The sequence below is a fragment of the Acinetobacter venetianus RAG-1 = CIP 110063 genome (genome assembly GCF_000368585.1).
Taxonomy (GTDB): Bacteria; Pseudomonadota; Gammaproteobacteria; order Pseudomonadales; family Moraxellaceae; genus Acinetobacter; species Acinetobacter venetianus.
Genome location: NZ_KB849557.1, coordinates 471,584 through 702,269, shown reverse-complemented (window position 1 = coordinate 702,269; position 230,686 = coordinate 471,584). Strand labels below are relative to the sequence as shown.

Annotated in this window: 209 protein-coding genes, 7 tRNA genes and 4 pseudogenes (2 of these 220 cut by a window edge); 133 read left to right on the top strand and 87 right to left on the bottom strand. The window is 39.3% G+C overall.

The window, feature by feature from the left end; genetic code table 11:
- Window positions 1-1,444, top strand: the 3' portion of a protein-coding gene (gene recJ / locus F959_RS04820; protein WP_004878037.1) for a single-stranded-DNA-specific exonuclease RecJ. It extends 257 nt beyond the left edge of the window; only the last 1,444 of its 1,701 coding nucleotides appear in the window; the start codon falls outside the window, past its left edge; it ends in the stop codon at window positions 1,442-1,444.
- A gap of 45 nt (window positions 1,445-1,489) precedes the next feature.
- Here the strand turns inward: recJ and F959_RS04815 are convergent, their stop codons facing one another.
- The gene (locus F959_RS04815) at window positions 1,490-2,347 is read right to left on the bottom strand and encodes a putative porin (RefSeq protein ID WP_004878036.1); all 858 of its coding nucleotides are present in this window, start codon (window positions 2,345-2,347) and stop codon (window positions 1,490-1,492) included.
- A gap of 259 nt (window positions 2,348-2,606) precedes the next feature.
- Complete coding sequence (locus F959_RS04810; RefSeq protein WP_004878034.1) at window positions 2,607-3,374, bottom strand: putative porin; 768 nt, start codon at window positions 3,372-3,374, stop codon at window positions 2,607-2,609.
- A gap of 410 nt (window positions 3,375-3,784) precedes the next feature.
- Here F959_RS04810 and prfB point away from each other — a divergent pair.
- From prfB to F959_RS04785, 5 genes are all read left to right on the top strand, one after another.
- Window positions 3,785-4,880, top strand: a protein-coding gene (gene prfB / locus F959_RS04805) for a peptide chain release factor 2 (RefSeq protein WP_100607978.1) whose coding sequence is annotated in 2 segments (ribosomal slippage) — window positions 3,785-3,856 and window positions 3,858-4,880 — 1,095 coding nt in all. Because the reading frame shifts where the segments join, the coding sequence is not laid out codon by codon here.
- A 153-nt stretch (window positions 4,881-5,033) separates the two neighbouring features.
- The gene (locus F959_RS04800) at window positions 5,034-5,336 is read left to right on the top strand and encodes an ArsR/SmtB family transcription factor (protein ID WP_017196833.1); all 303 of its coding nucleotides are present in this window, start codon (window positions 5,034-5,036) and stop codon (window positions 5,334-5,336) included.
- 54 nt (window positions 5,337-5,390) lie between these two features.
- Window positions 5,391-6,455 (top strand): alkene reductase, encoded by a 1,065-nt coding sequence (locus F959_RS04795; RefSeq protein WP_004878028.1) that lies wholly within the window; start codon window positions 5,391-5,393, stop codon window positions 6,453-6,455.
- 99 nt (window positions 6,456-6,554) lie between these two features.
- Window positions 6,555-7,874: a 3-deoxy-D-manno-octulosonic acid transferase gene (locus tag F959_RS04790; RefSeq protein WP_004878026.1), complete on the top strand. Its 1,320-nt coding sequence runs from the start codon at window positions 6,555-6,557 to the stop codon at window positions 7,872-7,874.
- Window positions 7,871-8,578, top strand: a complete 708-nt coding sequence (locus tag F959_RS04785; protein WP_004878025.1) for a 16S rRNA (uracil(1498)-N(3))-methyltransferase — start codon at window positions 7,871-7,873, stop codon at window positions 8,576-8,578. The genes F959_RS04790 and F959_RS04785 overlap by 4 nt, the downstream gene beginning before the upstream one ends.
- Here F959_RS04785 and F959_RS04780 read toward each other — a convergent pair.
- Window positions 8,558-9,544, bottom strand: a complete 987-nt coding sequence (locus F959_RS04780; RefSeq protein ID WP_004878024.1) for a mechanosensitive ion channel family protein — start codon at window positions 9,542-9,544, stop codon at window positions 8,558-8,560. The genes F959_RS04785 and F959_RS04780 overlap by 21 nt on opposite strands.
- 132 nt (window positions 9,545-9,676) lie before the next feature.
- Window positions 9,677-10,246 (bottom strand): DUF805 domain-containing protein, encoded by a 570-nt coding sequence (locus F959_RS04775; RefSeq protein ID WP_004878023.1) that lies wholly within the window; start codon window positions 10,244-10,246, stop codon window positions 9,677-9,679.
- 283 nt (window positions 10,247-10,529) lie between these two features.
- On the opposite strand from F959_RS04775, the gene acs reads away from it, so the two are divergent.
- Window positions 10,530-12,473 (top strand): acetate--CoA ligase, encoded by a 1,944-nt coding sequence (gene acs, locus F959_RS04770; RefSeq protein WP_004878021.1) that lies wholly within the window; start codon window positions 10,530-10,532, stop codon window positions 12,471-12,473.
- A 50-nt stretch (window positions 12,474-12,523) separates the two neighbouring features.
- Here the strand turns inward: acs and F959_RS04765 are convergent, their stop codons facing one another.
- On the bottom strand, window positions 12,524-13,069 hold the full coding sequence (locus F959_RS04765) for a cysteine hydrolase family protein (RefSeq protein WP_004878018.1): 546 nt from the start codon (window positions 13,067-13,069) through the stop codon (window positions 12,524-12,526).
- Window positions 13,070-13,173: 104 nt separating this feature from the next.
- Between F959_RS04765 and F959_RS04760 the strand changes: the two genes are divergently transcribed.
- Window positions 13,174-13,587, top strand: coding sequence for an Lrp/AsnC family transcriptional regulator (locus F959_RS04760; protein ID WP_004878017.1), 414 nt, complete (start codon window positions 13,174-13,176; stop codon window positions 13,585-13,587).
- Between the two features lie 77 nt (window positions 13,588-13,664).
- Here the strand turns inward: F959_RS04760 and sfnG are convergent, their stop codons facing one another.
- Complete coding sequence (gene sfnG, locus F959_RS04755; protein ID WP_004878015.1) at window positions 13,665-14,768, bottom strand: dimethylsulfone monooxygenase SfnG; 1,104 nt, start codon at window positions 14,766-14,768, stop codon at window positions 13,665-13,667.
- A 72-nt stretch (window positions 14,769-14,840) separates the two neighbouring features.
- Window positions 14,841-15,533, bottom strand: coding sequence for an FMN reductase (gene msuE, locus F959_RS04750; protein WP_004878013.1), 693 nt, complete (start codon window positions 15,531-15,533; stop codon window positions 14,841-14,843).
- Window positions 15,534-15,885: 352 nt separating this feature from the next.
- On the opposite strand from msuE, the gene F959_RS04745 reads away from it, so the two are divergent.
- Window positions 15,886-16,536 carry a response regulator gene (locus tag F959_RS04745; protein ID WP_004878012.1) on the top strand — a complete coding sequence of 217 codons (651 nt, stop codon included), beginning with the start codon at window positions 15,886-15,888 and terminating at the stop codon, window positions 16,534-16,536.
- Between the two features lie 122 nt (window positions 16,537-16,658).
- Here F959_RS04745 and omp33-36 read toward each other — a convergent pair whose 3' ends face one another.
- Window positions 16,659-17,552 carry a porin Omp33-36 gene (gene omp33-36 / locus F959_RS04740; RefSeq protein WP_004878010.1) on the bottom strand — a complete coding sequence of 298 codons (894 nt, stop codon included), beginning with the start codon at window positions 17,550-17,552 and terminating at the stop codon, window positions 16,659-16,661.
- Between the two features lie 703 nt (window positions 17,553-18,255).
- Between omp33-36 and F959_RS04730 the strand changes: the two genes are divergently transcribed.
- From F959_RS04730 to F959_RS04720, 3 genes are all read left to right on the top strand, one after another.
- Window positions 18,256-19,083, top strand: a complete 828-nt coding sequence (locus tag F959_RS04730) for a class D beta-lactamase OXA-266 (RefSeq protein WP_004878009.1) — start codon at window positions 18,256-18,258, stop codon at window positions 19,081-19,083.
- A gap of 562 nt (window positions 19,084-19,645) precedes the next feature.
- Window positions 19,646-21,367: a GGDEF domain-containing protein gene (locus F959_RS04725; RefSeq protein ID WP_004878006.1), complete on the top strand. Its 1,722-nt coding sequence runs from the start codon at window positions 19,646-19,648 to the stop codon at window positions 21,365-21,367.
- Between the two features lie 136 nt (window positions 21,368-21,503).
- Window positions 21,504-22,196 (top strand): hypothetical protein, encoded by a 693-nt coding sequence (locus F959_RS04720; protein ID WP_017196755.1) that lies wholly within the window; start codon window positions 21,504-21,506, stop codon window positions 22,194-22,196.
- Here the strand turns inward: F959_RS04720 and uvrA are convergent.
- Window positions 22,158-24,989 (bottom strand): excinuclease ABC subunit UvrA, encoded by a 2,832-nt coding sequence (gene uvrA / locus F959_RS04715; RefSeq protein ID WP_004878004.1) that lies wholly within the window; start codon window positions 24,987-24,989, stop codon window positions 22,158-22,160. The two genes, F959_RS04720 and uvrA, sit on opposite strands and share 39 nt — an antisense overlap.
- 210 nt (window positions 24,990-25,199) lie before the next feature.
- On the opposite strand from uvrA, the gene F959_RS04710 reads away from it, so the two are divergent.
- The 3 genes from F959_RS04710 to F959_RS04700 all read left to right on the top strand — a co-directional run bounded on the left by F959_RS04710 (window position 25,200) and on the right by F959_RS04700 (window position 27,220).
- Window positions 25,200-25,769, top strand: coding sequence for a DUF2939 domain-containing protein (locus F959_RS04710; protein ID WP_004878003.1), 570 nt, complete (start codon window positions 25,200-25,202; stop codon window positions 25,767-25,769).
- 54 nt (window positions 25,770-25,823) lie between these two features.
- Window positions 25,824-26,177 (top strand): DUF1304 domain-containing protein, encoded by a 354-nt coding sequence (locus F959_RS04705; protein WP_004878002.1) that lies wholly within the window; start codon window positions 25,824-25,826, stop codon window positions 26,175-26,177.
- 308 nt (window positions 26,178-26,485) lie between these two features.
- A complete protein-coding gene (locus tag F959_RS04700; protein WP_004878000.1) occupies window positions 26,486-27,220 on the top strand; it encodes a hypothetical protein in 735 nt (244 codons plus the stop codon).
- Between the two features lie 109 nt (window positions 27,221-27,329).
- On the opposite strand, the gene tenA is transcribed toward F959_RS04700, so the two are convergent.
- Complete coding sequence (gene tenA, locus F959_RS04695; protein WP_004877998.1) at window positions 27,330-27,998, bottom strand: thiaminase II; 669 nt, start codon at window positions 27,996-27,998, stop codon at window positions 27,330-27,332.
- Window positions 27,999-28,169: 171 nt separating this feature from the next.
- Between tenA and F959_RS04690 the strand changes: the two genes are divergently transcribed.
- From F959_RS04690 to F959_RS04675, 4 genes and pseudogenes are all read left to right on the top strand, one after another.
- Window positions 28,170-29,252, top strand: coding sequence for a DUF475 domain-containing protein (locus F959_RS04690; protein WP_004877997.1), 1,083 nt, complete (start codon window positions 28,170-28,172; stop codon window positions 29,250-29,252).
- Between the two features lie 136 nt (window positions 29,253-29,388).
- Entirely contained in the window at window positions 29,389-30,753 is a 1,365-nt protein-coding gene (locus tag F959_RS04685; protein WP_035311978.1) for an MFS transporter, read from the top strand.
- A gap of 52 nt (window positions 30,754-30,805) precedes the next feature.
- Window positions 30,806-31,405, top strand: a complete 600-nt coding sequence (gene ssb, locus F959_RS04680; RefSeq protein WP_004877993.1) for a single-stranded DNA-binding protein — start codon at window positions 30,806-30,808, stop codon at window positions 31,403-31,405.
- Between the two features lie 176 nt (window positions 31,406-31,581).
- Window positions 31,582-32,429, top strand: a pseudogene (locus F959_RS04675) (IS5 family transposase).
- Between the two features lie 146 nt (window positions 32,430-32,575).
- Here F959_RS04675 and F959_RS04670 read toward each other — a convergent pair.
- Window positions 32,576-32,794 carry a helix-turn-helix domain-containing protein gene (locus F959_RS04670; protein ID WP_004877991.1) on the bottom strand — a complete coding sequence of 73 codons (219 nt, stop codon included), beginning with the start codon at window positions 32,792-32,794 and terminating at the stop codon, window positions 32,576-32,578.
- Between the two features lie 602 nt (window positions 32,795-33,396).
- Between F959_RS04670 and F959_RS16635 the strand changes: the two are divergent.
- A pseudogene (locus F959_RS16635) lies at window positions 33,397-33,531 on the top strand (IS3 family transposase); the annotation flags it as partial.
- Window positions 33,532-33,615: 84 nt separating this feature from the next.
- On the opposite strand, the gene F959_RS04665 reads toward F959_RS16635, so the two are convergent.
- From F959_RS04665 to F959_RS16425, 6 genes and pseudogenes are all read right to left on the bottom strand, one after another.
- On the bottom strand, window positions 33,616-35,742 hold the full coding sequence (locus F959_RS04665) for a peptidase domain-containing ABC transporter (RefSeq protein ID WP_004877989.1): 2,127 nt from the start codon (window positions 35,740-35,742) through the stop codon (window positions 33,616-33,618).
- Window positions 35,742-37,016 (bottom strand): HlyD family secretion protein, encoded by a 1,275-nt coding sequence (locus F959_RS04660; protein ID WP_004877987.1) that lies wholly within the window; start codon window positions 37,014-37,016, stop codon window positions 35,742-35,744. Before F959_RS04660 ends, F959_RS04665 begins: the two co-directional genes overlap by 1 nt.
- 108 nt (window positions 37,017-37,124) lie before the next feature.
- On the bottom strand, window positions 37,125-38,267 hold the full coding sequence (locus tag F959_RS04655; protein WP_004877985.1) for a JmjC domain-containing protein: 1,143 nt from the start codon (window positions 38,265-38,267) through the stop codon (window positions 37,125-37,127).
- Window positions 38,268-38,534: 267 nt separating this feature from the next.
- Window positions 38,535-38,753 carry a hypothetical protein gene (locus F959_RS04650; RefSeq protein WP_004877983.1) on the bottom strand — a complete coding sequence of 73 codons (219 nt, stop codon included), beginning with the start codon at window positions 38,751-38,753 and terminating at the stop codon, window positions 38,535-38,537.
- 89 nt (window positions 38,754-38,842) lie between these two features.
- Window positions 38,843-39,061 (bottom strand): hypothetical protein, encoded by a 219-nt coding sequence (locus F959_RS04645; protein ID WP_004877981.1) that lies wholly within the window; start codon window positions 39,059-39,061, stop codon window positions 38,843-38,845.
- Window positions 39,062-39,424: 363 nt separating this feature from the next.
- Window positions 39,425-39,846 (bottom strand): annotated as a pseudogene (locus tag F959_RS16425) (IS5 family transposase); the annotation flags it as partial.
- Between the two features lie 229 nt (window positions 39,847-40,075).
- Here F959_RS16425 and ssb (F959_RS04635) point away from each other — a divergent pair.
- Entirely contained in the window at window positions 40,076-40,645 is a 570-nt protein-coding gene (gene ssb / locus F959_RS04635; protein ID WP_004877979.1) for a single-stranded DNA-binding protein, read from the top strand.
- A gap of 493 nt (window positions 40,646-41,138) precedes the next feature.
- A complete protein-coding gene (locus F959_RS04630; RefSeq protein WP_004877977.1) occupies window positions 41,139-42,581 on the top strand; it encodes an amino acid permease in 1,443 nt (480 codons plus the stop codon).
- A 66-nt stretch (window positions 42,582-42,647) separates the two neighbouring features.
- Here F959_RS04630 and pdxR read toward each other — a convergent pair whose 3' ends face one another.
- Window positions 42,648-44,147, bottom strand: a complete 1,500-nt coding sequence (gene pdxR / locus F959_RS04625) for a MocR-like pyridoxine biosynthesis transcription factor PdxR (protein ID WP_004877976.1) — start codon at window positions 44,145-44,147, stop codon at window positions 42,648-42,650.
- Window positions 44,148-44,301: 154 nt separating this feature from the next.
- Here pdxR and gabT point away from each other — a divergent pair, with 154 nt between their 5' ends.
- Both gabT and F959_RS04615 read left to right on the top strand, forming a co-directional pair.
- Window positions 44,302-45,594, top strand: a complete 1,293-nt coding sequence (gabT, locus tag F959_RS04620) for a 4-aminobutyrate--2-oxoglutarate transaminase (RefSeq protein WP_004877975.1) — start codon at window positions 44,302-44,304, stop codon at window positions 45,592-45,594.
- Window positions 45,591-47,039 carry an NAD-dependent succinate-semialdehyde dehydrogenase gene (locus tag F959_RS04615; protein ID WP_004877974.1) on the top strand — a complete coding sequence of 483 codons (1,449 nt, stop codon included), beginning with the start codon at window positions 45,591-45,593 and terminating at the stop codon, window positions 47,037-47,039. The genes gabT and F959_RS04615 overlap by 4 nt, the downstream gene beginning before the upstream one ends.
- A 73-nt stretch (window positions 47,040-47,112) precedes the next feature.
- On the opposite strand, the gene F959_RS04610 is transcribed toward F959_RS04615, so the two are convergent.
- Complete coding sequence (locus F959_RS04610) at window positions 47,113-48,042, bottom strand: LysR substrate-binding domain-containing protein (protein WP_004877973.1); 930 nt, start codon at window positions 48,040-48,042, stop codon at window positions 47,113-47,115.
- A gap of 72 nt (window positions 48,043-48,114) precedes the next feature.
- Window positions 48,115-48,741 carry an isochorismate family cysteine hydrolase YcaC gene (ycaC, locus tag F959_RS04605; RefSeq protein WP_004877972.1) on the bottom strand — a complete coding sequence of 209 codons (627 nt, stop codon included), beginning with the start codon at window positions 48,739-48,741 and terminating at the stop codon, window positions 48,115-48,117.
- A gap of 284 nt (window positions 48,742-49,025) precedes the next feature.
- On the opposite strand from ycaC, the gene F959_RS04600 reads away from it, so the two are divergent.
- From F959_RS04600 to F959_RS04585, 4 genes are all read left to right on the top strand, one after another.
- Window positions 49,026-49,889, top strand: a complete 864-nt coding sequence (locus tag F959_RS04600) for a pirin family protein (protein WP_004877969.1) — start codon at window positions 49,026-49,028, stop codon at window positions 49,887-49,889.
- 439 nt (window positions 49,890-50,328) lie between these two features.
- Window positions 50,329-51,627 (top strand): FAD-dependent oxidoreductase, encoded by a 1,299-nt coding sequence (locus F959_RS04595; protein WP_004877967.1) that lies wholly within the window; start codon window positions 50,329-50,331, stop codon window positions 51,625-51,627.
- Between the two features lies 1 nt (window position 51,628).
- Window positions 51,629-52,456: an SAM-dependent methyltransferase gene (locus F959_RS04590; RefSeq protein ID WP_004877964.1), complete on the top strand. Its 828-nt coding sequence runs from the start codon at window positions 51,629-51,631 to the stop codon at window positions 52,454-52,456.
- 7 nt (window positions 52,457-52,463) lie between these two features.
- Window positions 52,464-52,880: a GFA family protein gene (locus tag F959_RS04585; protein ID WP_004877962.1), complete on the top strand. Its 417-nt coding sequence runs from the start codon at window positions 52,464-52,466 to the stop codon at window positions 52,878-52,880.
- A 4-nt stretch (window positions 52,881-52,884) separates the two neighbouring features.
- Here F959_RS04585 and F959_RS04580 read toward each other — a convergent pair.
- A tRNA-Thr gene (locus F959_RS04580) sits at window positions 52,885-52,960 on the bottom strand.
- Window positions 52,961-53,272: 312 nt separating this feature from the next.
- Here F959_RS04580 and F959_RS04575 point away from each other — a divergent pair.
- On the top strand, window positions 53,273-53,890 hold the full coding sequence (locus tag F959_RS04575; RefSeq protein ID WP_004877959.1) for a DUF805 domain-containing protein: 618 nt from the start codon (window positions 53,273-53,275) through the stop codon (window positions 53,888-53,890).
- Window positions 53,891-54,103: 213 nt separating this feature from the next.
- Here F959_RS04575 and F959_RS04570 read toward each other — a convergent pair.
- Window positions 54,104-54,194 (bottom strand) — tRNA-Ser (locus tag F959_RS04570).
- Window positions 54,195-54,317: 123 nt separating this feature from the next.
- On the opposite strand from F959_RS04570, the gene F959_RS04565 reads away from it, so the two are divergent.
- The 3 genes from F959_RS04565 to F959_RS04555 all read left to right on the top strand — a co-directional run bounded on the left by F959_RS04565 (window position 54,318) and on the right by F959_RS04555 (window position 57,740).
- Window positions 54,318-56,195 (top strand): potassium transporter Kup, encoded by a 1,878-nt coding sequence (locus F959_RS04565; protein ID WP_004877957.1) that lies wholly within the window; start codon window positions 54,318-54,320, stop codon window positions 56,193-56,195.
- A 158-nt stretch (window positions 56,196-56,353) separates the two neighbouring features.
- Window positions 56,354-57,427, top strand: a complete 1,074-nt coding sequence (locus F959_RS04560; protein ID WP_017196878.1) for a DNA/RNA non-specific endonuclease — start codon at window positions 56,354-56,356, stop codon at window positions 57,425-57,427.
- A 70-nt stretch (window positions 57,428-57,497) separates the two neighbouring features.
- Window positions 57,498-57,740 (top strand): hypothetical protein, encoded by a 243-nt coding sequence (locus F959_RS04555; RefSeq protein WP_004877954.1) that lies wholly within the window; start codon window positions 57,498-57,500, stop codon window positions 57,738-57,740.
- 46 nt (window positions 57,741-57,786) lie between these two features.
- On the opposite strand, the gene aqpZ is transcribed toward F959_RS04555, so the two are convergent.
- Together aqpZ and F959_RS04545 are read right to left on the bottom strand one after the other, a co-directional pair.
- A complete protein-coding gene (aqpZ, locus tag F959_RS04550) occupies window positions 57,787-58,476 on the bottom strand; it encodes an aquaporin Z (RefSeq protein ID WP_004877952.1) in 690 nt (229 codons plus the stop codon).
- Between the two features lie 175 nt (window positions 58,477-58,651).
- On the bottom strand, window positions 58,652-59,659 hold the full coding sequence (locus F959_RS04545; RefSeq protein ID WP_004877950.1) for an AraC family transcriptional regulator: 1,008 nt from the start codon (window positions 59,657-59,659) through the stop codon (window positions 58,652-58,654).
- 115 nt (window positions 59,660-59,774) lie between these two features.
- Between F959_RS04545 and F959_RS04540 the strand changes: the two genes are divergently transcribed.
- A complete protein-coding gene (locus tag F959_RS04540) occupies window positions 59,775-60,419 on the top strand; it encodes a sterol desaturase family protein (RefSeq protein ID WP_004877949.1) in 645 nt (214 codons plus the stop codon).
- Window positions 60,420-60,668: 249 nt separating this feature from the next.
- Here F959_RS04540 and F959_RS04535 read toward each other — a convergent pair whose 3' ends face one another.
- Complete coding sequence (locus F959_RS04535) at window positions 60,669-61,112, bottom strand: hypothetical protein (RefSeq protein WP_004877947.1); 444 nt, start codon at window positions 61,110-61,112, stop codon at window positions 60,669-60,671.
- A gap of 59 nt (window positions 61,113-61,171) precedes the next feature.
- The gene (gene hisF / locus F959_RS04530; protein ID WP_004877946.1) at window positions 61,172-61,930 is read right to left on the bottom strand and encodes an imidazole glycerol phosphate synthase subunit HisF; all 759 of its coding nucleotides are present in this window, start codon (window positions 61,928-61,930) and stop codon (window positions 61,172-61,174) included.
- 112 nt (window positions 61,931-62,042) lie between these two features.
- On the opposite strand from hisF, the gene F959_RS04525 reads away from it, so the two are divergent.
- From F959_RS04525 to F959_RS04510, 4 genes are read left to right on the top strand one after another with little or no spacing between them, the layout of a single operon-like run.
- Complete coding sequence (locus F959_RS04525) at window positions 62,043-62,993, top strand: homoserine kinase (RefSeq protein ID WP_004877945.1); 951 nt, start codon at window positions 62,043-62,045, stop codon at window positions 62,991-62,993.
- Between the two features lie 9 nt (window positions 62,994-63,002).
- Window positions 63,003-63,620, top strand: a complete 618-nt coding sequence (locus tag F959_RS04520; protein WP_004877944.1) for a DUF1294 domain-containing protein — start codon at window positions 63,003-63,005, stop codon at window positions 63,618-63,620.
- A gap of 30 nt (window positions 63,621-63,650) precedes the next feature.
- The gene (locus F959_RS04515; protein WP_004877943.1) at window positions 63,651-64,043 is read left to right on the top strand and encodes a DUF4870 family protein; all 393 of its coding nucleotides are present in this window, start codon (window positions 63,651-63,653) and stop codon (window positions 64,041-64,043) included.
- Window positions 64,044-64,066: 23 nt separating this feature from the next.
- The gene (locus tag F959_RS04510) at window positions 64,067-64,384 is read left to right on the top strand and encodes an antibiotic biosynthesis monooxygenase family protein (protein ID WP_017196877.1); all 318 of its coding nucleotides are present in this window, start codon (window positions 64,067-64,069) and stop codon (window positions 64,382-64,384) included.
- A gap of 19 nt (window positions 64,385-64,403) precedes the next feature.
- Here the strand turns inward: F959_RS04510 and F959_RS04505 are convergent, their stop codons facing one another.
- Window positions 64,404-65,333, bottom strand: coding sequence for a DMT family transporter (locus F959_RS04505; protein ID WP_373278696.1), 930 nt, complete (start codon window positions 65,331-65,333; stop codon window positions 64,404-64,406).
- A gap of 60 nt (window positions 65,334-65,393) precedes the next feature.
- On the opposite strand from F959_RS04505, the gene F959_RS04500 reads away from it, so the two are divergent.
- A complete protein-coding gene (locus tag F959_RS04500) occupies window positions 65,394-65,945 on the top strand; it encodes a helix-turn-helix domain-containing protein (RefSeq protein ID WP_004877940.1) in 552 nt (183 codons plus the stop codon).
- A gap of 63 nt (window positions 65,946-66,008) precedes the next feature.
- On the opposite strand, the gene F959_RS04495 is transcribed toward F959_RS04500, so the two are convergent.
- The 6 genes from F959_RS04495 to hisB form a co-directional block, all read right to left on the bottom strand.
- Window positions 66,009-67,478 carry a SulP family inorganic anion transporter gene (locus tag F959_RS04495; RefSeq protein WP_004877939.1) on the bottom strand — a complete coding sequence of 490 codons (1,470 nt, stop codon included), beginning with the start codon at window positions 67,476-67,478 and terminating at the stop codon, window positions 66,009-66,011.
- Between the two features lie 236 nt (window positions 67,479-67,714).
- Entirely contained in the window at window positions 67,715-68,446 is a 732-nt protein-coding gene (gene hisA / locus F959_RS04490) for a 1-(5-phosphoribosyl)-5-[(5-phosphoribosylamino)methylideneamino]imidazole-4-carboxamide isomerase (RefSeq protein WP_004877937.1), read from the bottom strand.
- Between the two features lie 65 nt (window positions 68,447-68,511).
- Window positions 68,512-69,174, bottom strand: a complete 663-nt coding sequence (locus tag F959_RS04485; RefSeq protein WP_004877935.1) for a 3'-5' exonuclease — start codon at window positions 69,172-69,174, stop codon at window positions 68,512-68,514.
- A 94-nt stretch (window positions 69,175-69,268) separates the two neighbouring features.
- Window positions 69,269-69,802, bottom strand: a complete 534-nt coding sequence (locus tag F959_RS04480) for a DUF805 domain-containing protein (protein WP_004877933.1) — start codon at window positions 69,800-69,802, stop codon at window positions 69,269-69,271.
- 183 nt (window positions 69,803-69,985) lie between these two features.
- On the bottom strand, window positions 69,986-70,603 hold the full coding sequence (gene hisH, locus F959_RS04475) for an imidazole glycerol phosphate synthase subunit HisH (RefSeq protein WP_004877930.1): 618 nt from the start codon (window positions 70,601-70,603) through the stop codon (window positions 69,986-69,988).
- On the bottom strand, window positions 70,603-71,196 hold the full coding sequence (gene hisB / locus F959_RS04470) for an imidazoleglycerol-phosphate dehydratase HisB (RefSeq protein ID WP_004877928.1): 594 nt from the start codon (window positions 71,194-71,196) through the stop codon (window positions 70,603-70,605). Before hisB ends, hisH begins: the two co-directional genes overlap by 1 nt.
- Window positions 71,197-71,300: 104 nt before the next feature.
- On the opposite strand from hisB, the gene F959_RS04465 reads away from it, so the two are divergent.
- The 4 genes from F959_RS04465 to F959_RS04450 all read left to right on the top strand — a co-directional run bounded on the left by F959_RS04465 (window position 71,301) and on the right by F959_RS04450 (window position 73,538).
- Complete coding sequence (locus tag F959_RS04465; protein WP_004877925.1) at window positions 71,301-71,678, top strand: GNAT family N-acetyltransferase; 378 nt, start codon at window positions 71,301-71,303, stop codon at window positions 71,676-71,678.
- 106 nt (window positions 71,679-71,784) lie between these two features.
- A tRNA-Phe gene (locus F959_RS04460) sits at window positions 71,785-71,860 on the top strand.
- Between the two features lie 139 nt (window positions 71,861-71,999).
- Window positions 72,000-72,075: transfer RNA gene (locus tag F959_RS04455), tRNA-Phe, on the top strand.
- 203 nt (window positions 72,076-72,278) lie between these two features.
- Window positions 72,279-73,538 (top strand): OmpP1/FadL family transporter, encoded by a 1,260-nt coding sequence (locus F959_RS04450; protein ID WP_004877922.1) that lies wholly within the window; start codon window positions 72,279-72,281, stop codon window positions 73,536-73,538.
- Between the two features lie 59 nt (window positions 73,539-73,597).
- On the opposite strand, the gene F959_RS04445 is transcribed toward F959_RS04450, so the two are convergent.
- The 3 genes from F959_RS04445 to ompR form a co-directional block, all read right to left on the bottom strand.
- Window positions 73,598-75,112 (bottom strand): acetyl-CoA hydrolase/transferase family protein, encoded by a 1,515-nt coding sequence (locus F959_RS04445; RefSeq protein WP_004877920.1) that lies wholly within the window; start codon window positions 75,110-75,112, stop codon window positions 73,598-73,600.
- A gap of 150 nt (window positions 75,113-75,262) precedes the next feature.
- A complete protein-coding gene (locus F959_RS04440; RefSeq protein ID WP_004877919.1) occupies window positions 75,263-76,726 on the bottom strand; it encodes an ATP-binding protein in 1,464 nt (487 codons plus the stop codon).
- A 17-nt stretch (window positions 76,727-76,743) separates the two neighbouring features.
- The gene (gene ompR, locus F959_RS04435) at window positions 76,744-77,508 is read right to left on the bottom strand and encodes an osmolarity response regulator transcription factor OmpR (RefSeq protein WP_004678831.1); all 765 of its coding nucleotides are present in this window, start codon (window positions 77,506-77,508) and stop codon (window positions 76,744-76,746) included.
- 317 nt (window positions 77,509-77,825) lie between these two features.
- Between ompR and F959_RS04430 the strand changes: the two genes are divergently transcribed.
- Window positions 77,826-80,171, top strand: coding sequence for a Tex family protein (locus F959_RS04430; protein ID WP_004877918.1), 2,346 nt, complete (start codon window positions 77,826-77,828; stop codon window positions 80,169-80,171).
- Window positions 80,172-80,213: 42 nt separating this feature from the next.
- On the opposite strand, the gene F959_RS04425 is transcribed toward F959_RS04430, so the two are convergent.
- The gene (locus F959_RS04425; protein ID WP_004877917.1) at window positions 80,214-80,954 is read right to left on the bottom strand and encodes a hypothetical protein; all 741 of its coding nucleotides are present in this window, start codon (window positions 80,952-80,954) and stop codon (window positions 80,214-80,216) included.
- A complete protein-coding gene (locus F959_RS04420; protein WP_004877916.1) occupies window positions 80,955-81,878 on the bottom strand; it encodes a DUF2167 domain-containing protein in 924 nt (307 codons plus the stop codon).
- A gap of 323 nt (window positions 81,879-82,201) precedes the next feature.
- On the opposite strand from F959_RS04420, the gene F959_RS04415 reads away from it, so the two are divergent.
- The 3 genes from F959_RS04415 to F959_RS04405 all read left to right on the top strand — a co-directional run bounded on the left by F959_RS04415 (window position 82,202) and on the right by F959_RS04405 (window position 84,134).
- Entirely contained in the window at window positions 82,202-83,032 is an 831-nt protein-coding gene (locus F959_RS04415) for an AraC family transcriptional regulator (protein ID WP_004877915.1), read from the top strand.
- Window positions 83,033-83,109: 77 nt separating this feature from the next.
- On the top strand, window positions 83,110-83,820 hold the full coding sequence (locus F959_RS04410; protein ID WP_017196757.1) for an AzlC family ABC transporter permease: 711 nt from the start codon (window positions 83,110-83,112) through the stop codon (window positions 83,818-83,820).
- Window positions 83,817-84,134 (top strand): AzlD domain-containing protein, encoded by a 318-nt coding sequence (locus F959_RS04405; protein ID WP_004877913.1) that lies wholly within the window; start codon window positions 83,817-83,819, stop codon window positions 84,132-84,134. Before F959_RS04410 ends, F959_RS04405 begins: the two co-directional genes overlap by 4 nt.
- 50 nt (window positions 84,135-84,184) lie before the next feature.
- On the opposite strand, the gene F959_RS04400 is transcribed toward F959_RS04405, so the two are convergent.
- On the bottom strand, window positions 84,185-84,940 hold the full coding sequence (locus F959_RS04400) for an SDR family oxidoreductase (RefSeq protein ID WP_004877911.1): 756 nt from the start codon (window positions 84,938-84,940) through the stop codon (window positions 84,185-84,187).
- Between the two features lie 105 nt (window positions 84,941-85,045).
- Between F959_RS04400 and F959_RS04395 the strand changes: the two genes are divergently transcribed.
- On the top strand, window positions 85,046-85,942 hold the full coding sequence (locus F959_RS04395; RefSeq protein ID WP_004877909.1) for a LysR family transcriptional regulator: 897 nt from the start codon (window positions 85,046-85,048) through the stop codon (window positions 85,940-85,942).
- An 87-nt stretch (window positions 85,943-86,029) separates the two neighbouring features.
- The gene (locus tag F959_RS04390) at window positions 86,030-86,806 is read left to right on the top strand and encodes an HD domain-containing protein (protein ID WP_004877907.1); all 777 of its coding nucleotides are present in this window, start codon (window positions 86,030-86,032) and stop codon (window positions 86,804-86,806) included.
- Between the two features lie 49 nt (window positions 86,807-86,855).
- Here the strand turns inward: F959_RS04390 and F959_RS04385 are convergent, their stop codons facing one another.
- Both F959_RS04385 and F959_RS04380 read right to left on the bottom strand, forming a co-directional pair.
- Window positions 86,856-88,148 (bottom strand): MFS transporter, encoded by a 1,293-nt coding sequence (locus F959_RS04385; protein WP_004877905.1) that lies wholly within the window; start codon window positions 88,146-88,148, stop codon window positions 86,856-86,858.
- A gap of 217 nt (window positions 88,149-88,365) precedes the next feature.
- Window positions 88,366-88,743 (bottom strand): MerR family DNA-binding protein, encoded by a 378-nt coding sequence (locus F959_RS04380; protein WP_004877903.1) that lies wholly within the window; start codon window positions 88,741-88,743, stop codon window positions 88,366-88,368.
- A gap of 100 nt (window positions 88,744-88,843) precedes the next feature.
- Between F959_RS04380 and F959_RS04375 the strand changes: the two genes are divergently transcribed.
- From F959_RS04375 to F959_RS04365, 3 genes are all read left to right on the top strand, one after another.
- A complete protein-coding gene (locus tag F959_RS04375) occupies window positions 88,844-89,938 on the top strand; it encodes an SDR family oxidoreductase (protein ID WP_004877901.1) in 1,095 nt (364 codons plus the stop codon).
- A gap of 142 nt (window positions 89,939-90,080) precedes the next feature.
- On the top strand, window positions 90,081-91,628 hold the full coding sequence (locus F959_RS04370; protein WP_004877899.1) for an esterase-like activity of phytase family protein: 1,548 nt from the start codon (window positions 90,081-90,083) through the stop codon (window positions 91,626-91,628).
- Window positions 91,629-91,695: 67 nt separating this feature from the next.
- Complete coding sequence (locus F959_RS04365; protein WP_004877897.1) at window positions 91,696-92,577, top strand: hypothetical protein; 882 nt, start codon at window positions 91,696-91,698, stop codon at window positions 92,575-92,577.
- 48 nt (window positions 92,578-92,625) lie between these two features.
- On the opposite strand, the gene F959_RS04360 is transcribed toward F959_RS04365, so the two are convergent.
- The gene (locus F959_RS04360) at window positions 92,626-93,513 is read right to left on the bottom strand and encodes an SDR family NAD(P)-dependent oxidoreductase (protein WP_004877895.1); all 888 of its coding nucleotides are present in this window, start codon (window positions 93,511-93,513) and stop codon (window positions 92,626-92,628) included.
- Between the two features lie 249 nt (window positions 93,514-93,762).
- Window positions 93,763-95,040, bottom strand: a complete 1,278-nt coding sequence (locus F959_RS04355) for an O-acetylhomoserine aminocarboxypropyltransferase/cysteine synthase family protein (RefSeq protein ID WP_004877893.1) — start codon at window positions 95,038-95,040, stop codon at window positions 93,763-93,765.
- A gap of 305 nt (window positions 95,041-95,345) precedes the next feature.
- Here F959_RS04355 and ettA point away from each other — a divergent pair, with 305 nt between their 5' ends.
- The 10 genes from ettA (at window position 95,346) to F959_RS04310 (ending at window position 107,222) form a co-directional block, all read left to right on the top strand.
- Entirely contained in the window at window positions 95,346-97,007 is a 1,662-nt protein-coding gene (ettA, locus tag F959_RS04350; RefSeq protein WP_004877891.1) for an energy-dependent translational throttle protein EttA, read from the top strand.
- A gap of 206 nt (window positions 97,008-97,213) precedes the next feature.
- Window positions 97,214-97,807: a hypothetical protein gene (locus F959_RS04345; RefSeq protein WP_004877888.1), complete on the top strand. Its 594-nt coding sequence runs from the start codon at window positions 97,214-97,216 to the stop codon at window positions 97,805-97,807.
- Between the two features lie 218 nt (window positions 97,808-98,025).
- The gene (locus F959_RS04340) at window positions 98,026-98,418 is read left to right on the top strand and encodes a cation efflux protein, CzcI-like (RefSeq protein WP_373278695.1); all 393 of its coding nucleotides are present in this window, start codon (window positions 98,026-98,028) and stop codon (window positions 98,416-98,418) included.
- 168 nt (window positions 98,419-98,586) lie between these two features.
- Window positions 98,587-99,198, top strand: coding sequence for a methyltransferase family protein (locus tag F959_RS04335; RefSeq protein WP_004877881.1), 612 nt, complete (start codon window positions 98,587-98,589; stop codon window positions 99,196-99,198).
- A 157-nt stretch (window positions 99,199-99,355) separates the two neighbouring features.
- Window positions 99,356-99,529, top strand: coding sequence for a hypothetical protein (locus F959_RS16695; protein ID WP_004877880.1), 174 nt, complete (start codon window positions 99,356-99,358; stop codon window positions 99,527-99,529).
- A 203-nt stretch (window positions 99,530-99,732) separates the two neighbouring features.
- Window positions 99,733-100,131 carry a cation efflux protein, CzcI-like gene (locus F959_RS04330; protein ID WP_007480765.1) on the top strand — a complete coding sequence of 133 codons (399 nt, stop codon included), beginning with the start codon at window positions 99,733-99,735 and terminating at the stop codon, window positions 100,129-100,131.
- 55 nt (window positions 100,132-100,186) lie between these two features.
- Window positions 100,187-101,614: a TolC family protein gene (locus F959_RS04325; protein WP_004877876.1), complete on the top strand. Its 1,428-nt coding sequence runs from the start codon at window positions 100,187-100,189 to the stop codon at window positions 101,612-101,614.
- 4 nt (window positions 101,615-101,618) lie between these two features.
- Window positions 101,619-102,860 carry an efflux RND transporter periplasmic adaptor subunit gene (locus F959_RS04320; protein ID WP_004877875.1) on the top strand — a complete coding sequence of 414 codons (1,242 nt, stop codon included), beginning with the start codon at window positions 101,619-101,621 and terminating at the stop codon, window positions 102,858-102,860.
- On the top strand, window positions 102,850-106,017 hold the full coding sequence (locus tag F959_RS04315) for an efflux RND transporter permease subunit (protein ID WP_004877872.1): 3,168 nt from the start codon (window positions 102,850-102,852) through the stop codon (window positions 106,015-106,017). Before F959_RS04320 ends, F959_RS04315 begins: the two co-directional genes overlap by 11 nt.
- Before the next feature lie 260 nt (window positions 106,018-106,277).
- Window positions 106,278-107,222: a cation diffusion facilitator family transporter gene (locus tag F959_RS04310; protein WP_004877870.1), complete on the top strand. Its 945-nt coding sequence runs from the start codon at window positions 106,278-106,280 to the stop codon at window positions 107,220-107,222.
- 34 nt (window positions 107,223-107,256) lie between these two features.
- Here F959_RS04310 and F959_RS04305 read toward each other — a convergent pair whose 3' ends face one another.
- Window positions 107,257-107,595, bottom strand: a complete 339-nt coding sequence (locus tag F959_RS04305) for a hypothetical protein (RefSeq protein WP_004877868.1) — start codon at window positions 107,593-107,595, stop codon at window positions 107,257-107,259.
- Window positions 107,596-107,824: 229 nt separating this feature from the next.
- On the opposite strand from F959_RS04305, the gene F959_RS04300 reads away from it, so the two are divergent.
- Both F959_RS04300 and F959_RS04295 read left to right on the top strand, forming a co-directional pair.
- A complete protein-coding gene (locus F959_RS04300; RefSeq protein ID WP_004877865.1) occupies window positions 107,825-109,426 on the top strand; it encodes a hypothetical protein in 1,602 nt (533 codons plus the stop codon).
- Window positions 109,427-109,603: 177 nt separating this feature from the next.
- The gene (locus F959_RS04295) at window positions 109,604-110,536 is read left to right on the top strand and encodes a hypothetical protein (RefSeq protein ID WP_004877860.1); all 933 of its coding nucleotides are present in this window, start codon (window positions 109,604-109,606) and stop codon (window positions 110,534-110,536) included.
- A gap of 38 nt (window positions 110,537-110,574) precedes the next feature.
- Here the strand turns inward: F959_RS04295 and F959_RS04290 are convergent.
- The 6 genes from F959_RS04290 to F959_RS04265 form a co-directional block, all read right to left on the bottom strand.
- A tRNA-Glu gene (locus tag F959_RS04290) sits at window positions 110,575-110,650 on the bottom strand.
- A gap of 214 nt (window positions 110,651-110,864) precedes the next feature.
- Complete coding sequence (locus F959_RS04285) at window positions 110,865-112,271, bottom strand: amino acid permease (RefSeq protein WP_004877859.1); 1,407 nt, start codon at window positions 112,269-112,271, stop codon at window positions 110,865-110,867.
- 117 nt (window positions 112,272-112,388) lie between these two features.
- A tRNA-Glu gene (locus F959_RS04280) sits at window positions 112,389-112,464 on the bottom strand.
- A 22-nt stretch (window positions 112,465-112,486) separates the two neighbouring features.
- Window positions 112,487-112,562, bottom strand: a tRNA-Ala gene (locus F959_RS04275).
- Window positions 112,563-112,620: 58 nt separating this feature from the next.
- Window positions 112,621-114,129, bottom strand: a complete 1,509-nt coding sequence (gltX, locus tag F959_RS04270) for a glutamate--tRNA ligase (protein ID WP_004877858.1) — start codon at window positions 114,127-114,129, stop codon at window positions 112,621-112,623.
- Window positions 114,130-114,235: 106 nt separating this feature from the next.
- A complete protein-coding gene (locus F959_RS04265; RefSeq protein WP_017196760.1) occupies window positions 114,236-114,475 on the bottom strand; it encodes a hypothetical protein in 240 nt (79 codons plus the stop codon).
- Between the two features lie 466 nt (window positions 114,476-114,941).
- Between F959_RS04265 and F959_RS04260 the strand changes: the two genes are divergently transcribed.
- The 8 genes from F959_RS04260 (at window position 114,942) to F959_RS04225 (ending at window position 124,159) form a co-directional block, all read left to right on the top strand.
- Entirely contained in the window at window positions 114,942-115,937 is a 996-nt protein-coding gene (locus tag F959_RS04260) for a sulfate ABC transporter substrate-binding protein (RefSeq protein WP_004877855.1), read from the top strand.
- A gap of 197 nt (window positions 115,938-116,134) precedes the next feature.
- The gene (gene rsmH, locus F959_RS04255; RefSeq protein WP_004877854.1) at window positions 116,135-117,058 is read left to right on the top strand and encodes a 16S rRNA (cytosine(1402)-N(4))-methyltransferase RsmH; all 924 of its coding nucleotides are present in this window, start codon (window positions 116,135-116,137) and stop codon (window positions 117,056-117,058) included.
- Window positions 117,058-117,396, top strand: coding sequence for a cell division protein FtsL (gene ftsL / locus F959_RS04250; RefSeq protein ID WP_004877852.1), 339 nt, complete (start codon window positions 117,058-117,060; stop codon window positions 117,394-117,396). Before rsmH ends, ftsL begins: the two co-directional genes overlap by 1 nt.
- Window positions 117,397-117,406: 10 nt before the next feature.
- Entirely contained in the window at window positions 117,407-119,236 is a 1,830-nt protein-coding gene (gene ftsI / locus F959_RS04245) for a penicillin-binding protein PBP3 (RefSeq protein ID WP_004877850.1), read from the top strand.
- Between the two features lie 7 nt (window positions 119,237-119,243).
- Entirely contained in the window at window positions 119,244-120,743 is a 1,500-nt protein-coding gene (locus F959_RS04240; RefSeq protein ID WP_004877844.1) for a UDP-N-acetylmuramoyl-L-alanyl-D-glutamate--2,6-diaminopimelate ligase, read from the top strand.
- A 21-nt stretch (window positions 120,744-120,764) separates the two neighbouring features.
- Entirely contained in the window at window positions 120,765-122,162 is a 1,398-nt protein-coding gene (locus tag F959_RS04235) for a UDP-N-acetylmuramoyl-tripeptide--D-alanyl-D-alanine ligase (protein ID WP_004877842.1), read from the top strand.
- Complete coding sequence (gene mraY, locus F959_RS04230) at window positions 122,163-123,281, top strand: phospho-N-acetylmuramoyl-pentapeptide-transferase (protein ID WP_004877840.1); 1,119 nt, start codon at window positions 122,163-122,165, stop codon at window positions 123,279-123,281. It begins immediately after the preceding gene.
- 59 nt (window positions 123,282-123,340) lie between these two features.
- Window positions 123,341-124,159, top strand: coding sequence for a putative RNA methyltransferase (locus F959_RS04225; RefSeq protein WP_004877838.1), 819 nt, complete (start codon window positions 123,341-123,343; stop codon window positions 124,157-124,159).
- A 12-nt stretch (window positions 124,160-124,171) separates the two neighbouring features.
- Here F959_RS04225 and ponA read toward each other — a convergent pair whose 3' ends face one another.
- Window positions 124,172-126,760, bottom strand: a complete 2,589-nt coding sequence (gene ponA / locus F959_RS04220; protein ID WP_004877836.1) for a penicillin-binding protein PBP1a — start codon at window positions 126,758-126,760, stop codon at window positions 124,172-124,174.
- Between the two features lie 162 nt (window positions 126,761-126,922).
- Between ponA and F959_RS04215 the strand changes: the two genes are divergently transcribed.
- From F959_RS04215 to F959_RS04130, 18 genes are all read left to right on the top strand, one after another.
- Entirely contained in the window at window positions 126,923-127,981 is a 1,059-nt protein-coding gene (locus F959_RS04215) for a pilus assembly protein PilM (RefSeq protein WP_004877835.1), read from the top strand.
- The gene (locus tag F959_RS04210; protein WP_004877833.1) at window positions 127,981-128,625 is read left to right on the top strand and encodes a PilN domain-containing protein; all 645 of its coding nucleotides are present in this window, start codon (window positions 127,981-127,983) and stop codon (window positions 128,623-128,625) included. The genes F959_RS04215 and F959_RS04210 overlap by 1 nt, the downstream gene beginning before the upstream one ends.
- Window positions 128,622-129,356 (top strand): type IV pilus inner membrane component PilO, encoded by a 735-nt coding sequence (locus F959_RS04205; RefSeq protein WP_004877831.1) that lies wholly within the window; start codon window positions 128,622-128,624, stop codon window positions 129,354-129,356. The genes F959_RS04210 and F959_RS04205 overlap by 4 nt, the downstream gene beginning before the upstream one ends.
- Window positions 129,357-129,358: 2 nt before the next feature.
- The gene (locus F959_RS04200) at window positions 129,359-129,886 is read left to right on the top strand and encodes a pilus assembly protein PilP (RefSeq protein WP_004877829.1); all 528 of its coding nucleotides are present in this window, start codon (window positions 129,359-129,361) and stop codon (window positions 129,884-129,886) included.
- Between the two features lie 61 nt (window positions 129,887-129,947).
- The gene (gene pilQ, locus F959_RS04195) at window positions 129,948-132,074 is read left to right on the top strand and encodes a type IV pilus secretin PilQ (protein WP_162098225.1); all 2,127 of its coding nucleotides are present in this window, start codon (window positions 129,948-129,950) and stop codon (window positions 132,072-132,074) included.
- A 19-nt stretch (window positions 132,075-132,093) separates the two neighbouring features.
- Window positions 132,094-132,654, top strand: coding sequence for a shikimate kinase AroK (gene aroK / locus F959_RS16840; RefSeq protein WP_004877826.1), 561 nt, complete (start codon window positions 132,094-132,096; stop codon window positions 132,652-132,654).
- A gap of 21 nt (window positions 132,655-132,675) precedes the next feature.
- Window positions 132,676-133,758, top strand: coding sequence for a 3-dehydroquinate synthase (gene aroB / locus F959_RS04185; protein ID WP_004877825.1), 1,083 nt, complete (start codon window positions 132,676-132,678; stop codon window positions 133,756-133,758).
- A gap of 16 nt (window positions 133,759-133,774) precedes the next feature.
- A complete protein-coding gene (locus F959_RS04180; RefSeq protein WP_004877824.1) occupies window positions 133,775-134,653 on the top strand; it encodes a hypothetical protein in 879 nt (292 codons plus the stop codon).
- A 462-nt stretch (window positions 134,654-135,115) separates the two neighbouring features.
- A complete protein-coding gene (gltB, locus tag F959_RS04175; RefSeq protein WP_171054777.1) occupies window positions 135,116-139,594 on the top strand; it encodes a glutamate synthase large subunit in 4,479 nt (1,492 codons plus the stop codon).
- 71 nt (window positions 139,595-139,665) lie between these two features.
- A complete protein-coding gene (locus F959_RS04170; RefSeq protein WP_004877822.1) occupies window positions 139,666-141,087 on the top strand; it encodes an FAD-dependent oxidoreductase in 1,422 nt (473 codons plus the stop codon).
- A gap of 173 nt (window positions 141,088-141,260) precedes the next feature.
- A complete protein-coding gene (locus tag F959_RS04165; RefSeq protein ID WP_004877821.1) occupies window positions 141,261-142,151 on the top strand; it encodes a metal-dependent hydrolase in 891 nt (296 codons plus the stop codon).
- 176 nt (window positions 142,152-142,327) lie between these two features.
- The gene (locus tag F959_RS04160; RefSeq protein ID WP_004877820.1) at window positions 142,328-142,918 is read left to right on the top strand and encodes a LemA family protein; all 591 of its coding nucleotides are present in this window, start codon (window positions 142,328-142,330) and stop codon (window positions 142,916-142,918) included.
- A gap of 37 nt (window positions 142,919-142,955) precedes the next feature.
- Entirely contained in the window at window positions 142,956-144,011 is a 1,056-nt protein-coding gene (locus F959_RS04155) for a TPM domain-containing protein (RefSeq protein ID WP_004877819.1), read from the top strand.
- Window positions 144,005-144,565 carry a TPM domain-containing protein gene (locus tag F959_RS04150; RefSeq protein ID WP_004877818.1) on the top strand — a complete coding sequence of 187 codons (561 nt, stop codon included), beginning with the start codon at window positions 144,005-144,007 and terminating at the stop codon, window positions 144,563-144,565. The genes F959_RS04155 and F959_RS04150 overlap by 7 nt, the downstream gene beginning before the upstream one ends.
- 396 nt (window positions 144,566-144,961) lie before the next feature.
- A complete protein-coding gene (locus tag F959_RS04145) occupies window positions 144,962-145,420 on the top strand; it encodes a pilin (RefSeq protein ID WP_373278694.1) in 459 nt (152 codons plus the stop codon).
- Window positions 145,421-145,483: 63 nt separating this feature from the next.
- On the top strand, window positions 145,484-147,373 hold the full coding sequence (locus F959_RS04140; protein WP_004877815.1) for a hypothetical protein: 1,890 nt from the start codon (window positions 145,484-145,486) through the stop codon (window positions 147,371-147,373).
- A 34-nt stretch (window positions 147,374-147,407) separates the two neighbouring features.
- Window positions 147,408-148,145, top strand: a complete 738-nt coding sequence (tfpZ, locus tag F959_RS04135) for a TfpX/TfpZ family type IV pilin accessory protein (RefSeq protein WP_004877813.1) — start codon at window positions 147,408-147,410, stop codon at window positions 148,143-148,145.
- Window positions 148,146-148,280: 135 nt separating this feature from the next.
- Window positions 148,281-148,718 carry a pilin gene (locus F959_RS04130; RefSeq protein ID WP_004877810.1) on the top strand — a complete coding sequence of 146 codons (438 nt, stop codon included), beginning with the start codon at window positions 148,281-148,283 and terminating at the stop codon, window positions 148,716-148,718.
- Window positions 148,719-148,964: 246 nt separating this feature from the next.
- Here F959_RS04130 and F959_RS04125 read toward each other — a convergent pair whose 3' ends face one another.
- Window positions 148,965-149,363 carry a divergent PAP2 family protein gene (locus F959_RS04125; protein ID WP_004877809.1) on the bottom strand — a complete coding sequence of 133 codons (399 nt, stop codon included), beginning with the start codon at window positions 149,361-149,363 and terminating at the stop codon, window positions 148,965-148,967.
- A gap of 12 nt (window positions 149,364-149,375) precedes the next feature.
- On the bottom strand, window positions 149,376-150,230 hold the full coding sequence (locus F959_RS04120; protein ID WP_004877806.1) for a decaprenyl-phosphate phosphoribosyltransferase: 855 nt from the start codon (window positions 150,228-150,230) through the stop codon (window positions 149,376-149,378).
- 64 nt (window positions 150,231-150,294) lie between these two features.
- Here F959_RS04120 and F959_RS04115 point away from each other — a divergent pair, with 64 nt between their 5' ends.
- The 4 genes from F959_RS04115 to F959_RS04100 all read left to right on the top strand — a co-directional run bounded on the left by F959_RS04115 (window position 150,295) and on the right by F959_RS04100 (window position 154,467).
- The gene (locus tag F959_RS04115) at window positions 150,295-150,699 is read left to right on the top strand and encodes a GtrA family protein (RefSeq protein ID WP_004877804.1); all 405 of its coding nucleotides are present in this window, start codon (window positions 150,295-150,297) and stop codon (window positions 150,697-150,699) included.
- A gap of 3 nt (window positions 150,700-150,702) precedes the next feature.
- Window positions 150,703-152,001, top strand: coding sequence for an FAD-binding oxidoreductase (locus F959_RS04110; protein WP_004877803.1), 1,299 nt, complete (start codon window positions 150,703-150,705; stop codon window positions 151,999-152,001).
- Between the two features lie 4 nt (window positions 152,002-152,005).
- Window positions 152,006-152,755 (top strand): SDR family NAD(P)-dependent oxidoreductase, encoded by a 750-nt coding sequence (locus F959_RS04105; RefSeq protein ID WP_004877800.1) that lies wholly within the window; start codon window positions 152,006-152,008, stop codon window positions 152,753-152,755.
- A 77-nt stretch (window positions 152,756-152,832) separates the two neighbouring features.
- The gene (locus F959_RS04100) at window positions 152,833-154,467 is read left to right on the top strand and encodes a PglL family O-oligosaccharyltransferase (RefSeq protein WP_004877799.1); all 1,635 of its coding nucleotides are present in this window, start codon (window positions 152,833-152,835) and stop codon (window positions 154,465-154,467) included.
- 35 nt (window positions 154,468-154,502) lie between these two features.
- On the opposite strand, the gene bfr is transcribed toward F959_RS04100, so the two are convergent.
- The 6 genes from bfr to gmk all read right to left on the bottom strand — a co-directional run bounded on the left by bfr (window position 154,503) and on the right by gmk (window position 159,454).
- Window positions 154,503-154,967: a heteropolymeric bacterioferritin subunit Bfr gene (gene bfr / locus F959_RS04095; RefSeq protein ID WP_004877797.1), complete on the bottom strand. Its 465-nt coding sequence runs from the start codon at window positions 154,965-154,967 to the stop codon at window positions 154,503-154,505.
- A 241-nt stretch (window positions 154,968-155,208) separates the two neighbouring features.
- Complete coding sequence (locus tag F959_RS04090) at window positions 155,209-155,403, bottom strand: bacterioferritin-associated ferredoxin (protein WP_004776027.1); 195 nt, start codon at window positions 155,401-155,403, stop codon at window positions 155,209-155,211.
- Window positions 155,404-155,623: 220 nt separating this feature from the next.
- Complete coding sequence (locus F959_RS04085) at window positions 155,624-156,004, bottom strand: RidA family protein (RefSeq protein WP_004641286.1); 381 nt, start codon at window positions 156,002-156,004, stop codon at window positions 155,624-155,626.
- 163 nt (window positions 156,005-156,167) lie between these two features.
- The gene (locus F959_RS04080) at window positions 156,168-158,273 is read right to left on the bottom strand and encodes a RelA/SpoT family protein (RefSeq protein ID WP_004877796.1); all 2,106 of its coding nucleotides are present in this window, start codon (window positions 158,271-158,273) and stop codon (window positions 156,168-156,170) included.
- A gap of 209 nt (window positions 158,274-158,482) precedes the next feature.
- Window positions 158,483-158,761, bottom strand: coding sequence for a DNA-directed RNA polymerase subunit omega (gene rpoZ / locus F959_RS04075; RefSeq protein WP_004877793.1), 279 nt, complete (start codon window positions 158,759-158,761; stop codon window positions 158,483-158,485).
- Between the two features lie 69 nt (window positions 158,762-158,830).
- A complete protein-coding gene (gmk, locus tag F959_RS04070) occupies window positions 158,831-159,454 on the bottom strand; it encodes a guanylate kinase (protein WP_004877791.1) in 624 nt (207 codons plus the stop codon).
- A gap of 102 nt (window positions 159,455-159,556) precedes the next feature.
- On the opposite strand from gmk, the gene ispH reads away from it, so the two are divergent.
- The 16 genes and pseudogenes from ispH (at window position 159,557) to F959_RS03995 (ending at window position 173,646) form a co-directional block, all read left to right on the top strand.
- Window positions 159,557-160,507 carry a 4-hydroxy-3-methylbut-2-enyl diphosphate reductase gene (gene ispH / locus F959_RS04065; RefSeq protein ID WP_004877789.1) on the top strand — a complete coding sequence of 317 codons (951 nt, stop codon included), beginning with the start codon at window positions 159,557-159,559 and terminating at the stop codon, window positions 160,505-160,507.
- Between the two features lie 140 nt (window positions 160,508-160,647).
- Window positions 160,648-161,088, top strand: coding sequence for a GspH/FimT family pseudopilin (locus F959_RS04060; protein ID WP_004877788.1), 441 nt, complete (start codon window positions 160,648-160,650; stop codon window positions 161,086-161,088).
- Window positions 161,088-161,645 carry a type IV pilus modification protein PilV gene (pilV, locus tag F959_RS04055; RefSeq protein ID WP_007480684.1) on the top strand — a complete coding sequence of 186 codons (558 nt, stop codon included), beginning with the start codon at window positions 161,088-161,090 and terminating at the stop codon, window positions 161,643-161,645. The genes F959_RS04060 and pilV overlap by 1 nt, the downstream gene beginning before the upstream one ends.
- Window position 161,646: 1 nt before the next feature.
- Entirely contained in the window at window positions 161,647-162,795 is a 1,149-nt protein-coding gene (locus tag F959_RS04050; protein WP_004877786.1) for a PilW family protein, read from the top strand.
- Window positions 162,792-163,613: a PilX N-terminal domain-containing pilus assembly protein gene (locus F959_RS04045; protein ID WP_004877785.1), complete on the top strand. Its 822-nt coding sequence runs from the start codon at window positions 162,792-162,794 to the stop codon at window positions 163,611-163,613. Before F959_RS04050 ends, F959_RS04045 begins: the two co-directional genes overlap by 4 nt.
- An 11-nt stretch (window positions 163,614-163,624) precedes the next feature.
- Window positions 163,625-163,807, top strand: a pseudogene (locus tag F959_RS16980) (hypothetical protein); the annotation flags it as partial.
- Window positions 163,781-167,812, top strand: a complete 4,032-nt coding sequence (locus tag F959_RS04040) for a pilus assembly protein (RefSeq protein ID WP_407636524.1) — start codon at window positions 163,781-163,783, stop codon at window positions 167,810-167,812. The pseudogene F959_RS16980 and the gene F959_RS04040, both read left to right, overlap by 27 nt.
- An 11-nt stretch (window positions 167,813-167,823) precedes the next feature.
- Window positions 167,824-168,348: a type IV pilin protein gene (locus tag F959_RS04035; protein ID WP_004877781.1), complete on the top strand. Its 525-nt coding sequence runs from the start codon at window positions 167,824-167,826 to the stop codon at window positions 168,346-168,348.
- The gene (locus F959_RS04030) at window positions 168,348-168,794 is read left to right on the top strand and encodes a type IV pilin protein (protein WP_004877779.1); all 447 of its coding nucleotides are present in this window, start codon (window positions 168,348-168,350) and stop codon (window positions 168,792-168,794) included. The genes F959_RS04035 and F959_RS04030 overlap by 1 nt, the downstream gene beginning before the upstream one ends.
- Window positions 168,795-169,059: 265 nt before the next feature.
- Window positions 169,060-169,317, top strand: a complete 258-nt coding sequence (gene rpsP, locus F959_RS04025; protein ID WP_004877778.1) for a 30S ribosomal protein S16 — start codon at window positions 169,060-169,062, stop codon at window positions 169,315-169,317.
- Window positions 169,318-169,333: 16 nt separating this feature from the next.
- Window positions 169,334-169,882: a ribosome maturation factor RimM gene (rimM, locus tag F959_RS04020; RefSeq protein WP_004877776.1), complete on the top strand. Its 549-nt coding sequence runs from the start codon at window positions 169,334-169,336 to the stop codon at window positions 169,880-169,882.
- A 48-nt stretch (window positions 169,883-169,930) separates the two neighbouring features.
- Complete coding sequence (gene trmD, locus F959_RS04015) at window positions 169,931-170,671, top strand: tRNA (guanosine(37)-N1)-methyltransferase TrmD (protein ID WP_004877775.1); 741 nt, start codon at window positions 169,931-169,933, stop codon at window positions 170,669-170,671.
- 196 nt (window positions 170,672-170,867) lie between these two features.
- Complete coding sequence (rplS, locus tag F959_RS04010) at window positions 170,868-171,239, top strand: 50S ribosomal protein L19 (RefSeq protein WP_004660214.1); 372 nt, start codon at window positions 170,868-170,870, stop codon at window positions 171,237-171,239.
- Window positions 171,240-171,375: 136 nt separating this feature from the next.
- Window positions 171,376-172,269 (top strand): tRNA pseudouridine(55) synthase TruB, encoded by an 894-nt coding sequence (gene truB, locus F959_RS04005; RefSeq protein WP_004877774.1) that lies wholly within the window; start codon window positions 171,376-171,378, stop codon window positions 172,267-172,269.
- A 10-nt stretch (window positions 172,270-172,279) separates the two neighbouring features.
- Window positions 172,280-173,050, top strand: coding sequence for a sulfite exporter TauE/SafE family protein (locus tag F959_RS04000; RefSeq protein WP_004877773.1), 771 nt, complete (start codon window positions 172,280-172,282; stop codon window positions 173,048-173,050).
- Window positions 173,051-173,199: 149 nt separating this feature from the next.
- Window positions 173,200-173,646 carry a hemerythrin domain-containing protein gene (locus F959_RS03995; RefSeq protein ID WP_004877772.1) on the top strand — a complete coding sequence of 149 codons (447 nt, stop codon included), beginning with the start codon at window positions 173,200-173,202 and terminating at the stop codon, window positions 173,644-173,646.
- 26 nt (window positions 173,647-173,672) lie between these two features.
- On the opposite strand, the gene F959_RS03990 is transcribed toward F959_RS03995, so the two are convergent.
- The 3 genes from F959_RS03990 to serA form a co-directional block, all read right to left on the bottom strand.
- On the bottom strand, window positions 173,673-174,539 hold the full coding sequence (locus tag F959_RS03990) for an EamA family transporter (protein WP_004877770.1): 867 nt from the start codon (window positions 174,537-174,539) through the stop codon (window positions 173,673-173,675).
- A 90-nt stretch (window positions 174,540-174,629) separates the two neighbouring features.
- Entirely contained in the window at window positions 174,630-175,499 is an 870-nt protein-coding gene (locus tag F959_RS03985; protein ID WP_017196766.1) for an EamA family transporter, read from the bottom strand.
- A gap of 115 nt (window positions 175,500-175,614) precedes the next feature.
- A complete protein-coding gene (serA, locus tag F959_RS03980; protein WP_004877767.1) occupies window positions 175,615-176,847 on the bottom strand; it encodes a phosphoglycerate dehydrogenase in 1,233 nt (410 codons plus the stop codon).
- A gap of 358 nt (window positions 176,848-177,205) precedes the next feature.
- Between serA and F959_RS03975 the strand changes: the two genes are divergently transcribed.
- From F959_RS03975 to F959_RS03965, 3 genes are all read left to right on the top strand, one after another.
- Complete coding sequence (locus tag F959_RS03975; RefSeq protein ID WP_004877763.1) at window positions 177,206-178,615, top strand: FAD-binding oxidoreductase; 1,410 nt, start codon at window positions 177,206-177,208, stop codon at window positions 178,613-178,615.
- Between the two features lie 110 nt (window positions 178,616-178,725).
- A complete protein-coding gene (locus F959_RS03970) occupies window positions 178,726-179,595 on the top strand; it encodes a hypothetical protein (protein ID WP_227499176.1) in 870 nt (289 codons plus the stop codon).
- 16 nt (window positions 179,596-179,611) lie between these two features.
- Window positions 179,612-180,376: a nucleotidyltransferase domain-containing protein gene (locus tag F959_RS03965; RefSeq protein WP_004877759.1), complete on the top strand. Its 765-nt coding sequence runs from the start codon at window positions 179,612-179,614 to the stop codon at window positions 180,374-180,376.
- Between the two features lie 297 nt (window positions 180,377-180,673).
- On the opposite strand, the gene F959_RS03960 is transcribed toward F959_RS03965, so the two are convergent.
- The 3 genes from F959_RS03960 to F959_RS03950 all read right to left on the bottom strand — a co-directional run bounded on the left by F959_RS03960 (window position 180,674) and on the right by F959_RS03950 (window position 182,587).
- Window positions 180,674-180,988 (bottom strand): putative quinol monooxygenase, encoded by a 315-nt coding sequence (locus F959_RS03960; protein WP_004877757.1) that lies wholly within the window; start codon window positions 180,986-180,988, stop codon window positions 180,674-180,676.
- A gap of 13 nt (window positions 180,989-181,001) precedes the next feature.
- Complete coding sequence (locus F959_RS03955; RefSeq protein ID WP_004877750.1) at window positions 181,002-181,592, bottom strand: NAD(P)H-dependent oxidoreductase; 591 nt, start codon at window positions 181,590-181,592, stop codon at window positions 181,002-181,004.
- Window positions 181,593-181,714: 122 nt separating this feature from the next.
- On the bottom strand, window positions 181,715-182,587 hold the full coding sequence (locus tag F959_RS03950) for a DUF4349 domain-containing protein (RefSeq protein WP_004877747.1): 873 nt from the start codon (window positions 182,585-182,587) through the stop codon (window positions 181,715-181,717).
- Between the two features lie 178 nt (window positions 182,588-182,765).
- Here F959_RS03950 and F959_RS03945 point away from each other — a divergent pair, with 178 nt between their 5' ends.
- Complete coding sequence (locus F959_RS03945; RefSeq protein WP_004877746.1) at window positions 182,766-183,137, top strand: hypothetical protein; 372 nt, start codon at window positions 182,766-182,768, stop codon at window positions 183,135-183,137.
- Between the two features lie 358 nt (window positions 183,138-183,495).
- A complete protein-coding gene (gene craA, locus F959_RS03940; protein WP_373278693.1) occupies window positions 183,496-184,725 on the top strand; it encodes a chloramphenicol efflux MFS transporter CraA in 1,230 nt (409 codons plus the stop codon).
- A gap of 22 nt (window positions 184,726-184,747) precedes the next feature.
- Here craA and yccS read toward each other — a convergent pair whose 3' ends face one another.
- From yccS to F959_RS03920, 4 genes are all read right to left on the bottom strand, one after another.
- Complete coding sequence (gene yccS / locus F959_RS03935) at window positions 184,748-186,898, bottom strand: YccS family putative transporter (RefSeq protein WP_004877742.1); 2,151 nt, start codon at window positions 186,896-186,898, stop codon at window positions 184,748-184,750.
- A 241-nt stretch (window positions 186,899-187,139) separates the two neighbouring features.
- On the bottom strand, window positions 187,140-187,724 hold the full coding sequence (gene sodC / locus F959_RS03930) for a superoxide dismutase family protein (RefSeq protein ID WP_004877741.1): 585 nt from the start codon (window positions 187,722-187,724) through the stop codon (window positions 187,140-187,142).
- Window positions 187,725-187,830: 106 nt separating this feature from the next.
- Entirely contained in the window at window positions 187,831-188,928 is a 1,098-nt protein-coding gene (locus F959_RS03925; RefSeq protein WP_004877739.1) for an AI-2E family transporter, read from the bottom strand.
- A gap of 117 nt (window positions 188,929-189,045) precedes the next feature.
- Window positions 189,046-189,690 (bottom strand): ParA family protein, encoded by a 645-nt coding sequence (locus tag F959_RS03920; RefSeq protein WP_004877738.1) that lies wholly within the window; start codon window positions 189,688-189,690, stop codon window positions 189,046-189,048.
- A 130-nt stretch (window positions 189,691-189,820) separates the two neighbouring features.
- Here F959_RS03920 and F959_RS03915 point away from each other — a divergent pair, with 130 nt between their 5' ends.
- The gene (locus F959_RS03915; RefSeq protein ID WP_004877736.1) at window positions 189,821-190,288 is read left to right on the top strand and encodes a Holliday junction resolvase-like protein; all 468 of its coding nucleotides are present in this window, start codon (window positions 189,821-189,823) and stop codon (window positions 190,286-190,288) included.
- On the opposite strand, the gene F959_RS03910 is transcribed toward F959_RS03915, so the two are convergent.
- Entirely contained in the window at window positions 190,285-190,926 is a 642-nt protein-coding gene (locus F959_RS03910) for a class I SAM-dependent methyltransferase (protein WP_004877735.1), read from the bottom strand. The two genes, F959_RS03915 and F959_RS03910, sit on opposite strands and share 4 nt — an antisense overlap.
- A gap of 193 nt (window positions 190,927-191,119) precedes the next feature.
- Between F959_RS03910 and F959_RS03905 the strand changes: the two genes are divergently transcribed.
- Complete coding sequence (locus F959_RS03905) at window positions 191,120-191,665, top strand: hypothetical protein (protein ID WP_227499178.1); 546 nt, start codon at window positions 191,120-191,122, stop codon at window positions 191,663-191,665.
- A gap of 48 nt (window positions 191,666-191,713) precedes the next feature.
- Here the strand turns inward: F959_RS03905 and F959_RS03900 are convergent, their stop codons facing one another.
- Together F959_RS03900 and F959_RS03895 are read right to left on the bottom strand one after the other, a co-directional pair.
- Window positions 191,714-192,286 carry a hypothetical protein gene (locus F959_RS03900; protein ID WP_004877731.1) on the bottom strand — a complete coding sequence of 191 codons (573 nt, stop codon included), beginning with the start codon at window positions 192,284-192,286 and terminating at the stop codon, window positions 191,714-191,716.
- 29 nt (window positions 192,287-192,315) lie between these two features.
- On the bottom strand, window positions 192,316-193,089 hold the full coding sequence (locus tag F959_RS03895) for a class I SAM-dependent methyltransferase (protein WP_004877730.1): 774 nt from the start codon (window positions 193,087-193,089) through the stop codon (window positions 192,316-192,318).
- A gap of 120 nt (window positions 193,090-193,209) precedes the next feature.
- On the opposite strand from F959_RS03895, the gene F959_RS03890 reads away from it, so the two are divergent.
- Entirely contained in the window at window positions 193,210-194,481 is a 1,272-nt protein-coding gene (locus tag F959_RS03890) for a hypothetical protein (protein ID WP_004877729.1), read from the top strand.
- A 54-nt stretch (window positions 194,482-194,535) separates the two neighbouring features.
- Here the strand turns inward: F959_RS03890 and F959_RS03885 are convergent, their stop codons facing one another.
- Window positions 194,536-195,123, bottom strand: a complete 588-nt coding sequence (locus tag F959_RS03885) for a hypothetical protein (protein ID WP_004877727.1) — start codon at window positions 195,121-195,123, stop codon at window positions 194,536-194,538.
- Window positions 195,124-195,734: 611 nt separating this feature from the next.
- On the opposite strand from F959_RS03885, the gene F959_RS03880 reads away from it, so the two are divergent.
- Both F959_RS03880 and F959_RS03875 read left to right on the top strand, forming a co-directional pair.
- The gene (locus F959_RS03880; RefSeq protein ID WP_004877724.1) at window positions 195,735-196,043 is read left to right on the top strand and encodes a hypothetical protein; all 309 of its coding nucleotides are present in this window, start codon (window positions 195,735-195,737) and stop codon (window positions 196,041-196,043) included.
- A 73-nt stretch (window positions 196,044-196,116) separates the two neighbouring features.
- Window positions 196,117-197,472 (top strand): S8 family peptidase, encoded by a 1,356-nt coding sequence (locus F959_RS03875; RefSeq protein WP_004877723.1) that lies wholly within the window; start codon window positions 196,117-196,119, stop codon window positions 197,470-197,472.
- A gap of 97 nt (window positions 197,473-197,569) precedes the next feature.
- Here the strand turns inward: F959_RS03875 and F959_RS03870 are convergent, their stop codons facing one another.
- Complete coding sequence (locus F959_RS03870) at window positions 197,570-197,983, bottom strand: hypothetical protein (RefSeq protein ID WP_004877722.1); 414 nt, start codon at window positions 197,981-197,983, stop codon at window positions 197,570-197,572.
- A gap of 234 nt (window positions 197,984-198,217) precedes the next feature.
- Here F959_RS03870 and F959_RS03865 point away from each other — a divergent pair, with 234 nt between their 5' ends.
- Window positions 198,218-199,714 carry a flavin-containing monooxygenase gene (locus tag F959_RS03865; protein ID WP_004877721.1) on the top strand — a complete coding sequence of 499 codons (1,497 nt, stop codon included), beginning with the start codon at window positions 198,218-198,220 and terminating at the stop codon, window positions 199,712-199,714.
- A 49-nt stretch (window positions 199,715-199,763) separates the two neighbouring features.
- On the opposite strand, the gene F959_RS03860 is transcribed toward F959_RS03865, so the two are convergent.
- From F959_RS03860 to F959_RS03840, 5 genes are all read right to left on the bottom strand, one after another.
- Complete coding sequence (locus tag F959_RS03860; RefSeq protein WP_035311982.1) at window positions 199,764-200,183, bottom strand: hypothetical protein; 420 nt, start codon at window positions 200,181-200,183, stop codon at window positions 199,764-199,766.
- Between the two features lie 136 nt (window positions 200,184-200,319).
- Window positions 200,320-201,597, bottom strand: coding sequence for a hypothetical protein (locus tag F959_RS03855; protein WP_035312458.1), 1,278 nt, complete (start codon window positions 201,595-201,597; stop codon window positions 200,320-200,322).
- 70 nt (window positions 201,598-201,667) lie between these two features.
- Window positions 201,668-203,737, bottom strand: coding sequence for a glycine--tRNA ligase subunit beta (gene glyS / locus F959_RS03850; protein WP_004877717.1), 2,070 nt, complete (start codon window positions 203,735-203,737; stop codon window positions 201,668-201,670).
- Window positions 203,737-204,726: a glycine--tRNA ligase subunit alpha gene (gene glyQ, locus F959_RS03845; RefSeq protein WP_004660270.1), complete on the bottom strand. Its 990-nt coding sequence runs from the start codon at window positions 204,724-204,726 to the stop codon at window positions 203,737-203,739. The genes glyS and glyQ overlap by 1 nt, the downstream gene beginning before the upstream one ends.
- A 69-nt stretch (window positions 204,727-204,795) precedes the next feature.
- Window positions 204,796-206,421 (bottom strand): SIR2 family protein, encoded by a 1,626-nt coding sequence (locus F959_RS03840; protein ID WP_004877716.1) that lies wholly within the window; start codon window positions 206,419-206,421, stop codon window positions 204,796-204,798.
- A 177-nt stretch (window positions 206,422-206,598) separates the two neighbouring features.
- Here F959_RS03840 and F959_RS03835 point away from each other — a divergent pair, with 177 nt between their 5' ends.
- Both F959_RS03835 and F959_RS03830 read left to right on the top strand, forming a co-directional pair.
- A complete protein-coding gene (locus F959_RS03835; protein WP_004877715.1) occupies window positions 206,599-207,861 on the top strand; it encodes a putative DNA modification/repair radical SAM protein in 1,263 nt (420 codons plus the stop codon).
- A 2-nt stretch (window positions 207,862-207,863) separates the two neighbouring features.
- Window positions 207,864-208,658 (top strand): TIGR03915 family putative DNA repair protein, encoded by a 795-nt coding sequence (locus F959_RS03830; protein WP_004877714.1) that lies wholly within the window; start codon window positions 207,864-207,866, stop codon window positions 208,656-208,658.
- Between the two features lie 37 nt (window positions 208,659-208,695).
- Here the strand turns inward: F959_RS03830 and F959_RS03825 are convergent, their stop codons facing one another.
- On the bottom strand, window positions 208,696-210,111 hold the full coding sequence (locus F959_RS03825) for an SLC13 family permease (RefSeq protein ID WP_004877713.1): 1,416 nt from the start codon (window positions 210,109-210,111) through the stop codon (window positions 208,696-208,698).
- Window positions 210,112-210,223: 112 nt separating this feature from the next.
- Entirely contained in the window at window positions 210,224-210,982 is a 759-nt protein-coding gene (locus tag F959_RS03820; protein ID WP_004877712.1) for a sulfite exporter TauE/SafE family protein, read from the bottom strand.
- Window positions 210,983-211,202: 220 nt separating this feature from the next.
- Here F959_RS03820 and F959_RS03815 point away from each other — a divergent pair, with 220 nt between their 5' ends.
- Window positions 211,203-212,306, top strand: coding sequence for an HPP family protein (locus tag F959_RS03815; RefSeq protein ID WP_004877711.1), 1,104 nt, complete (start codon window positions 211,203-211,205; stop codon window positions 212,304-212,306).
- 71 nt (window positions 212,307-212,377) lie between these two features.
- Here F959_RS03815 and F959_RS03810 read toward each other — a convergent pair whose 3' ends face one another.
- Entirely contained in the window at window positions 212,378-212,647 is a 270-nt protein-coding gene (locus F959_RS03810; protein ID WP_004877710.1) for a PspC domain-containing protein, read from the bottom strand.
- Between the two features lie 340 nt (window positions 212,648-212,987).
- Here F959_RS03810 and F959_RS03805 point away from each other — a divergent pair, with 340 nt between their 5' ends.
- The gene (locus F959_RS03805) at window positions 212,988-213,653 is read left to right on the top strand and encodes a hypothetical protein (RefSeq protein WP_004877703.1); all 666 of its coding nucleotides are present in this window, start codon (window positions 212,988-212,990) and stop codon (window positions 213,651-213,653) included.
- Between the two features lie 55 nt (window positions 213,654-213,708).
- Here F959_RS03805 and F959_RS03800 read toward each other — a convergent pair whose 3' ends face one another.
- A complete protein-coding gene (locus tag F959_RS03800; protein WP_004877701.1) occupies window positions 213,709-215,532 on the bottom strand; it encodes an acyl-CoA dehydrogenase C-terminal domain-containing protein in 1,824 nt (607 codons plus the stop codon).
- Between the two features lie 239 nt (window positions 215,533-215,771).
- Between F959_RS03800 and F959_RS03795 the strand changes: the two genes are divergently transcribed.
- Window positions 215,772-218,084, top strand: a complete 2,313-nt coding sequence (locus F959_RS03795; RefSeq protein WP_004877700.1) for a hypothetical protein — start codon at window positions 215,772-215,774, stop codon at window positions 218,082-218,084.
- Window positions 218,085-218,130: 46 nt separating this feature from the next.
- On the opposite strand, the gene aroE is transcribed toward F959_RS03795, so the two are convergent.
- From aroE to ribA, 4 genes are all read right to left on the bottom strand, one after another.
- Complete coding sequence (gene aroE, locus F959_RS03790; protein ID WP_004877698.1) at window positions 218,131-218,919, bottom strand: shikimate dehydrogenase; 789 nt, start codon at window positions 218,917-218,919, stop codon at window positions 218,131-218,133.
- A 294-nt stretch (window positions 218,920-219,213) separates the two neighbouring features.
- Window positions 219,214-220,155, bottom strand: a complete 942-nt coding sequence (hemF, locus tag F959_RS03785) for an oxygen-dependent coproporphyrinogen oxidase (RefSeq protein ID WP_004877696.1) — start codon at window positions 220,153-220,155, stop codon at window positions 219,214-219,216.
- 129 nt (window positions 220,156-220,284) lie between these two features.
- On the bottom strand, window positions 220,285-220,755 hold the full coding sequence (locus F959_RS03780) for a DUF4844 domain-containing protein (protein ID WP_004877694.1): 471 nt from the start codon (window positions 220,753-220,755) through the stop codon (window positions 220,285-220,287).
- 42 nt (window positions 220,756-220,797) lie between these two features.
- Window positions 220,798-221,400 (bottom strand): GTP cyclohydrolase II, encoded by a 603-nt coding sequence (gene ribA / locus F959_RS03775; protein ID WP_004877693.1) that lies wholly within the window; start codon window positions 221,398-221,400, stop codon window positions 220,798-220,800.
- A gap of 304 nt (window positions 221,401-221,704) precedes the next feature.
- On the opposite strand from ribA, the gene dxs reads away from it, so the two are divergent.
- The 8 genes from dxs to F959_RS03735 all read left to right on the top strand — a co-directional run.
- Window positions 221,705-223,600, top strand: coding sequence for a 1-deoxy-D-xylulose-5-phosphate synthase (dxs, locus tag F959_RS03770; protein ID WP_004877691.1), 1,896 nt, complete (start codon window positions 221,705-221,707; stop codon window positions 223,598-223,600).
- Window positions 223,601-223,734: 134 nt separating this feature from the next.
- Window positions 223,735-224,565 carry an inositol monophosphatase family protein gene (locus F959_RS03765; protein WP_004877689.1) on the top strand — a complete coding sequence of 277 codons (831 nt, stop codon included), beginning with the start codon at window positions 223,735-223,737 and terminating at the stop codon, window positions 224,563-224,565.
- A 77-nt stretch (window positions 224,566-224,642) separates the two neighbouring features.
- Entirely contained in the window at window positions 224,643-225,182 is a 540-nt protein-coding gene (locus F959_RS03760) for a shikimate kinase (protein WP_004877687.1), read from the top strand.
- A gap of 412 nt (window positions 225,183-225,594) precedes the next feature.
- The gene (locus F959_RS03755) at window positions 225,595-227,502 is read left to right on the top strand and encodes a DEAD/DEAH box helicase (RefSeq protein WP_004877685.1); all 1,908 of its coding nucleotides are present in this window, start codon (window positions 225,595-225,597) and stop codon (window positions 227,500-227,502) included.
- Window positions 227,503-227,919: 417 nt separating this feature from the next.
- Window positions 227,920-228,738, top strand: a complete 819-nt coding sequence (locus tag F959_RS03750; protein ID WP_004877683.1) for an ABC transporter ATP-binding protein — start codon at window positions 227,920-227,922, stop codon at window positions 228,736-228,738.
- On the top strand, window positions 228,735-229,514 hold the full coding sequence (gene mlaE / locus F959_RS03745) for a lipid asymmetry maintenance ABC transporter permease subunit MlaE (protein ID WP_004877682.1): 780 nt from the start codon (window positions 228,735-228,737) through the stop codon (window positions 229,512-229,514). The genes F959_RS03750 and mlaE overlap by 4 nt, the downstream gene beginning before the upstream one ends.
- Window positions 229,514-230,188 carry an outer membrane lipid asymmetry maintenance protein MlaD gene (gene mlaD, locus F959_RS03740; RefSeq protein ID WP_004877679.1) on the top strand — a complete coding sequence of 225 codons (675 nt, stop codon included), beginning with the start codon at window positions 229,514-229,516 and terminating at the stop codon, window positions 230,186-230,188. The genes mlaE and mlaD overlap by 1 nt, the downstream gene beginning before the upstream one ends.
- Before the next feature lie 19 nt (window positions 230,189-230,207).
- Window positions 230,208-230,686: the 5' portion of an MlaC/ttg2D family ABC transporter substrate-binding protein gene (locus F959_RS03735; protein ID WP_004877677.1), read on the top strand. Its footprint extends 154 nt past the window's final position; only the first 479 of its 633 coding nucleotides appear in the window; it begins with the start codon at window positions 230,208-230,210; its stop codon lies off the right edge, out of view.

Genomic DNA, 230,686 nt, shown 5'->3' with positions numbered 1-230,686 from the left:
CGCGCTGATGGTATTAGTCTTAAAAGAAATGGGTGCATTGGTCGACTATCTGGTACCTGACCGTTTTAAATATGGCTATGGGTTAACTCCCAAAATTGCTGAATTGGCACACGCAACCTATCAACCTGATTTATTGATTACTGTCGATAATGGGATATCAAGTCATGCGGGTGTTGAAACGGCGCAGTCACTTGGGATGCAAGTGATTATTACGGATCACCATTTAACGACTAAGCCAACACCATTTGCTGAAGCTGTGGTGAATCCAAACCAATTGGATTGCGAGTTTTCGAGTAAGGCATTGGCAGGGGTTGGAGTCGCATTCTATGTCTTGGCAAAACTGGCAAGTTTTCGCAGTCAGCACAATAAAACGAGCAGTAAAGTCACTCAATATTTAGATCTAGTTGCTTTGGGTACTTATGCTGATGTTGCAACTTTAGATTATAACAATCGCATTTTGATTGATGCGGGTGTTAAACGCATCCAACAGTATCAGTGTCGTGCTGGAATTTTAGCGTTACTCGATATTGCTGGTCGTGATGCAGCTCATCTACGTGCGCAGGATTTAGGTTTTGTGCTTGGTCCGCGGATTAATGCCGCAGGTCGTATGGAAAGTATGCGTATCGGAATAGAATGCTTACTTGCTGAAGATATGGCAACTGCTTATCCGATTGCTCAGCAGCTCAATCAACTGAATGTTGAACGTCGACAAGTTGAAAATGAAATGAAGCAGCAGGCATTGACAGCTTTGCAACATATTCAACTCACAACAGAGCATGTTCCAGCCGCTTTGGTAATGTTTGAGGAACAATGGCATCAAGGGGTGATCGGTATCGTTGCAGGCCGCTTAAAAGAGCAGTTTCATCGACCAAGCTTAGTGTTTGCGCCCGATGAAGATGGGATACATATCAAAGGTTCTGCTCGTTCAATCGAAGGGATTCATATCCGAGATATGATTGAGCAGGTTGCTGAACAGTATCCGCATTTGGTCAGTCATTTTGGTGGGCATGCAGCAGCGGCGGGTTTAACACTAAAAAAAGAACATTTTGAAGAATTTAAAACCGTGTTTACTCAAATGATCGCGGAAATGGATTCAGATTTATTTCAAGCAACTTTATGGACTGATGGTGAGTTAGATGACTCCGCTTTGCATTTAGGAACTTTAGATTGGATAGAGCAACTTGGCCCTTGGGGACAAAAATTTCCTCTACCTCAATTCGAGGGTCGGTTTAAAGTGATTGATTATCGTTGGCTCAAAGATCAGCACTTAAAATTAAAACTTGCTGTAGGGCAACATGCGATTGATGCGATTGCTTTTAATGCCATCGATCGTTATGAATTTAATCCAATGTTGGGTTATGTCGATTTGGTGTACACCTTAGAACGTAATGTTTTTAATGGGAATACCAGTTTACAATTGCAGGTCGCCTATTTAAAGCAATAAAAAATCCGCTCTGTTGAGCGGATTTTTTGTTTTATAGAAACTCAATTAAAAGCGGAATGTACCGTTGATGCCATAAGAGTCAGCACCATCAGTTGTCGTGTATCCCACACCTAAAGCAAATTGAGGATTAAAGAATTTTTGTGCACGAATGTTGAAAATACTATCTGAGTCGTCAGCTGTAGAGTCTGCAAAAGAAACACCAACGCTTAGTGTTTGATCTAAATACAGATCAGCAGCTAAACGATAAGATGTTTCGTCACCGATGTAAGTTACACCTTCAAAATTTGTATAGAAGCCAGCGACTTCTGAAACATATTTTGCACGAAGTGAAACGGCTGTATCGTCGTTATCACCAGAAACAACGGCAGCATTACTGACATTAGTAACAAAACCATATTTTGCGACTTTTACAGGGTTGATACTTTCTGAAAAATCAGCCACACCTACAGCAAGTAATAAACCATTTACTGGAAGGAAACCTGCTTCAAACTCGTAACCATTGCCATTATCTGACTCTGAACCAAGTCCATTAATGGTGGCTTTAATATTCGTGCGGTGTAATGCACCAGAAACATAAAACTGAGTATCAGGAATAAAAATTTCGCCTTCTACACCGATAATATTAAATTGCAAATCACCAAAATCTTCATCATCTTGAAGTTTGCTATACGCATATCCACCGCCGATGTTCGATGCTTTGTCAAGGAAAGCTGCTTCTGCAAGAGGCGCATTACGGGTTTGCACAGGATTAAAGTAATATTTACCGCTGATTGCTGCGCTATTGGTTTTACCACCATCCATGTCAACGTATTCATAAGCACCAGTCGCTTCGGTTTGATATGCATTCGCATTTAAAGCAACACAAGAACTTAAAAGTGCTGTAATTAAGCTTAATTTTTTCATTCAATAACTCCCCTTTATTAAAATAATGCATCGTAATAATTTGTTGCGAGTTGTAGTGTAGTCAAAATTTGAGAGTCGTCAATTATTAAATGAATGATCAAAATATTTAGCTGTTTCTGTTTAAATAATCATATGCTGAATTTAATATGAATGGATCATGATACTTATTTTTGTATTTATAAATATTCATTATATAAAAACCGCCCTGAAAATTGATTTCAGAGCGGTTTTTTTGAATCTAAAAGTTAGGATTTAACAATTAGAAACGGTATGCAGCACGAACACCATATGTGTTGTAATCATCACCAAAACCGACACGACCTTCTAAGCTTACTTGCTGATTTAGGAATTTCTTCGCAGAAATACCCCATTCATCACGGTTCGTAAGATCGTTATTGTAGTAATCTGCACCTACACTGAGTGTTTTATCTAAGTAGTAATCACCTTTTACTCGGTATTCGTCTAAATCACCGAAAGCTCCATATGCTTCTAAGTTAATGTCATTTCCACCAACTTGGGTGACGTATTTTGCGCGAACGGTTGGGTCTGCACCGTCTTTACCATCTTTTTCGTCATACCCTTTTACACCTAAAGCAAGTAATAAACCTGGTGCAGGTAAGTAACCTACTTCAGCAGCATAAGTTGTAACTTTTTGATCGATAGATGTATTGTCTACTTCTAACTCATTACGCCCCAAATTACCGCTTAAGTAAAAGTCACTATTCGGGACAAAATATTCTACACCTACGCCATATTGTGAGTCTTTTATACCGTTATTGTCTGCGTAATTCACTTTTGCACTAACATTACTTGCGCGGTTTACAAACGCTGCTTCAGCAAGAGGTGCATTACGGGTTTGCACTGGGTTGAAATAGTATTTTCCATCTACACCAAAGCTATGTGTTGCATCGAAATCATCCCAATCAGAATAAGTATATGAGCCGCCTACTTCAGCTTGATAAGCATGTGCTGTACCTGTCACTGCCAATGCAGATAAAAGTGCCGATGCAATTGCTAATTTTTTCATGGTTACTTCCCTCTGAAATAATGAGAACTAGCTAAATCTTAATTACATGTTTTGTTACAAGTCCCAGTCTATTTAAAATTTGATGAGGGTCAATCATGAGAAAGTAATCAAACGGTACGAATGTAATTGACTTGTAATTTTGACATTATATATATTTGATTTTTATTTGAAAAAACTGATTGTATTGATTTATTAAAACTTAGGAGGGATTGTGTATTTTCGTATATTTAGTCTAATTTTTACCCCATTTAAGTTTAAATTGTTTCAGTGAAATCGTTGGAAAAGTATGAAAAGATGAAAGTGAAACATTTGTTTTCGTTTTCCGTGATGTACAAAATAAGACGGCTGTGTCGTAAAAACACTTATGTTAAAATAGTCGATTAAGTGAAAAAGAGTGTGGGAAAAGACACGTGGAAATTAATCCGTATTTAGTTCAATTGAAAGATTTATCTGATCGTAGCCAAACACTACGGGGGTATCTTTGACTACGATCTAAAAGTTGAGCGTTTAGAAGAAGTTTTAAGAGAATTAGAAGACCCTGCAATTTGGAATGATCAAAATCGTGCTCAAGCGATTGCCAAAGAAAAGGGCAGTTTAGAAAATACCATTAGTGTATTTGATCGTTTGGCTGAACAGCTTGATGACGCGAAAGCGATGCTTGATTTGGCTGTTGAGGCTGATGATGAAAGTTTATTGGTCGATGTACAAGCTGAACTGGATAGTGCTGAACAGGCTTTAGGTAATCTTGAATTCCGCCGTATGTTTAGTAATCCAATGGACCCAAATCCATGCTTCCTTGAAATCCAATCGGGTTCTGGTGGTACAGAAGCACAAGATTGGGCATCCATGCTGTTACGTATGTACTTGCGTTGGATTGAACGTCATGGCTTTAAAGCTGAATTAATGGAAGTTTCTGACGGTGATGTTGCAGGAATTAAATCTGCAACGATTCGTGTGGATGGTGAGTTTGCTTATGGTTGGTTACGGACAGAAAGTGGTGTACACCGTTTAGTGCGTAAATCGCCATTTGATAGTAACAACAACCGTCATACATCATTCTCAGCAGTATTTATCTCACCTGAGATTGATGACAATATTGAGATCGATATTAATCCATCGGATGTTCGAACAGATACTTATCGTGCTTCGGGTGCAGGTGGTCAGCACATTAACAAAACTGATTCTGCGGTACGTTTAACCCACGCACCAACAGGTATCGTGGTGGCGTGTCAGAACCAACGTTCACAACATGCTAACCGTGATCATGCGTGGAAACAGTTACGTGCCAAGCTCTATGAATTAGAGATGAGTAAGCGTAATGAAGCAGCTCAAGCTTTGGAAGATTCAAAGTCTGACATCGGTTGGGGCAGCCAAATTCGTTCTTATGTCTTAGACGATTCACGTATTAAAGATTTGCGTACAAGTGTAGAAACATCGAACACCAAAGCAGTCTTGGATGGTGATTTAGACAAGTTCATTGAAGCAAGTTTGAAACAAGGTTTATAAGTTTAAAACGGCAATTTCGTTCAGCATCTTTTGGTTAATCGGAAAAATATGATATTAATATCGATAAAAACAGATATTAATATTTATAAAATTCGATATACTGAGTTTAGATGCTGAACAAAGCTTTTGCCTGTTGAGAAACGTGGTGAGTCTATGGATATTGATGTTATAAGCAAAGCCTTAGCCAACCCATTACGTCGACAAATTTTGCAGTGGTTAAAAGAGCCAGAGCAATTTTTACCTGTACAGGAATGTGGTGGTAGTTTTGAGCGTGGTGTATGTGCTGGGCACATCGAACGTTTAGGCAAAGTTGCGCAATCGACGATGTCGAATCATTTGTCTGTGTTACAGCAAGCGGGTTTGATTAATGTCGAAAAATATGGGCAATGGTCTTATTTCACACGTAATGAAGCTTTGATTCAGCAATACATCGAACATTTAAAACAAACACTCTGACGGCGAGGATAAGGGCAATCTTAACCCGCTGAATAGAGTGAAGTTGAGGCGATCATGGCTGAATTAAACTCTACCATACAAGTAGGTGACTTTAAGATTAAAAACCGTTTGGTTTTAGCTCCTTTAACGCGTGCACGTAGCGATGCGTCTCGTGTTCCAAACGATTTAATGGTGGAATACTATCAACAACGTGCCAATGCGGGTCTAATCATTACCGAAGCAACGGTGATTAGTCCAAAAGCCGCAGGTTATGCCAATACCCCAGGCTTATGGTCACAAGAACAAGCACAGGCTTGGAACAAGATTGTTGATGCAGTGCATTCACAAGGCTCAAAAATCGTGGTTCAGCTTTGGCATGTTGGTCGAATTTCACATCCCGATTTGTTAGATGGTGATACACCTGTTGCGCCAAGCGCAATTCAGCCTGCTGGTGAAGTAAGTTTACTTCGTCCAAAACGCCCATTCGTTACGCCGCGTGCATTATCCCATGAAGAAATTCAGGAAATTGCTGCACAATATAGAAATGCTGCTGAACAAGCGAAAGCGGCAGGTTTTGATGGTGTAGAGTTGCATGCTGCCAACGGATATTTGATTGACCAGTTCTTGCAAAGTTCAACCAATCATCGTGATGATGAATATGGTGGTTCAATTGAAAACCGTGCACGTTTACTCTTACAAGTCGTCGATGCTTTTATCGAGGTTTGGGGGGCGGGTCGAGTGGGCGTTCATCTAGCGCCACGTGGTGATTCACATGATATGGGCGATGAAAATCCATTGGCAACTTTTGGCTATGTCGTTGAGCAATTGGATCAGCGCAATGTTGCTTTTATTTTCACGCGTGAATACCAAGCCGAAGATAGCTTAATGCCTGCACTACGTTCGAAATTTAAAGGTGTATGGATTGCAAATGAAGGTTTAACGGCTGATTCTGCAAAACAAATCTTGGCAACAGGTCAAGCAGATGCGGTGTCATTCGGCAAAGCTTATATTGCCAATCCAGATCTGTTAGAACGTTTGCAAAATGATTTACCTTTAAATGCTATTCAGCCTGAAACCTTATATGGCTCAGGCGCAGAAGGCTATACAGATTATCCTGCTTTTGAACAGTTAGAAGCTTAATCTGATCTAAAAGACTCATGCTATTTACCAAAATGGCATGAGTTTTTTATTGAAATTCCGCATAATAAGCACACATCAAATCGTGAAATATGGTCTAGGATGGCGCAGAAAAACGCAGTGCAGCAAACACCCTTTTGGTATAACTTTTTATTGACCTGTATCAAACCGTTATATCGTTGGAAAATAAAACAACGCGCTGAAAATGCGGCGGCATTTCAACAAGAGTGTATCGAGCGTTTTGGCCCTTTTCAGCCACCCAAAAACTTAGAAACGATTTGGTTTCATGTGGTGTCTGTTGGGGAAACCAATGCAGCACAGCCTTTGATCGAGCATTATTTAAAATTAGGCCATCCTGTGTTGGTGACCAATACGACGAAGACGGGTCAGGCACGCGCCAAATCGCTGTTTCTGAAAGCACCTTATCTCGATTTATTTCAAGCGGTTTATTTGCCCGTTGATCAAAAGCCATTGCTCAAGCAGTTTTTTGATGTATATCAACCCAAACTTTTGGCATTGGTTGAAACTGAAATCTGGCCAAATTTGATTGCGGAAGCCAAGCAACAACAGATTCCCTGTATTTTATTAAATGCTCGTCTTTCAGAAAAATCGGCGAAAGGTTATGGCAAAGTGGCGCGATTGACCAAGCCGATGTTACAACAACTGACGTGGATGCTAGCGCAAGATCGCGCAACACAACAACGTTATGTTGATTTAGGACTCGATCAAAACAAAAGTCAGGTGGTTGGAAATATTAAATTTGATATTACTGCACCGCAGCACTATGTCTCACAGGCAGAACAGTTCAAACAAGATTGGCAACTCGAACATCGTCAAATCATCACCCTTGCCAGCACACATGCGCCAGAAGAAGAGAATTTACTGAAACAGCTACAGCCGCACTTAAATGCAAATTCCAATTTGTTGTGCATTGTTGTGCCTCGTCATCCTGAGCGATTTGATGAGGTCTACCAGGTATGTCAGCGTTTAAATTTAAATACGCAACGCCGTAGTCTTAAGCAAACGATTCAAGCGGACACACAAGTTTTTCTTGCTGATAGTATGGGGGAAATGTGGTTGTGGTATGGCTTGAGCCAAGCGTGTTTTGTTGGCGGTTCATTGAATGAACCGGGTGGTGGTCATAATATTTTAGAACCTATGGTACTCGATGTGCCGACTGTCATTGGACCGCGCTATTTTAACTTCCAAAGCATTGTCGATGAGTTTGTTGTAGAGCAAGGCATTTTGATTGGAGATGATGCAGCACAGATTGTGCAACAGCTGTTGAGCTGTTTAGAAAATACTGCTCAAAAACAACGTTTAGTTCAGCAAGCTCAGTTGGTTTTACAACGAAATACGGGTTCTTTACAAAAGCATATTCAGTTAATTGATCATTATTTACAGCAAACCGCATCCTCATGAATATTGTGTTACTTGAACCAGAACAGACACAATCTGAGCTTTGGAATATTGAAAATCCAAGACAATTTCAACATTTACGTCAGCATTTACAGCTTCAAGTAGGTGATTCGCTGAAAGTCGGTATTCGACAAGGTCTACGCTATTTGACAGAAGTTGTTGCGTTGAATGAGACGCGAATTGTGGTGCGCCCGATTGAGACCGAAGCTGTACCTGCTAAGCATCCTGTACATTTGATTCTTGCCTTACCTCGCCCCAAAGTGTTGCGTCGAATGATGATGGATGCAGTGACTTTAGGTGTGGAGCGCATTAGTTTGATTCATAGTTATCGCGTAGATAAAAGCTATTGGCAGACGCCTTTTTTACAGCAACTGGATGATTATGTAACTTTGGGCTTAGAGCAGGCGGGAGACACCATTGCGCCAGAGATACAATTGTACAAACGCTTTAAACCTTTTGTAGAAGATGTTTTGGCAACTTTAATCACAGAGCAGCGGCCAGCCTATGTGGCACATCCCTATGCTGAGCATGTGATGCCTCACGCAATACAACATCCGTGTATTGTGGTGGTTGGGCCAGAAGGCGGATTCATTCCTTATGAAATTGAATTGCTCAAAAAAAATGGTTGCCAAGCTGTGAGCTTAGGCAACCGAATTTTGCGAACTGAAACTGCTGTTCCGTCTATTTTAGGAAGGCTGTTTATCTGAGTTTTGTGTATCAAAAGGCAATTGAGCATTATTCTGCTGTACTTTAAGCTCTTGAATTGGATATGGAATATTAATTCCTTGAGCATTAAAGGCTTGTTTTACTTGAGCTTGGATTGAACTAGTCGATGATAAAATATCGGTTTCAGTGGTATTAATCCACCAACGAACCGTTAAATTGACAGAGAAATCGGCTAAAGCGGTAACATTGACTGAGAATGTCGGTTGACTGAGCACATTACGGTCATTATTCAAGATATCCAAGACAATTTGCTTGGCTTTTTGTTCATCATCATCGTAACCAATACCAACAATAAACTCACAACGACGCTGCTGATAAGCGGTATTGACGGTTACAGGACTGGTATAGACCGTTGCATTCGGAATCACGATACGGCGACCATCATAAGAACGTAAAAAAGTCGCTCGAATCTGAATATCTTCGACCACACCTTCCATGCCATTCACGATGATTGCATCACCGATACGGAATGGTTCACCAAGTAAAATCAGAACACCTGAAAGTAAATTTTGGAAAATATCTTTAAATGCGAAACCAATGGCAACAGAACCAATTCCTAGAGCACCGATGAGTTGGCTCGGTGTAAATCCTGGAATTGCAATCACCAATGCGATTAGGAAGCCAAAGAATAAGATAAATGTTCCACCGACACGGTGCAGAACTAAAACCAAATTTTGTCTTGCATAAGAGCGATTGGTTAATGTTTTATTCACAAAAAATTTAAATAATTTAGTGAGTAACCAGAAAATGATAAAAACAATAATCGCAATACAGATGTAGGGAACACGTTCCCAAAAGCTGTCGATGATTTTATCAATCGTCGTATAGGCGTCATGATATTTCTCAGTATGTGCAAGTACCGTCTGAGTGGTTTTCGCACTGGCCTGATGCAATAGTTCGCCTGTATCTTTCGCGACATTTGTCAATGTTGTTTGTTCGTTAGCCACTAGAAATCTCTATTTCGCAAAGAAAGGAGTAATAAGGTGTTGCATGATAATGAAATTATTGTAAACACGCTTGGCAAATTCAGTAATCAATTGATTTCATTAATACTACAAACGCATAAAAATTACTCACAATCAAAAATACTCCGTTGTGTTTTGAATAATTTGTGTTGGTGCATCCCAAATATCAGGGCTAGCGAAGTAATACATAAAGACAGACATACTAAATAGTATGAAAATACTCAGGATAATCATGATCCAAGCCAATAATTTTTCCCATGCTTTCGATGGACGTACATCTCCATAGTCATTGCGATACGGTGTGCCCGGCGCAAGTAATACATATAAAGTGAAGAAGAGTTGTATTAATGGCACAAGTAACAGTAGGCATAACCAACCTGTTTTATTGAGATCATGTAAGCGTCGAATCAAGAAAACAATTTGAAAATAAAATCCTGCAAACCACAGCGCAATAATGGCAAATGTTGCAATACCTGAAAATGCTGAGAACATCGGTTCGTTCATATTGACATTATTTATGCTGACATTGCCTGCGATTGACACCAATAGCACGAACATCAGCATGAATCCGATACTGATAAGACCATGCCAACCTAAGTAGCTAAGTCGATTAAAACGTCCTCTCGATGAGAGTGGATGATCTTTGCTGGGTTGTGTTTGCGGTGCAATTATAAAATCTGACATAGATTGATTCCTGTTTTTCTGCTTATTAAATCTTTTAAAGTGTTTAGATTGATCAAAATAATCACTTATTTTAAAAACAAAAAGCATAGACAAGCAGTTAAATTTTAAATTATTTTGAGTAAATTTTTGAAAATATGCGAATCGTAAAATTGCAACAGTTCTACGACCAAAGCCGCATTGTTTGCTCTTGTTGTTGGTGACCATACTGCAAGAGACAACAAAAAATACCGAAGCATTAGATGGTATATCTACGGTATGAGATAAAAAACCAAGGAAGTGAACTATGAAAGAAATCTACCCAGTGCCTGACAAATTCAAAGAAACAGCAAGAATCTCTGAAGCAGACTATTTCAATCGTTATCAGTATTCAATTGAACAGCCTGAAGCATTTTGGGCAGAAGAAGCGAAAAAGATTGATTGGATCAAACCTTTTACGCAAGTTAAAAACACCAGTTTTCATCCAGATAATTTCAAGATCGAATGGTTTGCAGATGGCGAACTGAATGTTTCTGCTAACTGTTTAGATCGTCATCTTAAAGATAATCCTCTCAAGCCAGCAATTATTTGGGAAGGTGATCATCCATCACGTCATAAAATTATTTCATTTGCAGAATTGCATGATGAAGTGTGTCGTTTTGCCAATGTTCTGAAAAAGCAAGGTATCAGTAAAGGTGATCGCGTAGTTCTATATATGCCAATGGTGCCTGAAGCAGCAATTGCTATGTTGGCATGTGCGCGTATCGGCGCAGTACATTGTGTGGTGTTCGGTGGCTTCTCACCAGATTCATTGGCCAGTCGTATTGAAGATAGCCAAGCAAAATTAGTCATTACTGCTGATGCGGGAATGCGTGGCGGGAAAATTATTCCACTCAAAGAAAATGTAGATGCTGCATTGGAGATTGATGGTACAAGTAGTGTTCAGAATGTGATTGTGGTGCACCGTACAGGTAATCCTATTCAGTTTAACCCTGAGCGAGATGTTTGGTATCACCTTGCCATTATGGAAGTGGATGAGCACTGTCCACCAGAACCGATGAAAGCAGAAGACCCATTATTCATTCTGTATACCTCAGGTTCAACAGGTAAACCGAAAGGCGTGCTACATACCACAGGCGGTTATCTAGTATATGTCAACACAACATTCAGAGAGGTCTTTGATCTTCGTGAAGATGATGTGTATTGGTGTACTGCGGATGTGGGTTGGATTACAGGGCATAGTTATTTACTTTATGGCCCACTGAGTAATGCAACGACGACGGTGATGTTTGAAGGGATTCCACAATATCCAACTTGGGCGCGTATTGGTCATGTCATTGATAAGCACAACATTACTATTCTCTATACTGCTCCAACCGCAATTCGCGCCATGATGCGTGAAGGTGATGCTTATGTCCGTGAAAGTGATCGCAGTAGCTTACGTCTACTGGGTTCGGTTGGTGAACCGATTAATCCTGAAGCATGGAATTGGTATCACGAGGTGGTTGGTGAAGGTCGTTGCCCAATTGTGGATACTTGGTGGCAAACAGAAACGGGTGGTATCTTAATTTCACCGTTGCCGGGTGCAACCGCTTTAAAGCCGGGTTCAGCAACACGTCCATTCTTCGGTGTTCAGCCAGCCTTAGTCGATGGTGAAGGCAATGAGTTAGAAGGCGCAACAGAAGGGAATCTGGTGATTAAAGATTCATGGCCAGGTCAGATGCGAACCATATGGGGCGATCCTCAACGTTTTATCGAAGCATATTTCTCGACCTTTAAAGGTTGCTATTTCACGGGTGATGGTGCACGTCGAGATGAAGATAATTACTATTGGATTACAGGACGTGTTGATGATGTACTGAATGTTTCAGGGCATCGTTTAGGGACTGCCGAGATAGAAAGTGCGTTGGTGGCACATGAGGCAGTTGCTGAGGCTGCGGTGGTTGGGATGCCGCACGATATTAAAGGTCAGGGTATTTGTACCTTTGTGACTTTACAAGCTGATGTGGCAGAATCTGAAGAGCTACGCAAAGAGTTGGTGAATTGGGTGCGTAAAGTTCTTGGACCCGTGGCAACCCCAGACGCATTGCATTGGGCGCCTGCATTACCGAAAACCCGTTCAGGTAAAATCATGCGCCGTATCTTGAGAAAGATTGCGGCAAATGAACTGGATAGCTTAGGTGATACCTCTACACTAGCTGAACCAGCTGTGGTCGAGCATTTGATTGCGACGGTTTATCCAAACAGATAATCGTTTTTTACTAAAAGAGCGTTCTGTAGAACGCTCTTTTTTTATATGGTTTATTTATGTGTGGCTAAAAAATCTGCCGTGTTTTGTACTGTAGCGAAGAAGCCTAGCGCTGATAAAAAAGCAGTTTGTACGTCTGCTGCTTTGACAATTTTGCCCTCATGTTCTAAATCGCGAGTTGCAGTCGCATCTGCAATCACAATCGGTTGATAGCCAAGCTCTTGTGCTGCTCGTGTGCCTGCATCGATGCACATATGTGTCATCATGCCTGTAACCACTAATTGCTCAACTTGATGCTGTTCCAACAGCGCTTGAAGTTTGGTTTCTAGAAAGCTATTCGGGAAATGTTTTTCAACAATCAGAGAATCATCAGTGATTTTAAGTTGTGGGTGTAATTCAACACCAACGGTATTCTCCTGAAAGAAACTGGCTGAGGCGGGACTAATGTGTTGGATATAAATGATCGGTAAATTGTTTTGAATAAAATGGTCTTCTAGTTGATTGGTATTTTGTAAGGCAAGTTCAGGATTGACCAACTCCATTTTGCCATTTTTAAAATAATCATTCTGCACATCAATAATCAATAAGGCCTGTTTCATCAGGTTTAGCTCCAAGGTTAAGATAAAACAAGAGTAGGGTGAAACTGAGAAATGGGCTATATTTTGGTGAAAGCATTGTTGCTGGTTTTCTTTCGTAATGAAAAATGAATATTGAACTTGATTCCATCGACTTAAAAATTCTTGAATTATTGAGACAAGATTCTCGTCTGAGTCATAAAGAAATTGGACAGGCCGTGCATCGTACAGGACAGGCAGTGGGGGCACGTATTGCTCAGTTGATGGATGCTGGTATTATCAAAAACTACACTGTGGCTATAAAGTATGAGCATAAACAATTCATCCAACTTTTTATGAATGATCAGCAAGCTTTTATCGAGGTTGAGCGTTTAGTCAAACAATATGAGCAAGTGGATGAATGTTTTAAGGTTCTCGGCAATGCTTGTTATATGATCGTCAGCCACTTTGATCCGCCACAATTAAATGAATTCATTGAGCAGCTGTCGCAGTGGTGCCGTTATTCGGTTGAAACCGTCATGCGAGAAATTGAGACCCGTTAAAATAAAAAAGCCCCAAGCCGAGCCTTGGGGGAGTATCTGCCATTAGTTTTGTTTTTCTTCTTATTTAACGCTGAAAACTACGCTGATTTTGCTGAGAGATGATGCTCCTGTTGTTCAAGTTGACGGACTAGCGGTAAAACTTTTTCTCCAAAATATTCAACCTCTTCAATGAAATGAAGAAAGCCAGAAAGAACTAGATCTACCCCCACATTTTTTAAAGCAATAATGCGTTCTGCAATTTGCTGTGGTGTGCCAATCAGATTGGTTTTAAAGCCATCGTTATATTGCACCAAATCATCGAAGGTCGATTTTGCCCAATTTCCTTCACCTTCTGGAGCTGCTGCACCCGCTTCACGAGTTGCATCACCGAATGCATTCACCGCTTCGATATTGGCTTGCGCAATGATCTCATTCAGTACGGCTTTAGCTTCTTCCTCAGTATCACGCGCGATAATGAAAGCATTAACCCCGATCTTGACGTGTCTATTAGATAACTTCGCTTTGCTGCGAATGTCATCAATCTGTTTCTTAATTTCTTCGACACTATTGCCGTTGGTAAAATACCAGTCGGATACACGTGCTGCCATATCACGAGCGGCGCGAGAACTACCACCTTGAAACACTTCGATGGACGGTTTTTGCAATGGTTTTGGTTTAAGTGTGTAATTTTGAAATTGGTAATATTTACCATCAAAGCTGTAATGGTCAGTCGTCCAAATCCCTTTGAGAGTACGAATAAATTCTTCCGAGCGAACATAGCGTTCGTCATGCTCAGGCCAAGGTTCGCCAATCGCATCAAATTCACCACGGAACCAACCACTGACCACATTAATTGCAATGCGCCCTTGAGTAAGATAGTCAATGGTCGCCAATTGCTTAGCAGCCAATGCGGGCTTCCAAGGGCCAGGTAGGATCGCTGCAATTACTTTGAGTTTTTCAGTCTTTGCTAATAAAGCATGACTAAAACTGACAGATTCATGCTGGTTTTCTGCACCATAGCCAGCGGTAAAACGAATTTGAGTGAGAGCATATTCAAAGCCGCTTTGTTCCGCTGCTTGCGCTAAGCGCACATTATAGTCATAGCTCCAGTCAGTACGTTGTTCAATATTGCTGACAACGAGACCGCCACTCACATTGGGAACCCAGTAGGCAAATTTAATTGCGGATGCTGTTGTTGTCATTGTTGTATCCTCCATTAAATCGGTTTATGCAACGTGAGTTAGATTTTTAGTTGATTTGGAATGTAATCGAGATTACGCTGCATCCAAATCTGGAACTGCTGCGGATGGAAGCACCTCGGCCTGTTCAATCTGTTTGTTGATCCCAAGATTTTGATTTGCTTGTTCAGTTTTGGTTTTAATGGCAGCAGCACGCTGACCTTTGGCTGGTGCCCATTCTAAGATTGGTAAAGCACGTGCAACAGCGAGCGTCACGCGATCAGATAATTGCTCGCTTTTCACCGTATATTCAGGGGTGAAGTCGCGATCTGTGGCATAAACGCCAATGGGTAAGGTTTGAGCTTGAAAGAAACTAAATAGTGGGCGTAATTGATGTTCTAAGACCAATGCATGGCGGTCGCTGCCACCTGAGGCTGCAAGTAAAACGGGCACATCAACCAAAGCAGTTTGTTCTACAAAATCAAAAAAATGCTTGAATAAACCTGTAAACGAAGCACGATAAACAGGAGTGCCGACAATCAGTGCATCAGCTGCTTCTACCGCTGCGAGGTCATCTTGAACACGTTGTGGCAATTGATTACGATAAATTGCTCCACCAAGCAAAGGCCCAATTTCACTGAGTTTCACAAAATGTACTTGAATGTTGATGGCTTCTGCTAGTTCATCGAGAATGGCTTGAACTAAACTTTCTGTTTTCGAAGGGCTATTTAAACCACCAGATACCGCAACAATATTTAGTGGAGTTGATAAAGTATTACGATTGGACATAGTCACAGCCTAAAAGATCATTACGAATTACTATTTATTTATCTATAGCTCGACCGCAGCTGTAAAATAAGGAAAAGCTGCAAGCTTATCTGTTTTCTAGATATATCTGTTCTAAGTATTACGAGAAAAATTAAATGAATTTAATACTCTGTTTCTTCTCATTATTTCTGTATAGTGTTTATTGATTAGTTGCTGTGATGTGACTTATATCAATATTTGTATTGTTTTGCATTTATGCTGGAATACACAACTCTTGATGCTTGACCAACAGTTTATTTAAAAATACGCTAAGATAGAGTAGATTGGAATAAACTCCGTACAGTGACGTACTTGAAGACTGCATAAAGCGCTTATGAATATTTTAATTGTAGATGACCATCCTTTATTTAGACATGCTTTGATTCAAGCGGTTCGTTATAGCATTCCTCAGGCTCAAATTCAGGAAACTGCGGATGTTGATGAATTCTATGAACGATTAGAGCATGGTGCAGAACCAGACTTAGTACTGTTGGATTTAAATCTTCCAGGTGCTTCTGGCTTTTCAGCTTTAGTGTATGTCCGCGCTCAATATCCAGCGATTCCGATTATTGTTGTATCTGCACATGAAGAGCTTTCAATTATTCAACGTGCAATTGCTCATGGTGCGATGGGATATATTCCAAAGTCTTCACATCCTAGCCATATTGGTGAAGCGATTAAACAAGTGTTGGAAGGTGAGATTTGGCTACCACCAAATTTACCAACACATGCAGGTTTTGATCCTCGTGCTGCGGATGAAACGGCTCTCGCTGAGCGATTACAGTCTCTTACACCACAACAATTTCGTGTATTAATGATGGTTGCGGAAGGGCTGTTAAATAAACAGATTGCTTATGAGCTGGATGTATCAGAGGCAACAATTAAAGCGCATGTGACTGCGATTTTCCGTAAACTTGGCGTACAAAACCGTACTCAAGCAGTATTGGCGATTAGTGCGCTTAATATTGAAGATAAGAAGATGTAATGACTTGAGTTTCTTTTATAGATGAAAGTTAATCAATGTTGTTAGAAATAAAAAACCAGTTCTGATGAACTGGTTTTTTTATTATGAATTAAGGGTTCTAGGTTTAGAACCCGAATTCAATATTAGAAACGGAACTTCGCGTTCACGCCAACAGTTTGCGTATCTAGGTCAGCATTAACTGCATTTGCATTTAAATAGCTAGCACCTACAGCAACAGCTGGAGTGATGAAGTAGTTAACGTTCGCGCCCCAAGCAGATTTGATTGGAGAGAAGTTATCGTTAGCAGGGTTTTTGCTAGCACTTACTTCTGCATAAGAAGCACCAACGCTTAACTTAGGTGTTACGTATACATCAGTTTTTAATTGGTAAGCAGTAGTGTCACCATAAACAAGGTCAGCTTCAAAACCTACAGCCATGTTCGTACCATCGATGTTACCAACGTATTTAGTACGTGCAGTAATCGCATCTTGGTCTTCACCAATTGTTGCAGCTTCGCCAAATGATTTAACGATACCTTGAGAAAGTACGCTGTTTGCATCTAAAGCGAATTGGTCAGCAATGCTAGTGTAACCTACAGCAACTAAGAAATTAGGCGCTAATAAAGTACCAACTTCTAAAGCATAACGATCGCCGTTGTCTTTTTCGCCATCAACTTTAGTTTGAGTGTGGCTATAAGAAGCGCTTGTATATACTGGTAAGTAAGGAGTTGGGATATATGCTTCACCTTTCGCACCAAATGATTGAGTTTTAGAAGTTACAACTTCATCCCCATCATGTTTAGCAAAGCTATATGCCGCTGAAACGTTAGAAGCTTGATTTAAGAAAGCTGCTTCAGCTAAAGGGCCTTTAGATGTATCAACATCTTTAAGGAAGAAAGTACCTTGAGCTGCACCAGTGAAGTTTTTGTCATTTACAGTCGTGTCTAAAAATTCTGATTGACCTTGAACTTCGAATTGGTAAGCGTGAGCACCGGTCATGGCTAATACTAAAGCAGTGGCTAAACCGAGTTTTTTCATAGTAATTTCCAGCATTGATATAAAAGAAATATAAATCTGGAGTCATTCTATTGTAACAAAATATGAAGTCAATGTAATAAATTCTATGACCCGACAAACGAATGTATGGCTTGTATGTATTGTCTAAAAAATAGACAAACGTATTTTATTTTGTCAACCAATCATGAAAATTATAATTAACAGTAAGATAGCATCATTTTAGATATTCTGATTTCATCTAATAGCAGGCATATATCTATGCTTTTTAATTGTTTTATACGATTAATATGATCGTTTTTTTCTTTTTTTAAATTCTTAAAATTGTAATATTTTAGGTTTCTTAGTGAGACTTTTATCTCATTTTCTTGGTTTTTTGTGTGGTGTAACTGTTTTTTCTTAATTGTAATCTTAAATTTTGTGTAATTGTAACGTATAAATAATCAACAAAAACGATAAAAAACACAATTCCGATCTATTTAATCAACTTTACTTTTTGAGACTTAGTTCGCATAATTAGCATCAAGAGGTATTTAATTTGCATTATGCCTTTATAACATTTTCTTGAGTATTCGATGTTTTTACATCTCTGTTTACTAGCTCGGCTTTCCCCAAGGCTGAGCTTTTTTTTGCCTTTTTTATAGTAAATGAAAATAGAATAATAATACAAATTTGATGAAGAAATAGGCTTATATTAAAACTCCATACTCTGCCATATTCCTTCATTATGCGAAAAAAGTTCAAAGTTGCTCTGCTATGTAGTTCGTTATGCTTAAGTTTAGGCTTGGTTGCTTGTCACAGCTTAAATTCAGAGCTGCAGATTGCAGAACAGCAAAAGCAACAACAAAAAATTTCTAAGCTATTTGTGAATGCCAAAACAGAAGGCGTATTTGTCACTTATGACGGTCAAAAGATACATGAATATGGGAATGCCTTAAATCGAGCTCAAACGTCGTATATCCCTGCATCTACTTTTAAAATGCTCAATGCTTTGATTGGCATCCAACATCATAAAACGACACCCAATGAAGTTTTTAAATGGAATGGAGAAAAGCGCAGATTTAAGAGCTGGGAAAAAGATTTGACCTTAACTGAGGCGATTCAAGCATCCGCTGTTCCTATTTATCAAGAATTAGCCAGACGAATAGGTTTAGATTTGATGGCATCTGAAGTTAAAAGAATAGGTTTTGGAAATTCAGATATAGGCAATCAGGTCGATAATTTTTGGTTGGTTGGCCCATTAAAAATCACACCGATTCAAGAAGTCAGATTTACCTACGCGTTGGCAAATGAGCAATTGGCGTTTGACATTCCTGTTCAGCAGCAAGTTAAGCAAATGTTATTGGTGGATCAGATGAATGGGACAAAAGTTTATGCGAAAAGTGGTTGGGGAATGGATGTTGAGCCACAAGTGGGATGGTGGACAGGATGGGTAGAGCAGCCTAATGGTAAAGTAACTGCATTTTCTCTAAATATGGAGATGAATAAAACTGAACATGTGGAGGCTCGGAAAACGATTGTTTATGAGGCATTGCAGCAGTTAGGTTTAATTTAGCATTAGATTAATATTCACATAAAAAAGACCCAACCGTTTTATTCGGTTGGGCTGAAAAGGATGTTTAGCTTGGGGGAGAAAACATCCTAGAGGGTTAACTAAAATCTATAAGTCTGTGCTTTAGTAAAGTATTGCTCTTTTTAATAAACATGTGAAATTGATAATTTTTATCTAAAAGATTTGGTTTTTCGATCAGGCATGTAATAATTTTATTTAAAAACAGTGTTATATCTCTAATAATTAAAGATAATTTTGAAGATATAGCAATTTATTTTGGCTCATAAATCATTAATTTATTCTTTTGGCTAATTTAAATAATACAAAAGTATTTTATAATTCTTCGAAAGATCAATTTGATGAAAATTGTTTTAATTATTATTAATAATTAAAACAAATAGATAAATATAAATTAACAAACCAAAAGGAAAATTGGTTTTGCTTGTATTTTATCTGTTTAAAAAAACAGCTTTAATTATGACGGTATAATTTTAAAAATCAGGTAAAATTACATACTGTTTGAAAATCAATCTGGATGAGTTTTTGAAACAAGCAAGGTGTGTGCATGGGACGTAGTTTAAAAAGTGCGAAATTACGTTCTGAGCAAATCAGTCTCCGGCTTTTTCTATGTATGGTCGTTATTATTTCTTCGATCCTATATATCTCTATCCCTCTGATTATTCAAAGCTATCAAGAATATATTAAGACAAATCAAGTATTAACAGAAATTACTAGTCTGCGTGCCTTAGTAAAAACAGCCAATAAAATTTCTCGAGAACGCGCACCTGCCAATAAGGTTATGTCGAGTACCGTTGAAGAATTAGCAGCCAATCAAAAAGAGTTAGCTGAGTTTAGATTGGTTGTGGATGATCAGATTGATCAGACCATAGCGACCTTAAATCAAGGTGGATTTGAGTCGATTGCGACACATTTACAAACTGATTTCAAAGCAAAGTTGAATCATGGTCGTGAGGTTGTAGACGCTTATGCAAATATTCCACATGCTCAGCGCACGTCTGCTCAATTTAATCATGCAATTTTTACGATGTTTGATGTTTGGGATGAGAGCCGAAAATATTTAAATGATTTGATGAAACAATCCAAAAGTAAAGACAGCAAAATGTCGAATTATTTTATTTCGATTTTGGTTCTTACGGATATGCGAGATCAAGCAGGGCGAGTTGCTTCAAATATTATGGCACCTGTGACGTTCGGTGAAAAAATCTCAGATATTAATCGAGCACGTTGTTTACAAACCCAGCATCAATCTCAATATTTATGGGCTTTGGTTGATACGATCCAACCTGAACAAACCAAGACAGCTGAATATGTCCATTTACATCAACGAGTAAAAACAGAGTTTTTAGATCAAGGCTTGCCTTTAATTACGAAATTACTCGATCAAAGTCAAAATAATCAAACTTATTTTCTCACGGGTACGCAATTAACGAATCGGATTGTAGATAAATTTACAACTGTTATGGATTTGCAGAACTATATTTTAGATTACAGTATTCAAGTTGCGCACGAACAGAATAAAAAAGCCAAGCAACAATTCATTTTTACTTTGTGTATTTCTTGTCTGTCCTTGCTGACAGCTATTTTTATTATGATTTATACAAAGCGGAAAGTATTTAGTCCGTTAATCAAAGCACGAGAAATGATTCTACGCTTATCAAATGCGTCAAAAGAAGAGTTAAAAACCAAACAATCCAGACAGGAGTTTTTATCTTTATTTGAGGCGATTGATCGTCTAAAAGTGATGTTGAATCAACGTGACATGATGGAGATGCAGCTTAAAAAGATTGCCAACTCGGATGTGTTAACAGGTGTCGCGAATCGTTTGGCTTTGGAAGAATATGTTCATGCTCTGGAGCGTAAGCCGAGTGGTTTTTTAAACACGGCTGTGGTTGTGGTTGATATTGATAATTTTAAATTTGTGAATGATCAGTATGGGCATATTGTGGGTGATCAAGTCATTTCCACGATTGCCGATCATCTCAAACATAATGTCCGAGCATCTGATCTAATTGTTCGTTATGGTGGTGATGAGTTTTTGGTTGTCATTGAAAATATTACGATAGATGCAGCAAAGGTTATCGCAGAAAGTATCCGTTCAGAAATTGCGAAAGAGCCTATCGCTATTTCCAACTCCGATGAATTGCTTTGGGTTTCGGTCAGTATTGGTGTAGCTGTGGGTGCTAAGAACTGGTTGGAATTGTTAGAAAAAGCGGATCAGTCGATGTTAAGAGCGAAGGCAAAAGGGAAGAATGTGGTAGAAGGGTAATAAAATTTGATGAGGGGGCTTTGTACAGACATGTTGCTTTAGTCATCTAATTTAAATCTGCTGTTGTTAGCCTGCAAGATATATCAAAAACAGAGTCTTGCATGTGCTATCCAAAAACCAAGAAGAACTATCTAAGATGATTTATTCTCCTAATCATTTTAAAGATTGGCAGAAGATTGCTCGATCATCTCAACAATGTGATGCTAATGATATTGCCCAAGATGCTTTTTTATTCGTTATCGAAAAGTGGCTAGGTGAATTCGATTCATCTAATCCTCAACATTGGATTGAACTCAAACACAAGATGTGGAATCTCTTTGTTCATGGAGCTGATCGCATACTTAAATATGCATTTAGTGTTGATCGGAGTTCCAAGAATGATCCTGATGAAGCAATTAATCCTATTCTTTTGGGTATATCATCTCCAACATCAACTGAACCATTGCAGGGCATGATTGAGGATGAAGATCGGCAAATACAGGAAAGTAAACAATTAAAACAGATTCAAGAAAATAGTTTTTCGATGGCTTTAGCTTATGTTCAACTATTCGAAACTCTAAAGCCTGTATTACTCAAATATACTTATTTAAATATTGCTGATTATATGAAAATGTCTTATTCATGGTTACGGCAATGTTTAAAGCGTGCTGAGGAACTTCAGAAAATTCAGCATTCTTTGTTCGATAATATTGAGTATGCATCAGTTCAGCATTTGAGAAGCTGGCGTAAATTTAAACTAGACAGACAAAATCAGCCTAAATTTACACCAGTATTTGAGGGGCAGTTAAACTTATTTCAACATCGGCTTCAAGAAACGACCTGTATGTGAAATCTCAACCTTAGCGACTTGTTCAGGTGTCCCCTCAGCAATAATTTGACCACCACCAGAACCGCCTTCTGGACCCAGATCAATCACCCAATCGGCAGTTTTGATCACATCCAAATTATGCTCAATCACCACAATGGTATTACCCTTATTACGTAGCTCATGCAAGATGTCGAGTAACTTTGCAATATCGTGGAAATGCAGACCTGTGGTCGGTTCATCCAAGATATATAAAGTTTTACCCGTATCACGTTTTGCTAACTCACGCGCTAACTTCACGCGTTGTGCTTCGCCACCTGATAACGTTGTCGCAGCTTGACCCAAACGAATATAACCAAGACCAACTTGAGTCAACGTCTCTAAACGACGATGAATGACAGGAATAGCACTAAAGAATTCAGCGGCATCTTCTACCGTCATTTCGAGCACATCCGAAATGTTCTTACCTTTATAGCCGACTTCCAATGTTTCACGGTTATAACGTTTGCCATGACAAGCATCACACGGTACATACATATCAGGTAAAAAGTGCATTGCGACTTTGATCATGCCATCGCCTTCACAAGCTTCACAGCGACCACCTTTCACGTTAAACGAGAAACGACCTGCGCTATAACCACGCGCTTTGGCTTCAGGTGTCTGAGCAAATAATTCACGAATCGGCGTAAATAAACCTGTGTAGGTCGCTGGGTTTGAACGTGGTGTACGTCCAATAGGACTTTGGTCAATATCCACCACTTTATCCAAATGCTGTAAACCATCAATCGAGTCAAACTTTTCAGCAGTCAGTGTGGTTGCACCATTCAATTGTGTTGCTGCTAAAGGCAATAAAGTACGGTTAATCAGGGTTGATTTACCAGAACCTGAAACCCCAGTCACACAAGTCATGATGCCGAGAGGAATCGTTAAATCGACATGTTGTAGATTATGCCCATTTGCACCAGAGAGTTTGATGACTTCATCAGGACGTGGTGATTGAGTACGCTGTTTTGGCACTTCAATTTTAAGTTTGCCTGATAAATATTGACCTGTGAGTGAATCGGCATGGTTCGCCAATTCATCATAAGTACCTTCGGCAATGACTGCACCACCATGAATACCCGCACCTGGACCAATATCAATAATATGATCAGCAGCACGAATGGCATCTTCATCATGCTCAACCACCAGTACGGTATTACCTAAATCACGTAAACGAATTAGAGTTTGCAGTAGGCGATCATTGTCACGTTGATGTAGACCAATCGACGGTTCATCCAGCACATACATCACGCCCATCAGACCCGCACCGATTTGTGAAGCTAAGCGAATACGTTGTGCTTCACCGCCCGATAAGGTTTCAGCCGAACGCGCTAAGCTGAGATAATTGAGACCAACACTGACCAAGAAGTGTAAACGTTCACGAATCTCTTTAAAGATTTTATCTGCGATTTCGCCTTTAGCACCTTCGAGATTGAGATCCTGATAATAGCTTTCAGCATCACCAATCGACATTTTGGTAATTTCAGCGATGGTTTTATCTTTGACGCGAACATGACGAGAAATTTCATTCAGACGAGAGCCACCGCAGGCATCACACGCAGCATTCGACAGGTATTGCGCCAAATCATCACGCACATAATTCGATTCAGTCTCGCGATAACGACGTTCTAAATGCGGCAAAATCCCTTCAAAAGCTTGCACACGACTGTGCTTACGACCACGTTCATCAATATAACTGAGGTCAATTTTCTCTTTGCCAGTGCCTTGTAAGAATTTCTTTTGTGTATCTTTGTCGAGTTGATTCCACGGTGTATCAAGTGGAATATCAAAGTGATCAGCCACTTTCTGCAACATCGTGTAGTAATAAGGACGTTGTCTGTCCCAACCACGAATTGCGCCTTGGCTAATTGAAATTTCAGGATTTGGAATCAGCTTATCTGCACTGAAATGGCTACGCGTTCCCAAACCATCACAGACAGGACAAGCACCGAATGGATTGTTAAATGAGAATAAACGTGGTTCAAGCTCCGCAACCGCTCGATCACATTCAGGGCAAGAGTGTTTTGCTGAAAATACGCGTTCTGGGTGTTCGCCATTCATCCACGATAAAACTGCAATATCACCACCTAAACGTAAAGCCGTTTCAAAGGATTCTGCGATACGATTACCGAGATCATCACGGACTTTAAAGCGATCGACGACCACTTCAATGGTGTGTTTTTTCTTTTTGTCTAATTCTGGTGGAGTATCTATATCAATGATTTCACCATCGACACGGGCACGAACAAAACCTTGACCTTGAAGTTGCTCAAATAGTTGAGTGTATTCACCTTTACGCTCACGCACGACGGGTGCGAGCAGCATGAGTGCAGTCCCTTCTTCAAGTGCTTTCACTGCATCGACCATTTCTGAAATGGTCTGCGCCACCATGGGTAGATCATGTTCAGGACAATACGGTGTCCCTACACGCGCATACAGCAAACGTAAATAGTCATAAATTTCGGTGATTGTTCCTACTGTTGAACGCGGGTTATGACTCGTTGACTTTTGTTCAATGGCAATCGCAGGAGAGAGGCCTTCAATCGAATCAACTTCAGGTTTCTCCATTTGTGAAAGGAACTGACGCGCGTAGGCAGACAGTGATTCAACGTAACGGCGTTGACCTTCGGCATACAGTGTATCGAAAGCAAGTGAGGATTTGCCTGAGCCTGAGAGTCCCGTAATCACCACAAACTTATCACGTGGAATATCGAGTGACACATTTTTTAAATTATGGGTACGTGCGCCTCGAATACGGATATGACTTTGACTCATAAATACATCTCGGAATTGTGCGAATAAAACGTGTATATAATAGCGATTTAAAATTGTTCAAGCTGTAACAAAACGATTTTAAACGTCAGATTGTGTCGGATTAGTGATTTTAAGTAAGTTTTAACATGAATTTTCTATATTGCCCAAGCCTTTATCAATGCAATTTAAATACCATTAAGTAAAAAATAAATTCCTGAAATCGAGGATCGTATGTCGAAAACGTTGAAGATTTCTATCTCGGCTATTGTGCTGACTGCTTTAGCTTATTTAATTTTGTCGCCATATTTTGTGATTTATCAAATTCGACAAGCGGTAGAACGAGATGATGCGAATGCTGTCGCAAGTTATGTGGACTTTCCCAGTGTACGCCAGAGCTTCAAGGATCAATTCAATAATGAGCTGTTGCAAGAGTTTCCATCACGAGAAAATGAAGGCAGTTTTGTTGCATTAGGGGCCATGTTGGCATCTTCGATGGTCGATAAAATGGTGGGTTTGATGGTGACACCTCAAGGCATCTCTTTATTATTACAGGGCAAAAAGTTCAAAGAAGGTTTGTCTTTTCAAGGCGAATCGGCACGACAACCTCAAAATAAAACACTGACAAATCATCAAGATGATGCTGAGAAAGTGACTTATCACAGTCGTTATCAGTCATGGAATCAATTTAGCGTTGAAATAGATGATCCCAAAAATCAATCTTCAGTCAATTTAATCTTACATCGAGAGGGTTTGAGCTGGAGAGTCACGGAAATCATGTTACCTATCACGCAATTCAAATAGATCAGTGATAAATTGGAAAGCATTGCACTATAGAAAAGATCAGGAATAAGTAAAATGTTAGGAACGATTCTCGTTGCGTTGATTGCAGTATTACATGTTTATATTTTAGTGTTGGAAATGTTTTTATGGGATAAACCTTATGGTTTGAAAGCATTTGGCAATACACCCGAAAAAGCACAACTCACCAAAGTTCTGGCTCAAAATCAGGGTTTATATAATGGCTTTTTGGCGGCCGGTTTATTTTGGTCGCTTTGTGCTCCTGAAACGTATGCATTAGCGCTCGCCAATTTCTTTTTAGGTTGTGTATTGGTTGCAGGGATTTACGGTGGACTCACTGCCAGTAAAAAGATCATCTATATCCAAGCCGTACCTGCGTTGCTCGCGTTAATTGTGGTGAATGTTTTTTAGTCCAAAGATAAAAGTAGGCAGCGTCTCTAATTTATGCTTTAATGCGTCCAGTTTGAGATGAGCCTCATACAGTATATTGGCGATACAATATACGACTAAGCCCCTTAATTGGGGCTTTTTTACGCCCTTAATAAAGAGAGTCAAAGATTTATCAATATCAATTTGACGACGTAATTTGTAAGCATCGCAAGTGTTAGGTTAGAAGCTGTCATTTTCAGTCAGTTAAGCGAAATTAGTGCAAGAAATGCTTTGTTGATAATGAAATAAGTAAATTAAAATTAAAGACTTATAAATACAGAGTAATAATAATGTTAAAAAATCTGATTTTATTGTGCTGGGGGATCTGTGCAAGTTTTAGTCTATATGCGCAAGAAACAAAGATTACGGGATTTGATCAATTCTTCAATTTAGATGAGGAACATCATTATGAATTGGAATTAAAAAACTTAAATCCTAGCGCGCAAATCTGGACGGCATTTTATATTGTTGGCGTGCCTAAATCGGCAGGCATGCAGACCAAAGCTGATTTTACGGTAATGGGTGATGGTTTACTTTCACAAGTGCATCCGACAAATCCAACTGAAGTCATGAGCTTGATGGCAAATGATTTACCGATTCGTCAGAACTATTCTCTTAAATCATTTGATGATTTAGCCAGTGAAATTGAAAGCCAAACAGGTGTTAATATTCAAGATCCTGACGTAAATGGTGCAGCGAATGTCCGTGTATATGGACGTATTTTGGACTGGATTCCTGAATATAATTTGCAAAAGCCCGCTGTGATTTCTTTCGGTATTACAGATGCACAAGATTTTGATATTAAGGCAGCTTATGTCATTGTTGGTGAAGGAGAGAAAACCCCGCAGTTAATGCAGCTGAATATTCAGGAAAAAGCTGATCCAGAGCAAGTTCAGCAAGCATTTCAAGAGACCACCAGAAGTTCAGAGTTTAGATTAGCTCGCTTTGAGACCAAATTTTTAATCTTCTTTGTGATACTCGCAGCGACAATCTTTTTAAATTGGCACAGATTCCGCAGAGGTTAAGACAGAAAAAGTGCTTAAAAAGAAAAATATTAGGTGGTTGAATCTTTGGCTGATAGCAATTCGCTATTTGCACCTCGCTTGTTGAAGTGAGGTGCAATTTATGACTCGCTTAATCCAATCCTAACCATTGACGTTGTTGGTAAGCACTGTCCCAAAATAGCCATTCTAGTTTGGCTCCCATGGTATAAGCAGCGTGCATTTTGGCTAAGGTATCTTCATCACAACGCGCGGCCACTTTATCAATGGTTGCAATCACATTGCTTACGGCTGTATTGAATTCCTCTCCAGCATAGGTATCAATCCAAGCTTGGTAAGGGTTATTGGCAACCGATTTATCAACGATGTCTTTACCAACTTCTGCATAAATCCAGAAACAAGGTAACAGTGCTGCCAAAATCACAGGATAGCTTTCTGACCAAGCTGTTGCGGTGAGGAATGAAGTGTAGTGATGACAAGCGAGTGTTAATGGCGTTGATTCAAATTCTGTTTTGCTGACATTAAATTCCTGCATAAAATCGCTATGCAAACTACGTTCTACGATAATTGCGATTTTAGCGGCTTCAGAAAATTGAATAATATCATCAGCGTCATAGGCTTTTGCGGCAGCTACGGCAAGCGCACGACCATAAGCCACAAGATAATGTGCATCTTGAATTACATAATGACAAAAGACTTCACGGTTTAATGTGCCTGCTGTAAGTTCTTGATTAAAAGGAAGTGCAAGAATTTTTTGATATAAGTCTTGATTTCGTTGCCATACATCTTGTGAAAAAGTCATGCTTTGAACCTATAAAAAACATAAAAACGATTTTGGCAAAACTATAGCAGAGATCGTTGCAATCTCTATTCTTCTCACAACAACAGCAACAATCTTTTCTATCTTTCAGTCAAAACTCGCCTACAATAGTCTCATTTTTATCACTCGACGATTTCGAATAAAAGGCTGCTCATGAAGCATTTTCGTTTTTCAATTTTCTTTACAGTGGTGTGTTTAGCACTATCTGCCTACTGGGGCTATACGCATGGCCCAGAAGCAGGCGTGGCAACGATGCTGAAAGCATTGACGATTACTGCAATTTTGGCGGTGATGGAAGTTTCACTTTCTTTCGATAATGCGGTTGTGAATGCTTCAGTTTTACGTAACTGGGATCATTTCTGGAAAATGATTTTCTTAACGGTAGGTATTCTGGTTGCTGTCTTTGGTATGCGTTTAATTTTCCCTGTTGTGATTGTCGCGGTGACAGCAGATATGGGCATGATTGAAGTTGCGAAATTGGCTTTGAATGATCCAAAAACATACTCGGAACGTTTGATGGCACATCATGCTGAAATCTCGGCCTTTGGTGGCACTTTCTTACTGATGGTGTTCTTAAACTTCTTCTTTGATGACGGTAAAGAAACCCATTGGTTTAAATGGCTAGAGTCTAAACTTGCGCATCTCGCGAGTGTCCCTGCGATGTCGGTATTTCTCGCTTTGATTGCCATGATTATCATGGCAGCAAATGTTGATGAGTCTGCACGTTTGGCCGTGACGATGTCGGGTATTTGGGGAATTGTGGTCTATATTGGGGTACAAGTCCTGAGCCATTTATTAGGCGGCGAGCCAGAAATTGATGACGATGGTAATGCGGTTATGCATGATTCTAATGGTGCAGCCTCTGGGGTAGTGAAAGCCGGAATCGGTGGTTTCTTGTACCTTGAAGTACTTGATGCATCGTTTAGTTTTGATGGTGTGATTGGTGCATTTGCGATTACCAGTGATGTTGTGATCATCATGTTGGGTCTTGCGATTGGTGCGATCTTTGTGCGTTCGATGACGATTTATTTGGTCGAGAAAGGTACATTGGATGCATATATCTTCTTAGAACATGGTGCGCATTATGCTATCGGTGCTTTGGCATTCATTATGATTGCCAGTGGTACGGGCGTGCATGTTCCCGAAGTGGTGACAGGATTGATCGGTGTTGCGTTCATTGTTTGGGCGGTGATTGCGTCCATTCAATATAGTAAGCATGAACAGCGAATCTCTTAAGTTTGCTTTCAGTTTAATGATCTAAGATCAGAAAAAGGGACGGAAACGTCCCTTTTGATTTTTTAGCTTGTGATTTTTTCAGCGCATTCTAAGCGAATGGCTTATAATTCGCTGAGCCAGTAATAGTGTCTTGCCAATGATGAATGCTTTAGAACGCCGTTCAACCTTTGCCTTAAGTAGCATTTTTGCCTTACGCATGTTGGGCTTGTTCATGATTATTCCTGTCTTTTCAGTTGCAGGGCAGTCTTATCAATATGCAACGCCAGCATTAATTGGTTTAGCTGTGGGGGTTTATGGTTTAACGCAAGCTATTTTGCAAATCCCATTTAGCTTGTTGGCAGATCGTTTTAGTCGTAAACCTTTGGTGGTGTTAGGACTATTACTATTCGCCCTCGGTGGTACGATTGCTGGGATGTCGGATACGATTTATGGTGTGATTATCGGGCGTGCTGTTGCGGGTGCGGGTGCTGTTTCTGCTGTGGTGATGGCACTGCTTGCAGATGTTACTCGCGAGGAGCAACGCACTAAAGCGATGGCTGCCATGGGTATGAGTATTGGTTTGTCATTTGTGGTGGCATTTAGTCTAGGGCCTTGGCTCACCAGTTTAGTTGGGATTTCTGGACTCTTTTTCGTGACCACGATTATGGGCTTGGCTGCAATTTTAATGTTGTTGTTAGTGCCGAAAGTAACACGTCATCACAAGAATTTTCAGCAAGGTTATTTATCTCAACTCAAACAAGTCATACAAATTAGCGACTTAAACCGGTTGCATGTTTCTGTCTTTTCACTGCATTTATTATTAACAGCGATGTTTATTTATGTGCCTTCGCAGTTGATTGAATACGCACAGATTCCACTGGCAAAGCATGGTTTAGTCTATTTGCCATTGTTGTTAATTAGTTTATTTTTTGCTTTTCCAAGCATCATCATTGCTGAAAAATATCGCAAGATGCGTGGCATTTTCTTAACTGCGATTGCAGGCATTATTGCAGGTTTATTGATCCTGATTTTTGGCTATGAATCTAAATATGTACTACTGGCAGGATTAGGTATTTTCTTTATTGCATTTAATGTGATGGAAGCACTTTTACCATCGTGGTTATCGAAATCTGCACCCATTCAATCGAAAGCAACTGCGATGGGAATTAACGCAAGTAGCCAATTCCTAGGTGCATTCTTCGGCGGTACGTTGGGTGGTCAATTGTTAATGTTACACAACACCTCGCTTGGGTGGAGTGTGTTGGCTGGTATTGCTATAATTTGGTTGCTCGTAAGCTTTGGGCTGGCTCAGCCGAGATATTTGTCTTCGATTGTACTGCGTTTACCTGAAGCGCAACAAACAGATGAATGGACTTCAAAATTACTGGCGATTCGTGGTATTGAAGAAGTGGTGGTGATGTCTGAACAACAAGTTGCTTATATAAAGGTCGATAAACATCAAATTGATGATTCTGCGCGACAAGATTTAACGCACTTGTTAGGGAAAGAGGTAGCCATTTAAGCATAACTCTTATAAAGTAAAACATAGAAATAGATAGGACGTAGATAAGCTAATGCGTGGTGTAAATAAAGTAATTTTAGTCGGAACTTTGGGTCGTGATCCTGAAACAAAAACTTTTCCAAATGGTGGATCTTTAACTCAGTTTTCGATTGCAACAAGTGAGTCTTGGACAGATAAAAGCACGGGTGAACGTAAAGAACAAACGGAATGGCACCGTATCGTGTTGCACAACCGTTTAGGTGAAATTGCACAACAATATTTACGTAAAGGTTCGAAGGTTTATATCGAAGGTTCATTGCGTACACGTCAATGGACAGATCAAAATGGTCAAGAGCGTTACAGCACGGAAATCCGTGGTGATCAAATGCAAATGCTTGATTCACGTCAACAAGGTGAGCAAGGTTTTGCTGGCGGTAACGATTTCAACCAACCGCGTTTTAATAACAATAATAGTAATCAGGGCGGTGGTTACCAGAACACAGGTTATAACAACAATAATCAAAATGGTTATGGTCAAGGTGGCAATTTTAGTGGTGGAAATCAGGGCAATTATGCAGGCAGTCCACAAGCAGGTAATGGTTTTAATACGCCAAAAGCTGCACCTCAACCTGCTGCTGCTCCAGCTGACTTAGATGATGATTTACCGTTCTGACACCTACTAGAGACCATGTTTTGTAAAGTTTATAAAATTATTCTTTATTAGTAGTTAGTTACAAATAAAATTTACAGATACCAGAAATGGTTCTGTAAATTTTTTTACTTATATCTTATGATGGCTTTGGTGCACAAACCTATTCATAACGGCTTCTTCAGCAATATAATTTCCAGATGAAGAAGCCTGCGCCTAAAATCTACCGTACAACCAATTGGCCCTCGTATAACAAAGCTTTAATCAAGCGAGGAAATATTTCAATCTGGTTTGATCCTAAGACCCAATGGTATGCACAGCCACAAGGCAAGCATGGGCGAAATCAAACTTATTCAGATACAGCCATACAATGCTACTTAATGATTAAATCCCTGTTCAGATTGACCTTACGTATGGTCACAGGCTTTGTCTAAAGTCTAATTAAAATATCTGGTTTAGATTGGAACGCGCCAGATTACTCAACCTTTTGCAGAAGACAAAAGAATATTGTTAATTCTACGGGTAAGAAACTTTTAGATGAAGGTGAATAGAAACGTAAGAAACATCAGCATGAATATCGTAGACAATCCCATAAACTGCAATAGGTATAGATGCTAAGACCCTTCAAATACGTGCTGTTCAGCTTACAACAAATAATGAGAGTGATTCACAAGTGTTAGATGAGTTGCTTAAACAAATCCCACAAGTTGAACATATTGACTGCATCTATACCGATGGTGCTTATGATACCAAGCAATGTCAGCAGATCATTGCGGATCGGCAAGTCTATGCTGTCATACCGCCAAGAAAGAATGCGAAGCCTTGGAAGGATACAAAGTCCCATTCGCTACAAAGAATGAACTGTTTCGGACGGTTAAGCATTTAAGAAGAACTATTTGGAAAAATGGTCTGGATATCACCTTTGAAATTTGGTAGAAATCAAGATGTATTGCATCAAATTATTGGGAGATAAACTCAGTGCAAGGAGTTTTTGATAGTCCGGTCAATGAAATCCATGTATATATCCGTGTTAAATAAATTTACATAGTTAGGTCGAACTCGCACCCAAGTTGTACCCTGAATTATTTAGGTTAGGGGGGGAATTGGTCTTTGAAATTTTTGTGCAGCAAAGCTCGAATCAGTTAATAAATTGATAAAATTTTTTTCGAAAGGCGTTAAGAAAGGCTCTCTAATTTATTTAAGAAACTCATAAATATTAGAATTTAAGCACTCAAGCCAATCCATTAATTCAATAATATCGATTCTTCGATCAAAATTCTCTATTTTTGCTACATATGACTGAGGCTTTTTTAAACGTGAAGCTAGTTCTACCTGAGTAACTTCTTTTAACTCACGTATTCGAATAAGTTTTTCAATTAGCTGTTTATAGCGAGGATCATGTATTGAGCTCATAACTCGACATGATGTACTATTTTTTAATATATCCCAAAATAGGATATTTTTAGTTTTGGAGATAGTGTTTATCTATGAATATAAATTTTCAACTTAAGTGCAATTCTCTAGACACTTTATCAAACCAAACATTCTCTAACTCTAAGTTCAAAATATTCGAGCAGAATTTATGAAATTTTCACTTGAATATAAGCCTAAAATATTTTATTAAAAATCTAAATTATTTTAGGTAGCTAATAAGTTAAAACTTGATATTAGTGGATGCTGATAATTTTGCATACAAATATTAATTTAATGATTCAAAAAGATATTTGCGATTTAATTAAACAATTAAAATCTTTAGAGGTTGAGAATTTCCATTTCCATAGAATATAAAAGTTTAAATCAGAATACATGTAATTTATTTCAGGAGTTAAGCATATATAAAAAGCATCTTATAAAATTTCCTAAGTGATCTAAACTGATTAATCGTTTTAAAGATTAAAAATTCAGAAATTCACCTTAAAGATATGAGCTAAAAGCTTTGAGGAATTTATTAGAAGCTCAATAGGAGCAGGCCAATCTTATGGTAATCCCCCCTAAAAATAAAAGAATCAATATGATATTGCTGGCCGAGCAAACATTTATTTGATATTTTGGATGAAGTACAAGATTATTCAACGAGTTGGCTGTGGTACGATAATTATGAAAGACCCCACCAAGCTAACAAAGGAAAGCCACCTTTAATGGCTGCTTAACCTCTACTATTTTACTTCGGTTATTTATGGGAGGATTACCCAAAAATTGGATATAGAAGAATTTTCGATAGATTTGAACTTCGCTTATAAGGAATTAAGCATTTGATCACTGACAATACGCCCATTGTTTAAAGCAATAATACGATCTACAGAAGAAATTGTTTCAGGACGATGAGCAATAATGATTCTAGTAATTTGAAGGGATTTAATCATTTCGTTAATCTCTTTTTCTTTCACAATATCTAAATGACTTGTTGCCTCATCTAGAAATAGAATTTTAGGCTTTCTATACAATGCTCTTGCCAATAATATCCTTTGTTTCTGTCCTCCAGACAAAATATTCCCCATATCGCCCACTAATGTTTGATATCCCATAGGCATCATCATAATTTCATCATGTATTGATGCCATTTTTGCGCACTCTTCAACCCATTCTTGTTGAATAATATCATCAAAGAAACTAATATTCTCTAAAATGGAGCCAGCAAATAACATATCATCTTGGGCAACATAGGCGATGAATTGCTTTAATGTATTAGAACCAATTTTGGTTATATTTTGACCACCAATTTTTATTTCACCTCGCTCAGGTTTTAAATTGCCTAATAATAGATTTATTAGTGTTGATTTACCACAGCCTGTAGAACCAACTATCGCTACAGATTGCCCCTCAGGAATATTAAAGTTAATACCATGGATAATCCATGGTTCATCTTCTGAATATCTAAACTTCAATGATCTTACATCAACTCCTGTTTTTTGTTGTTCTGGAAATTCTGGAGAATGTAAATAGCTATTAGGTATTTCTTGATCTGTTAGAACAATATCTGCTAAACGTTCACCATGTAAATTAAGCATTTTTACTTCGACTAGCTTATTAATAAGTGAACTTACTCGGCTTCCAAACTGATTTTTATACGCGATAAAAGCCATTAATATTCCAACGGTAAATTCTCCTTTGATAGTTAGAGTTGCACCTATCCATATAATGATAATATTTTGTAACCCGAATAATAATTTATTTACGAACTCAAACATTAGATTGAGTTTTTGTGTGGTCAATTCGCTATTAATTTGGTTAATAAACAAAGCTAACCATGTTGTTTGTCTATAATCTTGTTTTTCAAACTGTTTGATAGTTTTTATACCACGCATTGTTTCCATAAAATGTGTGTTTTGTTTTGCAGCATGCACAATCTGATCTTCTGTAGCGCGTCTTAAGGGGTAATACCAAATCCAACGTATGGAAGCATACAGCAACATTGTAATTACCACGATCCATGCCAGTTTTACGCTATATATAAACATTAAAATTAATGTAAATATTGTCATTAGACCATCAAGAATAGCTGTAATAAAAGAGGTTGTTAGCGTTCTTTGAATGGTATCAATTGAGCTAAATCTAGAAATAATATCGCCCAAATGACGTTTCTGAAAAAAACTTGTTGGCAAGTTAACTAAATGGTGGAAAATATTAGCTTTCCACTGTACATTTAGGGTAGTTGCCATATGCATAACTACCCAAGCTTGCAACAAGCTAATCAGACTGCTTAAAACAATTAACAGTCCAAAACCGATTGCCAAGGTTGTGAGCAAATTAAAATCCGCAGAAACGATAGCATGATCAATGACCCATTGCATAAAGAATGGGCTAATAAGAGAAAATATCTCAAGTACTAAAGCAAGAATAAGAATTTGCCCGAAAGATTTCCATAATCCTCTAATTTCCCCAAATAGTTTAAAAATACGAATATTTTTTTTATCTTTTTTTTCTTCAAAATTTGAATCTGGCCATAACTCTAAACCAATCCCAGTAAAATGTATTGAGGTTTGATTATAGGTAAGTTCTTTCTCTCCATAAGCCGGATCTATAATCGTTACTTTAGTTGAGGATACATTTTTGAGTACTACAAAGTGGTTCAAATCCCAATGTAAAATGCAAGGTAGTCTTAATTTATTTAGTTCTTCAAGTTCAAGCTTAAGTGGGCGTGTGGTAAGATGTAGCTTATTAGCGATCTTAACCAAAGTTGTAAGTGTTGCTCCTTTTTGAGAAATAGAGTATCTCTGTCTGAAAGTTAGAAGATCTGATTCATAACCATAATAGCTAGCAATCATAGCGAGACAAGCGAGTCCACATTCTGATGATTCAGTTTGTAATATTACAGGAACTTTTCGACTAAGACCTAAAGATAAACGATCCAGATACTGCACTATAGTTTTCCTGTAATACTAAATAATGGTTCTAGGACCCATTCATACAATTTACGTTCTTCGTGCATAATATCGCCTTCAATAGTCATTCCCACTTGTAATGGTTTATCTTGACCATATGCTCTTACCATTTGTTTATCGAGTTTCGCTCTTACTAAATATATAGGCTCATTATTAATTTGTTCTTGTGGCGAAATATTTCCAATCGTTTGTAAATCTTGACTGGCTAGTGCAGTTTTTGCTACAGATACAATCTGTGCTTTTGCGTGACCAAACTTTTGATAAGGATAAGCTTGATAACGTAACAATACCTGATCCCCCTTTTTAATAAATCCAATTGCTCTACTAGGTACATAAAGTTGTGCAATTAATGGTGCATTTTCAGGTAGAATCGTCAATAATGGTTTGGATAAGTCAACAAACTGTCCAACTTCAGCATTAATGGTGCCTATAACGCCTGATACGTTAGCTTGTATGGCAATATGCTGTTTAGATTGTATTTCGATTAATTCTTGAGTATTACTCGATAACAAACGTTCTAATTGCTCATTCTCATTATTCTGCCTATTTTCCAGTCCAGATAAGCTAATTTTCTGTTCCATTAACTGTTTTTCTAATGATACTTTTTCACGTTCTAATGACTCAAGTTGAGCTAACTGATCAAGATAATTTATTTTTCTTGCTTCAAATTCTTCATGAGAAATTGCATTTTCATGAAGTATATTACGATACCGCTGTTGATTTTTATTTGCTAGTTTTACACGTTCTCGCTGATTAGCGATTAAATTATCAACTTTAACTAAAGTCCCTTTAAGTAGATTAATCTGATTATTGACTGTTCGTTTCTCATCTTGATGAATAAAACGCATTCGTGCGATTTCATTTCGAATAGATTGTTCTTTTAATTGTGTTTGTTTAGCTAAAGCATCAGCAATATTGCCTTGTTCGCCATAACTTGCTGTTGAAATAGTAAAAAGAATATCGCCTTTTTTTACTATTTGTCCTTCATACACATTTTTTTTAAGGATTATACCTGTTTGTGTTGTATATACCTGTATTAAACCTGATAGTGGAATTAATTGACCTTGCACAGTACTACGTTTAGTGTAAGTTCCCCAAATTACAAAAGACACAATAACCAAAGTAAAACATAATGAGCAAATCGTCAAAACGGTAAAGCTAAATGGACGGGACAAAATAATATCACCCATCCATTTTGTTTTTTTAGCATCAAGGACTTCTTTGCGAAATAGATTATTAACTGGAGAGTTCATTTTTAAAAAAATAAATAATTTAAAATGGAAGATAAGTGTTCGCTATAAAGTTGAAATTTCAATTATTTCCCCGTGCTGTTGGAATTGCGTTGTTTAAATATGACTAGACTATATTTCGCAAATCACATCATTAAATATTAAAGATTCAATAAAATCCTTTAACTTACCCTCTTCAATATAATTTTCACAAGTTAACTTGATTAACTCATCTTTTGTAAGTAAATTTTCTTCAATTAAGTCAAATATTATTTTTGATTTAGCGTCAATTTTTATTTTTATTCCATTAATTAATAAATCATTATTAGAATTTGAAATTGAATAAGAAGTATTTAAGAGTAATATTCCATTTTTTTTGTTTTTGGTTTTCTTAACTTTATTGCTAATATTAGATAATATAAACGGAGATATCACTTTATCTTGCTCAACTTGTGCGGTCTTGAATTTATTAATATTATCTATGCTATTTAAGACATCCAAAACATCAGTCTCTGTAAATTTATCTATAGGTTGAGTTGTAAAACTTTTCCTAAAATTCACATTGTTTACAAAAACATTCCCAGAACACCATGTTAAATAATCTGTAATATGAGCTGTGTGAACTCCAACAGCTATATGAAAAGTTTCTTCTTGTTCAATAGGTAGCGCCTCATGCCACCATCCACGTGGGATATACAATATATCACCAACTTCCAATATTTCATCAAAAATAGGAGTATTAGGGCATTCGTGCTTACGATCTTTACTTGTTTGATTTTGTAATGGGAGTGGGAATGTGGGTGCAAATAATTTCCATCGTTTTCGACCAATAAGTTGAATTGCAAAAACATCATGTGTATCCCAATGTTTTGCAAAAGTTCCATTTCCACCAAATGCAATATAACCATTTGCAACAGCCTTTTCTTTCACAAAGTGTGAAATAGCTTTTGTTATCTTATTAATTTTTGTTGATTTAGTATCTATTCTATTTAATACTAAAGTTGCTCCATTTAACATTAAATCATTAAATGAATCTTTTATAATTCTTTTTCTATACATACCTACGTCATAGAAATCTTCTGTATAGGATGTTGGGTCTATTTTTCCATCCTTAAATAAATGGATAGTTCCATCATTTATGTTCCAACTAAATAACATTTCATCAACGTCATCCCAAGTTAGTCCATTAGCGTTGAATACATTTTTTTCAAAATAAAAATTTTTTTCGAAGTATTGGGAGAAAAATAAGTCTCTAGATAACGTTAAGAAATTCATTACATCACTTTTAAATATAATAAAGTCTTATTTTAACAATAAGACTTATTGTAGAAATTACAGGGCTATATGTTTAGATCAACTAAAGTAACCAAATAAAGCCATCAAGCATACTACTAATAATATGATTAAAACTATTATAGAAATAGTCTTGGCTACTTTTTTATTGCGGATAAACTTTGAACTGTATATCAAAATTAGGCTAAGTATTATAACTAAGGGGGCGAAAAACGCTGATGAAATAGTTACCATTTTTTTATATCCTATTTATCCATCACCATCTTCTGATGAGTTTCCATTGTTTGTAATAGGACATATAATTTGCCCAGCTGCTTGCCCAGCTGCTGCTCCTAATCCAAAGCCTACAGCGCCTCCTAATAATGCACCGATTACAGCACCAGCTCCTGTCATGCCAGAAACGCATTGAGTCTCTGTATATGCTCCGCCGCTAATGATATTCATATCATTTATGGTAAGCTCTTTCATTATTTGATCCTTTTAACTTAAAAAATAAAAAATTAAATAAAACATTTGTTAGAGAATTTTATTTAGGAGAAAATTTGGATTTTATATATTTATTCATCTCCATCTTCACTACTTTGATTATTAGTGATAGGTGCACAGATAATGCCACCTACAATATTTCCAATTGTTGCCCCAACACCTACTCCAGCTGGATTTCTTGTTGCGATACCACCTACAACACCACCAACTATTGTAGCAGCCCCTACACATTGACTTTCAGTCATTCCACCACTGATTACACTATATTCAAAAATTGAAAGCTCGCGCATATTATCCCTCAGTAAAAAATAATTATTAAGAAAATTGAATAACTTATTGCTTGGTTATTTCGCTTTAAATTTTATTTAAGCTACTTCTATTTAACAATACTGAAAATCAAAATTTGAGCAAAAAATAATCTTAATTTTTCTAAGCAATTGTTTTTAATTTAAATAAAAACATAAATAATAGTCTGTATACTGCTTTAAATTCCTTATAGGTTTATATACTTCGAGATATCTGTTAAGATTTATTTAATAAAAATTAATATAATTAATAATCAATTAACATTTCTTGTATTTTAATTTTAGTAGTTTTATTGGGCTCTGTTGCACAAAGGTTTGAAAGACAATGCTACCCTAATTGAGATAAATTCAAGTGACAACTTGGGTATGAGGTAGACCTGATTCTGTGAATTTATTCAAAACTGCTATACGTGTATGAATCTCATTTACTTGGTTTTGAAAGTTTCCAGTACTGAGCTTATTGTCTAGTCATTTGATGCAGTGTATCTTGATTTCAACCAAACTTCGCCGATGATAGCCAGACCATTTTTTCCATAGCGTCTTGCTGAAACGTTAAACTGCTCGAAGTAGTTCATTTCGCTCTCGCGAATGAACTTTTATGTCTTTCCAAGGCTTTGTATTTTTTCTAGGCGGAATCACCGCATTTGTTTATCGATCTGCAATGAGCTGACGGCATTGTTTTGTGTCATATGCACCATCTGTATAGAATGAATCAATTTGTTCATCCAACGGAATTTGATCAAGTAAATCCACATGACTTGCGAATCACTCTATATATTGCATACGGTGGTAGAGTAGACACTACAGGTTCAAAACTGTTTCTACGTAAATATAGGAGTTGTATTTGGTAAAAAATTAACAGTAAAGGAATTATTCTGATCGATATCGAATATGTTTATAATAAATTTTGTTACACTTTATGCATTAGAGTATATTTAATTTATTTTAGTTGTTAGTTACTGATTAATATTAATTAATTTATGTTATAGTGTTTTTGTGATGAGCAATGTAATTTTAGTCGGAACTTTGGGTCGTGATCCTGAAACAAAAACTTTTCCAAATGGTGGATCTTTAACTCAGTTTTCGATTGCAACAAGTGAGTCTTGGACAGATAAAAGCACGGGTGAACGTAAAGAACAAACGGAATGGCACCGTATCGTGTTGCACAACCGTTTAGGTGAAATTGCACAACAATATTTACGTAAAGGTTCGAAGGTTTATATCGAAGGTTCATTGCGTACACGTCAATGGACAGATCAAAATGGTCAAGAGCGTTACAGCACGGAAATCCGTGGTGATCAAATGCAAATGCTTGATTCACGTCAACAAGGTGAGCAAGGTTTTGCTGGCGGTAACGACTTCAACCAACCGCGTTTTAATAACAATAATAGTAATCAGGGCGGTGGTTACCAGAACACAGGTTATAACAACAATAATCAAAATGGTTATGGGCAACAAGGCGGTAACTACGCAGGTAGTCCGCAAGCTGGAAATGGTTTTAATACACCTAAATCATCGCCACAGCCTGCGGCAGCACCAGCTGATTTAGATGATGATTTACCGTTCTAAGACTTGGAACTAAATCTAAAAAGCCTCTTTTCAAATCTTGGAAAGAGGCTTTTTTATGTGCATCACATTTTTAGCGTAAAACAAAATAAGACTTAAGTTATGGATCAATAATGATTCGCTTTCAATAAAAAGAACCAATCTATAGATCATAAAATATGTAATAAATTTTGATTTTATCGGTATTTAGTTGGTTGATTTTAAATATAAAAATAGCTACTCATTATTTCATTGAAAAATATAAAGCTAGCCAGTGTTGCACATAATTTTTACAATTGGCTCTCTCCTTTATCATAAAAATGGCTCTCGTTTCTTCAGGGCCAAAACGACAAATTAAAGCCATAGGAAGTATGCATACGGAAGCGTTGTTTGGATCACTCTAGTTTTTCTGTGAGAACAAGAGCAATTCAGCGACACAATTTTTAGGGGGATATATTGAGCAGTGAGGCAAGAAGCCTCGGATTGCTGGTATCCCTCATAGGTTAAGGAAAATGATATGGCAGCACATCAAGATGGTTCTGAAGCCAATCCCTCCCAAAATTTAAAACATGGTCTGCAATCACGACATTTGACGATGATCTCTATCGCTGGAGTGATTGGTGGCTCTTTATTTGTCGGTTCAGGCAGTATTATTTACAACACAGGCCCCGTGGTCTTTCTTACCTACGCTTTGGGTGGTTTGTTGGTCTGGTTCATTATGCGTATGCTCGGGGAAATGGCCGTTTTAAACCCTGACAGCGGTTCATTTTCGACTTATGCGGACCGAGCGATTGGTCGTTGGGCTGGTTTCTCGATTGGTTGGTTATATTGGTGTACTTTAGCCATGCTGATGGGGTGGGAAGCTTATGTTGCAGGTAAAATTTTAAATAATTGGTTCCCGTTTATCCCGATTTGGGCTTATATGGTTTTAGTGATTGGTGGGTTGGTCGCGGTCAATTTACAGAACGTTAAGAACTATGGTGAGTTCGAATTTTGGTTTGCATTGATCAAAGTCATCGCAATTGTGATATTCCTCGTAATTGGTAGTCTTGCGATCATGCACCTATGGCCGTGGGGTGATGTTTCAGCCGCAGGTGTGACCAATTTAACTGCCCAAGGATTTATGCCAAATGGCGCATCGTCCGTTATCACTGCTTTACTTGGGGTCATGTTTGCCTACATTGGTGCTGAAATTGTGACTGTAGCAGCGGCAGAGTCAGAAAATCCATCGAAAGAAATCCGTAAGGCATCTAATTCCGTCGTGTGGCGAATTGTCTTATTCTATGTCGGATCGATGTTTGTCGCGGTATGTTTGATTCCTCACAACAATGAGCTTTTAAAAGATTCAACTTGGGGAACCTATAGTGTCACGCTCAGTGCGCTTGGCGTTCCTGAAGCACGTCATATCGTCAACTTTGTGGTACTGACATCGGTTTGTAGCTGTTTTAATTCCGCGTTATATACTTGTTCCCGTATGCTCTTTTCACTTGCGAAGCGTGGTGATGCGCCGAAAAGTTTTGCTTCTGTGAATCGTAAAAGCAGCCCATGGGTGGGTGTATTGGTGTCGTGTTTCTTCTCAGTTATTGCTGTGATTTTAACAGCGACCAAGAGTATGGATGTCTATGATTTCTTCATGTTAACCACTGGTGCAGCGACCTTGTATGTATATTTGACCATTGCTTATTCACAGTTGTGTATGCGTAAAAAGCTTGAGGCTGAAGGTGTTAATATTGAATTTAAAATGTGGATGTTCCCTTATTTAACTTATGTGGTGATCTTTGCAATTATTGCTGCCATCCTGACCATGTTGATCGAAGGGACCTATTTTAAAGAGGTGATCTATACCACAGCATTGTTTGGCATCATCGTGGTTTCAGGATTATTGTCGCAAAAACTCGGTTGGGGGAAGGAGCGTAGAGAAACGCATTTAGCCCAAATCCATGAAGAAAAATTAGTCTAAAGTTTAAAAAAAGATAAGAGCCTCAATCTGGAGGCTCTTTTTTATCTATGCTTAAAAATATAGGACTCAATTGAGTGTTGGTACGCCAGCTTCACGTAGACATTGCAGCAATGTCCCAAATGCCATCACCATATCTTTCTCATTGACGCAGGCAAATCCCATCAGTAAACCACGTTGAGCATGGGCATGTGAGCGCATGTAGTATTGAGACAGCGGACGGACTTTGACTCCGCGCTCTAATGCAGTCGCGGCAACTTCTACATCATCACACGTAGCAGGTAACTTTAAAACCAGATGCAGACCCGCTGCTTCATCATATTCATGTAGAAATTCAGGTCCTAAATAGCGATGAATCAGACTGACTAAATAGTCCCGTCTTTTGCCATAGAGCAATCGCATTCGGCGAATGTGGGCTTCATAATGACCTTCACGGATAAATTCAGCCAGTGCTTTTTGTTCTAATAGATGCCCGCCACGATATAGCTCTGCTGCAACGATACGCAGTGGTGAAAACAGTGGCTTAGGCACAACTAAATAACCAATCCTCAAAGAGGGATAAATCGTTTTGCTAAACGTACCCATATACAGGACTGGGGCATTAGTTTCCAAGCCTTGTAGGGATGGATAAGGCTGTCCAGAGAAGCGGAATTCACTATCGTAATCATCTTCCACGATCCAAGCATTGTGTTGACGTGCGATTTGAAGCAGTTGCTTACGACGGTTTAAGCTCAGATGTGAGCCTAAAGGATATTGGTGTGATGGCGTGACAAAAATCAGTTTGGGTGGTTGGGTTGGATTTTGCTCAGGAATGATCCCTTCTGCATCAACAGGCATTGGCTGAATATCTACGCCGTTAATTCTTAAATTATTACGCATTCCCCAATATGCAGGGTCTTCGATCCAGACGCTATCGCCAATGTCACTCAGTGCGCGTGAGACTAAATCTATCGCTTGATGAATGCCTTCCGTAATAATAATTTGATCAGCATCGCATTGAACTGAGCGCGCTACCCGTAAATAATCAGCTAAGGCACTGCGTAGCTCAAGACATCCCCCAGCATTGCTATAAATCAATCGGTTAATATCAGGTTCACGGCTTAAACGGGCTTGGATACGACTAAAAATATGATGAGGAAATTCGGTGACATCCGGCGCACCAGGCACAAAAGCACCCCATTGATGTGGTGAAGCTGCGGCATAACCTAATAGGTTGGAACCTCGCTGTGATAACGCATATGAACTTTGAGTAACTGGTAAATCGGGTTCTTTCTTTTTATTTTTGGTATTTAAAAATTTTTCAGGTAATTGCTCCGCTACCCATGTGCCGTGACCTGTACGTGCCTCTAAATATCCTTCAGCCTGTAATTGTTCATAAGCACTGAGAACGGTATTTCGAGAGACATGAATTTCGCTTGCTAAGTCGCGAGAAGCAGGTAGGCGAGTCATCGGTTGAACCACACCATCAATGATTGCACCACGCAGACAACGGAACAGGCGTTGATGTAGTTTTCCCTCAGTGTCCTGTTGGAGTCTTTGTAACAAATGATCCCCAAGTAAACTGCGCAATTGGCTCTCTCCTACAGTTTAAAAATGGCTCTCGTCAGTTGTCATCAGACGAGCGAAATTACAGTTATAGGCAGTCATTGTATCGCATCCTAAAAATCGACCCCTAGGATGTACGACCAAAGCTGTAACTGATGATGAGATATGAGGGAATAAAATGGACACTCAACATTCTGCACTGAATACACGTAAACAGCAAGCAACTCCACGTGGCGTGGGTGTGATGTGTCAGTGGTATGCAGATAAAGCTGAAAATGCAACGATCTGGGATAAAAACGGTAAGCAATATACAGACTTCGCTGGCGGTATCGCAGTGCTAAATACAGGGCATCGTCATCCTAAAGTGATTGCAGCGGTGACAGAACAATTAACCAAGTTTACGCATACGGCTTATCAAGTTACCCCATATGAAAGCTATGTGTCGCTTGCTGAACGTATCAATGAGCGCGCTCCAATTGCAGGTGCTGCGAAAACAGCATTTTTTACGACAGGCGCAGAAGCAGTTGAGAATGCCGTGAAAATTGCACGTTCTCATACAGGTCGTCATGGCATTATTACCTTTGGTAATGGTTTCCACGGTCGTTCATTTATGACTATGGCAATGACAGGTAAAACTGCGCCTTATAAACGTGATTTTGGTGTGATGCCAGCAGGTGTATTTCATGCGCGTTATCCAGTGCCAGAAAAAGGGATTTCAGTTGCAGCAGCGATTGAAAGTGTTGAGGATATTTTCAGTGAAGATATTGCTCCGCATGATGTGGCTGCGATTGTGCTTGAACCTGTACAAGGCGAGGGTGGTTTTAACGTTGTTCCTGCTGAGTTTTTAAAACGTTTAAGAGCTTTGTGTGACAAACACGGGATTTTATTGGTTGCTGATGAAGTGCAATCTGGTTTTGCGCGTACTGGTAAATTATTTGCGATGAATCATTATGAAACCAAAGCAGATTTGATCACCATGGCAAAAAGCTTGGGTGGCGGCTTCCCAATCTCAGGTGTAGTGGGACGTGCCGAAGTGATGGATGCACCAAACCCAGGCGGTTTAGGTGGAACATATGCAGGTAGCCCAATCGCAGTGGCTGCTGCGCATGCAGTGATTGATGCAATCGAAGAAGAAAACTTATGCGAACGTGCCAATGAGCTTGGGGCTGAACTGGTATCTGTTTTGAAAGACATTCAGCAGGCTTCAGGCGATGTTGTGACTGAGATTCGTGCGTTAGGTTCGATGGTTGCTGCCGAGTTAGAAACAGCGGAACAAGCAAAAGCTGTACAAACTTATGCAATGGACAATGGTTTATTGATTCTAACTTGTGGTAAATACGGTAACGTAATTCGTTTCCTTTACCCATTAACCATTCCTGCTGAGCAATTCCGCCAAGGTCTTGACATCTTGAAGCAAGGTTTTGCAACTTTAACAGCAGACAGTGTGAAAGCAGTGGAGCAATCTGCATGATTCAAGATAATTTGCAGTATTTATTAAAACATCCTGATATTTCATTCGATGCACCGACCTCGAATGACTATATCCAAGTCAATGATGCTGCGACAGGTGATACGTTAGCATGGGTAAAAACCTATGACCAAGCGGGTGTTGAAGCTGCGATTCAACGTTCAGCCGATGCCCAGTCTGCTTGGAAAAAGCAAACAGCTTTAGCTCGCGCAGATATTTTACTGGCATGGTACAACCTGATGCTTGAGCATAAGGAAAACTTGGCTCAGATTTTGACTGCTGAGCAAGGCAAACCTTTAGCTGAAGCGCGTGGTGAAATAGGGTATGCGGCATCATTTATTCGTTGGTTTGCAGAGCAAGCACGTCGTATTGATGGTGAGGTTTTAACTCCGACATTGCCAAATCAACGGTTACTGGTGATTAAGCAGGCGATTGGTGTCACTGCGGCGATTACACCGTGGAATTTCCCAGCGGCGATGATTACGCGTAAAGCAGCGCCAGCAATTGCTGCGGGTTGTTCAATGTTGGTGAAACCTGCGGAACAAACACCGTTAACGGCGTATGCATTGGAAGTATTGGCATTACAGGCAGGCTTACCTGCCGATGTACTTCTCAATATTAGTGGTGATGCGATTGAAGTGGGTCAAACGATTTGTGCGAGTGATTTTGTTCGTAAATTGAGTTTTACGGGTTCAACTCAAGTGGGTCGTATTCTGATGCAGCAATGCGCCCCAACCATCAAGAAACTTTCTCTTGAGTTGGGTGGTAATGCCCCCGTTCTGGTATTCGATGATGCCAATTTAGATCAAGCCGTTCAGGGCATCATGGCAAGCAAGTATCGTAATAGTGGGCAAACCTGTGTCTGTGCCAACCGTATTTATGTGCAAGATGGCATTTATGATGCATTGGCAGAACGATTAGTTGATGCCGTATCTAAATTACAGGTAGGTGATGGTCGTCATGAGGGTTCAACGCAAGGACCATTGATTGATGAAGATGCGATTGCCAAAGTACAGTCGCATATTGCTGATGCGACTGCTCAGGGTGCGACTGTACGAATTGGTGGTCAGCGTTCAGCATTGGGTGGTACATTCTTCGAGCCAACAGTTCTCACAGATGTAACACAGGCAATGAAAGTAGCGAAAGAGGAAACTTTTGGGCCGCTTGCACCATTATTCCGTTTCAAATCAGAAGATGAAGCGGTTGCGATGGCAAATGACACCGAGTTCGGTCTCGCTGCTTATTTATTTACTCAAAGTACTGCTCGTCAGTGGCGAGTGGGTGAAGCACTTGAGTATGGTATGGTCGGAATCAATACGGGAGCCATTTCAAATGAAGTTGCACCGTTTGGTGGTGTAAAGCAGTCTGGTTTAGGTCGTGAAGGCTCTAAATTTGGTATTGAGGAATATCTGGAAATGAAATACCTCTGTCTGGATTTATCTGAATAATCTGATGATCTAGCCGCGATCATACCCCAGCTTTATTAAAACGGTCATGCCCATTCATGACCGTTTTTTTATTTTAAGTTGCGAGATAGCCTTTATGACTTTCGGGTAAGCGTCGTAAGGTCTCAACCAAGGTTTCAATCAATTTTTCCACGACTAATCGCTGTCCTTTTCTTGAACCATAAACCAGTTGTAAGGTTCCGATATTGGATTTCCATTCAGGTAGAATATGAATGAGTCGACCTTTTCGAATGTCAGCTTCTACAGTTAAAAAAGGTAGATCGGCAATCCCTAAACCATCGGCAACCGCATAGTAAACTCCTGCCAAATCATTACTTTTCACTCGAGGCTGATAGGGAATCTCCATGGTTTCACCAGTGCGTGTATTACACAGATGCCAAAGATAGTTTTGCTTTTGATTCCCCAAACTGATACTTGGATAATTTTGTAATTCCGATGCGTCCAAAATGATGTGTCCCTGTAGCAACTCAGGTGCGGCAACTAGACAATGATCGGTTTTAATTACATCACGAACAATTAAACTGGAATCTTCATTTGGTTCGAAATTGGTACGGATTGCCAGATCAATATCATCATGCAAAATATCCACTCGGCGACTGGTTAGCTCTAGTGAAATTTCGACTTTGGGATAGGCTTTAAGAAACTGATTTAAAATTTTTCGAATTTGAAAATGCATCATCAGCGGCGGACAACTGATTTTTACGACACCTTGTGGCTCGCTCTTTTGTTTTAATAAAACATTTTCGGCACATTCCACTTGAGCAATGACTTTGCAGCATTCTTCATAAAATTCTTGCCCTAATTCAGTCACCTTAAAATGCCGTGTTGTGCGTTGTATTAGGCTGACATTAAATTTATTTTCTAAATCAATAATTCGACGGCTGAGTTTTGATTTACTGATATTTTCAGCCTCACTTGCAGCACTAAATCCGCCATGTTTAACAACGAGATAAAAGTAATAGAAATCATCAAATGAATTAATCAAGGTCGATAAATCCTGTCGTGAGTAATCAGCTCAAAATAGCATTAACGATTTTGAGCTGATTGTGCAAGTAGTTTACTTTTGCGAGGTATTTTGATTGTAACTATTGATCAGGTTGCGATAATCAGGAATATGATTTGAGAATAATGCACCTAAACCTTCAATATCATTACGCCAATCACGATGTAGCTCACATGCCATACCAAACCATGTCATCAATTGAGCACCTGCTTTTGACATACGATCCCATGCTGCATCACGGGTGAGTTCATTGAATGTGCCTGAAGCATCTGTGATGACAAATACTTCAAATTCTTCTGCAAGCGCTGATAACGCTGGGAAAGCAACACATACTTCGGTCACAACACCTGCGATGATGAGTTGCTTTTTGCCAGTCGCTTTAACGGCTTGAACGAAGTCTTCATTATCCCAAGCATTGATTTGACCAGGGCGAGCAATGTACGGTGCATCAGGAAACATGTCTTTAAGTTCTGGGACAAGAGGGCCATTGGGACCATTCTCAAAGCTCGTGGTTAAAATGGTTGGTAGATTAAAATATTTCGCAGCATCAGCCAGTGCCAACACATTGTTTTTGAATTTATCAGGATCAATGTCTCGAACGAGGGACAATAGACCAGTTTGGTGATCAACCAATAACACCGCGGCATTATTTTTATCTAAACGAATATAGTCTTGGTTCATGATTTTATCCTCATGTTTTTGCATTTATTTCTAAAAAAAGATGAGTCGGATGAAACACCTTGTAGATGCATGCTATTGAAAATTTTCATGAGCCAGAAGATCAATAAACGAGATTAACAATACTAAAAATAGGACGATCTTGATCAAATTGCTGAATGGGTGAGAGAAAAATTGATTGTCCTATTTCTAGAATAATGTGTTGTGATCCTGTGGCTATAAGCTGAACCGTTGCAAGCGTAAAATGAAATTCAAGATCAAAGCTTCTACCTTATAGGAGTACATAGATGAAACAGATTGTTGGTATTTATCAAAACAAACATATGCATTGGGTTGGAGATGGTTTTCCTGTCTATAACCTATTTTCTTATGATCGTTTAGGTCAAAGCATCAGTCCATTTTTACTGTTGGATTATGCAGCGCCGTATCGCTTTGAGCCAACTCAAGCACAACATGGCGTAGGCTCACATCCACACCGTGGTTTTGAAACGGTGACGATTGCTTATCAAGGTGAAGTCACACATAAAGACTCGACAGGTGGTGGCGGAACGATCAAAGCAGGTGATGTGCAATGGATGACCGCAGGTGGTGGTATTTTGCATCAAGAATTTCATTCGCCAGAGTTTGCACAGCAAGGTGGTTTATTTGAAATGGTGCAGTTGTGGGTGAATTTGCCAACGCATTCCAAAATGACCCCAGCAAAATATCAAGCGATTGAGTCCGAGCAGATACAACGTATTGCTTTAGATGATCAGGGCAGTGAGTTACGTATTATTGCTGGTCAATATCAAGAGACAGCGGGCGCTGCAACCACATTCAGTCCAGTCAATGTTTGGGATGGAACATTAAGTGCTGAGCAAACTCATACATTTTATGTGACAGAAGGGCATACCACTTTATTTGTACTACTGTCTGGCGAAGTCACTTTAAATGAGCAGGTGATCGGAGCGCCAAGTTTAGTGGTTTTGAGCCGTGAAGATATTGATTTTACTGTGACAGCGACGCAAAACAGTAAGTTTTTGATTTTAACAGGTCAGCCACTCAATGAGCCGATTGAAGGTTATGGTCCGTTTGTAATGAATAACAAAGCTGAGATCATTGATGCAATCAACGATTTCAATAACGGTAAGTTTGGTGTGATGGAAAGTTAATGTTCATTATTCCACTTAGTCATTGATAAATATAAGAAAGCCCATAACTCCTTTAGAGTTATGGGCTTTCGCTATAAGGTCCTCTATTGATTTTTTTAATATTAGGTCACTTATTATTGTACAGTTTATTATGTGACTGCTTTCTCATTCTTGTTTAATCAGAATAGCGCTAATTTTTTGCTTTGCAAACCCTTTCAAGCCGCAAAAATGGAAAAATAAAGAATGTTCTGTATATTTTTGTGATTAATAATCTAATAAAATTAATTTTTTCATGTGCTTAAGCTTAAAAAATGCAGTATTCTAAAATGTAACAATAAATGAACAACACCATTACGACAAAAGTCTGACTTTAATGCTGAATCTGGTATTTTTTAATACGGCGTTTGAGTTAAGGATCAGTCATAATCAAGAAAAATCATCAACTGATGGGACATAAATTTTGGATATTGCAATTATTGGCAGTGGAATGGCAGGACTCGCTGCCGCCAGAATCCTACATGATGCAGGACATAAAGTTACTATATTCGAAGCACTCGCTGGTCGGGGCATGGATAGTCATAGTATTGATTTTGATGGTGGCATAATTGATGCTCCATTGCGGGTGATGAATCCGAAACTTTGGAAAAATACCTTAAGCTTGGCAAGTTATTTGGGCATTGAAACTTTTCCAGTGCGTACATTTATGGCTTGCAGTTGGTTATTTGAAGATAAAACAGATACATGGTTAACGACTTCACGCAGCCGTATCGGTAATTTTCCAATTATCAATAACCGTAAAGGTATCCAGCAATATGGTTGGCGCTTAGTCAAAGGCATGTTGCAGTTAAAAACAGCGGTGAATCAGTTCTTTAAATCTGAAAATCAAGACATCACCCTCGCTGAATTCATGAATCAATATCATATTGAGGAAGTTTTTTGGCATGGTACGGTGATGCCTGTGCTATATACAATTTGCACATGTCACCCAAAAACCATTGGTGAGTGGCCAGCCAAGCCTTTGCTTGAGTTCATTCGTCAGCTCACTGAAGGTGAAGCACTATTACGAATGAAAGGTGGAACGCCTGCGCTGGTAAATCGTCTGATTGATGGTATTCATATTTTCAGCGGTTCTCCTGTGAAAAATGTTGAAGAACAAGGTGATAAAGTCTTGGTCGAAAATGGTCAAGGTGAGAAAAAACTATTTGACCGTGTTGTGATTGCAACACCAACCCCTGTGATTGAAAATTTCTTGAAGCAACCACAGTTCACTGAGGATCTGGCTTTATTGAGAAAGTTTAGATTTGAAGAGGGCGATTTGGTGATTCATACCGATCCAGTGGTGATGCCTCCACGCCGTAAAGATTGGGCTGTGTTGAGCTACATGATGGATCGTAAATTTATCCGTCAACAATTCACGGTATGGATTAATGCTATCGAGCCAAGTTTGGTTGGTAAAAATGCCGTATTCCAAACATGGTGCCCAGTGATTGATATTGATCCGAAAAAAGTTATTTCCAGAGTCAAACTCACACGTGCAGTTGTGGATTCTGAGACGGTAGCTTTAAATAAACAAATCCAGCAGCGCCATTTAGAACAAGACCGTAAAGTATTCTATTGTGGTTCGTGGTCATGTGATGGTTTGCCAATTTTAGAATCAGCCGTGACCTCAGCAATGCATATTTCTGAGATTTTAGGTGCGCCGTCGCCGTTTGTTGGTTTAAAACCCAAAGTGAAAGTTGCACCAGAACTCGGCTACTAAAATGGCCAACTTCAAGCAGGCATTGATCGAAAAAGTTATTGGGCATAAATATGCAATTGATGCTAAACGACTAGGTGATGATGCCGTGCTTGCTTGGAGTAATCTCGGATATTGGCATAATCAATATCATGATTATCCTCTCGCTTGTCAGCATTTAGCTGATCAAATCGCGGGTTCAATTCAACTCAAAAAATCCGATCGCGTTTTAGATTTAGGTTGTGGACAAGGTGCCAGCCTATTGCGTTGGTTACAACATTATCAAATCGAAAATCTTACGGCTGTCGAGCTGCAATCCGACTGTGTAAAACGAATTCAAAAACAATTGCCGCAAGTTGCCATATATTGCGGTTCATTTTTGAATTTAAAACAAATCAATTTTTTAAATTCATTTGATGCCGTGATTTGTATTGATGCTGCATATCACAGCAATTTGAATTCATTTCTTAGTTCCACACATTCTATTTTGAATTCAAAAGGACGTTTAGCTTTTCACTATTTAGTTTGGGCTGATCTTTGGCAAAGTTGTAGTTATGCACAGAAGCAACGTTATCAATATTTATTAAAAGCTGCCGATGTGAAATGGCAGCATATGATGAACGAGCAGCAACTTAGCCATGCGTTAGTAGAACATGGCTTTACTGAAATTGAAATTCAGGATTTTTCAAAGCCTGTGTTTGATGGATTTGCTCGATATATCGAAACAAGAGAAATACAAAAAAAAGCTTTCGACTTTGCTCAATTAAAAATAGAGATGACTGCCAAGTTGTGTCGAAAACTCTATCAAGATGGTTTAGTACGCTATATTCAAGTAAGTACAGTTAAAAAGTGAATATAAAATGCCAAATCAATATAAAGGGTCTTGCCTATGTGGGGCTGTGACTTATTCTGCGGATGTAGAACCACGTTATCAATTTAATTGTCATTGTCGAGACTGTCAGAAAGCTACAGGTGGAGGCTATGCGCCGATTGCTTTTTTTCAGCAATCTGAACTCAATATTCAAGGCGAATTACACTATTTTGAATCTTTAGGTTCATCTGGAAAATCCATACGCCGCGCTTTTTGCCCAAACTGCGGTTCACAGATGTTTGGCTTGCCGGAGCTTGTACCAGATATGATTTCTATACGTGCAGGAACACTCGATGATCCAAATATGTATCAACCGAAAGCAGAGATTTTTGTCAGTCATGCAAATGAATGGGATGTGTTAAATCCAAATATTTCGCACTTTGAAGAAATGATGAAGAAAAGGTAGGAAATGGTGCCGGCACACGGATTCGAACTGTGGACCTACTGATTACAAGTCAGTTGCTCTACCAACTGAGCTATGCCGGCAACGTGGCGAGAATTTTACAGAATCTAATTAAAAATACAAGCGAAAAAATGAGCAAACAGATAAATTTAATTTAAATGCTAGATTTTCGCCAATCTCAATTATTTTTTCATGAGTGCATATACATAAGAGTCAATGATTTCACCTGTAATTCAATAGTCTGTTGCTGGAAGGCGTTGATAATCAGCTCCCTCAAATTCATCTAATTCTTATAGTACTAGACAGAACTGTCTGAAATTTCTTTTTATATATTATTAAGTCGATTAATATTCTGAATCCTAACTATAAATTTGAATATCAATAGGTAATATATAATGAAAGGTACAGTATTAACTTTTAACGCGCAGCTTGATGAAGGTGCAATTTCAGGAGAGGATGGAAAACGCTATAGCTTCTTTGGTTCTGAATGGAAAGAGCAATTGGCACCTGCACGAGATTTACAAGTTGATTTTGTCGTGAATGAATTAGGGCAGGCAACGGCGATCTATTTAGTGAGTTTTTCGCAGCAGACCGCAAGAGAGAAGTTATCTTCTAAAGTGCAAACTAATAGCCAACTTGATGAAGAAGAAAATTATGGTTTTTTTGATTGGGCAATGAAATGTCTAAGAAATTATGTCAATTTTTCAGGTCGTGCGCGTAGAAAAGAATATTGGTACTTTTATCTGTTTCAAATATTAGTTGGTTTTATTCTAGGTGTTGTCTTCGGCATAATTGGAATAAGTGATAGCGGAATAGATGCGATCTCTGGGCTAGTCTCTTTGGCATTCTTTTTACCAGGTCTTGCTGTGGGTGTTCGACGTTTACATGACGTTGATCGTTCAGGATGGTGGGTGTTAATTGCATTTACGATTATTGGTCTTATTCCTCTCCTTATTTGGATGGTCAGTGAAACAAAGCCAGAACGAAATCAATGGGGTCAGCCTGCAAAATAAATATAACTTATTTTTTTCAAATTTTATTCTTTTACGTCACTTGTAAAAAGTTTGGGGGTATAAAAATGAGGGTAAATTATTTTACCCCTAGTTATACCCCCAACTATCGTATGATTCAATAGTCATTATTGGAAAGCATAAAGCAATAAAAAAAGCCTAAACCCTTTGGATTTAAGCTTTTCGGACTCTATGAGACATCATTGAAATTAAATTTGGCGGTGAGAGAGGGATTCGAACCCTCGAAACGCTATAAACGTTTACACACTTTCCAGGCGTGCTCCTTCAGCCACTCGGACACCTCACCAATGGGGTGCGATAGTAACGAAAAAAAAGCAGGCTGCCAAGTTGTCGTCGAACAGATTTGCACAAAAACTTTTTGGCTAATGTTAAGATTGCGACATGTAATGTTCTGTATTGAAGACAATATATGCAAAATACTGCAAAAAAAGCAGCATTGCCTGCCACGGCATTGGCAGCATTAGGGGTGGTCTTTGGAGACATTGGAACAAGTCCTCTCTATGCGTTGAAAGAATCTTTCCATGCAGCACATGGATTAGGGATTCAACCTGAAAACGTTTTGGGTATCTTGTCCATTATCTTTTGGTGTTTGATGCTGATCATTAGTATCAAATACATCGCAATCGTTATGCGTGCTGATAATAATGGCGAAGGTGGGATCATGGCTTTATTGGCCCTGAATCTACGAAAAGCAAAAATATCGGATAGTAAAAAGATCTATCTGATCGCAATTGGTTTTATTGGTGCATCACTCTTTTTTGGTGACGGGATCATTACCCCAGCAATCTCTGTTTTGTCGGCGGTTGAAGGTCTTTCGATTGCAACCAATGTGTTGGACCCGTTTATTGTACCGATTGCGATTGTTATCGTGACAACCTTGTTTTTGATGCAGAAACATGGAACTGCATTTGTTGGTAAATTCTTTGGTCCGATCACGTTATTGTGGTTTATGTCACTCGGGATTTGGGGAGTTGTCAGTGTTGTACAAACACCTTTAGTCCTTGGAATGGTGAGTCCACATTGGGCGATTCAGTTTATTTTCACTCATCCTGTTATGTCTTTCTTCATTATGGGAGCGGTGGTCTTAACAGTAACAGGCGGTGAAGCGCTTTATGCTGATATGGGACATTTTGGGCCAGCGCCGATTCGACTAGGCTGGTTTAGTGTGGTGCTTCCTTGTTTAGTGCTTAATTATGCAGGGCAAGGCGCGTTATTGCTACGTGATCCGAGTGCGATTGAAAATCCGTTCTATCTACTCGTTCCAAGTTGGGCACTTTATCCAATGATCATTTTGGCAACGATGGCGGCAGTGATTGCATCTCAAGCGGTGATTTCAGGCGTTTTCTCCTTAGCACGTCAAGCGATTCAATTAGGATATTTACCACGACTTAGTATTAAACACACTTCGGATTCAGAAGAGGGGCAGATCTATGTACCTTTCTTGAATTGGTTGTTGCTTGTGGCAATTGTTATCCTCATTTTAATTTTCCAAACCAGCTCAAACTTGGCAAGTGCATACGGTCTCGCTGTTACGTTGACCATGCTATGTGACACGATTTTAGTCTCGATTTTTATCTACTATGCTTGGAAATGGAGCTTACCAAAAGTTCTGCTTTTGATTATTCCGTTCTTTGTTTTAGAGTCTATTTTAGTGGCTGCGGCATCATTAAAAATGTTCTCTGGTGGTTGGGTGCCATTATTGATCGGCGGTATTGCCATCATGATTCTGATGACTTGGAAGCGCGGTCGAGAGCTTACATTTGCCAAACTTGAACAAGATACGCTTTCATTGGATCTGTTTGTCAGAAGCTTGGGTGACAATGTACTGCGTGTACCAGGCGATGCGGTCTTCTTAACAGGCACGCCGAATGTAGTTCCTCATGCGATGTTGCATAATATTAAGCACAATAAAGTGCTGCATGAACGCAATATTTTAGTCACTGTGGTGATCGAAGATGTCCCTTTTGTTCCGCAAGAAGAACGTGTCAGCGTCGAGACTTTGGACGGTGCTTTTTATCGTATAAAAATCTTTTATGGTTTTAAAGATGAGCCTAATGTGCCACGTGCGTTGGTTCAAGCTTATGAATTATTGGGCTTTGAATATGATTTAATGCAAATCAGCTTCTTTATCTCGCGTGATCGTATTGTGCATAGTGTTGGTGATGGGATGTCTCCATGGCGTGAGCGTCTATTCATTTCGATGCAGCGTAATACCAGCCCTGTGAGTGACTTTTATCAAATTCCAACCAATCGTGTGGTGGAATTAGGTAGCCAAATTGAAATTTAATGAATCTTGAAGAAAAAGGCACTTTAGAGTGCCTTTTTTATTGTCTGTTGTTCAATTGAACAGTTTTGCGACATAAATTGTCGTTCTTTATGGGAACTCAATATACAGCGTAGTTTTGAATTGCTAAGCTTCGCGTTCATATTGATTTTGATGTAATTATGGCGAAGAGACCAACGAGAAAAGGTAAATCACAAGCTACTTTTTTAAGCCAAAATGTTGGAAAAATTATGCTTGCTTTGATCGCGACAGGAAGTTTTGCGATCGCATTTGGTAGTGAAAAAATTGCTAAATTTATTCCATTACAGTCGAGTAATGGGGCTTGTTTAAAACAGTTTTATCGCGATGTACCGCCATTATTAGCAAAAGATAGCCTAAAAAAAGACAGCTATGCACTGTGCTTTAATGATTTTAATGTTATGTATTCTGGGATTTCTAAAACCCCACTTTGGTCAGCAGAGCATCTTACGCCTGAGCGTTTAAGTATCAAAATTAAGCGTGAAGATAATTTTCATGAAGAGACACGTGTACAACAGTCTCATCGTGCATTGTTATCCGATTATCGTGGTTCAGGATATGATCGCGGCCATATGGCACCGAATGCGGATATGAATAATACCGCAGCACAATATGATAGTTTTTCATTGGCAAATATGGTGCCGCAAGCACCGAAAAATAATCAGGAAGTTTGGCGTAAATTAGAAGAGGCGGTTCGAGCAGTCGTCACCAAACATCATAAAGATGCTTATGTACTCACTGGGCCAGTTTTTGAAGGTAAAAGATTAAAAACCATTGGCAGTGGAGTGATTGTACCAACTGCGGTGTATAAGGCAGTTTATTTGCCAAAGCAGGGGATTATTGGTGCTTATTACGCTCCGAACAATAATTCTCAGCAGGTGAAAGTGGTGAGTATCTGTTATCTAGAAGAGAAACTGGGAATCAATTTATTTCCACAGCTGACCGAACAACAGAAGCGGAATGTTTATCATCTTCCACTCACTGCGCAAAATGTAAAAGCCAATAGAGAGATCAGTTACGCGCATTGGGATGGTCAAAGTCAGTGCGCAGATGAAGCGGATAATGCCAGTATTCAAGCACAGCAAAAACAGTTCACCTCAGGACAAACACAAGCTGTTGAAAGTAAATTTCCACAGATCGATGAGGAGACTAAACAAGCATTAATCAAGCAGTTAGTCGATGCCCTAGTTCAGTATTTCTTACAATTGTTGAGATAGTGTAGCGAAGATTGCAAAGTCTCCACACTTCGCTCATGGTGTAAAACTGAAAATAACAATGAGAGAAAAAATGTTTAAGCCTTTTCAAAACGGAAATGAGTCAGCAGCGATTTATGATCTGACACTAGAAAATGATTTAGATTGCGTGAGCTTATATGGCAATTTGCAGATCACCAAAGATCAAGAGGGTCTGAAAACCGCAAAGGCTTTACAGCAGTTTGTGAATGAGCTTGTGGCAGCATTAGAGCAGCAAGAATTGCCTAAGAAGATTGAACGTCGACCTGAACAAGAGATAGAAAACCCATTTCTATAAATAAAAAAACAGCCTAATCAGGCTGTTTTTTTTATTGCAATCTAGCTTAGTTTTTCTCGTTGCTTACCACCTTGTAGATGATTGCACCGATCACAGCACCAATAATTGGTGCAACCCAGAACAACCAAAGTTGGCTTAATGCGGCTGTTTCTGCAAAGAATGCTACACCTGTACTACGTGCTGGGTTAACAGAAGTATTGGTGACTGGAATACTGATTAAGTGAATCACAGTTAAGGTTAAACCAATCGCAATCGGTGCAAAGCCAGCAGGGGCATTCTTATGTGTAGATAACAAAATGATAATCAAGAAAACGGCTGTTAAAACCACTTCAATTAAAAATGCTGAAGCCAACGAAAAGTGGTTTGGAGATAACTCACCATAACCATTGGTTGCGAAGCCACCTGTGCCTGCAAAGCCTGCTTGACCTTGGACGATAATGTAAAGAATAAATGCAGCGAATGTTGCACCGAGCACTTGTGAAATAATATACGGTGCTAAATCCTTGGCTTCGATACGACCACCCACCCATAAGCCCACACTGACAGCGGGGTTAAAGTGCGCTCCAGAAATATGACCAAAGGCATAAGCGCCTGTTAAAACAGTTAAACCAAAAGCAAAAGCAACACCTAAGAAACCGATTCCAAGTTCTGGAAATGCAGCTGCAAGTACTGCACTACCACAACCACCAAATACGAGCCAAAAGGTTCCGAGAAATTCTGCTAAATATTTGTTCATTTTTATCACCACACAATTTATAAAAAATAAAAAAGTAACCATCCAAAAATTTATTGTGGATACGTTCAACCTATGTGAAATAAATGTGAATTAATTCACGCAGGTTGTAGGCTATTGTATAAATGGTGTAAAAATAATGATCAGTTGTGAAACCGTTAGTTTGCCCCGAAATTTATTACGAATTGTAAGTTGTGTTGTCTTTCCGCCATTGCTGAGGCGTTTGTCCTGTCCAAATCTTAAAAGCACGTTGAAAAGCGCTTTGTTCTGAATAGCAAAGTAGCAGGGCGATTTCTTGTAGGCTCAAATGAGGGTCTTTTAAATATTCGGTTGCCAGCATAAAGCGGATTTGCTGTACGCGCTCTTGGAAAGTGGTGTTTTGTTGTTGTAAATGACGTTGTAATTGTCGTACTGAAAGTCCTAATTTCTCAGCAATAAAATCAATTTGATATTGGTTTTTTTGTAGTCCAGTCAAAATGGAATGTTGTAAACGTTGATCCAGTTGAGTTGAGTTTGGTAGTTGTTCCAATAGAGCCTGTGCTTGTTTTAACAACAGCTGTTGTAATGTGTGATCGCCAGTTCTAAGCGGTTTAAACGCTTCACTGACTGGAAGCAATAACTGAGTTTTAGGTTGTTCAAAACGAACACGACAATGAAAGTATTGTTCATAAATTGCGATGTTTTTGGGTGCTGTATTGACGAAGTGTACTTCATGTAAATGAATACTTTCGCCTGACATAAAGAGCTTTAGAAACTGCACCATAAGGGCAATTGCAATTTCATCTGTCAGTTGTGTTGGATGAGGTTCAGGGGCTTCCCAACGAATCGAGACATAAGGTGGATTGAACTCAACAATGAGAGGGCTGCCATCATAAATCAGTCGATGAAAGTCATGATATCGGGCCAAAGCCTCGCCTAAATTTTCACAGGACAAAGCAAGATAAGCAATAATCCCCAGATGCTTCGGTTGAACATATTCCGCAATTTCTAACCCTAAACCTGTTTTAGGGTGCATCGCATTGAGGTCTTCCAGCAAGTCACGCCAAATCACATAATCAAAGCGCTCTAGGTTTTGAACTTGTTGTAATTGTTCAGGAATTTCAATCTTTTTTGCTTCGCAATAGGCTTTTAATAAGTGCCCCAAACCTCCAAATACAGAGCCTGTATAATTCTTGAGTTGAGACATCCCGTCTACTCCCGATCTTGTCGTGTTTTGTCAATATAACTATATCGTATCGTCAATACTTCGCCTATAAAAATTTATATCTTTAATAAAAATAAGGAATCTTTTGGAGAAAACCATGTTAAAGGGTTTTATTGCAGGTCTAGCCGTTGCAAATGCATTTGAGTGGTTTGCACATAAATACGTTTTACATGGCGTACATCGCCCAGGACAGCCACGCTATAGTCCAGTTCCAAAAAGTATGGAGTCGCATTGGGCACACCATCGTGAAGTGCGCAAACAAGAATTTTCTGATGATTGTTATGTTGAGGGGCTAGATAGTTGGCGTACTCGTAATGAGTTAATGTCTCTTGCTGTGGCAGCGGGTGTAGCAAGTGTTGTGTTCTATCCTTTCTCAAAAGGGATGTCACTTGCCGCGATTTACAGTGCAGGAAATTATTATTATGTGCACCGTCGCGCGCATTTAGAACCTGATTGGGCACGTCGTACAATTCCTTGGCATTATGATCATCATATGAACTCAAACCAAGATGCGAACTGGTGTGTGACACGCCCATGGTTTGATTATGTGATGGGAACTCGGGTTGTTTCATCTGCGGATTTAAAAGAGGACAATCCGCTAGGCATCAAGTTACCAGCCCCTATTTCTAAAGCACTCAGTCATGCGATTGAATCTGTATTTCCAGCAAAATGGGTTGAGCAAAAGCCAAAACTGGTTAAGCCTCCTGTCGTAGAACAAGAGCAAAGTGCATCAGTGGCTTAACTTATCGCTTAAGGGTAAATAAGCCAGACAAAGTTTTATTTTGATAAATCACGACAATAAAGATGAGCTTGTCGTGAATTGTCAATAAAATCGGGATTTAATGTCAATATTTATGCTGAGTTTATCGCTACCTTAGCTCAAGCCTTTTTATTGCTTAATATTTATCCAGATTTGCTGTATTTTGTTTACCCTCTAGCGTTGTATAAACGCAGTTTCCATACCTTGTTCCGCAAGGTATTTTTTTGTCTGTTAGTTTTGTAAATTCAAACCTGTCAAAAGATAGAGTGTATTACTATCTTTAAAATTTGGTGAGTACTGAAAGCATATTTTCTGATTAGGTTGAATTTGAGCCATGATTGGCAAATGTTTAGCAACAGCGCGATTACGTGCAAAAACAAAAATCTGTCCTTGTTCTGTTTTAAACTCATATAGTATTTGAGTCCAATTACCATTCTTTGAATAATGCTCAATGCTTTGGTAATGATTGAAAATTCCACAGTGGTGTTCTTGCTTGGGGCTATTCACTGCAAAATAATAGTAAATTTGATGGGCATAAACGTATAAAGAAATGATACTAGGAACACTTATAATAGAGATTACAACACTGAGAAAAATAGACTCCTGATGTTTGAGCCAATAGATAATCAAACCTAGACAACCAAAAAGAACAATCCAAATTAAAGTCTCATTCATTTTTTATTCTACTAAAAATTAAGACGTAACCGAAAACTCGACTACGCCTGTTATGTTGCTTAAAGACGCATTTCAATGCCTTGATCTGCCAAGTATTGTTTGGCTTCTGGAATGGTATGTTGACCAAAGTGGAAAATCGAAGCAGCAAGCACTGCATCAGCACCGCCTTTTAAAATACCGTCTGCTAAATGCTGTAGATTACCGACACCGCCTGAAGCGATGGTTGGGATATTGACGCGATCATTGATCTGGCGCATCAGCGCAATGTCATAACCTGCTTTGGTACCATCGGCATCCATACTGGTGATGAGAAGTTCACCTGCGCCATAGTCTGCCATTTTGATGGCCCACTCAATTGCATCGATTCCTGTTGGTTTACGTCCGCCATGGGTAAAGATTTCCCATTTATTATCGCCCGTTTTTTTGGCGTCGATTGCAACAACGATACATTGCGCACCGAAGCGCTGAGAAGCTTCTTGTACGAACTCAGGTGTGAAAACAGCAGCTGAGTTGATACTCACTTTGTCGGCGCCAGCATTCAGCAGTAAACGAATATCTTCAACTTTACGTACACCACCACCCACTGTAAGTGGAACGAAAACGCTTTCAGCCATACGCTCTACAGTGCGATAAGTCGTGTCTCTTCCATGATGGGTAGCAGTAATATCTAAAAAGGTAATTTCGTCAGCGCCTTGTTCGTTATAACGACGTGCGACTTCTACAGGATCACCTGCGTCACGGATATCTAGGAATTGAACGCCTTTGACGACTCGGCCATTATCAACATCTAAGCAAGGGATAATACGTTTTGCGAGCATAAAATTTTCCAAAAAATCGCCAATAGTGAAAGGAGACCGACTCTGGTGCTACACCTTCATGGAGGGAACGGGTATTCTATCAAACTTCACAGCTATTTTTTGCAGGTTTTCCATGTCGGTTTATACCCCGTTGAGTTTAGAAGAAGTTCAAGCATTCGCTGAGCCATATGGTTTGGCAGTGATTGACCTCATTCCAATCCAAGGCGGTATTCAAAACACCAATTATTTTTTGGTGGATCAGTCTCAGAAACACTATGTACTCACTGTTTTTGAGGAATTAGATGCTGAAGGTGCAGGTGAGCTTGTTCCGGTGCTTGATCGCTTAGGTGAGGCAGGCGTTCCAGTTGCAGTACCGTTAAAACATCATGGACAAGCAATTCATAGCATTGCCAATAAACCTGCACAGATTGCACCGCGTTTGATGGGTGAACATCCAGAGCAAACCACGATTGAACAGGTTGATGCAATTGCCCAAGCACAGGCGAAAATGCATTTAGCGTTACACGGTTTTCCTTTAGAGCGCGATTTTAATCGTAATCATCAATATTGGTCTGATGTCGCGGCACAGCTTCAACCCAAAATGAATGCTGAAGATCAAGCGTTATTGGCGCAGGTTTTCCAAAAGTTTGCTGAAATTACCCAACAACGTCCGGATCGTCCTGTGGGTTTTATTCACTCTGATTTATTTAGGGATAATACCTTATTTGAGGGTAACCAATTACAAGGAATTCTTGATTTTTATGAATTGAATCAAGATGAATGGCTCTTTGATATTGCAATTAGTATCAATGACTTTTGTACAGCTTATCCTCAAGCCCATCTTGACCAAGAAAAAGCAGCACATTATTTAGCAGCTTATCAAGCGATTCGTCCATTAACTCAAGATGAGTTGGCATGTCTAGATATTTTCTTGGCAATGGCGACCTGTCGATTCTGGAGTATGCGTTTGCAAGTGGCACAAAAAAATGCCGAACATGGGCGCACGGGTGATGATATCTCGCAAAAAGATCCGCTTGAAATGCGTATGATGTTACAAGATCGTTTACAAAGAATCAGTGCTTAAGGAGGAGTCATGCGAGATCAAGGTCGTTTAGTCGAATGGTTTGATGAGAAAGGTTATGGCTTTATTCAACCCAATGATGTCCATAAAGATCGCGTTTTTTTGCACATCAAAGACTTTGCTCGCACAGGTCCTCGACCAATTGTCGGCTGTGCTTTGGAATACACGATTATTCTCGATGAGCGTGGTCGTTATCGCGCTCAGCAAGTCACTTATTTAAAAGCATCACAAGTCTTTGAACATAAAACAAAACCAGCTCGACCAACAGCAGCGAAGCGTTGGTCTCCGATGCAAATCGGTATCTTGATTTATATTGTATTTATGGTGATTGCGAGCTTTAGTAAATTGCTACCGCCTTATACTTTATTGTTTGTCAGTTTGATGAATGTTTTGAGCTATTGGCTATATGCACAGGATAAAGAAGCAGCACAATTGGGCAATCGCCGTATCCCTGAGCAGACTTTACATATCGTTGATTCTCTAGGGGGATGGTGTGCTGGTTGGCTTGCACAGCAAAAACTGAGACATAAAACACAAAAACAACCATTCCGTAAGATTTATTTCTGTACCATAGGCTTTCATATATTGTTGATATGTTGGTTAATTTCTCCCCTCAATGTGTTTTATTAATATTGAGATGGAGTTTGGAGATAAATAAAAATGAACTATTCCGTAGATCAAGATCCAAACCGTACTTTAACGTTGGTTCTTTATGTACTTTATATTATTGCCATTTTTACTGGCGGTTTATTGGCGATCATTGCGCTCATCATTAACTATGTAAAACGTAGTGATGTTCAAGGCTCGATATTTGAAAGTCATTTTACTTGGCAAATTCGCACCTTCTGGTGGTATTTAGCTTGGAATATTATTGCCTTTGTTCCGTTCTTATTCTTGTTCTTTACAGGTGATAATGGAACGGCGTTTGCGGGTGTTGCGTTAACGGCAACGACCTTTGCCTTTGCTGCCGTGTTCGGTGCATGGGTGTGGATTGTCTATCGTGCAATCCGTGGTTTAATTGCTTTAAATGATAATAAACCGATGTATCAATAAACCTGACTTCATGTGGTGTGATTGTGATTATTGAGCATGTACATTTAAATATTAAACCCAATCAAAGTGAAGCGTTTGAGTTAGCCTTTCAGCAAGCTAAACAGATTATTTACCCAATGGATGGGCTGAATGCAGTTCAACTGATTAAACATGTCGAGGACAATCACCACTACATTTTGATGATTTTTTGGGACACTATAGAACATCATACTGAAGGTTTTAGAAAATCAGCAGCGTATCAAGAATGGAAAGCATTATTACATCCATTCTATGATCCGATGCCAACGGTTGAATACTATCAACCGCATATGTTGCTTAAAAAGAAAGAACCTTCTCAGTGAGTTAGATGATTTTAATTTTTTAGTCTTTTTTATCTTTTAATATTTTGAGTTTCAATTCACTTACGAGCACACCTACGACCACCAATAAGCCGCCAAATAATGCTAAAAGTGGCAAACGTTCACCTGCAATACGTCCAAATACACCAGCCCAGACAGGTTCTCCAGCATAGATAATCGCCGCACGCGTTGGATCAACCATTTTTTGTGCCCAGTTCATGACGAATTGAATCAATGCACTCGCGAGACCTAGCCCGACAGCCACTAGAAATAGCGGCCATGAAAAGCTTGGAATCGTATGCTCACCAACGAGAGGCATACTCGCAAAACAGAGTAATGAGGCAACTGTAAGTTGGATGATAGTCACGCGCCTTAAATTTACTTTACCTGCAAAATAGCCAATCAAAATGATTTCCATGGCAATCACAACTGCACAAATCAGTGTAAGAACTTGTCCATAATTTAGGCTAATACTTGAAAATCCATTTCCTGTCAGCAACACCAAACCTGTAAATGCTAATCCTGTTCCAATCCATGTCATCAGTGAAGGGCGTTTCTGAAAAATAGCCCACATCAAAATAGGAACAAGTGGGACATAAAGCGCCGTTAGGAAAGCAGATTCGCTACTTAAAATAGTTTGCAGTCCAACGGTTTGAGTGCCATAGCCAATGGCAATCATCACACCAATCGCTGTCCCAGCAAATGTTTCTTTGAGCGTTAAGCCGCTCAAGGATTTTACTGAAATCAGAAAAATAACCAGTGCTGCGACAGCAAATCGACAGCCGACAAAAAACATTGGCGTACTAAAATTTAGCGCGTATTGAACTGCTAAAAATGTTCCGCCCCAAATCATCGTGATAAAGATCAGGGCGAATTGAGCCGCTTTGGGTGATTGTGACAAATTCGTCAAAGTAAAAGTCCTAATATAGGATGTGTGCAATATACTGCACATATTGCATTGGTTTTTAATATTGTGCAATATATTGCACAATATTTTTTGTGATTGAATTGAATGAGCCAATCAGAAGCCATCTTGCAATATGTAGGCGAAAATATACGTTTCTTCCGTGACCAATCGCAGCTCAGTCAACAAGAGCTAGCTGATCGGGCAGGGCTGAGTCGGCGAACCATTGCCGCTCTTGAAACAGGACAGGTCAATATTAGTTTAGCGAAACTAGATGCTATCGCGAATGCTCTAGGAGTCGACTTTAAACGTCTTGTCAGTGCGCCTGAGTTTGCAGATTCGGCAGTTGTTAACACGATTGCATGGCAGGGGGAGCAGCTTGGAAGTCAGGCAGTTTTGCATGCTGCTGTTCCTGCACGTGCACAGGTTGAATTGTGGACATGGAGTTTGGCAGAAGGAGAAACATATGTGGCCGAACCTGATCAACAAGGTTGGCAAGAATTAATCTATGTGATCGAGGGTGAGCTCAGTCTGGAATTAGAATCAGGTACACAAGTCATTAGTGCTGGATCATCCATTTTATTTGAAAGCTCGACACATTATCGTTATTACAATCAAGGCAAGGGTACGCTGAAATTTGTTCGTAATGTTATTTATTAGTATTAAAAAAAGAGCCAAATTTTTGAATTTGGCTCTTTGGGATTTTGAAATGATCAATGAATATTAGATCGTTTCAAAATGATGTTTGCTATGTGTACCATATTTATCAATCATGATTGAGCTGGCTTCATTCAAACCACGAACGGTCACATTGGTACCATTTCTTTGAAATTTATTGACGACAGAATCTAGCATGGCAACGGAGGTAACATCCCAGATGTGAGAGTGTGTCAGGTCAATAATCACATCATTAACAGGTTCTTGAAAATCGAAGCTCTGCATGAATTTTTCTGATGAACTAAAGAAAATCTGTCCTTTAAGATCGTAAACGCGGACATCACCTTCAAAATAATGCTCGATATGAATATCATTTTCTAATTTATTAGCAAGGAATAATGCTGAAAGTAACACACCTGTCAGCACACCTAAGGCAAGGTTATGAGTGGCAACTACCACGGCAACGGTCGCGAGCATCACGATATTACTGCTCTTAGGATTGGCTTTAAATGTGGTTAAAGATTTCCATTCAAAAGTACTGATCGAAACCATGATCATCACCGCAACCAATGCAGCCATTGGAATGACTTTTAACCAGTCACTAATAAACACGACCAGAATGAGTAAGAATATACCTGCACAGAAGGTTGAAAGACGTGCGCGACCACCTGATTTTACATTGATGATCGATTGACCAATCATGGCACAACCTGCCATTCCCCCCATGAAGCCAGAAGCGATATTGGCAATGCCTTGACCTTTACATTCTTGGAATTTATCACTTGGCGTATCTGTCATTTCATCAATGATCGTTGCGGTCATCATTGATTCAAGTAAACCCACAGCAGCCAAAGCAATCGAATAAGGTAAAATGATTTGGAGTGTTTCTAGGTTAAGCGGAATATCGGGGAGTAAAAAGATCGGTAAAGTATCTGGTAACGAGCCCATATCACCGACGGTACGAATATCAATTCCGAAATAAATAGCAACGAGCGTGACAGCAATGATGCAGACCAATGGTGAAGGTAAAAAGCTGCCAATTTTAGGAATCAAAGGAAATAGATAAATAATCGCTAAACCTAAACCAACCAATGCATAAACATGCCATGTGACATTGACCAGTTCGGGCAACTGCGCCATAAAAATCAAAATCGCGAGCGCATTGACGAAACCAATCACCACAGATTTAGAGACAAAGCGCATGAGTTTGGCGAGTTTGAGATAACCTGCAAGAATCTGAATGACGCCCGTTAGAATCGTTGCGGCCAGTAAATATTGCAAGCCGTGTTCTTTCACTAGCGTGGCCATAACCAGTGCCATCGCACCAGTTGCCGCCGAAATCATAGCAGGTCGTCCACCGACAAATGAGATTACGACTGCGATACAGAAGGATGCATACAAGCCGACTTTAGGGTCAACACCTGCAATAATAGAGAATGCGATTGCCTCAGGAATGAGTGCTAAACCGACAACCAGCCCTGCCAAAATATCCGCACGGATATTGGAAAACCATTGTTCTCGAACATTGGATAACATAGAAATAGCCTATTTTTTTCTTTGAAAATTAAAGGCTAGTGATGTGATATAAAAACACAAGACTACACCACATCACTAGACAGTGATGAGTTACTTACAGATGGGATGTGTAAAAAACTAAGGTGGCGTAAGTGTCATTATGAGATGGAACTTTGAGATGAGAGTTTGGATAAGGATAACATTTAAGCAGAAAAAGCTCTAGTCATCATTTCAATCACTAGAGCGAATGCAGAGAATTACAATGATTGTTGGTCTAACAATAATTGAGCTTCACGGAGGTTAAGTGTACCTTCGTAAATCGCACGACCTGTGATCGCACCTAAAATGCCTTTTTGACCTTTTAAGTTACGAACATCATCAAGGTTGGTCACGCCACCAGAAGCAATCACAGGAAGACCTGAATAAGTCGCTAGATTTACAGTTTGCTCAACATTTACACCTTGCATCATGCCATCACGCGCAATATCAGTGTAAACAATGCTAGATACGCCAGCATCAGCAAAACGTTTAGCAAGATCAGTTGCTTTTACATCAGTGACATTTGCCCAGCCATCAGTTGCAACCATACCATTGATTGCATCGATACCGACAATGATGTGACCAGCAAAACGCTTACATGCTTCTTCAACAAATTCAGGTTCTTTGACGGCTTTTGTACCGATAATCACAAATGACACGCCAGCATCTAAATAGTGCTCGATGGTTTCAAGTGAACGGATACCACCGCCAATTTGAATTGGCAACTCAGGCTGAGCACGTGCAATTGCTTCAACGACAGGTTTATGAATCGGCGTACCAGCGAAAGCACCATTTAAGTCAACTAAGTGTAAGCGACGAGCGCCTTCATCAACCCAATGTTGTGCAGTTGCAACAGGATCATCAGAGAAAACAGTATCGTCTTCCATACGGCCTTGCTTTAAACGAACACATTTACCATCTTTCAGGTCAATCGCAGGGATGATTAGCATGCTTTCGCTCCTTGCATCATCATAAATTTAAATTGGCTACATATTATCAAAATATTGATCAATCGCTAAGCCTTGGATGCTGAACCTTCAAGTATTCTCACGACTTTTTGTTGTAATTGAGGAGAGAGGAGTTGATGTTGATATAAATATTTAAAAACCATGAGTGCAGCATAGGCATCTGCGGCAGCATAGTTGATCTGTTGAGGACTGAGTTGTTTCACCGACCAATTGGAGGTGCTAACTTTTTTACTTTTGCTTAAATGGCGTTGAAACAGGACAGCAATTGCTGTTTGTATCCCGACTTGGGAAGTATAACCAAAACTTGAGAAGCTTTTTGATAGATCAATATGGGACTTGAGTTCAATGCCTTTAATCCGAAAACTCGCACTATCATTTTTTAAACCAAAGCCAACTTTGAGCTGTTGTTCATTTTCTAAAATCGGTTTTAAGAAGTTGAGAATGTCAGGGTTAACTTGGAAAAGATATGCTTTCTCTGAGGTTGCAAGTTGTACGAGATGAGGTCCAGTTGATTTCTCACCGACTTTGAAAGTCGGTTTAGATTCGGTGTCGAAACCAAAAACTTGAATGGAATAGAGTTCATCTTGAATGCTTTGACACTGTGCAAGCGTTTGAATGATCAAGATATTGTGAGTATCTAAATTTTGAAATGCAGGAAAAGTTCTTATTTCTTCTTTGCTTAAAAGTATTGGCTTTTGCTGCATTTCCATTGGATTAAACTCAAATCTATTAGATGAGCTTAAACGTTTTTCTTGAAATGAAAAAGCCAAGTTAAAAAACTTGGCTTTGAAATAAATATTCTATTTATTCAGCGTATCTATTCATTTGTTCCATTTGGATTTGTTGGCTTTTTTGAATATAGTTTTGATACGCAGGAATAGCGGTTGCTGCGATCGCTAAGATACTGAGTGGGAAAATGACGATATATATCCACCCTAAAACTTTTTCCCAACCTTGAGTAATACGCGGTGAGCCGTACTTATTTGCAGTCTCATCGCCTTTTGCACAACTTAAATAAATAAAAAAGAACAAATTTATGAGTGGCAATAATGCTAACAATGACAGCCAACCTGTTTGGTTTCGATCATGTAGACGACGAATCGAGAAAATGAAACTGAAATAGATCATTGCAATATAAACAATGACAAAGAGTCCACCGAATACATATAACGATGAGCCTGTTGATGAACTGCTAAAAGCAGGGACAAGAAATGCTGCGATAATACCTAAAATGAATACGAAGACCACGAGTAACATATTCCAGCCTAAATAAGATAGTCGGCCAAAACGTCCACTTGCACTAAAACCCGAATCATTTGTTTGAAGATGAGATGACATGTTATTTTCCTGTTGTCACTGATTTTTAAAATTAATTTTTTAAAAGATAAATTGTTTGGTTTTCATTCAAAGCGTTTGCATAATAAGCAAAAAATAATTGTAAATAAATAGAAATGCGCATGAAAAAAATTAGGCCAATATCAATTGACCTAATTTTGAATATTTAAAACAGCTGAAAACGAATTAAATTTTCCATTCCACAAAGTTTTTCAATAACTGTAAACCTGCTGTGTGGCTTTTCTCAGGATGGAATTGTGTCGCGAACAGATTATCTTTATGAATCGCGGTACAAAAGTTTAAGCCATAATCACAAGTTGCTGCAGTGACTGTCGCATCTTTGGGTTCTACATAGTAGCTATGAACGAAATAGAAACGTGCATCTTGTTCAATGTTGTTCCACATTGGATGGTTTGGATCAAGTTGATGCACTTGGTTCCATCCCATGTGTGGCACTTTCAGGTTTGGAATTGCTGGGAAATGTTTAACAACACCATCAAAAATACCTAATGCTTCTACGCCGCCATTTTCTTCAGAGCTTTGTAGGAGCGCTTGCATACCAACACAAATTGCTAAAACGGGTTTGTTGAAAGCGGCTTTGCGAACAACTTCATCAATTCCTGCTTCATGCATCCCTTGCATACAGTCACGCATGGCGCCAACACCAGGGAATACAATTTTATCTGCTTTTTCAATAAGTTTTGGGTCGTTGGTCACGTCAACTGTTGCACCCACATGCTCTAAAGCTTTTGCTGCTGAGTGTAAGTTGCCCATGCCATAATCAAGTAAAGCAATACGAGTCATTACAGGCTACCTTTGGTCGAAGCAATCATACCCTCTGCACGAGGATCAACTTCACACGCCATACGTAATGCACGTGCTAAAGCTTTGAAAACACTTTCGATCTGATGGTGGCTATTTTTTCCTTTCAGGTTATCAATATGTAATGTCATCAGTGCATGATTGACAAAACCTTGGAAAAATTCTGAGAATAAATCGACATCAAAGGTTCCGATGCGTGCACGAGTGAATGGAATATCCATAAACAAGCCCGGGCGACCAGACAAATCGACTACAACACGAGAAAGTGCTTCATCGAGAGGTGCATAAAAATGACCATAACGACGTAAGCCTTTTTTATCACCTAAAGCTTGCGCAAAGGCTTGTCCCAAGGTGATTCCACAGTCCTCTACGGTGTGATGATCATCAATTTCGAGATCACCATCGCAATGAATGTCGATATCAAATAGACCATGGCGCTTGATTTGATCAATCATATGGTCTAAAAATGGAACTCCAGTGTTGAGTGTGCCTTGACCAGTACCATCGAGATTGAGACGAACTCGAATTTTTGTTTCGTTGGTATTTCTTACCACTTCACTGATACGTTGCGTCATGGACACGTTCCTCAAAAAACGTCAAAAATGATTGAATTAAAAACCAATAGTTTCGCTGTGACGAAAAAGTGACAGCATCATAGTTTGCTCAGGAGGGTTAATCAATGCCTATTACCGTACATGCTTACAGTTCACTAGAAAATCTAGGGATTCGTACCCAGCTAGAGCGACTTTATGACACCAGCCCAGAGTTTGGTGATGGGCAAGATGCGATGGAGCAACTTGAACAAGATCTACAGCAATATACCACAGTTTATACCGCTGAATTTAACACCAAAATTATAGGTGCAATCTGGGTCACAGGACAAGGTGAAAGCCGTGTTTTGGAATATATAGTTGTGCACCCTGCCAATCGTGGTCGAGGTGTGGCGGAACGCTTAGTTGAAGAGGTTTGCCGTATGGAAGAAGAGCAAGGGGTAAAACAATTCGAACCGGGTTGTGGCGCAATCCATCGCTGTTTATCGCATATTGGTCGAATCTGAAAATATGATTTTCACCTGGACTCTGGAGCAAAATTAAACACTTAATAGAAAAATCCACAAATTTACTTGACGGATTTTGACAAACATTGTTTAATACGCCCACTTTGGCGCGATAGCTCAGTCGGTAGAGCAACGGATTGAAAATCCGTGTGTCCCCAGTTCGATCCTGGGTCACGCCACCATAGATTTGTATTTTCAATCCCTGATCCCATCAGGGATTTTTTTTACCCAAAATATTTTGCGTGAAAAATGGGCAATTAAATCAAAAGCTCAGGATAATTGTTGACTATTGAGCTGAGATACGGCTTAATACACGCCATTGGCGCGATAGCTCAGTCGGTAGAGCAACGGATTGAAAATCCGTGTGTCCCCAGTTCGATCCTGGGTCACGCCACCATATTCAAAAAGCCTCAAACATCTGTTTGGGGCTTTTTTTATACTTCAAAATAGACCTATTCATTATTGTTACGCTATTGCTCTCGTTAAGTGCCTATTAATAGCTTATGAATAAAAAGAATATGTACTTCAATTTTACTTAGTTATATGAATAAAAGAAAAACAATATACTTTGATATATATTATTTTTAATGCAGATAAATTATGCAAAAGTCTCTCGGGGTTGTTTTACCAATTGTTATTTTATCTACGCTATCTCAGCATAGTTTCGCAACTACAGGCTATTTCATGCATGGCTATGGGGTAAAGGCACAGGGTAACGCAGGAGCCTCTATAGCGGCATTTAACGATGCTTTAACGATTGCGAGTAACCCATCAGGTCTAGCATGGTTAGACAGTCGCGTGGATGTTGGTGCAACCTTATTTAACCCGAAGCGCTCTAGCGAGATTGTAGGAAATCTAGCGGGTGCGAATGGACAATATAGTGCGAATGGTCGTGAATACTTTGTTTTACCTGAAATTGCGATCAATAAGAAGGTAAATGACAGTGTTGCTCTAGGTCTGGCAGTTTATGGTAATGGTGGGATGAATACTTCATATCGGAATAATCCTTATGCTGCTTTTGGTAATACAGGTGAAGCAGGTGTGGATTTAACACAGATCTTTGTTTCTCCATCTGTAGCTTGGCGGTACAGCGAAAATCAGTCTATCGGTGTTGCAACGAATTTTCTCTACCAGCGTTTTGAAGCGAAAGGCATTTCCGGTTTTGCACCATTTTCTACAGATGGTGAGCATTTAAGTAATCAAGGCAAAGATTCATCGACAGGAATCGGTGTTCGCGTGGGTTGGAGCGCTAAGTTAAATGACGTAGTGACTGTCGGTGCAAATTACTCATCAAAAATTAAAGCAGACAAGTTTGATCAGTATCGTGGCTTATTTGCTCAAGCAGGCAGTTTTGATGTTCCTGAAAGTTATGGTGTAGGGGTTAGTGTAAAAGCCAGCCATGCACTAACACTGCTAGCTGATATACAGCGTATCAACTATTCGGATGTGGATTCTGTCGGCAACGTCTTTAGTTTTGATTCATTAATGGCGGGCAATGCTTTTGGTTCTGAAAAGGGGCAGGGTTTCGGTTGGAAAGATATTAATGTTTATAAAGTGGGTGCAAGTTATCAATTGAATCCACAACTTACTCTACGTGCAGGATATACCCATAATGATCAGCCTATTTCTGAAAGTCAGACTTTTTTAAATATTTTGGCGCCTGGTGTTATTAAAGATCACGTTAGTGTTGGAGCAACATGGAATATTGATCGAGCACAAGAGCTGAGTGTTGCTTATACCTATGGTTTAAAAGAAACCGTTAAAGGGAATCAATCGATTCCAACAGCATTTGGTGGTGGAGAAGCCAATATTGAGATGGATCAGCATATTCTGGGTCTTTCGTATGGTGTGAAGTTTTAACAATAAAAAAGCTGAATCATAAAGATTCAGCTTTTTTCACATCAGAAAATTCTGTGTATTTATGCAGTCTTTGCAAGTGAGTCAGTAACAAGCATTTGACCTGTTTCTTCAAAGTTTGCATGCCATGACAATGCTTCACGTAAAATGTGAGGTGTATGTCCACCACGTTCACAAGCACGCTCAAAGTAGTCATTTAACGCACCTTGATACAGTGGATGTACACAATTATCAATAATGACACGAGCACGCTCACGAGGCGCTAAACCGCGTAAATCAGCAAGACCGACTTCAGTTACTAAAATGTCTACATCATGTTCGTTGTGGTCAACGTGGCTGACCATTGGAACGATTGATGAAATGTCACCACCTTTGGCAATTGATTTGGTCACGAAGATGGCTAAATGCGCATTACGAGCAAAATCACCTGAACCACCGATACCATTCATCATCTTCGTGCCACACACATGCGTTGAGTTCACGTTGCCGTAGATATCAAACTCAAGGGCAGTGTTGATACCGATGATTCCTAAACGACGAACAAGTTCAGGGTGATTGGAAATTTCTTGAGGGCGTAACACCAATTTGTCTTTGTATTTTTCGAGATTTCCAAAAACGCGTTCGCCACATTGTGCTGATAACGTAATAGAACTACCAGAGGCAAACTTCATTTTACCTGCATCAATTAATTCAAAAGTACAGTCTTGAAGTACTTCAGAATACATGACTAGATCTTCAAAATTAGAATCTTTTAAACCTGTTAATACGGCATTGGCAATCGAACCAATACCTGCTTGTAAAGGACCTAAGTTTTTCGCCAAACGACCTGCAGCAACTTCTTTTTCAAAGAAAGCAATGAGGTGATTTGCGATACCTTGAGTCTCAGCATCAGGTGCGGTCACAGTCGATGGCGAGTCCGCTGTGTCGTTAAACACGATACCAACGATTTTCGCAGGATCAATTTGAATTGCAGTCGAACCAATACGATCATCAACTTTCGTCAACGGTACAGGTGTACGTGTTGGACGGTAAGTTGGGATGTAAATGTCATGCAAACCTTCGAAGTTTTCACTTAAAGACGTATTGATTTCTACAATCACTTTTTCAGCGAAGATCGCGAAGCTCGCAGAGTTCCCTACAGATGTTGTTGGAACAATATGACCTTCTTCTGTGATCGCAACAGCCTCAATCACGGCTACATCAGGACGCTTGAGCTGCTGGTTACGCATTTGCTCAACAGTTTCAGATAAATGTTGGTCAATGAACATCACTTCGCCATTGTTAATTGCACGACGTAAAGTGTTGTCAACTTGGAATGGCATACGACGCGCAAGAACACCTGCTTCAGTCAGTTGTTTGTCTAAGTCGTTTCCAAGGCTAGCGCCCGTAATTAACGTGATTTTTAACGGATTTTTTTTAGCTTGTTCAACCAGTGCTTGAGGGACTGCTTTTGCTTCCCCTGCACGTGTAAAGCCACTCATACCAACCGTCATATCATTTTCAATAAAGCGAGCTGCCTGCTCAGCACTCATCACTTTGTCGTGAAGAGATGCAAGGCGAATACGACTTAAAGACATCATCCATTCTCAATATTGCTTTTTCATTAGATATGGATTTTAGCGCTAAAAGTGCAAAAGTGAATTGGACTACTGCTAAGGTCTAATATGTGAAATAGAAGATGATTTTTGACTAGAAATAAGTGGCATTTTTAATGAGCAGAAATCAGTTTAAAAATGCCCTGTAAGTGTTTGTTTAATCTTGCCAATCGTATTGCTTGGGTTTTCTTCAGGCTCTTGAGTTGAGATCGGAAGTGAGATGACCACTTCTAAACCACCTTGTTCACGATTACGAATATTGATTTGTCCTTGATGAATATCCACGATGCGTTTTACGATCGCTAAGCCTAAACCGCTTCCTTGGACTGTTCGTGCAGAATTGCCTCGAACAAAGGGTTGCATCAGCTCTTCAACTTGATCAGGTGGAATACCTTCACCATGATCGGCCACAGTAATTAAAATATGTTCATCAACATAACTGGCTGACAATTCAATCGGTTCAGCACCATAACGCTTGGCATTGTTAATCAAATTGGCAATTAAGCGTTTTAGAGACAAGCTACGTGCAGGAATAATCGGTAATTCTTGCATCTCAAAGCGAATGTCGAGCGGCTTGAACTGGATTACTAATTCTTGTAATAAGGTATTGATATTGGTATCAGTTAATTCCTCATCCGAACCGTCCCGCATGTATGAAATGAATTGGTTCAGAATCGCATCCATATCATCGACATCGTATACCAAGCCTTCACGTAGAAACTCATCTGGGAGCATTTCCGCAGTTAATCGAATTCGAGTTAATGGTGTACGTAAATCATGAGAAATCCCTGCCAACATAATTTGGCGATCACGCTCTGTCTGTTCCAATGTATACACCATATGGTTAAACGCTTGGTTCACTTGACGGATTTCTAAAGGACCATGATTGGTATCAAGGTAAGGGGCTTTACCTGTTTTACTATAATTGTTGGCCGCATTCTGTAATCGACGCAATGGCCGATTCATTTGACGAACTAAAATTAAAATAATAATTGAAGATAAAATGGGTACACCAAATAGCCATGTTGCGATCAACTCAACACTATAGTTGGTGTAGGTTTTTAAGGGCTCTCGAACCCAATTGCCATTCATTTCTGGTGTTTGAATCCAGATACGAGGGATTGGTTTGAATTTGAAATAAACCGTCACATTGTCAGCATTATCAACACCAAGTTCTTTCGCCAATTTTTTTTCGATTTGGTTGGTAAATAACTCAGCTAAAAATTTATCTTCGACTTTTGGAAATTCTTTGGGATCAGTAATGTACTCAATCCCGATCCTATTTTTAAGCCACGTATCAACATCGACTTCAGTGTCGCGATGCAAAATACGAATATCAGGATTGTTGACTAGTTCTAATTCAATCGCGAGGTAGCGAGCGTGTTGCTGTAATTCAGGTAAATAAAGTGTTCGCCAAAAGAACCACAAAGACATAAAGAGGCTAAAAAACACCATAAAGAGTACCAAAATCGTGGTACGCATTGCGGCGGAACGTGGTTTGATTTTATCTAAAAAACGTTCCCACTTTGTTCGTGGTCTTTCAGAATACGAAACAAAATCTGTAAATGCTTGTGGATCAATTGGTTCAAGTTTCAAGGTTTAGATTCCTGATTTTATTCCGCGCCATCTGGAACAAAAACGTAACCTACACCCCAAACAGTTTGGATGTAACGCGCACGGGCAGGGTTATCTTCAATCAGACGACGTAAACGAGAAACTTGAACGTCAATTGAACGCTCCATTGCGCCCCATTCACGGCCACGTGCCAAGTTCATCAGTTTGTCGCGAGTTAATGGCTCACGTGGATGCTGCACAAGCGCTTTTAATACAGCAAATTCGCCCGTCGTAAGTGTAACTACTTGACCTTCACGGGTTAAAGTACGAGTAGAAAGGTCTAATGCCCAAGGACCAAAGCTGACCACTTCAACTTGTTGACTTGGTGCGCCCGGTACTTCACGTACTTGGCGACGTAATACGGCACGAATACGCGCTAACAATTCATTTGGGTTAAATGGTTTTGGTAAATAGTCATCTGCACCTGCCTCAAGACCCGCAATACGGTCAGAGTCACTACCACGTGCAGTTAGCATAATAATCGGGGTATCAATATTTGATTGACGCAAACGACGACAGATACTTAAACCATCTTCTACAGGGAGCATGAAGTCGAGGACGATCAGCGAGAACAACTCACGTTGTAATAAACGATCCATCTGTGTTGCATCATGAGCAGTTTTTACGACGAAACCTTTATCTTCTAGGAAACGTTGTAAAAGCGTACGCAAACGCACATCGTCATCGACCACTAAAATGCGTTCGACACGATCTGTCTCATGGTGTACGGTTTCCGTCGATTCAGCAGGTACAACTAAACTCATGATGTGCTCCTTTATCGTTTATTGTCATCGTCATTATGCAATGCTTGGGAGTATACGATTCATTGCACAGGTTTGGCTATGTTATAAAGCAACAAATATTGCCAATAAAATCAAGAGATAGATACCAAATATATACAGGTAAAATTATGACAAACAATCTATTTTTCAATATTTAGAGCAAAAAATGTCGATATTTTAGAAACATTCATCAATTTGCAAAAATACTCGCAAAATATTCAAAAAAACAATGGTGGATTTTATAGCCGTGGACTTTATAATCAGTGCTTTTAGACTTAACCCTTGTGGAATCAATCACGATGACTGACTTAGTTCAGCAGTTGGCAAATGAACTTGCCGTACGTCCAAACCAAGTAGAAGCTGCTATTCGTTTAATTGATGAAGGCGCTAGTGTTCCTTTTATCGCACGTTACCGTAAAGAGGTCACGCAAGGCTTAGACGATACTCAATTACGTCAACTCGATACACGTTTAGCTTATTTACGTGATTTATACGAGCGTCGTGAGAAAGTGATCCAATCTTTAACAGAACAAGATAAATTAAGCGATGACTTATTGGCGCGTGTAAATGCAGCAGAAACTAAAAATGCATTAGAAGAAATTTACGCACCGTATCGTCCTAAACGTACGAGTAAATCATTTAAAGCAAAAGAAGCGGGCTTGGGTCCAATTGCTGAAAAGATGATTGCAGAACAAGTTGATCCAACAGAAGCTTTGGCTGGTTTTAGCCACGAAGATTATCCAGATGTTGAGAGTCAATTGGATGCAATCCAGCATATCCTGATTGATGACTGGGCGCAAAATATTGCCTTAACGACTGAATTAAAACAAACTTTTGCAAAAACTGCTGTTCTAAAAAGTGCAGTTGCTTCTGATGAAAAGAAAGAAGTCGGCAAGAAGTTCCGTGATTATTTCGAATTCTCAGAAAATCTGAATAAAGTTCCTTCTCATCGCTTATTGGCAATGTTACGTGGTCGTCAAGAAAATGTACTTGGTTTAAAAGTAGATGGCGAAGATGAAGCTCCATTGGCTCGTATTGAAGTCGAATATAATCTTGAGCAAATTCAACCACAAAGCCGCCAAGATTATTTAAAACAAACTGCAAAATTATTTTGGTTAGGTAAGGTTCGTCCTCAGATTGAGCATTCATTGCTGACGGATAAGCGCTTGGCCGCTGAAGCAGAAGCAATGGATGTTTTTGCGGAAAATTTACGTCATTTATTACTTTCTGCACCTGCGGGTGGTCGTACAACCCTAGGTGTTGACCCTGGTATTCGTACAGGCGTGAAACTCGCTGTTGTAAATGATGCTGGTGATGTGTTGGCACATAGCACGATTTATCCATTTGCACCGAAAGAAGATAAAGAGGGTTCGATCGCAGAACTCGCGCGTTTATGCCGAGAGTTCCACGTGGAACTTATTGCGATTGGTAATGGTACTGCGAGTCGTGAAACAGAAGCCGTTGTTGCTGAAATGATGGCTGCGAATACGGATCTGCAATTGACGCGTGTAACTGTCAGCGAAGCAGGCGCATCGGTTTATTCGGCGAGTGAGCTTGCTGCGCAGGAGCTTCCTGATCTTGATGTATCGATTCGTGGTGCAGTTTCGATTGCACGTCGTTTACAAGATCCATTGGCTGAACTCGTTAAAATTGATCCAAAATCAATTGGTGTTGGTCAGTATCAACACGATGTAAACCAGACCGGTCTAGCAAAAACTTTGGATGCAGTAGTTGAAGACTGTGTGAATGCTGTTGGTGTGGATGTGAATACCGCTTCACCTGCGATTTTGGCTTATATCGCTGGTTTAAATAAATCAATCGCACAGCAGATCGTTGAATACCGTAAAGAAAATGGTCGTTTTGATAACCGTCAATCATTGAAGAAAGTGCCACGTTTAGGTGAGCGTACTTTTGAACAATCGGCAGGTTTCTTACGTGTTCAAGATGGTTCTGAACCATTAGATGCATCAGCTGTTCACCCTGAAAGTTATGGTCTGGTAGAAAAAATCGTTGCAGCGAAAGCAACTACGGTTAAAGACATTATTGGCAATACCGAGATTATTCGTCAGGTTAAAGCAGATGAGTTTGTTGATGACAAATTTGGTTTACCGACGATTCAAGACGTTTTAGCAGAATTGGAAAAACCAGGTCGTGATCCACGTCCTGAGTTTCGTACTGCAAAGTTCCGTGAAGACATTACTGAAGTTGCACAATTGACTGAAGGTATGCAGCTTGAAGGTGTCGTGACTAATGTGACGAACTTTGGTGCATTCGTAGATGTAGGTGTACATCAAGATGGTCTTGTGCATATCTCTGAACTTGCAAACGAGTTTGTCTCCGATCCGCATAAAGTGGTAAAACCAGGTCAAATTGTACAAGTACGTGTGATGCAGGTCGATGTGGAACGTAACCGTGTGAACCTCAGTATGCGTGCTGAAGGCGCTGCTCCAGCAAAAGCACCGCGTCAACAACGTCCACAGCAAGACCGTACTGAGCGTAAACCACAAGGTCAACGCCCACCACGTAAAGAGGGCGACTTTAAGCGTCCACAAAATAACAAGCCAAAAACAGAAAAACCACAAGAGCAGAAAATAGGTGGTTTAGGTGCTTTGTTATTACAAGCAGGGATCAAAGGTTCTAAGTAATTGAATTGAGTTCCTAAAAAACCTTCCTTCGGGAAGGTTTTTTTATTCTTTATTGGCATTGAGTGATGAACGTAAAAGCTGTTCTTTGGACAATAACTGCGTTAAATTTTTATCATTGGTTGATGTTTTTAAATGGTTAATATCTAAAATAATCTGTTCTAAAAGCACTTGGTAATCTGAAGAATTTAGCAGCTTTTCTGCAAGAGCAATCCCTTCCATTTGAACGTGATAATTTAAGCTAATTTTACGCAATAGGTTTAACGCGAAAGGCGGACACAACATTACATCGAGGGAAAACTGGAAAATTTTAGCCCAAGACAGTTGCAGTGATTTCCGTTTTAAAATAACAAAAAGTAATGATGAGATATTAAGAATATAGATCGTAATAATTGTGATTGCTAAAGGTAAATAACTTAATTTTATTAATAACAGTACAGGTAACAAAACGAACATTAATAGCCATAGCAGCATATTTATCCATTGTAGTGGCTTCAATGTTTTACTAATCAATAGAATAGAGTCGACATCTGCGGACTGATCTGATGGTATTGATTGTTTTATTTTCCAAGCACATTTGAATATCAATTGATGCGTGAAAAACATATTAGGAATAAATAAATACTTACTCAAAAAACTAAATGATTTAGGAACGTGTTGGAATTTAAAGCTTGAGCGAATACCCTTAGTCACATTGAATTCATTAAAAAAATATAGACGAGCAGAGTCATAAAGATAAAATCCATATAACCCGATAATGATCAGTATTTCTAAGGGTAAATGCATTTATGATTTATTTCGCTTGAATAAAGAGCTAATCCATCCACCTAAAGCAACCACACCCACAGCAACAAATTTCCATGCTGCCGCAAAAAAGGCTGCAATTGCTGCCCAGAAGCCTTTCTTAGTTGCTACAACGGCTGCACCACCGGCAATTAAAGCGGCTAAGCCATATTCTGCAACTTTATCACCTTCACGATATTCAGAATATTTCTCACCAAAGTTATATTCGAATCCTTTTAAACTTGATTTAAAGGCATCAATATTTTGAGTTAGTCCTTCTTCATCAGAAACGAGTGTGGCACTGGTTACACCTGTACGACCTAAGATACGAATGGTGTAATTGATTGCTTCTGAATTATTATCATCACGAATTTTCAATGCCCATTCTAAACGTTTAGTTTGATTGTCATAATGTGGCGGCACCGCCCAACCCACGGTATAAAGTTTTGGAAAACCTAAACGCTCACGTTCTTTATTCGATGGCTCGTCTGAGGCTTTAAGCTGTTCTAATAATGCATCTGCATCTATTTTTTCATCATCTTTTACATATCCAGCGGGATCAAAATCAAATGTTGCCCACCATGAATTATCTGGAGCAACAAGAATATTGGTGCTGCCACTGGTAAGATTGCCTGTTAATTCTAGAAATTTATCTGAGTTAACGGGATCTAAAAATCCTTCATCTTTGAGCGTATTTAATGTCGCGACATTGGCAACATTTTCTTTTTTAGGACCTAAATGCCAATCTAGTTTTGACATCGGATTTTCTTCAGCTTGTTGAGTTTGCGTATTATTCACGGTGGTTTCTTCAGTTGATGCTGAAGCAAATGAATAACTTGGAGCTGAAGCCACACCTAGCATAGACAGACTTAATGCAATTGCATAACTCAAAGAGGTTAATTTTTTCGGTTGTAACTGATTTAACATGAAATTCTCACAATATTTTAGCTATTCGTTTTATTACAATTTATTGAATAAATTATCAGCGGATTCTAAAATATTTTTATCTAAAATTAAAATAATTTTTTAATCATTTAAAATAAAAGCATTTATTTATATTGGAATGTAATAAATATTATTGTTTAAAAATATATTGATGGTTTAATAAATTTATTGGGAAAAATATAGCAGTATGATGAGCTTGGGGATGAGTTGAATGTACTGGATTTTGAAAAACAGCAATTTTATTCTATAAGTTTCATGCAATCGCGTTAACCTGCAATGATGCATATTAGCCTTAGGAGGTCGTGATGTCGCGTAGACCTCGAGAACAAGTGGATTATTTACACCTTGAAGAACTCGGTGGTTTAGAAATGTTGAAAGCTAGTTACTTTCAACAGGAGTTTTCTCGCCATGTTCATGAAGGTTTTTGTATTGGTGTCATTGAAGAGGGCGCACAACGCTTTTATCGAACGGGTGGCAATCATGTTGCACCACAAGGCGATATTATTTTAGTGAATGCCGATGAGGTGCATACCGGCTCATCTGCTGTAGAAACGGGTTGGCGTTATCGAGCGATTTATCCAACACCAGAAGTTTTCCACGAGCTAACACGAGATCTCACTACGATTCATGGGACAGCACCGTGGTTTAGAGAGGCGGTCTTACATGATGAAGGTTTGGCACAACAGTTTCGTTTGCTATTCGATCTGCTTGAACAGCCGAGCAATACTTTGCTCAAACAAACTTTATTTTTATCAACAATAGCATGGCTTGTTTCTAAATATAGCCAAGTACGTCCAACGGCTGTTGATCTGAGTAATGCGAAGCAACGTATATTAAAGATTAAAGAATTAATGGCGAGTATGCCTGAGCAAGAGTTTTCCCTCATTGAGTTGGCAGAAATGGCAAATTTGAGTCAGTGGCATTTTCTACGCCAGTTTAAAAAGCATGTTGGACTCTCACCCCATGCATGGTTAATCCAAGCGCGGTTACAGAAATCACAAAAGCTATTGAGGCAAGGACTAAATTTATCAGAGGTCTCGCAACAGTGTGGCTTTTCTGATCAAAGTCATTTTAGTCGTCATTTCCGTCAAACTTTCGGTATCACACCGGGCGGTTATATCGCCTACCTCAAATAAAACAGCAATTTTATACAATTCGAATACGTCGAAATTTGGCATAGTCATGATCTGTTCGACGAGTAATTGTGATTTTGATGTTAACTGAAAGCATAGATGGCACCCCAATGTCTCAATCCAAGGCATTTCTCAATGGTGTGATCAAAATTCTACCTCTCTGTTTTGCCGTTTTACCTTGGGGATTATTGGCGGGTTCAATGGCGATTCAAGCTGGGCTAACCACGCTGCAAGCAATCGGCATGTCGGCATTAGTTTTTGCAGGCGCAGCGCAATTGATGACGCTTGGTTTAGTGATGGTGGGTACACCTACGTTGACGATTATTATTTCGGTGTTTCTGATTACGACACAGCATTATTTATATGCGTTGTATTTACGAGATGATATTTCTAAGCAGCCATTGAAGCATCGGCTTATGCTTGGCTTTTTACTCACAGATGAGTTATTCGCGGTCAGTATCAAAAAACAGCAACACTATATTTATTATTTATTGGGTGCAGGCATTTGTTTTTATCTATGTTGGGTACTATTCAGTATTTGTGGTGTGTTGCTCGCTGCATCTGTACCAAATTTAGATCAATATCATTTAGATTTTTCGATCGTTGCAACTTTTATTGCCATTGTGGTTCCGTTTATTAAGAATCTCAATACGCTCGTTGGCGTGATGGTGTCTGTAGTACTTACGATTGTGTTTTTGAGTCTAGGAATTAAAAGTGCGGCAATTTTAGCTGGTGTCATTGGGATGCTGACCGCGACTTGTTTGCAGAATCTTCGGGAGCGTGCGGCATGAATTGGTTTCTTCTGATTATTCTAGCGCTCGTCGTTTTTATGAATCGCTATATTCTGCTTGAACCGAATATTCCTTTACGTTTACCGAAGTGGTTTCAGCAATCATTGCAATATTCTGCACCTTGTTTACTCACCGCAATTGCCACCCCGATTGTCTTTATGGATGAGCAAGGCGTATTTCGTTCGACATTACTAAATCCTTATTTTATTGCCACAGTCTTAACAATCGGAATTGCTTATACGGTACGACATACCTTAGCGACGATTATTCTCAGTTTGGCATGTTTTTACGCTTTGGTCTTTTGGTCGAATTAAAGAAACTTGGGTCATGAATGGCATGAACCCAAGCTTTAAATTTACACCTCTTAGCGTGTGGTATAACCACCATTGGCAAAAATAGTTTGTCCTGTGATCCACCATCCATCTGTTACTAAGAAGCGAACCAATGGTTCAATATCTTCAATTTTAGTCAATCCGCCTAATGCAGATGCCGATTTATGATAAGCCACTGCTTCAGGTGCTTCTTGACCATAGAAGAACGGTGTATCCATTGGGCCTGGGGCAACAGCAGTGACTGAAATACCACGTTCACCAAACTCTTTAGATGCGGCACGAGTGTAGTGTTCGACTGGCGCTTTTAAACCCTCATAGGTTGAGTATAGTCCTGTGTAGGCCGCCAATAGACTGGTGACGATGGTACAAATTTTTCCATTTGGATTGAGATGTCGACCTGCTGATTGGATAAAGAAATAGGCAATTTTATTGTTGATGTCATTCATTCCATCAAACTCTTGCTCAGTGGTATCTAAATATGGTTTTTTGAGCACACGTCCGACGGTATTAATCGCGATATCCACACCACCAAACTCTGCGTTAGCTCGTATAAAAAGTTGTTCGATATTTTGAATATTGGATAAATCAGCTTGAACCAAAATCGCTTTGATTCCGAATGCTTGAACTGCTTTTAATGTTTCCTCGGCATCTGCTTGGGTTGCAGTGCTATTGTAATGAATTAATAAGTTTGCACCTTGCTCAGCAAATTTACGTGAAATTAAACCACCTAAATTTTTTGCGCCGCCAGTGATTAGTACGGTTTTGCCTTTGAGATGATGTTGTGACATTTATTCTTCCTCATCATGTTGTGTATGAAATGATGCTAATGGAATTTATTTGTCTGAAATAGTTGTTAGTATTGAACTGATTGTGCAGAAAAGTTGAATAATAAAATGGATAAAATAGACCGTTTAAAAATCTTCTGTTTGGTGGCAGAGAAGCAATCGTTTGCGCAAGCGGCAGTGCAATTAGGCTTACCACGTTCCAATGTGACCTATGCGATCCAAGCGCTAGAAAAGGAATATGAAGTGCTGTTGTTTTATCGCACGACTCGTAAGGTGGCTCTCACGCATGAGGGCAGCTTGTTTTATGACGAAGCAATGCGTTTGGTTGCACAATTAAAAGAGCTCAATCGTTTTAAAACGCAGGTACGCAGTCAGGAAGGTAAAATCAGCATTGGGATGCCGAAACGTTTAGCCACCCAAGTTTTGATTCCAAATTTAAAATCGTTTTATCAACGTTATCCAAAAGTGAAAGTTTTGATTAATGGCAGTGATGATTTTTCAAATTTGATTGAACAACAACTTGATTGTGTCGTTCGAGTCGGGCAGGTACAGGATGAATATTTACTGATCAAGCCGATTTGTCAAACTGAAATTTGGACATTGGCTGCGCCGCAATATTTGACTGAGTTTGGCATTCCTAAAGATTTTGATGAGCTGCAACAGCATTTTGCCGTTGATTATCATGTTGCCAAGCATTATCGAGAGCTGAGCGAATTAGTATTTAAAAATCATCGCGTCAAAATGCCATATCGTTTATTAATTGAAAATACAGAAGCCTATATTCAAGCGGGTTTAAACGGGTTGGGAATAATCCAGATTCCAGCGTTTGATGCGAAAAATTATGTACAACAAGGTCGATTACAGCGCTTATTTGAACACGTTCCTCGCTCTGAATTACCTGTCAATATTTTGCTTACAGACCGTCAATATCGTCCAGAATATTTTCAGGACTTCATTGATTGGCTTAATGATCTGCTGAAAAGTGAGCTTGCTGTCCATTGCTAGAATGATCCTTTAATGTTTTGACAACTGATGCGATTTACAGTAAAAATTAAAATTAGAGTAATTGCTCTAATTTTGTGGGTGATAAAAATGCACATTGGCAGACAAGCATGGATGGCACAGACTTTAGGTGACTTATCCTTAAAAGATCGGATGCAGCTATTGAGTCATAGCTTATTTCCAGTCCTTAAACAGAGCATAAAAATGTATGCCTTAGCAGGTCGAACTCAGTCAAATGCTCGGTTGGGGTTGAGCTTAGACGATCTACTTTTGCCTGATAGCAATGATGTAAAACACGCGATTGAAAAAATGCAATCATGTAGCTCAATCGCCCTACAAAATCACTGTTTGCGCACATGGCACTACGCAGTAGCCTTTGCCAAGATGCATGATTTAAAACATGATCATGAGTTGTTGGCGGTGTCTTGTTTATTACATGATTTAGGCATGACCGAGCAACATTATCAACATCATGAAACTTGTCGCTGTTTTGCTGGGCAGGGCGCTTATGCTGCTAAGGATTGGTCCATTGAGCAAGGTTGGCAGATACCGCGTGCTGATCAGTTGTTTGATGCAATTAGTATGCACATGAATCCTTATGTGGCTGTTGATGATGGCGTTGAAGCACATTTACTCCAACAAGCAGCAAGTTGTGATGTGATTGGAAGCCGAGGTTTTGAATTTTCGCCCCAGTTTAGAAAACAGTTATTTCAACAATATCCACGTTTAGACTTCAATCAACACATGCTCGAATTTACCCAGCATGAAGCATTTACACGTCCTCAGTCTCGTACAGCAATGGTCGTTCAGAGTGGCTTTAAGCATTTAGTCAATCTCAATCCATATCTGGAAAAAGCGGGACAATAAAAAACCACCTTTGTCGAGCAAAAGTGGTTTGGATGAGGGCAGAATTTATTTAGTGATCATGTTCTAAATAGGCAGGTTTTTTCGGCAGCGCTAAACTACAGAAGAAACAGATGATGAGCATGATAATTACATAAACAAAGAAAGTGTTTTCAATGCCTGCATCTTTAAATAACAAGGCAACGGAAGGTGCTGAACCGCCAAACAAGGCATTACCGACTGCATAAGAGAATCCGACCCCTAAGGCTCTGACATGAGGCGGGAACATCTCTGCTTTGACCAAGCCACTGATAGACGTGTAGAAGCTTAGCAGCATCATTAAGAAGATCAGTAACAAGGCAATAATCACTGGCGAGTCAACAAAACTGCGCATACCAATGACCATGACAGGATAGATAAAGATTGCGCTCAATAAGCTAAATGACAACATCGACGCACGACGACCAATTCGATCTGACAACATACCAAAGAATGGCTGAGCGATCATAAATACGAATAATGCCGCAGTCATGATAAAGCCAACGGTTTTACCTTCAATCCCGATATTGGTGAGATAAGTTTTAGAGTAGACCGTCACTACGTAAAAAGTCAGTGAACCTGCTGAGGTATAACCAACCACCAAGAGGAAAGTCTTCCAGTGTTGCTTTAATAGCGCGACCAAACTACCTGATTCTTCACGTTCAGCATCTTCATGCGATAAGGTCTCTTCTAAGCGGCTTCGAGCAGCTAAAGACAAGAGTGCTGCAATCCCCCCGATCACGAATGGAATACGCCAACCACCATCATTCAGTTGCTGTTCCGTCATAAAACCTAGCAAAATAACGCCTAGCAAGCTGGCAAGTAGCTGACCGCCTGAGAGTGTTACGTATTGGAACGAGGCAAAAAAACCACGTTGCCCTTTCAAACCGAGCTCACTCATATAGGTTGCGACGGCACCATATTCACCGCCTACGGATAGACCTTGTAACAACCGAACCATGAGCAATAAGAATGGCGCAAGCATGCCGACTTGATCATAAGTTGGTAATGCCGCAAATAGAAATGAACTGAGTGCCATTAAGCAAATAGAGATCACCATAGACTTTTTGCGACCATGCCGGTCGGCAATTCGCCCAAATAACCAACTTCCTATCGGGCGCATAAAGAAGCTAGCGGCGAATACACCCCACACATAAATCGCTTTGGTGGTTGGCTCCATATCTGGAGCAGTCAGTGCATGAGTAAAATAGGCAGCAAAAACGGCATAAATATAAAAATCGAACCATTCCACTAAATTCCCTGATGCCGCACCCACAATGCCTTTGATGCGACTCGTTCTTTCTTCCTTGCTATATGTCTGACTCATATATGTATGTTCCTTTCTCGACTAAGCAAGATTCGATAACTGAATCTTTGCAGAGTGTTATATACAGCTAAAAAAGCATGAAAATGACACTATTTTGTATGCTTTTTATGACTGTATTTTTATATGATGATAATCAGAACATTTTTTAATAATTATTTAAAAAACATGAGGCTGGGCAGTAGGGTCAATATGGAAAAGTTAATTTTATGAAAAATAGTTAATTTAATTCAGGAATAGGACAATCTTTTCTTAACGGACAAGGCTCTCCTTGAGTAAATCGGCTCAGCATCATTTTAATTTGATTGAGTTGAGCAATTTTTTCGTCAATCACATCGAGTTTCTCTTGGAAGATGGTGTGTACTTGATCTGCAGGAATTTCTTGTTGCGCCGTCATTGCTAAGATTTGCTTAATTTCATGGAGTGAGAAACCAAGGTTTTTTGCTGTACGAATTAACTGGACTTGCTGAAGTGTTTGTTCAGGATAATCTTTATAACCATTATTGCGGGTAATTGAGTGAATCAACTGCATTTTTTCATAAAAGCGAATGGTATCTCGACTGAGGTTAGTTTGTTTTACAAGTTCACCAATCAACATTTCATCACCTTTTTTATTATTTGCTTAAAAAACATCTTGACCATTGAGTGTACTCCATCCTTTAGCCTATTCCTACATTGAATAAAATGAGTCATTCACAATGGAAAATAAAGATTCAAATCAGCAACAGACACAGATTGCTTTTGTTGCAGGCGCTACAGGTTTTATCGGACGTTTTTTAATTGCTGAATTGTTGCAGCAAGGACATCAGGTTTTTGCATTATTACGTCAAAAAGCTAAACAACAGCCAGAGTTAGAAACATGGCTGATTCAAAGAAAGGTTGCTTTAGAAAAACTCACATGCATTCAAGGTGATATTACCCAACCAGACCTTGCAATATCGACGTCCGATTGGCTGAAATTGAGTACCGTCAATACGCTTTACAATGGAAGTGCTTTATTTGCATGGAATCTCAGTATGCAACAAGCCCGTGCTGTGAATGTTGAAGGTGCTGTAAATTTACTGCGTTGTATGCAGAAACATTGTCAGTTACGACGTGTTGTTCATGTTTCAGGATTTATGCTGACTTTGGAGCAACATTTGCAGCAGATCGGGATAGATTCAGCATCACCTGAGCAAAGTAACTGGCAGCAGATTTATGCCCGCCAAGGCGCTTATGAAGCTTCGAAAATAGAGGCACATTATGCATGGATTTCACAAGCCAAGCAGTTGAACTTAGATTGGACGATTATTCATCCAGCAACGGTTGTTGGAGATGCAAGTACAGGCGAAATCCCTGCAAACCAACCGATGGCGCATATGGTTGATTTATTAAAACGTAAAAAAATGAGTGCCATTCCTGCGACACCACAACACTATTTACCACTTGTGACCGTCGACTATCTTGTGCGAGTGATCAGTTATGCTGCTACTGAGCCAAGCTTAATACAGCGTGAACTCTTGGTTGCACATCAACAGCGATTTGTTCTTGCTGAAATGTTGAATATTATCGCCGCACAGGTGAAACAAAAAGCACCGACGCAATATGTACCATTGTCTGTACTGCGAATGATTTTAAGATGGAAATGGTTGGCGCAAAAATTAGAAATGTCTGCAGAAATGTTGGACTTTATCCGAACAGAACCGCTGAATACTTCACAGCTAATGCAACTCATCCAAAAGTGGGATATTCAAGAAACGGACTTAAGAAAAGCTTTGGAAAAAACCAGTCTTTGGGTTTATCAACAACCATAACCTGACGATAAAAGCGGCAAGCTGTGGATAAGTTTAAACTTATTCACATCGTCGGTTGTCATAGATTGGTGATCTTTTGTTCATGGGATTGTCATTTTTGCTTCTTAGCATGAAGGCTCTTTGGCAATGATGTTTGTAAACAATGAAAAAAACACCGCTCACTTTGGCTTTATTGGCTTCGATAGTTGTATTGACTGCATGTTCTGATGGGGATAATGGTCAAAATGGATTAAACAGCTTGATTCAACAAACGCCTTTAGCGTTGGGTAATGATGATTGCTGGAGCGCTGGAACGCGTATTGAAAGTGGTCTAGATAAAAACAAAAATGGTCAATTGGATGCCAATGAAATCGAGCAAAGTTCGGTACAGTGTGGTGCCAACTTATTTGCACAAGGTATTGCATTACCTTATGAAATTCTAGCGAGCTTTCAGCCAAATGGCACAACCATTGATAGCCCATTTTCCCTTCGTCAAGGTGGCTTTGGTTCTGACGTTGCGGCACATCCCACCAATAAAAAACAGTTTTATGCGATTACCGATCGTGGCCCAAATGCTGACTATGATGATGGTGTTCATGGTGCGGGTAAGATTTTCCCACTTCCAGATTATGTTCCTAAAATTGGTTTGTTTGAGGCACAAGATGATGGTTCAGTCAAACTGATCAAAACGATTTTATTGAAAGATCGTAATGGGAAAAATATCACGGGCTTACCGAATACTGCTGCTCTCGGTGGCACTGGTGAAACTCCTTACGACATCAATGGTCATGTGATTACTGTTGATTCAAGCAAGCCTTATGATCCTGTGACGAATCCAATCAAGTTGGATGACTATGGTCTTGATAGTGAAGGTTTGGCTGCATTGAAAGATGGCACATTCTGGGTTAGTGATGAATATGGGCCTCATATTGTTCATTATGATGCTAACGGGAAAGAGATTGGCCGTATCAATCCTTTTGCGAACGATGCCCGTAATATGCTTACCTTGCCGCAAGAGTTTAGTTATCGCCGTGCCAATCGTGGAATGGAAGGTCTAACGATTACACCTGACCAAAAAACATTGGTTGGGATTATGCAATCCACCATGAATCTGCCAACCAAGGCAGTCAATAAATCAACGCTGACCCGTATTGTGACGATCAACCTAGAGACGGGTAAGGTTGCTCAATATCTTTATCGCCAAGAAATTGCAGCAAACTCAAACTCAGCGATTGTCGCGATTAATGATCATGAGTTTTTAGTTCTTGAACGTGATGGTAACTTCCTCAAAGACGATCCGAATATCATGAAACATGTATATCGTATTGATCTGAAGGATGCCACCAATCTAGAAAATGTCGCGGCTCAAGGTGACTTACAGCAAGATCCAAAGTTAGGTTTGACCATCGCAGGCAAAACACTAGAACAGTATGTTTTGACTCAAGGGTGGGAGGGTTTACAAGCCTTAAATATTCAACCTGTCAGCAAAACCTTGGTGTTGGATATGGGCAAACGAGTGAGTTATGCACATGACAAAATGGAAGGCTTATGGTTGATTGATCATCAGCATCTTGGGGTGCTGAATGATGATGACATGGGGCTTTGGAGAAATGACAACGGTCTAGAGCAAAAATATCTAGATAATGCGCGTATGCGTGTCGATACGCCAACCTTATACGTCGTTGATAAACTGAATCTGTTCAATCCATAACAAGACTTGAAGCCCAAAAGCAAAAACTTTTGGGCTTTTTTAATTCACTTTTTTAAGAAGAACCAAGATGAAAATAAATAAACTGACCTTGATGACTTTACTCACTATTGTTGTGTTGCCATCGCTTAGCTACGCTTCACCTAAAGTGACTTCTCGCGAGTACAAATTATTATTAGATCCCAACAATTTTAGTTATGGTAATGAAGCAAGTAATGTAAATAGCTATTTTTCTCAGGCGAAAACAGCCATCGAAAATAAAATAAGCCGTAATGTCACAGGGAATATGAGCCTCGATACGCAACGCGAAGTCCGTTTTTATGATACTCAAGGAAGCTGCCCACTAAATAATATGGGCTATAGTTTTAGAGAGCGTATCGAAAATGGCGCGAAAGAAGTCACTTTGAAATATCGTGGTTATGATCACTACATTACTGATTTTGAAGATATGAGCAGTAGCGTGTCAGGTGCGAAAACCAAGCTTGAAGATGATATTACCCGTAAAGATAATTTGAATTTTCTTGTGGTTGCAAGCAAGTCTACGACAGTTCCAACGTCAAGAACGATAAATGATTTTGAAGACATTAATACTTTATTTACGGGCTTTAAAAACAATTACACCTTTAGCAACAGTCAGAGCTTACAACAGGTTGGTGGTTTAACTATTTATGAACGTAAATATGATGGTGCAACCATTGATTTAGGTGAGTTTGATGCCGATTTGGAAATGAGCTTGTGGTATACCCAGATGCCTTATACAGGGTTGAAGCCTGCTGTGGTTGAGGTGTCATTTAAGTACGCAGATGCAAATGCGGATTACACCAAAAAAGTTGTGGCGCGAGCTGCTTTAAGCTTTAGTGCTTTAAAGGGTTTAACGCAATATAATGCACCGAGTTCAACAGCGACCAAGACCCAGTTTGTGTATCAATACCAACCAAGTTTCTGTAATTAATGAATAAAAAAACCTCCCATTAAGGGAGGTTTTTTATGTCATTGAAGATTACCAGTGTTCACCTGGGAACAAACGGGCATAAGCACGTTGCACAAGATTGAGTTTTTCTTGTTTACCGATTGAAGCTGTTGAGCTAGGGAACAAGTTAAAACCAATCGACATTAAAATGTTGTTAATGTCAGGTGCAACCGCGTAAGTAATCGATGCAAGACGACCGAGGTTTGTCGCGATTTTCTTCGGACGTTTTACGATTGCATAAGCAATCAAATCAGCCGCTTCTTCTGGAGAAAGCGTTGGTACATATTTATAAATCTTAGTTGGTGCGATCATTGGTGTGCGCACTAAAGGCATATAAATCGAAGTAATTGCAATTTTGTGCGAATGAACTTCTGCCGATAAGCAACGGCTAAATGCATCAAGCGCAGCTTTCGATGCGACATAAGCCGAGAAGCGTGTTGCATTTGCCAATACACCAATCGAACTGATGTTGATGATTTGACCGTCTTTGCGTTGCATCATGTGCGGTAATACATTGAGAACTAAACGAACTGCACCGAAGTAATTCAACTGCATGGTACGTTCAAAATCATGGAAACGATCAATCGATTCATGCACCGCACGACGAATAGAGCGACCTGCATTGTTGACCAAAATATCAATATGATCTACTGCTGCAAGAATCTCTTTAGAAACCGCATCAATCGAATCCATGTCATTTAGATCACATGGGAAAACAGATGCTTTACCGCCTTCTGCTTCGATCTCAGCTTTAACTTCGTCTAATTTTTCCTTGGTACGAGCAAGTAGTAAGACATGTGCGCCAGCTTGAGCAAGATACTTTGAAACCGTTAGACCAATGCCACTAGATGCACCTGTGACAATGATTGTTTTACCGTCGACTTTTTGCTGAAAAAGTTTTTTGAGTTTTCCGTTCATGTAAGTTACCTACATTAATCAAGCTGTTGTTTGCAATGTCTTCTTATTGCGATTAAACATTGCACTTTATTTTGTATGTATATTAACCGATATTTTTTGTTTGTCCAGTGTAAATATTTGAAAAATAATAATTTTTTTAGAGTAAAAACTCTAAAACAAGGTGTTGTAATAGTTGAAAAAGCAATAATATTTTTTGAGATTTGAACAAAAAATAAGCCTCACTCAGGAGGCTTATTGATTTCATTAAAATTAAACTTGAGCAAGGGCTTGTTCGAGGTCAGCAATCAGGTCATCAACATGCTCAATCCCAATAGACAAGCGCACGAGGTCTTCGCTGACACCTGCTGATTTGAGCTCTTCTTCGTTCAATTGACGATGTGTTGTTGTTGCTGGATGACATGCCAAGCTTTTTGCATCACCAATATTTACTAAACGTGTAAATAGCTGTAATGCATCAATAAAGCGTGTGCCACCTTCACGACCATCCTGCACACCGAAAGAAAGGATCGCAGAAGGTTTACCTTTCACATATTTTTGAGCCAGATTATGCTGTGGATGGTCTTTTAATCCTGCGTAATTTACCCATTTTACTTTTGGATGTTGTTTTAAATATTCTGCAACTTTAATGGCATTTTCAGTATGGCGTTCCATGCGTAGATTCAGTGTTTCCAATCCCTGTAAAATGAGGAATACACTGAGTGGGCTAATTGCAGCCCCTGTATTGCGTAAAGGAACGACACGCGCACGCGCGATAAACGCAGCTTCACCCAGTACTTCGACATAGTTCACGCCGTGATAACTTGGATCAGGTGTATTTAAGGCTGTAAAGCGTTCTGGATATTTACCCCAAGGAAATTTACCGCTATCAACGATAATGCCGCCAATACTATTGCCATGACCACCGATATATTTGGTGAGTGAGTGAATTACGATATCTGCACCAAACTCAAACGGCTTGAGCAGAGCAGGTGTTGCAACCGTATTATCTACAATCACAGGTACACCATATTCATGTGCAATCTGAGCAATCGCTTCTAGATCGATGATATTGCCGAGCGGATTACCAATTGATTCAACAAACACCAATTTGGTTTTTTCATCAATAATTGAACGTAACGCTTCAGGGTTTTGGTAATCAAAAAAACGAACTTCAACGCCTTGCTTTGGCAAGGTGTGCGCAAATAAATTATAGGTGCCGCCATATAGCGTGGAAACCGATGCAATATTGTCACCAGCTTCAGCAATCGTTTGAATTGCATAAGTGATGGCAGCCATACCTGATGCCAAAGCCAATGCCCCAATCCCACCCTCCAGTGCTGCAATACGTTGTTCGAGTACCGCAGTGGTTGGGTTCATAATCCGTGTATAAATATTGCCTTGTACTTTTAGATCAAATAGATCCGCACCATGTTGTGTATTATCAAAGGCATAAGATGTGGTTTGATAAATTGGTACAGCGACAGCTTTTGTAGTCGCCTCTGGTGAATATCCCGCATGAATGGCTAAAGTTTCATCTTTATAGGTCATAATTACATCATCTACGTGAGTTAAATAATAAGCGAGTGTAGCTTAAAAGCTATCCAAAATGGTGCATAAATGATGTGATTTTTAGCAGTTTTATTCATATCCATCTCAATAAAATTGCATTTATCCAGAGACCTACTGTGATTGAGCTGATCGTGTAATGTCTTGAAAAAGAAAATCCTTTTAAAGCAAACAAACAAATCTCAACTTAACTTCAAGTTAAAGGGCTTTTCAGCGTATAATACGTCCGATTATTTTTCGCTTATTCTGATTAGCGATGTATTGGTTTTTCAATTGAGGAGTCCTGCGTGGCCCAATATATTTATACGATGAACCGAGTGTCTAAAATGGTTCCGCCAAAGCGCGAAATCCTGAAAGACATCTCTTTATCATTTTTCCCAGGTGCAAAAATTGGTGTACTTGGTTTAAACGGTGCAGGTAAGTCAACCCTACTCCGTATTATGGCTGGCGTAGATAAAGATTTCTCAGGTGAAGCTCGTGCACAACCAGGGATCAAAATCGGCTATCTAGAACAAGAACCGCCTTTAGATCCAACCAAAGACGTTCGTGGTAACGTTGAAGATGGCGTACGTGAAGCACTTGATGCTTTAGAACGTCTTGATCAGGTTTTTGCTGAATATGCTGAACCAGATGCTGATTTTGATGCGCTTGCGAAAGAGCAAGAAAAATTAGAATCAATCATCCATGCATGGGATGCACACAACCTCAATAACCAGCTTGAAATTGCTGCTGATGCATTGAACCTTCCAGCATGGGATGCCGATGTATCATTGCTTTCAGGTGGTGAGCGTCGTCGTGTTGCATTGTGCCGTTTATTGCTTTCGAAGCCAGACATGTTGCTTCTAGACGAACCGACGAACCATTTGGATGCTGAATCAGTATCTTGGTTAGAACGTTTCTTGAAAGATTTCCCTGGCACAATCGTTGCGATTACGCATGACCGTTATTTCTTGGATAACGTTGCTGAGTGGATTCTTGAACTTGACCGTGGACATGGTATTCCTTACCAAGGTAACTATTCTTCTTGGTTGGAACAAAAGAATGCCCGTCTAGAGCAGGAACAGAAACAAGAAGAATCTTTTGCTAAAGCATTGAAAAAAGAACTTGAATGGGTTCGTTCAAATGTTAAAGGCCAGCAAAAGAAAAACAAAGCGCGTATGGAACGTTTTGAAGAGCTTAACTCTAAAGAATTCCAACAGCGTAATGAAACGTCTGAAATCTACATTCCACCTGGCCCACGTTTGGGTAACAAAGTTGTGGAAGTGGAAGGTATCAGCAAATCATTTGATGGTCGCTTACTTTATGAAAACCTAACTTTCACTGTACCTCCTACAGCGATTGTCGGTATCGTAGGTCCAAACGGTGCGGGTAAAACCACTTTATTCCGTATGATGACGGGCGAGCAGCAACCTGATACAGGTACTGTGACTTTAGGTGAGTCAGTTAAAGTGGCTTACGTGGGTCAGATTCGTGACACCTTGGATAATAACAAAACGGTTTGGGAAGAAGTTTCTGGCGGTTTAGATATCCTAAAAATTGGTGATTACGAAATCGCGTCACGTGCTTACATCGGTCGTTTTAACTTCAAAGGCCAAGATCAGCAAAAACGCGTCGGTGAATTGTCTGGTGGTGAACGTAACCGTTTACAACTTGCGAAAATCTTACAGATGGGCGCAAACGTAATCTTACTGGATGAGCCATCGAACGACTTGGATATCGAAACTTTACGTGCGCTTGAGGATGCAATTCTTGTATTCCCAGGTACAGTGATGGTGGTGTCGCATGACCGTTGGTTCCTTGACCGTATTGCAACGCACATCTTGTCATTTGAGAACGAACAGCCAGAATTCTACACAGGTAACTATGCAGAATACGAAGCTTATCGTCAGTCTCGTTTAGGCGAAGATGCAACACAAAAACGCTCTAAATATAAAAAGATTACAGGTTAATTTTCTGTAACTTTAAAACCAGCCTTAGGGCTGGTTTTTTTATTTGTATCCTATTTAACGATTTTAAAAGTGATCAATAATAATAGTGATTAGAGCTATGAAAGAAAATTATTTAAAGGCCGTGGGTTTATACTTATATTTTTAATTTATAAAGATTAATATCAGCACTCAATCTATTAAATGGTAAATATACCTTTTGGAAAATCATGAAAAAAATTAAACTTTTCTCAATTGCGATAAGTGTGGCTGTTGTTACGCAACTTACAGGGTGTCTCTCAGTAAAATCATATGTTGATCCTGCTTATAAAACGATTGGTTATTCAAATATTGAAAGACCAAACCAGCCAATTCCAGTCACGGTGGTGACTGAATTTCAAAGAAATGGAGTTGTGATTCCGAAAGCTGGTAAAGAGCTACAATCAATCGTTGATCGTAGTTTAAGGGCTACAGGTGTATTCTCGCCAGCAGCGCAGTCGAATGCTGCGAACCAAGCAAAATTGCATGTCACTGCAAATAACGTAGCTGATTTAGGTGAAGCAGCGGGCAAAGGTGCATTAACAGGTTTAACTTTCGGTGCAGTAGGGAATGCCGTTACTGATAAATATGAATTTAAATTTAAATATATTGATACTCAGGGCAAAGAAACTTCTCAACGCTATCCACATATGATTTTATCGACTGTTGGAAATAAAAAAGCGCCAGTTGAAAATGTACAACCGATGACGATTAATGAGGCTTTTAATAAAGTTGTCGATGATGTTGTGATTCGTTTTACTTATGATTTGCAAAAACAGCAATAACTATCTAGCTCAGTAAAAAGGCTTTCTCGAAAAGTCTTTTTACTCTTTTAAAAAGTTATGACTTAAATAACACGCTTAAACCAGAGTCATCATTTAAAAAGAATTTAATTTAACAAATGATTAACTTTATTAAAACAAACTTATTAGTGAGTGTAATTTTATTACATCAATCTTGCCTGCTATAGTGCTGTTAAGCAATTTACGGTTATGGTGTTCTGTTGCGACGTTCTGCTGTATTGATGACAGTCTTATTGAGTTTGTTCATGTTCCAAAGTATTTGGAACGTGGCAGCTGCTTATTGCGGTCATGAAAATACAACCAAGCAACTGGTGAATCATTTCGGACATCACTCATTACAAGAGACACAAGAGCAATCGGATCTTAAACAAGATCTCGCCGATGATACAACTTTACTGAGTTCACAAGATCATCACGATCATTTGCCTTCTTGTTTTCATGTCGTTGTTTTGGCAGCAGAGCAGAAGTTGAATCAACCGATTTTGTATGAGCCTGAATTAAAACAACAATATGACTGGTCTAATTTTTATCAGTCTCCTTATTTAACGGGATTAAACCCACCGCCTGTTTTAACCCTGCTATCGGTGGGGTAGCTGAAAAATAACCCACCAGAAATAAATTTATTTCAAAGGGTTATTCCATGCATAAAAATTTCTTAAAAATGCGCGATGTTTATGTGCCTATTGCCATATTTAAAAAATGGCATCGGCAGATTAGCGCTGATCTACATTTCGATCCTGTCCCGATTGAGGTTAAATAAAATGAATATTTTATTTGCGCCTCGCGTAAGAACAATGAGTTCCAGAATCATCGGCTTGGCTTTGGCTGTTATTGTCGCGATGAGCTTTAGTGAATGGCATTTCCAAGCCCCATTTGTAGAACACATTCTATGGTTCTTTGGGTGGCTCTTTGTTGGTTTGGGGATAATGGGAAGAATCTGGTGCAGTATTTACATTTCTGGCTATAAGAATAGCCGATTAGTCACCCAAGGGCCGTATTCACTCTGTCGAAATCCACTTTATCTATTTAGTTATTTAGGTGGTCTCGGCATCATGTTTCTAACGGAGACGTTCTTCTTCCCAGTGATATTCTCTCTATATTTCTTGTGCTATTACCATTATGTGATACGCCAAGAAGAAAAATTTTTGAGTAAAAAATATGGGAGCGAATATTTAGATTATTGCAATCAAATACCTCGTTTTATTCCCAGTCTCAAGAATTATAAAGAGCCTGAATATTATCAAGTTTCGCCCAAACATTTTCGTATTTTCTTAGTACAAGTGGTCTGGTTTCTCTGGATCGCTGCTTTCGTTCAGCTATTTGAAGAGCTGAGGCTATTTGGTGTTATTCCATCTGTATTTAGTTTGTTTTAAGGAATAGCAGTTTTGAGATTTGAGTCTGTGCTTGAAATCAACTTTGAATTTCAAGGCATGACTGAATTCATAAATATATGTCGCTTTGTTCATTTTATTTTGGTGTTTCGCCCAAAAGTTTCATTGAACAGAGCTTCTCTTAGATAAGGTGAAGATTATGTTTAGTCAATTAAATGCAAAAGTATTGTTGGTTGTTTTACTTCTTTCTGCGACTGTCGCAAAGGCCGATGGTGGTTTGATTTTCTTAGAAAAAAATCTTAATGCTCAGAAAGAAACAAAGGCTCAAGTGGAGAAAAAGAGTCATCATACGACTGCTCAGCATAAGTGTTAATGATGGCTAGTAGGTTTGGAAACCAGTAACTTCTGTTGCTGGTTTCCATCCGATGATGTACCTATATTCTGTACGCTGACTGAATAAGCCTTACGCTATGAAGTCATATTATTTTTTATTGCTTAGTCGAACAATGTAATTTTATTACATCAAGTTTAGTTGCTATAGTGCCACCTGAGCAATTTTTGTCTAAAGAGAAATTTTTGCGCCGTTTTAGTATTTTTATCACCGTCTTACTCAGTTTGTTCATATTCCAAAGTTTGTGGAATGTGGCAGCGGCGTATTGCGGCCATGAAAATATCAATGCAAAAACTTCGGTATTGACTCATTTTGGTCATCATATTCCTGAAAATCAGCATGTTGATACACAATCTACTTTGGTTAATGACCAAGATGCTGATTTACCTATGCCATTAAGCTTGCAAGATCATCATGATCATTTACCTTCATGTTTCCATGTGGTGGTGACTGAGGCTCAGCAACAGCTTGATGACCCTATTTTAACAACACATGAATTAGAACAAAAATATTACTGGTCTAACTCTTACCAGTCTCCTCATTTATTTGAACTGAATCCACCGCCTGTATTGACCCCGCTATAGGTGGGGTAGCCGAAAAATAGCCCACCGCAATTTCATTTTATTTGCGGGGCTTTATATGTCTTTACGTTTAAATCAGCGTACCAATTTATCTCAGAATCGTGCGCTAAAAAAATCCTCCCATTTTTTATCGATAAAATGGTCGGTGTTATCGATTGCTTTAACCACGGCAGTGTTTGGGCAATCCGTTTCTGCTGAGTCTCTATTGACGGCTAATCAGCCCACAGTGAGAGAGATCCAAGATCGTTCTAGTTTTGAACAGATTTTAGAGCAGATTCGCACTTACCAAGCCAATCAATCTAGCTGGCAGACTCAGCAAAATATGGCGAGTGCCCAACTCAAACAGAGTGGGTTATGGGCAAATCCAAGTATTTCGATCGAACAGACAGGATTGCAAAGCAATCAGGATCAGGAGTTGGCAATCGGGATTTCTCAGCCACTTGACTTGTTTGGGCAGCGTAAAGCTGCGCAGAAAGTGGCGAAGTTATCTGCAAATCAAGTTGATTTAGAGCAGCAGCGTTATAACGCGGAATTGGCATTGATTGTGCAATATGCATGGTCACAAGTTGCGCTATGGCAACTAGAAAAATCTCTAATAGCCGAGCAGTTACAAGTCAGTCAGCAAAACCTAGACGCAACTGAAAAGCGCTATCAAGCAGGAAGTATTGCACAGGTCGATGTAGAGCGAGTTCGAATTGCCCATTTGGAAAATCAGCGTATTTATCAACAAGCTGATCTACAACTGCAAGTGGCTCAACAGCAGTTGGCTAGCTTTTGGGGAAGTGATTCAAATCAGTTCCGCATTTCACCCAGTGTCAATGAACTATGGTCTCGTGCAACACAGGTGAAAGTCGATCAAGAACAAATTGAAAATCTATTTGAACGAAGTTTACAGCTTGAGACTCAGCGACAACAAGCCAGTATTGAACAACTTAAGGCAAAATCACGTCCTCAGCCGACAATGACACTCGGAGTAAATCGCACACGTTCAGTTGATCAAAATACTGAAAATCAGCTGCGTTTAGGTGTGGAAATTCCCTTAAATATTTTTAATAAACAGAAATATGGAATTCAAATTGCTGAGGCAAAACAAACGCTCATTCAACAGCAGCAACGTTTCTACCGTCAGCAAAATCAGATGGATATTGATGTTCGTCTCGCTGAGTTAAAAGGTTTACAAGCACAATTTCAACAGCTGAATAACCAACAAATTCCATTAGCAACTCAAGTGCAGCAAAAAACCTTGCAAGGTTTTCGCTTGGGTAAGTTTGCTGTGACAGACGTACAGCAGGCAACAGTTCAACTGCAAGATGTTCGCCTGCGTAAGGTTCAATTATTGAAACAAGCATGGCAACTCAGTGTAGAAGTACAAAGTGCACGTATGGGGCTTCCTGTAGAACAGATCACAGCTAAAGATGCGCTGATGCAACTTAATCAACGTGTATGGCAACAAAGTAATGCATTTCCAAACCAACTAGGAGAATAAAGAAATGAGTATCAGATTAAAAAAGCGTTCTCAGTGGGTTTGGATTGCGATGATTGTCGTGGTCACGGGTGTATTAGCATCATTGCTGCTTTTGAACAACAAAGCAAAAACGACGGGTGATGCTGAGCAAGGTGAACAGGCCCATGCACATCAGGAAAATGAAAAAGTTGGTGCTGAAGAAGGAGATGATCATGCGGATGAAGAAGAAAAACTTGCACTGACTTCAGAGCAAATGCAGCAGCAAAATGTCAAATTGGCAAAAGTCTCAGTCGGTGAAGTGAATGAGAGCCAAACTTTTCCAGCAAAGCTAGTGGTGAATACAGACCGTCAAGCGCATGTATCACCGAGCTTGGCAGGTCGTGTTGAGTCTGTTTATGTGGAACTGGGGCAACAGGTGAAACGTGGTCAGGCTTTGGCAAATTTACTAGTACCAGACTTGGTAGACCAACAGGCGAATCTACAAATTGCGCAAACCAATTTAGAGTTGGCGAAGCAAGATTATGATCGCGAGCGGAGTCTTTGGTCTCAGGGTATTTCAGCAAAACAGGATTATCAACGTGCTTACAATGCCTATCGACAAGCACAGATTCAAGTCCAAGCTGCTAGATCTCGTTTATCTGCATTTGGTGCTGGTTCGGGTTCAAGTGGGCGCTATACCTTAACCGCACCAATTAATGGGGTGATCAGTAATAAAGACATCGTGATTGGTGAAAATGTTCAGCTTGCAGATCAGTTATTTACCATTGATCAACTCGATCAACTTTGGTTGGAATTTGTTCTACCAACGATGGCAAATATTGGGGTACAGCCGAATCAACAAATTCGTTTCAAATCTCTGCAAACAGGGAACACATTTAATGCACAAGTTCAAAGTTTAACAACAGAAGCTGATGCACAAACAGGTCGTTTACAAGTACGTGCCAAAGTGTTGTCGAATGCAGCTGAACTTCGACCAAACTTAATGGTCAATGTTGAATTACAAGCGACATCTAAACAGTCCGTCATTCGTGTAAGTGCAGCCGCAATCCAACAAGTTGAAGGCAAAGATGTCGTTTTTGTTGCCAAAGCAAATCAACAAAAAGGTTTTGATTTTGAAGCTGTACCTGTACAAATTGGGCAGCGTACCCAAGATGGACAATGGGTTGAAATCAAGCAAGGTTTAACTTCTGGGCAGTCTTATGTCGCAGAAGGAAGCTTCTTGCTGAAATCTGAACTTGAGAAAGGAGAGGCTGAACATGGGCACTAACTCCTCTCAACTTCCAAAACCAGAAGGGCTGTTTGATCGCATTATTCAGTTCGCGATTGGCAATGCGATCTGGGTCATGCTGTTTGTTATGACTTGGATTGCTGTCGGTATTTGGAGTTATCAAAAACTTCCTATTGATGCAGTTCCAGATATCACCAATACCCAAGTGCAAATTAACACACAGGCCAATGGCTACACCGCTTTAGAAGTCGAACAACGAATTACTTATCCAATTGAAACGGCGATGGCGGGGATTCCAAATCTGGAACAAACTCGTTCGATTTCACGTTATGGTTTGTCACAAGTCACGATTATTTTCAAAGACGGTACAGACATCTATTGGGCGAGACAAATGATCAATCAGCGCTTGCAAGAGGCTGATGGACAATTACCTGATTCGGTTGATCCACTCATGTCACCGATTTCAACAGGTCTCGGTGAAATTTATCAATGGGTGATTAAAGCCAAACCTGACGCTAAAAAAGAAGATGGTACGCCTTATACAGCAATGGATTTACGAGAAATCCAAGATTGGATTGTGCGTCCTCAATTGCAACGTGTAAAAGGCGTGGCAGAGATCAATAGTATTGGTGGCTACAATAAAACCTATATTGTTTCTCCTGATTTAAAACGCTTACAACAGCTTCAAATTTCCCTTGCTGAGTTCCAAACGGCTTTACAGGAAAACAATGAAAATCGCGGTGCAGGTTTTATCGAAGAAAATGGACAACAGTTAACGGTACGTGTGCCGGGCATGCTGAGTACAGTTGAAGATATTCAAAATGTGACTGTGAGCGTTAAAAATGGTTTGCCGATTCGTGTCTCAGATATAGCCACAGTCGCAATTGGACATGATTTAAGGACAGGCGCTGCAACTTACAATGGTGAGGAAACCGTGTTGGGGATTGCCATGATGATGCTCGGTGAAAATAGCCGTAGCGTTGCTCAGGCAGTCGATGCAAAAATTCAGGAGATTCAGCCGACTTTGCCGAAAGGTGTTGAGATTGAAACGGTTTATGATCGTACTGACCTAGTCAATAAAGCGATTAAAACTGTTCAGAAAAACCTTGTTGAAGGTGCGATTCTTGTTATCGTCATTCTGTTTGTTTTTCTTGGGAATTTTCGTGCAGCTTTAATTACTGCCTGTGTGATTCCACTTTCCATGTTATTTACCCTGACAGGAATGACCGAACAAAATATTAGTGCCAACTTAATGAGTTTAGGGGCGCTAGATTTCGGGATTATTGTGGATGGGGCAGTCGTTATTGTAGAAAACTGTATTCGACGCTTGGCTGAAGCACAACATCATGCAGGGCGGTTACTGACACGTCAGGAACGATTTAAAGAAGTTTTTCTTGCAGCGAAACAAGCTCGTCGTCCATTGATTTTCGGGCAAGCGATTATCATGGTCGTCTATTTGCCAATTTTTGCTCTCTCTGGTGTAGAGGCAAAAATGTTCCACCCAATGGCAGCAACCGTTGTGATGGCATTGCTTGGCGCAATGATTTTATCTGTGACCTTTGTTCCTGCTGCTGTGGCTTTATTTATCACAGGTGAAGTGAAGGAAAAAGAATCTCGTTGGATGCAGGCATTAAAAACAAAATATCAACGCATTTTGGATTGGGCTTATCAATTTAGAATGGTGGTGGTGACTTTGGCGGCGAGTATTTTAGTGCTTACAGGGGTGTTAACCACGCAAATTGGTAGTGAATTTGCACCTCAACTGAGTGAAGGCGATTTTGCTTTACAACAAATGCGTTCACCAAGTACGGGCTTAGAGCAGTCCTTACGTATGCAGGAGAATACGGAAAAGTTAATTCTTAAGAATTTCCCTGAGGTGAAGGCTATCTTTGCCAGAACAGGGACGGCTGAGGTAGCAACCGATGTGATGCCGCCGAACATTTCTGATGCTGTGATCTTACTTAAGCCGCGTGGTGAATGGTCAAATCCGAAAGAAACTATTGATGAATTACGGACACGAATGCAGGCATTTTTGGAGACGATTCCTGGCAATAACAGTGAATTTTCACAACCAATTGAACTTCGTTTTAATGAATTGATTTCAGGTGTACGAAGTGATGTCGGAATCAAAATCTTTGGTGATGATATGAATGTGCTCAATACGCAGGCGCAGGCTATTGCACAGAAGGTTCAAAAAATCTCAGGTGCAACTGCGGTAAAAGTTGAACAAACCAGTGGTTTACCTGTGTTGAATGTCGATATTAATCACGCTTTAGCGGCGCAATATGGCTTATCGGTTAAAGGCATTCAAGATGTGGTTGCAGCGAGTGTCGGTGGTCAAAATGTAGGGCAGATCTTACAGGGCGATCGTCGTTTTGATTTTGAAATTCGTTTGCCAGATGATCAGCGCACAGCACAAAACTTAGCTCAACTGCCGATTCAATTACCAAATGGTGGTTTAATTCAGCTGCAAGATGTTGCCAAAGTTGAAACCATTTCAGGTATGAATCAAGTCGGTCGTGAAAATGGTAAGCGCCGCGTCATTGTAACGGCCAATGTTGAAGGACGTGATCTAGGATCATTTGTTCAAGAGTTACAAGCCACATTGAAGCAACAGCCTTTACCAGCAGGTTACTGGTTAGAGTATGGTGGTCAGTTTGAAAACTTAGCTTCTGCGGCAGCACGTATGCAGATTGTGATTCCACTGGCTTTGATCACGATCTTTATTTTATTGATGGCGGTATTCCATAACTTTAAAGAGAGTTTATTGGTCTTTAGTGGTGTGCCATTTGCGTTATCTGGTGGTTTAGTTGCGTTATGGTTGCGTGACATTCCATTATCAATGTCTGCAGGTGTTGGGTTTATTGCACTTTCAGGTGTTGCTGTGCTGAATGGTTTGGTGATGCTGAGCTTTATTAAAGAACTTCGAGAGCAATTTGATCTGCATGTTGCAACATGGCAGGGAGCGATTCTACGGTTACGTCCAGTTTTGATGACTGCATTCGTGGCTTCTTTGGGATTTATTCCAATGGCGATCGCAACAGGTACGGGTGCAGAAGTGCAGCGTCCGTTAGCAACTGTGGTGATTGGAGGAATCATTTCATCTACATTGCTGACCTTGTTGATTTTACCTGTCGTATATCGTTGGATGAATGAAGCTAAAACTAAGTTAGATCGTCATCATATTGAAGCTTAGCATTTGTACGCGCTAGCTAGGCGGCAAGGATGCTGCTGATAGCGTTATTGATCAATTCAGCTTTGTTTTAAAAAGAGTCTTAGACTAGGTCAGAGCTGACCTCGTCTAAGCAAGAATTCTACCCTCGACTTTATGGCGTGAAAATGGATCGCTGAAAGCAAAGAGTAGTTGTACATATAGCATTTGATTTAATTCTCAATTAGAGGCAGTGTAAGCAAGAAAAGAAATACACTTTCTTGCACAATTATAAGGAGTCCAACATGAGTGGACATCAAGGGCATGACCATAGTCATGCAGTTGTCACCGAAGGCAACGCCAAAAAGCTGACAATCGCTTTAGTTTTGACCTCAACTTTTTTAATTGTTGAGGTGGTTGCAGGTTTAATCACGCAAAGTTTGGCATTACTTTCTGATGCGGCACATATGTTTACTGATGCTGCTGCATTAGCGATTGCCTTAGTTGCGATTAAAATTGCAAAACGCCCAGCCGATGATAAACGTACATTTGGTTATCAGCGTTTTGAAATTTTGGCAGCATTATTTAATGCGGCGATGTTGTTTTTTGTCGCGATTTATATTCTCTACGAAGCCTATCAGCGTTTTACTCAACCACCAGAGATTCAAAGTGTTGGTATGTTGATTGTGGCATCGTTAGGGCTGGTGGTTAATCTAATCTCGATGAAGATTTTAATGTCGAGCGCTGCAGAAAGCCTAAATATGAAAGGCGCTTATTTGGAAGTTCTGAGCGATGCGCTCGGTTCTGTCGGTGTGATCATTGGTGCGATTGTGATTAATTATACCAACTGGTATTGGGTCGATACGATTATTGCGGTTGCCATTGGTTTCTGGGTATTGCCGAGAACGTGGATATTACTCAGACAGAGCATTAATATTTTATTGGAAGGTGTACCCGAAGAAGTTGATATTGAAAAATTGCGAAGTGATTTACTCTCGTTGGATGGTGTCGAAAGCATTCACCAATTAAAAGTTTGGGCAATTACATCGAAAAATATTCATTTAACCGTCCATCTTTTCGCACCGAATGCTGATCGTAATCAGTTACATCGTGCGGCGATAGAAATGCTATCACATGAGCATGGTATTGCTGAGGTGACCTTACAGATTGAAGATGATGCAGAAATGAATTGTCAGCATAGCCATCAACATGATGAGATTGCTGAACCAGAACACTCACATCAGCATTGAGTTGATGTGAGTAAGTTGGAAATGAAATGCCGTATTAGTTTTGCCATTCATGATTACAGTCACGGCATTTCCAATGCTTTTGTGATTGCATAAAAGCTTGCATGGAAATTTTAAAATCAGGCAGATCACGCCAAAATAGAACACCTGCAATCACACAGACAGCAAAGACGACCACAGTCGAAATTTGCAGTGTCTGACCTGCACCATTACCGAAAATCCACATCCCGATACTGATCACAACCAAGATCAATAGAATAAAAATCGCAGGCACTAAAAGAACCAAGCTTTTTGGAACGTTGGGACGAGGGCTATTTGTACCCTGACTGACAGGCATTATTTTGACGCTTTGACATTTAGGGCAACGGTATTGCATAAAGGTTTCCTATTGTGTTTTGGCTATTTTAGCGAAAATTATGCAAAAGCTAAAATTATGAGTTATTCAAATACATAAATTTACTTATTTTGAACTTTAATCTGTAAGCCCATCTCTGGATTTTGAATCAAAAAAGCATTTATACAGCTCGTCTAAAGCTAGTCGCTATGCTGTTACGAGTCATGCTAATTTGATTTTAGGATTTTTTGAATGGTGTGAAAGGAAACGCATGTTAAGCACTAAAATTTTAAAATTGCGTTTGTCTCGGATTGAAAAGGGGAAAGAGCATTTATCAACGCAAGATAAATTGATGTTGGTGAGTATGGATAGTCCTGACTTGAGTGCGAATTTTATTTTAAGACTATTCAAAATGACCTTGCCAAAACAGTGGAAGTTTCAACATGAAACTGAGGAAGATATTTTTTATAACACCCAGCTTATTCAACTGATTGAAGATGAGTTTATTCCAGCTTATGAGTTTCATGCACGGAAACATGCTTGGTATGAGCAGTGTTTAATGTATAGGTTGAACTTCATCACACCAGAACCCACCCAACAGCAAATTAATGTTTTTTTGCGTCATTTAGATCAGTGTTTAGATCAACTGCCTAAAATTGAATTGCTTCACTATTTCTCGCAAAAGTACCCTACTGCCCAACATGCGATTGCTCTTGCCAAGGCCTATGCAGGTGCTCAGCAATATGATCAAGCTATCCAACAATACGAATGGGCACAGAGTCAATCTACGCAGCCCAATGAAGTCGCTTTTTACGGCTATATCGGATGTTTGCTTAATCGTCGCCAAGGTGAATATAAAGCGCATGTGAGTGATGTGGAATATGCGCTTGATTTATTGTGCAAATATGACAAGCCTATCGATCAGAAGAGCTATAAAAAATTATTAGATCGTGCAATCACCGCATTATTACCGCAACAACTGCTGCAAACGCGAGCCATTGAAACCAATGTATTCTCCGATGTTGGTCGAGGGTTAAACTCGCTAGGGAAATCATTAGGTGGAATTTTTGGTGCGAGAGATTTCTATATTCCTTATAGCAAAGAACTTATTGCGAGTGCGCCTCAACTATTACATGATCACGATGTGTTTGAAAGCCTTAGCCAATCTCAAGAGATGCAGTCTGCATTGCAGCGACTATTAAGCTCGAGTGAAATTGACAGCTCTGAACAATTACTTAAACTCCTGTGGATTTCAATCCAGCAAGATCCAGATATTTTAAAATCATTGCAGCCTCCTATTGATTCAGCACATCTCATTCAATCACTTTCTAAAATTGAGCCGATAGAACAGCAAGCTCTGGATTTGGGACAATTACAATTGATCTTGGAGCAAGGTCTAAGTGCTTATCTTGGCGAAGGCCGTTTAAATAAACAGCATCCTGAACGGCATCATTTATATGAATGTCGGGATGAAATTGTCCAGCAGATGATCGATTTTGCGGTATGGTTTTATCGAGACATTGTTGAAATTTATCTTGAGCAACAGAACTTACAGTTACAACAGGTGAAAAAGCTTTTGATTGGGCAGTTACCAGAAATTGCGCTCTCCAGCGGATTATTTGCTTATCAATTTGAACATTACCAACGTGTGCAAGCTTTATTTGATTGGATGAAACCGAAGCTAGAAAAAGGTAATGATTTTGAAAAAATGCAGGCTGCATGGGTCGCTTTAAGAGAGGCGAGATATTTTGATGATGATTCTCTTATAACGCGTGTTCAATCGATACAGCAGAAATTTGAAGAATATAAAGTCATGCGTGACCAACAGATTTTTCTACACGGACAGGCTGAGCAAGAGAAACTTGAAAAGTAATATTTTATGAACAAAATAAGAGCAATTTAGTGTTTAAATAATTTGAAGCTTTGCAACAAAAAGACGCAAACGGCGATGCGTTGCATGCTAATCTACATAAAAACATCTAATAAGTTCAGAAAGCAGATCGCAGCTCATAAGAAGTGAGCCAGTAAGAAAGGGAAGAGGGAGAGCATCTTGAATCGACAAGATGATAAAAAGGCAATGTTTGATATTATGCCTGCAGATGAAGACGCAACGGATAAACCATCTTTATCACGTCGACTAATCTATAAAACGTTACAGCACGCACAAGATGCTGTTGAATTTGCAAGTGATACCTCTCGCAATATTGCAGGTGTTGCTGATGCAGCATTGGGTGCACTGGATCAAGTGACTCACCATACCAAACGTGGCGTTGAAGGGGTGAGAAATTCTGTACGAGATATGGTCTCAGAAACCAGTGAGGCTGCACGACAAGTTGCACTTGCAATGGCAAGAGCATCGCTTGGGAAAGGCTCTCTGACCTTATATTTACCTGAAATGCTGCTCAATAATCAGATTCGTAAGCGTATGGATCGCTCCGAGATTGATGATATCAAAATTGAATGTGGCAATGATCGCTTTCACATTGAACTTGATGGACATTATCGCCGTTTCCTCTATCGACTCTCTTTAGAATTTAATGTGCTTGAATGCCGTATTGGTCAGGAAAAATATTTACGTTTGCGGCAAGTTGATGAACACCTAGATTTGCAAATTCGTCATGGTGGGACACTGACCAATTGGGCGACGCGTAGAGTTGGAAATGTCAGCTTTGAAGTGATTAATTCATTACCGATACCTTTTCTCATCAATCACCTTATTCGTGATGTGCCGGGAATTCAAAAAGAAGGTCATCGTTTGTGGTATATCGACCTCGAAGAAGCGGGTTTTATTGATTTTATTAACAACCGTTCTTGGATGGTAGATAAATTATTAAACCTCACCGATTTTAGTATTCTGCCGGGTTTGAATATCCTGCAAGAAAGTCGTGAGCTAGTACAGCAATTGGTTGATCAATTTGAAATTCGTGGTTTACGCGTGCAATCTGGCCGCTTAGAAGTTCAAGTTGGAATTGGAAACGAATAATAAAAAAGCCACTGTCAATGCAGTGGCTTTTTTGAATTTGGCGTCCCTACGGGGATTCGAACCCCGGTTACCGCCGTGAAAGGGCGATGTCCTAGGCCTCTAGACGATAGGGACGTTTCAGAGGTGGGCGTATATTAGGTTGAATTAGATAGGGTGTCAAACACTTTTCTAAAGAAAATCTAAAAAAAGTGAATAAGTGTTTAAAAATACCGCATATCGTGGAATAAATAATCAAAAATAAAGATTTAGGTGTGAAAGCTAGATTTTTATCATGATTGTTACAGATATAAAAAATGCAGCCAGAGCTGCATTTTTTTGAATGTCGAGATTATGTGCGATCACGATAGAAAACATAGTGACTTAAATAACACGTAGCAATAAACAATAAACATCCAATAAAACCTGCTTGCATTTCAGGATCAGCTGCCATACTTAAACCTGTAATAAAACAGAAGATGAAGCCTAGAATTGGAACAATAGGATATAGCGGTGCAGCAAATTTTAAATCTTTTGCTGAGTGCCCAGCTTTATACCATTGGCGACGGAAATTGAATTGGCTCCAGCAAATGCTCATCCATACAATCACCATCGTGAAAGCAGCGACACCTAATAAGTTTTTGAAAATCGTTTCAGGTGCAAAATGTTCTGACAATAAGCCAGGGATCGCACCGAACATGGTCACAACCAATGCAATAATCGGTGTTCCACTCTTTGAAAGTTTAGAGAAAACACTTGGTAACTGGCGCTGATCTGACAATGACCACATCATACGTGAAGCGGCATAAAGCCCAGAGTTGGCTGCTGAAAGCAATGCAGTGATGATTACGAAACGGATAATATCATCAGCATAAGGAATACCAATGTAATTGAATACTGTAACAAAAGGACTGCTACTCACACCTTCGCCACCCAAACCTGCGATTTGGAAAGGAAGTAACGCGCTGATGACGATAATGGTACCTACAAAGAAAATCAATAAGCGCCAAATCGCTGCGTTAATTGCTTTCGGTACATTGACCGCAGGGTCTTTGGTTTCACCAGCAGCAACACCGATTAATTCAGTTCCTGAAAAGGCAAAGTTCACAATCAGCATGGTGGTAAAGATCGGGACTAAGCCTTGAGGGAACCAGCCATGAGCGGTTAAATTATGGAACAACGGTGCTGACTCTGAGCCATGGAATGGAATCAAACCAAAAATTGCGAGTAAACCGAGAATAATAAAGGCAATGACGGTTACAACTTTGACCAGTGCTAACCAAAACTCTGACTCCGCAAACATGCGCGTCGATGTTAGGTTGAGTCCTAAAATGGTGACAGCAAAAATAATAGTCCAAATCCACATCGAAATATGGGGAAACCATTCTTGCATGAGCAATGCAGCGGCAGTGAACTCAGTACCGAGGGTTGCGGTCCATGTTAGCCAATAGACCCAAGAAATCATGTAGCCAGTGCCTGGACCAATGTATTTTTGCGCGTATGCACCAAAAGATCCTGCTACAGGCATATGTACAGCAAGTTCACCTAAACATAGCATGACCATGTAAGCAATTAGACCACCTAAGATATAGGCAATAATTGCACCGACAGGGCCGGTTTGAGCGATAACTTCGCCAGAACCTAAAAATAAACCCGTACCAATTGCACCACCCAAGGAAAGCATAACAAGGTGTCGTGTGCTCATTGCACGTTTTAATGTTTTGGATTCTGGATTCGCATTTGAGTTGGAAGATTGCATACGACAATTTGTCCAAGCATAGAGAAGCGGCTATTTTATGGAAAATTCGAAAATGTGCAATCTGAATGAGTGAATGATTAGTTGAAAAAGATCATTTTATAATTTTTATATAGAAAATGGCGTCCCTACGGGGATTCGAACCCCGGTTACCGCCGTGAAAGGGCGATGTCCTAGGCCTCTAGACGATAGGGACAGATGAGGCAACACAAAATGTCTGGTGGAGCCAAGCAGGATCGAACTGCTGACCTCTACAATGCCATTGTAGCGCTCTACCAACTGAGCTATGGCCCCAGTTTGTGTGAGCGCAATATTAGGGGGATTGCGCGCACACGTCAATGATTAAACTGAATTAAGTCTCACTATTTGCATCATTTTTCGGCAATTTTAGTGATTCATTTAACTTTTCCCAAACTTTCAGTTCTTTCTTGCTTGGACCACCAACAATTTCAAGTGCATTGCGTAAGCGAGCAAAAGTTAAATCAGGGCCAATGGTTACCATTGCTTGCATTACAGGCGTTGAACTGGTTGAGCCTGCAATCGCAATAAAGAATGCAGGCATAAAGTCGCGTAATTTAATTTCCATTTGTGCAGCCAAATCCATCAATGTTTGACTTACGGTGTCATTGTTCCACGTAAACTGGCTTTCTAAACGCCAGATCGCAAATTGTAGGCTTTGACGAACCTGTTCTTCGGTCAACTTCTTGCTTTCGAACTGCGCTTTGCTGATTTGTGGCATGTGGTTAAAGTAGAAACCAGCCCAATTCACAGCTTCAGAAAGTAAGTTGATACGGGGTTGAATTGCAGCAGCAATATCTTCTAATGTTTGACGATCACTTTTCCATGCCAATAAACGATCAAGTAATTGTCCAGGAGTCAGGCCTTTAATCCACTGACCATTGAGCCAGTTTAGCTTCTCGACATCAAAGATTGGACCACCCAATGACACGCGTTGCACATCAAAGTTCTCAATCATGTCTTGTAGTGTGAAGATTTCACGCTCATCAGGCATTGACCAGCCCATGCGACCTAAATAGTTAAGCAATGCTTCTGGTAACACACCGATGTCACGATAGTAATTGATCGAAGTTGGGTTCTTGCGTTTAGAGAGTTTAGATTTATCTGGATTGCGTAATAATGGCATATGGCAAAGCGTTGGCATTTCCCAACCAAAATATTGGTAAAGCAATTGATGCTTTGGTGCTGATGGTAACCATTCTTCGCCACGGAGTACGTGCGTGATTTCCATCAAGTGATCATCTACAACGTTTGCAAGGTGATAGGTTGGTAAACCATCTGTTTTTAACAGAACTTGCATGTCAACTTGTGCCCACGGAATTTCAACTTCACCACGGAGTAGGTCATTGATTTTACAAATCCCTTCTTCAGGTACTTTCATGCGGATGACATGCGGCTCACCAGCAGTAAGGCGACGTTGTACCTCTTCAGTAGAAAGCTTCAATCCGCGACCATCATATTTTGGTGTTTCACCACGCGCTTGCTGTTCAGCACGCATTTGATCTAGCTCTTCAGCAGTGGCAAAACAATAGAAAGCGTGACCTTTTTCGACAAGTTCTAATGCATATTGTTTATAAATACCCATACGCTCAGATTGGCGGTATGGTGCATGAGGGCCACCGACATCAGGACCTTCTGACCAGTTGAGGCCTAACCAACGTAGTGAATCTAAGATCATTTTCTCAGATTCAGGGGTAGAGCGAAGTTGGTCCGTATCTTCAATACGTAAGATAAATTCTCCGCCATGCTGTTTTGCAAAACATAAGTTAAATAACGCGATATAAGCAGTTCCTACATGTGGAAAACCTGTAGGAGAGGGAGCAATACGAGTACGGACTTTCATAAGAGATCGGATTTAAAATTAGAAATTGAAACTATTATAACGAAAAAGCCTAGTCACGGAATGACTAGGCACATTTAAACATGCGAGGGGTTACATATTTAAAGTATTAAGAATTATGCGGTTGAAAAATCGTTTGAACAAAGCGAGAAAAACGCTCATGTTGGCTAGCAAAGAAATTTTGGCTTGGTGTTGTGCGAATTGTATTAAGCATTTTGATCTCATCATTAGTTGATGGAATCATCGCTGTATTACGTTTCTGTTGATCAAGTGCTTTAACAATAAGAGAAGAAGATTTGTCTACTGATTTTATGTTATTACTTTCTTTAATTGCAGCAGCATGACCCATCTGTACAGAGCAGACTAAAAATACGCTTAAGCATAGAGTTTTTTTCAATTTTAATGCTCGCATTGCTAACATCCCCTTCATGATTTCGAGTCTACAAGACTAACTAAACAAATATAGTATTGCTTTAATGATACGATTCAAACATAAATCTTAATAAAAAAGTAGAACTGCGTCACACTTTTTACAAAAAAGATAAACTTTCAGTAAATTTCTACTCGATATTTATAGCTGTGTGGCTAGTTTGTGTGCAAGTCAAATTTAGCAAGCAAATATGTAGAAAACATGGAGACCGAAGATTTAAGGAATATTATCTATTTTTGTACTTTCATTTTACTGCTATCTATATGAAAAGTTAGCATATCTAGAATTAAGAATAATAAATATTATATTGATATAAGTTATTGATTGTAAAATATTTTATCTAAAATATAGTGGTGTAGATATTTATGAGTTAGGGGCTGTATAAATGAGAAAGATATTCGCGATCGCATTGCTTGGCTTTGGTTTAAATGGTGCAGCGCAGGCGGCAACCACTTTTTTGAATGTATCTTATGATCCAACACGTGAATTTTACCAAGAATACAATCAAGCTTTTGGACAATATTGGAAATCTAGAACAGGCCAAGAGGTTGATTTTAAACAATCACATGGCGGTTCAGGAAAGCAAGCGCGATCCGTTATTGATGGTCTACAAGCTGATGTAGTTACTTTAGCTTTGGCAAACGATATTGATGAAATCGCAAATGCGGGTTTAATTCGCAAAGACTGGCAAAAACAGTTTAAAGATAATTCAGCTCCATATACCTCAACTGTTGTTTTCCTTGTTCGGAAAGGCAATCCTAAAAATATTCGAGACTGGAACGATTTAACCAAAGCGGGTGTGGAAATTATTACACCCAATCCCAAAACAGGTGGTGCACCGCGATGGATTTATTTATCTGCTTGGGGATATGCGCTTAAACAACCAAATGGTAATGATGCAAAAGCACGTGAATTGGTCAAAAAACTTTATCAAAATGTCAAAGTTCTAGATTCAGGTGCGCGAGGCTCGTTGACTACCTTTGCTGAGCGCGGTATCGGTGATGTATTGTTGTCTTGGGAAAATGAAGCACTACTAGCCACCAAAGGTTTAGGTCAGGATAAGTTTGAGATTGTTTATCCATCTATTTCGATCTTGGCTGAACCATCTGTTGCTATCGTTGATAAGACGGTAGATAAAAATGGTCATCGTAATCTGGCTCGTGGATATTTAAACTTTTTATATTCACCTTTGGGTCAAGAGTTGGCGGCTAAACATTATTTCCGTCCACGTAATCCCCAAGTCGCTGCAAAGTACGCTAAGCAATTTCCAAAAATCAAACTTTTTAATATTAATGATGTGTTTGGTGGCTGGGCAAAAGCGCAAAAAACACACTTTGTAAATGGTGCGATCTTTGATCAAATTTATGCCGAAAAACCATAAATGTTGGATGTGTGCCTTTGATGAAAATGATTAAAAAAGCAAATACAGCGCGTATTTGCTTTTTTATTGAGTGAAAAATCGAAAGAAAACGGTTTTATCTATGAAAAGTTAAGAATTCTCTACAAAAAGTCGTTTGGTGATGGCATAAAACAAGGTGATAATGTGCAGTTACATTTTTAGCTGTTGATTGCATTGTTATGTCGCATATTTCTGTCTTACTTCATGAAACCGTTGATGGCGTACTGGCAGGCCGTGACACAGGTATTTTTATTGATGCGACCTTTGGTCGTGGTGGTCATACTCAATTATTGCTTTCAAAATTAGATGCCAATGCGCGTGTTTATGCTTTTGATAAAGATCCACAAGCACTTGAAGTTGCAGCACAATTAGAACAAGAAGATTCACGTTTTAAAATTATTCATGCAAGTTTTGCAGATATTCAAGCTGAACTCAGCAATATTGGTATTACTGAAGTCGATGGCATCATGGCTGACTTGGGAGTGTCATCTCCGCAACTAGATCAAGCTGAGCGCGGTTTTAGCTTCATGCATGACGGTCCGTTGGATATGCGCATGGATAACTCGCAAGGTTTGACAGCGGCCGAATGGTTGCTTGAAATAGAAGAAGAAAAATTAGCAAACATTATCTATCAGTATGGTGAAGAGCGTTATAGCCGCCGTATTGCTAGAGCCATAAAACAAGCTGGTGAAATTACAACAACAGCACAGCTCGCTGATATTGTTAAAGTTGCTCACCCTAAATGGGAAAAGCATAAACATCCTGCGACACGTACATTCCAAGCGATCCGTATTGCGATTAACAAAGAACTAGATGATATTGAGGTATTTTTACCGCAAGCTGTAGAATTATTAAAACCAAAAGGGCAATTGGCCGTGATTAGCTTTCATTCTTTAGAAGATCGTTTAATCAAACAATTTATTCAAAAAGAATCGAGCTTGGCTGAAGACGCAGGTTGGGGAATGCCTCAAGCGCAGGTTGATACTCGACGATTGAAAAAAGTTTCTCGTATTCGTGCGAGTGAAGCAGAAGTAAAGGCAAATCCTCGCTCGCGTAGTGCATGGCTTCGTGTTGCAGAGCGCTTAGAGCAAAAAGGCAAATAATGAACAACAAGAATGATGACGAAGTCGTATCCAACAGCAAAAAGGGACTGAAAAAAGTTATTGTTTATGCTGTACTCGTTGCATCGGTGTTTATCAGTGCGATGATGGTGGTATTTCAGGTGTTTGAATATCGTCATGATTATCGAGATTTGAGTTCCTATATGCGTGAGAGAGATGATTTAAACGCAGAATGGGGACGTTTGCTGATTGAACAACAGACTTTTGGTGCGACTGCCCAAATTGGTTCGCGTGCGGTAACACAATTACGAATGTTTTCACCACCAGCTACGCAAACTGTAGTGATTTCTTTACCTATGACTTCAGAGCAAGATAAATAAGGCATGCTGTATGGCAGATAAGCGAAGCAAACCAATACGAAAAAAACAGCAATCCATTTCGGAAAAACCAACCCTTGCTCTCGATATGTGGCGATTTTATTTGCTCTGGGGTGTTGTGCTCCTTTGCTTTGTGGTGTTGGTTGCGCGTGCCTTTTATGTGCAAGTTGTGAATAAGGATTTTTTACAGAATAAAGCGAATGCTAATATTCTTCGTACAGAGCGTTTAGAGGCAATGCGTGGCGTGATTAGTGACCGTCATGGTGTGCCTTTGGCAATCAGTACACCGATCATGAAGATTGTGATTGACCCAAGAGATTATTGGGAAGCGAAAAAGCAATTTGATGAGATCACTGAAGAGTTAAAGAAAGATCCAACCAATCGTAAATTGAAACGTCAGTTGCCTGATAAAAATCTAAATTTAGATGAGTTGGCAGATGCAGTAGGTATTGATCGCCAGTCACTTCGAAAGCAAATGAATGATCGTCAACGCTCGCGCTATTTGGTACTGCAAAAAGAAGTGCCGCCGCAGCAAGCTGATTTAATTACTAAGCGTAATTTCCAAGGTGTATACGCAGAAAAAAGTTATAAGCGTTATTATCCACAACCTCAACCAAACGCTCAAATCATTGGTCTAACCAACAGTGAAGGACGCGGAATTGAAGGTTTGGAAATGCAGTTGAATAAACAATTGTCAGGTGTGGATGGCGAGCAAAAAATCATTCGTGACAAGAAAGGCAACCGTTTAAAAGTTTCTGAAGTGATCAAGGAAGTTGAATCTGGGGAAAATATTACCCTGAGTATCGACTCGCGTTTACAATACATCATGTATCGTGAACTCACAGCTGCAGGCGTGGCGAATAATGCTCGTTCTGCAACTGCAATTGCCGTGGATGTAAAGACGGGTGAAATTCTGGCGATGACCAGTTGGCCGTCTTACAATCCAAATGATAAAAATGGCCTCAGCAATAAAGATGCGATGCGTAACCGTGGCGCAATTGATATGTTTGAGCCGGGTTCGACGATGAAACCATTTACTATTGCTGCGGCATTAGAAAGTGGAAAATACACACCAAACACTATTGTTAATACTGCACCGGGTTCAATGAAATTGGGTTGGCATACAATTCGTGATACGCATAACTATGGTGCTTTAACTGTTACAGGCGTCATTGTTAAATCTTCAAACGTTGGTTCAGCAAAGATTGCACTATCTTTGCCAAAAGATACCATTCCTTCTTTCTTTAGACGCGTTGGTTTTGGTCATCGTTCGGATGTGAAATTTCCGGGTGAGAGTGCGGGTTTGCTCTATCCCGCGGATAAGATCAACCCTTCTCAGCTCGGGACGATGGCGTATGGTTATGGTTTGAATGCCACGATCCTTCAAGTTGCACAAGGTTATGCGATGCTGGCCAATCATGGCGTTGAGATGCCACTGAGTCTACGAAAGCTAGACAAAGCACCTGAAGGAACACAAGTTTTATCACCTAAAATCGCTGATGAAGTGTTGTTGATGCTTGAACAAGTGACGATGCCAGGCGGTACGGCGAAGCAAGCGGTGATCCCAGGTTATCGTGTTGGTGGTAAAACAGGTACAGCGCATAAGCTACGAGCAGACCGAAAAGGCTATTCAAATACTGAATATCGTGCACTTTTTGCTGGGGTAGCACCTGTCAGTGACCCACGTTTAGCGATGATTGTTGTCGTTGAAAATCCACAAGGTCGCTACTATGGTGGTCTTGTTGCAGCGCCTGTATTTGCAAGAATTATGCAAGAGTCGTTGCGCCTATTAAATGTGCCTTTAGATAAACCACTAGATACTTCTATTAAACCCAACCCGTAGGTAAATTATGTCGATTAGTTTTCAACAGATACATCCGATCAGCATAGATGCGGCTTGGTATACACAGCCCTTTCAAGGCTTCTGCCTTGACAGTCGTAAGGTTGAGGCAGGGCATATTTTTATCGCCTTAAATAGTTTTAGTCAGCCTGAGAAAACACTTCAATTTGCGCAAAATGCCTTGGATGCTGGAGCTTTAATTGTCATTAGTGAAGCAGCTCTAGGGATCGAGAAAGAATGGGTTTGTTCGGAAGTTCGTGATCTAATAGGTGGATGGCAGAAGCAGTATTTGCAGTTGACTGATCCTACGCAGCCCTTACGTGGTATTGCGGTCACAGGAACCAATGGCAAAACAACAATTTCTCGTTTAATCGCTGAGTTAATTACGTCACAACATCACGGTTGTGCTGTGATGGGAACGACTGGTAATGGTATTTTACCGAATTTAACACCATCAACCCACACGACACTTGATGCATTACAACTGCAAAGTGCACTACATGATTATGCAAAACAAGGTGCGAGTTTTGTTGCGTTAGAAGCCAGTTCACATGGACTGGAGCAAGGGCGTTTAAATGGCTGTGATCTTGAAATTGCGGTGTATAGTAATTTAAGCCGCGATCATTTGGATTATCACGGTACTTTAGAGGCTTATGCGGAAGCTAAAGCACTCTTATTTAAATTTAAAACACTCAAAGCTGTTGTGATCAACTTGGATGATGCGCATGCAAATATAATGTTGGATGCCGCCAAAACTAATCCGTCACAACCGAAAATTCTTACCTATTCTTTAACGCAGGCTTCTGCAGATTATCATATTGCTGATTTGCAATATCGTTTGAGTGGGGCGAGTTTTAGTTTAATTACGCCAACAGGTTGTTATGCCGTACAAAGTCCATTATTGGGACATTTTAATGTCGAAAACTTATTGGCGAGTTTGATTGCAGCGGAGTGTGCTGGTTTTGCCTTGGATAAGTTGGTTCAATTTGTTCCGCAATTACAAGGCGCGCCAGGACGTATGCAAGTCATCCAAGATGATGAACGATTGTTTGTTGTCGATTATGCTCATACTCCAGATGCCTTGATTCAAGTATTAACTACATTAAAACGTCATGTAAATGGGCAGCTTTGGGCGGTCTTTGGCTGTGGTGGAGATCGAGATCGCGGTAAACGTCCGTTGATGACTCAGGCGGCTTTAGATCATGCTAATCCTGTGATTTTGACCTCGGATAATCCGCGCACGGAAAATCCAGAGCAAATTTTTGCGGATATGAAACAAGGTATTCATTTTGCACAACATACCATGCATGAGATTCATGATCGCCGTGAAGCGATTAAGTTTGTTGTTGCTCAAGCACAGGCTGGTGACATTGTGGTGATCGCTGGGAAGGGACATGAAAACTATCAGGAAATTGATGGGGTTCGTCATTGGTTTGATGATGTGGTTGAGGTGCAATCAGCAATTGCAGCACAGCCACATGCAGTAGATTCAGCTTATCCTGCACAATAGGATTCAAAGGTAATAACAAGTATGCATACATCAACGACGAGTACCGTTCCATTAGAACCATGGACAGCTGAACAATTACAACAAGCAACCCACGGTGAATGGCATAATGCCAAAATCCCACAAGGTGAAGTTAAACGTATTCTGACAGATTCACGTCATGCCGAAGCTGGAGATGTCTTTCTTGCTTTAAAAGGCGAGCGATTTGATGCACACAATTTTGTCGATCAAGTGGTTGCACAAGGTTGTCAAATTGCCATTGTAGAGCGTCCAGTCGATGCAGAAATTGCACAGCTCATCGTTAAAGATACACGATTAGCGCTTGGACATTTGGGCGCATATCGTCGTCAACAGAATCAGCAGTTGAAAGTGATTGCACTCACAGGTAGTAGTGGTAAAACCACGACCAAAGAAATGTTGGGCAGTATTTTATCTCATTTGGCACCGACACTGATCACGCGTGGCAATCTAAATAATGATTTGGGTGTGCCAATGATGTTACTTGAGTTACGTCAAGACCATCAATTTGCTGTGATGGAGTTAGGTGCCAGTCATCAAGGTGAAATTGATTACACCTCAAATCTAGTTCAACCGCATGTGGCTGGTATTTTAAATATTGGTACAGCGCATCTGGGTGAATTTGGTGGTCGAGAAGGGATCTGTCGTGCTAAATCAGAAATCTATGCGCATATTTTGGATCATGGAACTGCGATTGTTCCTGCATATGATGATTTTAGCGCAACCATTCATCTCAATGCGCAAGGACATCAAATCTTAAGTTTTGGTGAAGGCGGTGATGTATTTGCTACGGATATCGTACTACATCCTCAATCAGCACACTTTAATTTGCATACGCCACAAGGTGTTCGTGCAGTGAACTTACCATTTGCAGGGGCGCATAATGTACAGAATGCCGCAGCAGCTACAGCATTTGCTTTAGCGCTTGGCATTGCTCTTGATCAGATTGTTGAAGGCTTAGAGCAAGCGCAGGGTGCTAAAGGTCGTTTGAACTTTATCCAACATCAAAATCATCTTTTCATTGATGATACTTACAATGCGAACCCAACATCAATGCGTGCGGCTGCACAAGTATTATTGCAGCAACAAGGTTTGAAAGTCATGGTGATGGGGGATATTGGTGAACTCGGTGAAAGTAGCTGGCAAGAGCATCATGATCTTGGTCGAGATTTAGTTGATCAACCATTAGATCATTTGGTTGTTGTTGGTGAGTTTGCTGCAGCTGCACAACAAGGTGCGACAGATTCTGCAAAACTGCATGCCTTTGCATCTCAAGCAGATGCGTTACCATTCTTAATTAATTTAGTCCAAACACATCAACCCCAGTCCATGAGTTTCCTGTTTAAAGGGTCTCGTTATACCCATATGGAAACGTTGATGGCTGACTTGATGGAGAAAATTTAAATGTTGTTATGGTTATTTGAGCAATTGGCGGACTATAACAGTTCGTTTCAGGTTGTTCGTTATTTAACGTTGCGCTCTTTGTTGAGCTTGCTGACTGCTCTGACGATCGGACTGGTTTTAGGTCCAGTCATGATTCGTAAATTACAGGCATTAAAATATGGTCAGGCTGTGAGCTCTTTTGCGCCAGAAAACCATGCCAAAAAAATGGGCACCCCAACGATGGGCGGGATTCTCATTTTGCTCTCTATCGGGATCAGCACGCTATTGTGGGCTGATTTATCCAATCCACATGTCTGGATCGTACTTGGTGTGATGGTGGTGTTTGGTGCGGTAGGCTGGGCCGATGACTGGATTAAAGTTCGTTATAAAGATAATGCCGGCTTGCCCGCACGTAAGAAGTTTTTTTGGACTTCGGTGGCATCTCTGGGAGCGGGTATTGCCTTATATGTGATTGCGAAACAGCAAGATAGTGCCGTACATACGGCGAATATGCTGGATTTGCTGATTCCTTTCTTTAAGAATTTGTCGATTCCTCTATCTGTTGTGCCGCTGGGTTTAGCATTTATTGTTTTCACTTATCTTGTGATTAATGGTGCATCAAATGCGGTTAACCTGACGGATGGCCTAGATGGTTTGGCGATTATGCCAATCGTTATGGTTGCAGCAGGCTTGGGCGTTTTTGCTTATTTATCTGGTGACATTCGTTTTGCGAATTATTTGCATATTCCATACGTTAAATATACCTCTGAGCTTGTAGTGATTTGCTCTGCAATGATCGGAGCGGGTCTTGCTTTCCTTTGGTACAATGCGCATCCTGCACAAGTCTTTATGGGTGATGTCGGAGCTTTAGCGCTTGGCGCAATGCTTGGTACGATTGCGGTGATGGTTCGTCAAGAAATTGTCTTTGCAATTATGGGCGGTGTATTTGTCATGGAGGCTGTTTCTGTATTCTTGCAAATCGGTTCATTGCGTATGCGAAATAAACGTGTATTCTTAATGGCGCCATTACATCATCATTATGAAAAGCAAGGTTGGAAAGAAACACAAGTCGTAATCCGCTTTTGGATTATTACCATTTTCCTCGTTGTGTTAGGGTTGATGACGTTAAAATTACGTTAAGCCAAGATTCGAGAAAAGAGCTGGTGATGACCAGCTTTTTTTATGTTTGGAGAAAATAGATGAGTTTGTTGATGTGTCCTGTTTGTCGCCAATCGTTGAATTTGGCGGAGAATACATGGCGATGTGAACAAGGACATAGCTATGATGTGGCCAAACAAGGTTATGTAAATCTTCATGTGGTTCAACACAAACATAGTAAGACACCGGGTGATACTGCTGAATCTGTATTAGCGCGCCGTGAATTTTTACAAGCAGGTTATTACCAGCCATTACAGCAAGCGGTTGTTGAGATACTTCAGCAGCTTAAACCAAAAGCAATTTTAGATATTGGCTGTGGTGAGGGTTATTATACCGATGCGATGCAAACGGTTGCTAACGATTGTATTGGTGTTGATATTGCTAAAACAGCGGTACAACGTGCAGCAAAACTAAATTCCAAAGTAACATGGATTGTTGGAACAGGTGCAACATTGCCCGTTCAAAATCATTGTGTTGATGTTTGTACGAGTTTATTTAGTCCAATTCCTCAAGCAGAAATTGCTCGAGTTTTAAATCATGGTGGACATTTAATTGTTGTAACGCCTGCACCTAAGCATTTATATGATTTAAGAGCTGCTTTATTTGAACAGGTAAATTTACATGAGCCTCATAAGTTTGTTGAGCAACTTGAAGCTGAGTTTGAGTTAATACAAGAGCAAGTGATTGAAGCGCCGTTAAGTTTGGATCAAATGGCCTTAAAGAACTTAATCGCAATGACGCCTTATGCTTATAAAACCAATCCCGAACGACGGATGTTGTTAGAGCAGAATTCAGTATTCACGGTAATTGCCGCTTTTCAGATTTATCTATTTCAAAAAAGAAAAAAGCCATCAATTTGATGGCTTTTTAGCTTATTGGATTTGGTTAATGAGGTTTTCTATATTATCTCTTTCTTTCTTCGGTGACGGACTTTGAGTCTCCGTACCTAAAGCAGGTGGTTGTTTTTTTGAGGGAACAATAATTTGTTCATCAGCTGAAGGTGCTGTGCCAGGTAAGTCTGAGAAATCGTTATCTATTGAACGTGTTGGAACAACTGGTGCTGGGCGATAGAGAGGACGCGCTAATGGTGGAGATGCACGATAAACTTTTTGATCTTCGCTTTGTTGAACTTGTAGTTCATCACGAGAGATTGGTGCACTTGCATCTTTATCAAAACGAACCCATGTAGACGGTGTGCCTGCAAGTGACTTCGCCATAAAGTTCGACCAAATAGGTAGTGCAGCAACACCACCATATTCACGACGACCTAATGTGCGAGGTTGATCAAATCCAACCCAAGCAATCGCGACGAGCTTGCCATTAAAGCCTGCGAACCAAGCATCTTTCGCATCATTGGTTGTTCCTGTTTTACCACCTAAGTCATCTCGTCCAATTTTGAGTGCAGCACGACCTGTACCACGCTGAATTACGTCATGTAGGATATTTGCCATATCATAAGCTGAACTGGATTTTAAAATTCGTTGAGCTTGTTTGTAATTGCTATTGGTCTTGAGTAATCGATCAGGATTTGCATCTGTCGCTTGAGTTTCTGATGACGCTAGAGCGTTCTCTAAGCTTTCATTGGTGATCTCTTGTGTTTCATCATCTTGGTTGGTGTCTTGTGCTTGGTTATAAGCATTTGAGTCGCTGATGCATGGAATACATGCATATTCAGGCTTAGCTTCATAAATGATATTGCCATTATTGTCCTCAATTCTTTTGATGAAATGAGGCTGTATACGATAGCCGCCATTTGCAAAGGTTGCATAACCTGTTGCCATTTGCACTGGAAGAACTTGAGGTGTACCGAGCGCAATCGTGTAGTTGCGTGGAATTTGATCATCCTGTAAGCCAAAATCCATAAATAATTGGCGAGCTCTTTCGATTCCTACATTCTGTAATAAGCGCACAGAGACTGTATTTCGAGATAAATACAATGCACGACGTAGCGGAATCATACCGAGATAGCGACCATCAGAGTTTCGAGGAGACCATTTGCCAATCGTAATGGGACTGTCATTCACCATGCTAAATGGTGTCATGCCGCGCTCTAATGCTAATGCATAGACAAATGGTTTAATGGTTGAACCAGGCTGTCTCCAGCCTTGTAAAGCACGATTAAATTTTGTTTGATAGAAATTATATCCACCTACGATTGCTTCAATTGAACCATCATTTGGATTTAATGCAATCAATTGTCCTTGAACTTTTGGAACTTGGACTAAAGACCACACGGTTTTATTTTCATTTGGTCGCAAGCGAATAATATCTTTAACTTTAACAATTTGAGAAGCGTTGGATGGCGCGCCGCCAACGCTATTGGCATTACGATAAGGACGCACCCATGACATCCCTGACCAATTCACAGTGACTGTTGAACCATCTTGCATCAAAGCATCAAAAGAGTTGCTCTTTACCTTTACAACTTGTGCGGGGTAGGTGTTGGCATATGCCATGAATTGATTAAGTGGTTTATCGTGAGCTTCAGGACCACGCCAGCCATGACGACGATCATAAGCTTCAAGGCCATCTTGAATTGATTGTTCAGCATAGCGCTGACGTTTACTATCAATCGTAGTATAAACCTTATAGCCAGAGTCGATTGCTTGAGCGCCAAAATGCTCAACAAGCTCAGCACGAACCATTTCACCTACATAAGGAAATACATTGCTGACTGAACGATCCACCATGTTTAAACTAATCGGTTCAGCAACTGCTTTTTGATATTGGGTTTGATTAATATAACCAAGCTGCAACATACGACCTAAAATCCAATTGCGACGTTCAAGGGCTCGTTCAGGATTTACAACAGGATTATACTTTGATGGTGCTTTAGGCAATCCAGCGATCATTGCCATTTGTGCTGTTGTTAGTTCATTTATATTTTTGTTGTAGTAGATTCGAGCAGCTGCTGCGATACCGTAAGCATTTTTTCCTAAGAAAATTTTATTGACGTAAGCGGTGAGAATTTCTTGTTTTGTTAGGTTTTGTTCAATTTTTCGTGCAAGGAAAACTTCTGTTAGTTTGCGTCTTAATGTACGGTCTGGGCTTAAATAATAGTTCTTCGCAACTTGCATGGTGATCGTTGAGCCACCAGTTTGGACATCGGATCCAGTAATTGATTCAGTGACTGCGCGACCAAGGCCTTTGAAGCTAATGCCATTATGCTCAAAAAAAGAAGAGTCTTCCGCTGCTAGAAATGCATGGATAAATGTTGGGGGAATTTGCTCATACTTTACTGGTATTGATAGTTTGCCACCATATTCCGCGATTAACTTATTATCAGCTGTATATACCTGCAATGGTTTTAGTAATGGCGCTTTTTTTAGAGAACTCATATCTGGCAAAGATGGTGCAAGATAGAGATACATGCCATAAAATCCCATAGGAAGTGAGACTAAGATAATAATAAGCATCAAAAAAAATGGGCGAACAATGCCAGAACTGGATAGCTTTTTCATAATAAGTAAGTTTTAATAAGAGCGAATGGCAAACTAATTGTGGTCAGTATATCCTTTAGACATGCGGATTGTTAGATGAGTTATTGTATCCGTATAAATTAAAGACCAAAACAAATTAGTATGTTGTATTTTTGGGGATAAAAAAATAAATAGGAAAGTACTGTGCTCAGGTTATATCGTAAACCAAATAAGGGGTTAGTAGGGGTCGATATTAGTTCGACAACTGTTAAGTTATTGGAGCTCTCTGTAAAGAACGGTAGATATTGGGTTGAAAGTTATGCGTTGATGCCGCTGCCAGAAAACAGTGTCGTCGAAAAAAGCATTCTTAATCCTGAAGCAGTTGGTGATGCCCTTGAGCGTGTTGTCAATTTAGCGAACCCTCACACTACCAATGTGGCAATCGCAATTCCAACATCAATGGTGATTAATAAGATCATTGAGATGGATGCTGATATGTCAGATGAAGAGCGTGAAGTGCAAATTCGTATGGATGCTGAACAGTACATTCCGTTTCCATTAGATGAGGTGAGCCTTGATTTTGAGGTTCTGCCTGATAAATTGCCAAATCCCAATCGCGTTAACGTCCTATTAGTTGCTACCCGAACAGAAAATGTTGACACGCGTGTCGAAGTTCTTGAACTTGCGAACTTAACAGCAAAAATTGCTGAAGTTGAAAGTTATGCAATGGAACGAGCTTTTAGTGTGTTTTCCGATACGCTTCCAATGGGCGCGAATACTGTCGGCATTCTAGATATTGGTCATACCATGACAACTTTATCTGTGATGCAAAAAGGTAAAATCATTTATACGCGTGAGCAAGTATTTGGTGGTCGCCAGCTTACCCAGGATGTGCAAAACCGCTACGGTTTGTCATTTGAAGAAGCGGGTCGGGCAAAAAAAGAAAGATCGCTCCCAGATGATTATGACACTGAGGTTTTGGAACCTTTCCTTGATGCGGTTGTGCAGCAAGCTGCACGCTCACTGCAATTTTTCTTCTCATCATCACAATTCAATGAAATTGATCATATTTTATTGGCTGGTGGCAATGCCAATATTCCTGGCTTAGCGAAGCTTTTGCAGCAAAAATTAGGTTATCGCGTTACGATTGCTAACCCATTCTTACAAATGGGCTTTTCTCCCCAAATTGACATTAAAAAAATAGAAAATGATGCTTCCTCTTTGATGGTGGCATGTGGTCTAGCATTGAGGAGTTTTGATTAATGGCAAAGATTAACTTACTCCCTTGGCGTGATGAGCTAAGAGAACAAAGAAAGAAACAGTTTGTCGCTTTGTGTGTTGGCGTTGCTGCTTTAGGTGTGGCATCAATATTCTCAGGTTGGGTTTATTTTGATCAAAAATTGGATGATCAAGAGCAAGCGAATCAATTAATTGTAAGTACCAATCAAAATCTAGATACTCAGTTAAAATCATTAGAAGGTTTGCAAGAACGCCGTAATGCAATTATTGAGCGTATGAAGCTCATTCAAGGATTGCAAGGTCAACGTCCTGTAACTGTAAGATTGGTAGACGAACTGGTTCGGGTTACACCACCTACGATGTATTTAACCAAGTTCACAAGAACGGGCGATAAATTCACGATTGAAGGAAAAGCGGAAAGCCCAAATACAGTTGCTGAATTGTTGCGTAATTTGGAAGCATCTCCTTGGTATCGCAATGCATTTATGAATTCATTCTTAGCGGCCGAAGAGAAAAAAGATAAAACGGCTAGCTCTTTAGTTCCTCGAGTCGAGGAAAACTATGGAAGCTTTGTTGTAACAGTTGATTTAGGGGAGATTGGGGCAGTGACTGAAGTTGACCCATCAGCGGAAACAGCTGCTTCTGCAACGGCTGGAGGTGCACAATGAGTCAAGAAGAACTAAATGACCTCAATCAAGATGTTGTAGTCAAGAAAAAGAAAATGACAGTAGAGCAGTTCTTCCAACAATTTAACACGTTGGATATGAACAACTACGGCAGTTGGCCTCTGTCAGTTAAAATTACATGCTGGATTTTTGTTTTCTTGGCGGTGGTGGCGCTTGGTTATTTCGTCGTCATTAAATCTCAGCTTGAATCGATTGCAAATGCGCAAGCTAAAGAGCAAAGCTTATTAAACGAGTTTAGAGAGAAGGACTCGAAGTTAAGAAACTTGCAGCAATACCAAGCACAATTACAAGAAATGGAAGCGAATTTTAATCAACAGCTTGAACAGCTTCCAAAAGAAACAGAAATCCCAAGTTTGGTTGAAGATATTAACTTAACAGGCGTGAATTCTGGTCTGAAATTTAAAAATATCCGTTTAGAGAGTGAAGTTAAGCAAGAATTCTTTATTGAGCAACCAATAAGCATTGAGGCAACGGGTGATTATCATGCATTTGGCGCGTTCGTTACGGGAATTGCTGCGTTACCTCGAATCGTAACGCTACATGATTTTGTTGTAGAAGCTAGACCTGATACACAAAAGAAATCAGATATTCCTGTGATTAATTACTCAGTTAAAGCAAACACATATCGTTATATTGGGGCAGATGATCAAGCTGGTACGGACACGGTTTCTCCAGCAACTCAACCAGCTGCTAATGCTCAAGGAGGGATGTAATAATGAATAAAACAACATTATTACTCGGCGTATTATCGCTGCTTGGTTTGTCTGGTTGTGATTCTCGTATTGACGCTGTAAATCAACAGATGGCTGCTATTCGTAATGAAGCTCCTCTACCGATCGAACCAGCACCTATTTTTACACCAGTACCTTTATTTAATTATTCAGCTCACCAATTAAAAAGCCCATTTATGCCAAGTTCTTTAGCTGCGGAATTAAGAATCATGGCGGGTAAACGTGTTTATCCAAACTTTAATCGTCAACCACAACCTTTAGAGAGCTATGCACTAGAGTCCCTGAATATGAAGGGAAGTATGCGTGGGAAAAGTAATGAGACGATTGCTTTGATTCAAACACCAGATGGGCAGGTAGAGCGTGTGCAAGTTGGAAGTTATTTGGGTGTAAATCAAGGACGAATTGTTAAAATCAGCCCGACACAGATTGATTTGGTGGAAATTGTACCTGATGGGCGAGAAGGATATGTTGAAAGACCTAGAACACTCGTTTTAATTGGGCTAGCACCGTAAGATTAAGGGAATAAAAATGAAAAAACAGTTTAAAGATTCTTTATTTGGGGAAGCGAAGACCATGAATCGTGCATTCCGACAATTTTCTATGGCTGCTATTACTATAGCGGTAATGCAGGCTGCTTCAGCTCAAGTAGCGATGATGAACATTGTACCGATGAGTTTGGCTGATCAAGGTACTGAAATTCGAATCATGTTTAATGGTTTGCCACCTCAACCACAGGCATATCAACTTGAGCAGCCAGGTCGATTAATTCTAGATTTCGATAAAGCTCAACAAACATTGAAAAAAACGTCTATTCCAGTATCTACGAATGAAGCAAATTCGATTGATGTGGCTTCTGATGATCAGCGTTCTCGTGTAATTGTAAATCTAAAAGATGCTGGTGCATTTACGACTCGTGTTGAAGGTAATACTTTTGTACTGAAAATTAATTCTGTACAACCTCAGACTAGTGCTGTAATGAAATCTTCGGTTAATCAGGTACAGCAAGGTGTGTCAAATATTGGTTTTCAGCGCGGTAAAGATGGTGAAGGTTTAGTTGTTATTGATCTGCTGGGAAGTAATACGCCAGTTGATGTTCAACAACAAGGAAGTAAGATTGTTGTTCGAACAATGGGAAGTAAAATCCCGACTCATTTAGCGCGTCGTTTAAATACCAATGATTTTGCAACACCAGTTGCCAGTATTGACGCATATAATGATAAAGGTAATGGAATTATTAATATCCAGTCTGCGGGTAGCTATGAGTATATGGCATATCAAGCAGAAAATAAGCTGACGATTAGTCTTAAGCGCCCTCAAGATAACACACAGCAAAAAGCCAAAGCTCAGGCGTATACAGGTAATAAAATTTCTTTGGATTTCCAAGATATTGAGGTGCGCCGAGTATTACAACTTTTGGCTGACTTCACTGGAATCAATATGGTTGCTGCGGATACGGTGCAAGGAAATATTACTTTGCGTTTAAAGGATGTTCCTTGGGATCAGGCGCTAGATATTGTACTGAAAACTAAAAATTTAGATAAGCGTCGCAATGGTAATGTAATTTGGATTGCGCCCATTCCTGAATTGATCAAGTCTGAGGAAGATGAGGCGAAAGCGATTGCTCAAAGTATTAAATTAGCGCCTTTACAAACTGAATATATTCAATTGAGCTACTCTAAAGCGGCTGACATTGAAAAACTTATTACGCAAGGTAAGAATACAAATGTTAATAATTCAAATGGGAATAATAATGATGATTTCACAGGGGGGTTACTTAGTCCTAGAGGAACGATTTCTATTGATCCAAGAACTAATACTCTAATTATTAATGATACTTCTCAAAAAATTGATCAGATCCGTAAAATGATTGATTTATTGGATGTTTCTGTTAAGCAAGTGATGATTGAGGCGCGTATTGTCAGGGCGAGCACTGATTTTACAAAAGAGATGGGGGTCAAGTGGGGAATCTTATCACAAGGTGTGACAAGTAATAATGATCTATTGGTTGGTGGTAGTGATACAACATTATGGAACCTACGTGAACCTACAAAAGATAGTGATACTGGTGGTTGGAAGTATGAAATTGAGCGCCCGGATAATTTAAATGTAGACCTAGGTGCTGTTACACCAGGTGCAAGTCGTATTGCCTTTGGTCTAATCAGTTTATCTGACTTTATGTTGGATTTAGAGCTCTCAGCTGTACAGGCTGATGGTTATGGCGAGGTGATTTCTACACCCAAAGTCATGACTGCAGATAAACAAGCGGCAAAAATTGAGTCAGGTACAAAAATTCCATATACCTCTTCTTCTGGCGGCGGAGCAAATGCAGTTCCCAAAACTGAATTTATTGACGCAACTTTAAGTTTGGATGTAACTCCTAGCATTACACCTGACGGTAAAGTAATGATGAAGTTGAATATCACTAAGGATGCGCCTAGTACGCCGACACCTACTGGTCAATTAACCATTAGCAAAAACTCTATTGATACCAATGTATTGGTGGATAATGGCGAAACCGTTGTTTTAGGTGGGATTTTTGAGCAGGAAAATATTAGCTCTCAAACAAAAGTGCCTTTCTTAGGCGATATTCCTTACATTGGTCGATTATTCCGTCGTGATCTTAAAACGGATAATAAACGTGAACTGCTAATTTTTGTGACACCGAGAATTGTTAATGACACTTTGACAAGAAATCATTAATATATTTTCAATAATTGCAATGAATATAGGTGGCGCGTTGCCAAGCAAAGCGTTTGAAACCCTACCAAATATATATTTGGTAGGGCCAATGGGGGCAGGAAAAACAACAGTTGGGCGACATCTAGCGGAATTGTTAGGTCGAGATTTTATTGATAGTGATCATGAAATCGAACGTAAGACTGGTGCTACAATTCCATGGATCTTTGAAAAAGAGGGAGAAGCTGGTTTTCGTTTGCGTGAGACCAATGTATTAAATGATCTAACGCATCGAACTTCTCTTGTTTTGGCCACTGGTGGTGGTGCAGTAACACAATTAGCAAATCGAGAATTCTTAAAACAACGCGGCATTGTGGTTTATCTTTATACTCCTGTAGAGCTTCAATTACAGCGAACCTATCGCGATAAAAATCGTCCTTTATTACAAGTTGAAAACCCAGAACAAAAGCTACGAGATTTGTTAGCAACCAGAGATCCCTTATATCGGGAAATAGCACATCATGTTATTGAGACAAATCAAGGTGCGGCTAGGGATTTAGCACAGCGTATTCTTCAGTTAATATTATCGAAACAAGTTAAGTAATTCATTTTTGGTTTTAATGTTATGCAAACGTTACATGTTGAGTTAGGTGATCGTCGTTACCCAATTTTTATTGGGAGTCTTTTAAATCCAAAAGAGTTACTTAAGTCCTATCTGCATGGTCGGCAAGTTATGGTGGTTTCAAACACCACTGTGGCGCCCTTATATTTACAACATTATGTGCAAGCTTTAACTGAATTAGATAAACAAGTCGCTCAATGTATATTACCTGATGGCGAGAAATTTAAAGACATACAACATTTGAACTTGATCTTTGATGCACTTTTAGAATCAGGATTTAATCGCGATTGTACAGTTTTAGCTTTAGGTGGTGGTGTAATTGGAGATATGGCTGGGTTTGCTTCGGCATGTTTTCAGCGTGGAGTTAATTTCGTACAAGTTCCTACAACATTATTGTCGCAAGTTGATTCGAGTGTAGGTGGAAAGACGGGTATTAATCATCCTTTAGGTAAGAATATGTTGGGTGCTTTTCAGCAACCGCAAGTTGTATTGGCTGATATGGCTCAATTAGATACCTTGCCAGATCGAGAGTTATCAGCAGGTTTGGCAGAAGTGATTAAATACGCTTTACTTGGTGATGTTGATTTTTTGGTCTGGTTGGAACAAAACATAGATGCTTTAGTTGCGCGGGATGCTAATTTGCTCGCAGAAGCAGTATATCGTTCATGCGCACATAAAGCGCGTATTGTGGCAAATGATGAGAAAGAGCAGGGCGAGCGAGCATTGTTGAATCTTGGTCATACCTTTGGTCATGCAATTGAATCTTATTTAGGATATGGTGTTTGGTTACACGGTGAGGCGGTTGCAACAGGCATGGTCATGGCTGCTGATTTATCTCATCGTTTAGGGTGGATTTCTGAGGATGATGTGCAGCGTACAAAAAAAATCATTCAACGTGCAAATTTACCGATATCATGTCCAAAAATTCCTTTAGATGAATTTTTAGCTTATATGTCACATGATAAAAAAGTGTTAAATGGTCAACTGCGCTTGGTATTATTGAAAAAACTAGGTCAGGCTGTAATTACCAAAGACTTTGATATTGAGCTTATGAAGCAATCTATTCTTGCAAATCAATCTGTGTAGTTAATTCTAGGAAAACATGACTGTGTCCCGATCAATTTGGCAAAACATACAACAATATAGTTGGCTTGTTCTCGCATTGGCTTGTTTAATTGCAGCATTGATTTTTTGGGGAATCACGGGTGATAAGCAAGAAGTTGTTGCTGTTGAACATCAAGCAAAAGATGAAGTCCAAGTCCAGATTCAACCGGAAAAAGTCGCAGCCACATCTCATTTAGGGGCATTGTCCGATGAGGTGAGACCATTGGATTTAACGACTCGCGTGGTTGTATCTAATGAACATGCACCTGAATTTAGAGGGACTAAGTACATTAAAGAAAATCAACGTCAATGGGTGATGGAGATTTTCCGTAGTTCAGATGAAACGATTATTAAAAACTTTTTATTAAATCGGCCAGATAGAAAAAACTTCGTTTATTTTCGTTTGAATAGTGATGACCAAGTTGAGCAATATGTTTTGGCATATGGGTTATTTGCAAATGCTGAAGAAGCTAAGCAGAAATTTGCGCAACTAAATTTGACTCTACCTCAATCTATTCAGCCTCAACCTCAGTCCATATCAAGCTATGCGACATATGTAAATGATTTAGGTTCTGATGAGCTTAAATCATCAACGAGTCAGCTGTATGCAATTAATTTAAGGCCAGCTGCACTGCCACGTGTTGATGAAACCTTATTAATGAATGGTAGTTCATCACAAAGTGGGATGGGCTCTGATGTTAAAAAGTCTGTGGAGACATCGACGACTGTGAAGACTATCGTGACTCAACGTGATGCGGATGGGAATGTGGTTAATGTTAAACAAACTCAATCAGCACCTAAGCAAACAATAAATACTGAAAAATTAAAGGAAAATTCCGATTCTTCTCGGAAAGAAGTAACTGATCCATTTAATTAGAATGCACCTTAATAGTGCTTTTATGGGCTATTATGTGGCATTTTGGTGTATTTTGGTGCAATTTTAATCGTAAATTATAATTCTTCTATAATTATAACTACACGTTATTTTAATTTTTTTAATGATTTAGTAAATTTATAACTATATGGCATATTTTTTGCTTTCTTGTGGTGCTAATTTATCTGCTCATTGCTCTTTTTAGTGCTAAATGATTCATTATTTTGGTGAAATGGAAAGTTTTTGTGCTTTACAAAGGCTAGTTAAGGTGTAATAACTAAAAACACTTTATATGGTGAAATGCGCTGTTTCTGAAACAAGAAAGGCGTATATTTGCAAATTCGCCAGTAAAAATGTTTTCGCGAAGCATTGAACTTTATATGAGTTGATCGGCAATATCGCAGAAAATAAATTGATTGTTTGTTGCTCGAAAGAGCCATGTTGAAAGAAGGGTACGCTATGCACATGCCATCGCCAAATACTGTAGCTCCCGCTCAAGGTTTATATCAGCCTGATGAGTTTAAGGATAACTGTGGTTTCGGTTTGATTGCCCATATGAAGGGTGAATCAAGTCATCATCTGGTCGAAACAGCGATTCACAGTCTAAGTTGCATGACGCACCGTGGTGGTATTGCCGCAGATGGTAAAACTGGAGATGGATGCGGATTGTTATTGGCTATGCCTAAGCAATTTTTCCGTGATGAAGCTCAAAAACTTGGTGCGAATTTAACTGAAATCTTCGCTGCTGGTACCGTATTTTTAAATACTGATCCTGCTTTAGCGCATAATGCAAAAAATATTCTGAATAAAGAAATTGAAGCTGAAGGTTTAACGGTTGCAGCATGGCGTGTTGTACCAACTAATAATGATGCATTGGGTGAAATTGCACTACAATCTCTACCTGTGTTCGAACAAATTCTTGTGAACTGTCCGATGGGCTTAACTGAAGTTGAGTTTAATCGTAAGTTATTCTTAGCACGTCGTCGTGCTGAACAATCGTTACACAATGATTCATTGTTTTATGTAACGACATTAGCAACGACTGTGATTAGTTATAAAGGTTTGATGATGCCAGCAGCAATTGCTGACTTCTATACCGACTTAGCTGATGAGCGTTTAAAATCTCATATTGTTGTATTCCATCAGCGTTTTTCTACAAATACTTTACCGCGTTGGCCATTGGCTCAGCCGTTCCGTTATCTTGCACATAATGGTGAAATTAATACCATTACAGCGAACCGTAACTGGGCATTGGCACGTACACCAAAATTTGCAAACCCATTACTACCAGGATTAACTGAGTTAAATCCGATCGTAAACCGTACTGGTTCTGACTCTTCAAGCTTAGATAATATGCTTGAGATTCTTGTGGGTGGTGGTATGGATTTATTCCGTGCCTTGCGTATGCTTGTTCCACCAGCATGGCAAAACGTTGAAACTTTAGATGCTGACTTGCGTGCGTTCTACGAGTTTAACTCTAAACATATGGAAGCGTGGGATGGCCCAGCAGGTCTTGTTATTCAGGATGGTCGTCATGCGATTTGTATGCTTGACCGTAATGGCTTGCGTCCAGCACGTTGGGTAATTACTAAAAACGATTACATCACACTTGCTTCTGAAATTGGTGTGTGGGGTTATGAGCCTGAAGATGTTGTATCTAAAGGCCGTGTTGGTCCAGGTCAAATCTTAGTTGTAGACACTTTGACTGGTAAGGTCTTAGATACCAAAGACGTCAGTAACCACCTTAAAAACATGCGTCCATACCGTGAGTGGTTACGTGACCATGCGATCCGTTTAAAAGCAAATCCGCAACTTGAAGAGCAGCTTGTTGATCAAGGTCTAACCGGCGATGCACTTAAATCAGCTCAAAAAATGTTTATGGTGACATTTGAAGAGCGTGATCAGATTCTTCGTCCTATTGCAGAAAGTGGTCAGGAAGCTGTTGGCTCGATGGGTGATGATACGCCAATGGCTGTATTGTCTCGTCAAGTACGTCACATCTCAGATTATTTCCGCCAACAGTTTGCGCAAGTGACAAACCCACCAATTGATCCATTACGTGAATCAATCGTGATGTCACTCGAAACGTGTATTGGACGTGAACAAAACGTATTTGAGCAAGGCCCAGAACATGCGGATCGTATCATTATTGCCAGCCCTGTATTGTCGAATTCGAAAATGCAGCAGCTTCGTGATGTTGAAAAAGATCGCCAAGGCTATGGCGTAGCTGATATTGAATTGAACTACGCTGAAACAGAAGGGTTACAGGCTGCAATTACTCGTATCTGTGAAGAAGCTGCTCAAGCGGTTCGTGATGGAAAAACGTTGATCGTACTCACGGATAAAAACTTCCGTGAAGGCTTCTTACCTGCAAATGCTGTTTTGGCAACCGGTGCTGTACATCACCATTTGATTAAAACGGGTTTACGTACCGATGCAAATATTTTAGTGGAAACGGGCTTTGCACGTGATCCACATCAATTTGCAGTGTTACTTGGTTTCGGTGCAACAGCGATTTATCCATACTTGGCTTATGATGTGATCAATGATTTGGTTGCTAAAGGCGAGTTATTGGGTGATCCAATTCATGCTCAAGCAAACTTCCGCAAAGGGATTGAGAAAGGTCTATTAAAAGTTCTTTCTAAAATGGGTATCTCTACCGTTGCATCTTATCGTGGCGGTCAGCTGTTTGAAGCGGTTGGTTTATCTTCTGAGGTCGTTGATCAATGTTTCCTTGGCGTACCAAGCCGTATCCAAGGTGCGACATTTGCTGATTTGGAAAATGATCAGAAAAAATTGGCAATAACTGCTTGGCAAAATCGTAAGCCGATTGATCAAGGTGGTTTGCTTAAATTCGTATTTGGCAAAGAGTACCATGCGTTCAATCCTGATGTGATCAATGCTTTGCATAAGTCAGTACGCTCTGGTCAATATCAAGACTTTAAAGAGTATGCTGAGCTTGTAAATAACCGTCCAATCGCGACAATCCGTGATTTATTTAAGTTAAAAACAACGGATTCAATTGCCATTGATCAAGTTGAAAGTATTGAAGAGATTCTGCCACGCTTTGACTCTGCGGGCATGTCTTTAGGTGCATTATCCCCAGAAGCGCATGAAGCAATTGCAATTGCGATGAATACGATTGGTGGGCGTTCGAACTCAGGTGAGGGCGGCGAAGATCCAGCGCGTTATGGCACGATTCGTAACTCGAAAATCAAGCAAATTGCATCAGGTCGTTTCGGTGTTACACCTGCATATTTAACTTCTGCTGAAGTATTACAGATTAAAGTAGCGCAAGGTGCGAAACCAGGTGAGGGTGGTCAGTTACCAGGTGGTAAAGTGAATGGCTTAATTGCGCGTTTACGTTATTCAGTACCAGGTGTCACACTCATTTCTCCACCACCGCATCACGATATTTATTCGATTGAAGATTTATCGCAGTTGATTTTTGACTTGAAACAAGTCAACCCACAAGCGATGGTTTCAGTGAAATTGGTATCTGAGCCGGGTGTGGGGACGATCGCGGCAGGTGTTGCGAAGGCATATGCTGACTTTATTACGATTTCTGGTTATGACGGTGGTACGGCAGCATCTCCACTTTCTTCAATTCACCACGCGGGTTCTCCATGGGAACTCGGTTTGAGTGAAGCGCATCAAGCATTACGTGTAAATGACTTACGTGGCAAAGTGCGTGTTCAAACAGATGGTGGTTTGAAAACTGGTTTAGATGTGATTAAAGCAGCAATCTTAGGTGCGGAAAGTTTTGGCTTCGGTTCTACACCAATGATCGCGTTAGGTTGTAAATATCTCCGTATTTGCCATTTAAATAACTGTGCAACAGGTGTTGCAACTCAACAAGATCATTTGCGCCAAGAGCATTATATTGGTGAGCCACAAATGCTCATCAATTTCTTCAAGTTTATTGCTGAAGAAACTCGTGAATGGTTGGCTGCACTTGGTGTTGCGTCATTGAAAGATTTGATTGGTCGCGTTGATTTACTTGAAGTTTTACCAGGTGAAACTGAAAAACATGCTCATCTAGATCTTAGTGCTTTATTGACTTCACATCCATCAGCTGAAGGTAAAGCTCAGTATTGCCAAGTTCAAGGTAATGCGCCATTTGATAAAGGTGTATTGGCTGAGAAAATGGTTGCTGAAATGCTACCAGCAATTGAATCAGGTGCAGGCGGTTCATTCAACTTCACAGTAGGTAACTGTGACCGTTCGATTGGTGCTCGTATCTCAGGTGAAATCGCGCGTCGCTATGGTAACTTGGGTATGGAAAGCAGCCCAGTTGTTATGAATCTTGAGGGTACTGCTGGTCAATCGCTTGGTGTTTGGAATGCAGGTGGTTTGCATATCAAACTGGAAGGTGATGCCAACGACTATGTCGGTAAAGGTATGGCGGGTGGTCGCGTATCGATTTTCCCACCAAAAGGTTCACCATTCCAAACACAAAATACCGCGATTATTGGTAACACTTGTTTATATGGTGCAACAGGCGGTAAGTTGTTTGCTGCAGGTACTGCGGGCGAGCGTTTTGCGGTTCGTAACTCAGGCGCATTTGCGGTTATTGAAGGTGCTGGCGATCATTGCTGTGAATACATGACGGGTGGTGTAGTAACCGTATTAGGTAAAGTTGGTCATAACTTCGGTGCAGGTATGACGGGTGGCTTTGCTTATGTACTTGACCTTGATAATGACTTTGTTGATTACTACAACCATGAACTGATTGATCTTAACCGTATCTCAACTGAGTCTATGGAAGATCACAAAGAATACTTACTACGAATTTTAGATGAGCACATCCAAGAGACAGGAAGTGCTTGGGCATACAAAATCCGTAATGAGTTCGACTTCTATAGTCGTAAGTTCTGGCTTGTAAAACCAAAAGCTGCTAATTTGCAAACGCTTTTGAAAACAACTCAAGCTGACCCACAATAATTCCACGACTGCAAAGACATAGGCAGGTGCAAAGATGAGAGACATCCTTGCGCCTACCCACGGAGAGAGACATGGCAGAACGCCTTAATAATGACTTTCAATTTCTGGATGTAGCACGCCAAGATCCAGAGAAAAAAGATATTACTGTCCGCAAGGCAGAGTTTGTGGAAATTTATAAACCTTTTACTGCGGATGTGGCTGCAAACCAGACCCATCGTTGTTTAGGTTGTGGTAACCCTTACTGTGAATGGAAATGTCCAGTACATAACTACATTCCAAACTGGTTAAAATTGATTGCTGAAGGCCAGATTTTCCAAGCCGCTGAACTTTGCCACCAAACCAACACCTTGCCAGAAGTTTGTGGCCGTGTATGCCCACAAGACCGTTTATGTGAAGGTGCTTGTACCTTAAATGATGGTTTTGGCGCAGTCACCATTGGTAATGCTGAAAAATATATCAATGATACCGCTTTCGCTTTGGGCTGGCGTCCAGACATGTCTGGGGTAAAGTGGACCAATAAAAAAGTTGCGATTATTGGTGCAGGCCCAGCAGGCTTAGGTTGTGCGGATATTTTGGCACGTGGTGGTGTAAAACCGGTCGTATTTGATAAACGCCCTGAAATTGGTGGTTTGCTCACATTCGGTATTCCAGAATTTAAAATGGAAAAAGATGTGATGAAACGTCGTCGCGAAATCTTTACCGGTATGGGCATTGAGTTCCGCTTAAATACCGAGATTGGCGTGGACGTCACCATTGAACAATTGCTTGCTGAATACGATGCCGTGTTCATGGGTATGGGAACCTATACTTATATGAAAGGTGGTTTCCCGGGTGAAGACCTGAATGGTGTTTACGATGCATTGGATTTCCTGATTGCCAATGTCAACCGTTGCCAAGGCTGGGAAAAAGATCCAAGCGAATACATCAGTGTCGATGGCAAGAAAGTCATCGTATTGGGTGGTGGTGATACCGCAATGGACTGTAACCGTACTTCATTGCGTCAAGGTGCGCATGATGTCACTTGTGCTTACCGTCGTGACGAAAGCAACATGCCAGGTTCTGCTCGTGAAGTGAAGAATGCGTATGAAGAGGGTGTAAAATTCCTATTCAACCGTCAGCCAATTGAAATCGTGGGTGAGAATGGCAAAGTCACAGGTGTTAAAGTTGTGACAACGCAAATGGGTGAGCCAGATAGTCGTGGTCGCCGTAGCCCTGAGCCAATTCCAGGTTCTGAAGAAATCTTAGCAGCTGATGCCGTGTTGCTAGCTTTTGGTTTCCGTCCAAGCCCTGCTGATTGGTTTGCCAATGCTAAAGTAGGTTTAGATGGTTCAGGTCGAGTGATTGCTGCTGAACAACAAGAATTTAAATTCCAAACCTCGAATCCAAAAATCTTCGCTGGCGGAGATATGGTCCGTGGTTCCGATCTTGTTGTGACTGCAATTTGGGAAGGTCGTCAAGCTGCCGAAGGTATTTTAGATTACCTTGGTGTTTAATCTTCCAATGCTGTAAATCACATTGAAATAAAGCCTGCATCATGCAGGCTTTATGATTTTCATCTTGTCAGTTTGGTAGTTTTAGCAAACTTTATAAGCTTTTTTGCCCTGTTTTTGCTTATTTGCTAGCGCAATACTCGAAGACCAGTTGGGAAATTGTAAAGGCAATCAAGATGGCGCTTGCACATGCGAATGCAGAAAAAAACTATTTAAATCGCCCTAAAGCACTTGGTATTACCGTACGACGTTTGCACTTCAATCCTGAAAAAATTAAACGGCATTATTTTGCTAATTCCCCATTAATGTCGCATTTACTGACTGCACTCTCCTCAACCTTTCCGATAGGCGAGCAGTATTTTGTAAATAGTGTCCGAAACGTCCGTGAAAAAGTGCAAGACCCGCAATTACAAGCCCAGATTGCAGCTTTTATCGGTCAGGAGGCGATGCATTCTAAAGCACATACAGAGTTTAACGATGCTTGGCGTAGCGATGATTATAATCTTGACCGCTTTCAAGCTTGGTTAGCAAAGCGTGATGATGTCCTTCGCAAAATTCATCCTAAATTACAACTCGCATTGACCTGTGCTTTTGAGCATTTTACTGCGATGTTAGGTGGTTATATTTTGAAGCATCCAGAAATTTTAAGCACATTAGACGATGATGCGATGAAACTTTGGGTTTGGCATGCGATTGAAGAAATCGAGCATCGATCAGTCGCTTTTGATGTGTATCAAGAGGTTTATGGTGATGATCGAATTCGTCGTTTATTGATGCGAAGTGTGACTACAGGCTTCGCAAGCCTCACGTTCTATGCAACAACGCGTTTAATTTGGCAAGACAAATGGAAAAGCTTACCTAAAGTCGGTGGTAACGTATTTGGAATGTATTTACTTGGAAAAATGCTAATTCAACTCATTCCAGAATATCTTTCTTATTACCATGCAGACTTCCATCCAGCTAAACATGATTACAGTAAATTGGTTGAGTATTGGAAAGCAAGAATGGCCGATGAATATGGCATGATTAGCTTTCAAGAAGAAACAGCATCAAAAATTTATAGTTAATAATTATTAAAACATTAAATATTTGCTTAGCGTGGCATTACTTTGAGATTTCGAGTAATGCCATTTTTATTTAAACAGACATAAATCAACTTTAATAAATGTTACACAGCAAGCAAAAAATCACATTACAATGAATTATCGCAAAAATATAAAGAAAAACCTGAGGATAAATTTTGATGAAAGTAATTAAACAAACCGCAATTGCGACAGTATTGGCGAGTACACTCTTATTTACAGGATGTGGCTATAATACTTTGCAAGTGAAAGATGAAGCAGTCAATGCATCATGGTCAGAAGTACAAAACCAATACCAGCGTCGAGCAGACCTCGTTCCGAATTTAGTCAATGTCGTAAAAGGTTATGCAAAACATGAGGAGCAGGTACTTACGGAGGTGACACAAGCACGCTCAAATGTAGCTGGCTTGAAAGTGGATAAAGAAGTATTAGAAGATCCAGCACTATTCGAAAAATACCAGCAAGCGCAAAGCCAGCTCACAGGAGCATTATCGCGCTTAATTGCCGTTTCTGAAAACTATCCAGATTTAAAAGCCAATGAACAATTCCGTGATCTTCAAGCACAGCTCGAAGGCACAGAAAATAGAATTGCTGTTGCACGTAATCGTTATATTACGACAGTGCAAGACTACAATTCTTATGTACGTCAATTCCCGCAAGCAATGACTGCAAAAGTGATTGGCATGAAAACTAAGGAAAACTTTAAGGCTGAACAATCTGCTCAGCAAGCTCCAACTGTGTCATTTAACTAATTACTGATTGTTGAGTTAAATGCGGAGGAGAAAGCTGATGTTGAATGTGTTAAAGCAAAAATGGAAATCTATTTTAATCATCATTTTTATGATGCTTTGCTTTCAACATACAGTTTTGGCTGAGGTTGCCACAGCAACTGATCAAAGTGATTTGGTGGTTGCGGGCAAAATTATTCAGGAACAACATAAAAATAAAGCAGCATCATCGAGTACATCCGATACTGAAACACCCATATTACCGAAAGTCGCCGATGATATGGCAGACGGTGAATCCATACGTGGATTACCGACATTAAACCGACCTGTTATTGATCAAGCAAAAGTATTAAGTGATGCTGAAACTCAGCAATTAGATCAGAAAATACTTAACCTATATCAACAAGGTAAAGCTCAGATCGGTGTGATCATTGTACCAACCACAGGACAAGAAGCTATTTTTGATTTTGCTTTGCGTACAGGCGAAAAATGGCAGTTAGGTTCAGCGAAGCGAGATAATGGCTTATTGATGGCAGTTGCGATCAATGATCGGAAAATCCAAATACTCACTGGCTATGGCTTAGAGGGTGTACTGCCTGATGTGGTTTTAAGTCGTATTATCAGAAATCAAATTACGCCGTATTTCAAACAAGGACAATATGCACAGGGTATTTCAGCCGGCTTGGATGAGATTACCCGCATTGTGAATTTAGATCCTGAGATTGCTCAGCAGGCAGCTCAAGAACTCAAAGAACGTCACGATCAAGCATTACAAGCGCAGCAAGCAAAAGATAATACTTTAACGATGGCATTGTTTATCTTAATTGCTGGTGTTGTTGGATCGTTTATTGTGGGTAAGCGGCTGAGCGCATCTACTGCTGCAGTCGCCGCAACCGTTGCTGGGCTGGTCAATGGTGCAGGTTTAGTGATGAGTCTGTTGCTTGGTGTCGGTATTTTCTTTCTATTAATTACTTCTATTGCACAATTGATTTTTCAAGCATTTCTATCTGGTGGTGGGCGTGGCGGCAGTGGAGGTGGTTTTGGTGGTGGCAGTGGCGGTGGTTATAGTGGCGGCGGAGGCAGTTTTGGTGGCGGAGGAGCATCAGGCTCATGGTAACAAAGACAGATACAACTCAAATCATTACTCAACCTAAGTTGGATGATCAGGTACAACATAGCTTAAAACGTTGGTTTAAGCATTTTCTCTATGTCTCTTCAGCACATCGATATTTCAATAAACAAGATCAAATAGAAATTGCAAATGCTGTACAGCACGCTGAAAAAGGTCATGTGGGGGAAATTCAGGTAGTGATAGAAGGGCATATTCCTTGCTCGCAAGCGTACTATCAAAATACACGTCTACGTGCGCAACAGCTCTTTGCTGAGCTGGGTGTATGGGACACTGAGCTGAATAGCGGTGTTTTACTCTACTTGAACCTGTGCGAGCGTAAGGTTGAAATTGTGATTGATCGAGGTCTCAAAAATGCAACTCAGCCAGAGACGTGGTGCAGAATCTGTCAAAGTATCGTAAATCATTTAGCTCAAAAGCAATACTTGTTTGCGGTTAAAATTGGTGTAGAGGAAATCGGAAAAGTTCTAGATCAATATTACGTCAAGAATGATTCTGCTGATCAAAATGAATTGCCAAATGCACCTATTATTCTGAATTGAGTGTTAGAAAACATAGATTAAATACTTGCTTTAATTAAAAAACAAACTTAATGTGTAGAAAAGTCTGTATTGTATTTATTTATCTTCCGATGGATGGCAAAAAAAATTAAAAAATATTTTTTGTGATTTATATCGCTCAAATTTAACACTATTAGAGCATCATCAAGTTCATGGTTGTGGATTTTGAATAATAAATTGGTAAATATGACATTAATTGTCATATTTTTTCGTAAAGCGTCTAAAATGCTCTCATTTTATCCAAGATGAATTTTTTTTAAGTCCCTGTTTTTTTGAGTTAAAATTGGCTAAGCTAAGGACTGGCATAAAACATGCTGAATACAAGTAGCTAATAAAAGCTTATAAAAATTTATACATTGGAGAAATGTTATGAAATCAATGCAAAAGGGTTTTACTCTTATTGAATTAATGATCGTAGTTGCAATCATCGGTATCTTGGCTGCAATCGCGATTCCTGCTTATCAAGACTACATTACTCGTTCACAAGTATCTGAAGCTGTAACTTTAGGTGGTGGTCTTAAATCTCCATTATCTGAATATGGTGCTGATCGTAATGCATGGCCAACATTGGTAGGCGTAAATGCCACTGCTGGTTCAGGTCAGCTGAATGCTACACTTGTTGGGAAGTATTCAACTGTTTCTTCATCAATTACTGGTACTTATCCTACGGGCTCAATTACTGTAGCAATGACAACTGGTAAAGCTTCTGGTGGCAACTTAGTTTTAGCTACAATTAATGGTGGCTCTACTTGGGCGTGTGGTGCAACTACTGTTGATGGTGCAACTGGTTCTGCAACTATTGCAGCAAAATATTTACCAAATGCATGTAAGCCATAATTAAATATTAAGTTCAAAATAAGACCTTTAATAGGTCTTATTTTTTTTAAGGTAAATAAATATATGTCTAATATGTTAAAAAGTTCTGCAGTTTTTGTTTTTATTTTTATCTTCTCGATTTTTTTGTATTATAGTTCATTAGCTGGAGATTATGTCTGGGATGATACGCTGCTATTTGTAAATAAAATAAATCTTGTAAATGAACCATTAACTTGGAGCTTGTTGTCAGAGCCAGTTCTACCTGGAACAACATATTTTAGACCATTTGTTTTTCTTTCTTGGTATACAGAGTTTTACCTATTTGGGCAAAATCCTTTTATTTCACATTGTGTTAACTTGTTACTGTTGATTTTTAATACTTTTTTTGTTTTTATTCTTGCTTTAAATATAGCAAAACAGTTGGATATAAATAAAGGTTTTTTATTATCATTTCTTGCTTCTTTTCTTTATATGATTCACCCAGCAATAATTGAGTCTACTGCTTGGGTTTCTGGAAGATTTGATCAATTTGTAACATTTTTCACTTTAATTGGTTTAATTATTTTTGTTAAGAATTATTTTAATATCCAACAAAGAAAAATAACGGATTTTTTTGTTGGACTAAGTTTCTTCTTGGCTCTTTTAAGTAAAGAGTTAGGTGTTGTTTTTCCGATTTTACTTTTAGTTTTTTCTCTTATGTTGGAAGTCGATTTTAAAGATAGTTATATTTTTACTTTGAAAAAAATAATTAATAGAAATATAATCATTATAACAATTTTGATAATTTTCTTTTTATTTTATATGTTCTTGCGTATTAGCGCTATGCATAGTGTATACCATCAAGCAATAAATGAGAATTATTTTTATGAAGTTATTTTTAAAGATTTGACTCCATTATATGCTCTTAAGTTTTATATAAGTCAGTTTTTCTTACCATTTTATAATATTACTCCTTTGCATCCAATAGCTGAGTTTAACTTAAATAATATCATTAATAAAACTATTGTTTTATTATTTTTTTTGGGGGTGCTGTCTTTGATTTCTTATTTTATAATAAAGAAATCTAGATTAGTTTGGTTGTTTGTTGCAGCATTAATTACAATAATTTTAGTAATACATATAATCCCTTTGACGATTGCAAACAATCTTGGCCATGAAAGATTTATGACATTAGGGATCGCTTTTGGATGCATTGGGGTTGTATTTATGCCTTATGCTAGAGTGGCGGAAAGGTTAAAAATCAAACCTAAAATTGTAAACATTATTTTGATATCAGTTTTTGTTGTTTGGAGTCTACTTGCAATAATCACGGTAAAGAGTGTGACACCATTTTGGAGAACTGATTTTCAGCTATGGAGTTGGATGTACAAAATGCATCCGAATGATCCACTTAGTCGTTATAGTTATCTCTATGGAGCTATGTCATATCAGCAATATGATTTAGTCATTAAGTATTGTGAAGACTATATAAAAAAGCATGGGGCATTATCTGTAGCGGATCAATCTGTATATGCTTCAGCTTTGATGAATGTTAGAAATAAAGATAGTATCGGCTATTTTCAGGGAGTTATTTATGCATTACCTAAATTTCATGAAAAAAATGATAGATTCGGAGCAAATAGTTTTTTAATGACATCATTGCAGATGGGGGGGGTTTATAATAATTATGCAAATGCTTTAGTTTTATTTAACGGAGATGCAAAAGCGGCACTGGAGAATAGTAAGATTGCTGAATGGTATTTAACATATGATCAAATGCAACCTGTTTTCTATTATCGGGCTGCTTATCTATATATTTTAGGTAATTATGATGAGGCTTATCATCTGTATGATTTACAAGAGAATAAGAATAGTATGAGGAAGACCGTAGATAGATATTCGACTTATCAGATCATTAATACTTATTGTATAGAAAGTGGTGGAAAAAGTGAGCCATGCATTAAGTTGAAATCTGAAAGTAGATTTGTTAAATAATGAAGTTTCCATCTATATAGGATATAAAAGCAATATGGAACAGAAGGTTCTGATAAAAGAAAGATTTAAGGCTATGGGGTATCATTTTATATTTTCTATGCTACTGGGCCTTATTGCTTTATATTTAGTATTTTTTTTGTGGTACCCACATCCTTTGGATATAGCCATGGGCGTGACAAAAATATACTTAATTATGTTAGTTATAGATTTATTCCTTGGACCTATATTCACAGGTTTAATCCTTAAAAAAGATCGGCAAAAGTTTATTCTTGATCTATGTGTTATTTTGATTTTACAACTTTCAGCGTATGGATATGGCTTGTATACAATGAGTGTTGGGCGAGCAGCTTGGTTAGTGTTTGTTGTAGATGATTTAGAAATTGTAGCACCAATTGATGTTCAATCTAATAGTCAAAACCATATACATAAAAAGTTATTGTCTCACCCTGAATGGATTGCTGCTACGTACTCTACAAATGCTGAAGTTGCAAAGCAGCAAAAAGAAGATGAAATATTCAAAGGTATAAGCTTAGCAACAAGGCCTGAGGCTTTTAATCCAATAGCTGTTCAGTCAAATGATATTATTAGACGTTTGAAACCATTAAAAGATCTAAATAAATTCAATGCACAAGAGGCTATTGCAAAGGAGTTACTAGATTATAAAACAGCATCTGGCTGGCTACCTGTTAAAGCTTCAGAATTAGACATGGTTGCATTGTTTAATTCTAAGGGGGAACCATTAGGTATAATAAATTTAAGGCCTTGGAATTGATTTTTGGTGACATAATGTGACACCGAGCGTCAAATCATTTTTATTAATTTTTTTATATCTGTTTGATTTTTATCTATTTATTTTTTTGGCATGAATTTTGATTATATAACTAAAAGTTAAGTCGGAATTACTCAAATGAATAAATCAAATGGATTTACATTAATAGAATTAATGATTGTGGTGGCAATTATTGGTATCCTTGCTGCCATAGCTGTTCCAGCCTATCAGGATTATATGACCCGAGCGCAAGTTTCTGAAGCAATAATATTGGGTTCAGGTATGAAGTCTACACTGGGGGATTATGGATGGAATCATGCAGCATGGCCAACTCGATTAGTTGGTGTGAATGCGGTGCCGAGCAGCGGAGAAATTAATGTAAATTTAATTGGAAAGTATTCTAGTATGTCTTCTACGATTATCGGATCGTATCCTAGTGGTTATATTACAATGACAATGACTACAGGAGTAGCTAGTGGGCAAACGATTTTCTTTGAAACATCTGACGGGGCAGCAACTTGGACATGTACTCCAGGAACAATAGAAAAAAGATATAGACCTAATGCATGTAAGTAATTAAAACTTAGTTAAGCTGAATTTATGAAGATAGCTAATTTTCTATATTTATTTTATACTATCGAAATTGATATATTTAATAGGAATGAGTATATTTTCTAATTTTATTTTTGGTAAATATACTTCTGGAAGATAAGGAAAATAATTGGTTGAGCTTAGTTAAATATTTTAAGAAAGAATTAAAATAATATTATTTAAAGAAAATGTTACGCTATCAGCCGTATACTTGATAAAAATAATAAAACTTTATGCTATAAATAGACCAGTGATCATTCCAATTAAAATTCCTACTAATATCTCTAACTTAGTATGACCAATTCGCTCTCTTAATTTTATATTTCCATTACTATTTATTTCGTTTATTGCTTTTGCATGTTTGCCAATTTGTTGTCGTAGACTATTAGCATCAAGAATCACGATAAAAGCTAATGTTAATGATACACCAAATGCTGAACTATCAATTCCTTCTTTGAATGCTATTAAGCTAACCATACTACTTACAATTGCACTGTGGTTACTAGGCATACCTCCGTAACCAATTAAATCAAAAGCTAGACGTTTTGACTTTATACTGTTAACTAAAAACTTCGTTAGCCCGCATATTAACCATGCTAAAAAAGGAGTGATTAAATATGAATAATCCATTATATAATTCCTTTATTTAGCAAGAAGTAACCCATAAATGCAAGTGATAATCCATAGACTTCCAGTTATTAATAGTTGCTTATCTGATAGGATTGCATCTGTTGGAGATTCGCCTTCATTATGTATATCAGTAATATACCAATAACGGAACATTCCAAAGATGACTAAGGGGATTGTAATTACCAATTTAGGTCGTTCAGACATAACGAAGATACTATAAAATAAAAGCGCACCAATTGCGGACATTTCTGCATAGCGATTTAATAAATACAGAGAGTAACTTTCTAAGGATTTTCTACTCGTTACGCCATGAGCTGTTAATTCTTGACGGCGTTTAATAGATGCTAAATATAAAGCCAAGCATAGTGTCGTAATAAACATCCAGCTTGATACAGGAACATTAATTGCAACGGCACCAGCATATACACGAAGTACAAAACCTATAGCTATAGTAAAAATGTCCAATACAGGTTGGTGCTTTAAATAGTGTGAATAGAGAAAGTTTAGAAGTAAATAACTTACAATAACAGCTAGTATAAGTGGAAAGAAAAAAGAAGAAATAGCTAAAAAGATATAAAAAGCAAACATTAGTATTTTAGCTTGTTTAGGTATCACTGCACCTGATGCTAATGGGCGTGTCTTACTTTTTTTGGGATGCAGTCGATCTTTTTCAATATCCTTTAAGTCATTTAGGATATAGGTTGCTGATGATGCAATACAGAAGAGAAGCATAGCTGTAAACGCTGAAATTATGCTATTAAAATCTGTAAATAAACCTGCGAAAAGAAGCGGAGCGAGTACGAATAAATTTTTGATCCATTGCTTAGGCCTACAAAGCTTAATAAGCCCCCAAAAAGTTGAAGACATTCGATGTTTTCCCCAAAAATTCCATGTAAAATTTATCAATTTATTTAGTAAGCAAGAAGTATAGATGAAACTTGTTATTTATTATAGTCTTTTTGCTTTCATTGCAATGATTGTTAATTTTTTAGTACAAGAGCTAACTTTAACAGTTTATTTAGGAACTTATAGGTTATGGCTAAGTATCTTTTTAGGTACCATAGCAGGGCTTATCATCAAATTCTTTTTAGATAAACACTACATATTTAAATATTTAGTTAAATCGCATGGCCACAATTTTATACTTTTTTTTCTATATAGTGTTATGGGGTTAATTACAACTCTAATTTTTTGGGGCTTTGAACTTAGTTTTTATTACATTTGGGGAACTGATGTTATGAAATATGTAGGGGGGGGATTGGGATTGATATTAGGATACCTTTCGAAGTACTTTTTAGATAAAAAATATGTTTTTACGTCTAAAAGAGAGGGTTAAATAATGAAGTTATGGAGTTGGGGGAGATTGTATCCTAGCGACTGTCAAGTAAAGCTTGTGGATCGTTATGCATTAAAAAGAATATTCAAGAATAATAAAAAACTTTTAGTTCAAGGAAGTGCTCGTAGCTATGGAGATGTATGCTTAAATACTAACCAAGTAATTGTAAAAACTTCAATTCTAAATTTTTTTAGAAGCTTTGATCCTGCCAGTGGGATCTTGACCTGCGAGGCAGGCATTCTTTTAAAGGATATTCAGGATGTTTTTATATCAAAAGGATGGATGTTGCCAGTCACTCCTGGTACTCAATTAATTACCGTAGGTGGTGCGATAGCCAATGATGTACATGGTAAAAATCATCATATAAGAGGAAACTTTGGTCATCATGTATTGGAAATAGAGTTGTTGAGATCCTCTGGCGAGTTATTGATTTGTACTAGGCAAACAAATAAAGAGATTTTCTATGCAACTATAGGTGGTATAGGATTAACAGGGATTATTGTTTCTGCAAAAATTAGACTCATGCCAGTGGTTTCCCCTTATCTCAATGTTGAATACAAATCATTTAAGGGAGTAACGGAGTTTCTAAATTTAAATAAAGAATCTGCAGATGATTGGGAGTATACAGTTTCTTGGATTGACTGTCTTAGTGGAAAAAATTTTAGAGGAGTTTTTATTAGAGCAAACCATCTTGAGACATCTAAACCATGTATTGCTAATAAAAGTGACCCCAAAAAGATCCCATTTTTGCCACCTATCTCATTAATTAATAAAGCATCTTTGAAACTATTCAACCAATTTTATTATTTTGTAAATGCAAAGAAACAAGGTGGTAGTTATTTGCAGCACTTTTATGATTTCCAGTATCCGTTAGACAATATTGAAAACTGGAACGTGTTATATGGAAGAAAGGGTTTTTATCAATATCAGTGTGTTATCCCACTTGGGGCGGCGGCATGTGCGATTGAAGAAATTTTGGAATTATTACAAGTAGCACAACAAGGTTCCTTTTTGGTGGTTCTTAAGGTTTTTGGTAATGTTAGAAGTGAGGGGTTGTTGAGTTTTCCAATTGAAGGAATCACTTTGGCATTGGATTTTCCAAATCTAGGTACGAAAACTTTAGAATTATTCGATTTATTAGATAAGGTTGTATTGAAAGCTGGAGGTCGATTGTATTTAGCTAAGGATGCTAGAATGAGCAAAGAGCTATTTGAAAAGATGTATCCAGAAGCAACTGAATTTAAAAAACTAAGAGATCCAGCATTAAGTTCTGATATGGCATTAAGGTTATTTGGGGAGTAAATGGATGAAAACTGTTTTGATTGTTGGGGCGACGTCCTCGATTGCTCAAGCTTGTATTAGGCAATGGTGTGTTCTAGAAGAGTCTCTAGAATTTATATTAATTTCTAGAAATGCTTTAAAGTCAAAGGATTTGTGTAATGACTTACATGTTCGTTATCCTAATATTGTGCTGCATCAAATTAGTTTGGATTTTGGTCAGTTGGAGAAGTTTAAGCAAATTTTGGTAAATGAATTTGAGAGGACAAAAATTGATATTGCTTTGATTGTGCAGGGTCATATGTATCACGATGAGAGTAACTTGACACCTGATCAAATAATTGATTTGATCGATATTAACTGCGGATCTGTGGCGCTGTGTTTAGATACTATTTATAACAGAATGGCACTTCAAAATAGCGGGAAAATTGGTGTTTTTAGCTCTGTGGCTGGTGATCGTGGGCGTAAAGCAAATTATTTATATGGTGCAACAAAGGCATTTATTTCAACCTATACTGAAGGACTTCAACACAAGATTGCATTGTTAAAACAAGATATTAGCATCAGTCTTATAAAGCCTGGCCCGACAGCAACGTCAATGACTCAGCATTTGGTAAATCAAGGAGAAAAATTAGCTTCTGTGGATGATGTTGCAAAGATGATAGTTGTGGGTGTCGAAAAAGAGAAAAGTATAATCTATGCTCCTAAAATATGGAGAACTATAATGTTTATTATAAAAAAGTTGCCTTTTTTCATTTTTAAAAGATTAGATATCTAAAGATTTTTTTCGACTAAGAGCAATTTAGTCAGTTTATTTGTATATTATTCAGAGAATATTTCAGTTTCTATCACGATATGCAAATTTTGTGTCTATTACTCGCAGTGGTGCTGTTTGGTTTTGCTTGGCTCTCGCCATTTCACACTTATCCTTGGGTGACGTTCTCGAGTGAGTTGGCGAGTTTTGGCGCTAGTCTGGCACTAATTACTATATTTCTTAATAAAAATATAAAAATTGCTCGCCCTCAAATTCTGATACTGGTGCTTACTTTTATCCCTTTAGTTCAATGTGGCTTCGGGTTAATTACTGATTTTAGTGTTGCACTCCTAAGCTTTTCATATCTATTCATATTTTGGTTGATGATCGTTATTGGATATAACTTATCTTTGCAATCAGAACAGCGTGAAAGAATCATGCTCGGTGCAAGCTATTTATTGTTCAGTATATCTTTTATAAGTTCCATTATGGCAATCTTGCAATGGCTAAACCTTGAAAGCCATTTCGATGTAGTAATGGGGTTGAGGGGGAGTCGCCCTTATGCAAATTTTGGCCAGCCTAATAATTTAGCTACTTTTTTAATTATCGGATTAATGGGAGCTTTGTACTTATATGAAAAGAGAAAACTGACATTATGGCTGCTCATCCCAATAAGTAGCATCATTCTTTTTGCAACTGTTCTTACTCAATCTAGAACATCTTGGATCGTATGCATTTTCTTCTTCTTATATTGGATTTATAAACAATATCGAAATTCACCACGATTTAATTTTCCTAAATTATTGCTATGGACAGCTTTTTATTTCGTCTTGGCTGCATATGTGTTGCCTTTATTTACACAGATTTTGACTTCAAGTCTTGATACTGGCGTTACGCAGACAGCGTCAATTGCTCAACGCGCTGGTTCTGGGCATGAACGTTTAGGGATGTGGATGCAAATTCTGCACGCGATTGCTGAGAGGCCTTTATTGGGCTATGGTTGGAACCAAACAAGTATAGCAGTAGTCGAAAGTATTCAATTTAATACCGTTCAAGTCTGGTTTAATAGTGCGCACAATGTTTTATTAGATCTGCTGGTATGGAATGGGGTGCCGCTTGGTCTTTTGATCATTACATATGTAGCATTGTGGCTGTTTTGGCTGAGTAAAAATGCAAAAGATATGACGTCTATCATTGCATTACTCATGGTAAGTGCAATCTTAATCCATGCTCTACTGGAATTTCCTCAGCGTTATGCTTATTTTTTATTACCTTTAGGTTTTCTATTAGGTTTGGTGCAAGCTCAAACACCAAATCTAAAAAGTATTGTGCTCAATCAAAATGTGATCCGTTGTATTGGGTTGATGGCGCTGGTTGTTTTTCTTTTGATTTGGAGAGACTACAAGCTTTTCCAAGACAACAGTCGACTGGTCTTTAAAGGTAAGCAGCCAACAGAAGAAATTTTGGGTAGTTCAAAAATCTTGATTCTGACACAGTTTCACAAACGATTAGATTGGATTGCTTTGAATCCTAAAACTAAAATGTCGGAACATGACTTGAGTCTACTGGGTGAAATGGTAAAAAATAAAGCGACTCCATACAACCTGAAGAAGTATGCTCAACTCCTTGCATATAATCAGAAAGCTGAAGAGGCTGAGCGATATTTATTGGTCTTACAGCGGTTATATAAGCAGAAAATTAGTTTAGCGGAAATTGTTGAATTAAATAGTCGCTAGAAATAAAAAAGCCCTTTCAAAAAAGGGCTTTTTTATTAAATTTGGCTTTGGATGTAGTTTTCAATACCAACATTCTCAATAAGATCTAATTGAGTGTCTAACCAATCCCAGTATTCTTCTTCTTTCTCTAGAATTTCTTGAACTAAATCGCGAGTTACATAGTCTTGTTGTGTTTCTGATAGTTCAACAGCTTGCTTTAATGCCTCTATATTCTCTTTTACTTTGCGAATATCACAATTTAAAACTTCTTCAGTGTGTTGTCCTATATAGAGCTTACCTAAATGCTGTAGGTTTGGTAGTCCTTCTAAGAAGAGAATACGTTCAATAATTTTATCCGCGTGTTTCATTTGGCGAATAGACTCTTTGTATTCCGCAGAACCTAATTGTTCAATTCCCCAGTCATTAAACATGCGTGAGTGTAAGAAGTATTGGTTAATTGCAGTTAAATGGTGATAAAGCACCTGATTCAGTTGATTAATAACTTCACGATTGCCTTTCATTACACTTACTCCATATCCACCAAATGATGCCTTATTCACTAAGACAATTTATATTATCTTAATCAACAAATTATAATCTTGCGAGTAATTTATAGAACGGCAAATGAAAATCACAATCAGAAAGATGAAGACTGGACAGTAATTGATGGAGTGGTTTTAATGATCATAAAAAACCGCTTCACTGTAGAACCTAAGATCTATTGAAAGCGGTGGAGTCGTAACAGTGTAGAGAAATATTCGGTTAAGCTGCGATTGATATGCGAGCAGCAATTTCAGCTAATTCATCGCTAATAATTGCGCGTGCTTCTGGAGCACAACGACCACAGCATGTTCCTAAGTCGAGTAAGTCGCGAATTTCACGATAGCTCTCAGCGCCATTTGCAACAGCGTCTTTGATATCTTGATCTGTAATTCCACGGCATAAACACACGTACATGGGAGTGATCTACAAATATAAATGCGATAATTGATATTATTGATAATTGTTATCGTTTGTCAATGAATTTCATTCCAATAGCTGATTTATTCTTATTGAGAATTTGGATAAAAAAATACCTCTTGAGTGGAAATCCGAGTTGTCGTTGGATTTTTGTTCAGGAGGTACTGGTATTTTATAAATGGGTTTTGAATTTATATATTTGGTTTTAAATGATAAATTATGGAATGATAACGATACCATCCATTTCTACCAAAGCGCCTTTAGGCAAGCTTGCAACACCAAGAGCAGCTCGAGCAGGGTAAGGTTGCGCAAAGTATTCGCCCATAATTTGGTTAACAAGCTGGAAATGAGATAAGTCTGTAAGAAAAATATTGAGCTTAGCAATGTCCGCTAGACTGCCACCTGCGGCAGTACATACAGCTTTGAGGTTATCAAATACACGACGAATCTGTGCTTCAATCCCATCAACAAGTTCCATACTATAAGGATCTAAGCCGATTTGGCCAGAAAGGTAGAGCGTGTTGCCAACTAAAATTGCTTGTGAATAAGTTCCAATAGCAGCAGGGGCGTGTTCAGTATGAATGACTTGACGTGACATTAAGCTCTCCTATGTCCTTTTTATCTCGAAACAAAGAGACTTTAACACAAAAGTGTTATCACGGAACTGTTGAATACTGTTTAGTCGCTCTTGATTTAAGTGAATTTTAAAAATTATACATTTGATATAAAAGTGATAAATCTCTAAACAATAGGCAGTGTTATCAGGCTTTGGCGACATCTGCTTGCACAATTGGCATATTGAGACGTTCGATTCGCGGAAAACCAAAATGCATACGTAAATCACGAATGATTTGAGCGATTTGATTTCGATTGCTCACAACAATATTGACATAGGTTTTTTGATCTTGGGATTCGACCATTTCGACACCAGTCTTTGCTTTACGGCACTGGTAAATTAAATCTGATATTTGTTCATCATTCATTGCCATATGAATGCATAGATATGCACTGAAACGTACATCATCGACTTCTTCTGCTTGCCAGTGCAGTGGCATTATATTTTCAGGGTGAAGGTGTTGTTCATGCAATAAGTTGCGGCAACGTGAGCGATGTACAATTAATCCACGACGAGAAAGATGCCCTTGGATTGGATCACCTAAGACTGGATTGCAACAATGTGCATATTTTACATCAACACCATCTGTACCTAAAATTAAACGCTCAGATGTCTCGTGATGATTTGAATGATAATCTTGTGCAAACAGATGGTTAGCAACGAGTTGAGGTAATAAATCACCTACTGCAATTTGCTCGAATAAGGTATCTTTACTACTTAAATGACGCCATTCGAGGACATTGATCCAGTCTGCTGGAGAGAGATCATTAATGGAACGATTAAATAATTTTAATGCTCGATTCAATGCCTGTTGTCCAACCAAACGCTGCTCTTCAATATCCTGATCTCGCAACATATTTTGTAACGCGCGTCGTGCTTTTTGTGTATTGATAAAGCTCAGCCAATCTGGGTTAGGTGTTGCGAGAACATCTGTAATAATCTCAACCACTTGTCCACTATGCAATGGTGTTGAAAGAGGGCGAATTTCACCATCAATTTTAGCACCGACAGCGTGGTTGCCTAAAAATAAGCTTGCCGAATATGCGAAATCTACAACTGTTGCACCTTGGGGTAACTCGTGAAGTTGACCATGTGGTGTATAAACCCAAATCTTCTCTTGGTGTAAATAATCTAATAGATCGCTAAAGGTGGTTTTTGCACAATCACTATCAATTAAAGTGTTTAAATTCTGCATTGAGGCTTGAATCGCTGATCGACAAGCTTGCGGTGCATTTTCACCGAGTACCACACCAAAACGAGCGGCTTTTCGCATCAGCTCTGTCTGAATGGTGAGGGAAAGCGTAGTTTTCTCACCTTTTAATTTGATCATTAATGATTGATTGCCACCCGGTAAAGGGCGACGAATATAATCTTTATATTGTAATACTTGAAAATTAGCTTTAAGTGCTTCAACTAAACGGTCACAGTCAGCAATACTTTGTAGAATGATTTCGAAAGCATGGCTATGGCTGAGTTCGTTTAAATCAATTTCATTTTTCACAAAGTGGCGCAGCAATTCAATATTGTTATTTTTCTTTTTAATGCGGCCTTTAATGTCGTAAGTATCGAGTAAATCTGAGAGTTTCTGCTCCCAAACAGCTTGGTACTCACAGCGTTTAGGCTTTGTTTCTAATAATGCTGACTGAACATCATTAAACATATCTAAATCAAGATTTTGATAGCAAAGATGTTCTAAATTGTCGGCCATCTCATTCATACCAACGAGACGAGCCATTGGTACAAAGATATCAAAGGTTTCTTGGGCGATGCGCGCACGTTTATCTGGGCGCAATGCATCAAGCGTCGTCATATTGTGATAGCGATCTGCTAATTTAATAATAATGACACGCGGATCTTGTAGGGTCGCTTGAAGAATTTTTCGAAAAGATGCCGCTTTGTTATATTCCTTATCACTTGAATGGCTAAGTTTAGTTACACCATCAACAAGTTCGGCAACAACAATTCCAAATTTTTCACCGATTTCATCTTTGGTAAATTCAGTATCTTCGATCACATCATGTAATAAAGCCGCCATAAGTGTGTCAGCATCGAGACGCATATGGGCCAAGATACAACTGACGGCAATAGGATGTAATACATAGGGTTCACCACTCTTACGGGTAATGCCACTATGTGCCAAATCAGCGAAATCGCAGGCAGCAAGCACTTGTTGAACGTCACTATCTTTTAGATAGGCATCAACGATAACTTTAAGTTGTTGCTTGGCTTGGCTGACCTCTTCGCCTGGCATAAAAAACACCTTTTATAACATGAATTCAGTAATGAGTAGCTTAACTTCTAATGAAAAGCATATTGATAAACTTGTCAATTTGTTCGTTATGAAAAATCGTAAATTTTTTCAATGAAGTATATTGTTTTTACCAATATAAGCCCGAATTTTTCAATAAACAAAAAAGCCCAGTGTCTTCACAATGGGCTTCTAAGTAAAGGTTGTTTTACTTAAAAAGTAAAGCCTTCTAAATTTAGAGAGTTTGTAGACAATACCATATCAAGATTTGAAGTTTGGTAGTCTTGATCACGTTGTTTCAAAATATCTTTAGTGACATGACCCACTGCGATTTCACGTAATGCAACCACGGTTGGTTTATCATTATCCCACTCAACAGTTGGTTCCATACCTTGACGTGCTAATTGACGTGCACGTTTACTCGCTACCAGTACTAACTCGAAGCGGTTATCTACATGGTCTAAACAATCTTCAACGGTTACACGTGCCATAAGTTGTCTCGTTTGAACATCACATTTGAAAGACTAAATAGTATAAAAGGCTTTTATCCAAGACTCAAGTTATTCGCGATTGAGGGTAATTAAGTTTTCGATCAACTGTTGATGGCGAGTGCTTTGTTGTAAAGTAACTAAGCGGTTTGCAGTGATGATTGCTTCTAGATCATGTACTGCTTTGTTGAAATCATCATTGATGATGACATAATCAAAATTAGAAAAATGACGCATATCTTCCACTGCACAACTAAGGCGATGTTCAATCACATCCACTGAATCTGTGCCACGATTAGATAGACGTTGTCTTAAATCATATTGTGTTGGTGGGAGGATAAAAATTTGTTTTGATTCAGGAAAAAGTCTGCGAACTTGCTCTGCACCTTGCCAATCAATCTCTAATAAAACGTCATGACCTTGTTGAAGCTGTTCTTTTACTTTAGCTTGCGATGTACCGTAGTAATTTCCAAATACTTCTGCGTATTCGATAAAACCACCTTGTTCAACTTGAGCTAAAAATGTTTCTTTGCTGGTAAAATGATAATGTACACCATCGAGTTCACCAGGACGTTGATCGCGTGTTGTATGTGAGACAGAAACGTGTAAATTGCTGACTCGATCGAGTAGGGCTTTAACCAAAGATGTTTTGCCTGTTCCTGAGGCAGCAGAAACGACAAACAATAGACCCGACATGATATTTTTCCTGATATGATAAAATATCTTGGCTATTGTAGTGTAGCGCACCATTAAACGAAATAGTTTGGTGTAAATATTCAGATCATGAGAGAGGATGTTATGGAAATCGTGTTGGCCAATCCACGAGGTTTTTGTGCTGGTGTTGACCGTGCTATAGCGATCGTCAATCGGGCATTGGAATGTTTTAATCCACCGATTTATGTTCGGCATGAGGTGGTTCACAATAAGTTTGTAGTTGATGACTTACGTCAGCGTGGTGCAGTTTTCGTTGATGAATTAGATCAAGTACCAGATGACTCTATTGTGATTTTTAGCGCACATGGCGTTTCTAAAGCAGTACAGCAAGAAGCTGAGAGTCGTGGTTTAAAAGTATTTGATGCAACCTGTCCATTGGTCACTAAAGTTCATATCGAAGTGACTAAATATGCTCGTGAAGGAACTGAAGCTATTCTGATTGGTCATGAGGGACACCCTGAAGTTGAAGGGACAATGGGGCAATATGATAAGTCTCAAGGTGGTCAGATTTATTTGGTTGAAGATGAGCAAGATGTTGATGAGTTAGTGATTAGACACCCTGAAAAGGTGGCTTTTGTTACCCAAACAACGCTTTCAATCGATGATACTGCAAAGGTTATTGATGCGTTAAGAGCTAAGTTCCCCAAGATTCAAGGGCCACGCAAAGATGATATTTGCTATGCCACTCAGAATCGCCAAGATGCTGTGCGTGATTTGGCTGAACAATGTGATGTAGTGCTTGTCGTTGGCTCTCCAAATTCATCTAATTCAAATCGTTTGCGCGAACTTGCTGAGCGTATGGGAAAATCTGCATATTTAGTAGACAATGCTGATCAGCTTGAAAAAGTGTGGTTTCAGCAGGATAGTAAGATTGGTGTGACAGCTGGGGCATCAGCGCCTGAAATACTAATTAAACAAGTGATTCAGCGTTTACAAGACTGGGGGGCAACTCCTCCAAAAGAGTTACAAGGTACAGAGGAAAATATTACTTTTAGTCTACCAAAAGAGTTGCGTATACAGGTGATACAAGCCTAATTTTTAAAGAAAAATGTGAACTTGAAACGGATGGAGTGCACTCCATCCGTTTTTTTATGTTACTTATCTACTTTGTATTGGTTATGTAGGATATGAGTTTATTATTAGTATAAGTAAAAGTTTTTCTTGGGTGTGGAGCGATGGGGAAAAATCGGGGATTCACCTTAGTAGAGTTGGTGGTGACAATAGCAGTAATAGCTGTGGTATCCATTATGGCAGCTCCGTCAATGGCTAATTTGATGGAGAAAAGACGATATGATCAGAATGCTAGAGAATTATTACTTGCTTTATCTCAAGCTAAAAGTCAGGCCATTCTAAATCGCTCTGATGTTAGCGTAAATCTTGCGTCTAATAGTGTGAATACATTAACGAGCTTGAATTGGAATGTAATAAATAACACAACTTTATCCATTTCCCCGACAGTAACGGCCTCCACTTTTATATTCAATTCGAATGGTTTAATTTCAAATATAGCAGGGGATAGAACACTTACTCTTTGTAACGCTAAGGTAAAAATTCAGAAGACTATAGTTGTAACGAGATTGGGGACTTACGTTATAAAACCAGAAGGAACATGCTGATGATAATTAAAAAACAAAGAGGTGTGGGACTTATGGAAGTTCTAGTTGCTTTATTGTTATTAGCAATAGGTGTATTGGGTTACGTTGCTTTGCAACTACGTGCTTTTGATGCATCAGCGGAAGCGATGCAAAAGTCACAGGCTATGGTAATTATGAGAGCGCTGGCTGAAAACATGCGTGTTAATAAAACTCAAATAAATAATTATCCTGTTTTTGTCCGTAGTTATTCAGGTTTTGATGCAACGACACCATCACCAACAAACTGTTTTGATTCTGCTTGTTCGCTTAATCAGGTTGCACAATTCGACGCTTATCAAACAGCAAGAAATGCAAATCAATTAGGAATACATCTAACTATGGATAATTGTCCAGGGGTTACTGCTACGATGACTATGCGTAGACAATGTATTTACGCCTTTTGGGGTAAGACACAACCAGTGATTGTAACCACAGGAAGTGGTAGTTCTGCTACCACTTCTGCTGATGTTTCAAGTTGTATGGGAAATGATGGTGTGTATGTGAATGGGGCATCTTGTCTAATGATGGAGGCCTATTAAGATGAATAATATATCGATTAATAGGAATGCTGGTTTTACAATAATTGAATTAATGGTGGCTCTAGTTTTGGGGCTTATTGTCGTTGCGGCAGCAGTCCAGCTGTTTACTGGTGGAATATTGTCAAGTCGATTACAACAGGCCAATGCTGAAATTCAGGATAGTGGAATTTTTGGTGTGGATTATGTAATTAGAGATATTCGTTTTGCAAACCAAGAAAATTTAACTAATTTGAAGTTGGATGATAGAACTCCCTATGGAGGAGTTATTTTGACTGGTTCAACAGCCACAAATCAAAATGCAAATTTTGTACCTAAAGTTGGAGCGACTACATATATTGATTCTGCTCTGTTAAGTCGTGGACAGGGTGATACTGTATCTTCAACTAATAATTATTGGAAAGGACTAACACAAGTAACTCTAAAAAATAGACAAGGTTCAACTATTTCTAATCCAGTAAGCGATCAACTCACGATTCAATTTTTTGCTCCAGAGAATATGGTTAATTGCGAAGGTGCAAATGTCTTGGTTGGAGATTTGGTGGTACAGCGGTATTTTTTGAGACCTGATGCAAATGGGGCTTCAACTGACTATGCACTTGCTTGCGATGCGAATACGCCATTAACAAGTACAGCAGATGTGGCAGCAGCAGCTGCTGCTAGAATAACTCCAGATGCTACGACTGGAGTTATTACTCCAATGCCTATCACTGGGTTGGGTGATGCTGGGCAAATTATTATTCCTAGAGTTGATCATTTCCATGTATTAATTGGTGCGAAAACTACAACTACTATCAAGACGACAAACACTTCTACAACACCATCAACGATTACAAGTTCTACTAGTGATCAGTTTGCTTATTACACGATTCCACAGTATCGATCTGCTTCAGACTCAGCCCGTGCAAATACAGTAGCAACAACTTCTGGATCAGTTGTGACAGATGTTAATGTTTCAACCAGAATATTATCTTTACAGATATCCATGTTAATTCGTTCTGCAAATAATGCTCAAAATAATGCAATTGATCCTTCGCAGCCATTTTTCATGTTGGATAATACGGCGACTCCATCTAATACGACTACACGTTTCCAACGCCGAGTATATAGCTCAACAGTTGCATTGCGTAATGGAATGGGAGATGTCTTATGAGCCTTTCGAACAGGAACGAGTTACATATAAAGCGTCAGCAGGGTGCAACATTAATTGTAGTCATGATTATTCTACTCATAATTATTGTGGTTGGAATTTTAGCTGTGCGTGTGGCTATTGTTTCTTTGAGTGTTGCAACTAATAGCCAAGTAAACCAATTAAATTTTCAATCATCAGATACACCTCTTGCTTGGTTTAACAATTTTGATCCAACAACCGTTACGAATATAGGGAATGTAATAGGTGCTGCGCTTAAGGAAAATGAAAGTAATCCAGGTGGGGAGTATATTTTTTGTCTTAAACCTACATCGACAACGGTTTCTTTTGCTCAAACTATTGATGCAAGCTTAATTAAACGTGGTAGTGGAAATAATGCAACTGTTGAAGCTGGTGGTGTTGTTGGATTTTGTGATTTAACTTCAAATTTTGGTAGTAACCGCCCAGCAGTAGTTACTCAAGTTGCAGTAAGTGTTCCTACAAATGCTATTAATAGTACGCCTGGTTCTAATTTACCAAGAGGAATTAATGTGTCTGATGGAACTCAACTTCCAAAAAGTATGACCTCTACACAACGAGTTAGGGTAACCACTACGGCAATTTTACCAGCTTATTCAAGCAGTACAGCGTCTTCTATCCAATCGGATTGTCTAAGTTCTTCTAGTGCAAAAATTAGTGACGATCTAACTGCAACTTTAGCGGCTGGAAATGAGTATACCTTAGCAAAATGCCTAGTTGATAAGGGCGTACCATTTAGCACTCAAGTGCAAGAATTTAATTATATTAATCAATTGACTGAAACAGTTGCTCCGGGAAGCTGAGGAGAAATGCCATGAATAAAAATTTGGAAAAGTTTAGAAGAAATAAGTTGTGGTATGCCATCTGCTCAAGTTCTTTAGTTATGACTTGGTTGATGACAACCTCAGTTGTTGAAGCGAGTGATTTACAGATCTATGCTGTTCCTACAGCTGGCAAAAAAACTATTGTAATGATGTTGGATACATCTGGTTCTATGGGGCCGACAATATCTACTCAATCCTCTGGTGGGAATTATACTTATGGTATCCCAGATGATTATAATATTACTAGTTGTACAGTAACCTATTCTAATTCATCAACTACGCCTAGCTATCGACGCTATTATTGTCCCGTTTCTTCAAATACAACAAATACTAGAGTAAAAGCAACTGATGGTTCTGGCTGTGAGAAGCAGTCCGATAACAGTTATCGTTGTTATGATCGTTTAACACGTTTAAAGGATGGTGTATTCAGATTCCTAGAAACGGATAATCCTAACTTTAATAGAGTTAGTGTAGGCTTAGGGCATTTTTCTACATACAGTAGTGGGACTAGTGGTGATGGCAATAGTGGGGAAATTCTAGTGCCTGCTGCTGATCTTGGGGCTGTTGGTTCAAGTCAGAGAACTGCCTTAAAAACAGCGGTGGCAGGTCTTGCTGCTAGTGGTGGCACACCAACTGCAAACGCTTTTGCTGAAGCTGCTGCTTATTTAATGGGAACAAGCACAGTAAGCTCGAGTACTCGAAGTATTCCCTTATATTTTAAATATTATCCTACTACTGCGACGAAAGTTTATTATTATCGACGAGTAGGTAGTGGTTGGAATTCAACTTACTATAGATGTAATGGCACAGTTGGAACGACTACAACTTCGGGTTGTACATCTACTAGTACCGTGAGTAGTAGTGCTGTCAATGGTATGGATTGGGATACTAGTGGTGGAAATAGGTATTATTATGATTATGTATATACAACGTCCAGTACACCTAATTATAAATATTGTACAGATACCACGTATACAGTGGACAGTTGTACAGCATGGAGTAGTGATTCTACAACAAATCCTACAACCTCTACATATGATACCAACTGTTATATTGGTGGGCAAAGTGGCACATGTGTATATGAAAACAAATTAGTTACAGGCAGCAGCACTTATAGTGGTTTTAATAAATCTGTACAGTCCTCTAAGGATCCTAATACAAATTATACGACATATTTATCTCCCTTACCTGCTGTAGCAAATCGTCAGAGTTGTGATGGTCAAGGTGTCTACATTCTATCTGATGGTGTACCTACATCTAATGCTAGTTCATCAGTTATGGCACAAGCCCTGAATAGGAATTCTTTTAGCAGTAGTGGTGGTCTAAGTGGTGGGACTGACTGGGACTATATGAGTAACTTTGCTAAAGAGCTATTCAATGGTGGAACTGTCCAAAGTAACTCGACGAATGCTACCAACCCAGCCAATGTTTCTATTCAAACTGCTTTTGTCGGTTTTGGTGCGGCATTAAATAATCTAAGTACAAGTGATGCTGTTAATGCTTGTAAGATGAGTTCTCGTACGCAGAGTGATAGAACTGGAGATGATGCGTGCTCACCAAATCAGGCAACTAATGCTGTAACAGCTCCAGGGTGGGGGAATGGGGGATTTTTCCCGACACAAACAGCAGATGGCGTGACGGAAAGTGTTGTTCAATTTATTAATAATTTGGGGGCAGCTCCACTCGACCCGTTAACGACGGGACAAATCTCTGTACCTTATGATGCTCTCAATCCAAGTAACCTTTCTGAATATGGTTATTTGAGAGCATTGGAACCAGATCCTGCACATAGCTTTCTTACATGGAGAGGAAATCTTAAAAGGTATAGTGTAACCCTGTCTGGAGTTAATGTTGGGGCGTTTAGAGGTGATACTGGCGGCCTAGTTTATGATGCAGCAGGTGCGTTTAATGCTGGAACCAAAGATTATTGGAATAGTTCGAGCTATAATGACGGCGGTAAAGTTTTCCTAGGAGGGGCTTATTCTAAAGTTCCATTACCATATAATGGCCAAGCAGAGGTTAGTTCTGGGGGGAATATTATAAAATATGCTTATGCAGCTTCTCAGAAACTTCGTAATCTATTCACTGATGTTTCATCAGTAGATACGAATAATGCAATATTAACTGCTTCAACTGGTAGCTCATCTGGTACAGCATTACTGCAAATTCCTGAACAACCAACAGCAGCTTTTGCAAGTGTTTCAAGTGTGGGCACTCATGTTTTAAGTAAATTCAATGCTTCAACTGGACAAAATATTCTTAAAGATTTTCCAGTATCAATTAAGCTCAAGTTGTTAAATTATCTAGGCTATAGTACAGATATTACAGCAAATACGCTTCCATCAACGCTCTCTGCGCAAGATGCACCTTATTTATCAATGGGTGGAAGTATTCATTCTATGCCTGTGCAATTAACTTATTCTGGTAGATTGGATGCTCAAGGAAATTTAACGAGTGCCCGTAAACAATCGATTTTATACGGTTCGATGGAAGGTGGTTTACATCTTGTTGATGCTGCATCGGGTGAAGAGCAAATGGTTTTTGTCCCTGCTGAGATCTTAAATGATACGACTAAGTCCAAAGCCTTAGTCATAGGGCAAACAGGCTTAAACTCACCTATACATGGTGTTGATGGATCTTGGGTTGCAGATCCAACATATAATATTACTTCCACTACTTCAGGCTCAACCGTTACATCAAGTGTCACTGCTAGACAGATGAATATTTATGGAGGAATGAGAATGGGTGGTAGTAGCTATTATGGTTTAAACGTATTGAATCCTAGTAGTCCCAAATTACTGTTTAGAGTTGATAGTTCAACGTCTGGCTTTGATCGCTTAGGGCAAACTTGGTCTAAACCTGTCCTAGCTAATATTCGTTATGGTAATAATATTACGCGTGTAATGATTGTTGGAGGAGGATATGATGAATGCTATGAAAGTCCTTCATTTACTTTGGCATCGTCAGGGGATGATAGTACTTGCTCTACACGAACTAAGGCGAAAGGTAATGCCGTCTATATGATTAATGCTAAAACTGGTGCATTAATTTGGTCAGCAACTTATAGCTCAACAGCAACAGATGGCAAACAATATATGAAACATAGTATTGTAAGTCGCATAAGTACTTTAGATCGTGATGCTGATGGTTTGATTGATCATATTTACTTTGGTGATTTGGGTGGGCAGGTTTTTAGAGCTGATTTTAATAATAATGCAACGGCGACAGGTGGATTTGGTAAGCGAGTTGTGCGTTTAGCGAATCTTGCAACAAACGATACTACAAATGATCCTGGTAATGATTATACTGGAGCAAAAGCGCCTCGTTTTTATGTTCAACCAACGGTGACAATTCATGATGAGGGTGTAAATACATTTATATTATTAGGTATTGCATCTGGGGATCGTAGTACTCCTTTAGATGTTTATCCGATTCAAGGGCGTGAAGGTATGAGCCCTGCAAATGCTTTGTCAGACCGACCAGTAAATAATATCTACGGTATAATTGATCGTGATTTTATACGTCCAGATTTAATCTCAGGCACACCAACTTTAGAGTCACAGAATAAAACTCGTGCTGATTTTAAAAAGAACCCTCAAGTTTTAGCTACAGGCGAGACAGTTGCATCTTTGTTCTTTCCAACATCTGGAATTGGTAGGGCCGGGTGGTATCGTTCTCTGTCTAGTAAAAGCTCAAGTGCGACGACTATCAACAACATAGAAAAAGCAGATGGATCTTTCAGAATTAAAGGTGGAATGAAGGCATTTGAAGAAGAACCAATTGCTATTACTAATAATCTATTAGTTCCTGTATATGATCCTCAAGGAACTGGGATTGTACAGCAAGATCCATGTAAACCTCGAGTTATCGGTGAGACAGATTGGCAAAGATTCTGTTTACCATATGGAGCTTGTTTAAACACAAATGGAACTTTAAATACTGCCTTGGAAATGAAAAGTGGTTTTCAAACAAAAACCACGGGTTGTCCTGCTGGAGTCTCTGAATGCAATGACAATGTAATTGGTGCTGGTATTCGAGGTATTACCTTTGTACCAAAACCAGATAGCACGCCTGGAAGTTGTGGTAAGTTGACGATGGCGGGTAATACGCAAGGAACTGGTGAGTGGCAATGTACTAGTCGTTTAGTTCAGACTCGTTGGTATGAGCGTTATCGCTAAAAGGATATTCTATGCAAAAATATTCTAATAAATTGTTTTTCAATCAAGGTTTTACCTTGATTGAGCTGATGCTGGTTTTGATGGTTATCGCATTATTGGCAGCGATAGCTATGCCAAGCTATCAAGCTTATGCTCGCCGTGCAAATGCTACAGCTGCTCAACAAGAAATGTTAAAGCTAGCTGACCAATTAGAGAGGCATAAATCAAAGAATTTTAGCTATAAGGGTTTTAATCCACGTTATTTATATAATGCTTCAGGAGTTGTTCCTTTCAATACTGGAACTCAAACATTGACCTTACCATTAGAGGCGACTGGAGCAGAAATTAAGTATACATTAACGATTGTTGATGGTGATAATTCTAGTTTACTCTTAACTAACCCTGCTTCTATAGGTCAAAATTGGGCGATTAAGGCTGTTAGTTCTGATGCTCGAAATTTTTCATTTTTAATTACAAATGTGGGGATACGCTGTAAAAATACAACAAGTGCTAATATTACGTATTCTACATGTGGAGGCGGGGCGGAGAATTGGTGATGTATACTCGGAATGGCTTTTCATTAATTGAATTGATGGTTGTAGTTGCAATTATGGGAATTATTGCGATTGTAGCTTATCCTTCTTATTTGCAATATTTACAAAGGACGCATCGTGCAGATGTTCAAGCAGAAATGACTAATATTGCTCAAATAATGGAATCTAGAAGGTTGGCAAATAGTAGTTATCTTTCTACTGATACCAGTAGAAATAATATTTTATCAATTTATGGTTCGACAACTAGCCCTAAACAGGGAGGTGCCCTATATACACTCGCCTTTACATCATTAACAACTTCATCTTGGGTTCTAACAGCAACACCAATTTCTTCAAGCTCACAAAGGAATAATGGAATCATTTGTTTAAATGACCAAGGTCAAAAATTTTGGGCTAAAGGGGCATCCGGATGTTCGTTATCAAATACATCAAACTGGAATGGACGTTAATAAAACCTTAAAGTTTGATTTTTTGAATACCACTTAATCTCATTAAGTGGTATAGCGTAGTATTTAAATATTTGATAAGAATAAAAGAAAATTTCCTTATATAGAACTGGTTGAGTCTCTATAGAATTCAAAACTGTGGATAAAACTAAATTATTCTTCCTTTCAGCATAAAATTAACGTAAAATACCGCCCTCTATTAAAGGGGTTTGAAGTGCTGTCGGTGGTCGACGCAGGGATAATCCGTAAAAACTATAAGGTTGTTCTCATGGTTGTTATTCGTTTAGCGCGCGGTGGTGCAAAAAAACGTCCATTCTATCAAATCGTTGTAACTGATAGCCGTAACGCACGTGACGGTCGTTTCATCGAACGTATTGGTTTCTTTAACCCAACTGCACAAGGTAAAGCTGAAAAAATCCGTTTAGACGCTGACCGTTTTGCACACTGGGTTTCTCAAGGTGCTCAACCTTCAGAACGTGTTGCTTCTTTAGCTGCTCAAGCTAAAAAAGCTGCAGCTACTGCATAATTGTAGTAGATAGCCCATGACACTAGCACAGAATGTTCCCGAAGATCGTATTCAGATTGGACAGTTACGTTCAGCTTATGGATTGAATGGGTGGCTCTGGGTTTACTCAAACACTGAACCTATGAGTAATATGTTTGACTACCTTCCTTGGTACATCGAGACCAAGGCTGGTTGGCAAACCATTGATGTAAAACGTTGGAAACCACATGGCAAAGGCTTAGTTGTTGCATTAAAAGGTGTGAGTGATCGCACTGGTGCAGAAAGCTTAGTCGGTGCAAATATCTGGATTGCTAAATCGCAGCTTCCAAAAGCAGATGTAGATGAGTATTACTGGTCTGATCTTAAAGGTCTAACTGTGTTAGGTTTGAGTGAAGATGAGCAAGAAGTCAATCTTGGTCAAATCTACGAGCTTTTTGAAACAGGTGCCAATGATGTCATGGTTGTTAAAGCAACTGCAGATAGCATTGATGCCGAAGAGCGAATGATTCCTTGGCATAAAGATGTGGTGCAACGCGTTGAGCTTGACGCTGGTCGTATTTACGTCAATTGGGGCGTAGACTACTAATCCTTTTGGGGAAAGTAGTGCAGCAGGAAAATAAAGAAGGAGTCTGCGGTGTTTTTTGCAGTCATCACATTGTTTCCTGAAATGTTTGAAGCGATTACAGCGTACGGGATTAGCGGACGTGCAACAAAGCGGGATATTGTGCAAGTCACTTGCATTAACCCACGAGATTTTGCAGAGGGCAACTACAAACGAGTGGATGAGCGTCCATTTGGTGGTGGTCCTGGTATGGTAATGATGGCTGAGCCGTTAGCAAAAGCAATTACACATGCCAAACAACTAGCAGTGCAAGCAGGATGTGCCAATGTTCCTGTGGTGTATATGTCACCGCAAGGACAGACCTTAAATGAACAGGCAGTACAGCAATTCGTTGATTATGATGGTTTGATTGTATTGTGTGGTCGCTATGAAGGGGTCGATGAGCGTTTAATCCAGCATTATGTTGATCAAGAATGGTCAATTGGGGATTATGTGCTTTCAGGTGGTGAACTGCCTGCAATGGTATTGCTCGATACTGTTATTCGTCGTTTGCCGAATGTCATGTCAGACGAGCAGTCTGCAATACAAGATTCTTTTGTGGATGGTCTGTTGGACTGCCCACAGTATACCAAGCCTGATCATTTTGAAGGGCTAGATGTGCCTGAGGTACTCAAATCAGGACACCATGCCAATATTGAGAAATGGCGCTTTTTGCAGCGTTATCAACGAACTTTAGATCGTCGACCAGAATTGGTAGAAAAAGTAGAGTTGACCAAGCAGCAAATTAAATGGTTAAAAAATTCCAAAGATTAAACTGGTATCAGTTTGTCTTTGCACCCAACGAGAAGCATTGCTTCGAGTTATGGCTTAAACCTAGTTTAAGTTAAATAATAGGCTCTTTAAGACATTCTGTTTTAAAGGGAAAGTTAAACGAGCGATATGCGCTTTAGCCTCTATCCTCAGCGGTGTAAGAGACCTCTTCTCTCCCGCACATATTGGAGATTCCACAATGAGTGGTAAACATCCTTTAGTTCAAGCTGTTGAAAATGCACAGTTAAAAACTGATATCCCTGCTTTTGCTCCTGGTGACACAGTAATTGTCCAAGTTAAAGTAAAAGAGGGTGACCGTGAGCGTCTTCAAGCATTTGAAGGTGTTGTAATCGCGAAGAAAAACCGTGGTTTAAACTCTGCTTTCACAGTTCGTAAAATCTCTAGCGGTGTTGGTGTTGAGCGTGTTTTCCAAACTCACTCTCCAATCGTTGCTAAAATCGAAGTGAAACGTCGTGGTGACGTTCGTCGTGCTAAACTTTACTACCTACGCGAGTTGTCTGGTAAAGCTGCACGTATTCGTGAAAAGTTACCAGCTCGTAAACAAGGTTAATTTTAACTTTGTTGTAAAGCAAAAAAATGCGCCAATTGGCGCATTTTTTTATGCTAGTGAGATTTTTAAAAGCTATCTTTTTATAATCTCAGTCCTGATTTTGATAAAATGCATGTTTATGCTTTGACTTTTTATTATGAAAAAAAGTTCGTATCGCCATTTGAGTGGTGTTTTCTTATTAAATAAACCTTTGGGTTTAAGTTCTAATTCTGCATTACAAAAAGTGCGTCGTCTGTTTAATGCACAGAAAGCAGGGCATACCGGTGCGCTTGATCCATTGGCAACAGGACTATTGCCAATTTGTTTAGGCGAGGCGACAAAATTTTCTCATTATCTATTGGATTCAACCAAGCGTTATCAAACTACGGTCAAGCTTGGACAAACCACTTCAACAGGCGATGTTGAGGGGGATGTATTACAAGAGCGTGATGTGCCTGCCTTAAATCAAGAGAAGATAGAAGCGGTACTTGAGCAATTCCGTGGCGATATTCAGCAAGTTCCACCGATGTATTCAGCTTTAAAGCGTGATGGGCGTCCTTTATACGAGCTGGCGCGTAAAGGGATTGAAATTGAGCGTGAGGCTCGTCCAGTCACGATCTATGAATTGAAGCTAATTGAGTTTAGTGAGGATAGTCTAACCTTAGATGTCACTTGCTCAAAAGGAACTTATATTCGGGTTTTGGGCGAGGATATTGGCGAAGCTTTAGGGTGTGGTGGACATTTAACAAAGCTACATCGTACTCAAACTGGTCATTTTGAGATTGATCCGAGCTATACGATTGAATACTTAGAAAGCCTGTCTCAAGAACAACGCGATGCATTATTGTTACCTGTATTTTCTCCTGTTGCACATTTTCCTAGAGTTCAACTTCCTGAAGGTCGTGAGAAATATTTCGGTAATGGTCAAGAAAGTAACATAGATCATGAAGCAGTCGCTGAAGTTTTGGTTTTTGATGGTGAACGTTGCCTCGGTTTAGCTGAGATTACAGATAAAAAGCGCTTAGTACCAAAACGTTTATTGAATTTATAAGGTTGTTTTTATGGAGTGGGAGCTGATACTGAGTCTCGTGTTCTTTGCCTTTTGTGCAGGAACAATTGATGCTGCTGTCGGTGGTGGTGGACTTATTCAGATCCCTGCGCTGATGAGTGCGTTACCTCAAACTGCACCCGCTACCATTTTTGGAACCAATAAGATTGCATCGATTTGTGGCACAGGCTCAGCTGCATTTTCCTTCGTCCGACGAGTCAAATTAAAGTGGTCACTGCTCGCAGTGATTGCAGTTTTTGCTTTTATTAGCTCGTTTGTAGGTGCAGCTTGTGTATCGATGGTACCCACTCAAGTGCTCCGCCCAATAGTCTTAATCATGTTGATCGTGATTGCGATTTATACCTTGATGAAGAAGCAATTTGGGCAAGTCCATGTTGATCAACAGGTCACGCCTCAGTTACTAATCTTTGCTGCTCTTGGGAGTCTTGCAATTGGATTCTATGATGGCATCTTTGGACCTGGCACGGGCAGCTTCTTTATTTTCTTTTTTATTCGTTTTCTTCAAGTTGATTTTTTGCATGCGTCGGCATTATCGAAGATTGGTAATTTCATGACTAATCTTGCTGCGCTTAGTTTCTTTATCCCGACCGGACATGTATTGATAGCGTTGGGATTGATGATGGCAGTTGCAAATATTGCAGGTTCATTATTGGGCGTGCGTTTGGCTTTAAAATACGGTAGCGGATTCATCCGTATTTTATTCCTGATTTTAGTCAGTATCTTGATTTGCCGATTGGGCTATCAAATTATTGTTACTATCTGATTCAAAAGATAAAGGTTTACAACAAAAATACACCTAAACGATGCTGTCTAAAAAACAAACACTTTCTAAGATAAGTCTTTAGCCACACACCACCGTATCAGCTTTATGGCATCTTGTACTGTGGTTGTTAGCCGATCTTAGAGGTAAAAATGAATATCTTTGAAGCACTTAGGGAAAGCCATGAACAGCAACGCAGTTTAGCAGATCAATTAATTAAAACCAGTGGATCAAGTGATGAGCGCAAAGAGCTTTTTGCTTTGCTCAAAAAAGAATTATATGCACATTCAGTTGCTGAAGACCGTTATTTATATATTCCGTTAATGTTTGATGATGTGGGATTAGATATTACCCGACATGCATTAGCTGAACACCATGAAATGGATGAACTAGTGGAACAGTTAGAAGACACTGAGATGAGTAATCCAAGTTGGTTAGCGGTAGCAAAACAATTAAGTGAAAAAGTCCATCATCATTTAAAAGAAGAGGAGCACAAATTTTTTCAACAAGCAGGAAAAATTTTGGCAGATAGTGAAAAAGACAAATTAGGCAAAAAGTATCTTGCTGAATATCAGAAATACAAAAGTACTGATGCCTAATTCTTCAATATGGTGATCAATCCGGTTTATTGTGTTTGTGACTTTTCACCGCGTAAGGTTACACCAATGGACGCAAGCATAATGCAAAGTAATGCGACCCATTGCAGTAAGCTAATTTGTTCATGCAAGATGACTAATCCAGCTAAGGCTGCTAAAGCAGGTGCAAGACTGGTTAAGGTTCCGTAGCTCAATTTACTTAACCGCTTGAGTGCCATTAAATCTAGCGCATAAGGGATTGCTGTGGCCAAGATCGCAATGACTAAAGCTTTGCCCCAGTATTGAGTATCTAGTAAAGCAGGCGCATTACTCCATAGACCAATCGGTAGCATCACAATGGTTGACATACCAATTGCAAGAGTTAATGCATGTAAACCAATATTTTGTTGGGCAACACGATGTCCAAAGAAGATATAGAGTGCCCAGAAGAAACCAGCACCTAGTGCGCAGGCTGCGCCGATATATGAAAAGTTTTGTTGCTGTGCATCATGCCAGGGTACCATGAGTGCAATGCCTAAAATCGCAAATGCTACCCAAATAAAATCGCTGCGCTGTTTGATTGAAAGTAAGGCCAAACCAAGCGGGCCAATGAACTCTAAACCTACAGCAATACCTTGAGGCAGCTTACCAAGCGATGTATAGAATAAAATATTCATACAACCTAAAGATGCACTATAGAGCAGTAAATCACGCCATTTTAAGTATTTCAGCTTAGAGATGATGGTCCATGAGCGGAACATGATCGCAACGATAATGGTTGCGAAACTCAGCCTTAAAATCGTCACGGTGAGTGGATCAAGCGTGGTAATCAACTGTTTGGCAAATGATGCGCTAATTTGATAAGCCACCATGGATAAAACCATGTACAACACTGCAATCAACTGGAGATTTTTCATGGGAGACCGATCAGACGAATAAGTTAAGCTAAGGTGTAGGCGAGATGATCATACTGTGAGATCTGTATTATTTTAAGATGTTGAGGCATTTTATTTAGCCTCTTTTTGTTGGCGTGCATGTTGTGTCGTAAAGGTACATCCAATCGAGGCAATGATGATAGTGCCCAACGCCAGCCATTGATTCCACAAAAGCATTTCACCTAAAAATACAAAGCCAGAAAGTGCGGCTACCGCTGGTTCTAAACTCATTAATGTACCAAAGCTAAGCGGTGTTAAGTTGCGTAGTGCAATCATTTCTAAGGTGAAGGGTAATGCACTGGCTAAGATTGCAAGTCCTATAAAATAATAGAGGCTTGGTAATTCAAAGACGCGATCTATTGCACCTGAATATACCGCAAAAGGGAGTAGGCACAGCATGCCAATTGTCATACCAAGACATACAGTGTGATTGCCTGAAATACCAGATGGTTTTTGTCCAGCGATAATATAAAGTGCCCAACAAGCACCGGCACTGACAGCAAAAAATACACCGACGAGATCTATACCCTGTTGTGCTTGTTGCATCGGGAAAAGCAAAATTAGGCCTAAAATCGCAAAGCCAACCCAAATGAAATCAAAACGTTGCTTGGCATGATAAAGCGCAACACTTAATGGCCCAATAAACTCAAAAGCAACAGCAATTCCGAGTGGCAAACGTTCTAAAGATAAATAAAACAGACCGTTCATCCCTGCAAGTGCAACACCATAACTGAGGATTGCTTTCCAGCGAACTTGTTTAAAGTTAATTTTCCAGATTCGAAAAATGATGGCCAAAATCATTGCACCAAAAAATAAGCGCATCGCTGAAACAGTAAGAACGGGAAAGCTTTGGAATAAAATCTTTGCAAGTGAACCACTGCCTTGTACACATAACATGGCGATCATAAGTAGTAACACAGCATGTAGAGGTGTCTTGAGCATGGGAGAAAGTCTTATTTTTTGAACAATTGGTATATTATTCGCATAATAATTCAAACGCCCATAAAAAAGCCACAGCATAAACTGTGGCTTTTTCTATATTGTTCTAAATTTGCTATTAGAACAATACACGCACGCGAATCGTGCCTTCAACTTGGCTTAGGGTATCAAGCGCTTCTTGAGATGCAGATGCATCTACATCCATAACGAGATAGCCAATATCACCTTTAGTCATTAAAGACTGACCAGAGATGTTGATGCCTTGTTCAGCGAACAATGTGTTGATCTTCGATAACACACCTGGAACGTTTTTGTGGATGTGAAGTAAGCGATGCTGACCATCAGAAAGTGGTAATGCAATTTCAGGGAAGTTAACCGCAGAAAGCGTCATACCTTTATCTGAGTAAGCAACAAACTTCTCAGCAACTTCTAAACCGATGTTTGCTTGCGCTTCCATCGTAGAACCACCAACGTGTGGTGTTAAGATCACGTTGTCTAAGCCACGAAGTGGTGATTGGAATTCTTCACCATTCGCTTTAGGTTCTTTCGGGAATACGTCAACCGCAGCACCAGCAATGTGACCTGCTTTGATTGCATCCGCTAAATCTTCGATCACAACACATGTACCACGTGCTGCATTTAAGAAGATAGAGCCTTTTTTCATTTTCGCGAATTGTTCTTTCTTGAAGAAGTTACGCGTAGAAGGAACATCAGGAACGTGTAATGTTACAACATCAGCAGTTTCTAAAAGTTCATCTAAAGAGCCAACTTGACGTGCATTACCTAATGGTAATTTAGTCACGGCATCAAAATAGATCACTTTCATACCTAAGCTTTCTGCTAAAACAGAAAGTTGCGAACCGATCGAACCGTAACCAACGATACCTAAAGTTTTACCGCGAGTTTCAAATGAACCCACAGCAGATTTATCCCAACCGCCAGCATGAGTTACTTTCGATTTTTCAGGTACGCGACGAAGCAACAGGATTGTTTCAGCAAGAACCAATTCTGCTACCGAACGCGTATTTGAATACGGTGCGTTGAAAACTGGGATACCGCGAGACATCGCTGCTTTTAAATCGACTTGGTTTGTACCAATACAGAAACAACCAACGGCAATCAATTTATTCGCTGCTTCAAAAACTTCTTCAGTCAATTGAGTACGCGAACGAATACCAACAAAGTGAGCATCTTTGATCGCTTCTTTCAAAGCTTCGCCTTCAAGTGCTGTTTTGTGGTAATCGATGTTGGTATAACCCGCTGCATTTAATGTATCGATGGCATTTTGATGTACGCCTTCTAACAATAGGAAACGGATTTTGTCTTTCGGTAGTGATAGATGTTGGCTCATTACGGCTCCGCTACAAAGGCCAAAATTTAGTTGCAGTACTATAGCATAGAGCTTGGTGTTATAGATATTTCGTTTAAAATTACCTCACTAGAATTGTTGATAATTTTTCAGCAATACATGAATTTTATTGGTTATACACATTTTGTTATTACAGTATCCTTATCCTGCGCTTTATCCCTTGCGCGCTTCTATGTAAAATATAAGTATCTAATGTTCAAATCTAAATATATCTAGCTTTGAGCTGTTCTGTAGAGCTTCTATATTTTGGGTGATGTTATTTTTCTTTATTTAAGATATTGAAAAATATTAATTTGCAATCCAAAAGCCCGATATTTACTTCTTACTAGGCCTGTAAACGATGAATGCTTCAGTCGCTTTAACACCTGAGTTATTGACCCAATTAACGGCAATTGTGGGTGAAAACCGTATTAAAACCGATGCCGATAGTTTGGAAAATTGGGGACGAGATCATACCAAACATTTTGATCCGAACCCATCAGTCATCGTTTTCCCTTCAAGCACTGAACAAGTTCAATCCATTGTTAAACTTGCCAATCAATTTAATGTTGCGATTACACCATCTGGTGGTCGTACAGGTCTTTCAGCGGGTGCTGTGGCAAATAATGGTGAGATCGTCATTAGCTTTGACAAAATGAACCAAATCCTTGAGTTCTTCCCAGCGGATCGTATGGTACGCGTTCAAGCGGGTGTCGTGACTGAGCAATTACAGGATTATGCTGAACAACAAGGCATGTATTATCCAGTTGATTTTGCATCGGCAGGTTCTAGTCAAATCGGTGGAAATATTGGTACTAATGCAGGCGGTATCAAAGTAATTAAATACGGCATGACACGTAACTGGGTGTTAGGTCTAACGGTTGTCACAGGTAAAGGCGATATTCTTCGTTTAAATAAAGGCATGATTAAAAATGCCACAGGTTATGCCTTACAGCATTTATTCATCGGTGGCGAAGGAACGTTGGGTCTAATCACTGAAGCTGAAATTAAGCTTGAGCGTCAACCACAAAACTTGCAAGTGATGGTTTTAGGCACGCCAGATTTTGATGCAGTGATGCCTGTATTACATGCTTTCCAAAAAGAAATCGACTTAACTGCATTTGAATTCTTCGGTGAAGTGGCGATGCAAAAAGTTTTGGATCGTGGTCATGTACAACGTCCATTTGAAACAGCTTGCCCATTTTATGTATTACTTGAATTTGAAGCGCCGTATGAGCCAATCATGGACAAAGCGATGCAGATTTTTGAGCATTGCATGGAACAGGGCTGGGTTGTTGATGGCGTAATGAGCCAAAGCTTGGATCAAGCACAAAGCTTATGGCGTCTACGTGAAGATATTTCAGAGTCAATTGCACCGTTTATTCCTTATAAAAATGATATTTCAGTGTTGATTACGCATGTACCTGCGTTTATTGCGGAAATTGATGCCATCGTTTCTCAAAACTATCCAGACTTTGAAATCTGCTGGTTCGGTCATATTGGTGACGGTAACTTACACTTAAATATTTTAAAACCTGAAAACTTAACTAAAGACGAATTCTTTGCGAAGTGTCAGGTGGTGAATAAATATGTGTTTGAGACCGTGAAAAAATATGATGGATCGATCTCTGCCGAGCATGGTGTGGGGATGACCAAGAAGCCATATTTGGAATATTCTCGTTCGCCTGAAGAAATTGAATATATGAAAGCATTGAAATTGGCATTTGATCCGAATGGGATTATGAACCCGGGTAAATTATTTGATCTTTAATGCTTGATTAAATAAAAGAAGTTCTGTTAAAAGCGTATCGAAAGATGCGCTTTTTTATTATGATAATCAAAATTTTTAAATTAACTATTTGAGCTATTCGGGGGAATATTGTGTTTAAAAAAGTTCTTTTATGTTTTTTAATATCATCAGGGATTCAAATGGTTTGGGCCCATGATAATCTGAGTGAAGCCAGTAGACCATCTGAATTAGATTTGGCTTTAGTTAAAAAGGGAATTCTAGATAAGAATTATAAAATTATAAACCCTTCTAAAATATATGAAGAATTAAACAATCTAACACCTAAAAGAGACATAGTTCCTAATTCTGATGCTTTTAAAGTCCTTGCTTATTTTAGAGGGTTATTTCAGGAGATAAATTTTAATATAACGTTATTGAAAGCTCAATCAAACAAGGATTTGGAAAGCCCTACAAATAAATATGTTGATATGTTTACTGATTTATTATTTCCACTTTATTGTTATCAACTAAGTCAAAATATATTTACAAGAGTCAATCCAAGTACCATGAATGTTTCTTTAATGGCAAAGGATGGTTCATTTATTGGGCAGGTTAAGAAAAATAATTCGGATTGTAATTGGGAACAATATAACTATATTGATTTAAGTTCTCAAAGACTTAACCAACATGTCAAAACTTCTCCAAGATATATAATAGCTCCACAGATACCTAGTTTTAATTCATATGAATTAGATTGGGGAAATAGAGAATTAGAAATTGAGCTATTGGTTAATGAAAATGGTGATGTTATAAAAGTTGGATTTCCAAGTATTTATTTTAGTGATGAGTCTGATAAAGTATATCAAAAGCTAAAACCTGCATTTCTGAAAGCAAAATTTTATCCTTATATTGAAGATGGTAGGGCAAGGTCTTTCCTGATTTTGCAACCTGTTGAATTAAGAAGTTCAGAAAGCGAGCCTTTATTTCATAAGATTACAAAGAGTATTTTTGGTAAAAAATAATAAGAGTAGTAACTACATGAACATCCATCAAGAAATCGAAAAACTATTCGAACAACGCTCAGACATCCCATTATTTTATATTGAAAGTGGGAGTCGTTTGTGGGGGATGGCAAGCCCTGACAGTGACTATGATGTGCGTGGCTTCCATTTGCCGAGTAAAGATCAATATTTTGATTATAAGAAATATCGTGATTTGATTGAGATCATGGATGGGGATTTTGACTTCGTTTCATATGATCTCGATAAAATGTTTGGACTTTTGGCAAAAAGTAATCCTACTGTTTTGGAGTGGGTCAGAGCGCATATTGTTTATTTTAATGCCTTTCCAGAGTGGCAAACCTTTCGCGATGGATTGCTAGAACGAATCGATTACAGTGCTTTGTATCATCACTATTTATCACTGGCAAAAGGTGGTATGAAAGTGATGCAAACTGCAGATAATTTCACCTATAAGAAAGTGTTTTATTCGATCCGTGGATTGATGTCGGCAGAGTTAGCCACGCAAGAAGTTATGCCTGAATTATTGATTACCGATTTATTCGCCCAAGTCTCTGAGCATGATCGATTACGGCATTGGGCAGAAGATTATTTGGAAATTAAAAAACAGCAAAAAGAAAAAGCTCAACTTCCTGAAATGGAACAAACCGCAATTCTGAATTTACTGGAAACCAAAATAGAGCAATTGGCTGCTAAAGAAATGCAAAAAGCTGATCGTCGAGAGGGCTTAGAACGTTATTTAACGGAATATAGTCGCCATTTGAAGCAGCATTATTATCAGTAAAAATGTCTTTTGCTATTTAACAGGGGGAGATAAAAGGCATTTCCTCTGAATTTATACATTAATCTGCTTGTGCTAAATGTCATCCACAACCTGCGTGCTATTGGTAATATATTGTTTTTGCAAAATAAGTAAATATATCCCAGTAGTGAACAGGTTTTGTGGGTGACGAAGTTTTTGGTTACTTTTTTAAAAAAGTAACGTAAGTCTATAGGTTATATAGGATGCATCACAGTAAGACACTGAAAAGGAAACTATGATTTCCTTTCTCCTGTAAGACCATCAAGTGATTAGAGGTTTTTAAAAACAAGCTTCTAAAATACGCACTTTGACATTAGCCACATGCGCTTTGGTCGCTTCAAAATATTGCTTCATGTGTGCAGTTTGCATATGCGCTTCTAAATGTTCAGTGCTTTGCCATTTCTCTAGCATTACGATGCTATTCTGATTGAGTGCTTGCATTTCTATTGCTGGTAAATGGTCAATCAAAGATTCATAGCCATGACAACCATTTTCTGTCAGTACAGTTGGAATGATTTTTTGGAAAGCATCTAATACAGCTTGGCGATGCTCAGCGCCTTCGTGAGTATAAATTTCAGCAATAATTGTCAACATGATATTTTCTCACTTAATGGTTTGATGTGAAAATCTGATCTAAATGGTTTTTATATGCCTCAAGGTAACTCGGTACGTTCGGCATTTTGATCACATCATTCACGATAAATGTAGGTAATGATTCCATCCCTAAAAATTGATTGGCTTTATGGAACGGTAAATAAACACCATCTACACCAACCCCATGAAAAAACTGCTCAGGATCAGTGAACGCTTCCATAGGTGCATTCCATGTCAGCGATAACATGTATTTTTTACCTTGTATCAAGCCGCCAGAACCATATTTTTTCGATGCATCAGAACGACTACGACCATCACTGGCATAAAGTGAACCATGACCAATGGTGAATACATCATCAATATATTTTTTCATGGTCCACGGTGCACCCATCCACCAACCTGGCATTTGGTAAATCACGACATCCGCCCATAAATATTTTTCAATTTCGGCTTGAATATCATAGTCACTGTTGGTACGAGTGACTTGTACCTGATGCCCTAATACTTTTAAATGAGATGCTGAAAACTCAGTAAGCGTGTCATTTAGCTCACCCTTAGAGTGAGCGAACTGTTTTGCACCATTAATAATTAAAATATTGCTCATGCGATGACTCAAAATAAATTTCTAAAACTGGAGCGCATTTTAGAAAATCTATTCATGAGTAAAAATGCATAAATAAGCAAAATACTATTGATTAAAAATCAATAATTATGCATTGAATACATTTATCCTTGAGATTGTTTTCTTGCTTTGTACCAACGACGAATCCACCAAAACAGTGCGATTACGATATATAGCGGCCAGAACATCACTGACCAAATAATGGTTTCTTTAAAGCCATACAGCCCCATTTTAATTGCTTCCCAAACGCGGCTAAGGAGTGGATCACTATCCAAGGTCGCAATACGATTAATATTGAGATCATGGCTTTTTCGGACTTGTGCTTGTTGGAAATACTCAAGACGAATGGTGCTGTAAGCTAAACGGTCTTTGACTTCAAGATCAGTGAGTTGTTGTAGCTGATTGTTGACTGCATTTGATTCAGTGTTGCTTTGATTAGCTGTATTAAGTTTTTCTTCGAGTAACTTTAATTCGTAGCGCTTTGCTTCATAGGTTTGGGTATTAAAGTTCAGCATCAATGGCAATAAGTTATTGAGAAAGCTGGTGACTTGTTCATTCGGAATGCGCACAGTCAGTTGTGCGATAGGTGTGATTTTTTCATAAATATCTACACTGCCGTCGATACGATCTCGTTCAGAACGATCGCTGATCTGATAATCGATTTGTTTGCTTTCGATATAACCATTGTATTGCAATAACTGTTGTTCGAGAATTGAGGTTGTTTTTAAAACATCTTTGACTTCAAATTGTAGTTGTGAGGTTTTAACCAATTGGCGGCTTTTTTCTAAAGGATTCTGTTGTGGGCTAAGTAATTGTTTGGGATTTTCTGCAATATTTTCTTGTATTGCTTTGCTAAGCTCTGCGCTTTCTGTTTCAAGGGCGGCATCATTGGCAAAGCTTTCTTCCTTTTTTGAACAGCCAACCAAGATTGTGGTGACGAGTAAAATGACGGTTAAATTTTTAGATAAATCAGGCATAAGTTATGTCCTAAAACGCGATATTGATTATAAAAATATAGGTCTTTTAATCGTTTGTGATCACTATAGATAAAGTGCTAATTATCACAAATCTGTTGCAAGTCATATACATATTGTTGCTTTGCAGTTCAGCTTTGCATAGTAGCATAAACATATTGGGTCTGTGGGAGCGGTGAAAATGAATAAAATTTGGATGGCTTTGGGGTGTAGTTTATTTCTAGCGGCTTGCAGTCCACCAATTGCTCAGTCGCAGCAGCAAGCAGCCGTACAAAAAAGTACAGCAATGCATGCCGTTTTATCAGATCAGCCCAATTTGTTTCATGACGAGACCAATTTAAAAATAAATCAACAATTCAATAGCGCCGAAAATCCAACGGATGCTGAAATTACAGTGGAACAAGCGCAGCTAGATGATTCTGTTATGGCAATCCGAACTGAATATGAGCTGAAAAGGGATCAAGATGTTTGGAAAATCGTCAATAAAAAACAAAGCTATCAATGTGCACGAGGGGAGAATACCGAAAAATTCCAGTTTGAACTTTGTCCTTAATGGGGCGTCTTAATTTGAACATGCCTAAAAGATCAACAAAACTGTGGATAACTTCTTTGTTATTCACACATCAATACAATTCATTCGGCTTGATTAAATTGCAGTCATTTTAAAAAAGTGCTAGATTTGCGTTTGGCGATTTTGCCAAAAGGTAAAACATTTACCAGTCTCACGTAAATAGATTGTTTTTCTTATATACACCTTGTGAATACGGTGTTTTCACATTTACAACATGCTTTCTCTCAGCATGAAAATCAAAATTTAATTTAAATCTAAACCATGATTGTGGTGATGATCCTGTTTTCGTTTGTTGAAAATGGGACGAACGCCAGTTGGTTATTTTTGTGAATACAACATGATGACGAATAATCAGAATATGACGTTAAACCGTATAACGCTCATGTTTCCTTTAGCCTTGGTGCTATTTGAGTTTTCAGTTTATATCGGTAATGACTTGATCCAGCCAGCGATGCTGGCGATTACAGAACAATTCGGTGTGAGTGCAACGTGGGCACCCTCGTCGATGTCATTTTATTTGTTAGGTGGCGCGAGTGTCGCATGGTTGTTAGGGCCATTATCAGATCGTCTCGGCCGAAAGAAAGTGTTATTGGCGGGTGTGGCATTTTTCACGATCTGTTGCTTGCTCATTTTACTGACCCACAATATTGAGCAGTTTCTTGCCTTGCGTTTCTTACAAGGGATTGGATTAACTGTCATTTCAGCAGTCGGTTATGCTGCGATTCAGGAAACCTTTGCTGAGCGTGATGCAATTAAAGTGATGGCTTTAATGGCGAATATTTCTTTATTAGCACCCTTGCTTGGTCCTGTTTTAGGTGCATTCTTAATTGATTATGTGTCTTGGCATTGGGGCTTTGTAGCGATTGCCTTGGTGTCTTTCTTGAGTTGGTTTGGCTTAAATAAATTTATGCCAGCACATCAGGAAAGTCGTGCCAAACAACCGTTCAGCTATATGTTTGATGACTTTAAAAAAGTCTTTACTGACCGTCAATTTTTAGGGTTTACCTTAGCACTGCCTTTGGTGAGTATGCCGTTGATGCTATGGATTGCATTATCGCCGATTATCTTAGTTGATGAATTAAAACTGAGTAGTGTGCAGTATGGTCTAGCGCAATTCCCTGTGTTCTTTGGTTTAATTGCAGGAAATATCGTTTTAATCAAAATTATTGATCGTTTTGAATTAGGCAAGACCATTTTGATGGGCTTACCGATCATGTTCCTCGGCACGTTATTCTTGATCGCTGGTGTGATCTGGAACGCTTATCTTGTTCCTTGTTTATTGATTGGAATGACGTTGATCAGCTTCGGTGAAGGGATTAGTTTCTCAGTGATGTATCGTTTTGCCTTGATGTCTTCTGAAGTTTCAAAGGGAACGGTTGCCGCATCAGTGTCAATGTTGTTGATGATGAGTTTCTTTGTGATCATTGAACTGGTTCGTGTGTTATATACCCATTTCCATATCTGGGCATTCGCTTTAGTCAGCTTTGCATTGATCGCGATTTGGTTTAGCACCCCGCGTCAAGTCTTGTTGCAGCATATGCAAGTTCGTCAGCAACAAGGATTGAATTAATTCTAAGTTATTGATCGCCGCATTATTTAATTTCCAACTCGAGTAGTTTGTTTTTTAAAACTACGAGTTCTGGTAGGGTCTCAAGCAATAGGGTCATTTGTTTTAGTAATAGTTGATGCTTGCTAGAGACCTGTTTTTGTTGATGTAAATGTTCAATATCTTGTAATAAATGATCCAGATAATGTTCTGGAATAGGTACTTGTTGCAGCAATGTTTGATTCAATAAGTTCTCTATACGATTTAATAGTTCGAGTGCTTTAGGATCTTCAATTTTTTCTCTTTGATGTCCTAATGCAGACACATAACTGAGCTGACTGTGACTATAAACTAAGTAACGAAAGGCGTGTTGAATGAGTTCTTGGTTTGGTTGAGGTTCAGTACTCAAACTGGAAATCATATTCGATAATTCAATTTGAGCATTATGTGCGGCACGCCGTGTGGTGCGATAAGCTAAGTTCTGCTCCCGTCCGTCATGATATTGCTGGATCACTAAGTGCAAATATTGCAGTGTGGCTTGGCTACTCTTTTTAATATTGTTGGAAATATTACGGAAATTCCAGTCAGGCCAAATGAAGTTAACGGCTAACCATGCGATGGCACAGCCGATAAGTGTGTCCATAATACGCGGTACGATAATACTAAAACCCGCGCCTTTTAAATTAAAAATCAATAACACCATCAAAGTGGCCATGACCGTTGCCAGTGCATATTTCTTTTGTCTTAAATAGAAAAAATAGACCCCACAAATCACGGTAATAATGAGTTGTCCTTCAACACTCGGCACAAAATATAGAATCGGTACACCCAGCAGAACACCAAGCAATGTTCCAATCGTTCTGAGTTTTAAACGACTTTTGGTTGCAAAATAAGTAATTTGGCACACGAATAAACTGGTAAGTAAAATCCAATAACCATTTTGCGCAAATGGTAACAAGGAAATTGCGTAGCCAATTGCAAACACAACTGCAAGACGCACGGCATGACGAAATAGCGCTGATTGTGGACTAAGCTGTTGTTTGATTTTTAAAATAAAGTCTTGTGCACCTTGAATGTCATCATCCAGTAAATTGAGATGATCTTGGTGTTGTTCTGCTGCATGATGTTCGAGGTTTTGACTAAATTGTAATTGTGCAAATTGTTCATGCACACTTTTTAAATTATTTAAAATTAGTTCCAGATTTTTCACCTCGATATTATCAGGGTGCTGTTGTACCCAATCTTGCATGGAATCTTCGAGATTTTTTAAAGCCGCCGTTGCTTCCAAACTCGGTTGATACACTTGATGATGTAAAATAGCTTGGCTTAAATTACGACAAGCCACCGCTTGCAGATGCATATTTTTTTGAATACGGAAAATCAAATCACTGCGGCTAAAATTCTGATGAATTTTTTCATAATGCAGATAATTTGAAGTGACTTGCTCATGCATATCTTGGGCAAAATAATATAAGTTGAGCCAATAAATACTGGTGTTATTGACGCGAGATGCTTTTAAACGAGTGAGAAGTGAGTTTTTGGCTTGATTTAAGCTATTCACGACTTGGGTATTTTTCTGTGATAACTCAAATAGTAAGCTTTCAACATTATCAATATTATCTGGATCAAATAAGCGTGCCTTAGTATGTAAAAGCACGGAAATATCTTTGAAAATTGCAGAGATCTTTTCTTGTAATGGGAGGGTGGGGCGAATAATAAAAAATACAATCGAAGTCAGACCATACCAAAGTGCGCCAAGCACAAAATAACTCGGTTGCTGATACCAATGTGGGTATTCACCCAGCCCAAACATGGTGTAAATCGACAGTAAAATTGTGCCAAAAGAAATGGTAGCGTAACGTTGACCTAAAGCACCCATTAGAATGAGTGCTGCGCTTGATACACTTAAATAAACAATGAACCAAAATTTGTAAGGTGCGAGAAACTCTAAAATTGTGCTGACACTAAAAAATAAAATGCAGACATAGAGCAGATTCCGCAAACGAATACTCAAGCGATCATCAAAATCAGTCAGTGCCGCAGCAATCGCACCTAAAGTCACTGGAACAATGAACTGTCCAAGTCCTAGGTGATGGAGAACCAATGTAGTGCCGCACAGTACGATCAAAATTTGTAGGCAATACAACAAAATAGAATTAGAGCGAAAACGATTAAATATCAGGGCGAAGTTTTTCACGATTATTGTTCTTTAATTTATTTAGGTTGATCATACGAATAAACTTCCAAAAAGGAAGCAGCATAGGACAAGCAATTTGCACTCAGTTTTAGCATGATTAATTAATTGAACTTTCAAATAATAATCTTATGCAAAATTCATGCGCAGTTTTAATTTCTTCAAAAATCGTGAGCTTTCGGGATAAATGTGATTACAAAACAGCTAAGCTGTGGATAACTGAGAAGATACCCACAGCAAACATTTACTTAATCACACCACATGCGATGCGAGCACCACCACCGCCAAGAGGAAGCGGGTCATCTGAATAATTATCTCCACCCGCATGGATCATAATCGCACGTCCTTGGACATCTGCCATTTTTAAACGTGGTGCAATCACAGGTGTTGTAGCAAATCCCTTTTCATTCACAACTAATACGGGTAAATCACCTAAATGACCATTTTGTGGTGTACCGTGATGTGCGATATTTTCAGGATTTAAATGACCGCCTGCAGCCAGTGCAGCTCCCATTTTTCCATCTTTTATTGCAGCATCACAGGATGCATTTTCATGGATATGAAAGCCATGCTCACCTGGAGAAAGTTTCCATAACGCAGGTGTGATGAGCAGGCCTTTAGGGGTTTCTTGAAAAGAGACTGTCCCGATTGATGCACCTACACCATCTGCGCTGACGAGGTGTACAGGGATCAAATGCTTCTGATCGGCGGCTGTGCTTTGTTTCTGAATTTTAGTCGTGGCATTGCCATCGAGTATCGCGGATGAGCAAGCTGTTAAGCTTAAGATCACCGCGGTCAAAAAAGAAAGTTTAGGTAATGTTGAAAACATCGCGAGTTGTCCTTGTCTATTGTCTTTATCATCTTGATTCAAACAAAGTATTGAACAACTCGCAAGTGAGATTCGTTATCAAATGATTAATGGTCTAAATAAAACCCTATTTTGACTCGGGGGGGGCTTCAATGGCAGCAATAGGTTCTTGTACATTCTCATGTAACCATTCACGCCAGATTGCCAGTAAGATTGCCAAAATAACAGGACCGATAAATAAACCAACCAAGCCAAAACTAGCAATACCGCCTAATACACCAAACATGATCAGTAGGAATGGAATTTTAGTTGCCCCTGAGATCACCAATGGACGGATGACATTATCGGCACTGCTCACGATTAAGATACCCCAAGTCACAACACCAATTGCCTCAACGGTTTGACCTTGTGAGAATAACCAAAGTCCAACGCCGAGATAAGAGATCGGTGTACCAAAAGGAATCAACGCTAAGATAAAGGTGACGAAAGTTAGTAGCATTGGGTTGGGTACGCCAGCTACAAAATAACTTAGACCTGCAAGAAGTGCTTGTGCAACAGCGGTTAAGCCAACGCCATAGACCACAGCACGAGTGGTTTCAGAAATGGTATCTAAATAATGATGTACACGCGGGCCAATCACCATTTCTAAAGCACGGCTGACCTGAGATAGAATCATTTGCCCATCACGATAGAAGAAAAACAGCGTCATGATGGCAAAGGTGAGTTTAACTAAGTTACGGCTGATTTCGCTGAGAACAAATCGGCCATAACTGAGATGGCTTTGAATCCATTCAGCAACATTTTTGGTAATGCTATTTGGATCGCTGCTTAACTCACTAATGGTACGGCTAATGTCCTTGCCGATAATCGGAAGATTTTTAATAAAATCGGGAACTTGAACATGCCCTGAGAAAAGCTGTTTTTGCAAATTAAAATATAAATTACGACCTTCTAATTGCAGCATGAAAATTGCAAAAATAAAAGGAATTCCAATCACGAGTATGACCAAGGTGATCATAATCGTAGCATTGAGAGTAGGTCGGTTTTCACCAAAAAAACGACGTTGTACCCATAGATATACAGGCCAAGTCATATAGGCAATGATTGCTGCCCAAAGCACAGGGACAATAAAGTATTTAAGAATACTAAATCCCAAAAACATTAAGACAAAGAACAGTCCAAACAGCAAAACGCGTTGTAATGTGGAAGCGTATTGTTGCACCATGATTTTCTCAGTGCTAGAAATTGAATCAATCCATATTAACTGAAAAAGCCATATAGGGAAATTTTCATTTCTTTATTTTAAGATTTAATATCAAAAGATTACCTTTCGTTGCAAAGCTTAAAACCACTCGCTTGGATCATCAACCAATTGGTTTAAAACGGGTTGCCATTGGCTCTGAATCGTCACAAAGTTTTTCTGTGTTTTATCAAAGATACTCAAGCCTTGCATCGCTAAAGTTCCGTATGCACTACGCTCTGAAATCCATGCAACAGGTTCTTGCTCGATTTTGGTAAAAAAGTCCTGAATGTCTTTAGAGCTTGCACTATTCGGTTTCACACGATTTGCAATCAATAAGATTTGAACTTTACCTTTACGAATACGTTTGATGTCTTGTAAGTGTTTTAAGAAACGACGGGTACTATCAATATCAAAGAAAGACGGTTGTAGTGGTGTCACGATGGCATGCGATTCACTGATCAGTTGTTCAGCGTGTTCACCAGACAATGCACCCGGCGCATCAATAATTAAGTAATCTAAGTGTTTTGGTGCTTCGCCGATAGATTTTTCATGACGCCAATCAAGGCTTTGAATTTGAGCGACCGTATTAGGTCTTTGTTTCAACCATTGTAATGATGATTTTTGATTGTCGGCATCGGCCAACGCAACTTTATAACCCTTTTGTGATAATGCTGTAGCGAGGGTAATCGCTGTCATGGTTTTGCCACAACCACCTTTTTGATTCGCAATTAATATTGTCTTCATGAACTTAGATTTTTTAACATATGTTTCGTATTTCGCTATACCTTAGCATCTTTTTTACACGAGTGTGTTACACATGACAAAAGTTTAATGTTGCAGTTAAATAGCGGGGTTGCAGTAAAGGAAGTTTTTTATGTCGGTTTGGCTGGCTATGCTGATTGGGGCGTGTATTGGGGTGGTAATCACGACCATTATTTTATCCAATACTCGAAATGGACGTATCCAAGCAGAATACGAAAAATATATTGCAGAGCTAGAGTTAGAACATAAGCAAGCATTGTTAGATGCGCAAAAACGCAGTGTGAATACTAGCCGAGCAGTACTCAAAGGGAAAATGGCTGAGCAATTTGCACCGATCTTGCCTGAGTTTCAGTATTTGCCCAGTGATGCCAAATTCTTAGGTGATCCAGTTGATTATGTGATCTTTGATGGATATACCGATTTCCGTGATGGAGATGGCGAAGCGGAAGATATTGAAGTTATTTTGTTAGATATTAAAAGTGGTGGGGCGCGCTTGAGCAAAGGACAGCAAGCTATTGCTCAAGCGGTGCGTGAAGGACGAATTCGATTCGAAACCTTGCGTATTGATTTTCAAGATTAAGAAAGCTGATCCAAATCAATTTTTTGTACGCGCGCCAATAACATTTTTTGTGCAATCACAGGAATGCCTTCAGCATCAAAGTATTGCTTTTCGATAAATTTAAATTTGGCTTGAGCCAAACTTCGCTCAATATCTCGATTCAGATGGCAACCGTCACCAATCCGTTTTTGAATCGGGGTAAGTAGTGTTTGTAAGGACTGAATCTTGACTGAGTCGGGATGTTTGACGTGTTCAACCAGATGAAATGTTCCTGTAGGTTTAAGCACACGGTAGATTTCAGCTAAGGCTTGATCAAGTTGAGGAATACTACACAAGGTCCATGTTGATACGATGTGATCTAAAGATGCATCGGCAAATGGAAGCTTCTCAGCACTAGATTGCACATGTTTTATATTGAACGGGGCATGTTGCACACGTTCAACTGCAAGGTGATAAATATCAGGGTTTGGCTCAAGTGCATAGAGCGCATCGACGTTGCCATAAAAAGGAATATTCAGACCTGTTCCAAATCCTATTTCTAGTACTTCACCTTCAATCGGGAGTAATAATTCACGACGCTTGTCCATCAAACTCGCAGTTTGCATGACTTGGTTCAGAAGATGAGGAAAGACTCGACGCTGATAAAATTGATAAATCATGGAAATCCATTTTTTAGATTTTTAAAAATAAGTTAGCAAAATAGAAGCACAAAAATATGACTAAAGTGATTTTGATTGTTACTAAAAAAAGCACTTTTTTTCACCATCTAAGCATACTATGAAATTAATGATTAATTTATTTGCACTCAGCAACATTTTTGAGGAAGTATAAGCCATGAAAAAACGTCTATGGATGAGTTTATGCATGGTTGCTGTAATTGGACAGGCGCATGCATCTAAAAGCGATATTGAATATAACATTGCAAATGGATTGCTACCTGTTGCCAAAGATCAGTCTATCTCTGTATTACAACCGTTTTATGGCAATTTTCGGATTTTAGGTTCAAAAGTGTATCAGGATGACGAACAAGCGAAATTTTCTCCGATAGATTATGCGGTGAGTTGGGGATTATTTGCCAACCCTGAGATTGCTCGTACCATTTCAGTGAATCAATATGATCGTTATCTAAATTGGAAAATGGATAAGGTACCAGTTCCAACAGATATCGCCATGCAAATGGTCTCGAATATGCACATCATTCCTGCCAATCCTGAGATCGCACAGCAGATTAAGCAAGTTAAACGTGGTGATTTGGTGCAATTAAAAGGTGAATTGGTTGAGGTTCGAGATAAACATTTAGTTTGGAAATCCTCTTTATCGCCGACCGATACAGGTGATGGTGCTTGTGAGTTATTCCGTGTGAATTCGATTCAATGGATTGAAAAGCAGAAAATTTAAAATATATAAATTAAAAAAGAGGGCAGATGCCCTCTTTTTTATTGGGTTTTACTCAGCTTGCATTTTGGCTTCAGGAGCAAGTGAACTTCTCCAATGATGTAATTGGCTTTGAGCATGCAGGTATTCATTTAAATGATCGACTTGCTTGGCTGTATCTACATTTTGTGTGGATGAGGATTGTGTTGCTTGCTGTAAAACTTTGGCTTGGTTTTCCCAATAATCATAGAGCAGACCTTGGATATAACGACCTTGTTCTGTCTTTAGTTCTAAATCTTTGAGCATCACCAGTGCTGAGTTGATATTGTCTTTCTGGCGTTGCAGTTCGAACTCAGGTGTTAAGGTATTGGCCTCTTTCATTTTAGCCAATTCGATTTCCATACTATCGCTCATGTCTGTAAAGCGACGATCGTAATCATCAAGGATCGCAATATCATGTGCATCATCAGCTGTAGCAGGGAATTGTTTGATCGGGGTTTGATTTAATTGCCCAATTGCATCATTCACTGAGTTTGTTTGATTATCTTTATTTACAGTAGGTTCAGGGTCTTTATTACACGCACTGAGTAGTAGTACTGAGCCGAGCATAAAAGTCAGTGCAAATGTCGTTTTTAAATGAGGCATAGAACAACTCGATTGGTAATTTAATTTATTTAAGCTTTCTGAAATTGATAAGCATAAGTGGTATATGGGAAATCAATCTGATCTTGCGCAGTTAAGCCTGTAAAATCAAATACAATTTGTTCAAACTTCGCTTTTAGACGTTGCTGTTCTATTTCAGGCATTGCTGCAATGAAGCTAGTTGAAAGTAGTCGGTTGCTGACCACTTGTTCTACTGTACCATGATGCAAAAGTTGGAAAGTATTTAACTTAATCAGTTTGAACAGCGTTTGCTGCTCGAATACTTTTTTCCATTGCTCACTGTGATACCGAGGGGTATCGCCTTCCAAGGGGGCAATTTCATCAGCTAAGGCCTTTACCCAATTAACATTGGTATCGCGTTGATTCCAAACTAGACCCAGTTGCCCCGCAGGCTTTAAGACGCGATGTATCTCGGTTAAGGTTTCTATATTCGCAAACCAATGAAATGACTGAGCACAAATCACAGCATCGATTGAAGTGGATGAAAATGGAAGTTGGTGGCTAAACGCTTGTACAGATTCCACCAGCGGATGTGCTTGTTGAAGTTGTTGCAACATTGCAGCAATAGGTTCAACTGCGATGACATTTGCTTGCGTTTGATTGAGGTAAGGTAAGAATTTGCCAGTCCCAGAACCGAGATCAACAACAGTGGAAGTTTCATCTATTTTGAGTCGATCTTGCAGCCAAAAGGTGATTTCTTGTGGGTAACTGGGGCGAACTTGTTGGTACAGTTCAGCACCTAAACTAAAGCCTTTTTGAGCAGCTGGATGCAGGGATTGTGTCATTTTTTGCGCTTTTTAATCTGTCTTATCTCTATAAAATAAGATACTCCGCAATTAGGGTTTGGCAAAGTCATCATTTGATGCCTTTTTGCTACAGACCTAAAATCAATTTTTAGTGTGAGCATGGATAAGCAAATATTATTTGAAGATGAACACATTCGCGTTATTTTTTTAAAAGGTTCAAGTGACACTTTGGTGATTTCGTTCGGCGATTTGATTAGTCGAGCGAAAGGCATGTCAATTAATGCTGAAAAATCATTAATAAAATATCAGTACAATGTTATCGGTATCATGCCGAAACTCAAATCATGGTTTCCTAAAAGTAGCATGTTGCAAATGCAGCAATATGTGCAGCCGATCTTGCAACAATTTAAAGGAATTGTGGGTTATGGCGGCTCAATGGGCGGCTATGCGGCGATTAAGTATTCAAAACTTTTGAATATGCAGAAAATCGTGGCTTTTGTTCCACAATATTCGATTGATCCAGATGTTGTGCAAGATCGCCGTTATGCAGAATTTTTTGATCCATCTATCCATCAGGACATGCAAATTCAGGCTAATGAAGTGGATTCGGATCGTGAATATTTGATTGTTTACGATCCTTATTTTACTGAAGATAAAGAGCATTTCTTAAAAATAAAACCTTTGCTGCCGAAGATGCATGTGATTCATTTGCCTTTTACGGGGCATGAAGCATTAGCCGTATTGGCAAGTTCACAGTTGCTCAATGATTTTGTTGAGAAGCCTTTTGACATCACTTATTTCTATAAGCGTGTTAGAGAAGTGAAAAAACAAAGCAAATTCTATTATCGTCATGTACTTGATGCTTTATTGCCGCGACATCCGCAGGCATTATTGAAGATATTGGAAAATCAAGATTTAGCGCTAGATGAACGTTATTTTGATGCTGTTCTAAAACAAAAACTGGTGCAACAACTGTTTAACTTAAAGCAGGGCACAGTTCAGAATTTGCATAAACTGGGCATTCAACTTCATCAGACGCAACAAGCAACGGTACCATCTCCCAATGTCAAAACGACTGAGCAGACATTCCTTGTGTTTAACTTGGTGAGTTTAAAGCTTGAATGCTATGCGGCGGACATCATTGGAGCGAATTCACAGTATTTAGTTCCTTTAACTGTTCAAGCCAATAGTTTGGTGAAACTTGAGTTGAATGGAGAAAACTATTTATTGACCATGAATGATCGCGGGATTCATAAATTGATCCCTGAGCATGAGGCACTTCCTTTGGATCAGTCACCTTTGGTATTTAAGCAATATGAAGGTTTTTGTAGCATGAGCTATAAGCAACTGACCTTAAGCTGTGATGAACAGGGTTTTAGTCACTTTGTAGAGAGTGGCGCAGAAGAGCAAAGTAAATTACAGCTTTGCTAAAATAAAAAATCCCCTTGATCAAACAAGGGGATTTTTTTACAACATAATAAGGGGTTATTTCACACCAACTTTAGCATTGGTATTCACATTTGCATTTACGCCTAAGACTTTTACACCAACATTTGTACCTGTTTGCAGATTTTTCTTGTCTGCTTGTAGGCCTGTTTTAGCATTGATTGCGGCAGTTTTATTGTTGAGTTGCGCTTTGGCATTGCTTTGGGCTTCTAAGTTCACTGCCTTCGCGTTAGTTTGTTTATCTTCAATACGGTTTTTGACATTTGCTGTTTTTTCAGCAGCAAACTTTTTGCCATCAACGGCTTTTTCAACAGTATAGTCTTTGGTATTTTTGACCGCAGTGCCTGTAGTATGGACCACTTTAGATCCTACATGTGTTGCTGCGCCAATCGTTGTCTGAGAGGCTTGCACTCCAGTATTTACAGCAGCATGACCAACATGTTGAGCTGCATGACCTACGCCTTGGGCAGTATTTTTCACTGCACCAGTTACGCCTTGGATTAAGCCTCCAGATTGGACATTAACTTGAGCTGAGCCATTGGCATTCATTCCAACGTTTTGTGCAAAAATAGAAGCAGAAGCGAGAATACTTGTTGTCACGATAGCTGTTTTGATCATTTTCTTCATGCGATTTCCTTTAGAGATGTACCATGTTGTGGCACTTCATGAACGCAACTGCATCATAACGAGCAAAATTTGGAAAAGTACGGATTTCAGCAAAACTTTACAACCAGATTACAGCTTAAAAACACTCTAGGGAGAAATTGTGGAGATTGTTTGCATCATTAAGTATGTGAAAAATATATTTTTATTTTTAATAAATTGGATTGTTTTTGAGTCTAATCCACAGCATTTTTTTCTTTCCATATAAAATTAGGTGATTGATTATAAAAGTACAACTATTGAATAAATAAGTAGATTTTAGTTGCCACAAAAACGAAAAATAAACTGGCATTTTTATTGCTTGGTATAAATATATTGAATATTTATTGCACTTTTTATATGCGTTATACTTTTTTGCAAAGAAATTTTTACTTTTGGCTGCCTCTCCCTGAGAAAAGTCTATTGCAGTATAAAAATTCAAATGAATATTTGATTCAAATAACTAAATGAGGAGTGAGGATTTAACTTTAAATGTGAAATTTAATGTGAATTTTAAAATTAAATATAGATTGGTTTTTAAGAAAAATAATTAAAAACCGAAGCAAAGTCAGTAAATAAAGCGCAGGAGAAATTAAATGAAAATGATTGCGGCATTTCTACTTTTACTGATTGGGTTGGGTGTAATGGTCTTATATTTCAAACCAAAAGACCCATTAACGTCAGCAAATGATGTGGCTGTATATCAGATGAAGGGTGAAAACTCTGCACCTGTTGCAACCCGTTTAACTAAACAGGAGGAAACCAATAAAAACACGGTATCTAGTTTGTCTCGTAAACATGCAGCCGCTCAAGAGGAGGTGATATTTTACGACACAAAAAGTGATCCCTCGATTCAACCAATCGATCCAGAAAAAGATCCAGCAAATGAAATTAAAAAACTTTAAATAATCTAGTGTTCTTTACCCAAGACAGCTAGCGATTCAAAAGTTCTTTATAAAAGAACGATGGAGACCAAAAGTGAACAATAAAACATTATTATTGGTGGGTTTATGCGCTTGTTACAGTGCAACAACTTCAGCAGCTTCATTAACCTCAACGCAATTAAAACAGCAACTTAGCTCCGCTGCAGTGAGCAAGGTTGCACAAGGTAAAATTAATCTCGATGCTCTGGTCAGTAATGATTCAAATGATTTACTGATTGAGTACGATATGAATGTTGCCAACATGCCATTAGGCTTAGAAAAGCGAAATTATATTGCTGATGGCAAAGCGCGATTTAAAAATAAATTTACAAAAGAGGCGGGCTTTCAAACCTTACGAGAATTTAATGGATTGCCATTAGGCCTATACCGAATTCAAAACCGTGAAACCTTAGCTAAAGTGTTGAATGATCCTTCGGTTAAAGGTGTCTATCCTAATCGCAAAAACTATACGACAACGATGGAAAGTTTACCTTTAATCAATCAACCCCAAACAGCAAGCAACGGCTTTACTGGAGAAGGCACAAGTGTTGCTGTGATTGATACAGGTGTGAACTATACACATTCTGACTTTGGTTGCACTGCGTTGAATACACCGTCATCGACTTGCCGTGTCGTCTATTCGTTTGATGCTGCGGCTGATGATAATAATTTAGATGATGATGGGCACGGTAGTAATGTCTCAGGCATTATTTCCAAAGTAGCACCTAAAACTAAAATTATTGGGATTGATGTTTTTAGTAAAGTTAGATCTCGCGGACAATGGGTAAGCTCAGCAAATGATAGTGATATCTTGGCAGGTATCAACTGGACGGTGAATAATGCGCAAGCTTATAACATCAAAGCTGTCAATATGAGTTTAGGCGTCCCTGGGGTGAAGTATACATCTGAGTGTAGTAATAGCAGTTACAAAACTGCTTTTGCAAATGCTCGTGCAGCAGGCGTTGTTCCTGTTGTTGCTACTGGTAATGATGCCTTTTCTGATGGAATCTCATCCCCTGCATGTGTTGCTGGTGCTGTGAGAGTAGGTGCTGTGTATGATACGAATATTGGAGGCGTTTCTTGGGGTAATCCAGTGAAATGTTCTGACCCTACGACCTCAGCAGATAAGGTTGCCTGCTTCAGTAATGGTGGCTCACTGGTAACGTTGCTTGCACCGGGTGCAATGATTACAGCGGGCGGTTATACTATGGGGGGTACATCGCAAGCGACACCACATGTGGCAGGCGCAATTGCATTGTTACGTGCCAATAATGTCAGTCCAGCCGAGACAATTGATCAAACTGTAAATCGTTTGAAAGCAACAGGGAAACCAATCACGGATACGCGTACTGGTTTGAGTTTCCCTCGTATTGATGTGTTGGCCGCGACCAATGGGCTAACATTAAACTAAGGTTAATTTTTTATAGTTTAAATTGATCTAAAGTAAGTTTGAAAAGCCATAGCTCGCTGCATACCCCCAAATATGCAGCGAGTTTTTTTATCAGTAATTAGTGGCACTTCGCTAAATTTTCAGCACTAAAATTGCTTTGTAGTTTTTTGAAGTTTACTTGAGTTGCTGGATCTTGTGTATCAAATGCAGTGGCAGTCTGAGCTGCTGGTTGAGCCTGTTCAGCATATTGAATCGTTGTTGAGTTCGCAGAAATTAAACCCTGCTGATTGAATGTCCAATGCTCAACGGCTTCTCCACCATCAAAATAACCTTTAAATTCGATCAGACAGTTTTGCGGTTGCATGATGAGTTTTGCGACATTGTTTTCAGTTGATGGTGTGGCTTCAATATTTTTAACTTGTTCTAAGGCTTGAGAAGATGTCGTTGTTTGAGTTGGAGAGATAGAACAGGCAGTAAAACTAAGGCTTGCTGTGATTGAAAATAAAAGTGTTTTTAATAGTGTTAGCTTCATGTGCGAAATTCCAGTTCTATACATATCAATTTTTTAAAGTGTGTCGATAAAGAAAGTTAAGTTCAATGAAGTTTTTGAAATTACAGTGTAAATTTATACAAGATTCTCTTAACAGACAAAGTTCATTTGCAATTTGTATCAGAAATGACCGCCGAAAAGGTCAGTCCTGATAATGACCCATTCTTGGGTTTGTGCGATGTTGTTGTTGGCTTTGTGTAAGGAAAATAATAGATCATGAATACGAAATCGAAGACGATTCCATTCCATCGTGTCATTGTGATTGGCGGTGGTTTTGCAGGATTAGGGGCTGCAATCAAGCTAAAAGAATCAGGTATTCATGATTTTATCTTATTAGAAAAAGCTGATGAACTCGGCGGTGTTTGGCGTGAAAATACCTATCCGGGCTGCGCTTGTGATGTTCCATCTGCATTGTATTCCTATTCTTTTGAACCGAATCCAACATGGAGTCGTGTCTTTGCAGGGCAAGTAGAAATCAAACAATATCTGCAAAACACAGCGCAGAAATACCAAGTTTTACCGCATGTACATTTCCAACATGAAGCGCTATCAGCAAGTTGGTCTGATGCAAAACAGTGCTGGGTGATTAAAACCAATCAAGGTGAATTTCATTCACAATTTGCGATTATGGCATGTGGACCAATGCATGAACCTGTCATTCCAAATGTTAAAGGACTGAAAAATTTTAAAGGTGAGATTTTCCATTCATCAGGTTGGCGACATGATATCGATTTGACTGGAAAGCGAGTTGCGGTGATTGGGACTGGTGCTTCGGCAATTCAGTTTGTACCGCAGATTCAGCCTTTGGTAAAAGAATTGACGGTATTCCAACGTACACCGCATTGGGTATTACCAAAATCAGATATGCCACTGCCAAGTGCTGTTCAAACCTTATTTAAATATGTTCCCGTGACTCAGTCAGTGATGCGCGGTTCAGTTTATGGCATCTTTGAAACCTTAAATGGTGGATTACAAAGCAATGCTGCGATGCGACAAGTACAGCGTATTGCTGAATTTCATATTAAACAGGGTATCAAAGATTCTGAGTTACGCACTAAAGTGACGCCAAATTATGTGATCGGCTGTAAACGCATTCTGCAATCTAATGAATGGTATCCAGCCTTAGCTCAAGAAAATGTCAATGTTGTTGCAGGGGCGTTGAGCGAAGTCAAAGGCAAGCAGTTGATTGCCAGTGATGGTTCAACCTTTGAGGCTGATGTGATCATTCTTGGTACGGGTTTTGAAGTGGCTGAACCGCCAATTGCACAGCGCGTCTATAATCGTTATGGACAAAGTATGTCTGATGTATGGCAGGGCAGTCCAGAAGGCTATATGGGAACGATGGTGGCAGATTGTCCGAATGGTTTCTTGATGTTTGGACCGAATATCGCAGTGAGTTCTTCAGCTTTTATCATTATTGAGGCGCAGCTCACTTATATTATGGATGCGTTAAAACAAGCGATTCAAAACAATATCAAAACCATAGAACCCGATCCAGTGCGTATGGCTGAGTTTAATCAACGTGTACAAGAAGCTTTACAAAGCACGGTTTGGAACAAAGGTGGTTGTCAGAGTTATTTCATTGATCGGAACGGGCGAAATAGTACGGTATGGCCGTGGACGACCTTTAAGATGCGTCAGCAGCTCAGTCGTTTTAATTTAAATGAATATTTGATTGATCGTCAGGTTAAGCTCGAAACTGAAACAGCTTAAATCTCTATCATTAAAAAAACCTCTAACTTTTGATTAGAGGTTTTTTTATTTAGTTCGATGATGGCTGACTAAGTTCAGCACGCTCAATAGGAACATTTCCATCATTTGTACCCACCACCGCATCTTTGGTGTCTTGCCATTTTTTAGCAGTGTATTGTTTGGCTTTTTGTGTTTGTTCCTGAACGATTTCAGATTGTTCAGCGGTATATTCTTTGGTGTTTTTCCATCTCTCACTCATTTTTTGTGAGGTGTTTTCAGATGCACCTTGAATTGAGTCCCCTAAGTTTTGTAGCCCTTTACCTGTTTTATACAGCAATACTCGACCGAGACTAGGATTGTCACCATATGGGAGTGTTTTTTCAGCCGTTTCAGTGTTTGTATTCGTCGTATTCGTATTTGTTTCGGCTGCCCAGAGAGAAGACGATGCGATCAGTGTAGTCGCTAAACAAAGAGCAGGTACGTTTTTCATCATCTTTTATCCTTTTGGCAATAACGTTGCAATTCAAGTTTTATAGCTTATCGCCAAGTTCAAGAAAAGAATGTAGGTGATATGAAATTGATGTGGTGTAATGTTGGAGTATATAAACTTATGATGGAATATGATTTTAGGTTGTATCCTTATAAAAATAATGTCTTTTGATGCGGATTGAATTCATATTCGAGATAATCATTGATGGAGAAAATTTATTTTGTTCATTCCAGAAATCTTGTAGCTTTTTTAACTCAATTTTTTGAATCTCGGTTAAAGATTCAAACCATTCTGGTGATACAAAAGTATTGAATATGTATAAGAAAGTTAATGAAAATAACTTGTCTTCAATACTGGATGGTGAAGAAACTATAGAACTAATAATCTGTTTACCAAAATCATTATTTTCTTTAAACCAACTTATGATGAAATATCCTTTTGACTGTAAAGATACGCAATTAATAAAAATATTTTTCGATTGTACTTCTGCTCTATCTAAATTTTGGAGCTGGTTACCATCCATATCATATTCTAGATTAAAGCAAGAAGAACTTTGAAATTTAGGGTAGTTTTCTTTAAGTTCAAAAATATAATGCACTAAATCATCTTCATGTTTAGATACATAGTATTTTTTTTCTAATTGTTGCTTATAGTAATTGCTATATCGTACTCCTAGTTTGTAGAAATTAATTTGACTATTTATTTCAGCTTGAAACTCTATTTGACCTATGAAGCTATAATCTTTATCAATATTTTTTTTAATTTCTTTGAGATAATCTATTACACGAAGCATTGTGTAATGTTCTTGGCAAATTGCTCTGTAACATAAATCAAATAACTGTTTATTAGTTTTAAGAAAATCCTTTTTTTCAAAAGAGGAAAAAAGTGACTCATCATGTTTTTTACAAAAACCAAAAAATGTTGAAGCATCATTAATCCCTATTTTCCTGAATTTTATATCATTAAAGTCAAATTTAAATCCGTAAACATGATTGTTTTGACATATTGCACTTAAAGATATTTTTTTCGATATTGAATGAGCTTTAATCACTTGATCGGAGCAAGGAGATATATTCCTATGAAGACATTCTTGTTTGCTTAGGATTTTTTTAAATTTGTTATGGATTGGCTTTTCATCCTTAAGGCTCATTTTTTTATTGAAATGACATTCAATGAAAGGCAAACCAGAAAGACACCAGCATTCTTTCATTTTTGGGTACTTTCTTATTATTTTTTCAAATATGTCTAGAGGTATGAAATTATTTCTATGATCTTTCTTTTTATAATGAGAAAGTATGTATTCATATGTGTTTTTACAAAAAACCTTTCTTTTTACTAACTCATTAAGAACCTTAATATTAATAAATTTTATATTATTAAAATTATATACTAATTCAAATTTTTCTATTTTCATAAATTTTATCAAAAATAAACCCCACTATTTTATAGCGGGGTTTATTTGAAAGATCAAGGATTATAGATACTTAACCCTGCAACACACTCACATCAGCCACAGCAGTAAACAAGTTACGTAACTGAGCCAATAAACGTAAACGGTTCGCTTTCAACTCCGCATCGTCTGCCATGACCATCACGCCTTCAAAGAAAGCATCAATAGGCGCACGAAGTGCAGCAAGCTTAGAAAGAGCTTCTGTGTAGTTGCGTGCAGCAAGTAAAGGCTGAACCACAGGCGTGAGTGCAGACAATTCTGCATAAAGCGCTTTTTCAGCCGCTTCAACCAGATTCGCTTCAACCACAGCACCTTCAGGCGTTGCTTCTTTGGCAAGAATATTGGCAACACGCTTATTAGCCGCAGCCAATGCAGCCGCTTCTGGCAATGTACGGAAATGATTGACCGCAGTCACACGCTTATCAAAATCAAGAGGAGATTTTGGAGCAAGTGCTTGAACTGCTTGAATCACATCAACCGCAACGCCTTGGTCTTCATATTTAGCACGGTAACGACCTTCAAGGAACGCAACGGCATCCGCACGCGTCTTGTCATGATCTTTAACCACGTCGCCATAACCTTGAAGTGCAAAGTTAACCAGTTCTTCAATCGTCACATCAAGTTCATTTTCAATGATCAAACGTAAGATACCGATTGCAGAACGACGTAATGCAAACGGGTCTTTAGAACCTGTAGGTGCTTGACCAATACCAAAAATACCAACAAGCGTATCTAAACGATCTGCAAGCGCAATCGTTGTACCTGTTTTAGTTTGTGGTAATACATCACCCGCAAACTTAGGTAAGTATTGCTCACCTAAAGCTTCAGCAACTTCATGATTCTCACCTTCAAGGCGCGCATAATAAGTGCCTGCAATCCCTTGAAGTTCAGGGAATTCACCTACAAGTTCAGAGGTCAAATCGCATTTAGCGAGTAACGCTGCTTTTTCCGCATCGGCTGCATTTGCACCCGTAATTGGAGACAATGCCACAGCTAATTTAGCAATACGCTCTGATTTGTTCCAAAGCGTACCTAATTGTGCTTGGAATACCATGTTGGCTAATTTTTCTTTACGCGATGCAAGCGGTTGCTTTTGGTCTTGTAAGAAGAAGAATTCTGCATCCGACAAACGAGGGCGTACAACTTTCTCATTGCCTTCAATAATTTGAGTCGGATCTTTAGACTCAATATTTGAAACGGTAATGAAGTAAGGTTGTAATTTACCTTCAGCATTGATTAAGCAGAAATACTTCTGGTTATCCTGCATGGTGGTAATCAAGGCTTCTTGAGGAACAGCTAAATAACGCTCTTCAAAAGTCGCACGTAACGCAACAGGCCATTCAACCAAACTTGTGACTTCATCAAGTAAGTCTGCTGGTACAATCGCAGTCGCATTGACTTCATCTGCCAAAGTTTTGACTTGTGCTTGAATCGTCGCTTGGCGCTTTTCAAAATCAGCAACAACATGCGCATTTTCTAATGTTGTTAAGTAGTCATTTGCATGTGCCAAAACTACAGCTTCAGGCGCATGGAAACGGTGACCATAAGTCACATTACCTGTTTTGTGATCTTGAATGCTTGCTTCAATCACTTGATCATCTTTCAGCAATACAACCCATTTTACTGGACGAACGAATTCAGTACGGCTTGCCGCTGAACGCATACGCTTAGCAATTGGTAAATTATCCAATGCTGCTTGTAAAATCTGTGGAAGCAAAGCATCAAGACTTTGACCTTTGACATCTTTCAAGAAACAAACTTTTTCAACTTTACCAGCTTGGAAAGTTGAAAGTTGATCAACTGTAATGCCTTGACCACGCATAAAGCCTTCAAGTGCTTTAGTCGGTTTGCCTTCAGCATCATAAGCGGCTTGAACAGCAGGGCCGTCAAAACGTTTTTGTGTGTCCGCTTGAGCTGCATCAATATCAACAATTTTTAATGCCAAACGACGTGGTGCAGCATAAGCTTCAATTGCAGTGAAGTTTAAGCCTGCATCTTTTAAGCCTTTCTCTGTTTCAGCTTTTAAAGCATCACGTAAAGTTTTCAAGCTTTTTGGTGGAAGTTCTTCACAGCCAAGTTCGAATAAAACAGTATGCTTTGTCATTATTTATTCTCCTTCGCTTTTTCAGCTTGGGCTGCTTCTGCCTCAACTTGTGCTTTAAGTTGAGCCAATACTTCATCACGCAAATGTGGTTCTGCCATCGGGAAACCGAGTTTCGCACGCGCAGCCACATAACTTTGTGCAATAGAACGCGCCAAAGTACGGACACGTAAAATATAACGTTGACGTTCAGTCACAGAAATTGCACCACGCGCATCCAACAAGTTAAAGCAATGTGATGCTTTGATCACTTGTTCGTAAGCAGGAAGTGGTAGTTCAGCTTCGATTAAACGAGATGCTTCTGCTTCATAGAAGTCGAACAATTCAAACATTTTATCGACTGGCGCGTATTCGAAGTTATAGGTCGATTGTTCTACTTCATTTTGATGGAATACATCACCATAAGTCACTGTACCGAATTGACCTTTGGTCCAAACCAGATCGTAAACTGAGTCTACACCTTGAAGGTACATCGCAAGACGTTCTAAACCGTATGTGATTTCACCAGTAACAGGGTAGCATTCAACACCACCGACTTGCTGGAAGTAAGTGAACTGAGTCACTTCCATACCATTTAACCAAACTTCCCAACCTAAGCCCCAAGCGCCTAGTGTTGGAGATTCCCAGTTGTCTTCTACGAAGCGAATATCGTGAGTCAGTGTATCGATGCCGATCGCTTTTAATGAATCAAGATAAAGCTGTTGGATATTGTCTGGGTTTGGCTTAAGCACCACTTGGAACTGATAATAGTGTTGTAAGCGGTTTGGGTTCTCACCATAACGACCATCTTTCGGACGGCGTGAAGGTTGAACATACGCCGCGTTCCAAGTTTCTGGGCCTAATGCACGTAAGAAGGTTGCAGTGTGGAATGTCCCTGCACCCATTTCCATATCATATGGTTGTAATACGACGCAGCCTTGCTCCGCCCAATAGTTTTGTAGGGCAAGAATTAAGCCCTGAAATGTATCAATATGCGATATAGCACGACTCATGGTGCATCCACTGGAATCAAACAAAAATTGTGGTTAAGTATAAGGATTTTGGTGGTGAGTGGCAAAGGGTTAAGCTGATGAATACTTCTTATCTATATTGATAGAATTGGGCTCTTCACCGAACTGAGCTTTATACCATGCACAAAATTCAGAGTTATTGAGTAGGGGTTCAGTGTATTCGTTTTGGAAAACGAGTGATTTATATTCTTCGGTAATTTGGAGTATCTGAGGGCTGCTTAAATAGTCAACTAGCCCAATGAAATCCTTAAGAAGTATAAAACATTCTATTGAATACATTACATGTTCAGCGTTGTCCCAGCTATCTCTAAAGTATTCTATAGCCTCATTTAATAGAAGAGTTTTAGTTTCTTGATTATCTATTAATTTTGCTACTTGCAGTAGGCAGTATCCACAGAAATGGAAGTTACCACCATGGTTTGGATCACTTTCGATACCCATTTTGTAAATATCTATCGCTTTTTCATAGATTTTTATTTTCTCCTCGATTGAGGCATCATCTAAAGATTTCCGTTCCCACGTTGCACTACCCCACCAATAAAAAAAATCACCTTTAAGATTATCTTTTAAAATTGGGTAAAGTTCTTCACATGTGGAAATTAGCTTTTCTTTAGAGTAATAAGGGTCATCATGAAAAGATTGAAACTCTTCATTACTAATATAGTCTGTAACAATCTCAGCTAACTTAAATTTATTAATTACGATTTCATTTTTTAGAATAGATATATAATTCTTCGCTTTAGATAAAAGCTGATGTCCTTTTCGAGGAGATGTATTAAAATTAATTTCTTTAGTATATAGCTCAAGTTCTGTATAAGGTCGCTCAATGAAGTCTAAGCTACAATTAAGTAGTCCAGAGATATTCATAAATGCTTCATCAGCATCGCATTTATAAATTACTTTGCACTCTTCATCATTTTCTAAGAAATGATGACTATCTTTTTGAATAACCTGGTCACTATATTCTAACCAATATAGCCAATTGTTATATGGTCGAAGCTCATTTAAAGCTTCCATGAGTGGATCATTCTCACCACTATAACCAGCGACAATCCATGTTTTATTACACCCTGTAGAGCGAACGATTTGAGTTAAAGTTTCTTTATGTGCTTCCAGTTGATCTGTTGTGTTTCGCTGAACAAAGCCAACATGTTGTCCATTCAAATACACAATACTTGGATCATGAAGAAGTTCTGCATTTACTTTGCCCATAGCCCCTAAATCATAGATTGCAGGGAAAGGATACATGCCTACCATATAACATGCATGTATCAATAAGGGATCAAAATTAACAGTAAGAATTCTGCTGAAATAACCTTGTTTTAGTAGTTCTGCAATTGCAATATGGGCAAAGTTTAGCTTGGCTTTTTCTATTCCTTTTGCAGTGTTTCCTTCAATAAACCATTTAAATAACTCTTTACGTTTAACATTCGAGAGTTTAGTCATAATGTCGTTATATTGAAGCTGACTTAAATCTTGTTGAGCAAGCTTTTGTTCTTCTGATGTAAAGTAATTAGGGAAGTTCTCAATTGCAATTTTCATTAATTTTTGCGCAGGAGGGATGCCAGCAGAGACAGAAATACCCGCACCTACTAACAAAATTGCACCACCTTCATCTTTTGCATCTTTTAGTGAGGCTGCTAGATGTTTAAGAAGTTCTTCTTTATTTTGTTCCATTACTAATATTTAATCTTTTGAATTTATAGTGATTATATCTAATTTAATAAACTGCGCTAGCTTGAGCAAAATTAATACGTCAGCTCATGACGTATTGCATCTTACATGCTCTTAATTTCACAACTTTGAAATGTTAATTTTTAAACGATATTCTCTGTTCTCCTCAGGTCGTTTGATATGTCTGATCGCATTCGTGAAAAGCTACAAATTTTAGCGGACGCTGCCAAATATGACGTGTCCTGTTCCTCCAGTGGCAGTGACCGTAAAAATAAAGATAAAGGTTTAGGCGATGCCAGTCGGGCAGGGATTTGTCATAGCTATACAGAAGATGGGCGTTGTGTTTCTTTGTTAAAAATCCTGTTCAGTAATGTCTGCATTTTTGATTGTGCCTATTGTGTGTCACGCCGTTCTAATGATGTCAAACGTGCTGCATTTACTGTGCAGGAAGTGGTTGACCTGACCATCAATTTCTATCGTCGTAATTATATAGAGGGATTATTCCTTAGCTCAGGCATTTTTAAATCCGCAGACTATACGATGGAGCGGATGCTTCAAGTGGTGAAAAAATTACGTCTCGAAGAAAATTTTAATGGCTATATTCATCTCAAAACTATTCCAGGCGCATCGCCTGAGTTGATTCATGAAGCAGGACTTTATGCTGATCGTATGAGCATCAATTTAGAAATGCCCACTGAGGTTGGATTAAAAGCTTTTGCTCCTGAAAAATCACATCAAGAAGTACAAAAAGATTTAGGCCTAGTTCGAGATCGACTGATTCAACTTAAAGATGAACGTCAAATTATTAAGCATGTGCCAAAATATGTACCCGCAGGACAGACCACTCAAATGGTAGTTGGTGCACATCAAGAGACTGATCACGATGTGCTATTTATGGCAGATCGGCATTACAAAGAGTTCAAGTTAAAGCGTGTCTATTTCTCAGGCTACATTCCAATCAACACAGAAAATAATTATCTTCCTGCTGTTGGTTCAGCACCACCTTTACTACGAGAAAATCGACTTTATCAAAGTGATTGGTTGATGCGATTTTATGGTTTTCAGGTCAATGAAATCGTCAATGAAAAATACCCACATCTTGATTTAGATGTTGACCCAAAGCTCAGTTGGGCATTGCGTCATCCTGAACAGTTTCCTGTCGATTTGAATCGTGCTGATTATCATATGATTTTGCGAATTCCGGGCATCGGCTTGAAATCAGCCAAGAAAATCGTGCAGGCGCGTCGTTTTGGCAAGGTGCATATTGATCTGCTGAAACAACTCGGTGTGGCGTATTCGAGAGCAAAATTTTTTATTCGTTGCGAAGATAGTCCTCGTTTTCAAAAAGAGTTGTCATCTCATCATATTCGCGAACAAATCTTGACGCAGGGTTCATCCAAGTACGTTAAACAACTGTCACCTCAGCTGAGCTTAGGATTTTGATCATGTCTGCTGATGGTATGGTTTACTATTACTTTGATGGCTCGATGGTTGGTTTGCTCAATTGTGTATTTCGTGCCTTTCAATTTAAAGAGTTTCAAGTTCAGCTTTGTTTTAATGAAGGTGCACAACATGGTTTATTTTCCACAGTTGTTGAGATTCCCAATAATGAACATCATGCGCAGCGTGTTTGGTCGGCGATACAGCAGCGCTTGAGTCAATCCTCATTAAGACAATTTTACTTTGCCTATTTATCTGAGTCTTTAGACGCGTTTCAGCATTTATTTAATTACTGTATATACATTTTTCGTCATCACCATTCTGTTGAAAAAAATTATGCGCATCCGAGTGTATTGGCGATAGCACAATGGGCCAAAAAAGTCGGTCGTGAAAAACATCGTATGGAAGCCTTTGTCCGTTTTAAGAAAACCACAGATGGCTTGTTTTTAAGTTTGGTTCGACCTGATTTTAATGTATTACCTTTGATCCAACCGCATTTTAAACGACGTTATCAAGATCAATGCTGGCTGATTTATGATGAGCAACGAAAATATGGTTTGTACTATGACTTACATGAAATTCACGAGGTGTCATTAGAGGCAAATGAAATTGATCGGAATCTTGCAAGTGGTGCAAGTCAAAGTTTTCAATTGCAGCTTGATGAGCAAGAAGAATTATATGATCAACTCTGGAAAGATTATTTTAATAGCATCAACATTAAAGAACGTCAAAACGTTAAATTGCATGTGCAATATTTACCGAAACGTTATTGGCGTTATCTCAATGAAAAGTTGATTTAACAGAATAAAAAAAGCGCCGAAGCGCTTTTAATTTGTTTTAAACAAAGAACCAATAAATAAAGATAGACACCAGTGCAACACAAAGAATATTTAGCACGAAACCGACGCGCATCATCTCGCTTTGTTGAATATGTCCTGTACCAAATACGATGGCATTTGGTGGGGTTGCAACAGGTAGCATGAATGCACATGAAGCACCGATACCAATAACAATTACCAGAATCTCTTTTGGTAAGCCCATTTGATCTGCAATCGCAGCAAATACAGGAACGAGTAATGCGGCAGATGCGGTATTACTTGTGAATTCAGTTAAGAAAATAATAAAAGCTGCAACGATCACAATGACCAAGAACGGAGAGGCGTCACCGAAAGCATTTGCAAGTGTTTGACCTAATACCAGTGACGAACCTGAATCTTTCAGAACAGCACTTAAAGTTAAGCCACCACCAAAGAGCATTAACACGCCCCAATCAGTGTTGTCAGCAATATCTTTCCATGTCCCGATACCAAGAATCACCACTAAACAGGCAGCAAAAACAGCAATCCAAGTGTCAGGTTGGCTAATCCCAAAATGCTCACTGACGCTCTTACCAAAGATCCACGCCAATGCCGTCACCATGAACAATAACATAGTCAAAATACGGTCGCGATTCCAAGGGATATTTTCTGTTTTAAATTCCACACGATGGTTCAATTTCGGACGCAAGATCAGATATAAACTGACTAACATTGCAGGGAAAATAAGAAGCATCATAGGTAAGCCAACTTTCATCCAGTCAGCAAAATCATAGCCCAAAGCTTTGGCTGCAATGGCATTCGGCGGAGAACCAACCATTGTACCTAAACCACCAATACTAGCTGAGTAGGCGATCCCCAATAAGATGAAAACGAAAGTTTTACGCTCTTTTTGCACATCAAAATGAGAAAGCAAACCTAGTGCAAGCGGTAACATCATTGCCGCTGTTGCCGTATTGGAAATCCACATTGAAAGCACAGCAGTCACTAAACAGATCGCCAAGACTGCAACCCCTAAATGACCGCGAGACATGGCAATAATCCACATTGCAATTTTTCGGTCAAGCTTTTGGACATGCAAGGCTGTTGCAAGTGCGAAACCACCAAAAAATAAGAAGATGGTTGGATCTGCAAAGGTACTCAGCGCTTTGCTAGTGGTAATGGCTTTGATTTCACCATCACTGCCAACACTTGGCATGCCGACAAGGACGGCAAGCACAGGAACTAACAGCGCAGTAATAGTGATATGAATGGCCTCAGTCAGCCAAAGAATACCAATGAATAAGAGTAAGCTTAGCCCCTTATTGGCATTTTGCTCATAAGGGAGAATTTCATATAAACCGAAAGACAGCAATGCCGCAATTGCAATGATTACCCAACCGCGCAACAGACCCTTAGGCATTGCATTGGTGGGTGTTTCAAGGTGAGGAACATTCATAAAATATCCTTATTTGAGTTGTTATTGCCACTTAAATCTAGTGGCCAGATAACCTAAAATATCTGTCAATCTTGGGTAAAATCCAAGTTCAACGATCACAATAAACACTGTTCTAAATAAGCTCCATGCCTTGCCATAATGCATTACAGCCGAGCAGCATTAAAATGGTAAAAATGATCAAATTGAATTTTTGCTGGGAAATATTAGAACGGATTTTTGCGCCGAGATAAACAAATAATAAAGATAAAATGGTTACACCAATCAACAGATAAATCTGTGAGGGTTGGAAGGTGTAAAGTGTTGGATACAGCAGCGAAAGTTGAATTAATTTGCTGGCAAGGAAACTCATATTGCTAATCATGACCACATCGGTTTTGTCATGGCGAGTGCTGAGTAAATACATCATCAAAAAGGGTGCCATGGCATTGGTTGCCCCGCCGATTACACCTGCGAGAAAACCAAAAATCAGCATATTTCTCAATGAGCGACTAACTTGAAAAGGTTGTGATCTAAACTGATCGAGCACATACAGTAAAATGACTGATCCCATGATGAGTTTGAGATAGCCTTCATTGACATATAAAAGTAATCCCACGCCAATAAAGCTGCCGATTAGACTGCTTCCAATTAACCCCCAGTATTGCTTTAAATAATGGAGAATATTTTGGAAAAAACTTTGATTTTTGCCTGCTTGCAATAGACTAAGATTCAGAATAATACAAGGAATAATGACCATTGCCACGGCAGTTTGCAGGGGATAGAACATGGATAAGGCAGCCGTACTGACCATGGGAAAGCCAAAGCCGCTTAAGCCATGTAAAAGTGCTGCAAATGCACATAAGATTAAGGTCAATATTTCTGTTTTATGCAAAATCGTTCCTTGACAGGAGTGAAAATAAAACCAAGCGTGAATTGTATTGTTCTCTGACAATATTGGAATTCAACTATCGGATAAAATCACAAGAAATTACTTGAACAGTAGATTATCAGAATATCTGTTAACTTTAAGATGTAACTAAAATGTACCTTATGGCTGTTTCGGCGTATACTTGCGCCACCAATCAAAACAATACTCTCCAGCAAGGTGCATTGTGAGCTATACCCAATCAGACTGGCTTAATTTTCTAAAACCAAATTATAAAGTTCTCCCTGTCAAAGAAAGAGTTTTGTCAGGTGTGGGCGCGCTCTGTGGTCTCGCAATTTCCTCATTAATTAGTTGGTATGTTTTGGGTGGGATCAATGCTTGGTATATCGCACCGATGGGAGCTTCATCGGTCTTATTATTTGCCGTCCCGAATAGTCCTTTGGCGCAACCGTGGAATGTGATTGTTGGCAATATCTTGGCTGGTGTGATTGGTGTTACTTGCACGCAATTACTTGCAGATTCAACCACTGCGTTTAGTCTCGCGGTTGGCTTTGCTATTTTTATGATGATGACCACTGATTCTTTGCATCCACCGAGCGGGGCTGTTGCGATTACTGCAGTACTCGGCGGTGATGCTGTACATCGTTTAGGGTTTCACTTCATTCTGTATCCTGTGTTGTTAAATTCGATTTTATTGCTGGTATTTGCAGTATTTTTTAATCGATTGATTGGACGACATTACCCGCTGACAGCACATTTAAATGAACGTTCGAAAGATCCAACGCCGACACAGAAGGTTTCGATTCAACCTAAGGATATTGAATACGCCTTAGATCATCACACGGAATTATTGGATATTAGTCAGTACGATTTAGAAAAAATCATTTTACAAGCCCAAGTTCATGCCAATGAACGTTCGATGAGTACTTTTGTTTGCCAAGACATCATGAGTCGAGATGTGATTCGACTACATGAAGAGGATGATATTTATCAGGCATTAGATAAATTTAAGTCGGTTAACTTAATGAGTTTGCCAGTGGTTAATGTGCAAGAGAAATTGGTGGGGACGTTGGCTTTGTATGAGGTTGTGGAATGGTTCAAAGGTGCAACTGATCCACGAAATTCATGGCAGCACTATGTAAAACAAATTATGAGTCGTCGTGTCGTAACGGTTGATCCATTGCAACCTATCCAAGATCTCGTACCTTATTTTGTAGAAAAATCTTTTAATTATATTCCTGTGGTTGAGCATGAGCGTCTCATCGGAATCGTGAGTCGTGCTGATATGATTGCGGCTTTGCAGCAACAAATAAATCGTCAAAATAGCTAATTCAAAATAAAAAAAAGCTACGGTTGTATTAGGGGTAAATCCAACCGTAGCGACCAAAGAGGAAAAGGGGATTAACGTCTTAAGTTTTGATCCTCATAAACTGTTTTAACAGGCTGGTTGTAGCCATGTACGTGTTCTACTCGATTTGCCTGTTGTTTCGGAATGACTAACCATAATACGAGGTATACCAAAATACCTGGAAAGGCTGCACTCATGATTGAAACAATGACAAAGATCAAACGTAATAAATTTGCATTCCAACCAAAACGTTCCGCAATACCGCCCATTACACCAGCGATTATGCTTTGTTGGCTTGAGCGATATAAACCAGAATTGGCCATCGAGTAGGTCTCCTTAAATTCATGAAACAGCAGTAAAAAAATTAAAATCGGTATCAACACTGCTGTTAATTAAGAAATATGGTCAAAAATATTTTTTTAAAGTTCCAACAGACAAAAGAATAGTTACGGTGTGTAAATTGCTGATGGAAAAAACGACAGTTTCGCCTAAAATGCACTGACTTAAGGCATACTGCTTTGTCAATTTGCTATTTCAATCCTATCGTTAGCACAACTTACCTTGTTATCACGCAATATGTACGTGAGTAGACCTGTTTAATATTTATACGGGCTGGTGAGGTCGTGAAAAAGATAACGATATTGATGTTAGAGAATTATGAATATGCAGTTCAGGTTATTCTTACAGTATCTCAGTGTAGGAGCTTTATTGAGTTTGGGGTTGAGCGCTTGTGATAGCCATCACCCAGAGCCAATGAAACAACAACCCCAGACGCAACAAAAGCATGAAGAACTTTCCGATGATATGGGGTTAGAAGACGAACAAACCGTATCGAGTGAGGGTGTTTCACTTACAGAAATTGCGGGGCAAGCGACGATTCCGCATGTTGTATCTAAACGTATGGAAAAACCTTCTCAGCAGGATTTGATCTATGCTGGGCGTTATCATGCGCGTATTCCATGCTCAGATCCTTTTGCTGGATGTGTGAGTAATGAGAAAGAAGCAGAATACATTTTAAATCTTTTAGATGATGGTTCGGTGTATTGGATCAATACCAGTTTTGGTCGCTTAGGCTCAGATCCGTCTCGTGATATGACTAAGATTGAACAAATGTGTAAACAGGTTCAGTGGCATGCGCACAAAGAATTGAATGAAATCATGATTCGTTGTGAAAATGCGAACGTCAATCTTTACTATAAGATCAATAAAGAGCAAAACCTTGTTTTAGATTTAGATAAGATTTGGAATGGTGATCACGGGCGTAATCGTCAGTTTTTTAAAGAATATCCATTTCCAAAGAAAGCTTATGTCTTTGAAAAAATTGAATAGTTAAAAGTTAAGCATAAAAAAGAGCGCCTAGAGCGCTCTTTTTTTATAGTTCCGATTAGTAATCGAAGCTGAAGTGTTCTGGTGCAAGAGATGTCAATGTACGAGAAGTCGATACCATTGATTCTGCATGACCTTGAGCGCGTGGCAATAAACGGTCAAAGTAGAAATCAGCAACTTTGATTTTCGCTTTATAGAATTCTGGTGTTTCAATGCCGTTACCTGCTTCTAGTTTCTCAGAAGCAATCACTGCTTGTTGAGCCCAGAAATAAGCCATCATGACATAACCAGAGAACATCAAGAAATCAGCAGAAGCAGAAGATACGATGTCACGGTCTTTACGAGCTGCAAGCATGATACGAACAGTCAATGTGTTCCATTGAGCGCAAAGCTTAGTTAAGTCCCAAGCGAAACGACGTAAATACTTGTTACGCGCATGGGCAGCACAGAATTTTAAGATTTCAGCGGTATAGTCACGAACAACTTTACCTTTTGAGCTTAAAAGCACTTTACGACCTAATAAGTCAAGTGCTTGGATACCCGTTGTCCCTTCATACAATGTAGAGATACGTGCATCACGTGCGATTTGTTCCATACCCCATTCTTTGATGAAACCATGACCGCCGTATACTTGCATACCATGATTCGCAGCTTCCAAACCTAATTCAGTCAAGAAACCTTTTAAAATCGGCGTATAGAAACCTAGCTTGTCATCAGCAGCTTCATAAGCAGCTTGATCACCATTTACTAATGCATCTGTCATTTTGTCTGCAAGTTTTGCCGCATGATAGATCATTGAGCGACCGCCTTCTGCAACCGCTTTTTGAGTTAACAACATACGACGAACATCAGCATGGTGAATAATCGCATCAGCTACACGCTCAGGCTCTTTCTTACCAGAAAGGGCACGCATAGACATACGATCTTTCGCATAAGGTAATGCACCTTGGAAAGAAAGTTCAGCATGCGCAATACCTTGAACAGCAGTACCGATACGAGCAGTGTTCATGAACGTGAACATTGCGTGTAAGCCTTTGTTTACTTCACCGATTAAGTAACCAGTTGCATTGTCAAAGTTCAACACAGCAGTTGCTGAAGCACGGATACCCATTTTGTGTTCGATTGAACCACAAGATACGGTATTACGCTCACCTACACCGCCATCAGCAGTTGGAATGAACTTAGGTACGATGAATAGCGAAATACCACGAGTACCAGCAGGTGCATCTGGAAGACGAGCAAGTACGATATGGATAATGTTCTCTGTTAAATCGTGTTCACCCGCAGAGATGAAGATTTTAGTACCAGAGATTTTATAAGTACCATCAGCAGCAGGTTCTGCTTTAGTTTTTACTTGACCTAAGTCAGTACCACATTGAGGTTCAGTTAAGCACATTGTGCCTGACCAAGTCCCTTCAACGAGTTTAGGCATATAAGTGTTTTTTTGCTCATCCGTACCGAATTGCATGATTGTGTTCATACAACCTGTACTTAAACCTGGGTACATGGTGAATGACCAGTTTGCAGTACCCATCATTTCTGATTTGATTAGGTTTAAAGACATTGGTAAGCCTTGACCACCAAATTCTTCTGGGTAAGAAAGACCTTGCCAACCACCCATTACGAATTGGTCATACGCTTCTTTGAAGCCTTTAGGTGTTGTTACTTCGCCGTTGTTAAACGTACAGCCTTCTTCATCACCTGATTGATTGAGTGGAGAAAGTACGTTTTCGCAGTAATCTGCCGCACCTTCAAGAATCATATCAACCGTATCTTTATCAGCATTTTGTCCACTTGCCAAAGTTTGGTAGTGTGCAGGATAATCAAACACTTCATTCATTAAGAAGCGAACATCACGGAGAGGGGCTTTATAAGCTGGCATAATCTTAATCCTGTATTTGAATCATTTTGGATTATCTGTTTCGATACTTTGATTATTCACAATAGTGATAAAAATGCATTGATAAACACGGTTAAAAACAGTGTCAGAAAAGCTAATTTTGTAAGAATTTGATTCGTAGAAAAGTCATTCTTTACTAAGTGCTCTTCATTCGTTTTGAAGATGATCATGATAAATCTAGTCGTTGAAAGTATAATGATATAAAGGTGTTCGATAAAGCTATGCGTTTAAAATATTTAACTTTATGTTTGTTGGGTCTTAGTCTTTCTGCGTGCTCTCAGCATGTCATTAAAACCAATTCTAGCTCTGTGAATTTAGAGCAAAAGGCCATCAATAGTATCAATGCGATGTATGAATATCCGAGTTATGACTATCGCGGAAAATTTAACATTCATGTCAACCTTGATCAAAACAACACAAATTCAAAAGACGGCAAAGCGCAGTTAGATGCTGCTTTAAAGCAAAAAGTTGATCAATATTTACGAGATCAAAAAGTCAACTTAAATGCTAAACAGAAACAAGCGCTGTATGTTGCATTGGCACAACAACCAAAAACCTATAGTACCAAGGCCGAAAAGTTTACCAGTGCAATGACCAATATTTTGAATGATATGCAATTTGAGTATGATGGCTCAGTGCATTATCGCCAAAAAATGGGATCATTTAACTTAACGGCTCGTTATGAAAAGCCAACTTTATTGGTGCAAGCAAAAGTACCGATGGTGTTGGATTTAAAAGATTATAAGTTTTACATCAATTATTTTGCTTTGATGCCATATTTAGTCAATAAAGAAAATCAAAATAATCTAGCGTATCTCGATTTTTCTAAATATCAGGGATTATTCAATCAAGTTGATTTCAAAAAATTTGCAGAATATGTCAAAGCTTCAAGTGCGGTTTACTATCGCTTAGCAGATCAAAATAATATTCAGGCATTATCCGTTTCTTCTGCTGATAAAGCGGCTGGAGTGGTTGAAAAAATTCGCTTAAAAACTTCGATTGAAGAGCTAGTTATACAAGCAAATTTATATAGCAAAGTAAATGAAAAATACTTAATGCAAAGTGTTTTGAATTTTAATGAAAAGAGTTTAGAAAAACTTGTTACTGATGAAGTGAAAGCTTCAGAACAGTCAAAATCTAATCATAAGCTTGAGCATAAAGATGCTGCAGACGATGCAAGTGTCGTGAGCCAACAACTCTATCATTTAGTGAATCAGCACTTTGGCGTAGATGATGAAGAGGATTATGCTGAGGAAAGTGATGAAGATATTGCTGATGCTACGCAAGAAGCTACAGATGCAGATGAGTATGCAACTGAAGATGAAGCAGTTGTCGCGAGTGCGGCAGATGATGCAGAGCAAGAAGGTCTGAGTGCAGCGCAATGTAGAGAACTGTATAACGCTACGCAAATGACATATGGCGATGTTCAATATTGTGAAAGTATCTATGGCATTGATGTATTTAATAGTGCTGATAAAACAGCTAGCTTTATTACCACAATCGCTAAATTACAAAGCGTAGAAAAAATATTTGCTGTTTACGATCAAAATCAATTTATTGATGACCATGCGTTTAAAGCACTCTGGATTAAACATCAAGCTGAGATTCAAAAAGCATTGCCTCCAATCGATAAACGCAACCCATTTGTGATGGATGTTGGTTTGGATGCACAAGGTCGTGCGGTAAAATTAGACTATGATTTGAATTATGCACTGCCTGAGTTGAAATCTAGTTTTAATATCAAAGCAGATATGTATGTTAGTAATTACGGCAAAGCAACACCAATCGATCAGGCACAGTTAAAACGTGCCAAAACTTGGGCTGAAACAAGCAAAGGTTCAATGCTTGAAAAAGCAGTGAATAGTTTCTCAGAGAAGTTAGGTCAAACTGGAATTCAAGAGCATTCTGCCGAGCCTTATACTTTGTCTTTAGATGATCAGCTTGAGACGATTGCAGCTCAAAAATATGATGCAACTCATTCTTATGAGCAAACCTATAAAGCTGTATTTATTGCAAAACTGACAGAAAGCACACCGCAAATCGTTGAGCGCTACTCAAGCAAAGAATTGCAAGAAATTGCGAGTGTATATGCATACTGGTATTCAGACGAAGATGTGTATAACCCTGAAGGGAAGGCTTTGAAAGCTATCGAAGCATTGCAAAGCAAACATCATTTACAAAATGAAGATCAGTTTGATGATCGTCTTGGACGTGCTGTTGATCGTATTGTGAGTGATGCAATTCGTGGAGATAAAGATCGTCAAGAATGGAAAAAATTAAAAGCTCAATACAAACAACCTCAGCAATTATTTGCTCAGCAATATCAAACCCAATTTGAACGTGAAAATGGTATTTCAAATGATGAGAAAGCATTACTTGCGCAAACAGCAAATGTTTTAGGGCAAGTGTATGTGGATGCGCGTAAGAATCAATTGTCTGAAAAATCTATCAAATCATTGAAGATCGAACATAATGAATTTATTGATTATGAAATCTTTAAAGATGTTTATATGAAGTTGGTGAATGCTAAGTAACTAGTAAAAGAAGAGCCTGCAATTAGCAGGTTCTTCTTTTTATGATTTATAGAAAATCTTTGAGTTCAGGCTTAACGCCATTCCAAATTGAAAAGGCTTCTATTGCCTGACCAACAAGCATACCAAAACCATCTGTAGAAGGAATTTGACGAGTTTGTGCTTGATCTAAGAAACTTGATGGTTTGCCATATGCCATTTCATAAGCATGATGGAAAACTAAGGTTTCTGGTAGTTGCAATGCATCACCAGTTAAGCTCGCCGAAGTTGCATTAATCACAAAATCATACTCACCACTTAATTGATCTAAACTTGTTGCAGTGAGTTCAATGTGTGCTACAGACTCTTTTAAGTCTTCAACGAGTTGTTCAGCACGAGCAAGTGTACGGTTGGCGATCACAATCTTTTTAGCGCCTGCTTGAACTAGAGGGTAGATGACACCTCGTGTTGCACCACCAGCGCCTAAAATGAGAATACGGCTATTTCCAAGTTCCCAACCTAACGCTTGAATCGCCGCGACAAGACCTTGCCCATCTGTATTGTCACCATAGAGTTTGCCATCTTGCATCCATAAGGTATTGACTGCTTTGGCAATCTTGGCACGTTCAGTAAGTTGGTCACATAAAGCAAAGGCTTGTTCTTTAAATGGCACAGTAACATTCATACCTACGCCGTTTTGAGCAAAGAAATCTTTTGCCGTGCTTTCAAAACCATCGAGTGGCGCAAGGATTTTTTTATAGTTTAAGTCGATCCCAGTTTTTGCTGCGAATGCATGGTGTAACTCTGGTGAGCGGGATTGTTCAATCGGATTTCCAATTACAGCAAATTGTTTGGTCATGAGGGAATCATTCTTATGAGGTCGTTAAAGTTTATAAAGTTGCAGAGAAGGTCGCAATATTGATTTACAACTCTAGTCGAGTGATGGTCTGATTTATTTCTCAGAGTATGTTCATATCATTTCTTGGGTGATATGGATTGTGATTACTGTTTTATGGCTATATTTTTAATTCGGTATGCGGCAAGTGAAGCGAATATCAATGGGCGGATGCGATCGCATGTTGCAATATTTTTATTTTAAGATTCCCAAAAAGATTTCATCCCTGAACTATATGTCAGGGATGAATCATTTCTTTTATTTATTTAAACCCAGCCAGTCTCGTGGTTTTAAATAATAATCAGTAAGTCTTTTTTCAGGTGAGTCAGCCTCCCATTCAGGACGATATGACCAACCCGCTAAATTTGGTAAACTTACGAGAATTGATTCAATGCGGCCGCCCGTTTGTAAACCAAACAAAGTGCCACGGTCATAAACTAAGTTATATTCAACATAACGACCACGACGATACAGCTGGAACTCACGTTGTGCTTCGGTGTAGGGCTGTTCACGATATTTCTCGAAAATAGGTAAAATTGCTTCTAAATAGCCATTACCGACGGCTTGGATATATTTAAAGCAAGTTTCGAAATCCCATTGATTTAAATCATCAAAAAATAAACCGCCTACGCCACGCTGTTCATCACGATGTTTTAAATAGAAATAATCATCACACCATTGCTTATGTTCAGCGTAAACATTTTCACCAAAAGGTTGACACAGGTCATAAGCCGTTTGATGCCAGTTTAAAACGTCTTGATCATCTGGATAGAACGGGGTTAGATCAAAACCCCCACCAAACCACCACACTGGATCTTGTCCTTCGGGTTCAGCGATAAATAAGCGTACATTTGCGTGTGAGGTTGGAATATTTGGATTTTTAGGGTGAATAACTAAAGAGACACCTAATGCTTGTGCCTTAGCACCTGCAATTTGTGGATGGCGCTCAGTGGCAGAAGCAGGTAAGTTACTAATATTAATGTGGGAGAACATCACCCCACCTTTTTCAATCACGTCACCATTTTGCAGAACACGAGAGCGGCCACCGCCGCCTTCAGTTCGCTGCCAATCATCAATGATAAATTCTGCGTTACCACCGCCTGCACGTTCCTGTTGCTCTAGTCCTGCACAAATGCGAGCTTGTAGATCGAGTAAAAACTCACGAACACGTTGAATATCAGCTGAAGTTGGGTGCTGCATGATGATCCTCTTAAAGTGATCTAGGGATGAGTTACATCAAAGCATAAATCCATAAAAAAAGTAAGGGATTTTTGAATCTATATTAAGATGTGTGATTTCGGACAAAGTTTTGATCTGCGAATAATGCTTTTATTGAGACTGTGTGAATTGGTTCTGTTCAATAAGTTCATTAATTTCTTCGCCATACATCCAAGTATTTAGAATACCTTCTGAACTCGCCAAACCTGTTATATCCAAAAAATGTTCAAAAGTCGTAGCAACTTGTTCTCTATCTTCTGTGTCTAAAGTATCAGGATTAATTTGATGGATACCATTAGAGAGAATCTTAAGTCGTTGTTCTTTGCTAGGTTGTTTAGCATTTTGATAGAGTTCAATATAAGTTTCAGCAGTTTCGGCAACTTTTTGATTTAATAATTCTTTTAGTTTCTTATCCTCTATGCCTGTATATAGATAACCATCACCAGCAAAATGATCTTGTTTTTGAAATTGATGTAGTTGCTCGATCACTCTATTTGATGAGTTATCGTTATGCTCATTCGCTTTAGTATAACCACTTAGTAACAGGAGGCCTGTTACTAAGAAAATGCTTAATAATTTCAATTTTATGAATACTCTTATTGAATGAGCAATATGACTCTAAACTCAGAAGTCATCTTTTTTATACAGATGATCCATACGCTCACGTTTCGTTTTTAAATAATGCTCATTAAATGGGTTGCGACCTACAGTTAAAGGAACACGTTCAACGACATTGATGCCCAAATCAGTCAAAGCTTTTAATTTTAATGGATTATTCGTTAATAATTTCACTTCTTTGATCTGAAGATGATTCAGCATAATGCTGCACATGTCATAGCGACGTGCATCAGCTGGAAGGTTTAATAATAAGTTTGCATCAACGGTGTCATGACCTTGATCTTGCAATGCATAGGCACGGATTTTGTTGGTTAAACCAATCCCACGACCTTCTTGGCGGAGATATAAAATGACACCTTGACCTGCTTCGTTAATCAAACGTTGAGTCGCTTGTAACTGTGGGCCACAATCACATTTAAGTGAGCCGAAAGCATCGCCAGTCAAGCATTCTGAGTGAATGCGTACGAGTACTGGTTTGTTGGGAGCAGCTTCTAAACCTTTAGAAAGCGCCACATGTTCTTCGCCCGTTTCTGGGTCTTGAAACACGGAAATATTGAAGTCACCAAAAGCGGTTGGTAGCTTTGATGTTGCAATAAATTCAATTGGCACAGAGAGCTCGCTATGATAATAAAAACAGTGAAAGTATAGCCTAATGTGTGAAGATTGCGTGAATTGGAATTTCTGATTTTTCACATAAGTTTTTCTTTTTCATACAAAGCACACAATAATGGTTGATAAACAGTGACATAATTCAGGATAATCTGCGAGCCAATCTTAGATATTGGCATGAGAATGTTCAGCACTACATCATTCGCTCATGTGGCTGATTGAAGGTAGATCGTATTTAATTGTATGATTGCCCCCATTTAACCCAGCTTCGGATTTGCCAGGCTTAAAAAGGCTTTGCCACATTATGTTGTATACCGAAATTCCAACTCAACGCCCTGTTACGCCATTGTTAGATGGAATTGATCATCCACAACAATTACGTCAGCTCGAGCAAAGCCAACTCGCACAAGTGGCGGATGAGTTGCGTCAATATATTTTGTATGCAGCAGGACAAAGTGGTGGTCACTTTGGCGCAAATTTAGGTGTAATCGAATTAACGGTTGCACTGCATTATTGTTTTAATACGCCGCAAGATCGTTTGGTTTGGGATGTGGGTCATCAGGCTTATCCACATAAAGTCCTGACTGGACGTCGTGAACGTATCACTACTATTCGCAGTAAGGATGGTCTTGCAGCATTTCCTGCACGTGATGAGTCTGAGTTTGACACATTTGGTGTAGGGCATTCCTCGACTGCAATTTCTGCTGGTTTAGGTATGTCACTTGCACGCCGCTATCAAAAAGATCCATGTGATGTAGTTGCGATCGTCGGTGATGGGGCAATGACTGCTGGTATGGCTTTTGAAGCCATGAACGATGCAGTTGCTCATGATGCTGATCTTATTGTTGTACTCAATGACAATGATATGTCGATCTCTTGCAGTACGGGTGGTTTTGCTAAACACTTGGCTGCGATTTGGGAAACAGGTCAATTGGTAAATGTAGATGAACAAGGTGAAGCCTATGTTCAACCACATCCAAAGTGGACTTATAACTCTCGTTTACATCAGTCAGCGACTGATGCTGCAGATAACTTATTTAAAGCAATTGGTTTTGATTATTTTGGGCCATTTGATGGTCACAACGTTGAGCAATTGGCACAAGTTTTTAGTGCACTCAAAAAACGTAAAGGCCCACGTTTAGTTCATATTTATACAAAAAAGGGTAAAGGCTTTGCTCCAGCGGAAGCAGATCCAATTACCTATCACGCAATTACCAAGATCGCACCAGTAGCAAATGCACCTGTAAAAAAAGCACCACCAAAGTATTCAGATGTGTTTGGGCAATGGTTGTGTGATGAAGCTGCTCAAGATCAGCGATTACTCGCGATTACACCTGCGATGTGTGAAGGCTCTGGCATGGTGAAGTTTGCACAGCAATATCCAGAGCGTTTCTTTGATGTGGCCATTGCTGAACAACATGCAGTGACCTTAGCAGCAGGTATGGCATGTGAAGGTTTAAAACCTGTGGTTGCAATTTATTCAACCTTCTTGCAACGTGGTTATGATCAGTTAATTCATGATGTTGCATTACAGAATTTAGATGTGACTTTCGGGATTGATCGTGCTGGTTTAGTTGGTGAGGATGGTCCGACGCATGCAGGTGCATATGACTATGCTTATATGCGCACTGTACCAAACATGGTGATCATGGCGCCGAAAGATGAAAACGAATGTCGCCAAATGTTACATACTGCTTACCTTCACGAAGGGCCAACTGCTGTACGATATCCGCGAGGTGCAGGCACAGGTGTTGAAATCCAGCAGCAGATGACTGCTTTGGAAATTGGTAAAGCCGAGATTGTTGCTGAATTTAATAAAGAAGTAGATCAACAGATTTCTATTCTAGCTTTTGGTAGCCGAGTAGCCCCATCAGTTGAAGCCGCACAGCAGTTTGCAAATAAACATGCTGTAGGTGTGCGTGTGGTGAATATGCGTTTTGTGAAGCCATTGGATGAGCAAATCATCCGTGACCTTGCGGATAGCACACAACTTTTCGTTACAGTAGAAGAACATGCTGTGATGGCTGGTGCCGGAAGTGCTGTTAACGAATTCTTGGCGCAAGCACAAATTGTAAAAGCTATTTTGAACTTAGGTTTGCCTGATACTTTCCTTCATCAAGCAACGCATCAGCAAATGTTGCAAGACTGTGGTTTGTACAGTTCAGGGATACTTGCTTCAATCGAGAAAGCTTGGTTTTAGCTCTTAAGTTCATGTAAATGTGAGCAATAATTTTTCGCAACATTTTTCCCCTAAAAGCACTTATATTTGATAGAATATAAGGGCTTTTATGCATTATTCTTTGTCAAAATCTTCAAATTTGTAGTGGGTGTTCAATGGAACCTATGGTGGTTATGGCTGCGCGTGCGGCTCAAACAGTTGGTCAAGAGCTTTTAAAGGCACATCAGAATCGTCATAAGCTCGATTTACAAGTTGAAGAAAAAGGCATCGATGGTCCAGTAACGCGTGTAGACCGTTACATCGAACAACTTACAATTGATACGCTTCGTAAAAGTTATAAAAACCATAGCTTCCTTGGTGAAGAGTTTGGCATGCAAGAAGGTAAAGGTCACGACGCAGATTGGTGTTGGGTGATCGATCCTTTGGATGGTACTCAAAACTTTATCAACGGATTCCCGCATTTCTGTATTTCTATCGCTGTACAACACAAAGGTGTAACGCAACACGGTGTGATCTATGATCCAGTTCGTGATGAATTGTTCTCTGCAAGCCGTGGTCGTGGCGCGGTCATGAATCAACGCCGTATTCGTGTCAATGTAAAAGATAATCTAGAAAATACTTTCCTTTCTGTTGGTCATCCTTACCGTGCAAAACGTAATGGCGAAATCGTTTCTTATGCAGAACAGCACTTTGCTTCATTATTGGCGGTAACTAAAGCAGGTTCTCAAATTCGTCGTGGTGGTTCAGCTGCATTAGATTTAGCTTATGTGGCTGCAGGTCGTTTTGATGGTTTCTTTGAGCTTGGTTTAAAACCGTGGGATATCGCTGCGGGTGAGTTGATCGTGAAAGAAGCGGGCGGTGTAGTTGTTGATGCTCGTGGTGGCAATGAATCATTTGATAATGGTCAAGTACTTGCTTGTTCATTGAAAATATTAAAACCATTGATGCAAGCAGTTGTTCCTGCTTGGGGCGAAGCTGCAAAATAATTTGTAGATTTAAATAAAAAAAGCCCTCATTGTTTGAGGGCTTTTTTTAGAACATGAAAAAAATAAGGTGAAATAAATTGTTGATTTATTTTATTGGTCCTGGCGGGGCTGGAAAAACGACCACGGCAAAACTGTTAGTATCACAATTAGGATGTAAGTATTACGATTTAGATGAACAATTTATGTTAGTCGAGGGGCATATTGGGCAGTACATTGCAGAATATGGTTATCAGCAATATGCGTTTCGGAATATTCAATTATTTTTGCAACTACAAGCAAAATGTGAAACTCAAGGCATAATTGTATGTTCTTCAGGATTTATGACCTATCCGAATGATATTCATAAAGAATATGTAAAAATAAAAAATATGATAGAAAATTATAAATTTACCTTCTTATTACTACCTTCACTAGAGTTGGAGGGTTGTGTGAGGGAGATCCTAATAAGACAAATGAAAAGGGTATATCTAGATGCTTCTGAGGAAAAGGAGGAATTGAAAATTAGGATGCGATTTCAACAGTATGTTGGATTGAATTGTCAAAGGGTTTTAACAGATGTCATTCCAAATATTGTTGTTTCAAGAATAATGAGAATAATTGAAGGTGATGACTCTTAGAATGCTTTTTAGTTGTTGTTATATAAATATAAATTTTGAAAAAAAGTAGGGTTGTGAAAAGTATATTTAAAAAAGAATTGTTATGAAATTACGAAAACCCATTAAAAAAGGTGACTTTTAAAATTATTCTGCTATAATCCGCCCACGCACTTAAATTCCAGTTCATTACCTGAACATTCAGTTCTATTCATATTAGCGCACGCTGTCCATAGAGAGGACCACATCTTGCGCCCAAATCGCTTAGCGATTCTTCAGGTTGAGGCAGTAATCAAGCGTGCGTTTAGTCCACATCGTCGTTATTCGGATCGCCGCTGAATTTCATCTATTTTCAGCTTGAGTCGCTTTGCCGCTTGTTGCCGATGTCTATTTTTGTATTTATTAAAATGGAGCACCCACAAGGGTGAAACTCTCTATGAGCAAAACTTTTGCCGAATTTTCTTTGCACGAAACCTTACAACAAGCACTTGAGGGTTTAGGTTTTACAAGCCCAACGCCTGTGCAAGAACAAGCGATTCCAGCTGCATTAGAAGGTAAAGATTTATTAGTTTCAAGCCAGACTGGTTCTGGTAAAACAGCAGCATTTTTACTCCCAACATTAAATGCTTTAGCAGGTCAGGAAACTTTTGTGCCATTTAAAGAGCGCATGAAAGCAGTGACTCAACCAAGCATTTTAGTTTTATGTCCTACTCGCGAATTGGCTCAACAAGTAAGCCAAGACGCTATTGCATTTGTACGTCACATGAAAGGTGTTCGTATTGCTGCAATCATGGGTGGTATGCCTTTTGGTAAACAAATCCAACAGCTTAAAGGTGCGCAAGTCGTTGTAGCGACTCCTGGTCGTTTACTTGACTTGGTGAACCGTCGTCAATTGAAACTTGATAAAGTTGAATCTTTAATTGTTGACGAAGCTGACCGTATGTTAGACCTAGGCTTCTCTGAAGACTTAGAAGCAATTAGTGATTTGGCTGCAAACCGTAACCAAACATTGATGTTCTCTGCAACATTTGCTGATCGTATTATTCGTCTTGCTGAACGTATGATGAATGATCCAGAGCGTATTGCGATTGAAACTGGTCACACAACAAATACTGACATCACCCAAACTCTTCATTGGACTGATGGCTTTGAGCACAAGAAAAAGCTTTTAACTCACTGGTTATCTGACGAAAACTTAGACCAAGCAGTTGTATTTGCAAGCACTCAAGAAGATACAGACATGCTTGCGGAAGAGTTAGCTGAAGCTGGTCATTCTGTAGTTGCACTACATGGCGCTATGCCACAAACCGTTCGTAACCGTCGTTTACGTAGCATCCGTGAAGGTCGTGCAAAAATCTTAGTTGCAACTGACGTTGCAGCACGTGGTTTAGACGTACCAACAATTTCGCACGTAATCAACTTCGGTTTGCCGATGAAAAATGAAGACTATGTACACCGTATTGGTCGTACAGGTCGTGCTGGTCGTACAGGTCAAGCAATTACATTAGCAACTTACCGTGAGCGTGGCAAAATCCGTGCTTTAGAAGATTATTTAGATGCACGTTTAAATGTATCTGAAATTGAAGGTTTAGAGCCATCTCCACCTCCTGCACGTTCAGGTCGTGATGGCGGCGGTCGTGGTCGCGGTGGTCGTGATGGCGGCGGTCGTGGTCGTGGTGGTTTTGGCGGTGGTCGTCGTTTCGAAGGTGAAGGCAACTTCAAGCGTCGTGAAGGCGGTGATGATCGTCCACGTCGTAGCTTCGATGACAAACCTCGTGGTGAGCGTCCTGCGTTTGGTGGTGAAGATCGTCCGCGTCGCGAATTCAATTCTGACCGTCCGCGTCGTGAAGGTGGTTTCGAAGATCGTCCACGTCGCGAGTTTAATTCTGACCGTCCACGCCGTGAAGGTGGTTTCGAAGATCGTCCACGTCGCGAATTTAATTCTGACCGTCCACGCCGTGAAGGTAGTTTCGAAGATCGTCCACGCCGCGAGTTCAACTCAGATCGTCCACGTCGTGAATTTAATTCAGACCGTCCGCGTCGTGAAGGTGGTTTCAATGATAAACCACGTTTTGATGCGAATGACGACAACCGTGGCAATCGCGTAGATTATAAACCACGCCGTGAGGGTGGTTTCGGTGATCGCCCTAAGCGTGACTTTGGTGATCGTCCACAACGTGAAGGTGGTTTCGGTGACCGTAAGCGTAGCTTCGGTGGTGATGACCGTCCTAAACGTAGTTTTGGCGAAGATCGTCCTAAGCGTAAGTTTGGCGAAGATCGTCCAGCTCGTGGTTCACGTGAAGAGCATTTTGGTGGCGACCGTCGTCGCAAAAACGATTTTTAATCGATAAAAACCGATAAAATGAAGAAGCCAGTTGAAAAACTGGCTTTTTTATTTTGAATGAGTCATGTAGAATGCCAAAATGTCTACTGGTTCAAACTTTACATGAAAAATGAATAGGGTTAAGCAAAATAAAAGTTTCTTGAATCAAGCGTGGTCGTTCATGTGCAGTGAAGGTTTACCATGCTTATTTGTTGTACTTATGCTATGTAATGGTCTATTTTTTGCATATGCCATTTTTGATGAAAATCACGCCGATTCATTCAATGCAAATTCACATCAATCTGCTTCAGAATTTCGTTCAAAGAATAACTACATAAATTAAATAATCTTCATACATCGTTTATCAAAATAAAAACAAGCGCTTAATCTTTCAGTGTATAGTATGCGTGCATAAAAAGTGCAGGAATGAATGCCATTATGAATAACAAATCTCCTCTCGATTCAGAAGCCCTCATTGAAGTTAAAAACTTGAGCTTTAATCGTGGGGAACGCGTCATTTATGACGATATCAGTCTAAAAATTCGACGTGGTCAAATTACTGCAATTATGGGTCCATCTGGTACAGGTAAAACGACATTGCTTCGTTTGATCGGCGGACAACTCACACCTGATCATGGTGAAGTTTTACTTGATGGTAAAAACATTGCAGCTATGTCTCGTCATGAGTTATTTGCTGCGCGTGCCCGTATGGGAATGTTATTCCAAAGTGGTGCACTTTTTACAGATATGTCTGTGTATGAAAATGTCGCTTTCCCAATTCGTGCACATACTAAATTACCAGAGCATCTCATTGCTGAACTAGTTGCCTTAAAGCTTGAGTCAGTTGGTTTGCGTGGTGCTGAACAGCTAATGCCAACTGAATTGTCAGGTGGTATGAATCGTCGTGTTGCCTTAGCGCGAGCGATTGCATTAGATCCTGAGTTGATCATGTATGACGAGCCATTTGCAGGTCAAGATCCAATCGTAATGGGTGTTTTGACGCGCTTAATTCGTTCTCTACGTGAAGCTTTAGATCTCACTACAATTATTGTCTCGCATGACGTTGCGGAGACTTTATCAATTGCTGATTATATTTATGTGGTTGCAGAAGGCAAAATTCAGGGTGAAGGTTCTCCAGAAGAATTAAAAAATCATGCTTCACCATTTGTACGTCAGTTTTTAACAGGTTCGGCAGAAGGGCCTGTGGAATATCAATTTACGCATCAAGCATATTTAGATAGCGAGGTTCGTCCATGAATACGATTGCCTGGCTAGGTAGACTCGTTATTGAGCGAATAAAGGGGATTGGTGCTGCGTCACTGATGCTCCTACAAGTTTTATTTGCAATGCCATCACAAGGTGGTTTTCAGCGCTTTGTTTACCAGATGTATCGCGTCGGGGTGATGTCGCTACTGATCATTGCCGTTTCTGGTTTATTTATTGGTGCAGTGCTTGGCTTGCAGATGTATAGCATTCTCGTCACTTTTGGTAGTGAAGCGATGTTAGGCACAGCCATTTCATTAACCTTGCTCCGTGAGCTTGCTTCGGTGGTTGCTGCATTATTGTTTGCGGGTCGTGCAGGTTCAGCTTTGACTGCTGAAATTGGTTCGATGAAGCAAAGTGAACAACTTGCTAGCATGGAAATGATCGGTGTTGATCCACTTCGACAGATTGTTGCTCCACGTTTATGGGCTGGTATTGTCAGTTTGCCAATGTTGACGGTGATTTTTGCAACTATTGGTATTATCGGTGGCAAGTTAGTTGGCGTTGACTTTTTAGGTGCAGATGAAGGTTCTTTCTGGGGCGGTATGCAGAGTACAGTTCAGTTTGGGCATGACATTTTGAATGGCACAATTATTAAAAGCATTGTGTTTGCACTGATTTGTACATGGGTGGCGGTATATCAGGGCTATGCTTGTGATCCAACACCAGAAGGTATCGCGACTTCGATGACGAGAACGGTCGTATATTCTTCACTTTGTGTATTAGGTTTTGATTTCGTGTTGACTGCGGTCATGTTCGGAGGGATTTAATGAAATCACGTACTAGTGAGCTGGCCGTAGGTATTTTTGTCATTATCTTCGGTATCGCTTTATTTTTTCTTGCAATGAAAGTTAGCGGTTTGGTTGGGACAAATTTACGTGATAGCTATAGCATGACAGCGCAGTTTGATAACGTAAATGGTTTAAAACCTCGTGCCAAAGTCACCATGAGTGGCGTAACGATTGGTCGTGTAGAATCTATTTCTCTTGATCCCGTCACGCGTTTAGCAACAGTAAAATTTGATTTGGATGGTAAGCTGACGAGCTTTGATCCAAAACAGCTTAAAGAAGTGCAGAACAATGCACTTGAAGAATTACGCTACAGTTCTGATTATGAGCAAGCTGATGCTGCGAAACAAAAAGAAATGGAACAGCAACTTATCAGTAACATGACCTCCATCACGAGTCTGGATGAAGATGCTTATATAATGGTAGCAACCAATGGCTTATTGGGCGAAAAATATTTGAAAGTTGTACCCGGTGGTGGTGTGAACTATTTGAAACGTGGTGATGTTGTTTCAAATACCCAAGGTACAATGGATTTAGAAGATTTGATCAGTAAATTTATTACTGGTGGTGCTGGTAAAGCCACATCAAGCTCGACAACTGAGAGTTCAACATCACCAGCTGCAAACGCTGATGCAGAACCATCTTTTGTTGAGTAATTCAGGTTAGGAGATTGAAGTGAATACATTATTGAAACAGACTCTAACGGCAAGTGTATTATCAACCATGCTTGCAAGTGCTGCATTTGCTGCACCAACAGAGACCCCACCTGATTTTGTAAAACGTGTGGCTGATGGCTTGATTACGCGTCTAAAAGCAGATCATGCTAAATTGCAGAATAATCCTGCTTTAGTAAAAACGATTATTCGTCAAAACCTTGATCCGTATGTTGATTCACAAGCATTTACTCGTATCGTATTGGGTACTTATGCAAATAATCAGTACACAAATGCTGCTCAACGTGCTCAGTTTGAGAAAAACTTCCGTGAAGTGATTATCGAGAACTATGGTAGTGCTTTCGCTAAATATACTAATGAAAGCTATACCATGCGTCCGTTTAGATCATCAAATAGCAAGAACCCAGTGGTTACTTTAGACTTCTTGCATAATGGTGAAAAGATTCCTGTATCTTTCCAGTTGGCGGATAAAGGTGATCA

Excerpts from the sequence above, each read along its gene's own strand:
- F959_RS04645 (WP_004877981.1), bottom strand. The coding sequence starts at position 39,061 with ATGCGCGAGCTTTCAATTTTTGAATATAGTGTAATCAGTGGTGGAATG.
- F959_RS04765 (WP_004878018.1), bottom strand. The coding sequence starts at position 13,069 with ATGAAACAGGCCTTATTGATTATTGATGTGCAGAATGATTATTTTAAA.
- F959_RS03910 (WP_004877735.1), bottom strand. The coding sequence starts at position 190,926 with ATGATTTATCAATTTTATCAGCGTCGAGTCTTTCCTCATCTTCTGAAC.
- F959_RS04555 (WP_004877954.1), top strand. The coding sequence starts at position 57,498 with ATGTTTAAGCCTTTTCAAAACGGAAATGAGTCAGCAGCGATTTATGAT.
- dxs (WP_004877691.1), top strand. The coding sequence starts at position 221,705 with ATGTTGTATACCGAAATTCCAACTCAACGCCCTGTTACGCCATTGTTA.
- F959_RS04000 (WP_004877773.1), top strand. The coding sequence starts at position 172,280 with ATGGAGTGGGAGCTGATACTGAGTCTCGTGTTCTTTGCCTTTTGTGCA.
- F959_RS03945 (WP_004877746.1), top strand. The coding sequence starts at position 182,766 with ATGAATAAAATTTGGATGGCTTTGGGGTGTAGTTTATTTCTAGCGGCT.
- F959_RS04525 (WP_004877945.1), top strand. The coding sequence starts at position 62,043 with ATGTCGGTTTATACCCCGTTGAGTTTAGAAGAAGTTCAAGCATTCGCT.
- F959_RS04365 (WP_004877897.1), top strand. The coding sequence starts at position 91,696 with ATGAAAATAAATAAACTGACCTTGATGACTTTACTCACTATTGTTGTG.
- F959_RS04100 (WP_004877799.1), top strand. The coding sequence starts at position 152,833 with ATGCAAATTTTGTGTCTATTACTCGCAGTGGTGCTGTTTGGTTTTGCT.
- F959_RS04345 (WP_004877888.1), top strand. The coding sequence starts at position 97,214 with ATGAAAAAAATTAAACTTTTCTCAATTGCGATAAGTGTGGCTGTTGTT.
- craA (WP_373278693.1), top strand. The coding sequence starts at position 183,496 with ATGACGAATAATCAGAATATGACGTTAAACCGTATAACGCTCATGTTT.
- F959_RS03885 (WP_004877727.1), bottom strand. The coding sequence starts at position 195,123 with ATGAAGAAAATGATCAAAACAGCTATCGTGACAACAAGTATTCTCGCT.
- hisA (WP_004877937.1), bottom strand. The coding sequence starts at position 68,446 with ATGCTAATCATCCCTGCGATTGACCTGAAAGATGGTAAATGTGTTCGT.
- F959_RS04260 (WP_004877855.1), top strand. The coding sequence starts at position 114,942 with ATGAGAAAGATATTCGCGATCGCATTGCTTGGCTTTGGTTTAAATGGT.
- F959_RS03835 (WP_004877715.1), top strand. The coding sequence starts at position 206,599 with ATGTCTGATCGCATTCGTGAAAAGCTACAAATTTTAGCGGACGCTGCC.
- F959_RS04355 (WP_004877893.1), bottom strand. The coding sequence starts at position 95,040 with ATGACCTATAAAGATGAAACTTTAGCCATTCATGCGGGATATTCACCA.
- F959_RS04380 (WP_004877903.1), bottom strand. The coding sequence starts at position 88,743 with ATGTTGATTGGTGAACTTGTAAAACAAACTAACCTCAGTCGAGATACC.
- F959_RS04450 (WP_004877922.1), top strand. The coding sequence starts at position 72,279 with ATGCAAAAGTCTCTCGGGGTTGTTTTACCAATTGTTATTTTATCTACG.
- F959_RS04500 (WP_004877940.1), top strand. The coding sequence starts at position 65,394 with ATGAGCCAATCAGAAGCCATCTTGCAATATGTAGGCGAAAATATACGT.
- F959_RS04145 (WP_373278694.1), top strand. The coding sequence starts at position 144,962 with ATGCAAAAGGGTTTTACTCTTATTGAATTAATGATCGTAGTTGCAATC.
- F959_RS04815 (WP_004878036.1), bottom strand. The coding sequence starts at position 2,347 with ATGAAAAAATTAAGCTTAATTACAGCACTTTTAAGTTCTTGTGTTGCT.
- F959_RS04800 (WP_017196833.1), top strand. The coding sequence starts at position 5,034 with ATGGATATTGATGTTATAAGCAAAGCCTTAGCCAACCCATTACGTCGA.
- F959_RS04415 (WP_004877915.1), top strand. The coding sequence starts at position 82,202 with ATGTCGCGTAGACCTCGAGAACAAGTGGATTATTTACACCTTGAAGAA.
- F959_RS04060 (WP_004877788.1), top strand. The coding sequence starts at position 160,648 with ATGGGGAAAAATCGGGGATTCACCTTAGTAGAGTTGGTGGTGACAATA.
- gmk (WP_004877791.1), bottom strand. The coding sequence starts at position 159,454 with ATGTCGGGTCTATTGTTTGTCGTTTCTGCTGCCTCAGGAACAGGCAAA.
- F959_RS04660 (WP_004877987.1), bottom strand. The coding sequence starts at position 37,016 with ATGAACTCTCCAGTTAATAATCTATTTCGCAAAGAAGTCCTTGATGCT.
- F959_RS04265 (WP_017196760.1), bottom strand. The coding sequence starts at position 114,475 with ATGGGTCATGCTGCTGCAATTAAAGAAAGTAATAACATAAAATCAGTA.
- F959_RS04655 (WP_004877985.1), bottom strand. The coding sequence starts at position 38,267 with ATGAATTTCTTAACGTTATCTAGAGACTTATTTTTCTCCCAATACTTC.
- hisB (WP_004877928.1), bottom strand. The coding sequence starts at position 71,196 with ATGACGCAACGTATCAGTGAAGTGGTAAGAAATACCAACGAAACAAAA.
- F959_RS16695 (WP_004877880.1), top strand. The coding sequence starts at position 99,356 with ATGTTTAGTCAATTAAATGCAAAAGTATTGTTGGTTGTTTTACTTCTT.
- F959_RS04285 (WP_004877859.1), bottom strand. The coding sequence starts at position 112,271 with ATGCAATCTTCCAACTCAAATGCGAATCCAGAATCCAAAACATTAAAA.
- F959_RS04810 (WP_004878034.1), bottom strand. The coding sequence starts at position 3,374 with ATGAAAAAATTAGCAATTGCATCGGCACTTTTATCTGCATTGGCAGTG.
- F959_RS03975 (WP_004877763.1), top strand. The coding sequence starts at position 177,206 with ATGAATGCTTCAGTCGCTTTAACACCTGAGTTATTGACCCAATTAACG.
- glyQ (WP_004660270.1), bottom strand. The coding sequence starts at position 204,726 with ATGAGTCGTGCTATATCGCATATTGATACATTTCAGGGCTTAATTCTT.
- F959_RS04205 (WP_004877831.1), top strand. The coding sequence starts at position 128,622 with ATGAGTCAAGAAGAACTAAATGACCTCAATCAAGATGTTGTAGTCAAG.
- F959_RS03870 (WP_004877722.1), bottom strand. The coding sequence starts at position 197,983 with ATGAAGCTAACACTATTAAAAACACTTTTATTTTCAATCACAGCAAGC.
- aqpZ (WP_004877952.1), bottom strand. The coding sequence starts at position 58,476 with ATGAACAAATATTTAGCAGAATTTCTCGGAACCTTTTGGCTCGTATTT.
- F959_RS03965 (WP_004877759.1), top strand. The coding sequence starts at position 179,612 with ATGAACATCCATCAAGAAATCGAAAAACTATTCGAACAACGCTCAGAC.
- F959_RS04650 (WP_004877983.1), bottom strand. The coding sequence starts at position 38,753 with ATGAAAGAGCTTACCATAAATGATATGAATATCATTAGCGGCGGAGCA.
- F959_RS04400 (WP_004877911.1), bottom strand. The coding sequence starts at position 84,940 with ATGTCACAACATCATCTCAAAGGCAAAACCGTACTAATCACTGGCGGC.
- gltX (WP_004877858.1), bottom strand. The coding sequence starts at position 114,129 with ATGAAAGTCCGTACTCGTATTGCTCCCTCTCCTACAGGTTTTCCACAT.
- F959_RS04630 (WP_004877977.1), top strand. The coding sequence starts at position 41,139 with ATGGCAGCACATCAAGATGGTTCTGAAGCCAATCCCTCCCAAAATTTA.
- F959_RS04565 (WP_004877957.1), top strand. The coding sequence starts at position 54,318 with ATGCAAAATACTGCAAAAAAAGCAGCATTGCCTGCCACGGCATTGGCA.
- ompR (WP_004678831.1), bottom strand. The coding sequence starts at position 77,508 with ATGAGTTTAGTTGTACCTGCTGAATCGACGGAAACCGTACACCATGAG.
- F959_RS04315 (WP_004877872.1), top strand. The coding sequence starts at position 102,850 with ATGGGCACTAACTCCTCTCAACTTCCAAAACCAGAAGGGCTGTTTGAT.
- F959_RS04105 (WP_004877800.1), top strand. The coding sequence starts at position 152,006 with ATGAAAACTGTTTTGATTGTTGGGGCGACGTCCTCGATTGCTCAAGCT.
- F959_RS04720 (WP_017196755.1), top strand. The coding sequence starts at position 21,504 with ATGATTTATTCTCCTAATCATTTTAAAGATTGGCAGAAGATTGCTCGA.
- F959_RS03810 (WP_004877710.1), bottom strand. The coding sequence starts at position 212,647 with ATGGCCAATTCTGGTTTATATCGCTCAAGCCAACAAAGCATAATCGCT.
- F959_RS04710 (WP_004878003.1), top strand. The coding sequence starts at position 25,200 with ATGTCGAAAACGTTGAAGATTTCTATCTCGGCTATTGTGCTGACTGCT.
- F959_RS04425 (WP_004877917.1), bottom strand. The coding sequence starts at position 80,954 with ATGCATTTACCCTTAGAAATACTGATCATTATCGGGTTATATGGATTT.
- F959_RS03855 (WP_035312458.1), bottom strand. The coding sequence starts at position 201,597 with ATGAAAATAGAAAAATTTGAATTAGTATATAATTTTAATAATATAAAA.
- F959_RS04575 (WP_004877959.1), top strand. The coding sequence starts at position 53,273 with ATGAAAGGTACAGTATTAACTTTTAACGCGCAGCTTGATGAAGGTGCA.
- ftsL (WP_004877852.1), top strand. The coding sequence starts at position 117,058 with ATGAACAACAAGAATGATGACGAAGTCGTATCCAACAGCAAAAAGGGA.
- aroK (WP_004877826.1), top strand. The coding sequence starts at position 132,094 with ATGAATATAGGTGGCGCGTTGCCAAGCAAAGCGTTTGAAACCCTACCA.
- F959_RS04035 (WP_004877781.1), top strand. The coding sequence starts at position 167,824 with ATGCAAAAATATTCTAATAAATTGTTTTTCAATCAAGGTTTTACCTTG.
- F959_RS04045 (WP_004877785.1), top strand. The coding sequence starts at position 162,792 with ATGAGCCTTTCGAACAGGAACGAGTTACATATAAAGCGTCAGCAGGGT.
- F959_RS04745 (WP_004878012.1), top strand. The coding sequence starts at position 15,886 with ATGAATATTTTAATTGTAGATGACCATCCTTTATTTAGACATGCTTTG.
- F959_RS03995 (WP_004877772.1), top strand. The coding sequence starts at position 173,200 with ATGAATATCTTTGAAGCACTTAGGGAAAGCCATGAACAGCAACGCAGT.
- mlaD (WP_004877679.1), top strand. The coding sequence starts at position 229,514 with ATGAAATCACGTACTAGTGAGCTGGCCGTAGGTATTTTTGTCATTATC.
- F959_RS04760 (WP_004878017.1), top strand. The coding sequence starts at position 13,174 with ATGAATATTGAACTTGATTCCATCGACTTAAAAATTCTTGAATTATTG.
- F959_RS03805 (WP_004877703.1), top strand. The coding sequence starts at position 212,988 with ATGCAGTTCAGGTTATTCTTACAGTATCTCAGTGTAGGAGCTTTATTG.
- tenA (WP_004877998.1), bottom strand. The coding sequence starts at position 27,998 with ATGACTTTTTCACAAGATGTATGGCAACGAAATCAAGACTTATATCAA.
- F959_RS03985 (WP_017196766.1), bottom strand. The coding sequence starts at position 175,499 with ATGCTCAAGACACCTCTACATGCTGTGTTACTACTTATGATCGCCATG.
- F959_RS04120 (WP_004877806.1), bottom strand. The coding sequence starts at position 150,230 with ATGTCTTCAACTTTTTGGGGGCTTATTAAGCTTTGTAGGCCTAAGCAA.
- F959_RS04225 (WP_004877838.1), top strand. The coding sequence starts at position 123,341 with ATGAGTTTGTTGATGTGTCCTGTTTGTCGCCAATCGTTGAATTTGGCG.
- F959_RS04430 (WP_004877918.1), top strand. The coding sequence starts at position 77,826 with ATGACTGACTTAGTTCAGCAGTTGGCAAATGAACTTGCCGTACGTCCA.
- F959_RS04375 (WP_004877901.1), top strand. The coding sequence starts at position 88,844 with ATGGAAAATAAAGATTCAAATCAGCAACAGACACAGATTGCTTTTGTT.
- acs (WP_004878021.1), top strand. The coding sequence starts at position 10,530 with ATGAAAGAAATCTACCCAGTGCCTGACAAATTCAAAGAAACAGCAAGA.
- F959_RS04690 (WP_004877997.1), top strand. The coding sequence starts at position 28,170 with ATGAAGCATTTTCGTTTTTCAATTTTCTTTACAGTGGTGTGTTTAGCA.
- F959_RS04485 (WP_004877935.1), bottom strand. The coding sequence starts at position 69,174 with ATGGAAATGCAGCAAAAGCCAATACTTTTAAGCAAAGAAGAAATAAGA.
- tfpZ (WP_004877813.1), top strand. The coding sequence starts at position 147,408 with ATGGAACAGAAGGTTCTGATAAAAGAAAGATTTAAGGCTATGGGGTAT.
- F959_RS04495 (WP_004877939.1), bottom strand. The coding sequence starts at position 67,478 with ATGTTATCCAATGTTCGAGAACAATGGTTTTCCAATATCCGTGCGGAT.
- F959_RS04395 (WP_004877909.1), top strand. The coding sequence starts at position 85,046 with ATGGATAAAATAGACCGTTTAAAAATCTTCTGTTTGGTGGCAGAGAAG.
- F959_RS04115 (WP_004877804.1), top strand. The coding sequence starts at position 150,295 with ATGAAACTTGTTATTTATTATAGTCTTTTTGCTTTCATTGCAATGATT.
- omp33-36 (WP_004878010.1), bottom strand. The coding sequence starts at position 17,552 with ATGAAAAAACTCGGTTTAGCCACTGCTTTAGTATTAGCCATGACCGGT.
- F959_RS04090 (WP_004776027.1), bottom strand. The coding sequence starts at position 155,403 with ATGTACGTGTGTTTATGCCGTGGAATTACAGATCAAGATATCAAAGAC.
- F959_RS04445 (WP_004877920.1), bottom strand. The coding sequence starts at position 75,112 with ATGTCTTTAAGTCGTATTCGCCTTGCATCTCTTCACGACAAAGTGATG.
- mraY (WP_004877840.1), top strand. The coding sequence starts at position 122,163 with ATGTTGTTATGGTTATTTGAGCAATTGGCGGACTATAACAGTTCGTTT.
- F959_RS04685 (WP_035311978.1), top strand. The coding sequence starts at position 29,389 with ATGATGAATGCTTTAGAACGCCGTTCAACCTTTGCCTTAAGTAGCATT.
- F959_RS04775 (WP_004878023.1), bottom strand. The coding sequence starts at position 10,246 with ATGTCAGATTTTATAATTGCACCGCAAACACAACCCAGCAAAGATCAT.
- F959_RS04085 (WP_004641286.1), bottom strand. The coding sequence starts at position 156,004 with ATGTCACGTCAAGTCATTCATACTGAACACGCCCCTGCTGCTATTGGA.
- F959_RS04615 (WP_004877974.1), top strand. The coding sequence starts at position 45,591 with ATGATTCAAGATAATTTGCAGTATTTATTAAAACATCCTGATATTTCA.
- F959_RS03990 (WP_004877770.1), bottom strand. The coding sequence starts at position 174,539 with ATGAAAAATCTCCAGTTGATTGCAGTGTTGTACATGGTTTTATCCATG.
- F959_RS04200 (WP_004877829.1), top strand. The coding sequence starts at position 129,359 with ATGAATAAAACAACATTATTACTCGGCGTATTATCGCTGCTTGGTTTG.
- F959_RS04670 (WP_004877991.1), bottom strand. The coding sequence starts at position 32,794 with ATGAGCTCAATACATGATCCTCGCTATAAACAGCTAATTGAAAAACTT.
- F959_RS04410 (WP_017196757.1), top strand. The coding sequence starts at position 83,110 with ATGTTAACTGAAAGCATAGATGGCACCCCAATGTCTCAATCCAAGGCA.
- bfr (WP_004877797.1), bottom strand. The coding sequence starts at position 154,967 with ATGAAAGGCAATCGTGAAGTTATTAATCAACTGAATCAGGTGCTTTAT.
- F959_RS04125 (WP_004877809.1), bottom strand. The coding sequence starts at position 149,363 with ATGGATTATTCATATTTAATCACTCCTTTTTTAGCATGGTTAATATGC.
- F959_RS04545 (WP_004877950.1), bottom strand. The coding sequence starts at position 59,659 with ATGTCTCAACTCAAGAATTATACAGGCTCTGTATTTGGAGGTTTGGGG.
- F959_RS03865 (WP_004877721.1), top strand. The coding sequence starts at position 198,218 with ATGAATACGAAATCGAAGACGATTCCATTCCATCGTGTCATTGTGATT.
- F959_RS03900 (WP_004877731.1), bottom strand. The coding sequence starts at position 192,286 with ATGCCTCATTTAAAAACGACATTTGCACTGACTTTTATGCTCGGCTCA.
- sfnG (WP_004878015.1), bottom strand. The coding sequence starts at position 14,768 with ATGACAACAACAGCATCCGCAATTAAATTTGCCTACTGGGTTCCCAAT.
- ispH (WP_004877789.1), top strand. The coding sequence starts at position 159,557 with ATGGAAATCGTGTTGGCCAATCCACGAGGTTTTTGTGCTGGTGTTGAC.
- F959_RS04585 (WP_004877962.1), top strand. The coding sequence starts at position 52,464 with ATGCCAAATCAATATAAAGGGTCTTGCCTATGTGGGGCTGTGACTTAT.
- ftsI (WP_004877850.1), top strand. The coding sequence starts at position 117,407 with ATGGCAGATAAGCGAAGCAAACCAATACGAAAAAAACAGCAATCCATT.
- hemF (WP_004877696.1), bottom strand. The coding sequence starts at position 220,155 with ATGCAGCACCCAACTTCAGCTGATATTCAACGTGTTCGTGAGTTTTTA.
- F959_RS04505 (WP_373278696.1), bottom strand. The coding sequence starts at position 65,333 with ATGTGCAGTATATTGCACACATCCTATATTAGGACTTTTACTTTGACG.
- F959_RS04480 (WP_004877933.1), bottom strand. The coding sequence starts at position 69,802 with ATGTCATCTCATCTTCAAACAAATGATTCGGGTTTTAGTGCAAGTGGA.
- pilV (WP_007480684.1), top strand. The coding sequence starts at position 161,088 with ATGATAATTAAAAAACAAAGAGGTGTGGGACTTATGGAAGTTCTAGTT.
- F959_RS04405 (WP_004877913.1), top strand. The coding sequence starts at position 83,817 with ATGAATTGGTTTCTTCTGATTATTCTAGCGCTCGTCGTTTTTATGAAT.
- rsmH (WP_004877854.1), top strand. The coding sequence starts at position 116,135 with ATGTCGCATATTTCTGTCTTACTTCATGAAACCGTTGATGGCGTACTG.
- F959_RS04235 (WP_004877842.1), top strand. The coding sequence starts at position 120,765 with ATGCATACATCAACGACGAGTACCGTTCCATTAGAACCATGGACAGCT.
- F959_RS04705 (WP_004878002.1), top strand. The coding sequence starts at position 25,824 with ATGTTAGGAACGATTCTCGTTGCGTTGATTGCAGTATTACATGTTTAT.
- F959_RS04155 (WP_004877819.1), top strand. The coding sequence starts at position 142,956 with ATGTTGAATGTGTTAAAGCAAAAATGGAAATCTATTTTAATCATCATT.
- gltB (WP_171054777.1), top strand. The coding sequence starts at position 135,116 with ATGCCATCGCCAAATACTGTAGCTCCCGCTCAAGGTTTATATCAGCCT.
- F959_RS04590 (WP_004877964.1), top strand. The coding sequence starts at position 51,629 with ATGGCCAACTTCAAGCAGGCATTGATCGAAAAAGTTATTGGGCATAAA.
- ponA (WP_004877836.1), bottom strand. The coding sequence starts at position 126,760 with ATGAAAAAGCTATCCAGTTCTGGCATTGTTCGCCCATTTTTTTTGATG.
- F959_RS04335 (WP_004877881.1), top strand. The coding sequence starts at position 98,587 with ATGAATATTTTATTTGCGCCTCGCGTAAGAACAATGAGTTCCAGAATC.
- F959_RS04240 (WP_004877844.1), top strand. The coding sequence starts at position 119,244 with ATGTCGATTAGTTTTCAACAGATACATCCGATCAGCATAGATGCGGCT.
- ssb (WP_004877979.1), top strand. The coding sequence starts at position 40,076 with ATGAGCAATGTAATTTTAGTCGGAACTTTGGGTCGTGATCCTGAAACA.
- F959_RS04515 (WP_004877943.1), top strand. The coding sequence starts at position 63,651 with ATGAACTATTCCGTAGATCAAGATCCAAACCGTACTTTAACGTTGGTT.
- F959_RS03750 (WP_004877683.1), top strand. The coding sequence starts at position 227,920 with ATGAATAACAAATCTCCTCTCGATTCAGAAGCCCTCATTGAAGTTAAA.
- hisF (WP_004877946.1), bottom strand. The coding sequence starts at position 61,930 with ATGCTCGCAAAACGTATTATCCCTTGCTTAGATGTTGATAATGGCCGA.
- F959_RS04390 (WP_004877907.1), top strand. The coding sequence starts at position 86,030 with ATGCACATTGGCAGACAAGCATGGATGGCACAGACTTTAGGTGACTTA.
- ssb (WP_004877993.1), top strand. The coding sequence starts at position 30,806 with ATGCGTGGTGTAAATAAAGTAATTTTAGTCGGAACTTTGGGTCGTGAT.
- F959_RS03915 (WP_004877736.1), top strand. The coding sequence starts at position 189,821 with ATGTCGGTTTGGCTGGCTATGCTGATTGGGGCGTGTATTGGGGTGGTA.
- F959_RS03755 (WP_004877685.1), top strand. The coding sequence starts at position 225,595 with ATGAGCAAAACTTTTGCCGAATTTTCTTTGCACGAAACCTTACAACAA.
- F959_RS03860 (WP_035311982.1), bottom strand. The coding sequence starts at position 200,183 with ATGAAAAACGTACCTGCTCTTTGTTTAGCGACTACACTGATCGCATCG.
- F959_RS03920 (WP_004877738.1), bottom strand. The coding sequence starts at position 189,690 with ATGAAGACAATATTAATTGCGAATCAAAAAGGTGGTTGTGGCAAAACC.
- F959_RS04385 (WP_004877905.1), bottom strand. The coding sequence starts at position 88,148 with ATGAGTCAGACATATAGCAAGGAAGAAAGAACGAGTCGCATCAAAGGC.
- uvrA (WP_004878004.1), bottom strand. The coding sequence starts at position 24,989 with ATGAGTCAAAGTCATATCCGTATTCGAGGCGCACGTACCCATAATTTA.
- F959_RS04030 (WP_004877779.1), top strand. The coding sequence starts at position 168,348 with ATGTATACTCGGAATGGCTTTTCATTAATTGAATTGATGGTTGTAGTT.
- glyS (WP_004877717.1), bottom strand. The coding sequence starts at position 203,737 with ATGACAAAGCATACTGTTTTATTCGAACTTGGCTGTGAAGAACTTCCA.
- F959_RS04130 (WP_004877810.1), top strand. The coding sequence starts at position 148,281 with ATGAATAAATCAAATGGATTTACATTAATAGAATTAATGATTGTGGTG.
- F959_RS04600 (WP_004877969.1), top strand. The coding sequence starts at position 49,026 with ATGAAACAGATTGTTGGTATTTATCAAAACAAACATATGCATTGGGTT.
- rplS (WP_004660214.1), top strand. The coding sequence starts at position 170,868 with ATGAGTGGTAAACATCCTTTAGTTCAAGCTGTTGAAAATGCACAGTTA.
- F959_RS04795 (WP_004878028.1), top strand. The coding sequence starts at position 5,391 with ATGGCTGAATTAAACTCTACCATACAAGTAGGTGACTTTAAGATTAAA.
- F959_RS03905 (WP_227499178.1), top strand. The coding sequence starts at position 191,120 with ATGAGTTTATGCATGGTTGCTGTAATTGGACAGGCGCATGCATCTAAA.
- F959_RS04170 (WP_004877822.1), top strand. The coding sequence starts at position 139,666 with ATGGCAGAACGCCTTAATAATGACTTTCAATTTCTGGATGTAGCACGC.
- F959_RS04160 (WP_004877820.1), top strand. The coding sequence starts at position 142,328 with ATGAAAGTAATTAAACAAACCGCAATTGCGACAGTATTGGCGAGTACA.
- F959_RS04520 (WP_004877944.1), top strand. The coding sequence starts at position 63,003 with ATGCGAGATCAAGGTCGTTTAGTCGAATGGTTTGATGAGAAAGGTTAT.
- mlaE (WP_004877682.1), top strand. The coding sequence starts at position 228,735 with ATGAATACGATTGCCTGGCTAGGTAGACTCGTTATTGAGCGAATAAAG.
- F959_RS04785 (WP_004878025.1), top strand. The coding sequence starts at position 7,871 with ATGAATATTGTGTTACTTGAACCAGAACAGACACAATCTGAGCTTTGG.
- F959_RS04140 (WP_004877815.1), top strand. The coding sequence starts at position 145,484 with ATGTCTAATATGTTAAAAAGTTCTGCAGTTTTTGTTTTTATTTTTATC.
- F959_RS04535 (WP_004877947.1), bottom strand. The coding sequence starts at position 61,112 with ATGAATGAGACTTTAATTTGGATTGTTCTTTTTGGTTGTCTAGGTTTG.
- sodC (WP_004877741.1), bottom strand. The coding sequence starts at position 187,724 with ATGTTTTCAACATTACCTAAACTTTCTTTTTTGACCGCGGTGATCTTA.
- F959_RS03800 (WP_004877701.1), bottom strand. The coding sequence starts at position 215,532 with ATGCCAGCTTATAAAGCCCCTCTCCGTGATGTTCGCTTCTTAATGAAT.
- truB (WP_004877774.1), top strand. The coding sequence starts at position 171,376 with ATGAAAAAAAGTTCGTATCGCCATTTGAGTGGTGTTTTCTTATTAAAT.
- F959_RS04370 (WP_004877899.1), top strand. The coding sequence starts at position 90,081 with ATGAAAAAAACACCGCTCACTTTGGCTTTATTGGCTTCGATAGTTGTA.
- hisH (WP_004877930.1), bottom strand. The coding sequence starts at position 70,603 with ATGACTCGTATTGCTTTACTTGATTATGGCATGGGCAACTTACACTCA.
- F959_RS04700 (WP_004878000.1), top strand. The coding sequence starts at position 26,486 with ATGTTAAAAAATCTGATTTTATTGTGCTGGGGGATCTGTGCAAGTTTT.
- F959_RS04420 (WP_004877916.1), bottom strand. The coding sequence starts at position 81,878 with ATGTTAAATCAGTTACAACCGAAAAAATTAACCTCTTTGAGTTATGCA.
- rpoZ (WP_004877793.1), bottom strand. The coding sequence starts at position 158,761 with ATGGCACGTGTAACCGTTGAAGATTGTTTAGACCATGTAGATAACCGC.
- F959_RS03960 (WP_004877757.1), bottom strand. The coding sequence starts at position 180,988 with ATGTTGACAATTATTGCTGAAATTTATACTCACGAAGGCGCTGAGCAT.
- F959_RS03880 (WP_004877724.1), top strand. The coding sequence starts at position 195,735 with ATGAAAATGATTGCGGCATTTCTACTTTTACTGATTGGGTTGGGTGTA.
- F959_RS04305 (WP_004877868.1), bottom strand. The coding sequence starts at position 107,595 with ATGCAATACCGTTGCCCTAAATGTCAAAGCGTCAAAATAATGCCTGTC.
- F959_RS04165 (WP_004877821.1), top strand. The coding sequence starts at position 141,261 with ATGGCGCTTGCACATGCGAATGCAGAAAAAAACTATTTAAATCGCCCT.
- F959_RS04110 (WP_004877803.1), top strand. The coding sequence starts at position 150,703 with ATGAAGTTATGGAGTTGGGGGAGATTGTATCCTAGCGACTGTCAAGTA.
- F959_RS04730 (WP_004878009.1), top strand. The coding sequence starts at position 18,256 with ATGCGAAAAAAGTTCAAAGTTGCTCTGCTATGTAGTTCGTTATGCTTA.
- F959_RS04790 (WP_004878026.1), top strand. The coding sequence starts at position 6,555 with ATGGCGCAGAAAAACGCAGTGCAGCAAACACCCTTTTGGTATAACTTT.
- F959_RS04180 (WP_004877824.1), top strand. The coding sequence starts at position 133,775 with ATGACTGTGTCCCGATCAATTTGGCAAAACATACAACAATATAGTTGG.
- rpsP (WP_004877778.1), top strand. The coding sequence starts at position 169,060 with ATGGTTGTTATTCGTTTAGCGCGCGGTGGTGCAAAAAAACGTCCATTC.
- F959_RS03840 (WP_004877716.1), bottom strand. The coding sequence starts at position 206,421 with ATGGAACAAAATAAAGAAGAACTTCTTAAACATCTAGCAGCCTCACTA.
- F959_RS03830 (WP_004877714.1), top strand. The coding sequence starts at position 207,864 with ATGTCTGCTGATGGTATGGTTTACTATTACTTTGATGGCTCGATGGTT.
- F959_RS03825 (WP_004877713.1), bottom strand. The coding sequence starts at position 210,111 with ATGAATGTTCCTCACCTTGAAACACCCACCAATGCAATGCCTAAGGGT.
- F959_RS04300 (WP_004877865.1), top strand. The coding sequence starts at position 107,825 with ATGTTAAGCACTAAAATTTTAAAATTGCGTTTGTCTCGGATTGAAAAG.
- serA (WP_004877767.1), bottom strand. The coding sequence starts at position 176,847 with ATGAGCCAACATCTATCACTACCGAAAGACAAAATCCGTTTCCTATTG.
- F959_RS04560 (WP_017196878.1), top strand. The coding sequence starts at position 56,354 with ATGGCGAAGAGACCAACGAGAAAAGGTAAATCACAAGCTACTTTTTTA.
- F959_RS04310 (WP_004877870.1), top strand. The coding sequence starts at position 106,278 with ATGAGTGGACATCAAGGGCATGACCATAGTCATGCAGTTGTCACCGAA.
- F959_RS03890 (WP_004877729.1), top strand. The coding sequence starts at position 193,210 with ATGGATAAGCAAATATTATTTGAAGATGAACACATTCGCGTTATTTTT.
- rimM (WP_004877776.1), top strand. The coding sequence starts at position 169,334 with ATGACACTAGCACAGAATGTTCCCGAAGATCGTATTCAGATTGGACAG.
- F959_RS03895 (WP_004877730.1), bottom strand. The coding sequence starts at position 193,089 with ATGACACAATCCCTGCATCCAGCTGCTCAAAAAGGCTTTAGTTTAGGT.
- F959_RS04360 (WP_004877895.1), bottom strand. The coding sequence starts at position 93,513 with ATGAACGGAAAACTCAAAAAACTTTTTCAGCAAAAAGTCGACGGTAAA.
- F959_RS04540 (WP_004877949.1), top strand. The coding sequence starts at position 59,775 with ATGTTAAAGGGTTTTATTGCAGGTCTAGCCGTTGCAAATGCATTTGAG.
- gabT (WP_004877975.1), top strand. The coding sequence starts at position 44,302 with ATGGACACTCAACATTCTGCACTGAATACACGTAAACAGCAAGCAACT.
- F959_RS03765 (WP_004877689.1), top strand. The coding sequence starts at position 223,735 with ATGGAACCTATGGTGGTTATGGCTGCGCGTGCGGCTCAAACAGTTGGT.
- aroB (WP_004877825.1), top strand. The coding sequence starts at position 132,676 with ATGCAAACGTTACATGTTGAGTTAGGTGATCGTCGTTACCCAATTTTT.
- F959_RS04080 (WP_004877796.1), bottom strand. The coding sequence starts at position 158,273 with ATGCCAGGCGAAGAGGTCAGCCAAGCCAAGCAACAACTTAAAGTTATC.
- F959_RS04725 (WP_004878006.1), top strand. The coding sequence starts at position 19,646 with ATGGGACGTAGTTTAAAAAGTGCGAAATTACGTTCTGAGCAAATCAGT.
- F959_RS03925 (WP_004877739.1), bottom strand. The coding sequence starts at position 188,928 with ATGGTGCAACAATACGCTTCCACATTACAACGCGTTTTGCTGTTTGGA.
- msuE (WP_004878013.1), bottom strand. The coding sequence starts at position 15,533 with ATGTCCAATCGTAATACTTTATCAACTCCACTAAATATTGTTGCGGTA.
- pilQ (WP_162098225.1), top strand. The coding sequence starts at position 129,948 with ATGAATCGTGCATTCCGACAATTTTCTATGGCTGCTATTACTATAGCG.
- F959_RS03955 (WP_004877750.1), bottom strand. The coding sequence starts at position 181,592 with ATGAGCAATATTTTAATTATTAATGGTGCAAAACAGTTCGCTCACTCT.
- F959_RS04320 (WP_004877875.1), top strand. The coding sequence starts at position 101,619 with ATGAGTATCAGATTAAAAAAGCGTTCTCAGTGGGTTTGGATTGCGATG.
- F959_RS04465 (WP_004877925.1), top strand. The coding sequence starts at position 71,301 with ATGCCTATTACCGTACATGCTTACAGTTCACTAGAAAATCTAGGGATT.
- F959_RS04040 (WP_407636524.1), top strand. The coding sequence starts at position 163,781 with ATGATGTTGGATACATCTGGTTCTATGGGGCCGACAATATCTACTCAA.
- F959_RS04210 (WP_004877833.1), top strand. The coding sequence starts at position 127,981 with ATGGCAAAGATTAACTTACTCCCTTGGCGTGATGAGCTAAGAGAACAA.
- F959_RS03950 (WP_004877747.1), bottom strand. The coding sequence starts at position 182,587 with ATGCCTGATTTATCTAAAAATTTAACCGTCATTTTACTCGTCACCACA.
- F959_RS03795 (WP_004877700.1), top strand. The coding sequence starts at position 215,772 with ATGCGTTTAAAATATTTAACTTTATGTTTGTTGGGTCTTAGTCTTTCT.
- F959_RS04325 (WP_004877876.1), top strand. The coding sequence starts at position 100,187 with ATGTCTTTACGTTTAAATCAGCGTACCAATTTATCTCAGAATCGTGCG.
- ycaC (WP_004877972.1), bottom strand. The coding sequence starts at position 48,741 with ATGAACCAAGACTATATTCGTTTAGATAAAAATAATGCCGCGGTGTTA.
- aroE (WP_004877698.1), bottom strand. The coding sequence starts at position 218,919 with ATGACCAAACAATTTGCTGTAATTGGAAATCCGATTGAACAATCCCGC.
- F959_RS04050 (WP_004877786.1), top strand. The coding sequence starts at position 161,647 with ATGAATAATATATCGATTAATAGGAATGCTGGTTTTACAATAATTGAA.
- F959_RS04150 (WP_004877818.1), top strand. The coding sequence starts at position 144,005 with ATGGTAACAAAGACAGATACAACTCAAATCATTACTCAACCTAAGTTG.